Raw genomic sequence first — 230686 nt, 5'->3', positions numbered from 1 at the left:
CAATTAAAAACATGCTCAAGACAAAGGTTTTTTTCCATTTCAATTTCGTATTGCTGGCATTGTTTTTGGGTATATTCTATAAAAAAATGTTTTGCAATATTTGTGCACATATCACTTATTAAGTCATAACCAACACCTTCTATCAGGAGTTGCATTTCAGCTATGTGCGTTATGCCCTTAGTTTGAACATCTTTGTTTGCAATAATCTCATTTAAAATAATTCCTCCCCTAACTTTGCCCATTCCTCTACCCTTATGGCTAGATTTTGAAGTACCAAGCATAGTTTCGTGAACCTCTGGAAAGTCCAACATTTTTCTGGCAACCTCAATATTTCCTTTTTTTACTTGATCTATACATATGCTAAAAAACTCATGGATACATGCATGAACAGCTTGATATTCAGGTATGCTGCTTCGATGAAAAAGTAGGGGGTCAACGTATAAGTTTAGGTCGTGATCTAACTCGGGTATCAAAAAGTCAACTTCTGACTGTTTTAAAGGCAGGTTTAAAGCAGTAGTCCACAACATGAGCTTACCCTTTTTAACTGATATTTTTATAAACTAATTGGGGATATAATACATTTATGGCTACTAGGTGGCTACTAATCGAGAAAATCAGTACAAAGAAAAACGCCCCAATCTCTCGAAAGGGGCGTTGCAAGTGGTGGTGAAAGAGGGACTTGAACCCTCGACCCCAGGATTATGAATCCTGTGCTCTAACCAGCTGAGCTACATCACCAGAAAACTGTTGTGAAAACTATGATTATTAAATTTTCGACAAGGGCGCAATTCTAGTGTTTTAGCGCTTGATTGTCAAAATTACTTTTGTTTTTATACGATAAAACGCTCTGAGCTAAACATTAAACCTAAAGTGCATCACATCGCCGTCTTGCACGATATATTCTTTGCCTTCTAAGCGCATCTTGCCAGCTTCTTTACTACCTTGTTCACCTTTATTTTTAACGTACTCATCGTATTGAATCACTTCTGCGCGAATAAAGCCGCGTTCAAAATCGGTGTGGATGACACCTGCAGCTTGTGGGGCTGTTGCGCCTTTTTTAACGGTCCAAGCGCGCACTTCTTGCACGCCAGCGGTGAAGTAGGTTTGCAAGCCTAGTAAATCATAAGCGGCGCGAATTACGCGGTTTAAGCCTGGTTCGTCTTGTCCTAGTTCGCTTAAAAATAACAGTTTGTCTTCGTCATCCAACTCTGAGATTTCGCCTTCAATTTTGGCGCAAATACACACTACAGGTGCATTTTCTGCTTTGCCAAGGGCGTTAACTTTGTCCAAAAGCGGATTATTTTCAAAGCCAGATTCATCTACGTTAGCTAAATACATCACTGGTTTTACGGTAATGAGGCAGAGTGGTTTTAACAGCTGTAATTCATCCGCATCTAAATTCAAAGTGCGCACGGCTTTGGCTTCGTTCAAGCATGGCAATACTTTGTCTAATACCGCTACTAAAGCAATTGCTTCTTTATCTCCACTTTTGGCTTTTTTACTTTCGCGTTGCATGGTTTTTTCAACGGTTTCCATATCGGCAAGTGCGAGTTCGGTATTAATGACTTCAATATCTGATAATGGATCAATTTTGTTAGATACGTGAATCACGTTTGCATCTTCAAAACAGCGAACCACATGCGCGATGGCATCGGTTTCGCGGATGTTGGCTAGAAATTTATTACCCAAGCCTTCGCCTTTTGATGCACCAGCAACTAAGCCAGCAATATCAACAAATTCAACAATCGCTGGCTGTACTTTTTGTGGCTTCACAATGTCAATCAGCGGCTGCATGCGTGGGTCAGGCACTTCTACGATGCCAACGTTTGGCTCAATCGTGCAAAAAGGGTAGTTCTCTGCAGCGATCCCCGCTTTGGTAATCGCGTTAAATAAGGTGGATTTTCCTACGTTGGGTAGGCCAACAATTCCGCACTTCATGTTTTTTCCAGTCTGTCTTTTCGTTGATTGCTGCGTTGGCTGCGTTTTCGCAGCTTCGCCGTACTTAATGTGCTGTACTCAGCCACTCAATCCTTGCCGCCTTGTACTAAACGAAAATACAGTTGGAAAATTTGAGAAACTAAGTTATTGCAAAGTTAAGTTTGTATACTTAAACCTTAGTATGCAATTTTAACATTGCATCCTCAAAATCCCCGTTTAGTAATTGCGGTACAATTTCTATGCTTTTATCAATGCACTGATTAATGGCATTCTGTTCATCTTTTAATGGCGTTTTGAGTACAAAATTAACGACTTCATTTCTATCGCCCGGGTGGCCGATACCTAAACGTAAACGCCAAAAGTCAGCGGTTCCTAATGCGGCAGTAATATCTTTTAAACCATTATGTCCGCCATGGCCGCCGCCTTTTTTTAGCTTAACCGTTTCTGGCGGCAAATCTAATTCATCATGAATCACCAGTATTTGCGTGGGTAAAATTTTGTAATAGTTGGCAATCGCAGCAACGGATTTTCCACTAGCGTTCATAAAAGTAGTGGGTTTAATCAGCCAAACATCAGTTGCTAATGCAAATTTACTGGTACTTAACCTGCCTGCAACCCCAAAAAATTTGGGCTCTACTGCTAATTTACTATTCGTGCCAGCCGCGAGTTGATCCACCCACCAAAAGCCTGCATTGTGGCGTGTCGCTTCATATTTGTCGCCAGGATTACCTAATCCAACGAATAATTTAATGCTGTCCATTTGTGTCATATCAATAAAAAACGCGCACTTAATAGATTAAGCGCGCGTTTAATAATTTCAGAAATGAATTACTCAGCTGCGGCAGCTGGTGCTTCTGGTGCTGCCTCATCAGTAGCGTCATTTTCGTCAGCAGCGCCACCACGAGTTTTAGCAATCGCAGCAACAGCGGCGTCTGTACCATGCGCTAATTGAACAAACTCAGCACCTTTTGGTAATGTAATTTGTGATAAATGCACTGAATCGCCCATTTCTAAAGCAGCTAAATCTACCTCGATAAACTCTGGCAAATCTTTAGGTAAGCAGCTTACATCTGCCTCAGTTAAGATATGCGCAACAATGCCGCCACCTAGCTTAACGCCTGGCGCAACATCTGCATTTAAGAAGTGGAAAGGCACTTTAACGTGAATTTTTTCAGTCGCTGAAACACGTTGAAAATCAATGTGTTGGATTGTATTGCGCACTGGATGCATTTGATAGTCACGTAATAAAACATTTTCTTTTTTGCCATCTACAATCAAACTTAAAATAGATGCATGAAAAGCTTCATGACGGAATTGTAAGAACAACTCTTTATGATTTAACTCAAGGTTCACGGCATCTTTACCAGCGCCATAAACCACACCTGGTACATTGCCAGCGCGACGTGCACGGCGGCTCGCACCCGTACCTTTAACATCACGCTTGACTGCATTAATTTCGATACTCATTTTATTACTCCTTATTTTGCTGCTTTTATTTGGTTAAGTTTAAATAAATAACAGCGGTACTACACAAAAACTGTTTTCCGCGACCAGAAAACAGGGTTAAAACTAAAAGGTTAATCCATAAATAAAGAAGAAACAGACTCTTCTTGGCTAATACGTTTAATGGTTTCTGCTAATAAACCGGCAACGCTTAACTGGCGAATTTTTGTACAGTTAGCAGAAGCAGGGCTTAATTTAATCGTATTGGTCACAACTAATTCATCTAATTCTGAATTCATAATGCGATCTACCGCAGTGCCTGATAATACTGGGTGTGTCGCATAAGCTAATACGCGTTTTGCACCTTGGTTTTTTAAAGCAGCGGCAGCTTCGCACAGCGTATTTGCAGTATCTACCATGTCATCCATAATCACGCAGGTACGGCCAGAAACCTCACCAATAATGTTCATCACTTTAGCGACGTTCGCTTTTGGGCGACGTTTATCAATAATCGCTAAGTCAGAGTTTAATTGCTTAGCACAAGCACGCGCACGAACTACACCACCAACGTCTGGTGAAACGATGACTAAATCTTCATATTTTTGCTTGAGTAAATCGTCCAGCAAAATAGGTGTTGCGTAGATATTATCAACAGGAATATCAAAAAAACCTTGAATTTGGTCAGAGTGCAAATCCATCGTTAATAAGCGATTAACACCAACGCTAGTTAACATATTTGCGACCACTTTTGCAGTAATCGCAACGCGGGCAGAACGCGGACGGCGATCTTGGCGTGAATAACCTAAATAAGGGATTGCAGCAGTAATGCGGCCAGCAGATGAGCGACGTAGCGCATCGACCATGACCATTACTTCCATCAGCGTATCGTTAGTCGGATGGCTAGTGGATTGCAGCACAAATACATCTTTACCGCGCACGTTTTCCAACAATTCAAGCATTACTTCGCCATCACTAAAGCGGCCAACATCGGCACGGCCAAGTTGAATGCCCAGGTGTGTAGCTACTTGCTGCGCAAGCTCTGGATTGGCATTGCCTGTAAAAACCATCATGTTGCCGTTACTCAAAATGCTGCCCTTTATATATTATTTCTAATATTAAAAATCTAGATACTTAAGCGTTAGTTATTTATTACGTTTTTATTATATTGAATGCTTTTAAAGGCATTAATCATTTTAACGGCTTTAAAAAGTAAAAGCGTGTAAATCCATTAATCTACACGCTTTCTTTTTGTGTATGCAGACTACGTCTGCACACTAAATATTGGCTGAGGAGGAAGGACTCGAACCTTCGGATGCTGGGATCAAAACCCAGTGCCTTAACCAACTTGGCGACTCCCCAATAAAACTTTTAATCTTTTTTAAGCGGCAATTCAAACTAAACCATAGTGCGGATGTTTGATTAAACTTTTTGCAACAAACCCTGTTGTATTAGCAGGTTTGCTGGCTAAAATTTTATCCGCAACTTGTTTTGAATTTACCGCTACAAATACAGATGCACCCGATCCACTCATTTTTGCTTCACCATAAGGTTTCAGCCAATCAAGGGTAGTTGCAACTGCAGGAAAATCTTCACACACAATCGTTTCAAGGGTATTTCTAAAACTGCTAGAATTCTCACCGCTTGAAAAGTCCGCTATTTTCAATGGTTTCGTGTCTCTTGTCAATCTCGGATTAGTAAAAACTTGCGCAGTTGATACCTGTGCATCTGGTGTTAATACAACATAGTAGGATTGTTGTTGCGATTCAGGTAAATTTACAGGAGATAAAATCTCTCCAATGCCTTCAGCCCAAGCGGTTTGGCCAAAGATAAAGACTGGCACATCTGCGCCTAAACTTAAGCCAATTTGCATCAATTGGGTGCGATTTAATTTGAGCTGCCATAAATGGTTAAGTGCTAATAAAATCGTTGCAGCATCCGAACTGCCACCGCCCAAGCCGCCGCCCATCGGGATTCGTTTTTCAATATGGATTTCTGCGCCTTGCTTGCATCCCGTGGCAAGCTGCAATGCCAATGCCGCACATACACATAAATCTTGTGATTCTGGCACGTTAACCAAAGTATTTAAGCGTTTAATTTCACCTGTATTGTTTACTTTAATATGGATACTGTCATAAAAATCCAGCAATTGAAACACGCTTTGTAACGTGTGATAACCATCTGCGCGACGGCCAGTGATATGCAAAAACAAATTGATTTTGGCTGGCGCTAAAAAGGTTTGAAAGTCTTGCATTATCTTTTTGGATTCGTAAGGTTTTTTGCTATTTTATTTCGATAGTATAGAAATGAAAGATTAGTCGCTATTTATTTTAACGCTTGCTCACTGAAATTATTGCTTGGGATCTTATTAATTAGAAATGTCAATCCATTTTTCTACTAATAATTTCAGGTTAACTTTTTCACTTTTTAACACGATTCTATTGGGTAAAAATACACCGTTATTTTCAACATAGTTTTCATAACTAATATCCCAACCCTCTTGTTTTAAAGTAAGCAGGCGGCCATTTTCATCCCAAGTGCTGCTATTAATATTGCTAGCTGTTGGTTTGCCAAGAACCCAATCACTTAAGCCTGATAAAGGTAATTTAAAGCCCAATGTGGTTTCGGTTAAGCTTTCTACATCTTGAGCGTACACTTTTTGACCATCTTGTTTAGTCAGTGAAACGCCAGTTGACTGTTTGCTGATATTTGCCACTTTACCGCCAACCGGTGAATAGACATCAACATTGTCGGTGCTTTGTGCATGCTGCCAATCAATGCCGCCAGAAAAGCCTTGTTTTTGGGTAACTACACCTAAACGCCCCTTTAATTCAAAGCCTTTGATTTGGGCTAATTTAGCTAGATGTTGCTGATGATTTGTAATAGATGTCGTTGATTGCGTTAGCGGCGGTGGGTTAATGGTTGCGCAGGCGTTCAGTAGTAACAAGCCTGCGGCAACCATTAAGTGACGATTAAAAAGCAAATATAACTCTTTAAAAATAGTTTAAATTTAAGCTTATTTAAAGCATTAAGATTTGAATTTTTTAGCAGTTGCAACCAATAAATCATTGGCTGGATGCTCTTTAAGTGCAAGTCCCCAAATTCTCTTCGCTTCTTCTTGCATGCCTTGTTTCCATAAAACTTCGCCCAAATGCGCAGCAATTTCTGGATCATCTTGCATATCATAAGCTTTACGCAAATGTTCAACAGCAAGTGCTAAATTACCCAAACGATAATGTACCCAGCCTAAACTATCCAGCATGTAGTGGTCATTCGGTTGTAACTTAAGCGCGGTTTCTATTAATGATTTGGCTTCATCTAGCTTAATATTTCGGTCTGCATAAGAATAGCCAAGCGCATTATAAGCGGCAGCATAATCTGGTTTCATGAGAATCACTTTGCGTAATTCGGTTTCCATCACATCCAATTTTCCAAGACGCTCCGCTGCCATCGCGTAATCATAAATAAGTTCTGGCGAGTTCGGCAGATTGCTAACGGCCTTAGTCATTAAATCAAACGATTCTTGGTTGCGCTTAGCTTGCCCCAACATATTGGCTTGAGTTTGAATCACAATGGTTTGTTGCTCTGGAGTCAGTTCATTCACGTCATCCAGCATTTTGATAGCGGCATCTAGACTTTTTGTGCGCGCAATCACATTCGCGGCAGAAAGTCGGCTTTCTAAATAACGCTCACTAGTTGCTGATACTTTGTCGTACCAAACTAAAGCTTTGGCGTCTTGTTTTTGTAGTTCGCTGCTACGGCCTAAGTATAAATACAGTTGCTCAGGTTCTTTAAAACCATTCGCGATGGATTGTTCAAAATACTTGTCTGCACTCGCGTAGTCGCTTGACTCTAGCGACAACAAACCAACCACTGCGCTAATCTCTGGGCTACCTTGCGCAGCATCGATTAACTTAACAAACTCTGGTTTTGCTTCCTCAAAACGCTTTTGATTCACCAATAATTTGGCATAAGACATGCGCACGTCGTTGGCTTGTGGGTATTGTTTTAAAAAGCCTTGATAGAAGTTAGCGGCTTTATCTGGTGATTCTCTAAATAACATTTGGCCTTGCATTAGCGCTGCAGCTTCCCAACCTGGACGTAGTTGGTTTGCTGTTGCAAGTGCTGTTTCGGCAATTGCAGGCTTATCTGCGATTAACGCCGCTTGTGCAATCGCAAATTGTGCTTCTGGCAAGGTTGGATAAGGCGCTGCCAGCTCTTGAACAGCTTGTAAAACTTCGTTTTTATCTTTTTGATTCGCCAGTAAAGTATTCAAATATAAAAAGCCATTTGCACGTGTATCTGGTTTGGCTAATAACTTTTCAATATGTGGTTTTGCTTGCTTAAAGTTGCCGCTTGCGACTAACAATTGGCTAGAAGCTTGTTGTGCTTCAATCGAACTAGGGTCTAACTCCACCCATAAAGTAGAGGCTTGTAAAGCAATGGCTGGTTGATTGGCATAAGCGGCAGCGCGCGCTGAACGTTCTGCCAAACGCGGATCGCGTGTTTTTTTGGCTAAATCTAAAAATAATTGGCTAGCCAAAGTCACGTCACCACGTTGGCCCGCAATTTCACCTAATAAATAAGTGTATACAAACTCAGGCGTTGCTGTGGTGATGGTTGGCTGAATAATGCTTGGTTTAGCCGACTCAGCATAAGCAGATGAGACGCCAAATGACGCGGTAGATATCAGAATTGCAACAACTATCTTTTTCATATTGAGTTTTTTAATTTTGGGCATTATTTTAAGTTTCCAGATACTTTCATTAACTTGATTTAACTTTATTTAGTTTAACTTTTCAATTTCTTTGGGCTTGGTTCAAAATAACTTGATTCAAAATCATTAATTAAGAATCATCAATTTGTTATTTATGTTTAGTCCGTGACAGTTAATGCAAGTTCATCCATAATTAAAGGTTAAGCAATATTTCGTTTGTATTTAATTAAGACTATAACTTTTTGCCTGAAACTAATCTAGCGATTTTGTTTCATAAGGCGATTCGTTTTAAGCAATGATAAGACAATCATCATGACCAATTTAACAGTAGAAGCGGTAGAGCTTACGCGATTGTACGGCGGCCGCGAGGCAGTCAGTAATGTGAGCTTTAATCTTACCCAAGGCCAAGTGCTCGGTTTTTTAGGCCCGAACGGCGCAGGTAAGTCCACCACCATGAAAATGCTGACAGGTAACTTGGCGCCCAGCGCTGGTTCTGTGAAAATCTGTGGCATTGATATGATTGAAAATCCCAAAGAAGCCAAAGCATTAATTGGTTATTTGCCTGAAATGCGTCCGCTATATAAAGAATTTACCGTAGACGAATATTTAACAATCGCTGCGCGTTTACATAGGGTATCTAGTCGTAATATCAAAAAAGCAGTACAAAATGCCAAAGAACGCTGTGGCTTAACGCACATGAGCAAGCGTTTAATCGAAAATCTTTCAAATGGCTATCAGCAACGTGTTGGTATTGCGCAGGCCATTATTCATAATCCAATGGTGGTTATTTTAGATGAGCCAACTGTCGGCCTAGATCCGATTCAAATCCGTGATATTCGTACCTTAATCCGCGAAATTGGCTCAGACCATAGTGTGATTTTATCTACGCATATTTTGCCAGAAGTTGAAATTGTCTGTGATCACGTCCAGATTATCGACAAAGGTAAGTTAGTGTTTAACGGCGGAATTGACGTGTTAAAACGTCAACGCGTGGGTAATAAATTGCTGATTGGCTTTAACAATGCGCCAGCGCCTACAGATTTATTGAAAATTGCCGGCGTTACTGAGGCAGAAACCTTGGAAAACAACATGATGCGCGTGCGTTTTGCAGAAAATGCAACTCCGCATGAATCGATTGTGCAGGCAGCTGTTAAAAATGGTTGGGGTTTGTATCAAATTGCGCCAGATCAAACTAGCTTAGAAGATGTGTTTATGCAATTGACTTACCAAGATGCAGCAGTAATAGAAACTCCGGTCGCTTAAGGAAATTACATGATTTTAAATGTGGCAAGAAAAGAACTTAAAAGTGTATTTGCTTCACCGATGGGCTGGATTATTCTGGCCCTGTTGATGTTTGCATTCGGCACTTATTTTTTAAACGGCGTTAATGATTATTTTGAAGTGATGTCTGGCGCCATCCGTCCCGCAGAGCGCTACGGTGTAACCCAGTTTGTCGGTCAAACGGTGTATGGATTAGCTTCGTTTATCATGTTATTCGCGGTGCCGCTACTTTCTATGCGCTTAATCAGTGAAGAACGCCGTAGCCAAACTTTGCCGTTCTTATTTAGCGCGCCGCTGTCGTTAACTGAAATCGTACTGGGAAAGTTCGTCGGTCTTGTGGCTTTTTTAAGCATATTAATTGTGTATATCGCACTGATGTTATTTACGCTGAATATTTGGTCTGAGATAGATTTTGGTTATATTTTAGCCAACTCATTAGGCTTGTTTTTATTAGTGGCTAGTTTTTCTGCGTTGGGTTTGTATTTCTCCAGCTTAACTTCGCAGCCTGTTGTGGCCGCTATTTTGAGCTTTATTGCGCTATTTGCGTTAATGATTTTAGATCGCTTTTTCGCAGGTGATCCAAGCAATACATTGGCGCATTTATCCTTAATGAACCATTTCCAATCATTTGCTGGTGGTTTGATTGATACCGCAGATGTCGCGTACTTTGTTTTATTTACTACGACCTTTTTAATATTAACGATTCGCCGTTTGGATGCAGACCGGTTAAGAGGCTAATTGGACTTTTTGTATGAAAATTAATCGCAATTTACGTTTTCAAATGCTGGCGCAAAGCTGGCTGTTTGTGGTGTTATTTATCTTGTTAATTGTGTTGATTGGCTATTTAACCAGCCAATATCACTACGCAAAAGATGTTACGCAAGCCAATCGCAACATCCTCACAAAAGGTAGTGCGAACATATTGAAGCAGATGAAAGAGCCTGTGAATATTACCGTTTACGCGACACTTGATGATGCGAATCGCGGCGATACCTTTAGAAAAGGCGTTAAAGATTTTGTGGCGCGTTATCAACGTGAGAAAAAGAATATTACACTGACCTTTATTAACCCTTCAGAAGAGCCAAAATTGGCACAAGAAGCGGGCATTAAACAAGATGGCGAAGTGGTTGTGGAGTACAACAAGCGCACCGAACATATTTCGCCACCGATTGCAGAGCAAGAAATGACCAACTTGTTAGTGCGTTTAGCGCGCACAAACACACGGCCGATTATGTTTTTGGATGGGCATGGCGAACGTCATTTGCAAGGTATTAAAAATCACGATATTGGTGAATTCGGTAAACAATTGGAAGCAAAAGGCTTTAAATTTGCCAATCCAGATTTAACCATTGCGCAAGCCGTGCCAGCCAATGGCGCGATGTTGGTAATCGCTAGTCCGCAAGTGGATGTCAGTGAGATTGAAGCGAAAAAAATCAAGGCGTATTTAGAATCGGGCGGTAATTTATTGTGGTTGTTGGATGACAATAATTTGCGTGGCATGAAAGAAGTGGCCGATTATTTAGGCTTTACCGTTTCACCAGGTATTGCTGTAGATATGACGGCAGCACAATATGGCGCGGATGCGAAAGTGGCATTTGCATCTTTATATGGCGATCATGCGATTACACGTAATTTCCAATTAAGAACGCTGTTCCCAGAAGCGCATGAGATTGATGCACATGCGTCAGATGAGTTTGGTTGGAAAGTAGGGCGTTTGGTAGAAGTGGCGCCTAATGGCTGGTTAGAGTCTGAGTTAATCAAATCAGGCGTCAATAATAAAAAAGTCGTGTTTGATGAGAAAGTAGATAAGCGTGGCCCAATTAACATTGGCGTGGCTTTAGAGCGCGAATATGGCAAAAAAGGCCAACGTGTAGTGGTAATGGGGAATGCTAATTTCTTATCTAATACGTTTATTACCAACGGCGGAAATTTAGATTTTGGCGTGAATATCGTGAACTGGTTAGCTGGCGACGACAAGCTCATTACCATTCAACCGATGCCGTTGAAAGATATCAATGTCACGATACCTAATGACGACAAAGGTCGTGCAGTTGCATGGACAGTATTCCATAGCTTCCAATATTTTATTCCATTAGCTTTTTTTGTAGCAGGCTTTTGGTTGTGGTGGAAACGTAGAAAAGCTTAAGCGATACTTAACCCATTAAAAGTATTAAAAACTAAAAATGGGCAAAAATATTTGGTAGTAATGAATAAGTTTCGCAATAAAGCAGGGAATAAGTTAAATGAAAAATAGATGGTTACTTAATTTAGTAATGCTGGCGGTGGTCGGTGGTTTGGTGGCTTTTTTGTATCTTCGTCCACAAGTCAAAATTGATGCGCGTACGCAACATGCGGTTTCAGAACTAAAACTAGCAGATTTCAATGCAATTAAAGTCGAGTTCCCTGCAGTTAAAGCAACGGCTTTTGAAAAAGTAGATGGATTTTGGCGCATGACAGCACCTTACAAAGCGCGTGCGGATCAAATGTCAGTACAACGTATTTTGTCGATTATTGCTGCGACCAGTGTAGAAAAATTCTCTGCCAGTGATTTAGCCAAATACGGCTTGAATAATCCAGAGTTAAAAATACAATTAACCAGTAGTAGCGGCACCGAAGAGTTTATTTTCGGCACGCATAATCCCGTGACAGATCAACAATATTTGGGTTATAAAGACGCCGTTTATCTGATTCAAGCAGGCTATTCAGAAGCGGCAAGCGTGCAAGCAATCGAATTAGTCGATAAATTACCGCTCGGACCAGCAGAATTAAAACAAATAAGTGGTTTTAACTTTTCGCACTTAGAGCAATGGGAAGAGCTTGGTTTAAACGTGGACTTAGTAGATAGTCAATGGAAGACTAACGCACCTAAAGCAAAGCCAACGCAAAACGAATTGAACGAGTGGCTAGATTTTACTTGGAAGCAAAGTCCAGCCAAATCAGTAGAGCTTTATGTTCCAGATCGTAAAACGGTATATCCATCTTTTGAAGTAAAGCTGAAAGATGGCAAAAAAATACGTTTTGATAAAATTCAAGAATCCCCGGAATTGTTACTAGGCAGACCTGACGAAGGTATTTTGTACCACTTTAGTAACGATGTTGGATTTACCATGTTGAATCCACCACTTAATTTAAAATAACGCCTGTATTTAAACCATGCCTGAATTACCAGAGGTAGAAATTACGCGGCGTGGTTTAATTCCACTGATTAATCAAACGGTTAAATCCGTCACCATTCGCAATGGCAGTATGCGCTGGCCCATTCCCGTGCATTTGCCGCAAACTTTATATCAGCAAAAACTACTTAATTTAACGCGTCGCGCGAAGTATATTCTAGCGGAATTTGAATCGGGTACTTTGCTGCTGCATTTAGGCATGTCTGGCCGTATTTGCTTATTAGAACGTGATTATCCACCCGAAAAGCATGACCATTTTGACATCGCTTTTGATGATGGCCGTGTATTACGCTTGCGTGATCCACGTCGATTTGGCGCGGTGTTGTGGGCAGGTGAGCATCCGCACACACATAGTTTAATCACCACTCTTGGCCCAGAACCGCTTGAAGCAGACTTTAGCGCACAATATTTATTTGATCAAATCCGCAGCCGAAATGCCGCTATTAAAGTCACCATTATGGATAGCCATTTAGTAGTAGGCGTCGGCAATATCTATGCGTCAGAATCTTTATTCCGTGCCCGCATCCACCCAGAGACGCCAGCAAAACAACTCACATTTTTGCAATGTGAGAAGCTGGTACAAGAGATTAAGGCTACGCTAAACGACTCGCTGAATGCAGGCGGCAGCAGTTTGCGTGACTTTTTTGGCGCAGACGGTAATCCAGGATATTTTCAGCAAGATTATTTTGTGTATGGCCGTACAAATGAGCCATGTAAGATTTGCGCAAACCCGATTAAAAATATTCGCTTGGGGCAACGCTCTACTTTTTATTGTGAAAGTTGCCAACCTAAAGCAGTTAACTGTCTAAAATAGTTAAATAAGTGATATATCGCTATTTTTAAACTTAAAATTACTCTCAAATTAGATTAGGCATTAACATAGTTAAAGCTAATATTTCTGAAAAATAGTGATGATGAATCAGCCTAAGCTATCCGACCCATATTTACTGGTGCTATTTTCTGTGCCTTATATGCGTAATGCTGAAAATCAGCTTTGCGTATCATTGGCTTGGGCAAAAGACTTAATTGAGCACACACACTACATCGAAAATCTCACTTTGATTTCATATTTTTCTGATGAAAATTCACCTGCAGATGCCGTGGTGATTGAAAATAATCCTAAACTTAAAAATGTACGATTCGCATTGCTACCGAAACCTAGAAATACATTACACGCTTTGCAGTTGTTGCCTAAAACCATATCTATTCTATGGAAAGAGATCGATAGCACAACCATTATTCATAGTGCAGTTGCTGGCTGGCCGATTCCTGAAGCATGGATTATTTGCCCCATATTATTGTTTAAAAAACGTTTTCATTTCATCAATGTAGAGTCGGCTTTTTGGCGACTGCCTATAGGCCAAACGCATGGATTAAAGCGAAAAGTAAAATCAGCAGTTTGGGAATATGTGAATCGATTATGCGTACAAAGTGCAGATTTAAGTACCTTTACACAAGAAGCTTATAAAAAATCTCTGCTTGGTAAATATCAGAATAAGGGTTTCGTCATTCCAGCTACTTGGATTGATGCAGAAAATATCTTGGCTGAAAATGATTTGAATGCTTTGATTGAACGTAAGAAACTTGAGATTACGCAACCGATAAAACTAGTATTTGTAGGACGTTTGGTATTTGAGAAAGGCATTTTGCTGCTTATTAAAGCTGCAAGTGAATTAATCGATGCAGGGCATCAGCTAAGTTTGGATATTTATGGTGAGGGCAGCTTGCTGCAAGAGTGTGCGGATTTGATTGAGCATAATCAAAAATCAGAATCGATACGTTTGCGCGGCACTGTAAAGTATGGTCCAGATTTTTTTAAGCTTTTACACGATTACGATTTGATGGTGATACCCAGTTTATCGGATGAGCAACCAAGAAATGTGTTTGATGCATTTTCTCAGGCTTTACCAGTACTTTGCTCAGATACGGCGGGTTTATTGCAGTGCGTAGAGGATCAAAAAACGGGTTATTTCTTCAAAACAGGTGATAGTGCAGAATTAAAAGCTCAGCTTATTCACAACATTAAAGAACGCAGTACATTATTGAATATGAGCAGACAATGTGTTGATTACGTTAGAAATATGACACACACACAAATGCATATGAAGCGCCTTAAGTTGATTAATCAGGCGTTGAACGATTATTCAAATAAAGCTAAATAGACTTTAATGCTGATGTGGCCTTGCTGCATGCTCATGCAAATAGCCTGCTGGCTTACTAGGTATTTTCCCAATTTTTTGTGGTATTAATGAGCCAATAATCATCGCAATCGCGCTGATTGCAAGTCCTATCAGTTGTGGTGGGATCAGGCTTTTCTCACCAACCAATACCTCAATAATTACCCAACTGCCGATGCCGCCGATAATAGCGCCCAAAGCGCCCTGACTAGTAGCACGCTTCCAAAATGCACCAAAAACAAGTGGGATAAATGCGCCTGCTAGCGTGATTTTGTAAGCGGATTCCACCATGCCAAAAATGGAGTTTTGTGAATTAAGTGCATACAGCAAAACGCAAAGTGCAAAACACACCAAGCAAATCCGCATCACACGCAGAAAGGCTTTATCGTTCATATCTGGCATATAACCGCGCACAACGTTTTCTGCAAAGGTGATAGAAGGTGCAAGCAGGGTGGCGGATGAACAGCTCATAATGGCAGATAAAACGGCACCAAAAAAGATGGCTTGTGCGATAAGCGGCGTGTGTTGTAACACCAAAGTAGGTAATACGCGTTGGGAGTCTTCTACCACTAATTTTCCAAATACTGCTGGGTCGATTAACGTGGCAGAATAGGCGATAAACATAGGCACAAAAGTAAAACAGAAATATACGGAAGCACCTAAAATAGAACCCCACAATGCGATTTTTGCACTTTTGGCAGAAGTGATGCGCTGGAATACATCTTGTTGCGGAATGCTACCAAGCATCATCGTTACCCAGCCGCCTAAGAAAGTAATCCATACCCAAACGTCTGCACCTTTAGGAAAGAAATCCAGTTTACCTGCGGCTCTCGCGTGCTCAATCACAGGTGCTACGCCGCCAGTCATGCCTGAAACAATACTGCCGATATAAAGCAGGCCGCCAATCACGACGATCATTTGCACAAAATCTAATATGGCCACTGAAAGCATGCCGCCCAGCGTGGTGTAAGTTAACACAATGGCGGTGCCCAAAATCATACCAGCTTCTTCACTGACTACACCGTTGGTGATCATATTAAAAATCAAGCCTAATGCTTTGATTTGCGCGGCTACCCAGCCTAAATAGGAAACAACGATTGCAATGGTCGTTAGCACTTCAACCGTACGGTTGTAGCGCATACGGTAAAAATCACCCAGCGTAATGATATTCAGTTTGTATAGTTGAGTGGAGAAGAAAAAACCGGCAATAATCAAACACATGCTAGAGCCAAATGGATCGGCCGCCACGCCATTTAAACCTTCACGTACAAATGTTGCAGAAACACCGAATACCGCTTCTGCACCAAACCAAGTGGCAAAAACCGTTGCCATTACGATGGGAAGCGGTAAGTGTCGGCCAGCGACAGCGTAATCTTTTGTGTTTTTAACGCGGGTTGCGGCTGCTAAGCCAATACCAATAGAAACAAGCAAGTAGGCAATAACAAACCAAATCAGCACGAATATTTCCCTTAAAACTTATTCAACTAAACTTAATTCAGCTAAGTACAAAATTAATGAAGCAAAAAAATCACCAAACTGAGAGATTGTAGCAAAACCAGCACCACGATTGCGATAGTCATCCACTTTTGCCAACGTGCCTGATTTTTTTGCACTTTGATTAACGTATGAATCGTTTGGTGTATCGGTACGTCTTGCTCTGCAAGCGTTTGCTGCGTTAAAAATTGATGCACTAATCGCGGCATTTGTGGTGTGTTTTTCAGGATAAAAGGCAGCTCTTTTTTGAATGTATTGGCAATGCTACGCCAGCCGATTTGTTCACTCATCCAGCGATTTAAAAACGGTTTTGCTGTTTGCCATAAATCAATATTAGGGTCTAAATCGCGCCCTAATCCTTCAATATTCAATAGCGTTTTTTGCAGCATCACCAGTTGCGGTTGAATCACCACACCAAAGCGTCGCGACATTTGGAAAAGACTTAATAGCGTGCGACCAAAGGAAATATCTTTAAGTGGTTTGTCAAAAATCGGCTCACAAATTGCGCGAACTGCGGTTTCCAGCTCTTCAATATTGGTATCTTTTGGCACCCAGCCAGATTCAATATGCGCAACCGCTACATCCCGATAATCCCGATTAAAAAATGCCAGAAAATTACGAGCCAGATAATATTTGTCGATATCACTTAAGCTACCCATGATGCCAAAATCGAGCGCAATATATTTACCTTTATTTGGTCCTTCGTTGGCGACTTGAATATTGCCTGGGTGCATATCCGCATGAAAAAATCCATCGCGAAACACCTGTGTGAAAAATATCTCAACGCCATCGTGTGCAAGTTTTGTGATATCAATATTATTAGCGCGCAAAACTTCAATTTGACTAATCGGCGTGCCATACATGCGCTGCATGGTCATCACGTCTTTGCGGCAATAATCCCAATATACTTCGGGGATGAGTAAACGTGCGCGTACGTCGTCTTTCGGCGCGAAATTGCGTGCTAACTGACTACAGTTGGCGGCTTCTAAAGTCAGATCTAACTCATGTTTTGTGTGGCGCGCAAACTCATCCACCACTTCTAAAGGCTTCAAACGTTTGCCTTCACTTGAAATCGTTTGTAGTAGCCAAGCCAATGATTTCAACAGTAATAAATCTTGGCTGATGACTTTCGCGATACCAGGTCGTAATACTTTAACCGCCACTTCTTGCCCATCATGTAAATGCGCGAAATGCACTTGTGCGACCGATGCGCTGGCAACCGCGATGGTGTCGAATTGGCTATAGATTGAATCCAGTGGTAAACCAAACGCGGCCTCAATACTTTTTTGTACTTCTTCAAAAGCAAAAGGTGGCACTTGGTCTTGTAACTTGGCTAGTTCGTCTGCGACATCTGGTGGCAACAAATCGCGGCGGGTTGAAAGCATTTGTCCAAACTTAACAAAAAGTGGACCTAACTTTTCCAGTGCTAAACGTAATCTTACGCCTCTTGGTAAGGTGGTATTGCGCCAAAAAAAGACCACTTTAATGACTTTGTGTAATGGCTTAAACGTAATGTGTTCACCGATAAATTCATCCAAGCCAAACTTTAACAGAATGAAAATGATGACAAATAGCCGAAAATAATGCATTTAATCGGGTTAACTTTCTGTTAGGTTTGTTATTGGTATTTGTTGAGCTAGCTTTTGCAGTTTTTTTTCAAAACGCGCGATGTCACTTTTAAGGCTATCAACATCATGATTAAACTGTTCAATATGGCGTTTTTTTGCAACCACAGGCTTTTCTTCTTGCCAATACTCGGTCAGCATTTCCGCTAAATTCACAGTTTGCTTTTTGCTTTCATGCAGCACTTTTTGCGTCGTTTCACCCAATTTACTGGCGGTAATATCGCCCACTAAATGGCTTAAATCCTCTTCAATATCCCAGCGCATTTGCTGCAATATTTTGCTGAGCTCCGTGGCAAGGTGCGTATCACCATCGATTTTAATTTGCAATTTTGCTGCTTCGTCTTTAGCCAGTAAACGCAATGCCAAGCTGGGCGGAATGTGAATAAAGGCATCTGGTTGCGCCGTTTCTCCTGCAAGGCTTAAGCTACCATCTTCCAAAATGGCGAGATTAGTTTTGGCTAAAACAAAATCAAACTGCACAACTTTGCCCGCAAAGCTGACCAAATAGGCGCGCGACCAATTATTTTGATTGGTGATATGTTGCAAAAAACGTGTGACTAGAGGCTTTAGCATGGGTTTGATTAATTCAGGTTGAATTTAAACGATTTAAGTGAATATGATTTAAAAAATAGTCTCAAAGAATAGAATTTAAAAGTTAAGCTTTTTAAAAGGTTAAGTTTTATAGCCTTTATGTAAGGCCACAACACCAGCATTCAAATTGTGATAATCCACTTTGCCAAAACCCGCATCATGCATCATTTGCTTCAAGGTTTCTTGGTCTGGATGCATGCGAATACTTTCAGCTAAATACTGATAACTTTCTGCATCTTTGGCGATTAATTTGCCCATAAACGGCAATAATTTAAATGAATATACATCGTACAGTTTTTGCAATGGCTGCCACACTGTCGAAAATTCCAACACCAACAGTCTGCCGCCAATTTTTAACACACGTTGCATTTCTTTTAACGCAATGTCCTTGTGCGTCATATTCCGCAAGCCAAACGCTACAATCACACAATCAAAGCTGTTATCAGCAAATGGCAATTGTTCGGCATTACACTGCATTGCGGGCACATTGAGTCCTGCGTCTATCATACGATCGCGTCCAACAGCTAGCATGGATGCGTTAATATCCGTTAAAGTGACTGAGCCATCTTTACCCACTTTTTTTGCAAATAACTTAGATAAATCACCGCTACCGCCAGCGATATCCAGTACATGATCGCCTGCTTTTACACCGCTGATGTCCACTGCAAAGCGCTTCCAAACGCGATGTAAACCAGCAGACATCACGTCGTTCATCACATCATATTTACTGGCGACAGAGTGAAATACTTCACCAACTTTTTGCTGTTTTTCTGGCTCATTAATCGTTTTAAAGCCAAAGTGAGTGGTTTTATCAGTCATGTTTTTTCCTTGCATTTGCTTACTTTTAATTGTGACTATTCTAGTGTTTAAAAGTCTTTTCTTTTGTGTCCAGCCATCTCAAGTTTAGATACATAGTCTTGCCACATTGCTTGATAATTTTCAGCCAATTCGTACAGATAATCCCATGAATACAAGCCTGTATCGTGGCCGTCACTAAATACCAGCTTGACTGCATAATTGCCGACAGGTTCGATAGCGCTAATATTCACATCTTCTTTACCAATTTGTAGCGTTTCTTGTCCGGCACCGTGGCCACGAACCTCGGCAGATGGTGAATATACCCGCAAAAATTCACAAGACAGCATGCACTCCATATTGTTATCGAATTTAATCTCAAGCAAACGCGATGCCTGATGCAAGCGAATATCGATAGGACGTGGCGAATGTAGGTTTAAACCGCTCATTTATGCACTGTGAAATAATCAAATCAGAATGATAACAGAACATGCATCACGCCCAATAGATTAGCGGTTTTAACCACAAATAATCTGGTTAATTAACCGCTTGTCGTTAAATATTAACCTTTCATCAGAAACCAAATCAATTACACGCGATAATGGTGCTGATTTATTTAAATGTAATCAACGATGTGATACAGTACTTTCGAGCGATAAAGTAGCAAAGTTCGGTAAAAAGTTTAGGTATAACAGAAGAATAAATCCTAAAAACATTTTGTTAGGGGCAATAATGGCAGAAAATAAATTAGCGCATCAATTTGCGGCATATTCAGAATGGCGAAAAGCGCTAGTTGATAGCATTTGTGATTATCGTAGCTGGCTGAATGAGCAAGAGTTGAATGATGCACAAATTGATCAACGCATTACTAATTTATTAGAGCGCTTACGTGAAGATAAGCTGAACGTTGCTTTTGTAGCTGAGTTTTCTCGCGGTAAATCTGAGTTAATTAACGCAATTTTCTTTGCAGATTACGGTCAACGTTTATTACCATCTAGCGCTGGCCGTACCACGATGTGCCCCACTGAATTGTTGTACGATGCCAGCAAACCCACCTCTATCGCTATGTTGCCGATTGAAACACGCTCGTCAGATGCAACTACCACGGAATATAAGCGCTATCCAGATGAGTGGAAAGTGGTTGAGTTTAATGTCGATAATAACGACAGCATGATTGCTGCATTTAAAGAAGTTAGCAGTACTAAGCGCGTGACCGCTGAAGAAGCCGAAAAATTTGGCCTATATGATCCAAACAGCAGTGACGATGCCATGAGTTTAAACAAAGATGGCAGCATTGATATTCCTTGCTGGCGTTATGCCATGATCAATTTCCCGCATCCTTTGCTTGAGCAAGGTTTGGTGATTTTAGATACGCCAGGCTTAAATGCGATTGGTACAGAGCCTGAGTTAACACTTAATATGTTGCCAAATGCACATGCAGTGTTATTTATTTTAGCGGCTGATACAGGTGTGACGAAATCTGAAATTGACGTATGGCGCCAATATATTAGCGGCACACGCTGGAAACAAAAAGGTCGTCTAGCTGTATTGAATAAGATTGATGGCTTGTGGGATGAGCTTAAGAACGAAAAAGAGATTGAAAAAGAGATTAACAAGCAAATTAAAACCAGCGCTGAATTACTCGGCTTAGAAAATAATCAAATTTTCCCGACATCGGCACAAAAAGGTTTGCTGGCTAAAATTAATGGCGATGAGGAATTGTTAATACAAAGTCGTTTGCCAGAGCTTGAAAAAGCGTTGTCTGATGAATTGATCCCATCCAAAAAAGAAATTGTTCGCGATAATACCAAGAACGAGATTGAAGATTTAATCGCTAATTCAAATATGATTTTAGAATCGCGTGTTGCGGGCGTGGTTGAGCAACTGGATGAGTTGCGTGGTTTGCGTGGCAAAAATGAAGACGTTGTCGAACACATGATGAACAAAGTCAAAGTGGACAAAGAAAACTTTGAAAAGGGTTTACAACGCTTTCAAGCATTGCGCAGCGTGTTTTCACAGCAAACCAATAAACTATTCACTTTGTTGGGCATGGAAGCACTGAAAGTGCAGGTTCACACCACGCGTGAAACTATGATTAAAGCCAGTTTTACCAAAACAATTCGTGAGGCGATGGATAACTTTTTCTTAGATCTTAAAGGTCGCCTAGTTTCATCGGATGCGCAGATTGATGAGATTAAGAAAATGATGGATGTGATGTACGATAAGTTTTCAAAAGAGCATGGTTTGCGTAAATCGGAACCGCCAGCATTCTCAACTCTGCGTTATCAAAAAGAGCTGGCAAAATTAGAGCGCGCATACAAAGAGCAGTTTAATACCGCTTTTAATATGATTGCCAATGAGAAAATGACCTTAACCACTAAATTTTTTGAAACGCTGGCAAGTCGCGTAATTCATGTGTATGAAGTAGCGAATCGTGATGTGGAAAATTGGTTAAAAGCGGTGATTGCGCCGATGGAATCACAAGTGCGTGAGCATCAATTGCAATTGCGTCGTCGTTTAGAAAGTATTAAACGGATTTATAAAGCGACGGATACACTGGAGGATCGCATTTTGGAATTAGAAAATATCGAAAAAAGTATTCGTGCGCAAATGACCGATTTAAAAGTGTTGCGTCAACATATGGGCAATGCGCTGGCTTTTGAAAATGAACCAGAGGCAAAAGTAGCTTAGATATCTAAACTTGCTTATTCTAAGACTCATTATTTTTTACTAAATATTTGTTTAGGTAAAAAATATAAAGTTAAAAATTAAGCTAATAAAGTTGTTAAGTAAATAAAAAGCCGACATTTAGTCGGCTTTTTTATTGCAGGCATTAAAAAGTTAACTCAATTAAGCAGCTAACATCGCGCCTTTAATCTTTTGCATTGCTTTCTGTTCAATCTGGCGAATACGCTCTGCAGAAACACCAAACTCAGCAGCTAAATCGTGCAAAGTGAGCGTTGCACTTTCCGTTAACCAACGTGCTTCTAGTACGCGGCGGCTACGCTCATCCAAGCTCATTAACGCTTTACTTAAGCTGGCGGATTGCAACTGTTCAGCTTGTTTGTTCGCCAAGAATTCTGATGGCTCAGGGCCTTCATCTTCTAAATAAGCAATCGGGCTAAAGTTTTCGTCGCCATCATCATCCATGTGTGCGTCTAATGAAATCTCTTGCCCATTCAGGCGATATTCCATTTCCATCACTTCTTCTGGCTTCACATTTAATTCTAGTGCAATACGATTCACTTCATCTGTATGCAGGCTACCAAAACCTTTTTTCATGCTACGCAAATTAAAGAATAATTTACGTTGTGCTTTGGTGGTCGCTGTTTTAACCAAGCGCCAGTTACGTACAATATACTCATTCATTTCTGCTTTAATCCAATGCATCGCAAAAGAAACTAAGCGCACACCACGGTCTGGATCAAAGCGTTTAACCGCTTTCATCAGGCCGATATTGCCTTCTTGAATAAGGTCTGATTGTGGCAAACCATAACCTAAATAACCACGCGCAATACTAGCAACCAAACGCAGATGCGAAACAATCAATGTTTGCGCTGCGTCTAAGTCGTTATTATTTTTGAGCTTAGTGGCCAAATCATATTCTTCCTCTGCGCTCAATAGCGGGAAGGCTTTAATCGCACGCATGTACTGATCAAAGCTATCAAGAGATGAAATTGACGGTATTGTTAAAGCGTTTATGATAAAACTCCTTTAATCATTAAGTAATTACTGAAATAACATTTTAGCACTCTGGTTATGAGAGTGCTAGTAACGAAAAGTTTCAATGTGTTAAAAAATGTTTTGCGACATTAATTCGCAATAAAGAGCTAAAAAACTGGGCCAGCGGAAGACATGTCAGTTTATTTAGTCATCTGTTAACCCGAATATTTGGTGATAGATAGCTGCGCCGATATGTATTGCCAGCAAAGGGTAAATCATGATTGAAATAAAGAAATGAATATTCAACGCAAAATTATTAAGCAATGTGTGTTTTTCAATAAAAGGGTTTAACTCAAATAAATTAAATAGTTGAAGAGGCTTTCCTATCGTGATTAGCATCACGAAGCCAGCAACACACTGTGCGATTAAAACGATATAAATACATCTATGCAGAGAAATGGCGGTTAATTTTTGCCAACTTTTAATACTGTACGATTTAATGGGGTTGTGATTAACGTTACGCCAAGTTAAACGTGCCAATATAACTAAAAAGAAAACTAGCCCAAGCGACGAATGCAAAGTAGTCAGTTTTAATTTTTCTGGACTTGCTAACATCGCTTCAAATTGGCTTGCCACAACAATGAGCGCAAGCAATAACATGACACTTGTCCAATGTAATATTCTTGCAATTAAGCCGTACTGGGTTTTCGTGTTTTTAATATTCATATTATTTATCATAGTCCGCAATAACCCACATGTTTGAGGTCTAATTGGTTAACGTTTTATTTAAGTGAATATCTAAGTACTTTGATTGCTGCCAGACCAAAGCCAATGGTTGTCAATGTTATGGTGGTGAAAATAAAAATGCTGATTAGTGGTGAAGTTGAATTAGGAAATACTGAATTCAGTATGAATGCCGTAGGGTTACCAATTGATCCAATTGCCATAGGCCAGATGGCATATTTAGGCAATGTGATTTTGGAGGCATAAAAGCCCAGCAATAGCATTGTCATCATCAAAAAGTCTAAGTGAGCTGATAAAAGCTTGTCTGTATTTTCAAATATATTCAGGAAGAAAGGAAGTTTCATTCCTTTTGTGAAAACCAGACACCACGCTAGTACCAGTGCTATTAATAGGCTAATACATGCAACCCTAAGTAAAATTACATTACCCGCGTGTTTATCTTCAATCATTTTCACTCCCTTAAGTTTTTTTATTTATGACTGTGAATATCTTTCACTATAGTTTTGGCAATTAATCAGTCATAACATAGCGTAAAGGAGAGTTTCATTAATTTCCTGCCTATGGCGGCACAGAAACTTGACTGAAACGGAAGTTTTGCCAAATTGAGTCGATATTATTTAGATGTGTAGGATATTGGGATAATATATTGCTGTAACGTAAAAGCTCATAAGGTAAATTTCAATGGAAGCCAAGCTGAATAAACTACCAAAAGTAATTTTATCTACAGCTAGCGTAGATAAAATTAACAGGCGCGAATGGTTACAAGACATTATTAGTCGTGAATATACAAAGGTGGAAGTTATTCCACATGCGAATGTCAATGTGTTTAATGAAATGTCTCTCTATAACCTAGATAAGCTGCGTTTGTCAGTGATACGATCAAATGCACTCACGATTCATCGCAAAAAGCACGAGCCTTATCATGACAGTCAAGATAATTACCTTGGTGTCGTTCTTCTTTCTGGAGGGTATCGCTTAGAACAGGACGGGCGCGAAGTTTTTCTGAACTCTGGCGACATGACGATTTATGATGCCACTCGTCCTCACCAAATCAGCAGCTCTCGAAGTTTCTCAAAAATCCTCATTACCATTCCAAGAGCCATGATGCGTGCGAGGCTTCCGGGAGTGGAGCACTGTACTGCACTACGTATTCCTGGCAATTTAGGCATAGGCGCAATTACAGCCAGCTTTATTCAGAGTATTGTGCGAGAAACAGAGAATATGAGTGATTGGGGTATTTCTGCATTATCTGAACAATCCCTTGATTTGTTTACGTTATCACTTGCATCCTTAAATTCCCAAAGCTACTCCTTATCACGTAGTCGCTCAGCTGCTCTCCATAGTATTAAAGATTTTGTTGAAAGACACTTGTCAGACCCAATACTTGATACGGCAATGGTCGTAGCAGGGACTGGATTTTCTGCCCGATATATAAACGATCTTTTGAATGACTATAATACATCACTGATGCGCTATATCTTACAGCGTCGTCTAGAGAGGTGTAGTAAAGATTTGTTACACTTATTACATACAAACCACAATATTTCGGAGATTGCTCTAAACTGGGGCTTCAATGATCTTTCACATTTCAGTCGTACATTTAAGCAAAAATACGGCTGCACCCCAAATCAGTATAGGCATGATTACTCAGCTTTATCGCAACGATAATCTATGCGTATTTAATTGAGATGACTAAGCTAGTAACAATAGGGGGTAAAGATAGATGAATGTCTGCTTTAGGCCGCTTATTGTCTTTTATTGAAACGGTAAAACTCGGCTCAGAGCAGTCAGTCAACATTTGAGTTAAGGCGTTAATGCCGGCCTGCTGGCAGTTATCAACTCGAACGAAGGGTTGGGTATCGTCACGCACAGTCACCCTTCACCGAAAAAATTGCATTCCGAGTTTTAAAATCAATGTACATAACATATGTTTATTAGGAGATCGGTTCTAATTTTGGCTCCCAACCGGAACTCCGTACATCTCAACAATGCGCTCGTCTTGCTCCTTCTGCGAAAACGATTCCCACTCAATGCCATTGACATCGGTCACGCTTGTAAATCCTTGAGTTGCATCGTCTTCAAAGCCAAGGTGTCGAAGCTGACCTGCGCGCTCTGGAATTTGATTGATAGAGAAATTCAACAAGTCTGTTCTCCACATTGCATATTTCCCTTCAACTATTGCGATTGGTGTTTGGTTCAAGCGCTCGGTATAGTCGGCAATCGATTCCTTAAGATCTTGAACGGCAATCGCGATGTGAAAGCGTTTCATAGTGAAATTCCTTAAATTTTTAGGCTCTGAAATTCGAGTGGCGATTGCAAACTGTCATAACAGTAATTATAGAGATGGAGCATTAATTCAAATAATTTTAAATGAAGATGCTTTGAAGTGGGGAATTTAGCATAATTGAATGCCGCTTAGGATTGCTAAAAGTCAGTTGTTAAATGGTCACAGCTCGGTAAGCTAACTGGCTGTAAGCAAATGTGATTAGTTCTGCCCAAAGCTGGCATTAAAACTCAAACATTAACGCTTGAATTTTTTCAGCAGACTTTTTCATTTCTAGGATGCAATTTTGTCTTTGTTCTTCAGTTAGCCATCCAGTTAAAAAGGTTGTACCAATACTTGCTATTGGGTAGCCTGATGAATCTGCTATGGCCACTCCAATACCACTTGTTGTCCTATCAAGCACGATATTGTCATAAGTGCCGAAACCATTATTTAAAGCATCTTCTATGGTCTGCCTAAATCCAGTTTCATCAAATCCTTCAATCCTATGGTATCTGGCTAAGTTAGCTTCAATAATTTTATAAACTTCGTCAGCAGGCATGCGAGCCATCATGCCCATACAACTTTGCGTCATTCCAAATGGACCGCGCAAACCCACGTCGCCTCTACCAATTTGAATTGGTGATTTGCTTTCATATTTCCCTATACACACCATGTCCAGACCAGTTCTGATTGTCAAGTAAACCACCTGATTTAATTTCTCTGCCAGTAGACTTAATTCAGTTTCTGCAACACGCTCTAATGGGTTGCGTGCAATCGCAGAAGATCCTAAAGCAGCAAGGTCAAGACCTAAGTTAAATCGATGAGTGCGTACATCTTTTACGACCCAGCCAAGATCCATAAGTGCATCAAGGGTTCTCACGACCGTGGTACGTGGTAAAGACTCTCTTGATATAAGCTCAGTCAATAGACTTCCCTTTCTAGATCCTCTTGCAATAGAGCTCAGAATCACAGCTGCTCGTGGAAGACTACCGACTTTATGCTCAGATGATTTACTTTTAGGTTGAGATTGATTCATTATTGCTTTCTATTTAAATAAATGACCGTTTATCGGTCATTTATTTAATACCTTAAATTGACTATATTTATTCATTTTAATATTATATTTAAGCATTGTGCAGGTGATTATTAAAAATAAATGACCGAATAGTAGATATAAAATTATAAGAGGAAATGTAATGCCGAATATCTCTCATTATCATATTGTCAGAGCTTGGTTTCTGATTAACTTGTTTGTTTGTCTATATCCACCTTTGTACTGGGCTGTAGGTAAGAGTCAGGATTTTGTACTGGGATTGCCAGCATCATTTATATATTTTATGTCTATAAGCATCTCCGTTACATTAAGTATTCTGTATGCCTATTGGGAAGAGTCCAATAGTGAGGAGTTGCAATAATGCTCATCACATTCGGAATAATGCTGGTATTTTTTGCAGGTTTAATCGTTATCCTGCAACGCATAAAGGTTGACGATAAATCTTTCACAAATTACGCGGTGGGCGATAGGTCTTTCGGGGCTCGCTATCAAGCAATGTCGTTTCTTAACACTTGGTATCCAGGCGCAATGTTTACTGCATTTGGTGGCATGGCAGCGGCAAGTGGCATCATCTCTTTTTATGTGCTGACGTATAGCTTACTGACAGTGATATTGATGTATTTAATGGCAAAACCAGTATGGACGTGGGGTAAAGTATTTGACCTAAAAACGCAGCCAGACCTTTTTGCCTTAAGGTATAACTCCACACACATCAGAACGATTACTGCGATTATTGGCATCATTTCCGGTATCCCTTGGTTAGTTTTGGGTATGCAGGCACTTGGGGAAATGTTTCGCTACATCTCACTGGGAAATATGACCTTTACACAAGCGTTAGTTTTCGGCGTGGTTGTGATAGCCATTAGACAGATATGGACAGTGCGCATTGGGATGAAAGGCGTTGTGATATCTGACTTCTATCAAGGTATCGTGGCTTATATATTGGGCACCGTAATGCTAATAGGGCTAATCATTTGGCTTGTCATGGTCAAAGATATTTCATTTGCCAGCCTTGCACCTGCCAAACTTTCAATCCCTGGTCCAGACTCTAAAGAAGGCTCTTTATATCTTTTTAGTTTGGTTTTAACAGGCGCATTGGGTGGCTGGTGCTGGCCTTATATTTTTGTAAGACTTTTCACTTCCAATGGCGTTAAAAGTCTCAAAAAATCTGCTGCTTTGGCTGTGCCTTTATCTCTTATCTTCTGTGCATCACTGTTGATTTTTGGCATGCTTTCAGGCGCATTACCCTCAGTAAATCAAAGCCCAAACGATGTCTGGTTCATCGTTTCTCAAGAGGCCGGAGGGCTAGTTTTATTGGGTCTTGCTGGTGTGATTCTCTTGGCCGCCACAATGGGGCATATAGATGGCAATATTCAGGCGACTGGTTCGCAAATTGCAAATGACCTGATTGGCAATTATTTCAAATTAAATACAAAGCAACTGATCATTTTCTCTAAAGTTGGCATGTTGCTGCTGACAATACTGGCATCTTGGTTATCGTGTTTAGAGCTTCCATCTTTATTTACATTAGGCGTGCTTGCCTATCAAGGCATCATTCAACTTGCTGTGCCGCAGTTTCTGGGTATCTTTTGGAAGCGGGGTAATAAGTATGGTGCAATTGCCAGTATGTCGATTGGTTTTATCGTTGCCGTTATTTTAGAGCTTATTTATCACGGAAACTTGCCATGGGCTTATGGGTTAACATCAGGCGCGGTCGCGCTGGGAGTGAATGTATTTATATATGTCACGCTAGCCTACCTGATTCCGCAGGATACTAAAGAGAAGCAGCGGGTCGATGAGTTGTTTGCAATGGTTTCAGAAATAAAGCCAAGCCAATATGAGGCTGGACTTCATTATGAAAAATAGCAAACTTTACTTATCTGAGCATCGCGTCATACAGGATAAGTTTGGGACTAGAGCACTTGCGGATAAACAAGAAGAGTTAATCGTCCATGAAGTTTTTACCAAGGAAGATGCTGAATTTATTTTAACAAGGGATATGTTCTTTTTATCTACATTAAACTCAAGGGGAGAACCCACAGTTTCATATAAAGGCGGACCTGTGGGTTTTGTAAAGGTAATAGATAATGAGCTTATTTTTCCTAACTATGACGGGAATGGGATGTTTCTTTCCGTCGGTAATTTATTAAAAAATGAGAACGTTGGATTGTTGTTCATCGACTTTGAAACACCTCGCAGATTACGAGTTCAAGGGATTGCAAAGATTGATGAACAGCCGGATTTACAAATATTCCCAAAAGCGGAATTTTTAATTCGGATAAATCCAACAGAAATTTGGGTTAACTGCCCAAGATATATACATAGATATAAGAAAGTATCGCAATCTCCTTACACACCAAACACAAATAAGACTTCACGACTAGCTCAGTGGAAAAGATTAGACTCGGTCTACGAAAGCCTACTTCCAGATGATAAAGTGGCCGTTGAAGAAAGTGGTCAAATAACCCAAGATCAATACAATTTAATGATCAGTAACAATGAGGCATGAGATTCATTATTACCAAGCCATCAAACCCTTGAGTGATTGTCTGCTTCGGGCCGAATTATGTTGTTCAACTAATCCTATATATCGACATAAAATATTTAATCAGCTCATATGTTTTCTCTCCACAAAATCTGTGGATAACTCTGTGATTGTCAGTGGATAGAGTAGTTAAGATACTGATTTGAAAAAATTTTATTAAAACAGTATAAATAGTAATCAATAAATTTTATTAAATAGACAAAATTATCATGTTTATATTTCACATAGAGGCAGAAGTATATTCTTACAGTAACTGACGATTAGCGGCACAAAGCAGCCGATCAATATTCATGTCATCTCACTTCTCTTTAGCTCATTGAGTCCCTATAGGTATCGCTTCATATCCATTCTTCAGTCCTAAGTGTTGCGTATTATCTGAATACCTTCTTCTCCTATTCTCAGCGCATCATCGATTGTATAAACCGAATAGTGCCCAGTAATTAAAGTATGTGGATGCTTCGCTGCTGAACCAAGCACAAAATTAACTGCTCCATGCGCTTGCAGGGTTAATGGCGCAGGGTTTGAGTCAAAGATAACCATTTTATTTGACAGATTCTCACCCGAAACACTAATACTGTCTTCGTCTATTGTTATCCAGAGCACATCATGAGTATTTGGCAGCAGGTGGTAAGGTTTCTTTTTAGGTGATGGTAATTTAAACTATCAAACAGAGAATGCTATCGAAGCCTTTTATCATCTTAAATTAAGTAAATTGGTTTGGCTGTCAGCAGATTATCAGCGTACAACATCCAGGATATAGCGATGATTGAGGACCTGTTAACTTTGCCAGACTACGTTTGGATACACCATGCTAATGAATATGTCTAAAATAAAATGAGCCATGAGCAAAGGTAAACAGTTTTTCCCTAGGCAGGTATTAGAGGCTGGCGGCAAGCGTTGGGACTGGATTTTGCTGCCAATGGTATTAGCATTTCTTGTTCTACTGGCTTATGGGGCTCAACAAATGAGTCGCCCATTCCAGCTAGGTGAAGCATTGCCTTTATCATTAGACCCAGTGAATCTACCTTATTACCTGCTACGCACCACGCTAAGGATGTTTATTGCATTAGCTGCTTCCATGGTGTTTAGTTGCATCTTTGCAGCATTGACGGTTAAATATAAAATTGCTGAAAAAGTCCTAGTACCTCTTTTGGATATTCTTCAGTCGATACCTGTGCTGGGTTTTTTGTCGATTACTGTCACAATGTTTATTGCCATGTTTCCTGGTAGCTTACTGGGCGTGGAATGTGCTGCTATCTTCGCCATTTTTACATCACAGGCTTGGAATATGGCCTTTAGCGCCTATCAAAGCTTTCGAACAGTTCCAGCGGAATTAGCGGAAGCAGCAAAAGTATTTCAGCTATCCGGATGGCAACGTTTTTGGCGATTAGATTTGCCTTTTTCCATGCCCAGCTTGTTATGGAATATGATGATGTCAATGTCAGGCGGCTGGTTCTTCGTAGTAGCATCTGAGGCAATCTCTGTATCAAATCAGAACATTAAATTACCCGGTATAGGTTCTTATATTGCGCTGGCAATTGAACAACAAAATTTACATGCCATTGGCTGGGCGATTGGAGCTATGCTAATTGGTATATTACTCTACGATCAGCTTTTCTTTAGACCATTAATTGCTTGGGCAGACAAGTTTCGTTTTGAAGAATCTAGCAGCGCCACGGCTCAAGACTCTTGGCTGTTAACTTGGTTACATAGAACGAGCTGGGTAGAAATCATTTTAAAAAAATTAGGTGGATTGCTTCAAATAACCTTCCTCCTATTCAAAAAAACATACGATGGCACCTCGATTCGCGCTAGATCTAGCAAACAATCGTCAGTGAGTGAACGGATATGGGACGCAATAATAGCTGCAGGCACTTTTTATGCACTTTGGCTGCTCATTCACTTTATCCATACTGAGGTTGGCTGGAGCGAAGCCGGGCACGTATTCATTCTAGGTCTTTATACATTGACTCGTGTTGTTATCCTGATTGTGCTTGCTGCTGCAATCTGGATTCCAATTGGTATTTGGGTCGGAATGCGACCGAACATATCTTCAAAAGTGCAGGCTATTGCCCAATTCATGGCTGCTTTCCCAGCTAACTTGATGTTCCCTGGTGCCGTAGTGCTGGTTGTACATTTCAAGCTTAATCCTGATATTTGGCTCTCACCCCTAATGATACTCGGCACTCAATGGTATCTTTTATTCAATGTCATTGCTGGCGCTACGACCATACCCACTGAGCTTCGCTATGCTGCACAAAACCTAGGCTTAAGTGGTTGGCTAAAATGGCGAAGATATTTATTACCAGCCATTTTCCCAAGTTTTGTTACAGGCGCCATTACTGCAACTGGTGGATCTTGGAACGCCAGTATTGTGGCTGAGTACGTTACTTGGGGTCATACCACTTTAAAAGCACATGGCATTGGTAGTTATATTGCCGAAATGACTGCTATCGGAGATTTTCCACGCATTGCTTTGGGAATTGGCATCATGTGTATTTTTGTCATGGGATTTAACCATTTCATCTGGCGCAGACTTTATCGTATGGCCGAAAATCGATTGCACTTCTAAGGACTTAGTATTATGAGTACAACCATTATTGAACTTAACTCAGTAGATAAATCTTTTCATTCTGCTGACGGCTCGACACGCTTGGTCTTGCAAGGGGTGGACTTTACGCTGAATGAAGGAGAGATTGTCGCGCTACTCGGCCAATCTGGGTCAGGAAAATCTACTATGTTGCGCATTATGGCGGGCTTAATCCCAGCGGATATAGGTCAAGTGCTATATAAAGGACTGCCTATCTATGGCGCTGCTCGCGGCATTAGCATGGTATTTCAATCATTTGCTCTATTCCCATGGCTTACTGTACAAAAAAATGTTGAGCTTGGTTTAGAAGCACAAGGCGTACCGATGAAAGAAAGGGTACGACGTGCCCAGGCTGCGATTGAAATGATAGGCTTATCTGGTTTTGAAGGTGCACTTCCACGTGAGTTATCTGGAGGTATGCGTCAAAGAGTCGGTATAGCTCGCGCATTAGTATTAGAACCTGAAGTATTGCTAATGGATGAAGCATTCTCAGCATTGGATGTATTAACAGGTGAGCGTTTACGTGAGGATATTTTAGCTCTTTGGAATAATAAAAAGATACCTACAAAATCAATCCTAATAGTCTCTCATAATATTGAGGAGGCTGTGATGATGGCTGACCGAGTACTTATTTTTGCTAGCGATCCCGGACGCGTTCGAGCTGAGTTGCCAATTACACTGGCACATCCTAGAGCGGTTGAAAGCCAAGAAGTACGTTCTCTAATCGATAACGTCTATGCGCTAATGACTGCTGGTTCTTCTCGTGCCGGCCGTGTGACTGAAGTAGAAATAAAATTGCAATTAGGTGATCGATTGCCAGAAGCAGATATTCATCGTATGGAAGGAGTGCTTGAGCTACTTACTGAGGAGCCTTTTAATGGTCGTGCCGACTTACCACAGCTCGCAGAAGATACAGAACTCACAGATAAGGAGCTGCTAGAGGTTTCACGAGCCTTAACGCTCTTAGGCTTTGTACATCTGGTTCAAGGCGACATTGTAATTACTCAGCTTGGTATTGATTATGTTCATTCAATTAAGTCAGAACGTCAAAAGACTTTCTACAAACAGGTTTTGGAAAACGTTCCACTTATCGCCTATATCAGACATGGCTTAGAACAAGATTCATCTGGTGATCTTCCTGAAGATCTATTTCTTAAATTATTGCGTTTCACACTTAACCAAGCTGAAGCGGAGCGCGCATTGAGTATTGCAATTGAATGGGGACGTTATGGTGATGTGTTTGAATACAATTTTAATACTGGTGTGATCCATTTACCAAAAGATGAAAACCAGAACTATAAAATACTCAATTAACACTCTGAAAGTATCAATAATCAATTAAATCTTAAATTACATTTATGGCCGCTATGAGCCGAAAGCTGGAAATCAGCTAACTTAAAATATGGAGTTTTAAACTATTTAATTTTAGTTAGGAAACTACAAGCTTTGTAGATAAGCGCTTGTGTCAACAACTACGAATTAAAGTGCTTTATTTAATAAATCACTATCACAACTACCATAAGAATAGTTACAAGGAGTTTCCCAGCCTCCTTCATTTACAAGCCCCTAAGGGCGCTTGGATTTAATAATGCTGCTTCAGATATTTTAAATATAAATATGTCTGCGAGTTAAAGGTAAGCAGGATTGACCAGACTCGCGCTTATTGGCCAATATTTGATAGATACCGATTTCGCCTGATTCAAACTCCAACGCACATGCAGCCATATATAGCCGCCAAACTCTGTAGGTAGATTCAGTCACATATTGAAGTGCTTCTTGGTGATGATTTTCTAAACGAGAAACCCATTGTCTTAGCGTTAAAGCATAATGTGGACGTAATGATTCCACATCATCGATTTCAAATTTCGCTCTTTCCATCGTGCGTTGGATGTTGCTCACAGTGTCTAATTGACCATCAGGAAAAATATAACGATTAATAAACTCTGTCGATAAGGTCTTTTCCCAACCTTCTACATCATGCGTAATGCCGTGGTTCAAGAATAGTCCAGAAGGTTTTAATAGTTGATAAACAGTTGAAAAATATAAGGGTAAATTTTTTAAGCCAACATGTTCGAACATTCCCACACTAACAATCTTGTCATAAGCACCGGTGCCTTTAATATCACGGTAATCGCATAAACTCACCGTAACTTGGTTTTCTAATCCAGCTTGTTTGACGCGTGTGGTTGCCAATTCGAATTGCTTTTGACTCAGTGTGATGCCGTGCGCTTTAACACCATAATGTTGCGCTGCATAAATAATTAATGCACCCCATCCGCAACCAATATCAAGCAACAGCTCACCTGGTTTTAATAGTAACTTACGACAGATATGTTCAAGTTTTGCTTGTTGGGCTTGCTCTAAAGTAGCATCGTAATGCTCAAAGTAGGCACAAGAATACACCATTGCATCATCCAGCCATAGTGCATAAAAGTCATTCGAAACATCATAATGAAACTGTATTGCCTGACGATTTTCTATTTTATTATGTATTTTGATTTTATGGTCATAGGTGAGCGTGTTGCTCGAATCCAGTGCGTCGATATGCGCGGGCAAACGTAGCGCACTTATCATTGTTTTTAATTGCTTCCATAGTGGCATTTTGATCGCATGTAACTGGTCTTTTAAAAGTACAGCGGCGAAAAAATCCCCTTCAATATCAATGTCTCCGTGAAAATATGCATCTGCTAATCGGAGTGGATCTCTACCAAGCACCATATTTCGTACAATATTTGGGTTAAGACAAACCAGTGTAAATGAAGCTTTTGGACTTTCTTCGGCAATTCTGCCTAACTTTACTTCGATACCATTCCATAATCGCATTGTAAGATTGCCATCATATTGACTGAATAACTCCCTTAATAAGTTGATGACTGCTTGAATTTTTGTATTCTGAGTAAATAGGACGTTTTCAATAGGCGAATCATGATTCGCTACTTCGGTTTTAGTCGAGTTGCTGATCATGCGTTTATTGTTAGATTTGTTTTCCATTACGAACTCCAAGAACCGTGCGCAAATGTACATCTCTGATTAATAATACCTGTGTTCTGAAACTATTGCAGATTCCAGCAAAGTTTCGCACAGAGCAATCTGCCAATTAAATCCATATTTTCGTTTCATTCTAATTTAATCATCTAGGAATAAAAAGCGCAGCCTATTTCTGACTATCAATTAGTTATACGATTGCTCAATTAATCTACCAACAAACTTTTCCTCCATGCCGCGATTTTTTGTTCTAAAGCTTGTGTATGAGCAGGGCTGGATGATGGAAGGCGACTATAGTTAAACTCTCTTAAGCCCATTTTAGGTAAAATAAATTGATTAAAACTCTTTTCAGCTTCTGATCCGTTAAAAGCGATTAACTTGATGTGCGGGTGTTGTTCGAAAAACAACTCGAAGTCATTGCAAATGCGCGACCCGCTGATGATGGCACTATCCAAGCTGCCTGATCGTTCGCAGCTTTGCAAGACATCCCAAACTGCTATCCCAGATACCTTTAAATTCTGCACTCTAATGTTGTATTCAGACTCTGCGTTAAAACCGTAAATGTCAGCCACAATGCGCCAAAAACTATTACGCGGATGCGCATAATATTGATTGGCTTTAAGTGAAGCTAACCCAGGCATGCTGCCTAAAATCAGTACTTGGGCTGATTTATTTGATATCGGTGAAAAGCTAGTGACAATGCTCATTTTTCTTTTTACTTGGTTTAATCAGATTGTATTAGATAGTAGAGAAAGCTTCGTTATATTGAAAGTTAAAGTCGTCAATCAGAAAATTTTAAGAAATGTTAAGGAGGGAGTTAATCATTAACAAATATCCAATCTAAATAGCTAATTAGAATATAAATATAATTTAATAGTATTTATTGGTATATGCATAATTTTGGTAAATTACATTTAACTTTTTAAATGTGAGTATCAATATGACCAGCTCTGCCAAGCTTCTTCCTTTATTGCTCATTATATTTTCAGCAGAATCATTTGCTACCGATGGTTATTTTTCGCATGGTTATGGTGTTAAGTCACAGGGGATAGGCGGCGTGGGGATTGCTTTTCCTCAAGATGCTTTAGCTGCAGCGACCAATCCTGCCGGACTTGGACTTGTCGGAGACAGGGTGGATTTTGGTTTAACTTGGTTCAAACCAGAGAGAGAAGCCGAAATTTCAGGTAACGCTTTTCCGGGCGTGGATGGCACGTATAGCGCGAATGATACCAAGCACTTTTTTATTCCTGAATTTGGTTATAACCGCCAAGTTAACCCTAACTTAACGCTAGGGGTTAGTGTGTACGGTAACGGCGGCATGAATTCAGATTACAAAGATGGCATCCCGTTATTTGGCAGCCAAGGAAGCGCTGGAGTTGATCTCATTCAAGTATTTGCAGCACCAACAGCAACTTGGAAAGTGACGCCATCACAGACAATCGGTGTTTCGGTTAATTTAGCCTACCAACGCTTTGAAGTCAAAGGGCTACAGGGTTTTAGTGGGTTTAGTACTTCTCCGAATGACTTAACCAATCGTGGACACGATAATTCTTATGGCGCAGGTTTGCATGTTGGCTGGATTGGCGAAATAACCGATACCGTTACGTTAGGCGCAACTTATCAAAGTCGCACTTATATGACCAAATTCGATAAATACAAAGGGCTATTTGCTGAACAAGGGGATTTTGATATTCCTTCCACTTATGGTGTAGGTATTGCCGTTAAAGCGACGCCTAAATTAACGATTGCAGCGGATTATCAACGCATTAATTACAATGAAGTGGATGCGGTGGGCAATGCATCATTGCAGAATTTGCCGAATGGCTTGGGTTCAGATAATGGCGCAGGTTTTGGCTGGAAAGATGCTAACATTTATAAGTTAGGATTCAGCTATGCTTATAGCGACGACTTAACGCTTAGAGCAGGCTTAAATCATGTTGATCAGCCAATTGGAAAAGGTGATACTTTACTCAATACCTTAGCCCCAGCGGTGGTGAAAGATCATCTTTCACTAGGTGCAACTTGGGTCTTAGCGAACAAAAGTGAGTTGTCATTTGTGTACACACACGCATTTGAGAATACAGTGAATGGCTCAAACTCTATCCCGCCAGGTTTTCCACCTAGCGGTTTGGGTGGCGGAGAAGCTGATTTAAAAATGTATCAAAACTCGCTAGGGATTGCTTATGGATGGAAACTCTAAGTTTAAATTATTTGGAATCGCTTGATGACCATTGATTACGCCAACTTCACGCCGTATTTATCTTATTTCGGCGGAGTAATATTAGGCTTATCCGTTACGTTTTTATATGTTTTTAATGGCCGAATTGCCGGCATTTCATCCGTATTAAGTGGTGCGCTTCGGCCGTGGCTAGACCGCGGTTTCTGGCAATTATCATTTGTTTTTGGCATGCTATTCACTTCAGTTTTGTGGCGACTATTTTTTGCCAAACAAGAAATCAGTATCGATACCTCAATAGTCGTGTTGATTTTTTCAGGCATATTAGTCGGTTTTGGCAGTCGTTATGGCTCAGGCTGTACTAGTGGCCACGGCATATGTGGCATTGCTAGATTATCAAAAAGATCCATTATCGCTACTTTCACTTTTATGGCTTTCGGCATGTTAACGGTATATTTAGTAAAGAAATTCTTTTTGTAGCGCTATCAAATTAGTCTATGGAAAAATTTAATTCAGCATTTGCCAAACACTTTGTCGCATTTATATCTGGCGTTATATTTGCGCTTGGTTTATTAATTTCAGGCATGGCAGATCCTAATAAAGTATTAGCATTTCTAGATATTACTGGCAGTTGGGATCCATCATTAATGTTTGTGATGATAGGCGCCATTCCAATTGCTTATTTGGCTTTTCGTTATACAGAAGATAAGCCATCAGCCATTTTAGGTGACGAATTTCACACAGTGAAAAAGACCGAGATTGATCAAAAATTAATCGTAGGTAGTAGTTTGTTTGGAATTGGATGGGGCTTGTCTGGCATATGTCCTGGCCCAGCAATCGTCATTTTAGGACTCAATATTCACAAGGGCATTATATTTTTCGCTGCGTTAATTGTTGGGATTCTTATTCATGAAATTTTATTTAATATGCGTCAAAATTAATTAACAACCATTTGAAAAATTTTATGAATAAGAAAGTTAACAAGAAAATATTAACCAAATTTAAGATGTTTGGACTTCACCCATTTTGATAGAGGTAATGGGTGGCTTATATAAACTGGTTTAAATTTGTCCTTAATGCGATAGCCCAGAAACTATCTTGAGACCATAGTGTGCTGAATTATTCTTCACGTTAGATGAAGGGCTGATTTCGAATGCTTCAACAGAAGTTACCAGCTTAGCCGCTTGATCTAATAAGGTTTCAGCAGCAGCAGCAGCTTCTTCCACTAAAGCTGCATTCTGCTGAGTGGCATTATCCATTTGCATAACTGCAGCATTCACCTGATTAATGCCAGAGCTTTGTTCCGCAGATGATGAAGCAATATCTGCCATGATGACGGTTACCTTTTGGACAGAATTTAAAATCTCAGCCATGGTTTCACCGGCAGCAAGTGCAAGCCGACTACCATCGTTAACTTTATCCACTGAATCAGAAATCAAATTTTTGATTTCTTTGGCAGCTGCAGAAGAACGTTGCGCCAAGCTGCGAACTTCTGAAGCCACAACCGCGAAACCTTTGCCTTGTTCACCTGCACGAGCAGCTTCAACCGCTGCGTTCAGTGCGAGGATATTAGTCTGGAAGGCAATGCTGTCGATGACCGAAGTAATGTCTTCAATCATTTTTGAACTGGTCTGGATATCCACCATGCGATTCACTACTTGATCCACCGCGCTGCTACCGCGAGCCACGATTGTTGAAGCTTCAGTAGCGAGTATATTGGCTTCATTGGCGTTCAATGATGTATGCTTAACTGCACCGGCAAGCTGCTCCATGCTTGATGCTGTTTCTTCCAACGCCGATGCTTGCGCCTCAGTACGTTGTGACAGGTCGTTGTTGCCTATGGAAATTTCACGGGCTGCGGTGTTGATAGCGTCAGCGGCCTCCTTAGCAGCTCTAATTGGCGTAGTAATGAGCTCCAGCGTGGTATTAACACCGCGAATGATGCGCTGGTAGTCGCCTTGGTGCTTGCCTTCATCTGCACGCATATAAACTTTCCCTTCTTTCGCTGCATTGGCAAGCATTTGTGCATCTTGGATCAAGGCATTAACTGCAGAAATACAGGTATTCAGATTCTGTTTGAGCGTATCAAACTCACCCGCATACGTTTTAGAGATAGGATCAGGAATATCGCCTTTAGCAATCCGGGATATGCAATCAGCAGCGGCATTCAACGGAGAAATCACGGCGTCCAAAGTTTCGTTTACGCCAGTAATAATCTTTTTAAAATCACCAGTATGCGCCGTTGCATCGGCACGAGTGTTTAGTTTGCCATGAGTTGCAGCTTCAGAAAGCATGGTGGCATCCGCGACTAACCTATTGATAGCATGAATGCAGGTATTGAGGCTTTCTTTTAATACATTGAAGTCGCCGCTGTAATTTTCATTAATTGTCTCCGGAATGTCTCCACTCGCGATACGAGCGATATATTGAGAAGCGGTATTGATCGGCGTAATTACGGCATCCAAAGTTTGATTTACACCGGCAATAATTTTTCTAAAATCACCTTTATGACGATTTGCATCGGCACGGGTCGATAATTCTCCTGCAATAGCTGCTTGAACTAAAGAGTCTGCATCTTCAATAAGTAACTGCAGATTTTCCCGTACTTCTTCAATGGTCTCGTTGATCACGCGTTGCTTACCTGGGAACAAAGCCAGTTTTGCAGAAAAATCGCCTTCACCGAATGCTTTGACGACGGCCATAGCTTTACGATTTGATTCAATATGTCCGGTTGTCATACGATTGATACCGACTGCCATTTCTGCATAATGACCTTTAAATCGATCGGTTTGCAGTTTAGTATCAATCTCACCTTGATCGTGTTGAGAACTCACGTGGTTGAGTGAATCAATCAGATCGGTCAGCATTTTTTTCAAAACACTCATCGCATAAGCAATGCTACTGCGATCATTTGGGTGGATCTGTATTGAAGTATTAAGATCACCTTCGGCAAAGGCATTAGCAATCTGTGCAAGTCGCGCAGGCTCTTCGCCTAGTTGCTTCAGGAGACTGTGTGTCAGGAATAGTCCCATACCCACAGTTAACGCTAATATGGTGGCGGCAATTCCAATGAGTAGTAGCGAAGCTTGTGTTTTAATGGAAGCAGCCTGGGAAGCACTATCCGCACCTAGCTTAATATTATATTTACGATGATTATCAAGAGCTGTTTGCATTTTCTTGATTATCGGGCGGCCTTGCAGGAGAAGGTCTCTCGCCGCCTCCTTGTTATTTGCAAGAGATGTAGTCAATACATTACCACCCATGGCATCGTACTCAGACATAACCGCTTTATCCAACTGTAGTAACTTTTTATCTTGGACATCGGCGATAAATTGCTTTTCATAATTTGCGAGACTGCTGCTGAGTTCTTGATGCACCTCGGCGACTTCCTGCTCGATCTGGCCCATATCTGCATTATCAGTAGTAGCCATATGTTGCCATATCAAACCGTTCAGCGTTTCAAATTCTGCCAGAATATTATCAAGCGCTTCAATACTTGGAATTGAACGCACATTCGAATAGTTGGTAATGTCGTAAACACGGTCCAATTGGAACCTTGCCAGACCCGCCAGTGAAACCAATCCTATCGTGGCGGTTAATAGCAATAGGTACATTTTTTGTTTAACAGTCATTTTGTCTCCAGTGAGCAGTTAATTTCTTTAAAGATAGTTAACAGCACTCTATTCGCTCATGCTAGATTTTGGTCTATTGAAAAGAAAGGTATAAATACTCTATATAAAGTTTCCCATTTTGAGTTCCTCAGATTTAGATGTGGAATTGGGAAGCGCTAATAAAAAAGGCTTGCATATGCGCAAGCCTGATTCACAGCTTATGGATACTATTTAGTATTTACTGCTACTTTTTTAGCAGTGTCTATTTCTGCGCTAGCTTCTAATTTTTTCTTCTTAGAAACTTCACCGACAGCGTCACCTTTCATGTGCGCGGCAGTAGCTTCTGCGCTACCTTCTTCAAAGCATACGCGACCCATCATAGACACTTTACAAACTTCTGCACTGAATGCGAGTGAGCTTGCTGCGAACAATGATGATGCGATGAGGATGCGACTGATATAAGACATATTTTCTCCATGAACATTGAAATAAGATTGGGTATTCAAAGAGACTTAACGGAAGCAATATTTATTACTTGAATTTTTTTACATATTACTTACAACTGTTACTTTTGTTAACATTTGACCAATTTTTCATGGAGGTAAAAGAAATAAATCGCTGTTTTATTTAAAGTTTAATTTATACGAGAGGCGATTATTTGGGTTTGTTCTTACATGTTTTTAAACGGTTTTACCGTACGACTTCATCTCTAATTTCAGGTTAATACTTACACAGCAAAAGTATTTTTTGGTAAATCTTCTTGATCAGAGTTATTCATTCCATTTTGTTGTTTAATAAAGTCATTGAGTAACGAAGTAGGTAACGGCTTACTAAAAAAATAACCTTGATGAGCATTACAATCATGGGATAGTAAAAAATCTCTTTGCTCTGAAGTTTCCACACCTTCGGCAATGACCTCTAAACCTAAACTTTTACCTAATGCAATGATCGTTTTAACTATTACATTATCATTCGTATCTGTTAACACATCATTTACAAATGATCGGTCAATTTTGAGTTGATCCAAAGGAAGTCGTTTAAGATAATACAGTGACGAATAACCAGTTCCGAAGTCATCTAAAGAAAAACATACGCCATATTTTTTCAACTCTGTCATTTTACTGATTGTTTCTTCAACATTTTCTAACAGTAAGCTTTCAGTAAGCTCTAATTTCAATAAATATGGATTTGCCCCAGTTGAGGTTAGGGCATTTAAAACCTGACTTACAAATTCTGGATGCCTAAATTGACGTGCACTTACATTTACTGCGATTGATATATTTTGAAAAACTGAGTCTGAAGACCAATCTGACAATTGTTCGCAAGCCGTGTGCATGACCCAGCAGCCTAAAGGGAAAATTAGCCCCGTTTCCTCTGCAATTGGAATGAAATCAAGAGGAGATACTGCCCCCCGCTCTTTATGAAACCATCGAAGTAATGCTTCAACCCCAGTTACTTTACCTGCATCATCGACTTGTGGCTGATAGTACAAAGTAAACTCTTGTTGCTTAAAACTAGACCGTAAATCTGCTTCTAATTCAAGTTTAGCGGTCACCGCAGTTCGCATGTCGGGGTTGAAAAACCTAAGAGAGTTTTTCCCACCAAATTTAGCTTGATACATAGCGATATCTGCATGCTTAAGTAAATCATCGGCATTCTGACAGTTCTCGTCAAATAGCGTAATTCCAACACTAGGAGAGCTGTAATAAGGATATCCACCTAATGAAAATGGTTCGTGGAAGCAAGACAAAACTTTCTCACCTACAATTGTTGCTTGGGTAATCACATCTGCATTGCCAACACTTTCAAATAGTATGACAAATTCGTCACCCCCCAATCGTGCTACCGTATCACTTTTACGAACACAATTAGTAAGTCTTCTAGCAACTTCTTGCAAGAGCATATCTCCTTTGTCGTGCCCCATGGTGTCATTAAGTGTTTTAAAATTATCTAAATCAATAAATAATAATACCCAAGCATTTCTTAGCCTGTCACGAGATTCAAACAGATGCTGTAATCTATTTCTGAGGAGTTGTCGGTTCGGAAGCTGAGTTAGCACATCATAAAAAGCGAGTTGCTGTATTTCATCGGCTGCAACCTTTTTTTGTGTCACATCAGTATTGATACCCAAAATGGCGTGAGGCTGCGCTCCTTCATTAAAGACTAACGTCCATCTGCCATCTACAATAATTTTGCTACCGTCTTTTTTATGTTGATGCAATTCTCCATTCCATTCTTTTTGAGCCTTAACCCTTTTAAGGGCATGTTGCAAATCAATGGTTTCATTAATGAAAATTGTTTCTATATTCAAACCGACTACTTCATTGGCCTTCCAACCATATAGTCGCTCTGCACCTTTACTCCAGAACTGAATTTTATGGTCGATATCTAAAACCAAAATAGCGTCATGGGTTTTATCTAAAAGTGAGGCTTGTTCTTGAATTATTGAGTCACTGTCTTGACGCTCCAGTTCAGCTGCCGCTCTGGCAGCAAAAATCTGTGAGGTAGATTCTATAAATTTTGTATTTTTAGGCTCTTCTTTAAAGAAAACAAAAATAGAACCAATCAAATGGCCGTTGCTATTCTTTAAATCGCTTCCAAAACAAGTGCTTGTTGGCCATTTATGGATGTTAAAGAAATGGTTTTCTTCGTTATGTAATTTGCATGTAAAGATATTACTTTCATTATCGTTGGCAGTAGCATGCTCTACCTCAGATAAAAAATAGACAAAATTATCAAGAAACTCCCCATCATTAAAATTGATAATGGTCGTAGCTTCTGTTTTGTTTGCGTTCAACCTTGAAACAATTGCGCCATCCGCATCAAGTGCTTCAACCATATTTGAAACAAGATGTTTAAAGAACGCAGGGGTGTTATTTGTAGAAACACTAGTTGCTACTTTCATCATGGCATTTTGTAAACGATTCCTATCGTTTTGTATGTGGATATTTCGTACACCGAATGCTAAGTTATTCCCCATTTCTTTCAATAATTTTATTTCTGCATCTGGTATTTGACGAATATCATCTGAATAAAGTACCAGAACGCCAAATGTTTCATGCAAATGAACCAGTGGTAGGCAAATCATTCCTTTGAAGCCTGAAAGATTAGCTGCAATTAAACTAGGTGTTAACCTTTCATTTTGAGAAGTATCCTGTATAAAAATAAATTCATTATTTTGAACAGACAGAAGAATGGGGTCTAACGGGTCTTGAAAAGATATTTCATGTGCAATCCCGTGGTATTCATTAACCTGATTAATATCTTGTCTTGCGTAATGTATTGAAGACGAGAAAGTGTTGCCAATTGGATTGCCAGTAATACCAACCCAGGCACAAGCATAATTTCCAATATTTACGGCAATTTGGCAGACTTTTAAAAAAAGCTCGGATTCATCAGTCACATGTAAAAGCGCATCATTACTTGCACTTGACATTTGCAGTACACGATTCAACATCGCTAATTCAAAATATTTTTTATTTCGTTCAGTGATATCTTGCACAGTACCTATAAAATGAAGTTTATTATCATGCTCACTAAAGATTAGACGACCTTTTTCATGAACAAATCGAACCTCGCCGTTCGGCCTAATAATTCTATGTTCAAAATCAAGGGGTTTGAGTTGTTTGAGCGCAAGCTCTTGAGCTTGCAAGAGGCCAACGCAATCTTCAGGGTGTACGGCAGATAAAAAACCTTCAAATGATTGCTCAGGCTCTGAATCATCTTGTCCGAAAATTCGGAACACTTCTTTTGACCAAGAAAGTTTCTTTTGATCAATAATCAAATCCCAGCTTCCCACTTCGGCAATGCGCTGTGCTTCATGAAGCAGTGTGGTCTGATGAACTAATGCATTGTTGATAGACTGGCGCTCTTCAGAGAGTTTTCCGACTATCTCCTGAAATCGATCCAACTCGTATTGTGCCGTAATTTGGGCACTTAGAAGCTTAAGCATATCTAATTGCAAATGACTTAATTGTTTGGGCAATTTGTCAGCGACAAAAAACACACCGATAATATCTCCACTAGATAATGCTAGGGGAAAGCCAACAAAAAACCTGATCGATTCTTCTGTAGCTATCGATTGTGAAAATCTCGCATCATACAAAGCATCATTTACAATGATTAGTTGATTGCTAAGCAGTACTTCAGAACAAAAAATATTGGCTTGAAATTCATCTTCAACAGAAAGTTTAGAAGATGTGACATAGAGTTGCTGATGTTTTTTTACTGGCGCATGCATTCCCTGTAATGCAATTGCGGCGATTGAAGTCTGGCAAAAGTTAGTTGCAAGTTTTATAAGTTCTTGCAAATCATTTTCCAGATTCAATCCATCAGAAAACCCGTCTAATCCGACCGAATCCAAATAAATATTTGGATTTTCAATTTGAATAATATTATTTAGCATCATTTGTACTGAGAGAATATAAAATATTTGGTATGTTTATACGCTATACATTTTTTTTCCATATTTGAATAAACAGTTGAAAAATAGTCTATATCTGGAATATAAATTATTAAACGTTTAATAAGGGTCACAAATGGATCAATTGGATTCAAATATGTGAGGTGTCTGATAATGTGGGAATACTTAATTGGGGTTGCAGATGGATTTTTTTATACTTAAATAAATCCATAAAAACATATGAATAAATATCACACTTACCCAAAACCAAGAGTGCTTATCGCAGAAGATCATGCGGTTAACCAAGAAGTCATCAAAGCGATTCTAAGTCATGATGGTTACGAATTCATGGTTGTCGATAATGGTTTGGAAGCCATTGAGTTATTAGAACAAGAGATTTTTGATGTCATATTAATGGATATGCAAATGCCAGTGATGGATGGCTGCCAAGCGGCGATGGAAATTAGAAAGCGTGAAGAAGTTTCAGGTGGACGGGTGCGTATCATCGCCATAACCGCAAATGCAACGAAAGGTGACCGGGAGATTTGTATGTCGGCCGGAATGGATGATTACATTACAAAACCAATAGATGCCCAAATACTCATCGCAAAGCTAAGCTCTAATAGCCAGCATGATGAAACCGAAATTATCCATAAGGAAACCCCGAAGTTATCCGTGACAAACGCGAGCATATTTAATGCGGAAAGCTTGAAAGGCCGCGTTCTAGGTCAATCAGTTCCGAGTATGAAAATGGTACCTATGTTTTTGAAGGAGTTGCCAAATTCTTTAGCAGATTTAGACTTGGCCTTAAAAGCAAACAATATTGATGAAATAGCTAAATTAGCACACCGAATGGGTGGTGTGGCAGCAATGCTGGGCGCCGAACAAATGGCATTAGTTGCAGAAGAACTGGAAGCAGACGCTCGCGTTGGTGCCACAAAAACCTTACCAGATCTGATTGCGAAAATGCATCTTGCCTCGATCCCGCTAAAAGAAAAACTGCTTCAATTTGTAAGACAAAATTAGATGTGGCACTAGCATTGCGATGAAAGTGAATAATTTGTTATAAAGCGTTTCGCCTCGATGTAACCTTGGGTTAGAATGACTTTTAAGTAATCAATGCGAAGTTGTAATTCAATATGGCGACGAAAAAAATTCGAGTAATCGTAATTGATGACCACGATATTTTAAGAGAAGGTTTAAAACAGATTCTAGGTGAGACCGAAGCGATTGAAGTGGTGGCTGAAGGAGAAAGTGGAGCTCAGGCAATACAACTCGCCACTAAGCATAAAGCCGATGTGATGTTGCTAGATATTTCTTTGCCAGACAAAAATGGTATTGAAGTTCTCAAGCAAATAAAAAAAATAAATCCGCAACTCGCTGTATTAATGCTATCCATGTATCGCGAAGATCAATATGCAGTGCGCGCATTAAAGGCTGGCGCTGCTGGATATCTCAGTAAGCAAAAAGCCTCCGCGGAGCTCGTTACGGCCATTGAAACAGTTGCCAAGGGTAAAAAATACATCACCCCGGAAGTCGCCTTAACGCTGGCTGATCAAGTGGGGATCGATCAAGAAAAGCCCATTCATGAATTATTGTCTGACCGTGAATTCCAGACGATGACGATGATCGCTTCAGGATTTACTGTAGGTGATATTGCGGTTAAATTAAATCTTTCTGTTAAAACCGTCAGCATGTATCGTTCGCGCATTTTAGAAAAAATGAATTTGCGTCATAACGCAGAAATCACGCACTACGCGATTAAAAACAAAATCGTCGAATAACCCAATCCTGCTTAATAGCAGACTTTCCCTTCTTAGTTCTTCAAATTAGACCCAATAAACTTCTTTTAAAATAATCGAAGTGATATTGGGTTTTATCCATTAAAAAAGCTATTTTAACAAAGCATGTAAGTCTATATTTTTATGATTTATTTCAGGTTATGAAAAATTGATTTTTATTAATTTTGCAAATTTCCTAAAGAACTCCTTAATGTTGCCGTGAATAAACTTATGCAAGATTACCTTGTATGTAGTGAAAAAAAGTAATTAAAGTTTTTCAAATCACTACCGATATAAGTTTAACAGCCGAGCACTAAGCAGCAAGCAAAGCTGAAGGCAAGGGTCAACCTAATTAACTGAATTTTAAGGAGTATTATCATGGCAGCAGTTATTAATACCAACATTTCATCTTTAAATGCCCAACGTAATCTGGGTACGTCACAAATGAGTTTGAATAGATCCATCGAGCGTTTGTCATCAGGTTTGCGCATTAACAGTGCTAAAGACGACGCTGCAGGTTTATCTATTGCGACACGTATGGATTCACAAGTTCGCGGCTCAACTGTTGCAATCCGTAATGCGAATGATGCGATCTCATATGCACAAACAGCAGATGGTGCATTAGGCGGTGTAACCGATGCATTACAACGTATGCGTGAATTAGCGGTGCAATCAGCCAACGCCACCAACAACGCTGGCGACCGTACCAATCTGAATGCTGAGTTCAAACAATTACAAGAAGAAATTACCCGTATCACCGGCAACACAACATTCAACGGCAATAAAGTTTTGAACGGTACTGCGAATACTTTCCAAGTAGGTGCTGATACTACTGATGTGATTACAGTGACAGGTACAGACTTGACAGATGCGGCTGCTAAATCAGCAATCGCTGCAGACTCAGCTACTAACGATGTAACGACGGTTGCTAAAGCCACTGCTTCAATCACTGCAATTGATGCTGCGCTTGATGAAGTGAATACAGAACGCGCAACTTTCGGTGCAGTACAAAACCGCTTTAACTCAGTAGTAAGCAATTTGCAAAACAAAGTAGAGAACACTTCAGCTGCTAAATCCCGCATCATGGATGCAGACTTCGCGGCAGAAACAGCGAACTTGACGCGTGGTCAGATCTTGCAACAAGCCGGTACCGCAATGTTAGCGCAAGCGAACTCATTGCCTAACGGTGTATTGGCATTATTAAGAGGCTAATTGAAGTAACACCGAGTAATCGCTCCTAAGTTTCAAAAGAACTTAGGAGCATTTTGCTGAAGGAGTACAAATCATGGCTATCGATAACATTAATAAAATCACCAGTGCTACTGGTGTACCAAACAAGAGCAAAGTTGCGACTCAGGGAACAGTTGCCGAAATTTCAGAAGTAAAGCAACCGAGCAAAAGTGAACTTGAAGCAGCAGTAAAAAAACTGAATGCCTTGATGGCGCAAAGCAATACGTCGGTGGAGTTCAGCTTAGATAAGACGACTGGATCACCTGTTATAAAAGTAGTGGATACTGAAACGAAAAGTGTATTAAGGCAGCTTCCTAATCTGGAGGCGATTGCATTTTCAAGAAGTTTAGAAACATTTAAAGGTTTGCTGTTAAATCAAAAGGTTTGAATAAAATTTTAAGTAACCAGCGTAAGCCATTTTTTTGAGGAGTAAATATGGCAATCTCGTCTCCAGGGTTAGGTTCTAACCTTGATGTAAATACGATTGTTTCTGGTCTGATGAGATCAGAGCAGGGACCTCTTACGCTTGTTACCCAGCAAAAAAACAATTTCCAGACCAAAATTTCCGCTTATGGAAGTTTAAAAGGAGTGCTGTCCACTTTTCAAACTGCGCTCGCCAACCTTGCAACAGTTTCTAAATTCAACGCGCAGAAAGCAGAGTCATCCGATGCCACGGTTTTTACTGCGACATCCAATGGGAATGCAGTGGAAAGTAGTTATGCCATAAAAGTAAAGCAGCTCGCACAATCTCAAAAAATTGCTATGGCAGGCGAGGTCTCTACAACCAGTCCCATCGGTGTAGGTAAAATCACAATCTCATTTGGCTCCTATGACAGTGATGCAAATGCTTTTACGCTGAATCCAAATCAAGCGGTTGCTACGATAGATATCACACCGGAAAACAACACTTTAGCTGGTATCAGAGATTCGATCAATTCCGCAAATATTGGCGTTTCAGCCACGATAGTCAACGATGGTCAATCTAATCGGTTGGTATTGAGCGCCAAAAGTAGTGGCACGTCGAATAGTATCAAAATAACGGTCGCGGATGACGATGGCGATCATCTAGATGCGAGCGGACTATCTAAATTAGCGTTCGATCCAACTGCAGGTGCTGGCACAGGTAAAAACCTGACAGTATTGCAAACGGCTAAAGATGCCATCGTTGATATTGATGGCGTGTTGGTTACAAAGCCCAGCAATGTGATTTCAGATGCTGTGGATGGCATCACTTTCAATTTATTGAAAGAGCAGCCTAATACAGCGGTGGCGCTAGGAATTTCACGCGACCAATCCAGTATTGAAGCTTCTGTCACTGCATTTGTAAAAGCCTATAATGATGCAAATCAAGTCATTCGTGATTTGACCAAATATGATGCGACGACAAAAGCTGGCGGCATCTTATTAGGTGATGCGGCGACTCGCTCTGTCGCCACCCAAATCAAGCAAGTGCTTACCGGCACAATCGGTGGGGCTGGAATGCTGAAGTCCCTAAGTGATATTGGCGTGAGTTTCCAGCGTGATGGTACTTTGGCGATTAATGACAGCAAACTCAAACTGGCGATTCAAAATAATACCAAGGACATTCCAGCCTTATTTGCAGCCACAGGCAAAGCAACAGATAGTTTGATCACACATACCGGGCAAATCGACAAAACTGCTTCCGGAAATTATGCGATCAATGTTACTCGGTTAGCGACGCAAGGAAATGTGCAAGGCGGAAGTGCGCCAGGCCTGACCATTACTCAAGGGGTTAACGATCATATCGATTTTAATATCGATAGCGTGGCATACAGCATTGACCTGACTGCCGGTACTTATGACTCTACTTCCGATATCATCACTGAACTCCAAACCCGCTTATCCGCTGCAGGTTCGACTGCTAAGGTCGTCATAAATGGCGGCAATATCCAAGTCACTTCTGCGAATTACGGTGCCACAGCATCAGTTATGCTGTCATCAGGTAACGGGATTTCAAATTTATTCGGCACTCCGATCACGACAGAGGGTTTAGACGCGGCAGGCACGATCAATGGCGTAGCGGCAAAAGGGGTAGGCCAGCAATTGATAGGCGCGATTGGCGATGCTAGTGAAGGACTAGTCGTGCAGGTGAATGGGGGTAGTTTGGGAGATCGGGGTTCGGTCACGTATAGTCAAGGTTATGCCTATCAATTGAATAAATTGGTTAAGAATTTACTGGGTTCAGACGGTATTTTGACCTCACGCACCGATGGAATTAACAGCTCGATCTCACGCCTGACAAAACAACAGGAAGCGTTGCAGGATCGATTGGTACAAATTGAGAAACGCTATCGCCAGCAGTATACGGCGCTGGATACTTTAATCAGCAGCATGCAACAAACCAGTAGTTATTTATCGCAGCAAATCGCCAGTTTTCAAAATAATAATAATTAGTTTGATGGATAGTTAATCCTGATTGAGGAAATCTATGTTTGGATACAATATACAAGGTGTGAATGAGTACAGCAGAGTAGGCCTAGAAACTGGGGTGGTATCGGCTAATCCACATCAATTGATCGTCATGCTTTTTGACGGCGCAATCTTAGCCTGTAAAAACGCACTGCCCCATATTGAAGCCAAGGCTTTTGCAGAAAAAGGCACGATGATATCTAAAGCAATCATGATTATAGAAAGCGGTCTTAAAGCCAGTTTGGATAAACAAGCGGGTGGTGAGATCGCAGAAAGCTTGGACGCTTTGTATGACTACATGAGTAATCGACTTTATATTGCAAATTTAAAAAATCAACCAGAACCAGTGAGTGAGGTCATCCAGTTGCTCATTGAACTCAGATCCGCTTGGGAAGCCATGCAGCACTAAGCTGATGAAATGATAATCGATACTGTGAAGGATTCATCTATTACTTACGAACGTATTGCTGACATCACAAGTATGATGTTGAAAGCTGCGCGTGCTAAAGATTGGCCGAAGATCACTGAGCTTGAGGCCTTATGCGCAATTGAGATTGAAAAAATTACCAGTGCAAAACCCGAGCCTATTACAGGCGCAGCTTTGCAAAGCAAAATTGCAAGTATTCATAAAATACTCGCACATGATCGTGAGATCAGAGATTTACTTAATCCATGGATGTTAAGAATGGATGCTTTGTTTAGCGGTAAAACAAAACAGATGCCATCTCAATTCAATAAACCTCCAAGCTAACCTTTATGTACAAGCCTTTGTCCAGCGATGTTAAAGCCATTGATAGGGTATCGGCCATCAAGCCGCTCGGCCTACTTGATGATCACCGGCGCAACAGCAGACTGGAACTGCCGCAGTTAGTCAAAGGCCATATTTACAGCGCTAAAATCATCGACGTTGCTGTCAATGGTGGTCTTAAAGTTTCTGTTGAAGGTCGTCAGCTGGTCTTAAATATGCAGCAGCACTGGAAAATTGGCGAAACGCTGACGCTTAGATATATGGGCGATGAGACGGGTATCAGTTTTCAGTTGTTACCTCACGTGGCTGAAAATACCGCACAGGTTATTTTAAGTCCTACTGCCAAACAAGTTGCTGAGCAGATCAATCTGGCTAATCGAGAAGGCGCCGCCAACATCTATCAAGCGATGATCCCCGCAACCAACAAGCCCGAGCAAGTCAAGCAGTTTGCGGCAGATTTACAACATACTATGGAAGTGACGGGCTTATTTTATGAATCGCACTTAGCGGATTTCACGCAAGGGATTAGAACATTAAGTAGCCTCATGCAAGAACCACAAAATCAAGGTGGTCTCATATTGCATCATTTAATGGCTCAGCAGTTGAATGTATTAGAAACTCAACGCTTGGTTTGGCACGGGGAGATTTGGCCTGGACAGTTAGCAGATTGGCAGGTGGAAGTGGAGAATCAGTCACAAGCCGGGTCAGATATCTCTCAAGAGACAACTGTAAGCAGTCATTTAAATCTGCAATTACCACACTTGGGAAATATCACAGCAAAAATCCGTCTAGCAGGTGACAAGTTAACGGTTGCACTGGTTGCAGATGAACAAGCTACCACAGACACTTTGAAGATTAATAGCCGGGCTTTGATTCAATCTTTAGAACAGCATACTGGAAGATTAGAAGCAATCTCAATTGCACAAGGTAATCGCGGTGAGTGATAAGCAAACGCCCCTGCAGCAAGCGATTGCACTGACCTATGAAGTAGGAGAATCAGCGCCGCGTGTGGTCGCAAAAGGGCGTGGTGTGATTGCCCAGCGCATCATTGAAGAAGCAAAGGCGCACAATGTATTTGTGCATGAATCCAAAGAGTTAGTAGCCTTGCTGATGCAAGTGAATTTAGACGATCATATTCCGCCGGCTTTATATACTGCAATCGCTGAGGTTCTGGCTTGGTTGTATCAATTAGAGAATGGTATTGATACTAATGAGGCTCAGCCGCCATCTACGAACCTCATTACTTTGTAGAGTATTGGCCAATAGCACAAGGTTACAGTTTATATTTGCATATTCATGATGTCGTTGTACGCCGCGATGAATTTATTGCGCACTTGGACAGTGGCTTGAAATGAAATGCTGGCTTTTTGCATGGAAATCATCACATCGGATAAATTTACCCTGTCGTCACCCATGGCAAAACGCTTGCCTAAGGTGTCCGCTTCAGTTTGTACTTTGTTTACCTGATTCAATGAGGACTTGAGGGCATCTGCAAAATTTACTTTATTAGTGCCGGGAGTGCTATTGATGGCTGTAGATGACCCTACGCTGCCCATATTCCCATCAATACTCTCGGTTGAGTTTTTTTGTGCGGCGGCTTTAAGCTGCGCCATCATTGCTTCAATCCTGCCTGAATCTATTGCTGTTACTTTCATGGTCTCTCCATATCGCTAGTTAAACCAGATTCTTACCCTCATACAATAGCAGTTCGTTTATCAAGCAAGCCGATAAATAACCTCGATAAAATCGTTCTATTCTGGCTTTTGATTTTTTTTCTGACTCGCATAATGCTATCCAATAGCGGTGCACCTAACTTTCAGGTTTAAGCATCGTAACAATGCCTCAGGATATGGAGATACAAGTGGCAGCAGAAAAAGATAGCGTTGAGAGTAATAAAGCAACAAATTTTAAATCGCAGTTCAGTAATAAAATATTGCTGATAGCGGGTATTGCTGCTGTGATCGCTGTCATGGTGGTGGTTATGATGTGGAGTCAGCAACCTGATTACCGCGTGCTATTTTCCAATTTTTCGGATAAAGATGGTGGCGAAATCGTTGCAAGCTTGGAGCAAATGAATGTGCCTTATAAATTCTCCGAGGGCGGCACAGCAATTTTGGTACCTGCGGCGCATGTGCATCAAGCACGTCTAAAAATTGCTGCGCAAGGCTTACCTAAGGGCGGCAATATTGGTTTTGAGTTATTAGAAAACCAGAAGTTCGGTGTTTCCCAATTTGTTGAACAAGTAAATTTTCAACGAGGGTTAGAAGGTGAGTTAGAACGTAGTGTGCAATCCATCTCCGCCGTACAAACCGCACGTATCCATTTAGCAATTCCTAAACCATCCGTATTCGTAAGCGAACAGCAGAAACCCTCAGCCTCGGTTTTACTTAATTTGCATCAGGGTCGTGCTCTGGATCAACAGCAAGTGAGTGCGATTGTGCATTTAGTTGCGAGCAGCATTCCAGAGTTATCCCCTTCAAGTGTCACCATCGTGGACCAAAATGGTAGCTTATTGACAGATGCCACTAAAAAGGAAAACACGAATAATCTGGATCCAAGTCAGATTAAGTATGTAGAAGAGTTGCAAAAAAATATTATTAAACGTGTGGAGTCGATCATTAGCCCTATTGTGGGTGCGCAGAATGTCCATGCAGAAGCCAGTGCCGATGTGGATTTTTCTACATTAGAACAAGCGGCAGAAACGTATAAACCTAACCAGACACCAGATGCAACTGTGATTCGCAGCCAACAAACGGCTGAAACGCAAAGCGCTATGCCAAATACCACAGGTGGGGTACCTGGCGCTGTATCCAATCAACCGCAAGCGAATCAAGCACAGCCTCCTGCAAATCCAACAGTAGGTGCAGCCTCGCCAGCACCTGCTGATGCTGGCAATAATGCAACGCCGTTAAACTCTCAAAAAAATACCACTACAAATTACGAAATTGATAAAACCATTCGTTACACGCAACAATCCATGGGTGGCATTAAGCGTTTAACCGTTGCGGTCGTGGTGAATTATAAACAAGAGGTCAATAAAAATGGCAAAACCGTCACACGCCCTTTGACGGATGCTGAAAAAAACCAAATTAGTGACCTGGCTAAGCAGGCGATGGGATTCCGTGAAGATCGTGGCGATTCACTCAGTGTGGTAAACAGTTCTTTCATGGTGGCTAGACAAGAGCAAGTGGCAGAAATACCGCTCTGGAAAAAACCGGAAATGATGGATATGGCTATGCAATTTCTGAAATATCTAGCCGGCGCGATGGTGCTCTTCATCTTGTATAAAAAACTGCTTAAACCCATGGCTAATAAATTGGTACAAGTGCCTAGTCCTGCATTGCTAACAAGTAACGGAATCGATGCTGTAGTGAACTTAAGTCAAACGAACGGACAGGAAGGTCCAGTTAAAGGCTACCAGAACAATCTGATCACCGCCCGACAAACGGCAAAAGACAACCCGCGCATGGTGGCAAGCGTGGTAACCAATTGGGTGAATGGCAATGATTGAAAACGGGACTATGCGCGCAGCAGTACTCATGCTGACATTGGGCGAGGATGAAGCCTCTGAGGTGATGAAATATCTCGGACCAAAAGAGGTTCAAAAGCTAGGTGCCGCGATGGCGTCTCTCAAAGCTGTAGCCAATGAAGATGTAGAAGATGTATTGGGCAGTTTTGTGACCGCCGCAGACGCGAGTACTACTTTTGGTTTGGATTCAGATGAATACATCCGGTCTGTGCTGACCAAGGCTTTAGGCGACGATAAAGCCTCTAGTTTACTCAATCGTATTCTGCAAGGCCGCGATGCCAGCGGTATTGAAAGCCTTAAGTGGATGGATGCAGAGTCCGTGGCCGAGTTTATTAAAAATGAACATCCACAGATCATCGCCACGATTTTAGTGCACTTAGAGGCTGACCAGTCTGCCGAGGTATTAGGCGCGTTCACGGAGCGTTTGCGCCAAGACGTCATGTTACGTATTGCTACCTTAGATGGTGTAAAACCAGCCGCATTAAAAGAGCTGAATGAAGTTCTTACCAAGCTTTTATCTGGCAATGAAAATCTGAAGAAAAAATCAATTGGCGGCATCAAGTCAGCTGCCAATATTATGAACTTCATGAATGGCGAAAACGAATCGAACCTCATCGAAGCGCTCAAGAAATATGATGAGGAAATGGCGCAAAAAATCATGGATGAAATGTTCGTATTCGACAACATTATGGAAATCGATGACAAGGGCATCCAAACCATTCTTAAGGAAGTGCAATCGGATAGCTTGATCGTCGCTCTCAAAGGGGCTTCAGCAGAATTGCGTGAAAAAATATTCAGCAATATGTCTACTCGTGCAAGTGAAATGCTCAAGGAAGACTTAGAAAGCAAAGGTCCAGTCAGACTCTCAGAAGTGGAAGCCCAGCAAAAAATCATTCTGCAAACTATTCGCAGATTAGCTGAAGAAGGGCAAATCGTACTAGGCACGAACTCTGAGGATGCGTATGTCTAGCATGATTATTCCTAAAGAGCAGCAAACGGCTTATGAGCGCTGGGAACTTTCGTCCTTGGGAGGCCATAGCAATAGAACTCAGTCGATTCGTGAAAAAAAATCCTCTGAGTTAAGTGAGACCTTGACCCAAATGTCGGATGCAGCTAGACAAGAAGGCTATCAGCAAGGGTTAAAGCAGGGCTATGAAGAGGGAAGCCAGCAAGTTCGCTTAGAACTAGGCGTGAATCAGCAAGCGTTAGAAAGTATTGCCGAAGCGATGCATAAAATAGTGGATGTGCATCAACAGCAAATCACACAAGACTTGCTTAACCTTGCGTTGGATATTGCGAAAAGTATGATTAAAAGTAGGATTGAGGTGAATCACGACGTCATCATCCCGGTGGTGGAAGAGGCGATTAAGTCACTGCCTTATATACAAAAACCTGCAAAAATCATTGTTAACCCTAAGGACGCTGCAATTATCAAACAAGAGCTTGCGGAGAAAATCAATGGAACATGGTTGGTAACTGAAAATAACGATGTTGAGCGAGGCGGGTGTTTAATCGAAACGGGTGCTAATCAGGTAGATGCTACAAATGCGACACGTTGGAAACGCATCAACGAAGCGCTGGGCTGTAAAACAGATTGGATGATGCATGAGTAGCACCGCGCAAATTTGGCAACAGAAGGTCGCTGGCTACAGTTCAATGCTCAACAAAGTTGAATCATTCGAGGTGTGCGGACGCATTACCAAACTCACCGGGTTGGTCATGGAAGCGGTCGGCATCCATTTGCCAGTGGGGAGTGCTTGTATCGTTCCAATCGGCGAAAATAGCAACGTTGAAGCTGAAGTGGTAGGCTTCGACGGTGATCGATTACTATTAATGCCTCACAGTAATGTAGATGGGATCGTACCCGGCGCTAAGGTCTATGCGCTGAATACCACTCAGGTGCAACTCAGTCCTACTGGCCAGAGCGTACCAAAACGCCGCGCCTCCGACCATTCACGTCATTTGCCTGTCGGTGATGCATTGTTGGGTCGTGTACTCGATGGTGCAGGCAGGCCGCTGGATAGTCTGGGACCCATTAATTCTCATCATAGTGCACCGTTAACTGTGCGCCCGCTTAATCCATTAACAAGGGCGCCTATTGAGGAAATTCTTGATGTGGGTGTTCGAGCAATCAATAGCATGTTAACGGTTGGCAGAGGGCAGCGTATGGGCTTGTTTGCGGGATCGGGCGTGGGTAAAAGTGTGTTGTTAGGCATGATGGCACGATACACCACCGCAGATGTGATTGTTGTGGGTTTGATTGGTGAGCGCGGTCGAGAAGTAAAAGAATTTATTGAGCAGATTCTTGGGCCGGAGGGCTTGGCCCGCTCCGTGGTTATTGCAGCGCCAGCAGATGCACCAGCATTGTTGCGCTTACAAGGGGCAAACTATGCCACCACCATTGCCGAGTATTTCCGCGATCAAGGAAAAAACGTTCTGCTTATTATGGATTCACTCACGCGTTTTGCGATGGCACAACGCGAGATCGCGCTAGCTGTGGGTGAGCCTCCTGCAACAAAAGGTTATCCACCCTCCGTGTTTGCGAAATTACCGGCATTGGTAGAGCGCGCCGGCAACGGTAGGCCAGGCGAGGGGTCCATTACGGCATTTTATACCGTGCTAACTGAGGGCGACGACCAACAAGATCCTATTGCAGACGCAGCCCGTGCTATTTTAGATGGACATATCGTTTTAAATCGGACTCTGGCTGAGAGTGGCCATTACCCAGCGATCGATATTGAACAATCGATCAGCCGTGCCATGCACAACATTACATCTAGTACACATCAAAAACTATCTCGCAGGCTTAAACAGTTGAACTCGCGGTATATGCGTAGTCAAGATTTGATCAATGTAGGGGCTTATCAAGCGGGTAGCGATCCTGTTCTTGATGAAGCGATAGCTAGAAATACGCAGGTACAGGCATTTTTACAACAGGATATTGCAGAGCGCGCCGATGTTGCAGATAGCTTGCAGCAGCTGGGCCAAGTATTAGTTTGATCACAGGTATTAACTTGATAAGTTGTATTGATAAACGCTCAGGAGAATGATGATGTCCGCAAAAACAGTATTAGTCACATTGCAGCAACTTGCTACAAAAGCGGTGGATACCGCGGCTGAGCAACTGACAACCAGTAATCAATCGCTTGCTGATGAAAAGAATACATTGGTCATGCTCGAAAAATATCGTGATGAATACATTGCTAAGTTATCGGTAAAGCTGGAAACAGGTGTGGATATTCAAATTCATCAGAACTTCCAACGATTTTTGCAAATGTTGGATGATGCAATTAAAGGTCAAGAACAGGTTGTGGAAAATGCCAAGGCAAAAGTAATGATGGATCAACACGCTTGGCAATATAGTAATAAAAAGAAGTTTTCATATGACGTGCTGGGTGACCGCTATCAAAAGAAAGAAAACCAATTGGAAGGTCGCCGAGAGCAAAAGCTTATGGATGAATTTGCCATGCGTGTTAGCAAAGTAAGAATAGCCTAATGGTTTAAAGCTCGCTTTTACAAAACTTATTATTAAGAGATTATTAATGGCATTCATTACCGCTAACCCACTGCAAACAGTTAAGCAGAATCAAAGTCAGGTTGTCATCACGACTAGTGAATCAAATGCAGAAGCTTTTCAGAAAGTATTAGAAAAGCAGTTAAACCATGCTGAGTTACAAAAAAAACGTGATGAAGTTGTGAAGCCTGCTGGCGATAAAACGCACAAAAATTTATCGACTAATCCATCAACGCCCGAAATACAGGATGATAAAGCCAAGCTACCCTTAGCTCACACTGCAAAAAGTGCTCATCAGAAAATAACGCGTACACAGCACAATGGGGATAAAAAAACAGTACTGAATGAAAAGCCTTACACAGATAACAAGCTTAGAAATAATGAAAATCTAAAAGATAAAGTAGATTTATTAGGTGGTTTTCTGACCGGTGAAAATTCAGGACAATCGGTATCTCTAATAAACAGTGCAGCCCAAGACCAAGCCATCGCCAGCGACGTTAATCACGAGCTACAGCATCCTAAAGAGTCGGCCATTGTTACGAATCCATTGTTGCCCATGCTGAATATGATCCATATCAATTCGACTATTCAATCTAAACTCGATAAATCTGCGCCCGTGCTTGATAACGGTTCAGATGAAATCAAAAATAGCGGATTAATTGATGCCAAGTTCTCCGAGCTTCCTATCGATGAGAAGTGGGCTAAAAAGAACCCATTAGATGTTGTTGCTGATGTTGAAACACCTGATGATCATGAAAATCGCCAGATGGGGATTAGCCAAAGTTTTACAGAATCGTTGAATCAGCAATCAAATTTTCATGATGAATCTGAAGTTAAATTAACGAATCAATTCAGTAGTCTACAAGTATCAGCTAACTTACCTACAACTGCACCGGTAGTGGTTACTGCGACAAATAGCGCCCAGCCTGTCATTAGTTATGATATTGCCCCTAAATTAGGCGGTTCTGATTGGAATGAAGCTATTAGCAAAAGAATCATCTGGATGGTAGGGACGGAACAGCAATCTGCTACTTTAACGCTTAACCCGCCGGATCTAGGACCATTACAAGTGGTGATTCAGGTGCATAACCAACAAGCAGATACCACTTTTATTTCACAAAACCCAGAGGTTAGACAGGCGCTACAAGATGGCTTGGATAACCTACGCGATATGATGACAAACTCTGGTATACAACTTGGCCAGGCAAATGTCCATTCTGACAACCAAGCGCAGCAACATTCCCAGCGATCAACTCAATCTGCCTTGGGCCCCATCGCTACATCAGATGATGCTCAATCGACTGTTACTAATACTACATCTAGGATTTTCGTTTCTAATGGCTTAGTTGATACATTTGCTTGACCATATGAATAAGCGCTATCAGCAATAGTCTGTCAAATAAAGCCCAAGTTTTAGCTGAGATATTGTTCGCGATATTTAAAAGACTCAAAATCTGTATGGTGATGCGTTAATTTACTATGGTTTCCCCCCTCTGTTCCACGCATCCTGCTAGTGGTTTTTTTTTGATAATGTAGTCATGGGTTATCACTAAAAGGTTAGCAATGGCACAGCAAAACGAAGTGGACGTCATTCCACCTAAAAAATCAAAAAAAATTATTATCCTAAGCGCACTCCTTTTATTGGGCAGTGCGGGTGGGGCAGGTGCCTGGTATTACAATCAAGCGCCTCATTCACCGAAAGCGGTTAAAGAGAAACCTTCTAAACCACCAGTGTTTGTGAGTCTTGATACATTCACAATAAATTTACTGCCAGATCCAGCCGAACAGTTCCTGCAAGTGGATATTACGTTACAGCTCGCCGATGAAACCGATGCCGCTTTGGTAAAGACCCATATGCCCGAAGTGAGAAATCGATTGTTGATGCTGCTAACCACAAAAAAAGGTGATGATATCAGCACCTTAGAAGGCAAGAAAAAACTAAGCACTGAAATTTCCGCACAAATGAATCAAACATTCACTGCCGGCAACAAGCTGAATAAAGTCGCTGGCGTATTCTTTACTTCTTTCGTTATTCAATAACCCATCATGTCTGATGAATTCTTATCCCAGGAAGAAGCCGATGCCCTCTTAATGGGGGTTAACAACGAGCAGGAAGAGCCTGAAACGGAGATAGATCCGTCACAAGTCCGTGATTACAATCTTGCGACCCAGGAACGAATTGTACGTGGGCGTATGCCTACGCTTGAAATCATTAACGAACGTTTTGCGCGTTTGTTGCGGGTAGGGTTGTTTAACTTTTTAAGACGTACGGCTGAAGTATCCGTCGGGCCAGTTCGCATTTCCAAATACACGGATTTCATCCGGAATTTAGTCGTACCTACCAATCTTAATTTAGTACAAATGAAACCGTTAAGAGGGACGTCACTGATCGTATTTGACCCTACGCTCGTGTTCTTAGTGATTGACAACATGTTTGGCGGGGACGGTCGTTTCCATACCCGCGTAGAAGGTCGAGACTTCACACAAACTGAACAGCGAATCATCCAACGGCTACTAGAGATTGTATTCGAAAACTATGCTAAATCATGGGAGCCAGTCTATCCAGTGGAATTTGAATATATCCGTTCTGAAATGAATACACAGTTTGCCAACATCGCGACACCCAATGAAGTCGTGGTTTCAACAACATTCATCGTCGAACTAGGCTCGGCCACAGGTGAGATCCACTTTTGTATGCCTTATTCGATGATTGAGCCTATCCGAGACATGTTAACTTCTAGCTTGCAAGGTGAAATGCTCGGGGTTGATAAGCGCTGGGTTAGATTGATGACACAACAGATTCAAAGCGCTGAAGTTGAAATTGTTGCTGAACTTGGAAATAGCAAGTTGCAGTTGGCAGATATCTTGAAGATGAAAGTGGGCGATGTCATACCCCTAAAAATAGATGAAGAGATTGAGGCGCGCATTGATAGCGTACCCATCATGCAGTGTCGTTATGGCATTTCAAACAGCCAGTATGCCTTGCGAGTCGAAAAGTTATTAAGAGCCAATTCTACAGAATATGTTAAAGGAGATACGTATGGAGAATAATCCTGAGGTGGTAGCTGAAGATGATTGGGGTGCCGCAATGGCGGAACAGCAAAGCGCTACCGTTCAAACAAAATCTGATCAAGCGGCTGTTTTTGCCGAGCTTTCAGGCAATAAATTAAGTGACACACAAAACGATATCGATTTCATTTTAGATATTCCAGTGCAATTAACAGTCGAGTTAGGGCGCACAAAAATTGCAATTAAGAATTTATTGCAACTAGCACAAGGCTCTGTCGTAGAGTTGGATGGCCTGGCCGGTGAGCCCATGGATGTATTGGTGAATGGCTGTCTGATTGCGCAAGGTGAAGTTGTGGTGGTGAACGATAAATTCGGGATTCGCTTGACTGACATCATTACGCCTGCAGAACGAATTCGTAAGTTGAATCGCTAGTAGTCAATCGCAAACGTACTAAATCGCAAGCGACTAGATAAACAGCAAATTAGATAAAGAGTGCAAAGAGTGCGATGAAATTCATCCTTAAATTTTTAGCGTTAAACATCGTTAACTTGTGCCTGCTGCAGCAAGCCTTTGCTACAACCGCGCCGGCTACGATGGCTACTCCGACAGTTAGCCTATTCAAAACGATATTCGGGCTAGCAGTGGTGTTAGGTGTGATGGCAGCGCTGGCTTGGTTTGCTAAACGCATGGCTGGACGGCAAGGTAATTCTCATTCAGTGGCACGTATTGTCGGGGGTGTCAGTGTCGGATCCCGTGAGCGTGTTGTGGTGGTTGAAGTGGGCAACCGCTGGTTAGTTGTAGGGGTGGCAGCTGGTCAGGTAAATGCCATTGCTAACTTAGGTAAAGAGGATGGCGCGACGCTTTCAGTGCGGACTAACTACGCTGAGCCAAAGGATGGTATTGAAGCTGCGCATTTACAGCATATGCCTAGCCTATTACAGAACGGGCAAAGCTTTTCCGTCTGGTTAAAACAATCTTTAAACAAAGCTTACAAGAAACATGATTGATAAGAAACATGATTATAAAAGCTATGTTTTTGAAACCCCTAAGCACTAAGCATGAGCGTGAATATGAAGTTTTCTAAATTGTTAAGTTTGCTATTTTTACTTGGTTTTGCACTGCCCATCTATGCTGCAGAATCTGGAAGCATTGCCGTACTGAATGCCACACCAGCGTTGGGTGGTGGCCAGGATTACAGTCTTAGCTTACAGACGCTTATCCTATTAACTTCGCTTTCATTTTTACCGGCTTTATTGCTGATGATGACAGGGTTTACGCGCATCATCATCGTGCTCTCACTTTTGCGTCAGGCATTGGGTACACAGTCTTCGCCACCTACCCAAGTATTGATAGGCCTTGCCTTGTTTTTGACATTTTTCGTGATGAGCCCAGTATTAGATAAAATTTATGCTGATGCCTACCTTCCTTATTCTGAGAACAGAATAAATATGCAAGAAGCGTTAGATAAAGGTGCTGCGCCGCTTAAATCATTCATGCTCAAGCAAACGCGTGAAACGGACTTGGCGTTGTTCGTGAAAATGTCTAATAAACCACCACTCAAGAGTGCTGCTGATGTGCCGTTAAGTGTATTGGTACCCGCTTTTGTCACCAGCGAACTCAAAACCGCATTCCAGATAGGCTTTGCCGTATTTATCCCGTTTTTGATTATCGATATGGTGGTAGCAAGTGTGCTGATGTCGATGGGGATGATGATGGTGTCTCCAGCGATTGTTTCTTTGCCCTTTAAGCTCATGCTGTTCGTGTTGGTGGATGGCTGGGGTTTGATTCTGGGTTCTTTAGTACAAAGTTTTTATTAGGAGGCCTTATGAATCCCGAAAGCGTTATGACCATGGCGCGCCACGCGATGGAAGTTCTATTGCTAGTATCTGCGCCTATATTATTAGTAGTGCTGATGATCGGACTGGTCGTCAGTATTTTTCAGGCGGCTACGCAAATCAACGAACAGACATTGTCATTTATTCCTAAACTTGTGGGCGTGTTCGCAGCTTTAGTGATCGCAGGCCCGTGGATGCTATCTGTGATGGTGGATTACATGCGAGTAGTTTTTACCAGTATTCCGAGTATGGCTGGCTAGCTATGATTTCGCTTAGCAGCGATATTTTACAAAGCTGGATCAGTGGCTTGCTGTGGCCACTTACAAGGGTGTTAGCGGTCTTGGCAGCTGCGCCTTTGTTGAGCAATCGCGTCATCCCGCTTCGTGTTAAGTTGGGCTTCGGGTTATTACTCACAATGATTATTGTGCCGACCTTGCCCAGTCTGCCCCAAGTCGATGTTATTTCATTGACCGGTCTTTTAATACTCGTCCAACAAATCATTATAGGTACTGCCATCGGTTTCAGTTTACGTATCTTTTTGGCAGCAGTAGAGCTTGCCGGACAATTATGCAGTCTGACCATGGGCCTGGGTTTTGCCAGTTTTTTTGACCCGGCATCCGGCGGTCAATCCACCTCAATCAGTCAATTTTTCGGCCTGCTGGCAATGCTGGTTTTTTTGAGTATGAACGGTCATTTGATGTTAATCAGTGCAATGTTAGAAAGTTTTCACACCTTGCCCATCAGCGCTGATGGGTTAACACATATCAATGGCATGACCATGGCCATGTGGGCCAGCAATATTTTTAGCGCTGGGCTCATGATGGCCATGCCGGTGGTTGCAGCTTTGCTGATTACCAATATGGCGTTGGGCATTCTTACTCGAACAGCCCCGCAACTGAATCTTTTCGGCATTGGCTTTCCTATCACGATTGGTATGGGCTTTCTAATCATTGCCTTGTCATTACCGGGCATGCTCAAACCGATGCAGCATCTGATTAACGAGAGCTTTAGTTTCTTGAGCAGCATCAGTAGCCCAAGCCCAGGCAAGCCATGACTACTGCACCAGATTTTTTTAGTAACAATGACTATTGCATATAAATAACAGGTAAAAATATGGAAGCCACCTCACAAAGTCTCGCATTCATCGCACGCCAACCAATACTGAATACGCATCAGGAGATTGTTGCTTATCAATTATTATTTCGTGATAGCGCAGAAGCCAAAAGTGCTGTCATTGTCGATACTGATGAGGCGTCTGCTCGGATACTGGTGAACACATTAAGTGATATCGGGACCCAAGGTCTATTAGAAGACAAATCAGCATTTATTCTAGTAGATACTGAACTGCTGAATAACGAATTATTAGAACTATTACCTCCCAGCAAAACAGTATTGGAATTGCTGGAGTCCGTGGTGTTGGATGAAGCGACCTTGCAACGTTGTCAAGCTTTACGCCAAGCCGGCTACAAAATAGCAGTTCGAGATGACCCCACATTGCATAACGAGGTGAATCCTGCAGTGAGTCGATTAGTCGATTACGTGAAGATTGATGTCCATAAAGTTGGGGTAGAGCAGGCAGCCATCAGATTCAAGAATTACCAATTTCTGTCGAAGAAAATGATTGCAGAAAAAGTTGAAACGAGAGAAATATTTGAAGCCTGCAAAAAAATCGGCTTTCAGTTTGTACAAGGCTATTACTTCGCACAACCACAGATTTTCACGGCAAAAGTCATTAATCCTGCTTTCGTTACTGTCGTGGAATTATTGAATTTGGTCAGCAATGATGTCGATATGAAGTTAATAGAAGATGCTTTCAAAAGAGATCCTGCACTGTCATTCAAATTATTGCGCTATATCAACTCTGTAGGTTTTGGACTTTCATGTGAAATTCAATCTATCAGGCACGCGCTCACTGTGATCGGTACCAAGCAACTATTTCGTTGGTTAACGTTGTTAATGGTCACAGCAGGTCAAAACTCCATTTCATCTGCACTCATGAAAACTTCGATTATTCGAGGGAGGCTCACGGAATTATTAGGTGAAAGCTATTTCGGTAAAGCAGGTCAGGATAACCTTTTTACTATCGGGGTATTTTCACTGCTTGACGTAATGCTTGGGATGCCTATGGATGAAGTTCTCAGTAAAATTGATCTACCAGAGGTATTATCAGATGCTTTGCTTAATAGGCAGGGGATGTATGGCCCATTCTTGTCGTTAACAGAAGCTTGCGAAGCAGGTAATGAAGAGAAATTGAGAGCAGTTGCAAGCGCTTTATACATTAACCCTGCAGACGTGAATCGTTGCCATATGTCTGCAATCTCCTGGGCGGAATCCTTCGCATTGAGTTAATCGATAAGTTAAAGCAACGCGTGCCGTTTAAATGGCACGTAACTTATTAAGCATATTGTTTATGCTTAACTTAAATAGTAAAAGTTAAGATTGCTTTGACAGCAAATATTGGTGAAAATCTTTTACATTCATTGGCTTAGAGAGATAATAGCCCTGTGCATAGTCGCACCCAGCTTTTAGCAACAAATCATGTTGAAGCTTCGTTTCTACACCTTCTGCGATGACTTTGATGTTGAGCTTATGGGCCATTACAATCATCGCTTCGCATAAAGCATAATCATCCGCATCAGCGTTTAAGTTTTTTACGAATGATTGATCGATTTTGATGTAATCAATTGAGAATTTTTTTAGGTATGCTAAGGATGAGTAACCTGTACCGAAATCATCTAGTGCGACTTGCATGCCGGCATTCATAAATGCGACCAGTTTGTCTGTGACCTCATTCGTTGCATCGAGCAATAAACCTTCGGTAATTTCGATACAAATATTTTCTCCGGTCAACCCGTTTTGTGAAAGATGTTCAAACCAATGCTGATGAGTACCTTTGAACTCAGTAAATTGTACAGGTGATTTATTGATGCTGATCTGGAAGTCTTCAATGCCAAATGATTCCAATGTTTTGACTTGTTTTACTGCTTCTTCAAACACCCATTGTCCCAAACGAACGATGAGCCCGGTTTTTTCTGCGACCGGAATAAATTGGGCTGGACTTACCATTCCTTTGACTGGATGTTGCCAGCGAATCAACGCTTCTGCTTTTTTAACATGGCCAGTCGCCAGTTCGATGATGGGCTGGTAGACCAAAAAGAACTCTTTGTTGTCTACCGCATTGTGTAAATCCGTTATCAGGTGCAATCTGGTCTGTGACTCTATTTGCATTTCTGCTTGGAAATAATGGTAACGATTGCGACCGGCTTTTTTTGCGGCATACATCGCTTGGTCAGCATTTTTAAGTAATTCGTCTGTCGTCAGTGCATTATCAGGATATATGGTGATGCCAATACTAGATGATAAATAGATGGTTTCTTTTTTAATCTTAAAAGGTTGAGTCAGGACATTTAAAATATTTTGTGCGACGATTTCTTCGGATCCTTTCTGAGCAATATCACTCAAAATAACGGTAAATTCATCTCCGCCCAGTCGGGCAACCGTATCAGAGTTACGCACACAGCTGACTAATCGCTGCGCCGCTTCTATGAGCAATAAATCTCCAACATCATGGCCCAAAGAATCGTTGATCTCTTTAAAATGATCAAGGTCAATGAACATCAAGGCGACTCGTACATGGTCGCGATGCGCCTTTTTAATTTCCTGACCTAAACGGTCAATAAATAACGTACGGTTAGGTAAATCCGTCAATGGATCAAAGTAAGCCAACCTTTGAATTTTGGCTTCATTTAATTTTCTATCGGTAATATCCCTGAATACTACGGTGACGCCGCATAACTTACCATCCAGATCAATGAGCGGATTGGTGCTGTAGTCAACGGGAAAGAATGTACCGTCTTTTCGCCAAAAAACTTCAGTACTTACTTGCCGGGGTAGACCATCCACCAGGGTTTGTAAAATAGGGCATTCACTCTTCGGATAAAACAATTCATCTGCATGATGATGATGCATGGTGATATGGGCATTTTTTCCGAGCAAGCCGCCTTCTGGCCAGCCCAGTAACCTAGATGCCGCAGCATTTTCGACTACGATTGTACCTTCCAGATTAATGACATGAATGCCTTCGGCAGCGGAGTCCAGGATAAGCTGATTTTGCAATTCCGTGAGCCTGAATCGTGTTTCGATTTCCAGGATTTCTTGATGGTCTTTTTGCTTGATTAGCAGCTCAATATGTTCCATTGCCAGCACGGCCAAATCTTGCAGCATTTTGATTTGGTCATTGCTTATGGAGCGCGGTTGGTAATCGATAACACATAAACTGCCGATATTATGATGATCATGCGTTTTTAGCTGCACACCTGCATAAAATTCTATACCGGTCGCGCTATTAACTAGGGGATGCTCTTTAGTACGTGGGTCCGTTTTAGCATCATAGATAATGTAAGGGGTGTCTTGTAATACAACGGAAGCGCATAACTCTGAGTGAAGTTGATATTCTTTAACATGCGTCCCATAGTGCGATTTGCTCCATATACGTTCGTCATCCACCATGTTGATCAAGGCGATAGGAAAGTTCAGTAAATGGGCAGCAATCTCGGTAATTTTGTCTAACACGCCATCGCTAGGCGTGTCTAAAATATGGTAGCGTCTAAGGGCTTTTAATCGGGCGATTTCAATCCCAAGTGTTTCTCTATTTAATTTATTATCCGAATAAACATTTTGCGTCGCGACCTGATTCATTTTGATTCACTCTTTTTATTGCCCTTGATGCGCTGCGCTTAATAACTAATCTGAGCTAAGTTGATTTGCTATTAGATATAGTTGAAAAGCGACAAGCTGGTAGTTTTTACAAAGGATTGCTGTGCAGCCGTCAGAATGGTTTGCTGTTTGGTCAAGTCTGAAAGCGCTTGTGCATAATCTAAATCCTCCAAACCGGATAAGGTTTTACTCATTTGCAATACGGCGTCTTGTCCTGCCACTTCAATCCCATCTAGCTCTTTCAATTTTGTGCCGGCGATCGCACGTGAATTCAAAATATTGTCGAGTGTTTGATACATATTAGTATCCGCAGTCGCCAAGCCGGCAGTCAGCGCAGCGCGATCAGCTGCGGTATCAATGGGCGTGTCCAGTAAATTAGCCAGATCGTTAAGCGTTTTAAAGGCATCTAAGCCATTGCCTTGAAAGATGTTTTTCCCAGTATCGCTAATGGCCATTTTTCTACCATTGGAAACTTGCAGATACTGTTGATTATCATCACCCTGATATGTGGCGCCAGTTGCAGACTTCACATAGGTGGGCGTAGTGTTCTCGAAGCCGGAAAATAAATAATGGCCGGCACCATCTTTGGTGTTGGCAAGGCCGATCAACTGATCTAAAGAGGCACGAATCTCAGATGCCATATAGGAACGTTCACTGTTGCTGTAGCTACTGTTACCAGCACTTACCAGCGTAGATTGCACGGATAACACAAGGTCAGACACGCTGCCCAATACGTTGTCTACCATGCTTAATTGGTTTTGGGCAACAACCCGGTTGCTCGCTAGCTGTGCGTTGGTAGACAAGGCTTGCTTGATTTCGAGTGCACGTGATGAAGCAATAGGATCATCTGAGGGCGATAGGATTCGCTTGCCTGTGGAAATCTGCTGTTGCCGCCGGGATTGATCACTCTGCAACTCGCTGATTCTGTTAATGCCACTTTGGTAAATGGTATTGGTGCTGATTCTCACGTTAACTCCTTCATGCTATTCGTTAGCACTAAAATTATTGTCTACCTATGGTAAGGAGTACATCGAATAACTGACTGGCAATCTGCATCATCTTGCCGGCGGCCTGATAAGCCTGTTGGTAGCGCAAAAGGTTGGTCGCTTCTTCATCTAAATTGACGCCTGATTCGGACTCCTGAGCGGCAATTGCTTGAGTCAGCATTTGATTCTCTGCTTTACTGGTTACTTGTAATTCACGAGTCTTGTTGCCCACTAATGAAACCAGCTGGTTGAAAGCACCTTCGTAAGTACTCGTACCATTTGCCATAAAGCTACTGGTTTGCAAGCCTGCAAGTTGCAAGGCATTGCGATTATCGCCGTTGGCACTGTTGGTGTTAGGCGTCAATGTAAATTGATCACCATTGGCGATTGCGCCAGTCACCTGGAGTTTAACGCCTGCGAATTCGATCGTATCGCCGCTGGTATATGGCACTGGCGTGCCAGCCGGGTAGGTTGTGCTGACACCCGCCGTGGTAACCGTAACTGCTTCCCCCGCAGGGAATCCCGATAATGTATTGGTGCCACTGTTATAACTGAGTGTGACAGGCGCGCCTAATGGGGCTGCTGCATAAGCAGTACTGACGGTTATTCCGCTGATGCTGCCAGTGCCTGTATTGGTCGTCGCGTTTGCGGCACTCATGACTGGGGCGCCTGCGGCGATTTTGGCTGTATTGGAGATGACGAGTTTTAGATCTGCAGCCCCATTCACCGTGGGTTGAATAAGGAAGTTATCACCTGCCTGCATAGCGCCGGCACTTATTTGTATTATGATGCCATCGATGGTTTGCGGTAAACTTGCAAACGTCTGAGTCTGATTATCACTCAAGCGGGCGATTGTGTAATTGCTGCCATCAAATTTTAGCTTGTAATCACTACTGGTCAGTGCACGCGTATCGGCAATCTGACTCGTAATAGTTGCGTTACCCGCATTGGCTACATTTTGTGTTACCAATGGCACTGGCGGCGCAAAGAAATTCCCACCCGGTTTGCCCAGTGCATCTAGCCCTTGTGCGTGCTGCTCGTTAAAGGTTTGTGCGACTGTCACCGCAATCAAACCCAGCTGGTTTTTAATCGGATCTAGCGACTGCTCACGGAATTCCAATAAACCGCCTAATATACCGCCGGACATACTATTGGGGCTTAACAAAGTAGTCTTGCCATTGGCCACATATGCGACATCAAGACGTCCGCCATCCGTGGGTGAGTTGGCTGTTGTCAATTCGAATGTCTGTGTGCCAACTACCAGTGGCAGACCGCTGCCGATGAACAGGTTGTACTTACCGCCATCCTGATTCACTACAGTGGTTTTAACGAGTTTACTTAACTCTAAAACAAGGTGGTCACGCTGATCGAGTAAGTCGTTTGGCGGGGAGTTATGCGTGCCGTAAGATTTTTCAATGACATCATTCAGTTTTGCAATCGATTTTGCGTAAGCATTGATTTCATTGACGCCAGCAGTAAGCTGCGAATTCACGCTTTCACCTAACGCACTTAACCGATCGCCGATACTATGAAAACGGTCTACCAACGATTCGGCAGAGGATAAAGCTGCTTGCCTGGTAGCGGAATCGCCAGGGTTGCTGGTCAGTGTTTGAATGCTGTTGAAAAAATCTTGCAGGGCAGGTGAAAGACCCGCTGCAGAATCCGACAGCATATTATCAATCTGCACCATTTGCGTGTGGTATGTGGCTAAAGAACTACTCGTTGATTGTGCACTGACTACCTGACGCGCTAACACTTCGCTATAGATGCGCTGTATTGCGCTTACTTGAGTCCCTTGACCTACATAGCCATAGCCGAAATTTTGGGCATTTGCAGCGCTTTGAATGACCACTTGCCGAGAGTAGCCCGGGGTAGAAGCATTTGCAATATTGTGGCCGGTCGTGCTAATACCCACTTGTGCTGCAGAAAGTGCGCTTTGCCCGATGCTTAGAATATTAGATGCCATTGATTAGACTCTTTCTACGTGTATAAGACTATGTCGGCAAAAAAATGAGAAACTTTAGGTGGTAATGCAATAAATTTACTATGCACATTACACTGCAACCTTATTAACGACGCTGATTAACTTACTGGCATAATTGGGATCTGTCGCGTAGCCAGATTTTTGGATTGCCGCGGCATAATTATTCACATTATCCAAGTTCGCCATCACTCGCTCATAGCGCGGGTTATTTTTCATTAACTTAGCAAAGTCCTGAAAAGTTTCCGCGTAAGAATCATATGCTCTAAATTTTTCGATACGTTTCTGTTTGATACCATTTACGTACTCCGTAGTCATGGCTTCCACGACTTTACCTTTCCACGATGCATTGGCTTTGATTCCAAATAAATTATGGCTTGATGTGCCATCCGAGCCTTTAATCTCGCGTTTTCCCCAACCGCTTTCCAGTGCGGCTTGACCAATCATGAAATGGGCGGGTATTCCCGTCTCACGGCTCACTTGTTCTGCATGGCTAGCTACCCGATTTTTGAATGAAAGCGCATTGCCAGGCGATAGCTGTGTTGGCGAAACGTTACTACTTGTACGCTCAACTGGATTTATAGTATTAGCAGGTAATTTTTTTAATGAATGTAAATTCGACCCGCCAATTTCGACATCAGTATTGCTTTGCGGCACTATCCCTTTAGTTTCTGCGAAAGGCAGGTCACCCGGTTTAGAGTGAGACGCACGGGTTAATTGACGCGTTAATATGTCTGCAAGGCCAACACCATGCGATGCGATATTTTGGCTCAACTGCTGATCGAGCATCGCTGTAAACGTCTTAGTCTGCTCGTTATCAAACATGCCTTCTTGCGGTGTGGCATCACGCATACTTTTCAACATCATGTTGACAAACATGGCTTCAAACTGCGAAGCCACAGCTTTTACAGAGGCGGGCGAATTGTCTTTAGACGCGATTTTTAAGTCGCTTAAGCTGTTCGCATCAATCGCCAGTTTGCCGGTAAGGTTCGAATCAATCATGTGATATATTTAAGTTAAATAATCTCAAGCTCGGCTTTTAATGAACCGGATGCTTTCATTGCCTGCAGAATGGCCAGCAAGTCTTGCGGTGTTGCACCTATCGCGTTCAATGCTTTCACCACATCGGACAAAGAAACTGCGCTAGGAAGCATCAATACTTTGCCGGGTGCATTGTTGATTTCAATTTGGGAGACTTGTGTAGAAACCGTTCTACCCTCTGAAAACGGACCGGGTTGGCTGATTACTGGTGCGGTATTGATGACCACGGATAAATTGCCATGAGATACCGCACAACTTTCTAACATAACTGCCTGATTCATTACCACTGAACCTGTACGCGCATTTAGGATTATTTTCGCGCCACCCTTGGCTGGCATGACATTAATGGATTCCAATTTTCCCAAGAAAGCAACGCGGTCTTGAATGTTGGCCGGTGTTTGTACACGGATGACGCGACCATTCTCTGGAGTCGCAGTGTCATTGCCAAATCGTGCATTAATCGCATCAGCAACTATGCTTGCGGTAGAAAAATCTGATTCATTGAGCTCAAGATTGATGGTGCCATGCTGAGCGATGGGGTTGGGAAGTGAGCGTTCTACAGTCGCACCTGAAGAAATTCGACCAACGCCTAAATGATTGATTTGAGTTTTGCTGCCATTCGCAGAGGCGCCTACACCTCCTACAACGAGATTACCTTGCGCCATGGCATAAATCTGGTTATCGGCGCCTTTTAATGGTGTCATGAGCAAGGTGCCGCCGCGCAAACTTTTTGCGTTACCCATGGATGAAACCGTGACATCCAATGTTTGCCCGGCTTGAGCAAACGCGGGTAGGGCGCTCGTGACCATGACAGCCGCAACATTCTTCAATTGCAGATTAGTGCCTAGGGGCAGATTAACGCCCATTTGCTGCATCATGCTAATGATGCTTTGTACGGTAAAAGGTGTTTGGGTCGTTTGGTCACCGGTGCCATCCAAACCCACTACTAAGCCGTAGCCGATCAGTTGATTACTCCGTACTCCCTGAATCGAGGCCATATCTTTAAGTCGCTCGGCAAATACCGGACTTGCAAATAATAGGCTAAATAGCAAAAAGACATGCATTACTTTACTGTTTATCGTTCCGATGCGCATACTCATCTCGTTATAGCGGAATAAAGCTTAAAAAGAATCGCGTTAGAATGGAAGCGACCTGCGCAGCGTCAATGCGGCTATTAGTGCGGTATTCGATATGTGCGTCCGCAACTTGGGAAGAGGGCACTACGTTGCCTAACTTGATGTAGTCGGGGTTGACAACCCCTGAGAAACGTACAAACTCATTGCCTTTATCCAGGGCAATTTGTTTTTCGCCACTGACCACTAAATTGCCATTCGCAAGCACATCAATCACCGTGACAGAGAGCGTCCCGCTGAAAGTATTTCCAGAGTTTAGTGCGGATTTATCTTCATGCTTATTGCTGTTCGCTGCAGTGAAAGATGAATTGGGTACAACATTACCCATGAATACCCCGGCAGATGCATCAATGCTGCCAGTTTTGCTGGCCGAACTAGAACCTTGTTTTGATGCTGCTGTATTTTCGGTAATCATGATGGTGATAATGTCACCGATTGCGCGTGCGCGACGATCTTCAAAGAGCGGTTTGTACGCGGCATTATTGAAAATGCCACCATTTTTAGCTTCTAGTGGTATATAACCAGCTTTTGCCGTCATCGGTTGTTTGACTGAAGTATCGGGTGTCACCGCGCAACTGCACATGGCGACTACACTTGCACCTAGGATAAAACGAGCAATAAGACGATAGCCAGCTAACACATCACATGGAGATTTTGAGGCGTAATGGGTAACATTAGCTGACATCTTTCCGATATTGCTGAGAAAGTGCTTCAACATGTTCAATTCGATTTTTAAAAAATTCATCATATCGTGATTACATTTGAGAAAGCTTTTGTAACATCTGGTCAGAGGTCGTGATAGCTTTGCTGTTAATCTCATAAGCACGCTGCGTTTGAATCATATTCACCAGTTCTTCCACCACATTGACGTTTGATGTCTCAACATAACCTTGGGATAACAAACCTGCGCCATTACTACCGGGCGCATTCGTGCTAGGTGCACCTGAAGCTGCCGTTTCTGTATAAAGATTCTCACCTCTGGCTAATAATCCAGCCGGATTAATGAATGTAGAAAGTTGCAAAGTCCCCACTTGGGTTGTCTGTGCCGATCCCGCTTGGGTAATAGAAACTGTGCCGTCCCTTCCGATTGACATACTTTCCGCGTTGGCGGGAATGGTAATGGCGGGCTGTACGGCAAATCCGCTAGAGGTTACTAGCTGGCCTTGACTATCTATCTGGAATGAACCATCCCGTGTATAGGCAGTGCTGCCATCTGGTAACAGGATTTGGAAGAATCCTGTGCCTTGTATAGCGACATCTTTATCATTGCCTGTTTGCTGTAAGTTACCTTGGGTAAAAACGCGTTCAGTCGCAACGGGGCGCACACCGGTACCGAGCTGTAAGCCTGAGGGTGACTGGGTTTGCTGAGAAGTTTGCGCGCCAGGCTGACGGATGTTTTGATATAGCAAGTCTTCAAACACAGCGCGTGCGCGCTTGAAGCCATTCGTGCTGACGTTTGCCAAGTTATTGGCAATCACATCCATCTGCGTTTGTTGTGCGTCCAGACCGGTTTTTGAAATCCATAGTGAGCGAATCATGGTGCTTCCTTTTTTCAACACCTCGCCTGAGGCGAAGGTTAATCTTGAATAAATTGCTGCATTGAGACCATATTAATGCATGGCTTACGCAGTCAAATTGAAGAGCTGACTGGCTTTATTCGCGTTATTCTCAGCGGTTTGCATCAGTTTCATTTGTGAATCAAATTGGCGGGCAAGGCTGATCATATTCACCATAGCGTCAATCACGTTAACGTTGCTGCCTTCTAGTGAGCCTTGCACTACAGTAACGGTGGCATCGGCATCCGCTTCGCCATCTGCAGTATTGAAAAGTCCATCATCGGCGCGGACCATACTGGCCTCTTCCGGATTCACGAGCTTAAGGCGACCCACCACATTTGGTGCGGCAGAAGGCGTGACTTCTGAAATAGCTGAAATCGTGCCATCTTTGCCAATAGAGATCATAGAGTCAGGTGGAATGCTGACTGGACCGCCATCGCCTTGCACATTTAATCCAGCAGCGGTTTGTAATTGCCCGTTTTCATTGACTTTGAATGAACCATTGCGGGTATAAGCTTCAGTGCCATCATCCCGCAGGACCGCAAACCAGCCCTTGCCTTGAATGGCAACATCCAAATCGCGCCCGGTAGATTGAATGGCGCCCGGTGTCATATCCGCCCCAATTGTAGAATCTACCACCAGTGTGCGCGTGGCCAACGACTCACCCATGACAGGCATCGACCTAAAGCTGTCGATTTGCGCCCGAAAACCAGTCGATGTGGCATTGGCAAGGTTATGTGAATTAGTGGCCTGCTGATCCAGAATATGCTTCGCGCCGGTCATGGCGGTGTAAATCATACGATCCATATCATTCCCCTTATGCGAGCCTAATCATCAAGCTACTTAAGGTTCACAAGTGTTTGTAACACTTGGTCTTGCGTTTTGATGGTTTGAGCATTGGCTTGGTAAATACGCTGTGCCGTAATCATGTTGACGAGCTCTGCGGTCAGGTCCACGTTAGAGTCTTCAACTGCACTTGATTGCAAAACGCCCAAGTTTCCGGTGTTAGGCATACCGACTAAAGACGGGCCAGAATCAGCAGTTTCCGCCCAAGCATTGTTGCCTAGCGATTGCAATCCATTCGGGTTTGTGAAATTGGCTAATACTACTTGGCCTAATGTTGCAGATTGACCGTTTGTGTAGCGACCAACGATTGTGCCGTCACTGCTAAAGTTGAAACCTGATAACCGGCCTGAGGTATAACCATCCTGCGAGAGGCTATTTACACTGAAATTTGAACCATGTTGCGTGCTTTGTGAAAAATCGAGCGTGATATTAAAAGGTGTTGTAGCCCCGGTATCGACGGGAATGCTCACCGTGGGAACCGCTGGCGTAACGGTTGGGCCTAAGCCAGAACCGTTAAACACCATACTCGCCGTAGCAACTGGCGCACTTGGTGGAGTGTAGGTGATCGGGTTGCCATCCGCAGTGGTATAAACGTCCCATGCACCGGCATCGGTTTTCACAAAGAAGTTTTGCAGGATATGACTATTACCTAAGCTGTCGTATATGTTAATCGAAGTCGAGTGATGGTAAGTGGTTGGGTCAGTCGGGTCGAAATTTGCGGAGACTAGGGCAGTGCCTCTGGAGTCCAAGTTAAACAAACCGCCCACAGCGGTGGTTGATTGTGGCGCCAGATTTGCCGTGCTGATCTGCAGGTTTGCTGTACTACCGGTGGAGAGCACTCCATTTACCATGGTATAGCCGGTGAGGTTTTTACCTTGCGCATTTACAATAAAACCTTGTTTATCCAATTGGAACTGACCATTGCGTGTATAGGTGGTTGTGCCGTTATCGCTCAAGCGAAAGAAGCCGCCGCCATTAATTGCTATATCTAAAGGATTATTGGAATTGGTGACATTGCCCTGCGTAAATTGCTGTTGTACTTTAGCGACTTGAGTACCGATACCAATTTGTGACGAACCGCTACCGGTTAAGGAGCTGGCGAACACATCCGCAAATTGGGCTTGCGATTGCTTGAAGCCGACGGTGTTGGCATTGGCTACGTTATTGCCAATCACTTCCAGACTTTTGCTGGCAGCATTTAAACCACTTAAACCTTGTTGAAAACTCATGTTGCTCTCCTAATGATAAGTTAATTCTGGATTTGCTTGATTTGGCTCATGTTGACCGTGCCAAGTGATTGAAGATTGAGTTCGATGCCTAAGCTGCCGTTGTTGATGCCCACAACTTGATCATAACTGAGTGAGGTTGCGCTGGCTGACTGGCCTGCCACTTTGGCATTGACTTCGAATGTGTATTTGCCGTCATTCAAGCTATTGCCGGCATCGTTAAAACCATTCCATGACAAAGGCAAAATGCCGGCTTTTTGCGGACCCAGATTGACTTCCTTAACCAGGCTACCTGCAGCATCTTTAATTGACACGGTAAGTTGGTCGACATCGGCCGGCAGGTCGACCCCAAAGTAACTGGCGTTTTCGCTCAACCATAGGCTGTTTCCTGGCACCATCACATTGCGACCAATCATACCCGTGGCTTGAAAGGTCTGGCTGGATTGCACATTGCTGATGAGTGATTGCATCGTATTATTAAGCTTATCAATGCCCGTTACTGTAGAAAGCTGTGCAAGCTGACTGGTCATTTGCGCGTTATCCATCGGATTAAGCGGATCCTGGTTTTTCATCTGGGTGACTAATAAAGTCATAAATCGGTCTTGGGCCGCGTCTGCTGCAGAGGCGGCAGTTTTTGCCGGATTCATGGTGTTAAGCAACGTTTGCGAAACCGTGTTGTTTTGTATGGTCGTCATATAAATTTCCCGAGTTTTACCGGTTAACTTGCCCGGTTAGTTTTGGCCAATAGTGAGTGTTTTTAGAAGCATGCTTTTTGCGGCATTCATGGTGTCTACATTGTTTTGGTAAGCGCGTGATGCAGAAATCATATTGACCATTTCCTCAGTGACATTCACATTGGGCATGGCCACATAACCATTTTCATCCGCTTCAGGGTGCTTGGGGTCATACACCATTTTCGGTGGCGCGGTATCTTCGATTACTTGAGAGACTTTCACGCCCTGTGCATCCGCTGAGTTCATCTGCACGGCACTGAACATGACTTGCTTTGCCTTATATGGCTGGCCATTGACGCCCGTAGTGCTGTCAGCGTTCGCTAAATTACTGGCTACTACATTGAGACGCTGCGACTGCGCGCTCATGGCAGATCCGGCGATATTAAATACATTCAATAAAGACATAAAAAATCCTCGTAATTTTCGAACTGGGGTTTAGTCTTTTAGGCTTTAACCCTGTATCGCGCTCATTAAACCTTTGATTTTTGCGTTCAGCATGGTGAGGCTCGCTTCATACCGCAGTGCGTTATCCGTAAACTGGTTTCGCTCTACATCCATGTCCACCGTGTTGCCGTCGATACTGCTTTGTACTTCTTTGCGATACAGCGCATGGGACAAGCTGCTTTCCAGTGCGTTTCCGGGCAGGTGCTGGGTAGCGGTATTGGTAAGCGTTGCACTATTAGCATCATTGCCATTTAAGGCATCTGCCATTGCCTGGCTGAAATCAATATCACGGGCTTTGTAATTAGGCGTATCTGCATTGGCGATATTCGCTGCCAGCAGCTCCTGACGCTGTGCACGTACGCGTAAAGAAGATTGATGAAAATTCAGTGTCGCATCTAATGCATTCATTCTGATACCTCCGTAAACCAGGCTAAAGTTTCTTAACTTAATGCCGTTAATGAGAATGAGGCAAAGTGTAGGATGTTTTCATGCACATCAATTGCGTGATTAGAAGGGTATTGTTGAGCTTTTTCTGGAAATAGCTTGCTTGCCTCGCGCGTAGAATGCAGCTTATGATTTTCTACTAAGGCATGAACGACATGCATTGCAAATCGAGTAAACATTTGATTAAGGTAGCCATTGTAAGCTTGCTCACAGGTACATTTCCCTATGTGCAGGCGCAAGAAGTAGGGCGCGAAAATACTGTTTTTCAAAAACAGGATATTTCAGTATTAAAGCTGCGAGCAGAGGATTTTTTAAAGCGAGAGTCCAATGGACATCCCGGCGAAGTGAATGTGAATGTGACCGTCATTGATCGCAATCTTAAGTTAGCGCAATGCCCAAATCCCGAAGTGTCACTGCCGACTGGCAGTCGGGCGTGGGGTAAAACCAGCATGGTGATTAGCTGCGTGGCGCCTAAATGGACCATATACGTGCCAGCGACAGTAAGCGTAATCGCGGAGTACTATGTTGCGGCTATGCCGCTCTCGCAAGGGCATGTCATGATGCATAGCGATCTGCTGAAAATGAAGGGCGACCTTACAACATTACCCGCAGGCATCTTTACAGATGCGAATCAGGTGATTGGACGAACGGTCAGTGTTTCGTTGTTATCTGGCACCGTATTGAAGCAAGAAATGTTGAAAGTGCCGACGGTGATACAGCAAGGCCAAACCGTCACCTTGAAAACGGTTCGCGCTGGTTTCGAAGTCTCTACCGAAGCAAAAGCCTTGAACAACGCAGCAGATGGGCAAGCGGTACAAGTTAAAGTGGTCAACGGTGAAGTGATTGCCGGAATAGCAAGAAACGGTGGCCAAGTTGAGGTTGCTTTCTAGCGCTATTTGAATAAATCATCGTTAATTGTATTAAATGAGTCATATTGAGATCAAGATAGCTAAAGTTTGATCAAACATAGCCGATAAAAGATTATGATTAAATCATTTGGCACATTTAAAATGATTAACAACCTAAATTTGAGGGCAAAAAAATGAAGATTAATGACTCCGTACAAAAGAGCTTAGTACTCGGTACTGATAAATCTGATAATAAAGCTGCAAAAAAGCCTGACACAGCTACACCGGCGAAGGCCTCTGGCACCGTGACTTTATCACCGATGTCGACTAAGCTGCAGTCGTTGGAAGCTAAAGTCGCTGCAGATAATGTCTATGATGCTGAAAAAGTGGAATCAATCAAATTGGCGATCAAGAATGGTCAATTTAATGTGAGCGCTGAAAAAGTCGCAGACGGATTGATCAATAGCGTCAAAGATTTTTTACAGGCAAATCGCTAGTACTCCTTGTTGCGAGTTTCATTAGTAGCAAGTAAGTTTTGACTGTGTAATATTACTGAAAAGGTTAAGCATGAAAACTTTAGTTTCGTTTGTTTTAGAAGCAGAGCTTGCTAATAAATTACTGAGTTTGCTAGAAAGTGAGCAGTCGGCACTTATGACTTTTGAAGTAGATGCAATGGAAGCACTGCTGGAAGAAAAGTCTCTACTGTTGAACAACCTCAGTCACTGTTCCAAACAACGCTATCAAGTGCTGGCAGACAATGGTTATGAAGCCAGTGAATCTGGCATGAAAAACTGGCTGAGTAAAAATCCTAATACGCAACTGCACACATCTTGGCAGTCATTCCAAAACACACTATCCCTCAGCAAAGAAGCTAATCGCGTTAACGGTGTTTTGGTGACGAAACAATTCAACCGCAACCAGCAAATGCTTAATGCCTTGCAAGGTCCCAACGCAGCCACGAAGTTTTATGGCCCTAATGGTCAAACAGCTAATAGCAGCGCAATGCGAAATGGAATTGTTGCTTAAATACCAAGAGCAATACTCGAAAGAAATATGCATTGATAACCTCTGCTTAAGAGGTTTTTTATTTTTTTCTCATTGATAATTGGCCTTTGACAGAATCCCCTGCAACTTTAAAGATCAACTCTATGTGGTATCAATTCAATGTGTAGGAAGGATTTCAGAACCTTCGGATGGATTAGGGTTTGCATAAAGCAATGTCATGGAAACCCGCCGATTTTTGGCTCGGCCTTCTACGGTGTTGTTGTCGGCCAATGGCCTAGAAGCGCCGTAGCCCACTGCACTTAAACGCGGCTCTTCGATATCATTCATAACGAACATCCGCACTAAAGTGCTGGCCCGTACTGCTGAAAGCTCCCAGTTGGAAAAGAATTCCACATTGTGGATGGGTAGATTGTCGGTGTGACCTTCAATTTGCAGCCGATGATGGTCAGCTGCGAGTCCGTGAGCAATCTCTTGTAAAAGCTTAGTTGAAGAGGGTGCCAATGCTGCCGATCCAGGCGCAAAAAGGATGCTATCGCTAATTTCGATGCGTATCCCTTCATTGTTCTGTATCACACGTAGTTGACCCGCTTTAATTAAAGGTGAAAGGGTATTTGCAAGATTGATTGCAATACCCGTCATATTTTCACGCTCTTTGCGTAAACGCTCATGCTTAAGTTTATTTAACGGTAAACCGGGTAAATCAAGCGAGCTGTTTGCCGGACCACTTCGCACAGTTTCGGAGAGTGGCGTTTTATTAAGGGCTGAGTTCTGCTGTCCAAATGCGTTGTTTAATGAGCTGGTTAAATCGCGATATTTATTCTGATTTACTGTAGAAAGCGCATACATCACTACAAAAAAGGCAAACAATAGCGTAATGAAATCCGCGTAGGAAACAAGCCAGCGATCGTGGTTCTCGGCTTCTTCTTCATGAAATCTACGTCTTAAGCCCATAGAACCCCCTAACGAATATAGCTCTGCATGCGTTCTTCAATCACTTGCGGATGCTCACCATTCGCAATCGACATCATGCCCGCCAATATCATTTCGCGACGGGTAGTTTCAATATTCAACAACATGCGTAATTTGTTAGCGATGGGTAAAAACACCAAGTTGGCCAAGCCGACGCCATAAATGGTTGCTACAAAGGCAACAGCGATGCCGCTACCCAATAAATTAGGATCGGAAAGGTTCTCCATCACATGGATCAACCCAAGGACCGCGCCCAAAATCCCGACAGTGGGTGCGTAACCGCCCGCCGCATCCCAGATGCGAATAGCGCTACGTTCACTCATTTCATAGTTTTCGATATCAATGGAGAAAATTTCCCGTAATTTGTTGGGTGGCGTACCGTCAATCACATGTCGCAACCCTTTTCTTAAAAAAATATCCTGTTCAACTTTTAGATGATTTTCCAAAGTTAAAACACCCTCTTTACGCGCGATGTGTCCCCAAGCGCTCAATTTTCGCTGGAGAGTTTTCCTGTTATCAGCAGGCGTGACGATAATACATTTTAATAATGTAATACCATGAAAAAAGGTAGGAAGTTTAGTTTGCAGCATGACCGAGCCAACGGTGCCGCAGCAGACGATCACGAATGCAGCTGGTTGCAGCAAGGAAGCAATATTGCCACCTTCAATGCTTTGTCCTAATGCGATACCGCCAAGGGCGATAACAATGCCGACTAAACTACCCCAGTCCACGATTGCTCCTTAAGGCTGGCGCGCAATCTTGCAACAGATTGGCTGTGTAATTGAGAAACGCGCGATTCCGATACATTCATGATCGCGCCAATTTCTTTTAAGTTAAGTTCTTGCTCGTAGTAAAGCCCCATCAGCATTTTTTCACGGTCTGGCAGGCTTTCAATGGCATTGATCACAGCGTCCCTGAAATCAGTGGAAAGCAAGGCCTGGATAGGGTCTTGTGAAGAGCCATCCATATAACGATCCAGGAAACTTTCGCCACCGTCTTCATTACCAAAATCCTCATAGTAAATAAGTTGATGGCCGCCGCAATCCCCAAGCATCAAGTGATAGTCCTCAATACTTAACTCAAGATATTGAGCGACTTCACCCTCGGTCGGGGAGCGGCTTAACTTTTGCTCAAGCTTCTGAATGGCTGTTTCCACATCGCGCATGTTTTTACGCATGCTGCGAGGCAACCAGTCACTGCTCCGGAGTTCATCCAGCATGGCGCCCCGAACTCTCTGGGAGGCATAAGTGACAAACTGGGCACCATGATTATCCTCGTAGCGATTCACGGCATCTAACAGCCCCATCATGCCCACTTGTATCAAATCATCAAGCTCTACGCTGGCCGGCAGTTTGGCTTTGAGTTGATAGGCAATTTTCTTAACCAAGGCTGAGTTTTGCATCAGCAATGTGTTTTTGGAGTCTGGTTTATCAGCGTACGTTAACATGGCGCATCCTAAATCATTGTGTTTGTATCAAAGGTAGTAAACGGAGGATCCTGCCTTAGAAGGCGTTTGGAAAGCTCTCGATAGGTTTTTGCAATTACGGTAGTGGGGAATGCGTCTACGACACTGCGACCCATTTTGTAAGCTTGGTTCATATGTTCATCGGTAGGAACGTAGCCCATGTATTCAAGTTCTATGCCTAGAAAGCGCATGGCTACCGCGGCAATGTTATTGAACACAATGTCTGAGTTTTTGGCGGTATTACCATGGACTAAAATTCCGAAATCACGCTTCCCTAGTGTGCTATGCAGTTGCTTGATCAAGCTATAAGCCTGTTTAATGGACGCCGATTTTTGATTCATCTGGATGATAATGACGCCATCGTTTAATAGCTGCAAAGGCAAGCTTTGATTGGCATTGACCTTGGTTTCCACCATGACGATGTCATGCGATTTTGCGAGCAAAGTGATGTATTCGCTAAGCTGTGGCCCTAACTCAGGGTTCATTTTCCCAGTGTGACCTAGCCAACTGGAAGTAAAGTCGCTTCTTAATGTGCTAATGGCTTCTTTAAGCGGTTTTTGCGCTCGCATCACGTCAATGAGGCATGGTTTATTCAATAACCCATAATATTTCAAGGTGTCGATGTCATCATCTGCCCCATAAATAATGTGGGCTTTACCACCGTCTAGCTTAAACGAAGCAGCTAGGTTACCCAGTATCCGGTGTAATTCATTGGCACTGCCAGCGGTATTCCCAAGGGCCGATAGTATTGAAATGATTCTGGGCTGCGCGCGCACCATGATACGACGTAAACCTGCGGCCTGATCTAAATGCAAACTAGCCATGTGATAGCTCCCTTGCCATATTATGGGTTGATAAGTTTGCTAGATTTGCCATCAAGCTAGGCAACTCGATTTGCTGAATTCCGTAGATATCTTGCTTTGCTGTGCCCAATTTAAAAGCATGCTGTAACAGTTTTTGCTTATCGGCTAAATTCAGATCTTCCGGAACCCGCTGACCATTAGCGACGTAATATAAACTGAGTTTTTCACGAATAATGATGTCCAGTGCACCGCCGATAGTCGCGGCTTCATCTAGCTTAGTCATGATGGCGCCATCTAAACCTTGTCCTTTGTAGGCACGTGCCACATCGCTTAAGGTTTCCCCTGTGCAAGTTGCATTCAGGCACAGCAGTTTTTTGATGTTATTGTCCGCGCCGTGCAACATAGCAATCTGCTGGGCCACCATTTTGTCTCGCTGACTCACGCCTACGGTATCGATGAGGATCGTATGCTTGCCTTTCAATTCCTGTAGCGCAAGTTTTAGATCGGCTTGATCTTTGACCGCATGTACCATTACACCTAAGATTTTTCCGTAGATACGCAACTGTTCATGTCCGCCGATACGATAAGCATCTGTGGTAATTAAGGCGAGATTTTTTGCGCCATGTTTCATGACATAGCGGGCGGCGAGCTTGGCAGTGGTGGTCGTTTTACCCACGCCAGTGGGGCCAATCAGCGCGAATACACCACCATCATCTAATAGCTGACTCTCATTGGTTATAGCATTGAAATTGCGAGCGAGCACGTTATGCAGCCACTTCACAGCATCTGGAGTATTTTTAAAACTAGGCGCTTTCTCTGCGATGTATCTAGAAAGGGAAGCGCTAAATCCTGCTGAAATCATGTGGGTTAACAATTTTGATTTTATTGGGTCACGCTGTTGAATATTATTCCAGGACATTTCGGTCAGTTGTGACTGCAACATTTCACGCATGCTTTGCAATTCATTCTTGATGTAGTCAATCTCACTAGCATGCGTAGATTGTTGTTTCATCGTCTGACGGGGCTCAGGAATATATTTATCAAACTCTACAGGACCCTGATCTGCCATCTCTAGCGGGTGTTGCGCAAGATTCTCATCGCCATGATTTTTTCGGGTCAAAATGTCAATTTGCTTTTGGCTGTTTGAACTCAGCGCGACACTCGGTAAAGGTTTTGTTAGGGTATTCTGAGCTACGATCATCTGATCCATATCCTGCTCTTTCACCGCTAAGATCTCGGTACCACCATCCACCGCCCGATTGGACAATATGACAGCTTCCTCACCTAAAGCGAGTCGAACCTGGCTTAAAGCTTCGCGCGAGTTTCTGGCAAAAAATCTTTTAATGTTCATAACTTAACCTCCAATTAGGCTGTTAACACGTATTGTTTTTGAATCAGGTAATTCTTCATGCGCAAGTACGCACAAGTTTGGAATCAAACGACGTAAGAATTTGGATAAAGACTGTCTCAATGCACCCGGTACCAACAGGATAGGGGGCATTCCAAGTTGTTCCTGCTCTCTGGCGGCTTGTTCGGTTTCGCGAGACAATGTTTCAGCAAGTCCTGGCTCGATAATCGGGCCGCCCGCGGGGTTGGATTGCATCGCCTGCATCAATATTTTTTCTAGATTGTTATCCAGCGACATAACGGTCACTTCATTGCTGTTCGGGAAAAGTTGCTGAACAATCGCGCGGCCTAACTGGATACGGACTAGGCTCGTCAGATCATTTATATCTTGTGTGCGTGACGCATGTTCAGACAAGGTTTCTATAATTGTGCGCATATCGCGGATATGGACACGCTCAGCTAGCAGGTTTTGCAATACCTTTTGTACTACTGCCAAAGGTAATAACTTAGGCACCAAGTCCTCAATCAGCTTAGGTGAGTCTTGGCCGATATAGTCCAATAACTGTTGAACTTCTTGGCGACCTAACAATTCCGATGCATATATCGTAATAATATGATTCAGGTGCGTTGCAATGACTGTTCCAGCATCTACAACGGTATAGCCTAGTGTTTGGGCTTGGTCGCGCAAATCAGCTTCCACCCAAACTGCCGGCAGGCCAAAAGCAGGGTCTGTTGTAATGGCGCCCGGCAATGCACCAGCGACCATGCCAGGGTTGATGGCAAGGAATTGATTGGCATGCGATTCTCCTTTTGCGACTTCCACGCCTTTTAAGGTAATGCGGTATTCCGAGGGTTTAAGTTCCAAATTGTCGCGAATATGGATAGGCGGGGAGAGGAAGCCAACCTCCTGTGCGAATTTCTTACGGATGCCTTTGATACGTTTGAGCAACTCGCCACCTTGACCTTTATCCACCAATGGAATTAAGCGGTAGCCGACTTCCAGGCCAATCACATCGACTGGTAATACGTCGTTCCAGCTCGCTTCTTCCATCTCGCTAGGCACTTCGACGGTAGCTTCTTCAGGCGCAGCGGATTTTTCCATGCGTGATTTTTCTATAAAGTATGCGATGCCAGCCAGTACACCAGCCAAGAGTAAAAAGGCAAAATGTGGCATACCGGGAATGATACCCATGCTACCGACAATCCCCGCGGTGAGATAAAGCACTTTGGGGTTTGAGAATAATTGGTTGACTAATTGATTGCCGATATCTTGTTCATCTGCAACACGTGATACGACTAAACCTGCTGCAACCGAAATAATCAGCGAAGGAATTTGTGCCACCAAGCCATCACCAATCGCCAAAAGCGTGTAGTTTTTCACGGCTTCGGCAAAAGCCAGATCATGTTGCACCATACCTACAATCAAGCCGCCGACGATATTGATGATAATGACCAAAATGCCCGCAATCGCATCCCCACGCACATACTTACTGGCACCATCCATTGCGCCATAGAATTCCGATTCCTGCCCTACTTCGGTACGACGACGGCGCGCTTCGTCTTCGCCGATCAAGCCTGCATTTAAATCTGCATCAATCGCCATCTGTTTACCAGGCATGGCATCCAGGGTGAATCTTGCGCCAACCTCGGCAATACGGCCAGCCCCCTTAGTCACCACCGTAAAGTTGATGATTGTTAGGATAACGAATACTACGATACCCACGGTATAGTTGCCGCCAATCAAGAAATGGCCAAAAGCTTCAATGACTTTACCTGCGGCATCCGGGCCGCTATGACCATCCGTCAATACAATACGTGTAGAAGCTACGTTTAATGATAAGCGCAGCATGGTCGTCATGAGCAATACACTAGGGAACGCTATGAAATCCAGGGGTTTTGATGTATGCAAGCCAATCATCAATACCAGAATTGAAAGCGCGATATTGAAAGTAAAGAGGATGTCTAAAACGATAGGGGGCAAAGGCAATATCATCATTGCCAATAGCATCACAATCAATAATGGCGCTGCAGTGCTTTTTGTTGCAAGACCAGCCAGCCACGGAGGTAATGTCAGTTGGCTCATACACTCACTCCTTGTAATTGTTCTGCACTCATCTCTTCATGCGGATCTAATCCGCTCGGAATATCCAAAGCTTTGGAAAGAGTAGGCATCAAGCCACCGTCTTTCTTGAAAATGCGCATTTGGAATACATAAGCCAATACTTCAGCCACAGCCGAATATAACGTCTCAGGAATTTCATCGCCCAGTTCAGTATGCGCATACAGTGCACGCGCCAATTTAGGTGACTCTAAGGTCATGATGTGATGTTCACTGGCAATTTCACGTATTTTCAAGGCAACAGCATCTGCACCTTTAGCAATCACTTTGGGTGCGCGCATGCTGTCATCAGCATATTTAATGGCCACTGCGTAATGCGTAGGGTTGGTAATGACCACATCCGCTTTAGGAATTTCTGACATCATGCGACGTCTCGCCATTTCTCTTTGCTGCTGGCGAATACGTGCCTTGATTTGAGGATTGCCTTCTGATTCTTTCGCTTCCTGTTTGACTTCCTCTTTTGTCATTTTGAGTTTATCGGCATAGTGTTTGAGCTGATAGGGCACATCAATAACAGCAATCAATATCAAGGAAGCGACGATCATTAAAAAAGCCTTGAGCAGCAGACTTGCGGTTGCACCGATGGCTTCATCCACGGGTAATTGTGAAAGTGAAAGCATATGATCCAGATTGGCTTTGATCACAAGATATGCCACGCCGCCGACTAAAAGTGATTTAGCGACCGACTTAACGATCTCAACAGCTGAATTTTTTGATATCAGATTAGACAGGCCACGAATCGGATTGAGTTTGCTGAATTTAGGCATTAAAGCTTTGCCACTCATTAACCAGCCTCCAATTAACGCGGGTGAGGCAATCGCTACGATGATGATTAAAAGTGCGAGCGGAGCAAAGGCAATCATTAGGCTCAAAATCGAATCGGCGATTCTACTCAATAGAAATGTCGGATCAAACGCCGCTTGTCTTTCTAAATGCAGTAATCCACTCATGTTAGATTTAAGCGCGGTATTAATTGGCTGACCCAGCACAGAAAAACCTACGCCGGTAGCGAATAGCACAGTACAGGTCGCCAGTTCGCGTGAGCGGGGGACGTCGCCTTCTTCGCGTGCTTTCTCAAGCCGCTTGGCGGAGGCTTCTTCTGTTTTTTCTAAATCGCTATCTTCAGCCACTTTATTTCCTATGATCCAATCTTTTGTGTTTTAAGACGCATGAAGTGTATTGGAATGACATGGCTGCCATTATTGGTCAGCAATCTTTAGTTAGATTTCGGGAATAAGGGGGTGAAAATACGGTTAATCCTAAAGTTTTTTGAAATTCTGCCGATAAGGCACCAAGGAAACGCTGTATGAAAAACAAGAAAAGGGAGTGCAAAAGAAATTATTTAAAAATATTTTGTTTTTTTAGCTAATAAAATCATTAAGTTAAAAAATTATTCAAAATATTTTTTGTTTAACCCTAAAGTTTTTTAAATGCTTGCCGATAAGATATTTATAGAAAATTTATGATGGAAAATTATTTTTAAGCAGAAATAAAATTAAATTTCAATGAAACATTCGTTTCGTTATCAAAATTACCACTTTCAATAACATGATAAGTTGTTGATTGAGTTGTAAATAAATTAAGGGAATACAGCGCTTGTAAGACAAACGCTGTATTCCCTCATTGCGCTTGTCTGTCAAAAAATACCGATAGACTCCAATATAATTTCCACATCATAAACGTCAAAGTTCATCTCACGCACTCCTGCAAATTTAACGGAATGATTGGGAATAAAATGACTGACAGCGAAATGATCTCTGAAATACGCGATGCCAATTTGAACTATTTAATGTTGGCTCAAAAAATGATTCGCGAAGATAAATCTGCTGCAATTTTTAGGTTAGGTTTGAGTAAACCGATTGCCGATATCCTAGAAACTTTAAGCAGTGCACAAATTATTAAGATGTCCAGCTCAGACATGATGCTGGCTCGATTTAGGTTCGATGACAGCGTCATCCTAGGCATGTTAACTAACTACGATAAAGACACTGTGCTGGCAAAAGCGCATGCCATGATTTTGATGGCGAATCATGGTGCTGAGATGATTGCATAAGAGCGCTTTGTACCCAGTAAAAATGTGCTAGCTGCAAATTAAAAAAATTAAGAATTTAGGTGAATATGATGGCGAATAAAAGTGTAGTGAGTGATGCTGAACAAATCCAATTAAGTATCAAGTTAATCAACCTAGGGGCCCGATTGCAGCTATTAGAATCTCAAACTACTTTATCGCGTGAGCGTTTAATTAAGTTGTATAAAGAGTTAAAAGGGGTATCGCCACCTAAAGGCATGTTGCCTTTCTCATCCGATTGGTTTCTGACCTGGCAGCCTAATATTCACTCATCCATCTTCATGAGTATTTATAATTTTTTGCTGGAATATGCAGATGTAAAAGGGATTGAAGCCATCATGACGGCTTACAAAATTTATCTGCACCAAGCGAAAACTGATGCGGATTCAGAGCCGGTACTTTCCATGACTCGTGCGTGGACATTAGTGCGATTCGTGGAAGTTAAGTTGTTAAAAATGCATTCCTGCGCCTGTTGCCAAGGCAGGTTCTTAGTGAGTTCTTACGATCTTAATCAAGATTACCGTTGTAATTTATGTCACATTCCATCACGTGCAGGTAAAACTAAAAAAGCTAAAGAAATGGCTGAACTTAAATTAGCAACTCAATTACAAAATGAGCAATTATTAGCAAAACAAGCTTAATGACTGTTTAGTCATGTTTAAAACCGAATACCAATCAAGTAATTTTAAACAATGGCTTGGTGTCAAGAGTCGAGCAACACAGTGTTTGAATCCAGCAGGCCAAGCTTTGCTTATTCAGATACTGTCTTTAAGTTTAGTTCTTGTCAGTCATTATTTAGCTGCTTTAAGTGGCTTAAAGTTATCCCTACTCATGATGTTTGCATTGCAAGCGTTATTCGCCATCGGATTTTCTTATATTTTTTCTATGGCGGCATGGTGGCATGTTATCCACGGTTTATTCCCGCTGCTGGTGGGAGCCATGCTTAAGTATCCCATATCCCAGGCCTATTATTTCTACGGTTTGGTGTTTACTTCCGCGCTTTATTGGTCGACATTCCGTAGCCAAGTTCCTTATTTTCCTTCGAATAGTCATGTTCAAGCGTTAGTGAAAAATATAATCTCTAACAAAGGCCCAGTGCGGGTAATCGATATAGGTAGCGGATTAGGCGGCTTAATGATGCAGCTATCGAAAAACATGCCGCACTCGTCTTTTTATGGCATAGAAATAGCTCCGTTGCCATGGGTAATCAGTTTTTTACGCAGTAAAATTTTAAAATCATCAGCTAAGTTTTGCTATGGTGACTATCGAAACCTCAGTTTTGCTGATTACGATGTGATTTATGCCTATCTTTCTCCCGCAGTCATGAGCGCAGTTTGGCAAAAAGCAGCGAAGGAAATGACTTCAGGTAGTTTCTTGATCAGCAACGAATTTGAAATTATCGACAAACCTGCCGATTTGACGCTGCAAGCCGGCCCACAATCTCCCAAGCTTTATGTTTGGTGTATGTAACATTCTTTTTTACTTTCCTTAAAGTTTCGCCGGCATCTTCCGTAAGTATATTAGAAGCGGTTTAAGCCTTTTATTCCCGCATTTGTATTAATGGCCCAGTTGTTATTCTGCAAGCTATCAATAAAGCTATTTCTTGGGAGTCGATATAGTGTTAGTCATCGTTGGATATATTGTTGTACTTGCCTCAGTGTTTGGCGGATTCGCGCTTGCTGGTGGTCATCTTGCAGCACTTCTCCAGCCGCTGGAGTTACTGATGATTGGAGGCGGAGCTTTGGGAGCGTTTCTCGTCGGAAACGACATTAGGGCAGTGAAAGCAACACTTAAAAGTCTCCCCGGGTTATTCAAAGGCTCCAAACATTCTAAAGCTCGATATTTAGATTTATTAGCACTTTTATTCGAGATTCTTACCAAGATCCGTCGTGATGGCATGATGGCCATCGAGAAGGATATTGAAGATCCAGAACAAAGTTTGCTGTTCCAGAAGTATCCCGATTTACTAAAAGACCATCACTTTATTGATTTCATTTCCGACTATCTGCGCTTGATGGTCTCGGGCAATATGGACGCGTTCCAAATCGAAAATCTGATGGATAACGAAATTGAAACGCATCATCACGAAAGTATGGTGCCTTCACACTGTCTCGCAAAGCTGAGCGATGGTATGCCAGCCTTTGGTATCGTTGCCGCGGTGATGGGTGTAGTCCATACGATGGAGTCTATAGGCATTCCACCAGCAGAGTTAGGCATTTTGATTGCGCATGCTTTAGTCGGTACCTTTCTGGGTATCTTGCTGGCGTATGGTTTTATTGGCCCACTAGCAAGTTTACTCGAGCAAAAAGCGGACGAATCATCAAAAATGTTCCAGTGCGTGAAAGTTACTTTCCTAGCCAGTTTAAACGGATATCCCCCTGCAATCGCAGTTGAATTTGGCCGTAAAGTTTTGTACTCCACAGAACGTCCTAAATTCTTAGAGCTTGAAGAACACGTCAAACAAGCCAAAGCCAAATAACTATGCGTTCAATTATCCAATATCAAATACATCGAGTTTCATATGGCTGATGGCAATGTAATTGTCGTAAAACGCATCAAGAAAATCGTCCATGGCCACCACGGTGGCGCCTGGAAAATTGCCTATGCAGATTTTGTCACCGCCATGATGGCTTTTTTTCTGCTTATGTGGCTGTTAGGAACGTTGTCTGCAGGGGATTTAAAAGGGGTTGAAGAGTACTTCAAAACTCCGTTGAAAGTGGCCTTGATGGGTGGTCCGGCTGTGGGTGGCAGCCAGTCTGTGCTTAAAGGCGGAGGCAAAGATTTAACGCAGCAGGCGGGCCAGGTTAGAAAAGCAGAAGGTAAGGAAAGCATCAAAAAAATTGACATTAAGTCTGCCAAGGCCGAGCTTGAAAGGCTGGAAAAACAAAAGCTGGAAGATCTTAAACAAAAGCTGCAACAGGCTATTGACGCCAGTCCTACGATGAACCAGTTCAAAAACCAATTGCTGCTGGATATCACCACTGAAGGCTTACGTATTCAGATTGTGGATGACCAGAATCGTCCGATGTTTGCCTCTTCAAAAGCGGAGCTTCAGCCGTATGCAAGGCAGATATTGCATGAGATCGGCCAAGTGCTGAATGGCCTGCCGAACAAAATTAGCCTATCCGGACACACCGATGCGTCGCCATATCCTAATGGCGAAAAACTTTATAGTAACTGGGAGTTGTCCTCTGATCGTGCAAATGCTGCACGGCGTGAATTAGTTGCTGGTGGTATTGATGAAACAAAATTATTAAGGGTGGTGGGTCTTTCTTCTGCAGTGTTATTTGATCGGGCGAATCCTTTGAATCCGGTCAATCGCCGAATCAGCATTATCGTCATGAATAAGAAAGCCGAAGAGGACGTTTTGAATGATGACGCTGCAGTCAAAGTGAATAGCAATACCGTGCCTGGAGTAGAAAGCTTAAGCCCAAATTAACAGGTATTCGGACCTGTATTCATGTAATTGATTAGCACTACGTAAAGCTATTGTGTAGGTATGGATAGGAATAATTTACCAATGATTGAACTGCAGCGCTTACTCAGTCGCGTTTCTGAACATGGCAACCAGCATTTGCAAGCTGCAGAAGCGGACTTGGAACAGACCTCATTCTTGCTAGAGCAAGCGATTAAGACTTTAAGCGGCGGGTTTATGCAGATCAATCAACTGGTTAGTCAGCAACAGCAGTTATTGGGCGATGCGTTACAAACACATGATATTGAGGCAACGCAAAGGTTTGGTGTTTTGGCGCTACGCGAAAAAATTCATCTAGAAATCAACACTGTGGTGACTGGGTTGCAATTTCAAGACCTGACGAATCAACTGATCATGCGCACCGTAAAACGGATTTCTGGATTACGCGATTTATTAACTGTGTTAGCGAATCATCGCATGGATACGCATACCTCACAAAATGAATCTATTGAGGAGTTGCTGGAAAAAATACATGACAGCTTAAGTTTAAAGAGCGGGGCGCTTAAAGACGGCCTAAGTCAAGAAGTAAAGCAAAAACATATGGTCAGTGGCGAAATTGAGCTTTTCTAGTGGATTTACTTTTACAAATGTCATTGCCATACAGGGCAAACAAAAGCGTTATTAATTAATAACGATATATCGATACAAGATTATTGCGAGAAATATGATGACAAAAACGATTCTGGCTGTCGACGATTCTGGTTCACTCAGGCAAATGGTGGTCTTTAGTTTGAATGCTGCCGGGTACAAAGTAATTGAGGCCATCGATGGACAAGATGCATTAAATAAAGCCAAACAGCAAACGGTTGATCTTGTATTGACGGATCAGAACATGCCGGTTATGGATGGCCTTACGTTGATCCGCTCGCTACGTAACTTAGTGAGTTATCAAAAAGTCCCTATTTTGATGCTGACAACGGAATCCAGTGATGAAATGAAATCGCAAGGCCGTGCCGCAGGTGCGAATGGCTGGTTAGTAAAACCGTTTGACCCTAAAAAGCTCATTGAGATTGTACAAAAAGTCATCGGCTGATTCAGGTTAAATCGTGCTCATCATCCAACGGAAATTACAGTATCAGCAAGAAATATCGAAACGGAGCAGTACATGGCTATAGATATGACCCAGTTTTACCAAGTGTTCTTCGAAGAATCGGAAGAGCTTTTGGCAGAAGCGGAAAAATTATTACTCGATCTGGATGTGGCTAATCCAGATCCAGAGCACTTGAACGCTATCTTTAGGGCAGCGCATTCGATTAAAGGCGGCGCAGCCACTTTTAGTATGGTTGATATGACCGAGATTACGCATCTGCTTGAGTCACTGCTAGACAAAATTCGCAAAAACGAAATGCTGCTCACACTCGATCATGTCGATGCATTCTTGGTGGCCAAAGACGTATTGGTTATGCAACTGGATGGTCACCGTAACGGTACGACAGCTGATGAAGGCGTGGTAGAGGACATTAAGCTTAAACTGAGGAACTTCGCTGAAGGCGCAGCAATTGCACCTATAGCTGCTGTAGTCAAAGACGTAGAGCCTAATACGTTAGTTGAGGCGGCGTCTGCTGCTGTAAATGATAGTTCTGAAACCAGCCCTGAATATGTGATTACTTTAAAAGATCTATCGGAAAAAGATGCCGACAATCTTAAATCAGAACTTGAGTTACTCGGTATTGTGCAGGAAGAAAAGGTTGGTAAAGGGTATGTATTCAGATTAACTGGCGCGACATCCGTTGAAGATATCATTGCTATTTGTTCATTCATTGTCGACATTGATCCATCTGCAATTACACAGCCTCATCAATCTGCAGAGTCCGCTTCATCTTCACAGTCGTTATTGATCGTATCGCCAAAACTCACAGATAAAGAGGCTGCTGATCTACAGTCAGAACTAGAACTACTGGGCGCGGTGACCAAAGCAGTAAATTCTGATGGCCAATTAGTGTTTAATTTGGTGACCGATGCTGCACAGGCGGAAGTGTTATCTATTTGTTCATTTGTAGTAGATCCGGATACATTAAGTATTAGTGTTAACCAGCAGGTAGCTCAGCAAGAAACTACGAGGTCTTTTGTAGAGAATGTCGACTATGGTTTTTTCACGGAAGCGAATGATTCATCTTCGCCGAAAGTCGAATTAAGCGCTACACCAGCGCTGGCTTTACATCTTGTACAAAACACAGTTTCCGCACTAGATACTGAAAAATCACAAACGATGCGCCGCGAAGGCGATAAACAAGCAGTTAACCAAGAGAATAGCTCAATTCGCGTTGGCGTTGAGAAAGTTGACCAATTAATCAACCTGGTAGGCGAGTTGGTAATCACACAAGCCATGATTGAGCAGCGTATCAGCGCGTTAGATCCGGTTGAGCACGAACGTTTAATCAACAGCGTCAGCCAACTCACACGCAACACACGTGACTTGCAAGAAGCCGCTATGTCGATTCGCATGATGCCGATGGATTATGTGTTTTCCAGATTTCCAAGAATGGTGCGTGACCTGGCCAGCAAACTTGGCAAAAAGATTGAGTTTATTACGCAAGGTGCGGCTACCGAACTAGATAAAGGTTTAATCGAACGCATTATTGATCCATTAACCCATTTGGTCCGCAATAGTGTGGATCATGGGATTGAAATGCCAGAAACCCGCATTAAAGCAGGTAAGCATGAAATAGGCAGCCTGACCTTATTGGCAACCCACCGCGGGGGCAATATCGTTATCGAAGTAAGCGACGATGGCGGTGGCCTCAACCGCGAACGCATTTTAGCAAAAGCCAAACAAAACGGCCTAGATGTTAGCGACAACATGTCCGATAGCGATGTATGGCAGCTCATTTTTGCCCCAGGTTTTTCCACTGCAGAAACAGTCACCGATGTTTCAGGCCGTGGCGTGGGCATGGATGTGGTGAAACGTAACATCACTTCTATGAACGGTACGGTGGAGATTAAATCTGCTTTGGGCTTTGGCACCACCATTTCGATTTCATTGCCATTAACTTTAGCCATTCTAGATGGTATGTCAGTTTCTTTGGGTGACAGCGTTTATGTTATCCCACTCAATTTGATTGTAGAAACACTGCAACCCAACCCTGCCGATGTTCGCACCGTAACAGGACAAGGATACATGGTGCATGTCCGTGGTGAATATTTACCAATCATCGCTTTACATCAAATGTTCAATCAACAAAGTAAATACAAGGACCCAACGCAGGGAGTGCTCGTGTTGATTGAGTCTGAGGGTAAAAAGGCCGCTTTATTTATTGATAGTTTGGTTGGGCAGCAACAGGTAGTGATCAAAAGCTTAGAAACTGATTTTAGAAAAGTGAAGGGCGTTTCAGGTGCAACCATCATGGGTGATGGATCTGTAGCGCTTATTCTGGATATACCCGCCATTATCAATATTGGACAAACACAGCAGCTACAAAAGGAGTATGCAGCATGAGCATGAATATAGAATCCCTTACCAATTCCGCTAAAAAACAAGTCGAAAGTGTTGCAGGTGAATACCTGACCTTTGTTTTAGGTGGTGAAGAATACGGCATTGAAATATTGAAAGTGCAGGAAATCCGGGGTTACGACACCGTGACCAAAATCGCCAATACACCAACCTTTATCAAAGGGGTAGTTAACCTGCGCGGACGCATCGTTCCCATTGTTGATTTGCGCATCAAATTCAACCTTGAAAATAAACAATACGATGAATTCACTGTGGTGATCATTCTGAACTTACGAGGCCGCGTGGTCGGAATTGTCGTGGATGGCGTTTCAGATGTGCTGGATTTATCGACAGAACATATCCGCGAAGTGCCCGACTTGGTTTCGAACATTGATACGCAATATATCCTGGGGTTAGGCTCGATAGAAGAACGCATGCTCATTTTGATTGATATCGAAAAGCTGATGAATAGTCAAGAGATGGACTTACTCGACACAGTTGCAACCCATTAATGTATCAAAGAATATTTTAAATCGTGTTTTAACTGCAATTAGCTTAAACAATAGTTAATTACTGACGATATAGAAGTTAAGGAGAAATAAATGAAAAACTTAGGGTTAAGACGTTTAGGCCAATTATTGCAGGGTAAATATTTTCAGCAGCTTGAAAATGAAGTGGCTGAGTCCACTGCGATTAAAAAGGCGATTGATAAAGCGCGCTGTGTTGCTGAATATGATTTAGAAGGCAGAATTCTAAGTGTTAACAATAACTTTCTTAACGCTTTAGGTTTTGAAGAGCGCGAAGTTGTCGGCCAGCTCCATGCCCGTTTCCTCGAACCCAATCAAAATGATCGTGATTTATGGGATAAGTTTGCACTAGGTCAGAACGACACAGGCGAATATAAGTTTGTTGCAAAAAATGGAGAAGTGCATTGGTTTCAGGGATATTACAGTCCGATTCCCAATAACAATGGATCATATGTAAAAGTTACCAGCTATATGACTGATGTAACCAAATCTAAACTCCAATCCGCAGAGAATCAAGGGCTTATATCGGCGATTAGTAAGGCACAAGGTGTGATTGAATTCACTCTTGACGGTCGCATTGTGACAGCCAACCAAAATTTCCTGAATGTAGTGGGTTATACCCTCAATGAGATTAAAGGCCAACATCACAGCCTTTTTGTCGATTCGGCTTATAAGAACAGCCCTGAATATCGTAGTTTCTGGGAGAAACTAGCGCGCGGTGAATATGACGCAGGTCAGTATCAACGGGTAGGGAAAAACGGCAATCAAATCTGGTTGCAAGCCTCATACAACCCAATTCTAGATTTCAACGGTAAACCCTTCAAAGTGGTGAAATATGCCACAGACATTAGTACACAAAAAAATCTTGAGACACTGATTCGAGGGCAATTGAGTGCGATTGGCCAATCTTTAGGCGTGATTTCATTTACTCCCGATGGTCATGTAACTGAGGTCAATCAGAATTTCTTGGATTGCTTAGGTTATTCCGAGGTAGAAGCTATCGGCCAACACCATAGTTTATTTGTTGATCCTGCATACAGGACTAGCAGCGAATACAGCGACTTCTGGGCAAAACTCAACCGGGGTGAGTACGACAAAGGCGTTTACAAGCGATTTGGCAAAGGCGGTAAAGAGATTTGGATCCAAGCTTCTTACAATCCCATCAAAGATGTGAACGGAAAAGTCACCCAAGTGGTTAAATTTGCGTCTGATATCACCGCAGAAAAAAACAAAGCAGTAGATGCGAGCGGGCAATTGGATGCAATCAATAACCACCAGGCGGTCATTGAATTCACGCCTGATGGCAAAGTTATTCGCGTAAATGCCATCTTTCTTGATGTCATGGGGTATACCGAATCTGAAGCAATCGGTCAGCACCACAGCACATTTGTCGATCCTACCTACAAAGCCAGCACGGAATATCATGCCTTCTGGGAAAAGCTCGGCCGTGGGGAGTTTGATTCAGGACAATACCAATGCTTTGCTAAAGGAGGTCGCGAAGTTTGGTTACAAGCCTCTTATAACCCTATTTTAGATGTTAATGGCAAAGTTTCTAAAGTGGTGAAATTCGCCACCGAAATTACTTCAACAGTTCAAGCGCAACAAGCATTGATTAAAGCAGTTGGCGAAACGCAGGCGGTTGTGGGCGCTGCCAAAGCAGGTGACTTGACGCAGCGCATCACTACTTCAGACAAAACCGGCAATATTGCTGAGCTTTGCACAGGCATTAATTCACTTATCGATAACATGGGTGAAATTATTTCTCAGATTAAGCAAGCGGGCGACACCATTAATACGGCAGCGAAAGAGATTGCGCAAGGCAATGCCGACCTTTCCCAACGTACGGAAGAACAAGCCTCTTCACTTGAAGAGACTGCATCCAGCATGGAACAACTAGCATCTACTGTTAAACAGAATGCCGAGAACGCCAAACAGGCCAATCAACTAGCTACCACGGCCTCTACCGTCGCCATTAAAGGCGGCAGTGTGGTCGGCGAAGTGGTCAACACCATGACCGACATCAGCGCCAGCTCAGGCAAGATCGTAGAAATCATCAGCGTCATTGACAGTATCGCTTTCCAGACCAATATCCTAGCACTGAACGCAGCTGTGGAAGCGGCACGTGCAGGGGAACAGGGCAGGGGCTTTGCAGTAGTCGCCGGAGAAGTGCGCAACTTAGCACAACGCTCTGCCGCAGCGGCTAAAGAGATCAAGCAACTGATTTCAGACTCAGTCGAGAAAGTTAAAGGCGGAACCAAACTGGTTGAAGCTGCTGGCCACACCATGGAAGAGATTGTTTCATCTGTTAAACGCGTGACTGACATCATGGGTGAGATCGCGGCTGCTTCAATTGAGCAAAGTTCTGGTATTGACCAAGTTAATATTGCCATCACACAGATGGATGAAGTGACGCAACAGAATGCTGCGCTAGTGGAAGAAGCCACAGCAGCAGCTGAGTCGCTCGTCGACCAGGCAAATAGCTTGATGGAAGCTGTGAGCATATTCAAGGTGGATGAGCGCGCGGTAACCAGCAAGTCAGTTTCTAGTTCTAGCGCCCGAACAGTTGTAACGCCAATCAGTCGTGCGCCGGTAAAACAATTAGCGAGACCGAAACCACAATCTGTGAAGATGAATGGTACGCAGCATCTTGCAAAAGTGATTCCAGCCAATGGTGTAGATGGTGATTGGACTGAGTTTTAAGATTAGATTAGATAAGTATTAAATAGCCTAATGACAGCATTTAAAAAGATTGAGGAGTTTCAAATGTCAGTTACAAAACGTATTTATTTATTAGTATTGGCTGCGGTAATTGGATTTGTGGTGTTATCAGCTTTCAGTGCTTACAAAATGAAAGAAGTATTCCAAGAGGCTAATTACGCCAACGTGAGCAGCCTGCCTAATATGGCAAAGCTGAATAAAATCAGTTTGAGTTTCAGCACAATCCGTATCTGGATTGGCCGGCATATTATCGATCCAGATGTGGATCAGAAATTAGCCATGGAGGGAGATATAGCAAAATATCGTGCAGACCTGGACAAGACTTTCAATGAATATTCTAAATTGGTGAAGGATCCTAAGGAACAGAAAAAGTATGAACATATGCGCCTGATGGTGGGTAATTATTATTTGAAAATGTACCCGATCATTATCGCTTCACGCGAAAACAATTTACCAGAAGCAAGCAAGTTGTATATAGGGATATCTGCAGAAGCACGGAGTGCCAACGATGCTATCAATGACATGATCGCTTATAGCATTCAGCTTTCCAATGCAAAAGCTGACCACGCTCAGGCATCTCTCGAGCAGACCAGTTTGGTTTCAATCGGCATTACCTTGGTCATGCTTATCATGATGGGCGGCATGGGATACTACATTTTACGTAATCTGATGCGTCAATTAGGTGGTGAGCCCATTTTAGCTCTCGAAGTGGCTAATAAGATTTCCAGAGGCGATGTCACTACCAGAATCACATTAAAGCCCAACGATACAACAAGCTTGATGGCCACCATGTCCAGCATGCAAGATACGATTAAATCTGTAATCGCAGAGCAAACCTTTATAACCAGTGAAAATAAAGCAGGCCTAATCGATAGCAGAATTCATAGTGATAAATTCTATGGTAGCTACCGGGACATGGCGGATAACGTCAATCAAATGGCAAGCAACCAAGCAGACATCATGCGTAAGGTAACGGCTTGCCTGCAGGATTTCGCACAAGGCAATTTTGATAAGCCTTTACAACAATTTCCAGGCCAACAAAAATTCATCAATGATGGTATTGAAGGCTTGCGCAACAATATAAAAAACTTCATCGCTGATATGACCCGCATGTCACAAGATCACAGCCAAGGAAAGATTGCTGCGCGTATCGATACTAGTCAATACAAAGGGGCTTATCAAGTAATGGCAGTAGGCGTTAATGATATGGTTCAAGGCCATATTGCCGTAAACCAAAAAGTTTTGGCATGTGTGCAAGGCTTCGGCGATGGTAATTTTGATACGCCACTTGAGGATTTTCCAGGCCAACTTTCTTCAATCAATCAAAGCGTTGAACAAGTGCGCAGCAATCTAAAAGGCGTGATTGACTCTATCAAACAAATTACCGTAGAACATCAACAAGGCAATATTGATCAGCAGTTGCAGCATGAACGCTTCAATGGTGACTATGCAGTCATCATGCAAAGTATTAACGAGATGGTGGCGAATCATATTGAAGTTAACCGCAAAGCTTTGGCCTGTATGCAACAGTTTGGTGAGGGTAATTTTGACGCGGAACTAGAGCAGTTTCCCGGTAAACAAGCATATATCAATACTACCGTTGAGCAAATTCGTCATAATTTAAATGCTTTAAGGGCCGACGTACAAATGCTGGCTAATGCCGCGGAGCAAGGCCGTATTAGTGTGCGGGCCGATATTACTCGCCATCAAGGTGATTTCCGCAGGATTGTTGAAGTCATCAACGGTACTCTAGAAATGATTGTAGGGCCGATCGCAGCAGTCAAAGCTTCGGTTGACACCATTAATACGGCAGCGAAAGAGATTGCGCAAGGCAATGCCGACCTTTCCCAACGTACGGAAGAACAAGCCTCTTCACTTGAAGAGACTGCATCCAGCATGGAACAACTAGCATCTACTGTTAAACAGAATGCCGAGAACGCCAAACAGGCCAATCAACTAGCTACCACGGCCTCTACCGTCGCCATTAAAGGCGGCAGTGTGGTCGGCGAAGTGGTCAACACCATGACCGACATCAGCGCCAGCTCAGGCAAGATCGTAGAAATCATCAGCGTCATTGACAGTATCGCTTTCCAGACCAATATCCTAGCACTGAACGCAGCTGTGGAAGCGGCACGTGCAGGGGAACAGGGCAGGGGCTTTGCAGTAGTCGCCGGAGAAGTGCGCAACTTAGCACAACGCTCTGCCGCAGCGGCTAAAGAGATCAAGCAACTGATTTCAGACTCAGTCGAGAAAGTTAAAGGCGGAACCAAACTGGTTGAAGCTGCTGGCCACACCATGGAAGAGATTGTTTCATCTGTTAAACGCGTGACTGACATCATGGGTGAGATCGCGGCTGCTTCAATTGAGCAAAGTTCTGGTATTGACCAAGTTAATATTGCCATCACACAGATGGATGAAGTGACGCAACAGAATGCTGCGCTAGTGGAAGAAGCCGCTGCAGCAGCGGAAGCACTCATGAAGCAATCTGAGGAACTCTCTGATACGGTTAATGTGTTTATTTTGGATGAATCCTCTCCTGTTGAACCCATGGCTAAACCAGTGTTAATGGTTAGCAACGGATAATTAGTCAATCCTTGAAAGATATTATGAGAGCTGAAGGAAGAGCGACTGAGCGTGAGTTTCACTTTTCTGAAAACGATTTTCAGCGGGTGCGTAAGCTCATTTACAAACACGCAGGAATATCGCTTTCAAATGCTAAAAGCGATATGGTCTACAGTCGTCTAGCGCGTCGTTTGAGAGTGGTCGATATGTCATCGTTTAATGAATATCTCAATCAGTTAGAAGCGACGAGTGATGAGCGCGAGTGGGAAGCGTTCACAAATTGCCTGACGACTAATTTGACCTCGTTTTTCCGGGAGTCACATCACTTCCCAATTTTGCAGGAGCATCTCAAAAGCATTAAACAGCCTATTACGATTTGGTGTTCTGCGAGTTCGACTGGTGAAGAACCCTATTCAATTGCGATGGCGGCTTGCGAAGTGTTTAACACGTTAAAACCACCCGTTCAAATCATTGCTTCAGATATCGACACCAATGTGCTTAAAACTGCGGCGCAAGGGGTATACGCAATGGAGCGTATCGAAAAAATGGATCCTGCACTTTGCAAAAAATACCTATTAAGAGGTGTCGGCGCTAATGCGGGGTTTGTGCGCGTCCGTGATGAGTTACGGCAGATGATCCAATACATGCCGCTGAATCTGTTGGATGAAAAATGGCCGTTAACAGGTCCATTCGACATTATTTTCTGCCGCAATGTGATGATTTATTTTGATAAAGCGACACAGGCTACAATTTTGAACAGATTTGCGCCGTTAATGAAGCCGGATGCACTGCTGTTTGGCGGCCATTCAGAAAATTTTTTATACGTGACCAATGCATTCAAATTGCGCGGCAAAACGGTTTATGAGTTAAATGCACAGCAAAGAACGGTTGTATAAATGCAATCGCTCGTCACAACGAAAAGAGTGGGGAAGTGAGTAAAACCATTGCCGAACATATGGCCACCAACCTTTACTACGATAAGACATTTGATGCACAAGCAGCGAAAATATTACCGGGTGAATTTTATTTTACCGATAAAAATATGCTGATCGTCACAGTGCTTGGCTCTTGTGTTGCTGCTTGCATCCGTGATGTGAAATCCGGTATAGGCGGCATGAACCATTTTATGTTGCCGGAGGGAGGTATGAGCGATATCAATAGTCCGGTTTCTGCGTCTATGCGCTATGGCAACTATGCCATGGAAATCTTGATTAACCAGCTCATCAAACATGGTGCTAAACGTGAAAATCTTGAAGCCAAGATTTTTGGCGGTGGATCTGTATTGAAAGCCTTTACGGCGATTAACGTAGGTGAGCGTAATGCCGTCTTTGTAAAGAACTATCTAAAAACGGAAAACATCCGAATAGCGGGGGAAGATCTTAATGATATATACCCAAGAAAAGTCTATTTCTTTCCCCATACCGGCAGGGTTTTAGTAAAAAAGCTCAAGAAAGTCCATACCGATACCTTGGCTCAACGCGAAGAATTTTATGCATCCAGTTTACAAGCTACGGCTGTGTCTGGCGACGCAGAGTTATTTTAGATTCTGTGTTTGGTGAAAAGATAGAAAGGCCAATTTAATAATGAAAATAAAAAAAATTAAAGTATTGATCGTCGATGACTCTGCATTGATTAGAAGTTTACTGACGGAAATTATCAACAGTGAGCCTGATCTGGAAGTGGTAGGCGCAGCCCCTAATCCTTTAATAGCACGTGAGCTTATCAAGAAAACCAATCCAGATGTGCTCACACTGGATGTTGAAATGCCTAAAATGGATGGTCTGGACTTCCTAGAGCGTTTAATGCGCTTAAGACCTATGCCAGTGGTCATGATTTCGTCGCTTACTGAACGCGGTTCTGAGATCACATTGCGTGCATTGGAGCTGGGCGCAGTAGATTTCGTTACTAAGCCTAGACTATCGATAGCAGATGGCATTAAAGAATATGCTGACTTGATAGGCGATAAGATCCGCGCTGCTGCTTTAGCAAAAATCAAACAGCCGATTCAGGGTTCTAGAGAGCAGATTTCAGAAATACCTAAACTGAACAACCCACTTATAAGCAGTGAAAAACTTATTATTATTGGCGCGTCTACCGGCGGCACCGAAGCGTTGAAAGCGTTCTTAACCCAATTGCCTGCAGATGCGCCTGGTGTACTCGTGGCTCAGCATATGCCTGCTGGATTCACAAAGTCGTTTTCAGACCGCCTAAATTCCTTATGCAAAATTCAAGTCAGCGAAGCGCAGGGCGGGGAGAGAATTTTGCCAGGTCATGCCTTTATTGCACCCGGACATTCACATTTACTGTTGACTCGTAGCGGTGCCAATTATGTGACGGAGTTGAGTAACAGTGAGCCGGTCAATCGGCATAAACCCTCAGTGGACGTGTTATTCGATTCTGCAGCAGCCGTAGCCGGTAAAAACTGCGTAGGGGTCATATTGACCGGCATGGGCAAGGACGGCGCACAAGGGATGCTCAGAATGCGCGAGGCTGGTAGTTACAATTTTGCACAAGATGAAGTGAGTTGTGTGGTGTACGGAATGCCAAAAGAAGCGGTGCATCTGGGTGGCGTCAATGAAGTACTGCCACTCAATGAGATGCCTTCTCGTGTGTTAGCTTATTTAGCGGCTAATAGTAGCCGTGCACTACGTGTTTAAAAGGTCAAATCGATAATTAACGGTAGATTTATGCCTGAATTCAACGATCCGTATTTATATGGGTAGTCGATAATGATATGAAGAGGTCAGTGCTATTTGTTTAGTACGTGACTGTTGTAATTATTTTTAAGTTTATGGAGTAAACATGGCTAATCTCAATACTAAATTTCTGATCGTAGATGACTTTTCTACGATGCGACGCATTATTAGAAATTTACTCAAAGATTTAGGCTACACCAACGTGGATGAGGCTGAAGACGGTGTAATGGGTTTAGCAAAACTTAAATCAGGTGGATTTGAGTTTGTGATTTCCGATTGGAATATGCCTAATATGGATGGCTTAACCATGCTGCAAAATATTCGTGCAGATGTAGACTTGTCAACATTGCCGGTTTTAATGGTAACGGCGGAAGCGAAAAAGGAAAATATAATTGCTGCCGCTCAAGCCGGTGCTAATGGGTATATTGTGAAGCCATTTACGGCAGCGACTCTAGATGAAAAGTTGGCGAAGATTTTCGAAAAAATGGAAAAGGCGACCGCTTGATGATGAATAATAAGCTTGCTTCCGAGGCCATAGAAGAGTTGTCTACAAGCCATGATACTCAAGAGAAGATGCTCAATCGTATTGGTCAGATGACGCGTACTTTGCATGATAGTTTACGCGGATTAGGTTTTGATAAATTGTTGGAAAAAGCGGCTAGTGACATTCCAGACGCTCGCGATCGGCTGGAATATGTAGCGCGCATGACAGAACAGGCTGCTGAGAAAGTCCTTAATGCAATTGACTTGGCAATACCTTTGCAGGATAAATTATCTAATGATGCAACCCTATTGAAAAGCCAATGGCAAGTAGTCCTTGGGACGCCTTCATTTAAAAGAGATTACGACAAAGTGGCGCAAGACACTTTGAATTATTTGGATCAAACTCATTTGCAAGTGGATCAAAGCAAAGAGTTACTCATGCAAATTATGATGGCACAAGATTTTCAGGATTTAACTGGACAAGTCATCAAGAAAATTACTGAGTTGGCGCAAAGTATTGAGCAACAACTGGTTCAGGTGCTGATCGATTTTACGCCAGAGCTTCCTAAAAAAGATAAGGAAAGCGGTTTACTTAATGGTCCCCAAATTAACCCTGAACAAAATATCGAGGCTGTTACTAACCAAGAGCAAGTAGACGATTTACTTGAGAGTCTAGGTTTTTAATCACTCACAATATCATTTTAATAACCTATCCATAGATAGATTGGTTATTTCTTCTTCTGCTTTACTCATAATCACGCATTAGCGTGATTTTTTGTTTAAACGTTCTCAACCTCACCATTAAGTACATCAAATGTAAAAGTGATGTAATCCTAACAGCCTCGACGAACTCACGACGTGCTCGACATGTATTTGTCTATGATTATTTATATAAGTAATAAAAAACATATGCTTATATGATGTAAATTAAATATTTACTTAGGTATAGTTTTTGCAATAAACATTATTAAGCAATACGACGATATTTGATTTTTTAAGCTCCAACATCAATTGGACTAAGTCTTATTATCGAACGGCACTTTCATTTAGGAAGCTTAATGTTTTTATTTGCATCACCAGTTGTTTTTCTTCTAATTGCGGTTCTATTTACCTTCATTTCTTTATTAGTTATTGGTATAAAAATCCTCAAGGTTGTTAAGGACAAGAAAAAGGCTAATACGGGCTTAACTGAAAATCGGCAGCTTGTATTAAGCATCACCAATTCCATGAGTGAGGGCATGTATGCGCTAGACAAAAATGGTTTGTTGGTATTTATGAATGCTGAAGCAGAACGTATTTTGGGATGGGAACAACACGAGTTGATGGGTAAAAACATCCACGATTTCATCCTGCCTGAACTTTTACCCCATACTTTTTCTGGCGATTTTCGAGACATCCCTGCCGAAGCTGTTCAAAAGAGTAATTTGGCTGTACATACTGAAGAGACTTTTACTACTCGAGCAGGAACAAAACTACCAGTCTCCGTTTTATCATCACCTAGAAAAGAGGGAGATGAAATCATTGGCGCCGTAATTACTTTTCGTAACATTGAAAAAGAAATTAGTACCAAAAAAAATCTTTTGAATCATGCTTCTAAAATGAGGGCATTATTAGAAAGTAGCCCAATTAGCGTGAGAATCGTTTCTAGAAAAACTGACAAAATACTTTTTGCCAACCATAGTTATGCAGAGTTATTCTCTTTAAATTTTAATGAAGTTTTAGGTAAAAATCCTCTTTCGTATTATCAAAACCCAGAAGTTTATGTGGAGGTTAAAAATCGATTGGATGAAGGTGAAGTCATTAAAAATTTACTGGTTGAATTTAAAAGAGATAGCCAGCCCAATGCATGGTTATCAGCGACTTACATGAACATGGACTATGAAGGTGAAAGTGCTTCAATTGGCTGGTTTTACGATGTAACGGAATTAAGAGGCGCAAAGCAACTTGCTGAAAATGCGGTCAAAATAAAGTCCGAGTTTTTATCGACGATGAGTCACGAAATTAGGACGCCAATGAATGGTGTGATCGGCATGATTGATTTGCTTGCTGAAACGCCTTTAAATGATGAACAAATTGATTATGTGAACACTATTAAGGATTCTTCAAACGCACTTTTAGATATTATTAATGACATTCTAGATTTTTCTAAAATTGAAGCCGGCATGCTTCAGATTGTAAAAAAAGAATTCTCAATCATTGCTTTGGTTGAAAGTTGTATAGATTTACTAGCACATCGGGCTCAGGAAAAAAATCTGATCTTTACTTATTTCATAGACCCTAGTCTTCCGACAACCCTTATCGGGGATGCGGGAAGGGTGCGTCAAATTCTTATTAACCTGCTGGGAAATGCAATTAAATTTACCGAAGTAGGGACCGTCACTTTAAATGTCATTCATCAAAATAATGTTAACGATTTATATAATGTAGGTTTTGTGATTGAAGATACAGGGATTGGGTTTGATCAAAATACCCGTGCAAATTTATTTAAACCTTTTTCTCAAGCTGATGGATCAATCACACGAAAATACGGCGGTACAGGGTTGGGGTTGTCTATTACCAAGCGCTTGGTGGAAGCTTTGCATGGCATTATTGAAGTTGAAAGCGAACTTAATCAAGGATCAAAATTTAGTTTCAGCATTGGCTTTCCAGTAGGGGAGGCAAAAACACAACTTCAATGTTGTTCCTTTATTGCTGGACATGAAATTTTGATTTTGGCAGCTGATTGCCATGAAAAGAATACATTAGCGCGTTATTTATATAGTTGGAATCTCAAGCCTACTATATGTGATATCCAAGAGTTATTAAATGGAAATGCTCAGATAGATTCTAAATATAAGTTAGCAATTTTAATCGGTCAAAAAATAGAGCCTTTGGTCATCAATAAGTTAAAAGCTGATAACCAAGATTTAAAAATATTGGTTATGAGGGATTTCGATCTTGTAGATGCGCTGGAAAGTGACAATATATATACATTGAAGTTATCGCTTTTGAAACAATCGACTTTTTTCAATACGATAATATCGATATTTGATCGACGGAAAAAACAAGTTAAAGTAGGTGCAGAACGCAGAAAAGTCACTACGATGAACAATAGCAACCAGACGTCGATGTCTGGTCATATATTGTTGGTAGACGATAATGAGTTCAATAGGAAAGTCGCGTTAAAACAACTTGATAAATTAGGTTGTTCCGTCACGGTGGCTATCGATGGTCACCAAGCATTTGACTATTATAGGAATACGAATTTTGATTTGATATTAATGGATTGCCATATGCCAATAATGGACGGCTATCAGGCAACCGCTTATATCCGCAATGTCGAATTATCAACGGGCATACATATACCGATTATTGCCATGACGGCGAATGCAATGCTGGGCGATAAAGAAATTTGTCTTAATGCTGGAATGGATGATTACTTATCGAAGCCCATTTTAATCAGTGAGTTAAGTAGTATTTTATTGAAATGGCTACCTCCGGTGTCCAGCAGGAAATATATATGCTCGGGGAGCGATAACGTAGACTCTACTAAAGTTGTGGATATACAACGATTGGCGGCCTTGTTCGGAAATGATAAACACAAAATCAATACAATAGCGCATCAATTTATAATTAGTATGCAGCCTATAAATAGCGCCTTAGATAGCGCAATTAAAAGAAACAATTTTCTTGAAGTACAGGCGCTTGGTCATCAAGTTAAGGGAGTCGCATTGAATTTAGGGATGGGCCGACTTGGAATAATTGCAGAGCAAATAGAGGGTGATGCGCAAACTAGACATTCAGAAAATTTAAAGTTGCTTTATGCGGAATTTAACAAATCACTCAATGAGGTGTGTGAATATTTTCCTCATAACTAGTAAATAGTTTTTAAGTTATTGATTTATATTCCCGTAGTTCAAATTTTAATGGGCGCTCGAATTGTTGCTGAACGGGTTAGTTAATCGTTTGGGAAGATTAAGGTTTTGAAATTTATAGTTGATAAATCTAAGTTTTTTTAGCTGAACTGGTTAGTGAAAAATAGGCGGATAACCAGCCAAGCGCGATTGAAATTATTAAAATAACCAAAAATTCATCAAATGATAAAAAGTGTAGATTGAAATCTGACTGGTAACTATTGGCGATGGTTTGGATGGTTTGATTCAAAAATAGTATCATCAACCATGTAATCAGCAATGCTAATACGCCGCCGCCAAAGCCATATAAACCACCAACATACAAAAATGGCCTGCGGATAAAACTCTTGGTTGCACCAATAAGCTGGCTTAGTTCTATTTCTGCGCTTTGCGTTAAGATTTGCATGCGGATGGTGTTACCAATTACCGCAACTAACGCAAAACCTAATAAACTCGCCAAAATAATTAAGATTTTTTTGCCCAAAAGCAGCATGGAATTTAGACGTTTTATCCAAGTGCCATCGACTAATACAGTTTCTACGCCCTCTAATTTGCTCAAGTCATTTTTCAGCGCGTCGATTGAATTAGCTTCCAGTAGTTTCGGCTCTATAAAAAATGCATCTGGCAGCGGATTGCCTTGTAAAGAATCCAGTATTGATTTATTCGCATCAATTGCAGCTAACTGTTCAAGCGCATCTTCTTTTGAAACATAGGTCACTTGTTGAATCGCTGGATTTTGTTTGAGCGTTTTTTCAATGCTTGTAACAAGTGCTTTATCATGCTTTTCCGTCAAAAAAACGCTGATTTTCGATTCACTCTTAACGCTACTGACCAAGCCATTTAAGTTGTCTAAAACAATATAAGCGACGCTTGGCAACGCAAGTGTTACGCCAATACTTAAGCAAATCAACAGGGTGCTGAGCTTGTTTTTTTTAAAACGTGATAAGACTAAGCGTAAAGCCTGCGCATGATGTGTCAGCCAAATTTTCATACGATGACCTCTGAAATATTTGTGCTAGTCAATTTGCCATGATTCAGATGCAACACTTTACTTTCCGGTTGTGTATTTTCATGCGAGATAGTTTGAGATTCCATTTTTTCGTTGGGCGATTGATTTTCGACATCTGCGCGCCCAAGCGCATCGTGCGTAGCGATGATAACAGTGACACCAACTTGTTGAAATGCTTTGAAAAGTGTCAAAATGTCCGCCGCATAATTTTTATCCAAATTACCAGTTGGTTCATCTGCAATCAAAATAGCGGGTTTGCTCACGACGGCGCGTGCAATCGCCAAACGTTGCTGCTCACCGCCAGATAATGTAATCGGCATAGATTTTTCACGACCTAGAAGTCCCACTTTATCCAACGCCGCACGAATGCGTTTAGCGGCTTCTTGCCCTGTAATGCCGTTAATAGCCAATGGCAATGCGACATTTTGAAAGCAATTGCGGTCATAAAGTAATTTATGATCCTGAAAAATTAAGCCAAATTTGCGGCGTATAAACGGCAAAGTGGCTTCTTTTAATTTGCTCACGTTTTGATTGTTAATCAATACCGTGCCGTTGGTTGGGCGCTCAATCGCGGCCATTAATTTAAGCAATGTGCTTTTGCCCGCGCCAGAATGGCCAGTGACGTAAACAAGCTCACCTTGCTCGATACTAAAGCTTACGTTGCTAATTGCATCGATGCTGCCAGGATAGCGTTTGGTGACGTTGTCGAAAGTAATCATAGATAGATTTTATTTGAAACCGAATTGAACTGCATGATGAAAATAGTATATCGCCTGAATAATAATTTTTAAGTGATTAAATAGTGTTAACTAAACGATTAATCAAATGGTCAACTTAATCAAACAGTGCCTCTACAAAAGCTTGCGCGTTAAACGGACGTAAATCGTCAATCGCTTCGCCGATGCCAATAAAGCGCACTGGAATTGGCCTCGCTTCTGCAATCGCCGCAATCACGCCGCCTTTGGCGGTTCCGTCTAACTTGCTTAATACCAGACCAGTCACACCTAGCGCATCATCAAACGCTTTCACTTGGCTAACGGCATTTTGGCCGGTGTTGGAATCGATGACTAACAAAATCTCATGCGGCGCGCCAGGGTAAGCTTTATCAATCACGCGCTGTACTTTTTTAATTTCATCCATTAAATGCATTTGTGTCGGCAAACGTCCTGCCGTATCAGCAATCACAATATCTATTTTTCTTGCAATGGCTGAGTTCACCGCATCAAATATAACCGCTGCCGCATCGCCACCTTCACTGGCAATCACATGCACATTATTACGCTCGCCCCATATCTGCAATTGCTCACGCGCGGCGGCTCTGAAAGTATCACCTGCGGCAATTAGAACACTTTTGCCTTGTGCTTGAAATAGTTTGGCCAGTTTGCCAATGGTAGTTGTTTTGCCCGCACCATTTACGCCTGCCAACATAATTACAAATGGCTTCTGCAGATTGGTTTGCAAAGGTATTTCTAACGGCGTTAATACTGCCAATAATTCAATCTTTAATGCTTGTTTAAGCGCTGTGGTATCTTGTAGATTTTCACGTTTGACGCGTTTTTTTAAATTATCCAGTAACCGCTGGGTAGCGGCTACGCCAATGTCGGATGTCAGCAGAATTGTTTCTAACTCTTCATAAGTTTCTGCATCGATTTTTCCGCCACCGAATAAGCTATTTAGCTGACCACCAAGCTGCTGGCGCGTTTTAGATAGACTTTGTTTTAAGCGCTCAGTAAAACTTAACTCTATTTTTTCTGTTACTTTTTTTTGCTCTGCCTCTTTCGGCACTACATCAGTTGGCTGTGCGATAACAGGCGTTGCACTTGGGGGTATTATCTCTGCCGGAAAACTTGCTTCATTATTGGGTTGATTAACAGCCTGTTCTTTTAAATCGTTGCTATCAGGCTGAGGTTTTTTCTTAAAAATATTAAACATGGCACACTTTAAATAACTATTAATGATCATTTTAGTCGTAAAATCGGCAACGTGCCATTAGTGGCAAGCAGGAACTAAATTTATTTAAGCTATGTCATTATTGGGCGTGTCATTCTCTATTTACATTAACTAGTTACATTCAATTAGTTATTTGCAAGCGCCTACTCATTTATTGATTTTTAAGAAAGATTTTTTGTGCGAACACCTATAAAAAAAGCGATAAAAAAAACAAATTCGAGATTAGTCTTACTATTATTGGCATTAAGCCCCTTGCTTATATCATCGTATGCGCAAGCTGAGATTCAAGAATTCAAATTGAGTAACGGCATGAAAGTAATCGTGCAAGAAGACCATCGCGCGCCAGTAGTGGTGTCACAAGTGTGGTATCGCGCAGGCAGTTTAGATGAAGTAAATGGTAAAACTGGTGTGGCGCATGTGCTGGAACACATGATGTTCAAAGGCACAAAACGGGTGCCAGCAGGGCAATTCTCACGCATAGTAGCAGCTGCAGGCGGTAAGGAAAACGCATTCACTGGTACAGATTACACTTGTTATTATCAGCAACTAGAAAAATCGCATTTGCCACTTTCTTTTAAGTTGGAGTCAGATCGCATGACCAATTTGGTCATCACAGATGAAGAATTTGCTAAAGAAATCAAAGTGGTAATGGAAGAACGTCGCTGGCGCACAGAAGATAAGCCACAATCAAAAGTGAACGAGCAGTTTCAATCCACCAGTTTTAATGCACACCCTTATGCAAGGCCAGTTGTTGGCTGGATGAACGATTTAGAGAATATGACTGCCGCCGATGCGCGTGAATGGTACAACACTTGGTATGCACCCAATAATGCGACTTTGGTTGTGGTGGGCGATGTGAAAACACAAGACGTCTTAAAATTAGCAAAACAATATTTTGGTGCGATAAAGCCTAAAGTATTGCCAGCTAGAAAACCACAGACGGAGCCAGCCCAAATCGGCGAGCGTCGCGTGGTGGTGAAAGCGCCAGGTAAATTACCATATTTGATGATGGGCTTTCATGCGCCAACTTTACATTCATCAACAGAATCAAAACCGACGACAGCAGAACAAGCTTGGGAACCGTATGCTTTAGATGTCTTATCTGGCGTATTAAGTGGTAATGATTCTGCTCGATTAAATCAGAAACTAGTGCGTGAAACTTCTATTGCTGTTGATGTTGGGACTGGTTATGACACAACCTCTCGCGGCCGCGAAGCCTTGTTTGAATTGGTTGGCACGCCAGCAGAAGGCAAAACCGTAGCGGAACTAGAGGCAGCTTTAGTGGCACAAATCGAATTGATTAAAAGCAATGGCGTCACACAGCAAGAGTTGGATCGTGTTAAAGCAGCAGTGATTGCGGCAGATATTTATCAGCGTGATTCGATGTTTTACCAGGGCATGCAAATCGGTCAACTTGAAACCATGGGTTACAGTTGGCGCTTACTGAAAGAGTATCCCGAGCGTCTGAAAGCGATTACATCAGAGCAAATTCAAGCTGTGGCAAAAAAATATCTGGTTAAAGACAATATGACGATTGCAACGCTAGACCCGCAGCCTATTGATCCGAATGCTAAGCCAGTCGGCAAACCCCACATCCACTAGTAAAAAATGCAAACCTTGTCGTCATACGTCGTTGTGCAATCTCTCGTGTACCTAATGTACACGTCGATATCGCACGCCTAGTCTGACTTAAAGCTTTGCATTTTTAATAATAAATAATTTTGAAAACAAAAATCCATTTAAGGTTTTAGAATGAAAACAATGCAATATTTAATCGTTTTTTTTGTGACTTTTTTAGCGTTAAGTGCTAACGCTGCCGTTAAGATTAATCATTGGCAAACAACTTCTGGTAGCGATGTATATTTTGTCGAAAATCATGATTTGCCGATTATTGATATAAGTGTGAATTTTCCTGCGGGTAGTTCGCACGATAGCAAAGCCACTTCTGGCGTTGCTGGTGTGACCAAATATATGATGACGCTGGGCGCTGACGGTTTGACTGAAGAAGCGATTACCAATCAGTTTGCAGACATCGGTGCTATTTTGGGTGGTGAGTTAGATTTGGATAGAGCAGCATTTAAATTGCGTACATTAACCAGTGAGCAAGCTAAAGCGCTGACTGTTTTTAATAAGATTTTGCACAAGCCTGATTTCCCTCAAGCGATTTTAGAACGCGAAAAAACACGTATCGTTGCTGGTTTACAAGAAGCCGCAACGCAACCTGAAAGCATTTCAAACAAAGCGTTTATGCAGGCTTTATATGGCGCGCACCCTTACAGTTTGGATGAAAGCGGTGAAATCGATACGATTCAAGCGATGAAACGCGATGACTTAACCAGTTTTTATCAGCAATATTACACTGCAAAAAGCGCCACAATCGCGCTGATAGGCGATATGACAGAAGCACAGGCGCGTGAGATAGCTGAAAATGTATCTAAAGGTTTGCCACAAGGCGCAGCGGTAGAAAAAATCGCACAAGTGACTTTACCAACTGCAGCCAACAATCAAACAATTAACCATCCAGCCAGCCAATCTCACATTTTGTTAGGTTATCCAGGTGTTAAGCGCGGCGATGCAGATTACTTTCCATTATATGTGGGCAACTACATTCTGGGCGGTGGTGGATTTGTCTCACGCTTGACCGAAGAAGTGCGTGAAAAACGTGGTTTGGTTTACAGCGTTTACAGCTATTTTATGCCAATGGGCGAGTTAGGTCCTTTTCAAATCGGTTTACAAACTAAGAGAGAACAAGCCAACGACGCGCTTAAAGTAGTGAACGAAACGGTGACCAAATTCATCCAAAATGGTGTGACTGAGAAAGAACTGAAAGCGGCTAAATCGAATATCATTGGCGGCTTTCCGATGCGCCTTGATAGCAATAGTAAGATATTAGATTACTTAAGTGTGATTGGATTTTACAAATTGCCGTTGACGTACCTAGAAGACTTTAATAAAGAAATTGAAAAAGTGACCACTGCGCAAATTAAAGATGCGTTCAAACGCCGTATCAAGCCAGACCACTTTGTATCGGTGATTGTTGGCGGACAATAGTGACGCAGTCAAATAGTATCAACTTGAGTCAGATCTGAAATTTAAGGCTTACTCAAGTTGATAAAAATTCTGTCATAACGCGTTAAAATACGGTTTTGCTGCTACTCAGTATTGATACAAAACCTTGTCAAAATCTAAACTTAACACTAAATCCAGCATCAAAACTGTCAGTAACCAAATCCGCATCAATGCTGGCGTTTGGCGTAGCCGCTTGCTCAAATTCCCCGATGTAGAAGGTTTGCGGCCCACGCCTGAACGCGTTCGGCAAACGGTTTTTAATTGGCTAGGGCAAGACTTAACAGGTAAAACTTGCTTAGATTTGTTCGCGGGAACAGGCGCGTTTGGGTTCGAAGCGTTATCGCGCAATGCTAAAAGTGTGGTGATGGTAGAAAGCTCAACGGCAGCTTATAAATCGCTTTTGCAAAATCAAACCTTGTTAAATGCGCAAAATTGCCAGATACATCAAGTTGATGCTTTAAATTTTCTAAGTCAGCCGACGCAAAAGATGGATATTATTTTTTGCGACCCGCCTTATAACAAAGATTGGCTTAACAAATTACTTCCACTATTAAATCAACACCTTGCCGCAGATGGTATTGTGTACATAGAAGCAGAATTTGAAGTGCTATCCAGCGATACTTGGCAAGTCATTAAGCAAAATAAAGCGGGCAACGTGTACTATCATTTGCTAAAATCGGTTTCAACTTCTTAATATGTTGCATTGATTTAAGGTTATCCATGAGCAAAAAACGCATTGCTGTCTATCCGGGAACATTTGATCCAATCACTTTAGGTCATGAAGATATCGTGCATCGTGCCGCTAATTTATTTGATGAATTGATTGTTGCCGTTGCGGGTAGCACCAATAAAAGCACCTTATTCACCTTAGAGGAGCGTGTCGCGCTTGCACAAAGTGGCTTTAAAAAATCCAGTAATATTAAAGTGGTTGGATTCAGTGGTTTGTTAATGCAGTTTGTGCAAGATCAAGGCGCGCAAATGGTGATTCGCGGCTTACGCGCTGCCAGCGATTTTGAATATGAGTTTCAATTAGCCGGCATGAATCGCAAGCTTTACCCAAAGTTAGAAACCTTGTTTTTGACGCCTGCAGAACAATATATGTTTGTATCCAGCAGTCTTGTGCGCGAAGTCGCCAAATTGGGAGGCGATGTGCATCAGTTTGTTTCATCAACGGTTGAAGAGGCCATTTTGCAAAAACTGAAAACTGACCAAAATTTAACAAATGCAGAAGTTTAAATGAGCATAATCTATGGCACTTTTTATAACAGATGAATGCATTAATTGCGATGTTTGTGAGCCTGAATGTCCGAATGAGGCAATTTATCAAGGTCAGGAAATCTACGAAATCAATCCTAATTTGTGCACAGAATGTGTAGGGCATTTTGATCAGCCGCAATGCGTAGCGGTGTGTCCAGTGAATTGCATTCCGCTAAATCCAGACATGGTTGAAACACAAGAGCAGTTGTTGAATAAGTATTATCAATTGACGCAATTAAAAACAGCCTAAGAATAACTGTTCTTAAAAATAAATTGTTTAAAAATAATGAATCTATAAAGCTCAAGGAGAGTTTGAAATGAGAATTTTGCATACGATGTTACGTGTTGGCAACTTAGAACAGTCGGTTAATTTCTATACAAAAGTGTTAGGAATGAAACTGATACGCCAACAAGATTATCCCGATGGCGAATTTACGCTGGCATTTGTCGGCTATGGTAATGAGTACGACAACAGCGTGCTTGAGCTTACTTATAACTATGGCAAAACCAGCTACGAAATGGGCGGCGCTTATGGTCACTTGGCACTTGAAGTGGATGATGCTTATAAAGCCTGTGAACAGGTGAAAGCCGCTGGCGGAAGCGTGATTCGTGAAGCAGGGCCAATGAAACACGGCACGATTGTGATTGCTTTTATTGAAGACCCTGACGGATACAAGATTGAGTTTATTCAAAAAGGCAGTATTGAATATCCCAGATAGCGAATGAATTAGGTCAATATTGATAAAAATATGACTGACAATAAGCAACAATTAAGAGTCGCAGTGCAAGCCGCTTTAGATGGCGATTGGGAAGCTGCGCATCATATTACGCAAGATTATTCTGATGCGACCGCCAATTGGCTACATGCAGTATTGCACAAGATAGAAGGTGATGTGGGCAATAGCTATTATTGGTATGCGCGCACTTCAATGAATTGCACTAATGCAAGAACATATGCCGACTTTAATGATGTGCGTGAAGAGTTAACGGCCATATTAAACAATCTAAAGTAAGATGTTTAAATTGATAATTTTTATACGTTAATCGCGCTAGTTCGATTCAATGGAAACACATTGTGTTTTTGCGCATCAATCTTGCTCACAAAAAACACCTGTGCCAAGCGCGAATCTTTTAAGGTTTTGCCAAAAAACTGGTTCGCCGCATGGTAATGGCGGCCTTCATATAAAATCAGCGTGTTATACATATTGTTCACGCGCACGATCTCATCAAACATATTGTGATAACTGGTATCCATCGCGATCTGACCGGCGTCAAACCGCTTGTCATTATCTTTCAATGCTTGCTCATATTTCACTGCATCAAAATTTTTGTTGGGTTTGAATAATGAGGTGCCAGAATCCAGTGGCGCATCCGGCGACAAATACAACACAGCCGCAAAAACCGTATTACTGTCTGTGTGAATCACGCCACGGTCAAACTCTGCTGAAACGCTTTGAAAGCTAGTGGTAATCGTCCAGCGCATATAATCGTGTTCAGAATTGTGAAATACAGAGACGATTTTACTGCAGACTTTTTCAAATAAAGGTTTGTTGATAATCGATAAGTCTTTAGTGCGACAACCAGGAAACACGTACTTGGCATCTTTTAAATCACGCCGAAATTGATACTTTTGACTCAACGCGAATTGCCGCACTGCATCAGGGTTTTCGTAAAAATTTTCAATAATGGTGACAGGATATAAATTCATAGAAGGCTTAAAAACAAATTGAGATGCGTGCTTTTCCACAGAAAAGCATTTGCAGTATATCTTGCGCTTTGTTTTTTATCTAGTTGTGCAATTGATGAGAAGCCAGAATTGGTTTTGCACAAAAAATTGATACATTTTATTGGTTAACTATTGATGCAGAGCATGATTGATGCGGTCAAATTGAAGTAATACTTCAATCAAATAAAAATGCCCGCATGTGCGGGCAAATTCTACGTTAACAGCTAAGCTGTTAACAACAAGTAAATTAATTAAATGGGGATTAAATAGTGTTAAACCGCATCAGTTAACGTCACGTATTTCATGTGACCATCAACCAATACAAACCTTGCATCCATCATGCCATGCGTCTTTAAAACTGCATCGTGGTAAACCCAAATAACACCAGCAATATCACCCGCTGAATTTTTCATCATCACAATTTCATCTGGCTTACCAAAATTACTCGCCAATTGATTAGGTGATGTGTGTTGCAATATATCTTGAAATTTAATCTCAGACATTACTTTGCCATCGTTTGCGGCATTTTGATTAAAGCCTGAAGCATTTGCTTTAAAAGATCCTAATGCCAAACTTGTTAATACCAAGCCGCCCAATAAAACACTTTTTACTAATTCTCTTTTCATTGCATTATCTCCATTTAATTAAGTTAAATGAATAATATCAAAGAGATATGTCGGTTTAATGACGCGCGTGTAACGAAAATGTAATCGATGAATAATTAACGTAAATGAAATGTTACAAATTGAAAATTAAAAACCTGCAATCGCAGGCTTTTAAAATATACTAAATAATGACTAGTTTCGCTGAAGATTTTAAACTATTCAAAAAAATCTTTTACTTTATCCATCCAGCTTTTATTTCGTGGGCTATGTTTACCAGAATCTGCTTGCGTGCTGATTTCAAACTCGCGTAATAAATCTTTTTGTTTTTCCGTTAATTTAACGGGTGTTTCAACTACAACATGCACCATTAAATCGCCATAATCAGATTGGCGTAACGGTTTAATGCCTTTGCCTTTAAGCCTGAAAACGCCGCCAGTTTGCGTTTCTGCTGGGATTTTCATTTTGGCAGAACCGCCTAAAGTAGGCACTTCAATCTCGCCACCAATGGCTGCGGTGCTGAAACTAATCGGCATTTCGCAATGTAAATTGCCGCCATCGCGTTGGAATATCTCATGTTGTTTTAAATGCACAACGACGTACAAATCACCCGTTGGGCCGCCGTTTACACCAGCTTCGCCTTCGCCTGTTAAACGAATACGATCGCCTTCATCCACGCCAGCGGGGATTTTAACTGATAAGGTTTTATTGATTTTTTGACGACCAGCACCATGACAAGTGCCGCATTTGTCTTCTTCTTTAATGATTTTGCCGCTTCCATGACATTTTGGACAAGTTTGCTGAACAGAAAAAAAGCCTTGCTGCATGCGCACTTGGCCATGACCAGCACAAGTGGAGCACGTAACTGGTGATTTGCCCGCTTTAGCGCCTGTGCCTTTGCAGGTTTCACACGCCGCTTGCACAGGAATGCGAATCTTGGTTTCAGTCCCTTTTGCCGCATCTTCTAACGAAATTTCCATGTTGTAACGCAAGTCTGCACCGCGGTACACATTGTTACGCTGACCGCCGCCTTGGCGCGCACCGCCAAAAATATCACCAAAAATATCGCCAAATGCATCACCAAAACCTGCACCACCAAATCCAGATGCGCCACCACCATGCTCAAAAGCCGCATGACCATATTGATCATAAGCCGCACGTTTTTGGTCGTCACTCAGCGTTTCATAGGCTTCTTTCGCCTCTTTAAATTGCTCTTCTGCTTTTGGATTATCAGGGTTGCGATCTGGATGATATTTCATCGCTAGTTTGCGATAAGACTTTTTAATTTCTTCATCGCTGGCATCTTTGTTAACGCCTAATACTTCGTAGTAATCTTTTTTGGTTGCCATGGTTTGATATTTATCTAATCTATTGTGAATCGTCAGTTATTTTTTAATGAATAGTTAATAACGAAAAATCGTTAGCATCATTTTAGGACGCTAACGATTATCGATTACTTAACTAAAAAACTTAGTCTTTTTTCACTTCTTCAAACTCAGCGTCCATCACTTCGGCATCAACCGTTTTTTCGCCTTCTGGGCTTGGTTGTGCATTGGCGGTATTCGCTTTTGCTTGCTCTTCTGCATACACTTTTTCACCCAGTTTTTGCGCTGCTTCGGTCAATGCATTGGTTTTCGCTTCAATCACGTCTTTGTCGTCAGATTGCAACACATCTTCAACATCTTTCAATGCCGTTTCAATCGCTGTTTTTTCCGCTTCATCCAACTTATCGCCATGCTCGCTCAATGATTTTTTCACTGAGTGAACCATGCCATCGGCTGCATTACGTGCATCAACCAATTCGCGATATTTCTTATCTTCATCCGCGTATTTAATTGCATCTTCTTCCATTTGCTGAATTTCAGCTTCAGACAAACCAGAGTTTGCTTTAATGGTGATTTTATTTTCTTTACCAGTGGCTTTGTCTTTAGCAGAAACGTGCAAAATACCGTTCGCATCAATATCAAAAGTTACTTCAATTTGCGGCATGCCACGTGGTGCTGGTGGAATGTCTGACAAATTAAATTGGCCAAGCGATTTATTGGCAGAAGCCATTTCACGCTCACCTTGCAACACTTGAATCGTCACTGCATTTTGGTTGTCATCAGCGGTTGAAAACGTTTGCGATGCCTTAGTTGGAATCGTCGTATTTTTCTTGATAACCTTAGTCATCACGCCGCCGAGTGTTTCAATACCTAATGACAATGGTGTAACGTCTAATAACAACACATCTTTAACGTCACCTTTCAACACGCCACCTTGAATCGCTGCACCTACTGCAACTGCTTCATCAGGGTTCACGTCTTTACGTGGTTCTTTGCCGAAAATCTCTTTTACTTTCTCTTGCACTTTAGGCATACGGCTTTGACCGCCAACTAAAATCACGTCAGTGATATCGTCAATTGAAACGCCAGCATCTTTAATCGCAGTGCGGCATGGTGCCATTGTGCGTTCGATCAAGTCTTCAACTAATGACTCTAACTTAGCACGTGTGATTTTCACCACTAAGTGTTTCGGGCCAGTCGCATCGGCTGTGATATACGGCAAGTTCACTTCAGTTTGTGTTGCGCCAGAAAGCTCGATTTTTGCTTTTTCAGCCGCTTCTTTCAAACGTTGTTTTGCCAATAGGTCATTGCGTAAATCTAAACCGCCGTTTTCTTTTTTGAACTCATCAGCCAAAAAGTCGATTAAACGGTTATCAAAGTCTTCACCACCTAGGAAAGTATCGCCGTTGGTACTCAAGACTTCAAATTGATGTTCGCCATCAATGCTTGAAATTTCAATGATTGAAACGTCGAATGTACCGCCACCCAAGTCATACACCGCAATCTTGCGATCACCTTCTTGTTTGTCTAAACCAAAGGCTAACGCAGCTGCAGTTGGCTCATTGATGATACGTTTCACATCTAAACCAGCAATACGGCCAGCATCTTTAGTCGCTTGGCGTTGGCTATCGTTAAAGTAAGCTGGCACAGTAATCACTGCCTCAGTCACTTCTTCGCCCAGATAGTCTTCCGCTGTTTTTTTCATTTTACGTAATACTTCAGCAGAAATTTGCGGTGGTGCCATTTTCACGCCGCGCACTTCAACCCATGCATCGCCGTTATCCGCTTTTGCAATCGTGTAAGGCATCAATTTGATGTCTTTTTGCACTTCTTTTTCTTCAAAGCGACGACCAATTAAACGCTTAACTGCATACAGCGTATTTTTCGGGTTAGTCACCGCTTGGCGTTTAGCTGGCGCGCCGGCTAAGATTTCGCCATCTTCTTGGTAGGCGATGATTGAAGGCGTTGTGCGCGTACCTTCTGAGTTTTCAATCACGCGTGGCTTGCCGCCTTCCATCACAGCGACGCAAGAGTTTGTTGTACCTAAATCAATACCAATAATTTTGCCCATGTTGCTTATTCCTTATCTTTCTAAATAACTATAAATTGAGTTATGCGTTCAAACTTTTGTTGAACAACTTAACAGTAATATTGGGTGAATTTTTTGCTTTTCAATAGCCTTAAAAGACTTGTGGCTATTCTATTTAAATGGCTTACTTTGCAACCATGACCAACGCAGGTCTTAATACGCGTTCGTTCAAGGTGTAGCCTTTTTGCAATACGCTAGTTACCGTATTTGGTTCGCCACTGTTTTCCAGCATCGAAATCGCTTGGTGTTTATTCGGATCGAATTTCTCACCGACTGGATTGACTTCTGCGATATGGAATTTTTCAAATACCGCCGCCAATTGTTTAATGGTGATTTGAATACCATCTTTATAAGACTGCACATCAGCCGCTTCAATCAGCACTGCTGCATCTAAACTATCTTTTACGGCTAATAATTCGCCACTGAATTTTTCCAGCGCAAATTTGCGCGCCTTATCAATATCATCATTGGCACGACGGCGAATATTTTCACCTTCAGCTTTAGTGTATAAAACACTGGCTTTCGCTTCTTCTAACGCCGCTTCTAATTCGGCAATGCGCTCTTCAGCTGTTTGCACGCTAGTTTCTTCAATTGGCGTTTCTGATTGTGAATTATCTAAATCTGCTTGTTTATCTTCTTGCATGTGTTTCCCCATTCATTAATAACACTGTTTTGAACGTGGGGATAAGCGGTTTTATTTCAAGTGTGCCAGCGCAAAATTTGCGCAATTTTTTGAGTTAAATTGAGTGTTAAGTTATTTGAGAGGGCGTTTGAATTTGACTGAGATGCGTCAAAACACTATCAACACTAGGTATTTCGCCAATATTGCCCAGATTAACGACTGGCGCACGACTACCTACAACGCCAGTTAGCGCTGGGTTAGTGTCAGTGTAAATAGCGATAGTTGGAATATTCAGTGCCGCCGACAAATGCGATAAACCTGTATCTACGCCAATGGCGGCTTTTGCTTGGCTGATTGTTGATGCTAATTCTGCTATGTTTGATTTTGGTAATACGACCGCATTCTCCAAACTCTGTGCAATCTCTTCGGCACGCGCCAATTCAGCAGCGTTCGACCAAGGTAGCATCATATTGAGTTGCTGGTTTTTTAAGGCTTTTCCAAGGTTAATCCAATGCTCAGTTGGCCACAGTTTGCTATCGCGGCTAGTGCCATGCAGCGCGATCAAAAAAGGTTTGCTGGGAATTGCATTTAAATCAACCTTAGCTTGTATGCCGTAATCAGGCGCATTCGTCGGCGCGGTATAACCTAAACTTAACGCCGCCAATGTACGATTTCTGCTGACGGCATGTTGCTGATAAGAAATAGCATAAGTTTTATCGTAAAAATGACTAGCAATAGCTTCGCGAATCGATTGTTTATCGTAGCCATGTTTGACGCCATTTGTCAGCCACGTAATGAACGCGCTTTTGAATAAACCTTGCGTATCAATCACCGCATCATATTGATTACTAGCGATTAACTGCTTGAATTGTTTGATTTCTGACCAGGTTTGAGTGTTAAGTAAGTGCTTACGCCAACGCCTGAATGCAACGGTGTACACTTGGTTAATGGCTGGATGCAGGCGTGGAATGTCAGCAAAACTTTCTTCCACTATCCAGTCAATCTGCGCGTTTGGAAAAGCGGCATGAATATCGTTGATGACAGGCAGGCAATGAATCACATCGCCCAGCGAAGAGGTTTTAACAATGAGAATTTTCATGAGTCTAAATATAATTTTTAGGCATTATTTTGAGCATTTTCGCATACAATCAACTTTTTCATGCATTGAAAAACCGCTCATTACCTCATGAAGTTTGCTTTTATTATTTTTAAATACTTTCCGTTTGGCGGCATGCAGCGCGATATGCTGCGCACCGCCAATGAACTGGTTAAACGCGGACATGCGGTAGAGATTTTTACCATGAGTTGGCAGGGCGACGCACCTGCCAATATCAAGGTGCATGAATTGCCACAAAAAGCTTGGTTTAATTATCAGCGTTATCAGCAATTTATACAGGTGACTTTTACGCAAATAAAAGACAATCATTTTGATTATGTGTTTGGCTACAACCGCATGGCGGGTTTGGATGCGCATTTTGCTGCAGACCCTTGTTTTATAGAGCGTGCGCACAAGCAGCGTCATTTCTTATATCGCCTATTGCCACGTTTTAAATGGTTTGCTGCATGTGAAAAAGCCGTGTTTTCAGCAGAACTTAACACGCAAATATTAGCAGTTTCTCTGACAGAAAAGCCGCATTTTCAGCATTGGTATGGCACACAAAGTGAGCGCTTTCACTATATTCCACCGTTTTTATCGCCACAGCGATTTGTGTTGCAAGATAAAGCTAAAATGCGCGCGCATTTACGCGATGCTTTCGGTTTTGCACCGCATGACTTTGTGTTCTTATTAACAGGTTCTGGCTTTGCGATGAAAGGCTTGGATCGGGCGATTCTGGCGCTTGCTGCATTGCCTGATGCGATGCGTGCGAATACAAAATTGGTCGCAGTAGGGCAAGATAATCCCAAGCAATTTCTAAAAATGGCAAAAAATCTGGACGTTCAAAATCATGTGGTGATATCAAAAGGCCGGCCCGATACGCCACAATTAATGCAGGGCGCCGATGTGTGCATTCACCCCGCTTATCGCGAAAATACTGGTTTGGTGATATTGGAAGGCATGGCGAGTGGCGCGCCAATGCTGGTGACGGCCAGTTGTGGTTATGCGCATCATGTAGCGGATGCTGATGCAGGAATCGTATCGACTTCACCTTTTAACCAAGATGAATTTAATCAACAGTTTTTGCAGATGATACAAACAGAGCAAAAAGCAAAGTGGTCGCAAAACGGTTTAGCTTATGTGCAGCAAATTATGCAAGCCAATGATGGCAGTGCAGAAGCTGGGATTTTAATTGCGCTTGCAGGCAAAAAAATAGCTGAGCAAAAACAGGCTTTGTACGAAAAAGAGAAGTCGCATGAATAATCATTTAGTGGTGCCTGAAGAAATTAAAAAACATCTTAGTGCTGATGTGTTTAACGCGTTGATACAAATGCCTGGCAAAGCTTTTCGTGATGTACGCGGCCGTAAAACCATACAAGTTACATTAGGTGGAAAAAGTTATTTTATTAAGCAGCATTTTGGCGTGGGCTGGGCTGAGATTTTTAAGAATCTAATTGCCTTTAAAAAGCCTATTCTGGGTGCGATGACAGAAGTAAACGCCATTCAAAAACTTAACGCAATTGGCATACCAACCACGCCGCTGGTGGCTTATGGTCAGCAGGGTTGTAATCCCGCGACAATGCAGTCTTTTGTGATGACAGAAGATCTTGGTGATATTGTCAGTTTGGAAGAACTTAGCGCGGATTGGTCTGCATATTCAGATAGTTTTAAGCAAGCATTGATGCAAGCAGTTGCTGAGTTAGCGAGCAAATTACATGGCGCAGAGCTTTGCCATCGTGATTTTTATTTATGCCACTTTGTTTTGAAGAAACATGACTTAAACTTTAAAGATTCAAGCATCAAAAATCTACACTTAATCGATTTGCATCGCATGTTAAAAGACCAGCCAAGCAATGGCAACGCGGTGATGAAAGATATCGCAGGGCTTTATTTTTCTGCCATGCAATACGGGTTAAGTACCAATGATTTAGCAATATTCAAGCAACATTACTTACCGCAAAGCCCAGATTTTTGGGCGCAAGTGGAGTCGCGTTCGCAGGCTTTGTTAACCAAATTTAATAGCCAGAAATTTCAGCAACGTTTGCAAAAAGAAAAGTCAGCTATTCGCTAGGATTTTTTGTGGATTTTGATTTCAATTCTGCAGTAGTTGCGGGCGCTTCCCGTTTTTCCATCGCATGCCGCCTTTGTTTATAGCGGTCATAACGCCATAAATATTGTGCTGGGTTTAGCGCGATTTGTTGCTCAATCGCATTATTTAGTAATGTTGTCGTGGCAATCGATTCCAAGCGGGTAATGTGAATATCAAAGCCAGTGCCATTTGCTAGTCGCTCACCAAATGCCATAATCACCGTCGCGCCAGTTTTTTCTGCTAGTTTGCTGGCTAGAGTCATCGTATAAGCCTGTTTCCCGAAAAAATCTGCCCATTCACCTTCGCCCGCAGCAGGTATTTGGTCGGGCAAAATGCCAATTGCTTCATTGCGTTTCAATGCTTGCATCAGCTTTCGTACGCCGCTTGCGCTTGCTTCTGCCAATGTGACGCCTTTGCGGGTGCGGCCTTGCAATATAAAGTTGTGCAATAGTTGCAATTTCGGTGGGCGATACAATACGGTGATGGGATGTTTTGAGCCATAATAAATGGACGTTATTTCAAAACAACCTAAATGCGGCGTTAAAAAGATAATCCCTTTACCCAGTTGCAAGGCATCTTTAACAGTTTGCCAGCCATGCACTTGTCTGACTAAACCCAGAATGTCCGTTTCTTTTTTCTGCCAAATACCAATCGTTTCAAATACAGCTTTGCCAGATTCCCCAATATTTGCATTTAAAATTTGCTTAAATTGCTGTGCACCTTTAGCTAACCCACTGGTTTTAATATTGTTTTTAATGGTGATTGACGATTTTGGCATGCACCAATAGATTAACCAACCAAGCACGACGCCCAAGCGGTGTAAACTCGGTAGTGATAAAATACCGAAAAATTTAAAAACAGCATTCAAAATAGTGTTAAAAATAAAATTGAGCATTTTTAAGTGTTAAGTATCAGCTTTACCATTTATAGCGCAGCAGTTTGATGGCGGCGCATGTTAGTTTAAAGATGACAGTTTAAAGGATATTTTTTGCAAAGCACTATTTCTCCCCAATATCAGCCATTGTTGCAGCAGCATCAATTAGCTAGCTTTGAGCAGTTGTGGCGCTATGAAGGTGATTGGTTTGAGCCGCCAAACCGTGAGCGTGGCGGCTGGAGTGGTGTCAATTATATTGAACTGACTGATGCGAGTGGCAAGTTGCAAGGGTTTTATCTTAAGCGGCAACAAGCACACATGCGCCGTACGTGGCGACATCCGTTTGTGGGTGAACCTACTTTTGTACGCGAATTTGAGATTTTAGAATATTTAGGCAAACGCAATGTGTCCACGCCAAAGTTGGTTTTTTTCGGTAATCAGCAAGACAAAGCGATATTGCTGACCGAAGCGTTAACAGGATTTATGGCGGCAGATGATTGGCTAAAAAATCACGCCAATATCAGCATTAATCAACAAAGAATGCTGATGCGCGCATTGGCAAATGCGGTGCGAAAACTGCACCAAGCGGGTGTTCAGCATCGCTCTCTTTACCTTAAGCATTTGTTTATTAAGGAAAATGGTGCTGGTTTTGAAGAAAATAATTTTGAAGTGGCTGCCATTGATTTTGAAAAATCACGTATCACGGCTTTTATCGCGTGGTTTCGATTTGCTGATTTAATCACGTTACATTATCGAGCGATTAATTTAAGGGCAAGCAACAAACTGGCTTTTTTTAAGCAGTATTTTGGTGTTAACTCTTTAACAGACAACACTTTAAACACACGGCATAAATTTTTATGTCGCTATTTAAATAAAAAATCATTACAAAAAAGCACATAAAACCATGCATTTAAACAATACAGACAAGATTTTAATATTGGCTTCGGCAAGTACAGGTAACAATGTTTTCTGTACGCCAGCCATCAAGTTCTTACGCAAACATCTGCCGCAAGCGACAATTGATGTAATCGCACTGAACAAATTAAGCGCAGAAGTTTTTGAAAATAGCCCAGACATTAATCGCTTAATCGTTTTAAATCGCTTCTTTGGCAATGCGCGTGCATTTGACCGATTGGCGAAAAACTATAATCAGCATATTTGCTTAAATATCAATGCGTTAAAAAAAATAAAAGGCAGAAAAACGGCGCTAAAGGTGATTCCAGAATATATAAATGGCGTTGCACGCGGCGAGCAGCAGTTGCAATTCGTGGCTTCTTTAATTAATCAACCGATTACAGATGCTGACAGACAATATGTGATTGGTAACGGAATTGCGGGCAAGTTTGCAGGCTTGGGTAAAGTCAGTACATCTGATGTGTTAGTAAATATTCACTTGGGCTGTGGCACCACCTCATTACATGGCTGGAAGTTTTTCTATAAGAATCGTGCTAATAACGATCGGCTTTGGTCGGTTGATCAATATATTGCGCTAGGACAAGCCTTAATTAAGGCGAATCCTGCGATTAGAATTGTGGTAACAGGCACTAGAAATGAGGCGTTTTTAGCTAAACAATTTCAACAAAGTGTGCCGAATACCATTAACTTAGTTGGTAAAACCAGCGCTAAAGATGTGTTCGATTTAATGCAGGACATGTCTTTATTCATAGCGCATGATTGTGGCGTTTTTCATCTTGCATCGGCTTCAACCGTGCCTATTGTTGGGCTATATGGCCCGACTGATCCTATCTTGGCGGGGCCGTATCCTGTGCGTCCGCAGCATCATATTATCAAAGCGGAATCGATGGCGGCAATTGAAACGGCAGAAGTGCTGGAAGCTGCTTTAAATTTATTAGCGAAGTTTCCACGCCTTGCAACTGCCTGATTTAAAATCGATAACCGCGCCTTGTGTGATGGCGTTTGATTTGCACCTGGCTGACGGCTCAACGCTGGCGATTAGTGGGATTGTACGCGTAGTGCCGAATAAACGTCTGGTTTGCAAAGCTGTTTGGAATCATACCAATGTTTATGCCAAGTTATTTATTGGTGCAAATGCTCAGCGTTATGCCCAGCGCGATAAGCAGGGCGTGCAAGCGTTGATTCAGGCGAATATTGCAACGCCAGACTTGCTGTTTACGGGTAATGCTGCTGTAAATGAGGTGTTAATATTTAAAGCAGTAGAACCCGTGCAAAATGCAGAGGTGCTTTATCTGCAATTAAACTCATCACAAGAAAAAGCGGCTCGTTTCAATTTAATGTTAAAACTCACTGCAATTGTCGCGCAATTGCATCGTGCAGACTTACAGCAAACAGATTTATATTTTAAAAACTTTCTAATCGATGCTGAAACTGTTTATGCCATTGATGGCGATGGTATTCAGTCATTCTCACCACTTTTTAAACAGCGCCAAAAGTATCGAAATTTAGCGATTTTATTCTCTAAAATGGATGCGCTAGATAGTGGCTGGATTGATGATTTTTATACACATTATTGCAAGTTAACTGGCGTGAAATACTCTGTATTACATTATGCAAATATCTACAACTTAACCCAAAAATTACGCCAAAAAGCCGCGAGTGATTATGCCGATAAGAAAGTGTTTAGAACTTGCAGTGATGTAAAAGTGAAGCAAACTTTTAAGCAATATGCGGCATTTTCTAGTGATTTCGATGCGACGGATTTGACCTTGCAGCAACTGGATTCTTCCCTAAATGAACCTGCAAATAGGCTGAAAAGCGGCAACACTTGCACGGTGGGAAAATCCATTGTCGCCCAGCAAAATGTGGTGATTAAACGCTATAACATTAAAAATATCTGGCATGGGTTGAAATTGAGTATTTCTCAAAGTCGTGCGGCGAAATCCTGGGCGAATGCGCACCGATTAAGCATTCTAAATATTACGACCGCAAAACCTTTGGCTTTAATTGAAACGCGTTTTGGCTGGATTAAGCGGCGCGCTTATTTTTTAAGTGCGTATATCGATGCGCCAGATATTGCGGAATTTTTTGCGTTAAGTAACGATATTGCGACCAAAGAAAAAGTCGCACATGAAACGGCCTTGCTGTTTTATAAGCTGAATCTATTGCAGATTTCACATGGTGATTGCAAGGCAAGCAATATTAAAGTCGTGGATTCTAAGCCTGTTTTAATCGATTTAGATAGTATGCAAGCGCATCGATGCACTTGGTGGTTTGAGAAAAAACATATCAAAGATTTAAAAAGATTCATGCAAAATTGGTCGAATAACGCTGAAACAAGCGCAATTTTTAAGCAGGCGTTTGTACAAGTCTATGATGAAATTGAAGATTACCAGTTCGCCACTATTTTAGAACGGGCAAAAATTGCCTAAACCCAGTAAAATGAGCAAGAAGTTAATATTGACTAGTTGAAATTGACTAATTGAAATCGAGAAGAAGCACAGTATGATTGTATTGGGATTATCGGGCGCGTTGGGACATGACGCTTCAGCCGCCATTTTAGTGGGTGGTAAAATCATCGCGGCGGCGGAAGAAGAGCGTTTTATTCGTGATAAACACGCGAAAAATAAATTTCCGTATGAAGCAGTAAAATTCTGCTTGAAACAATCAGGCATTAAAGCCGAAGATGTGGAGGTTGTGGCTTTTCCGTATGCAGAAATTCCATTAACCAGCAAGGCGCGCTGGCATTATGCCAAACGTCATTGGTATGCGCCAGATCGCGCTTTGGATGCGCTCTTCAACGGCAATCGCCGCTTTCGTCGCAACCGTGATAAATCGCTAAAATTGATGGCAGATTTAGGGTTAACTAACGCTAAATTCGTACCGGTAGAACATCATTTGGCGCATGCTTCTAGTGCTTATCATTTAAGTGGCTTTAAAGAAAAAACTGCCATTGTTGGCATCGATGGCAAAGGCGAATACGCCACGACTTTCTTTGGATATGGCGAAAACGGCAAAATCCATAAGATTAAAGAGTTTTACGATCCTGATTCTCTCGGTGGCATGTATGGCGCGATTACCGAGTATTTGGGTTTTGAGATGCTGGATGGCGAATTTAAAGTCATGGGTATGGCGCCATATGGCGATGCCAGTAAATATGATTTGTCACGCTTGGCGACTTTTGAGAATGGTGAGCTGATCATTGATACCAAGCTGGTGAATGTGGTCGGTTTGCGCCGTTACAAAGAAAACGGGCCGGATGGAAAATCTAAGGGCTATTATTTCACGCCAGAACTCATCGATTGGTTAGGCCCAAAACGTAGCGGCGACGAGATTGATAATCCATATATTCATTATGCGGCATCGATTCAGGCTTTGTTGGAAGATGTTGCGCTGAAAATGATTAATTATTATCTTGGTGACATCATTAAAGAAACCGGCAAAATCGTGATGGCAGGTGGCGTTGCGCTTAATGTTAAATTGAATCAACGCATTATTAATATGCCGCATGTGAAAGAGTTATTCGTACAGCCTGCATCTGGTGATGCAGGTACATCACTTGGCGCAGCAACTTATGCCGCAAATGACGCGGGCGATACGATTGAGCCAATGCAACACGCGTATTTAGGCCCAGCGTTTAGCAGTGCAGAATGTGTTGCCGCTTGCGAAGCGCATCCGAATAAACCGATATTCACTAAAGTGGATAATTTCCCTCAGAAAGCGGCTGAGTTATTAGCGGCTGGTAATCCATTGGCATGGCTGCAAGGCCGCATGGAGTTTGGCCCACGCTCATTAGGCTGTCGCAGTATTTTGGGCGACCCAAGCTTTCCTGGCGTGGCTGACCGCATCAACGCGCAGATTAAATACCGTGAACGCTGGCGTCCTTTTTGCCCAAGTATGTTAGATAGAGTTGCGCCAGAAATATTGCAAACCAATCATCCTGCGCCTTATATGACATTTACATTCGATGTGGCCGATTCTTGGAAATCGCGTATTCCAGAAGTGGTGCATGAAGATGGTACAGCGCGTGCGCAAGTGGTGACTCATGCAACTAATCCGCGTTATTACGAATTGATTGAGCATCTTGAAAAATTGCGCGGCACAGCAGTTGTGCTGAATACGTCATTGAATCGTCGCGGCGAACCGATGATTTGCTCACCAACTGACGCATTGAATATGTTTTACGGTTGCGATTTAGAATATTTGATGATGGAAGATATTCTTGTGACTAAAAAATAGAAAATTGTCTGTATTGTTTTGAATAAATTTTAAATATTCCTAAATCTAAATTGATGCGATTTTTAGCATTATTTTATTGTTAATCGCACATTTTGTTACACGCTTAATTTGACGGATAACGCTCAATTAGCGATAATCGGAGAGTTAGGTTTTTTATTCAAAACAGCAGTAACTCATTGTAAAAGCATCTATTATAAAAAAGCATCTATGAAACAATCCCTAGTAGAAGTGACCGAACGTATTATTGAACGCAGTCGCCCAACGCGGTCTGCCTATTTACATCGTGTTGATCAGATTATTAACCGTGAAAAAGGTGCTGACAGATTGGGCTGTGCGAACGTAGCCCACGCGGTTGCTGCTTTACCTGCGAATGATAAATTCAAAATCGTGGTGGAAAAAGCGCCGCATATTGGGATTGTCACTGCTTACAACGAGATGCTCTCTGCGCATCAACCATACGTCAATTACCCTGATATTCTGCGCGATGAAGCGCATAAATGTGGCGCAACCGTACAAGTGGCGGGTGGCGTGCCAGCGATGTGTGATGGCATTACGCAAGGTGAGCCTGGTATGGAACTGTCATTATTCAGCCGCGATAATATTGCGATGGGTACTGCGATTGCGTTATCCCACGATGTGTTTGATGCCGCTTTAATGTTGGGCGTATGCGATAAAATCGTACCAGGTTTATTGATTGGCGCTTTGCATTTTGGTCATTTGCCAACCGTATTTGTGCCTGCAGGCCCTATGAGCACTGGTTTGGATAACACCGCAAAATCTAAAGTGCGTGAAAAATACGCGCAAGGTTTAGTTGGTCGCGAAGAGTTATTCGCTTCAGAATCTGCGGCCTATCATGGTGCTGGCACCTGTACTTTTTATGGCACAGCAAATAGTAATCAAATGTTGCTAGAAGCGATGGGTTTGCATGTGCCAGGTGCAGCGTTCATTCATCCGCATGATGGCATGCGTGAAGACTTAACACGTGAAGCCGTGCGCTTAGTGTTAAATAATACCCGCAAAAATAACTTTATCCCAATTGGTAAACTGGTAGATGAACATGTGATTGTGAATGCGATGGTGGCTTTGTTGGCCACAGGCGGCTCAACTAATCACCTGATTCATTGGGTGGCTGTGGCGCGTGCTGCTGGTATTATTATTGATTGGACAGACTTCCATTACCTTGCAAAAGGCACGCCGTTATTAGCGAGTGTGTACCCAAATGGTAAAGCCGACGTAAACGAATTCCAAAATGCTGGTGGTCCAGGCTTTGTGATTCGCGAGCTGATTGAAGGCGGCTATATGTACCCAGATGTGTATACAGTAGCCAAAGGTGGTTTACGTGAGTTTGGTAAAAAACCAGTTAAAGAAGATGGGAAATTGGTATGGAAAGATTATCCAGCCGAAAGTGGTGATGAAACAGTTGTGCGTACAGCCGCGCATCCATTTAACGAATCTGGCGGTTTGCGTTTGCTAAAAGGCAATTTAGGCCGCAGTGTGATTAAGATCTCTGCCGTGCCAGAAGATCGCCACATTATTGAAGCGCCAGCCATTGTGTTTGATGCGCAAGAAGAATTGTTAGCCGCATTTGACCGCGGTGAACTAGAGCGTGATTTTGTTGCTGTGGTGCGTTTTCAAGGCCCTAAAGCCAATGGCATGCCCGAATTACATAAATTAACGCCGCCGCTTGCTGTGTTGCAAAACAAAGGTTTTATGGTGGCAATCGTGACGGATGGCCGCATGAGTGGCGCATCGGGTAAGATTCCGGCTGCGATTCACTTAAGCCCAGAAGCCAGCGCAGGCGGTGCAATCGCAAAAATTCGCACAGGCGATATTGTGCGTTTAAATGCGACTGTCGGCACACTGAATGTATTGGTGGATGAAGATACATGGGCTGACCGTGAACCAGAAGAGTTATCTGATGCCAAACGTAACATTAATTCGCATGGTATTGGGCGTGAGTTATTTGGTGGCATGCGCAAAAACGTACTGTCCGCCGAAGAGGGCGCAATCACTTGGCTCTAGCCGCTTGAAAATATAATTTGGGTGGCGTTACTTTCGCTTGCCGTACTAATCGTACTGTCTGCACTCAAGTGCCTTGCCTAAATTAATTTTGAAACAGCTAGCTGAATACCAAAATCTGTCTAATTTCGTTATTCCCAAGCTGATGGGAATCCATTTAAAAGTTTAAATATTCAATTTTTTAACTAGGTAAAAGTATGATTAACACATTAGATTTAGCAAAAGAAGGTCCAGTAATCCCGGTTATTGTGATTAACAAAGTAGAGGATGCGGTGCCAATGGCTGAGGCTCTGCTGGCTGGCGGTATTAGGGTTCTAGAAGTGACGTTACGTTCATCTTGCGCATTGCAAGCGATGGAACAAATTGCGAAACATGTGCCAGATGCAATTCTGGGTTCAGGCACTGTGCGCAATTTAAAAGATGCACAAGCGTCATTAGATGCAGGTTGTAAATTTGCTGTTAGTCCAGGCTATACGACAGAGTTAGGTCAATTTTCGCGCAAAATTGGTTTGCCATTATTGCCTGGTGTTTCAACTGGTTCGGAAATCATGACGGCCAATGCGGATGATTATTTCTTTTTAAAGCTATTCCCAGCAGTTGCAGTTGGTGGTATTAATTTATTAAAAGGTTTTGCAGGACCATTTGGCGATGTGAAATTTTGTCCAACTGGCGGCGTTACGGTTGATTCTGCACCACAGTTTTTAAGCTTACCTAATGTGGTGGTATGTGGTGGTACATGGTTAACGCCAGCCGATGCAGTTGCGCGTAAAGATTGGGCACACATTACCAAATTAGCCAAAGAAGCTAGCGCAATCAAACCAGCATAAGCGATTTGTTGCGTTAGAATTAGGGTTTGTGTTTTGCACAAACCCTTTTTTATTGAGCGCATATTTTTTTCAAATAAAATTTATTTAGTTAAATATAGAAATTAAAGTAAGGAAATTATTTGCAAGTTGATTTGAAAAAGTATAAAACAATCGTATTTGATTGCGATGGTGTGATTCTCGATTCAAATGTCGTGAAAACTGAAGCTTATTTCCGCACTGCAAAAAACTTAGGTGCAACAGATCAGCAAGCGCAGGCATTGGTTGATTATCACGTTAAGTTAGGCGGTATCTCGCGTTATCACAAGTTCGATTGGTATGTGCGCGAAGTGTTAAAACAGCCTGCGACAGAAGCAGCGATTCAAACTTTATTAGACGAGTTTAGCCGTGAGCTTGAAGAGGGCTTGATGCATTGCACCATTGCGGAAGGCTTACAAGAATTGCGCGATGCCACAGCTGATGCCAATTGGATGATACTTTCTGGTGGCGATCAGCAAGAGATTCGTGATTTATTTGTAAAACGCAATCTTGCTGATTTATTTGATGGTGGCTTATTTGGCAGCCCAGATAATAAAGACACCGTTTTGGCGCGCGAAAAAGACAATGGCAACTGCCAGATGCCAGCGTTATTTGTTGGCGATAGCAAATACGATCATGAAGCATCAACTGCTGCTGGTTTAGATTTTATCTTTGTCAGCGATTGGACAGAAGTGCCTGATTGGCAAACGTTCTGCAAAGAGAATAAAATTCACGTATTACCATCAATCAGTCAGCTACTTTAACTAAAATGACCTGCGAACTAAGATGAGATTTTGGGACATTAAAAGCAGTCCGATAACGACTGCGATGCTTGAAGCGCAAATACAATCAGCCGGAATCTTGGAACAAGATGGTCATGGTATAAAAATTGTAAGATTATCCAATGGCAATATACTCAAAATATTCAGAATCAAAAGTCTGATCAGTATCGCGCGTATTTATTCCTACGCGCGTCAGTTCTGCAACCGCACCAGTACACTTAAGTCGTTGAATGTTCCAACCGTCACAATCCTTTCACCTGATTGGAACCACAAGTCCGCAGTAGAATATCAGCCGTTAGAAATTTAACGCTCAGGCAATTGGCACAAAATCAGCAATTTGATGATGCAATACTGGAAAAATTAGGAAGGGTCATTGCAACATTACATGCTAAAGGCGTGTATTTTCGTTCATTGCATATGGGCAATATCGTATTGACGCCAGTTGCAGAATTCGGATTAATCGATATTGCAGATCTGCATGTTGAAAGAAAATCACTCAGTTATTACAAAATATTAAGGAATTTTCAACATTTTTTCGCGTTAAAATGATATCCAAACAATTGATAAAAATGATTGGAAAGTCTTTGTTAACGCATATATTCAGTAATGCGTGCTGTCTGATTGGGCAAAGGCAAATATGCAGAGGTATTTAAATAGCGAAAAAGCCACACAGTACTAATTCTTTTTTGATACAGTACGACTGATTTTTTAGCTTTAACCGCATTAAAACGCTGAATTTCTTGATATTCAGGTAATTTCTCCGCCACTAGTTTTTCTCTATCTTTATTTTTTTCCGAAAAACTAAGCAATAAATACTGGTATTGATTGATGCTTTTATCATCAATTGCCTTAGTAACGGCAAGCCAGTCATCTCCTATATCTTGAACAAATGGCAAGTCGGCGTAATATCGCATTCTTTTATCATCGAAAAATATATTCTGCTTAGATAAGTTATGTTCGTCTATCCAAGTTATCGCATTTTGGATGTAGTTATAGCCAGTTTGTTTAGGAAGTATATTTTTAATCAGACCAATTAGCATAAATGCCATTAAGCCAATAGCTAGCCATCTATGCTTTGTGTATGGTTTGTTTTTGTTCTCTATATATTGAAGTAGAACAGCTAAATAGAATGCAGCGAAAATCATCAATACAAATGATAATGCCAACACATAGCGGCTAGATAATACAAATACTTTGACGATGATTAGGCTCATATTCAGTACTGCGATTAAAGCCACAAAACTTAAGATATAAAATACTTGGTTGTTTAGTAAGTGTTTCTTTGATTTCGCAGCACAAATAGCTAATCCAATGTTAACCATTCCAGTTGCAGAAATTGCTTTGACGATAATCACATAAACGAAAGTAAGGAATAAACCAGGCACAGCAAACTCATCTAAATACCGACCCAAAACTTCACTAGACATAATTGCGGATTTTGTGAAAAACAGGTTAGTGAGTTGGTGAAATAAATTGACTGTGAATACTTCGTTAAGTCTTCCAAAGCTTTTCATAGAAAGCTGATCGTCAACTAAAATTGCGACGGAAATGCCAATGATTGCAATAATGCTCAAAAAATTGCTCTTTAAATATTGTGTAATTTTTTGTGTGAAAGTAACTTGTTGAAAGAAAAAAATACTTAAAGGCAAAACGATTAAATACGTGATTGCTTCTATTCTGAATAGCGTGGCCAGAATTGCGAATATTTGCCAGAAAAATGCATCTGCATAGCTGTTGCTTTTATAGAATCGTATAAAAAAAACTAAACTGGTTAGGAAGCACGCCCAAAACCCTTCATCTCTTAATAACATTGGCAAGACATCGCCAGTTAAATACGGTGAGCTAAATAGTATTAACGCCCCTGCAATGATCGTTCTATTATTACCAGCGGCTAAGTCAATGATTTTAATAAAACTGGCGGTAGTGATGCCAAAAAAAATGACATTAAGTAGTTGAGCGGAATGGTGGATAGTTAGATTGGTTAGTTGATGAGTAAGCGCAATCAATCCAGAATAAAGTGGCCAATTAAATATTTTGATTGCATCTTGCCAGTGACCAGCAGCAATTAATTTTGCTGATTCAAGATAAAGAACAGAGTCTGGGTTTATCCAGCCATGTTGTATATATTGAATTTGCGCAGCAATAAGCATCGACAAAAAAATCAAACCGATGTTTAATTTTTTTGTGTTCAATTCGTCAATTTTTTTAAGCATGCTAGCCATCATTCATTTTGTGGTTGGTTTTATTTTTGTAATTATAAAATGGATGCTTGAATCTTCAATGGCTTAATATCTTTTAAACAGCGCAAGTTTGCATCTCCCGATAACGGGCACTCTCTTTGAAAACAAGGGCTGCAATTCAGGTTTAAATATTCAACAACTGCTTTTTTCGACATGGGCGGTGTGTGATACGGATCGGATGAGCCGAAAATGGCGACTAGATTTTTATCTAACGCCGCAGCCACGTGCATCAGACCAGAATCGTTACTTACCACGGTATCGCACAAGCTTATTAAATCGATCACTTCGCCCAGTTTTGTTTTGCCGCCAAAGTCATGACAGCAGTTTTGTGTGAGTTGATTGATTTGATTGGTGACCGGGATATCTTTTTCTGAGCCAAATAGCCACACTTGCCAGCCTTTGTTTAACGCATCATTGGCAACGCTTGCATAATATTCTGCAGGCCAGCGTTTGGCTGTGCCATATTCTGCGCCTGGGCATAAGCCGAGTATTTTTTGTTCAGATGTTTGAATGCCTAATGTTGAAAGCGTTTTCAACGCATCTTCGGCACGGGTGATTAATTGTGGGTTTGGAATAATCGTTGGCAACGTTTCATTAATAGCTAGACCCAAAGTCACAAAACGATCGACTGTTCTTTTTAAAACGGTTTTATCCAAAGGGCGAATGTCGTTGATTAAACCATAACGCATTTCGCCCAAAAAACTGGTACGTTTTTTAATGCCAGCAGCCCAAGGTAACAATGCAGATTTAAGCGAATTAGTGAGAATAATACTTTGCGTGTAGCCTGCATTTTTTAAGCTTTTGCCAAAAGCGATGCGTTGCCAAAAAGCCAATTCGCCATGTTTAAAAGTTAACGCTATTTTATGGTTAACTTCCGGCATGCGTTCTAATAAAGGTAAAGTCCAAGCGGGTGCGGCTACATCGATAATACAATTTGGCCTATTTGCTTTAAGGGTTTTAAACAAGCTTTGCGCTAACACCATATCGCCAACCCACGCTGGGCCTAGCACTAATATTTTTTCAGGGGATTTTTCAGCAGACATTCTGAGTGGATACTTGAATTAGCTATTCAATTTTTTGATGATGTTGCTAGTGCTTCTACCTTTTACCAAATCTATTAACGCGATTTCACCGCCCCAAGAAAGTACCTCTTTGCCACCCACAACTTGGTCTGCAGTGTAGTCGCTGCCTTTGGCAATAATGTTGGGTTGAATAGCATTGATTAGATTAAGCGGCGTGTCTTCGTCAAATAGAATGACCGCATCCACACTTTCCAGCGCGGCTAATACACGGGCGCGATCATTTTCTGGCACAACAGGTCGTGTTGGGCCTTTAATCGCACTCACGGAGCGGTCTGTATTTAAGCCCAAAATCAATTTATCACCGCGTTTTTTTGCGGCTTCTAAGTAAGTAACGTGACCGGCATGCAGTAAATCAAAGCAACCATTGGTAAAAACGATACTTTGATTATCTTTTTTCCAAGTACTTACTTTGGCTTTTAATCGCGTTAAGTCACACACTTTGTGCGCTTGTTCGCTCTTTTGCTGGCTGGTAAGCGCTTCTATTAAATCAGCTTGTGAGATTGGTACCGTGCCGACTTTCCCCACCACCACAGCCGCTGCGATATTCGCTAACTGTAAACTTTGTAGCACTGAAAGATTGTGTATTAAGCCTGCTGCTAATGTGGCGATAACAGTATCACCCGCGCCAGAAACATCGAAAACTTGTTTGGCAATGGCGGATAAGTGATGCGTTGCATCATCAATTAACGTAATGCCTTCCTCACCGCGCGTAACGGCTAAAAAATCTAAATCTAATTGTTGTTTGAGTGCAGTCGCCTTGCTGATTAAACCGGTATCGTCAATCGTACTATTGCACGCTTCAGCCGTTTCTTTTTTATTAGGTGTTAACGCAGTAGCGCCTTTATATTTGCTGTAATCACGTCCTTTTGGATCAACTAGTACAGGAATGTTAACGGCTTTGCATTGTGTAATAATGGCTTGGCAAGTTTGCTCGCTTAACAAACCTTTAGCATAGTCCGACAGAATAACTACGCTAGGTTTCAATGCCAGCTGCGCTTGAATCGCCGCCATTAAGCCAATATTTTCAGCAGAATTAAAAGCCGCGTTGCTTTCTTGGTCTAGCCGTAACATTTGTTGATGACCGCTTAATACGCGGGTTTTGGCAATTGTTGGGCGGTTATCTGAGGTATAAATACCATTAGCATTCACATGCATTTGTTTGAGCAAATCTGTTAAAACCGCGCCTTCATTATCGTTGCCTACGCAGCCGACAATATGCGTTGTAATGCCCAATAAAGCTAAGTTAGCAGCAACATTCGCTGCACCTCCAGCACGTTCATTTTGCTGATTTAATAGTACAATTGGCACAGGTGCTTCTGGTGAAATACGGCCGACTGAACCAATTAAATAGCGATCTAACATTACATCGCCGATGACTAGAGCATGCTGTTTACTGCCATTATTGTGACCGAATTGCTTAACTGCCGAGAGTAAATGATCGGTTAGATGTTGTGACATATCAAGGCTCAATCTTTAAGACTCAAGAATTTCACATAAAGAATGACCAACAAAAATATGCGCTTCTTGAATGCGTGCAGTAACGGAAGATGGCATGACCAAATTAAAGTCACAAATGGCATTGAGTTTTCCACCGCTGCCGCCCGTTAATCCGACAGTGACTGCGCCAGCTTCTTTTGCTGCTTCCATACCGCGTACTACGTTGGCGCTATTGCCACTGGTGGTAATGCCAATGACTAAATCCTCTGGGCGGCAAAGTGCTTCTACTTGGCGCGCAAAAATGTAATCGTAGCCATAATCATTACCCACAGATGTGAGAATTGAGGTGTCAGTCGTCAATGCGATTGCTGGCATGCCTTTGCGTTCTTTTTTAAAACGGCCGACGATTTCTGCCGCAATATGTTGGCTATCTGCCGCGCTACCGCCGTTGCCCATAATCAAGATTTTCCCACCAAATTTAATACAGTCTTGCATCTTAATGCCGACCGCACTGATCATGGGAAAAAGTGGTTCAAGTGCATTAAACATCGCCATGTGTGCGGCGTGTTCACCTTTTAGGTAATTAATGTAATCCATCAGCAGTATTTGTCCTCACTTAATAGATAGTTTTGTACATAATCTTGCACGCCATCTTCAAGGCTAGTAAATGGTGCAGTGTAACCAGCAGCGCGTAATTTATCCATGCTGGCTTCCGTGAAATATTGGTATTTACCTTGCAAATCATCTGGCATGGCAATGTAATCAATTTGCGGCGTTTTGCCCATGCTTTGCATTACCGCGTTGGCTAAATCGTTAAAACTGCGGGCTTTGCCTGTACCAATGTTATAAATGCCGTTTGGCGCTGGGTTGTTAGCAACAGCTTGTTCAAAAAAGTACGCGATAATACTGGCGCAGTCTTTTACGTAGACAAAATCGCGACTTTGCATGCCGTCAGCAAAGTCTGCTTTATTGCTTTTAAATAACTTCATGCGGCCAGTGGCTTCTACTTGATTGAACGTATGAAAAGCCACGCTAGCCATGCGCTCTTTATGGTATTCATTAGGTCCGTAAACGTTAAAAAATTTAAAACCTGCCCAGGCGGGTGGTTGCGGCGCGTTTTCGGTGACTTGACGTAATGCCCATTGATCAAAAAAATGTTTTGAATAACCGTAACCATTCAAAGGTCGCAGATTTTCAATATTTGCATCGTTATAACCAGAGGTGCCATCGCCATAAGTGGCAGCCGAACTGGCGTAAAAGAAAGGTACATTTTTAGCTGCACACCAAGACCATAAATTTTGACTATAGTGAATATTGTCGGCAACCAGCTTGTCGAAATCGCGCTCAATGGTCGCGCTAATCGCGCCCATATGAATCACCGCATCAATATCGTTTCTATCTTGCAGCCATTCTAGCAACTGGTCTTTTTGCAGATATTGAACGTACTGACGTTTAACTAAGTTCTGCCACTGTTCTTCATGTGCAAGATGGTCAACAATAACCAAATCATCGCGGATTTGACCTTTTTCATTGCGACTATTGTTGAAGTGCCAGGCGATGATGGAACCAATCATGCCTGCGCCGCCAGTAATAACTATCATAAATCCATTCTATGAGCGAATCGCGTTGTCGCATGCTCACTCATTCCTTGCCTATCTAATTGATATATCTTCGTCATTCGCTCCGCGGCTCCTAGCACTTCATCTCATATAATGAATTTATCGAATCTGTGAAAGTATAACGCTTATTGATTTGCACCCAAAGCTTGCGCTCGTAATTTAGTCATCTCATTGTCTTTTTTCGCCAACGCGCTATCCCAATCACCAAGGGAATCAGTCGTCACCCAGCCTTGCAGGTTTTCCAGCGCAATTTCAGTCATCGCGTGAATCCAAGCATCATTTTCGTTGAGGGCAGGAATGTAATGATATTGGCCGCCGCCAACATGCGTGAAAATTTCTTTTCCTTCCATAGCGATTTCTTCTAAAGTCTCTAAACAATCGCTGCTGAATCCTGGACAAATCACATCAACACGCTTGGTTTTTGCTTTGCCTAGGGCTTCTAATGTTGATGCTAAATAGGGTTTCAGCCATTCTTGTTTACCAAAGCGCGATTGAAACGCGATGACATATTCGTCTTTACCTAAACCTAATGCCTCAGCCAATAAACGGCCCGTTTTATGACAAGCACAGTGATACGGGTCGCCTTTGGTTAAATGTACTTTCGGTACGCCGTGAAAGCTCATGACTAATTTAGTCGGCTTTCCGTTAATTTGCCAATGTGCCTGTACACTTTTTGCCAGCGCTGCAATATAAGCAGGATGGTTATGATAGCTGCGAATCGTGCGCACTGCAGGCACGTTACGCATTTTAAGTAGTACTTTCCACACGGCATCTAATGTCGCAGATGTACTGCTGGCGGCGTATTGCGGAAACAATGGAAAGACTAAAATCCTATCGCAATGCTGGGCTTTTAATTTTTCGATGGCCGATTGCATGCTGGGATTGCCATAGCTCATGCCTAACTCAACCGCGAATGGTGATTTGATTTTTTGCGCTAAAAAACCACGCAATAATTGGGTTTGTTTTTGCGCATGCACCAACAAAGGCGAACCTTCACTAGTCCATACTTGCGCGTATTTAGCGGCTGATTTTTTTGGGCGGATAAGCAAAATAATGCCGTTCAGAATAAACCACCAAATTGCACGTGGAATTTCGACCACACGCGTATCACTTAAAAACTGACGCAGATATGGCCGTAAAGCTTTGGCGGTGGGCGCATCTGGTGTGCCAAGATTCGCGATTAAGATACCGACTTTAAGTTGATCGCCATGGGAAAAAGATGGTTCGGAGTTGTAATAAGCCATATTAAATAATTTTAGAGTAAACGCTTGCCAATAGCTATTAACAACACGATAGCCGACAGGTTTAAGAGTTTGATAGCGCGTTTGACAGCAATTTCGCCGTCACATCCACAATCGGAATCACGCGTTCATAAGCCATTCTAGTTGGGCCAATAACGCCGAGCGTGCCGACCACCTGACCATCCGCCTCATAAGGCGCGGTAATCATGCTGCATTCGTCTAAAGGCAAATAGCCGCTTTCCCCACCGATAAAAATTTGAATACCTTCCGCACGCTGGCTGTTATCTAGCAATTGCATTAATGAAGTACGCCGTTCGAATATCTCAAACAATTTGCGCAAACTATTCACATTGGTGGAAAGTTCATCCACTTGTAATAAATTACGCTCACCAGCGATTACCACGCCATCGTTATCTACGGCTTTACTGCTAGCCTCTAATGCTGCCGCCATCAATTGATTAATATCAGTTTGCATTTGTTTCAGCTCAAGATGCAGTTTTTGCTGTACTTCTGTAAATGTTTGCCCAGAAAAATTAGCGTTAAAGTAATTGCTGGCTTGGGTTAACTCGCTAGCTGAATAAGGTTTTTCAGCCAAAATAATGCGGTTCTGCACATTGCCATCGCTGGTCACAATAATCACCAAAATGCGTTTGTCACTTAAAGGCAAAAATTCCAGGTGTTTAAATGCAACACGTTGCCGTTTGGGAATCATCACCACGCCTGCAAACTGCGTCAATTGCGACAACATATCTGCCGCGCTGCTGATTAACTCGTTTTGATTCGGCGAATTCAAACCCATTTTCATTAACTGAATGGCTTGGCTTTCAAGTGGCTGAACTGTTAGTAAAGAATCAACAAATAAGCGATAACCTTTTTGGGTGGGAATGCGGCCTGCAGATGTGTGCGGGCTGGCGATAAAACCGAGCTGTTCTAAATCAGACATCACGTTACGAATCGTCGCTGCGCTAACATCAAGCCCGCTATGTTGTAAAAGCGTGCGCGAGCCGATTGGCTGACCATCACTAATGTAATGTTCTACCAAGGTTTTTAGCAAGATTTGCGCGCGTTTGTCCAAATTGAATCAGCTGAATAAATCGTTAATTAACGGCCATTATATCGCTTAAGTCGTGTTTAATTTTTGAGTTTTAAGTGATTTTTAAAGCTGGGTCTATTTATGCCAGCTAAGTTCATGTTGGTACAGTTTTTTTGCCTATTTTTATACGCTCACTTTTTCAAATATCCTAATCTATGATTTAATAGTGAGATGACTCAACCGTTCAAATCTATCGCCATTATTGGCAAATACATGAATCAATTTGCGTTGCAGCAAATGCAAACGGACTTAGCGGATTTAGCACGCCACTTAAGAGCTAAAAATGTAGAAGTTTGGATAGAAGAAAATACGGCGAAATACGCGGAATTATCTGGTTTTAAAACTGCAGCATTGGCAAAGATAGGCAGCAAAGTAGATTTAGCTATTGTGATGGGCGGCGATGGCACTATGTTAAGTGTGGCAAGAAATCTGATTGATTATAATATTCCGTTGGTGGGCATTAACCGCGGCCGCTTTGGTTTTTTAACTGATTTGCGTGCAGAAGATATGCTGCGCTCATTGGATAGGATTCTATCCAATCGCTACCAAATCGAATCGCGCATGTTACTGAATGCCAAAATATTGCGTGGCGGAAAAACCATTTATCAAGGCTTGGCGTTTAACGATATCGTGATTAAAGGCGGCTTACGTTTGATTGAGATTGCGGTTGAAATCAATGGCAGTTTTGTGCACAAACAGCGCGCAGATGGTTTGATTTTAAGCACGCCAACTGGCACTACGGCTTATGCGCTAAGTGCGGGCGGGCCGATTTTGCATCCTAGTTTAGAAGCTATCGCGATTGTGCCAGTTAGCCCGCATACGCTCAGCAATCGGCCTATTGCGGTTAATAGTTCTAGCTTGATTCAAATTACCTTGATACAAAGCGATGACGGCCAAGTGAGTTATGACGGGCAATTTCAAATGTTGCTAGAAAGCGGCGACAGGATTTTAATCCAACGCGCAGAAAAAGAAGTGAAGTTGCTGCATCCAAGCGAATACTGTTATTTTGATATGTTGCGCAACAAGTTGAACTGGGGTTAGAAATTCAATTTATGCTAAAAATTAAACTATTTGCTGCGGCTTTTGCAATGTGTTGCATCAGCATAAACGCTTTTGCCGTTGAAGCTTATATCGGACAATTCCTATATCAATATAACTCAGGTAACACATATCGCGTGATTGCTAAAGACAATGAACACATGGCATGGGAATGCATAAAAGGGCCAGAAGTTGGCACAAAAGGTTTAGAAAAACCTCAGAGATATGAATTAAATAAGCATATCTATTACGTAACTTGGGTAGAAAAAACCGGTGTTCAAGTCAGTCAAGCGGTTAACTTTAGGCAAATGAAAGTCTATTCCACCATTATTGAAGGCAAAAACCGTTATGTGCTGGAAGGCACGATTGTTCGTGAAAAATAGACGGAAAGTCATACATGAAACTAAGATTTAATTTACTAGAATTTAACCTATTAAAACCAAGACTTAACCCATTTTTAGCATCAAAAAATAGTTAACTATGCTACAAGCACTTTCCATTCGCGATTTCATTATTGTAGACACGCTCGATTTAGAGTTTGAAAACGGCTTTACCACGCTAACCGGCGAAACTGGCGCGGGTAAATCCATTTTAATTGATGCGTTATCATTGGCTTTGGGTGCGCGAAATGATGGCTTGATTGCGCGCGCAGGCACAGATAAAGCCGATATTAGCGCGACTTTTTCCATTAATCAAAATATTGCCGCCAAAAATTGGTTAAGTGAAAACGAGATTGAGGCGGATGATTCGCTGATGTTACGGCGCGTGATTTATGCGGATGGACGCAGTCGCGGTTTTATTAATGGGGCATCTGCAACCGTTAATCAGATGAAAGAGTTAGGCGAGTTTTTGGTGGATATTTATAGCCAAAATGCGCATCACTCTTTACTTAAGCCGACTACCCAAAGACAAATTTTGGATGATTTTGCTAGTAGTTCAGCATTAACAAGCCAAGTAGCGAAACAATATAAAACTTGGGCGCAATTAAATAGCCAACGAATAGATGCTGAAAAAAATGCAGCGGCTTATGCCGATGAATTAGCAGAGTTGCGCGACCAAACGCGTGAGTTGAGTCAGCTAAATTTTTCGCTAGAAGATTGGCAGGAAACACAATCAGAACATCATCGTTTAGCTAACGGCGCTAGTTTGCTGGCAGGTTTAGAAGCGTGTATTTCGCTGTTAGATGAAAGCGATGTAAATGCTGCTGGCATGCTTGCCCAAGTGCAACAAAAGTTAGTCGCATTAGTAGAATTTGATAGGCAATTAAAAGAGGCGGCAGATGGTGTTGATTCTGCGCTAATACAACTGGAAGAAGCTAGTCGCGCGTTAAACCGCTATTTACAACGTGCGGAGTTAGATCCTGCAAGGTTGGCTGAAGTGGATAATCGCATTCAAGCCATACATAATATTGCGCGCAAATATCGCAGCAAGCCAGAAGAACTGCCCGATTTGCTAGTGATATGCCAAATGCGCATGACGGAATTAGAAAGCTTTGCCAATGATGGCGCGCTGGCGAAACAAGAGGCGGAAGCGTTAAAAATCTACCAAGATTTAGCTAAGCAATTAAGCCAAAGTCGCCAACAGGCAGCCAAAATATTAAGCCAAAAAATCAGCGCAGAAATGCAACGTTTATCATTAAGTGGCGGCAAATTTGATGTTGCATTAATTGCATGTGAGCCGTCAGTTAACGGTTTAGAAACAGTAGAATTTTTAGTGGCAGGTCATGCAGGCGTTGAGCCGCGACCATTAAATAAAGTGGCTTCTGGCGGCGAATTGTCACGCATCAGTTTAGCGCTACATGTTACAACGGCAAGCCAAGGCAGTGTGCCATGCATGATTTTTGATGAAGTCGATGTAGGTATCGGCGGTGGCGTAGCAGAAGTCGTTGGGCAATTGCTAAAACAATTAGGTGTAGAACGCCAAGTGTTAGTCATTACGCATTTGCCGCAAGTCGCATCGCAAGCCATGCAACATTTGCAAGTGAGCAAAACCCAAGAAAATGGTGCAACTTTAAGCCATATTCAAGCGTTAAATGTAGATGAGCGAGTAGAGGAGATCGCGCGTATGTTGGGAGGTTTGAATATAACCGAAACCACGCGTAGTCATGCAAAAGAGATGCTGGGTGTCTAATAATTTTTGAATTAAGGATCTAGCTAAACCAGTCCAGCTTGAATGATGGGTTAGGATGACAAGTTTCTTGAGACATAAGAAAATCATTTTTTTGTCACAATATTCCTAATTTCTTTGACTGAGTCATCAAGTGTTTTATTAATAAGAGATTTGATGTCAGACTCAGAAGCTCCAGCCCAAAAGTTTCTAGAATTTTGATTAGAGTAATCATTGTTCCCAACTTTTCCAGTTATTCGAATATAAACATTTTTTTTACCGCTCTCTATGCTATAAATGAGCGCTTCTGCTAAAGGCGTAACAGCTACTCCATTAGGCACCTGGGCAGAGGTGGCTTGTAGTCTTGCTTTGTCTATTGATACTGTGGGATCAGTTACAATCACTAGAAAGTCAGTAAGCACAATTTTTTTCCCAGTTAATTCAATGCTTAGATTTTGCTGAAGCATTCCTTTAAGCAATTGCGGCCCTGTTGGGTTTAGTGTGTTATCACCAAAATAAACATTTCTACCGCTAGAATCTGTTTGCTGATAAGAGCTTTTCTGCTTTTCAGAACGCTCATCTGCAAATAAGAAAGAGGCTTCGCTTGCAATGCTGTTTGATGAAAGATTAACAGAAGTTGCGGTTGCGCAACCACTGAGAGTAAAAACTAGAATCATCCAAAAGCGGAATCGCATTTTCATCCTAACGTAAAGTAGACCCCAAATCCGAACTTAATCTTTTATTTGGGTAGGTTGTTAAATTAATAGTGGTTTGCTTAATCATTTTTTAAATCAATTGGTTAAATATTTTTATCGCACCTGTTTTGACTAACGTGAAATGAATGCCCATTATTTCATTTAACCAGTTCGGCAGCCTCAACTACGACCTTATAAAGCTGCACTTCTTGCGCTGTTTTAATCCGCTCACCTACCGCAATTTGATTACGTTTACCTGCTGCAACGCCATTAATAACCATCGGTCTGCTTTGCCCAATCGCGCGACCAGTTTGTGCGTCATACTTCACTACGCGCACTTGCACACGACCGATTGGCACAGAAGTACCATTTTGCACAATCGCGTATAAATTACCTGCATTATCTGCTTGCACGCCGGATTGTATGTATTTAGCTGGATTGCGCGGTAAATCAATGCGCATGGCGCGCTCAGAGGCTTCTTTGCCAATTTCTGAATTTGAGCTGGCGGCCATTTGATAATTTTGTAAGGCTAAATCGGTTTGGCCGCGGCTTTCGGCAATTTGCCCCATTAATGCATATCCTGGCGCGGTGGGTAGTAATTCGTTTGCACGTTTTAAGTAAGGTTCGGCTTCGGTTTTTTTGCCTAAGTTAAATAAAGCAATGCCAGTTTGAATGTGTGGTTTAAAGTAATCGGGCTGCATTTTGATGGCTTTTTCGTAGTAGCCAATTGCTTCTTGCGATTTTTTATCGGTTAAAGCGATATCGCCTAACAGTTCTTGAAAACGTGCTTCGCGCGGTTCTCCTGCAATGGCTTGTTTTGCCAACTTGGTTGCAGTAACGGTATCTTTTTTGGCTAACGCTTTTACACCTTCATCGTAGGCTTTGTAGGCTGCCTCAGTAGCTTTTACCTTAGCGACTTTTTGCGCATAAACTTCTTTGCCTAGATTGCCGCCAGCACCAATTTTGGCTAGCGTTGCTTTGTTGGCATTCACGCGCTCTTGAGATGGTGGGTGGCTGGCAAATAGCCCAGTAATAAAATCACTTTTTTTGTCTGCGCTCAAGCGCACAAACGTTTCTTGTAAAGTGACTGCGGCGGAAGGGTCGTAACCTGCTTTTTTCATATACAACATGCCGTAATAATCAGATTCTGATTCTGCATCGCGACCATATTTACTAGTGGTTAATTGCGCACCAAGCTGTGATGCACCCACAATTAAATTGCCGTAATTACTGTTTTGCGCGCCAATGCCTACTGCAATCATTGCGCCTTGTAATAACATGCCGCGCTCCATGCCTTTTGCGCCGTGGCGTGCGGCCGCATGCACAATCTCATGACCCATAACAGCGGCTAATTCTGCTTCGCTATTTAATTCATATAATAAGCCACGATTAAACGCGATTTTGCCGCCCGGCATTGCCCAGGCATTTGGTACCGAGTCGTTCAACACGACAAACTCATAAGGCAATTCTGGGCGATCAGAAACCGCACCAAGGCGCTTGCCAATATCCTGCACATAGGCGGTTAACTCTGGGTCGATAATGTAATCGCCGCCTTGTGATTGGCGAGCAGGGGAGTAGTTTTCTTTACCAATCGCAATTTCTTTGTCTTCTGAAACAAACTGAAATTCTGTTTTTTTGGTAACCGGGTTCGTGCCGCAAGCGGAAAAATTTAAGCTGATTGCGACTGCAATGATTAGCGAAGAATAATGTTTAAACATGATTGACTCCGATTACGAAGTGATTCAAAAGCTAGCAAGTTAACCATTAACTATGGCAAAGTTTTGGATTTAAATAGGGCAGGCCAAATAACGATTTAAACTAAGCCACCGATTTATTGAGGACTGCCTATTTTTAGGTGTTAATTTTTTAATGTATTTATTTTTTCTTGCCGCAAGGCTGTACAGCGCAAATGCCATAAATCATCAGTGAATGTTCTTGCATTTTAAAACCGCGCGATTCAGCTGCTTCTTGCTGGCGTTTTTCGATTTCGGCATCATAGAATTCTTCTACACGACCACATTTAACACAGACGATATGATCATGATGCGTGCCTTCATTAATCTCAAATACGGCTTTGCCGCTTTCAAAATGATGGCGTGATAACAAACCTGCTTCTTCAAACTGGGTCAATACGCGATAAACCGTTGCTAGCCCAACATCTTCACCTGTAGTGATTAATATTTTATAGACATCTTCTGCCGATAAATGGCGCTCTTTGCTGTTTTCAAACAACTCTAAAATTTTCAAACGTGGCAAGGTTGCTTTTAATCCAGCGTTTTTTAAATCTTTTTGATCATGCATAGTAGGTACTCAATAATAATAGGATGATAATTTGTAGTTTTAGGCTGTTAGCCATCGTGGTATATTAACGCCAATTTAGTAATAAGTCTTTACCCATGCATAAAACCATGCGCAGTTTATTGTTTCCTTTATTCATTGCTTGCAGCACATTGATTGTTGGCTGCGGCTCTAGCGTGCCTGTCATCAGGCCGTTTAAAATGGATATTCAACAAGGTAATGTCGTTACATCCAAAATGCTATTGCAGTTGCGACCTGGTATGACCAAATCGCAAGTGAAATTTATTATGGGCACGCCGCTTGTGATTGATAGTTTTCATACCAATCGCTGGGATTATTTTTACCAGTTGCGTCAAGCTGGTAAAGTGGTTGAACAGCGGCGGGTTATCTTAGACTTTGAAAAAGATGTGCTAGCGCGTGTGCGTGGCGATGTTGTGCCACAGGGAACACCGGGCGCTGACACGGGCGCGGTTGTTTTATCTAAAGAACCAGTACCAGCAGCGGCTAAATCAACAGAAAAAGAAGGCGTTTTTGAGAATCTGAAGTTCTGGAGAAATCGTGAAGCGCCAAAAAATGACGAAACTCTAAAAAATAGTGATACGCAAGCAGTTGAGCCAATTGCTGTACCTGTAACGCCGGAATCAAAACCAGCAGAATCTGTGCCTGCCACAACAGCTCCTGATGCTTCGCCTACTGTTGAGACACCATCTTTATTGGTTGTGCCGATTACAATTGCGCCAAATGAAAACAGTCCAGCTGAAAATGCGCCTGCAGATAATAAACCAGTAGAAAGCGCGCCTGCTGTAGAGCCGCCAGCGGTTAAGTCTAAACCAGTAGAAGCTCAGCCAGCAGAAATTAAGCAGCCAATCATTGCACCTGAGAAAACAGCACCGTCTACTCCAGCGCCTGATTCGTCGACTAAATCCGATGATGAGGTTATTTTTAGGCTGGATAGAAATTTAGATACGAAAGAAGTTGAATCGAATAAAAGCTCGAATAAACCAGTGCAAAATAGCAGTAAAGAGTCAGTTAATAAAGAAACAACAAAACCAGTTAAAAGCCCTAATGCTGCAGAAGAGAAGCCACTTCCCGTTGAGGAAGAGCCTGGTTATTTTGAGAGAATGTTAGAAAAAATTGGTTTTTAAAAGCATATCAAGACTATAAAATATTAAGTATAAAAATGAGTAAAATAAAAATTGTCATTGCTGGCGTAACAGGTCGCATGGGTCATGCACTGTTGGAAGGTGTTTTCGCGGATAACGAACTGCAATTGCACGGCGCAGTAGATCGTGCCGATAGTACACAAATTGGCCGCGATGCAGGTGAGCAATTTGGCAAAAATACTGGCGTAAAAATCACTGGTGATATGGATGCAGCATTAAAAAATGCAGACGTTCTGATCGACTTTACAAGGCCAGAGGCTACTTTGCTGTATCTTGAAGCCTGCAAAAAAGCGCAGGTAAAACACGTGATTGGTACCACAGGATTGACAGTAGAGCAAAAAGCTTTAATTGAAGCTGCTGCAAAAGAAGTCGCCATTGTTTTTGCGCCCAACATGAGTGTTGGTGTGACTTTGTTAATTAACTTGGTTGAGCAAGCCGCAAAAGTGCTGAATGAAGGCTACGATATAGAAGTGGTTGAAATGCATCACCGTTATAAAGTGGATGCGCCCTCAGGCACTGCGTTAAGGTTGGGCGAAGCTGCTGCGCAAGGTTTAGGCAAGGAACTTAAAGATTGCGCTATTTATGCGCGCGAAGGTGTGACTGGTGAGCGCGAAGCGGGCACGATTGGTTTTGCAACTTTACGTGGCGGTGATGTCGTCGGTGATCATACCGTTGTGCTTGCTGGAATAGGCGAGCGCGTGGAGCTGACACACAAAGCCAGCAGTCGCGCTACGTTCGCGCAAGGCGCTTTGCGTGCTGCCAAATATTTAGGGGCTAAATCGACTGGTTTGTACGATATGAGAGATGTGCTGAATTTACGCTAGTTTTAAAGTATATGAATTTAAATAAATAAAGCCGCATAAAATGCGGCTTTATTATTGGTTAATAACTAATGTGTTATTAAACTGATTTACGTCTAAAGCCAGCGAAACCCATTAATGCAGAGCCAAATAACCAAGCTGCTGCTGGAACTGGAACTGCAGAAGGATTTGTGAACTCAGCTACGCCATTGTGTGAACTAATTGTGATTTTAACATCACCGTCATTAATGAAGTTAACGCTGCCGTTATAACCGGAAATTGCTTCAGATAAACTAAAGTCGTAAGTAGAAACAGCAAGAACATAGCTGCCAATATTCAAATTGCGGGAAATAAGTGAGTTGTTATTGAGAAAGCTCACATCGTCGCTAGATTCAATAAAGGTACCTACGCTTGCTGGACTAGCAAATAGATAAATATATGGATCTGTTAAGCTAAGAAATGATTCTACTGCGCTAATATTAAAAAGACCTGCGTCTGTTACTTTAAAATTAACATAAGCTACTGTTTGATTAATTGGCGCGTTATCAATTCTAACTGTTGTGCTAATTGTGTTTGCTTGAGCTGTACCTGCGATTAAAGCGATTGACGCTAATAAATATTTTAATAATTTCATTTTTATTTCCCCTTATTGATATTAGTTGAGCTAATAAATCCGTAAAATTTGACCACGGACTCATCATATTGAACTAACTAATCTAACAAAATAGCCCGAATGGGTATTCTCGGTGTTTTGGAATAGCCCATTCGGGTCATGCGAGGGAATTGGAATAAAATTCTATGTCATTAACACTTTAAGTGCGCCAAGGATGTTTAGGTACATCGCACACGCCAGCTACATCTACACCTGCTTGCGCCACAATATGATCGTTCTCAACCGTATCGCCACTTACGCCAATCGCGCCAACTAACATGCCTTCGTTATCGACGATTGGTAGTCCACCAGGGAATGTAATTAATCCATCATTAGAATGTTCTATGCCGTATAAAGGTGAGCCTGGCACTGAAAGTTTGCCAATTTCGCCAGATGGCATGGCGAAGTAACAGGCTGTTTTTGCTTTTTTAATCGCAATATCGATACTACCTACCCATGCATCATCCATTCGGCTGAAGCTTTTTAAATTGCCGCCTGAATCTAACACGGCGATACACATTTTTACGCCAATTTCTTTAGATTTTTCTACTGCTTTATCAATAATTTGTTGCGCTTGCTCAAAGCTTACATGCATGTGATTTTCCTTAATAAATTTATAACACTGATTTTGAAAGTTCTAAATAGTTAATGACGTAGTAACGTCATTAACACTCATCTTCAAAAGTAGACTTTTATATCTTTTTGCCACCTGGACCAGCAAAGAACCAAACGATTAAGCCTACTACAGGGAAGAATAACACGCCGAGAATCCACAATATTTTTTCTGTACCAGAAGCCGAGCTTTGAATGATTTTGATGATAGCGAATATATCTAATACTAGTATGAGTAAGCCAATGATTGAGGACATGTTGTTTCCCTTTTAATAAATTATTATAAATTTTAATTTAGACATTAACGCTTGAATAAATTGTACTTTGTTGCAAAGCAAAATGCTTAAATTTTTCCAGCATATTACTATTTTACAAACAGCATTTATCACTATTCTTAATGCTTTAAATATAAAAAAGCAGTACAAATATTACATTTGTACTGCTTTGAAATCGCATTCAATTACTTATTTTTGCGTTCCCAGTCAGAAATTTGTTTTTCTGCTTCTTCTTTATTAACGCCATAAGCTTCCTGAATTTTGCCCGCTAGTTGATCGCGCTTGCCTGCGATAATATCTAAATTATCATCAGTCAGTTTGCCCCATTGCTCTTTAACATTACCTTTTAATTGTTTCCAATTACCTTCAACTTGATCCCAATTCATGATTATTCCTTTAGTTTAATTGTTCATTGATAAATAGTCTTTAATTGCGCATGAATAAATGCATTAAATGACATGTGGCTATTTAAAACTCAAATTGCTGCTCCACACATCAGTATTGGGCTTAACTTTATGTCAGAATCGTCTGATAACCACCTATTTTTTGCTGGATTGCTGATGTTGTGAGATAGGAAATTGTGCAGTCTGAACTTGAGGTAAAAGTGAATTGCGACTATAATGTCTTAATTCTGAAAACGGGAAGAGTTTATAAAGCTTTTCCCGTTTTGCACATCTAACAATTGATGTGTACGCATCAAAATAAAGGAGCTTTACGGTGTCAAAAACAATTCCAGCGGTTTTAGTGTTAGCAGATGGGACTGTTTTTAAAGGCATTTCAATTGGCACTTCTGGGCATACAGTCGGCGAAGTGGTATTCAATACCGCGATGACTGGTTATCAAGAAATTCTGACCGACCCTTCTTATAGCAAACAAATCGTTACACTGACTTACCCGCACATTGGCAATACAGGCACAAATGCTGAAGATGTGGAATCTGATCAAGTTTATGCCGCTGGTTTAATCATTCGCGATTTACCGCTTTTAGAATCTAACTTTCGTAGTGCTCAAACATTATCTGAATATTTGGTCGCCAATAATGTACTTGCAATTGCCGATATTGATACGCGTAAGTTAACACGCATTTTGCGTGAAAAAGGCGCGCAAGCTGGCTGTATTTTGGCCGGCGAAAATGCCACTCAAGATATTGAGGTAAAAAAAGCGTTAAGTCTGGCGCAAAGCTTTCCGGGTTTAGCTGGTATGGATTTAGCGAAAGTGGTCAGCTGTAAAAAAGCCTATGAGTTTAGCGATGGCGAGTGGGCTTTGGGTAAAGGTTTTGAAAACCCCGAGAAAACCAAGTTTCATGTCGTCGCTTTTGATTATGGCGTTAAGCAAAATATCTTGCGCATGCTAGTTTCACGCGGTTGCAAAGTCACCGTGCTACCAGCACAAGCTACGGCAGAGGAAGCTTTAAGTTACCAACCAGACGGTATATTCTTATCAAATGGTCCTGGTGATCCTGAGCCTTGCGATTACGCAATCAAAGCGATTAAAACATTGGTGGATACTGGTATTCCAACATTTGGCATTTGTTTGGGCCATCAATTATTGGCTTTAGCCAGCGGCGCTAAAACCATAAAGATGAAATTTGGTCATCATGGTGCGAATCATCCAGTACAAGACGTTGTAACTAAGCGTGTTTACATCACCAGCCAAAACCACGGTTTTGCGGCAGATCCAGCAACATTGCCTTCTAATATTAAAATCACACATATCTCATTATTTGACGGCAGCCTACAAGGTATTGCACGGACAGATAAACCCGCATTTAGCTTTCAAGGTCACCCTGAAGCGAGCCCTGGCCCAACAGAAATGAGTGAGTTATTTGATCAATTTATATCGCTTATGCAGAAAAAGGAAGCAGCGTAATGGCTAAGCGTACCGACATTAAATCCATTCTAATTATTGGCGCGGGCCCAATTGTGATTGGTCAAGCTTGCGAGTTTGACTATTCTGGTGCGCAAGCTTGTAAAGCGTTGCGTGAAGAAGGTTACCGCGTTATTTTGGTTAACTCTAATCCTGCCACGATTATGACTGACCCTGAAATGGCAGATGCTACTTACATTGAGCCGATTACCTGGCGTGTGGTTGAAAAGATTATTGCCAAAGAAAGGCCGGACGTTTTATTGCCAACTATGGGTGGACAAACTGCGCTTAACTGTGCCCTCGATTTAGATAAGCACGGCGTATTGGCTAAGTACAATGTAGAGCTAATTGGTGCTTCAAAAGAGGCGATTGATAAAGCTGAAGATCGTCAAAAATTTAAAGAAGCCATGACCAAGATTGGCTTGGGTTCTGCACGCTCTAGCATCGCTCATTCAATGGAAGAAGCATTGCAAGTGCAGGCCAGTATTGGCTATCCAGCGATTATTCGTCCATCGTTCACCATGGGCGGTAGCGGCGGTGGTATTGCTTATAATCGTGAAGAATTTATCACCATTTGTGAGCGTGGCTTGGATGCATCGCCAACCAAAGAGCTATTGATTGAAGAATCAATGTTGGGTTGGAAAGAGTATGAGATGGAAGTGGTGCGCGACAAAGCGGACAACTGCATCATCATCTGTTCCATTGAAAATTTAGACCCAATGGGTGTGCATACAGGCGACAGTATTACCGTTGCACCAGCGCAAACCTTAACGGATAAAGAGTATCAAATTATGCGTAATGCCAGTTTGGCTGTGCTGCGTGAAATTGGTGTGGATACTGGCGGTTCGAATGTGCAATTTGCCATTAACCCAGTTGATGGGCGCATGATTGTGATTGAGATGAATCCACGCGTATCGCGGTCATCTGCATTAGCGTCAAAAGCCACTGGCTTCCCTATTGCGAAAGTGGCTGCTAAGTTAGCGGTTGGGTTTACGCTGGACGAGCTTAAGAATGATATTACTGGCGGCCAAACGCCAGCTTCGTTTGAGCCGAGTATTGACTATGTTGTGACTAAAATACCGCGGTTTGCTTTTGAAAAATTCCCGCAGGCGGATTCGCGTTTAACCACGCAAATGAAATCCGTAGGCGAAGTGATGGCGATCGGACGTACGTTCCAAGAGTCATTTCAAAAAGCACTGCGCGGGCTTGAAGTCGGCGTAGATGGCTTAGACTCCATCACGACTGACATTGACCGTATTACCAAAGAATTGGGCGAGCCTGGTCCCGAACGCATTTGGTATTTAGGTGATGCATTACGTCAAGGCATGACGATTGCGCAAATTTATGATATATCAAAAATTGACCACTGGTTTTTAGCGCAAATTAAAGACATTATTGACCGCGAAACAGCGTTAAGCGGTCAAAAAATTGCAGATCTAGATCGCGATGCATTGTTCCAATTGAAGCGTCGTGGTTTTTCTGATCGGCGTTTGGCAAAATTGTTAACGACGGATCAACACACCGTTCGCGAATATCGTCAAAATCTGAATATTCGCCCAGTTTATAAACGTGTCGATACTTGCGCGGCGGAATTTGCGACCGATACAGCGTATATGTATTCCAGCTATGAAGAGGAATGCGAAGCGCAGCCAACCAACAAGAAAAAAATCATGGTGTTAGGCGGCGGACCAAACCGTATCGGTCAAGGTATTGAGTTTGATTACTGCTGTGTACATGCGGCATTTGCCATGCGCGAAGATGGGTATGAAACCATCATGGTCAACTGTAATCCAGAAACGGTTTCAACCGATTACGATACGTCAGACCGCTTGTACTTCGAGCCAGTGACATTGGAAGACGTGCTTGAAATCGTACATATTGAAAAACCTGTTGGCGTGATTGTGCAATACGGCGGCCAGACACCGCTTAAGTTAGCACGTGATTTAGAAAAAGCTGGCGTGCCAATTATTGGTACTACGCCAGACGCGATTGACAGAGCCGAAGACCGTGAGCGTTTTCAGCAAATGTTGCATGAGCTAGGTTTAAAACAACCACCAAATCGCACTGCGCGTACGCCAGAAGCAGCATTAATCGCTGCGGTTGAGATTGGTTATCCGTTAGTTGTGCGCCCAAGTTATGTTTTGGGTGGCCGTGCCATGGAAATCGTGCATGAACAAAGTCAGCTAGAACGTTATATGCGTGAAGCGGTGAAAGTTTCTAACGAGTCTCCAGTATTGCTAGATCGCTTTTTAAACGACGCGCTGGAAATCGATGTAGACGCTATTTGTGACGGCGAAGATGTGTTAATAGGTGGCATCATGCAGCACGTTGAGCAAGCTGGTGTGCATTCTGGCGACTCTGCCTGCTCATTGCCGCCTTATAATTTAAGTGAAGAGTTGCAAGATGAATTGCGTGTGCAAACCGTGCAAATGGCCAAAGCATTAGGCGTAAAAGGCTTGATGAATGTGCAATTCGCTATTCAGACAGTGAATCAAGTGAGCACGGTTTATGTGTTAGAAGTGAATCCTAGAGCAAGTAGAACTGTGCCGTTTGTGTCTAAAGCCTGTGGATTGCAACTGGCTAAAATCGCCGCACGTTGTATGGCTGGCCAAAGTTTGAAATCGCAAGGTGTCACAAAAGAAGTGATTCCGCCTTATTTCTCTGTCAAAGAAGCCGTGTTCCCATTTATTAAGTTCCCTGGCGTCGATACTATTTTAGGTCCTGAAATGAAATCGACAGGCGAAGTAATGGGTGTCGGTGCGACTTTTGCGGAAGCCTTTGTTAAAGCGCAATTAGGCGCATCTGAAAAACTACCCAAAGGCGGTCGTGCATTCATTAGCGTGCGTAACGAAGATCACCAAAAAGTGGTCGATATTGCAAAAGATCTAGCGAAATTAGGCTTTACACTTGTAGCGACTAAAGGCACAGCAAAAGCATTAATCGCTCACGGCTTAACCGTTACGCCAGTGAATAAAGTAGCAGAAGGTCGTCCGCATATCGTTGATATGATTAAAAATAGCGAAATCAGCTTTATTGTAAATGTGACGGAAGACAAAAAAGCAGTGGCTGATTCTTACGAGATTCGTCGCAGTGCGTTGCAAAATAAAGTGACTTATTACACAACGCTTGCAGGTGCAAAAGCGGCGTGTATTGGCATGGCGCACATGGAAGAGCTGAATGTCGAATCACTACAAGATTTACATAAAAAACTGGTATAGAAATCTTATACAAGAAAGCTTTAAGCTTGCATAAAAAGCTTATCTAAAATACACTTTAATTTATCGACTACTTAAAACCACGCTCATCTTGGGTGTGGTTTATTTTTTTACCACTATTTAGAATGGTCTTACAGCATGGCATTAAATCAAATTCCCGTCACCGTTAAAGGCGCAGAACAACTCAAAGAAGAACTGTTGCGTTTACGTAGCGTTGATCGTCCTTCAGTGATTCAGGCAATTGCAGAAGCGCGCGCGCAAGGCGATTTATCTGAGAATGCAGAGTACGAAGCTGCCAAAGAAAAACAAAGTTTTATTGAAGGTCGCATTGCTGAGTTGGAGTCAAAACTATCTAATTTATTGGTGATCGACCCTGCGACTTTGCACGCTGAAGGCCGCGTGGTGTTTGGTGCAACTGTCAATATTGAGGATTTAGATTCTGGCGACAATAAAACCTATCAAATCGTCGGCGAAGATGAAGCAGATATTAAAGGCGGCAAAATTTCAGTTGGCTCACCGATAGCGCGTGCATTAATCGGCAAATCGGCAGGTGATGTGGCAGAAGTTTTAGCGCCAGGTGGCATTAAAGAATATGAAGTGCTAGATGTTCTTTATATTTAAGTATTTGTTATCGCTTAATATTAAGAGTTAACACAAATTTTGATACAAAAAATCTAGGATATTTAAACTAATGTTATTTCGGCTAAATCTGATTGTTGTCACATTGTGGGTTGGTGCATTGTGGATGACAGGTCTAAGCGCTTATGCATTATTCGATCATTTGCAAGACAAGCGCTTGGCAGGCAATATAGCTGGTCAATTGTTTACTATTGTCAGTTATATTGGCATGGCTAGCGCAACTTACTTATTGATTCAACGCCTGCTAGATTATGGCACTGCCACATTAAAACAAAGTTTTTTCTGGGCAGTGTTCGCCATGTTGCTTTTAGTATTAGCTGGACATTTCGGCATTCAACCTTTGCTGGCGCAACTCAAACATGCTGCCTTGCCGAATGATGTGATGCAAAGCGTTTTTGCTAGCCGCTTTAAAAACTGGCATGGTGTAGCCAGTGTGGCCTATTTGTTAGAATGCTTATTAGGTTTTGTTGTAGTGTTAAAAGTCAGGTAATAAGTAAGCAAGTTTTACAGACTTTTAGCATTATAGTTTTGGAATGATAACTTTAGCTTTTTCTTTTACGGTATTGCTTGCTCTATAAAATACCAACTGTTTACCAATATGATGTACTGGCGTTGCGTTAGTTTTTGTGAAAATTTCTGTGTACAAAGCCTTTCGCGCATCACGGTCATCGCCCGCCACTTGCACTTTAATCAATTCGTGCGCATTTAAGTTAAGCTCAATTTCTTTTAAAACGCTTTCAGTCAGGCCGTTATTGCCTATCATGACAACAGGGTTTAAGCTGTGTGCTAAGCCGCGTAAATGCGCAATTTGTTTGGTGCTAAGTTTCATTTGTTAACCTTTTAAATAATGCGTTATTTTATCATGAACAGCCGTTATTGATTTGAAAGCCATTTTACTTTGAAATTTTCCCATCCCAATAAAAAACGCTTATTTTGTAAGCGGTTATATAACGTGAAATACATTAAATTTTGAAACCTACCAGAACCAGTAAAGCTTGGATGCAAGAGCATCTGAATGACGAATTTGTTAAGCGTGCCCAAAAAGAAGGCTATCGCGCGCGCGCTGCTTATAAGTTAATTGAAATTGATGATAAAGATAAATTAATCAAACCAGGCATGACAGTGGTCGATTTAGGATCAACACCTGGAAGTTGGTCGCAAGTGGTGGTACAGCGCTTAAAAGGCCAAGGCAATGTAATTGCATTAGATATTTTAGAGATGCAAGCGATTCCTGGTGTGACTTTCATACAGGGCGATTTTCGGGAAGATGCGGTATTAAAAGAACTTGAAAATACCCTAAATGGTAAAAAAGTAGACCTTGTAATTGCAGATATGGCACCCAATATAAGTGGTATTAAAGATGTTGACTTGGCGGGCTCGGCGTATTTAACCGAGTTGGCCTTAGCGTTTAGCTCGGTATGGCTGAAACCAGACGGACATTTTTTAGTCAAAGTTTTTATAGGCGCAGGTTTTGAAGAGATTGTAAAAATGATGCGATCACAATTTGGCAAAGTAGTTACCCGCAAGCCAAAAGCGTCGCGCGATCGTAGCAGTGAAGTGTATTTGCTCGGTCTGAATAAAAAAGCCCTTGAATAAAAAGGGTTAAGTCTTCATATATGCAGCGTAGTGTTAATAAATTAACAGTGCACACAGTTGAAATAGTTTAAAATAAGTAAGTCACTTATGACTTAAATTCCCCAATTTTTAAGGAATGGGCACGTGAATAATATCGCAAAAAGTATCGCAATTTGGCTAGCCGTAGCGCTTGTACTAATGATGGTGTTCAATCAATTTGGCGCATCTAGCAAGGCAGATAGCCAAATGGTTTACTCACAATTCATGCAAGAGGTGAAAAATGGTCGTATTGCCAAAGTGCAAATTGACGGTCGTGTTGTGCATGGAAAAACGCAGGATGGTAAAGACTTTAGCACTTATGCCCCAAATGACTTATGGATGGTGAACGACTTATTAAAATATAACGTTGTGGTTGAAGCCAAACCAGAGCAACAACGCTCAGTCTTGCTAGAACTTTTCATGTCATGGTTCCCAATGATTTTACTCATTGGCGTATGGATTTTCTTTATGCGTCAAATGCAAGGTGGCGGCAAGGGTGGCGGACCATTTTCGTTCGGTAAGAGTAAAGCACGTCAATTAGACGAAAGCTCAAATCAAACGACTTTTGCCGATGTGGCTGGTTGCGATGAAGCCAAAGAAGAAGTCACTGAATTGGTCGACTTCTTAAAAGAACCAACTAAATTTCAAAAATTAGGTGGTCGTATTCCACGTGGCGTCTTACTTGTTGGCCCTCCTGGTACAGGTAAAACCTTGCTTGCGCGCGCTATTGCGGGCGAAGCAAAAGTGCCATTCTTCTCAATCTCTGGTTCAGACTTTGTGGAAATGTTTGTCGGTGTGGGTGCAGCGCGTGTACGTGATATGTTTGAAACCGCTAAGAAAAACTCACCTTGCATTATCTTTATTGATGAGATTGATGCGGTAGGTCGTAGCCGTGGCGCGGGTACTGGCGGTGGTAACGATGAGCGTGAACAGACATTGAACCAATTATTAGTTGAGATGGATGGTTTTGAGGCGAGTTCTGGCGTGATTATTATTGCTGCAACTAACCGTGCAGATGTTTTAGATAAAGCTTTGTTACGTCCAGGTCGTTTTGACCGTCAAGTAATGGTTGGCTTGCCAGATATTAAAGGTCGCGAACAGATTTTACTTGTTCACATGAGAAAAGTGCCAATTGATCCTGATGTAAAAGCGGACATTTTGGCACGCGGCACGCCAGGTTTTAGTGGTGCAGACTTAGCCAACTTGGTAAATGAAGCTGCTTTATTTGCGGCACGTCGTAGCAAACGCACAGTGGATATGGAAGATTTTGAAGATGCTAAAGACAAAATCTACATGGGTCCTGAACGTAAATCGATGGTGATGCGTGAAGAGGAGCGTCGTAATACTGCGTATCATGAAAGTGGTCATGCAGTAGTAGCGAAGTTGTTACCTAAAGCTGACCCTGTGCATAAAGTAACGATTATGCCGCGTGGTTGGGCGCTTGGATTAACATGGCAGTTGCCTGAGTTTGATCGCATCAGTAACTATAAAGACAAGATGCTGGAAGAAATTTCGATTCTGTTTGGTGGTCGTATTGCTGAAGAAATCTTTATGCATCAAATGAGTACTGGCGCATCGAATGACTTTGAACGTGCGACTAAATTAGCGCGTGATATGGTAACTAAATACGGTATGAGTGATGCACTTGGCACGATGGTTTATGCTGGTAGTGAGCAGGATTCATTTTTTGGCAATATGAGTTCTAAAACGGTGAGTGAAGCGACACAGCAAAAAGTGGACGCTGAAATCCGCCGTATTTTGGATGAGCAATATGGTATCGCGCGCAAGTTATTAGAAGATAATCGCGATAAAGTAGAAGCGATGACTGCTGCGTTGATGGAGTTCGAAACCATTGATGCGGATCAAATCAATGACATTATGGCGAGTCTGCCAGTGCGTGCGCCTAAACCGCGTCAGCCAAAAGTAAAGCCAACTGATAGCGGTGGATCTTCTGGCACCACAGTAACGCCAGCGCCGCAACCTGCAGCAAAAAGTGAGTAAAATTAACGAGTTAAGTCTGCGTTAATACTCAAACATAAGTGGTGTTAAAATAAGGGTTGGATTCGTTCCAGCCCTTTTTTATTGTGTCTAACTTTGCAACACTTAAGTAAATAATGATTTTTAATTGTGGAAAATTTCAACTCAATCTCAATCGCCCACATGTGATGGGTATTGTGAATGTGACGCCTGATTCATTTTCGGATGGTGGAAAATTTACGCAGACGCATTTGGCCATTGAGCATGCATTAATGTTGATAGAGGAAGGCGCAGATGTTCTGGATATTGGCGGTGAATCCACCCGCCCAAATGCAACGCCAGTGAGTTTGCAAGAAGAGTTAGGCCGCGTGATTCCAGTGATTGAGGGGCTTGTAAGCCAAGTTAACGTTCCAATTTCTATCGATACTTATAAGCCACAAGTGATGCAAGCAGCGATTGCTGCTGGTGCAAGTATTGTGAACGATATACGTGCATTACAAGAAAATGATGCTTTGAATATTGTTGCAGCTTCTGATGTTGGCGTGTGTCTAATGCATATGCAAGGCACGCCACAGACCATGCAAATTAATCCGCAATATAACGATGTTGTGAGTGAAGTAAAAGCCTTTTTGCAACAACGGCTACTTGTGTGTGAAATGGCAGGCATTGCAAAAGACCGCATTTTGCTGGACCCTGGCTTTGGCTTTGGTAAAACGCGCGCGCATAATATTACGTTAATCCAGCATCTGGCTAGTTTTTCATCATTAGGGCAGCCCTTATTGGTAGGGCTGTCACGTAAATCTGTATTAGGACAAGTGACAGGGTACGATGTCGATGCGCGACTGTATGCCAGCGTGGCGGCATCGGTTATATCAGCAATGGTTGGTGCTAAAATAATGCGCGTACACGATGTTAAAGCGACTGTAGAAGCATTGAAAATAGTCAGCGCGATTCAGCAATAATCACAGAATTTCAATCAATTTAAAACTGCAACAACGATAAGAGTAAATAATATGAGTAAACAATATTTCGGCACTGATGGGATTCGTGGAAAAGTGGGCGAACACCCGATTACGCCTGATTTTGTGATGCGTTTAGGTTATGCAGCTGGTCGCGTATTGGCTGTTCGGGCAGGTGATTTGGCAAAAGGTGCGCGCCCTGCCGTGTTAATCGGCAAGGACACGCGCATTTCTGGCTATATGTTAGAAGCCGCTTTAGAAGCGGGTTTATCGGCGGCTGGCGTTGATGTATTGTTAACAGGTCCAATGCCCACGCCAGCTGTGGCTTATCTAACTCGCGCTTTACGTGCGCAGGCTGGCATTGTCATTTCCGCCTCGCATAATCCTTATTACGACAACGGCATTAAATTTTTCTCTAGTCTTGGTGCCAAATTGCCAGATGAGATTGAGCATGCTATCGAGGCCGAACTTGAAAATCCTATGCAAATAATGGAGTCGGCAAAGCTAGGAAAAGCACGTCGCATTGATGATGCGACGGGGCGTTATATTGAGTTTTGCAAAAGCACTTTTCCTAATCAATTAGATTTACGTGGCTTAAAAATCGTGCTGGATTGCGCGCATGGCGCAACTTACCACGTGGCACCACCTGTTTTTCATGAGCTGGGTGCAGAAGTGATTGCAATCGGCAATAAACCAGATGGTTTGAATATCAATGAGCAAGTTGGCTCAACCCATCCGCAAGCTTTGCAAAAAGCCGTGTTAGAGAATAAAGCCGATTTAGGCATCGCTTTTGATGGCGATGGCGACCGCGTGATGATGGTAGATAACCTTGGCAATTTGCTGGATGGCGACCAACTTTTGTATATTATTGCGCTGGGTTTGTATGCCAAAGGTAAGCTAAAAGGTGGCGTTGCCGGCACGTTAATGACTAATTTAGCGCTGGAACATGCGCTAAAAAAACACCAAATACCCTTTGCACGTGCCAACGTGGGAGACCGTTATGTGTTGGAATTGCTGAACCAGAAAAACTGGAAATTAGGCGGTGAAAATTCTGGTCATATTTTAACGTTGGATAAACATAGCAGTGGTGATGCAATTATTGCTGCCTTACAAGTGCTGCAAGCACTGGCTGAAAGTGGCAAAACACTGGCAGAAATGGGCGCGAGTTTAACTTTATATCCGCAAGTGTTGATCAATGTGACGACTAAAGAAAAGCTGGATTTACAGCATGTTGATATTCAACATGCCGTTAAAACAGCTGAAACAAAACTGAATGGCACAGGTCGCGTATTGTTGCGCGCTTCTGGCACTGAACCAAAAATTCGCGTGATGGTAGAAGGACAAGACGCTGCTTTGGTGCAAAAACTGGCTGAAGACATTGCAGTAGTTGTTAAAAAAGCTGCAGAATAAAATAAGAGCATAAAAATGAATTTAAACGCCGTTGAGATTAAAGCTTTTGTGCCTGCAAAAGACTACGCATTGTCCAAACAGTTTTATCAAGATATTGGTTTTGTCATGGCGTCCGAGGGCGGAGGCGTCGCCTATTTTCATCATCAAAATGTGAGTTTTTTATTGCAAGATTTTTATGTAAAAGAATTTGCTGATAACTTGATGATGCATTTGCTGGTGGAAGATGTTGAGGCATGGTGGAACAAAATACAAAACGCCAATATTGCCAAAAAATATAGCGTTAATATTGGTGCAATTGAGCAACAGCCATGGCGTATGCGCGATTTTGTAATAATCGACCCTAGCGGTGTGCTTTGGCGAATTGGGCAAAATACCGATTGAACTTAACACATAATTTAACCTAATATTAAAAACAATATTATTATTTAATAATTTAAATCAATAGGTTACGTCAAAAAAACTTCATTTAACTGACATTAATCATTCACATTATCCTGACACACTGCCAGCATCAATAAGTGTAAGGAGAGTGAAATGTCAAATAAAATGCGCTTACAGTTATACCTTAGCCGTATGCATGCGCTAGATAGCGAATTGTGCGTGACAGTGAGTCATACTAATCAATATCGTTTGATTCGCGATTGGTTTAGGTTAATCAGCCGTTTGGGCGATGGTGTATTTTGGTATGGCCTAATGCTGGCGATTATCGTCACGCAGCAAGCCGACGGCATTAAACCTGTTTTGCATATGCTGGCCGCTGGCTTAACTGGCACGCTGATTTATAAATGGTTAAAGCAAAAAACCCACAGACCACGTCCTTTTCAGGTGCGACAAGATGTTTGGGTGGTCGGCAAGCCGCTAGATCATTTTAGTTTCCCCTCTGGCCACACCTTGCATGCCGTCGCATTCAGTATGGTGGCGATGCATTACTATCCACCGTTGGCCATTATATTAGTGCCGTTTATGTTAATGGTTGCGATGTCACGCGTGATTTTAGGGCTGCATTATCCGAGTGATGTGCTGGCGGGCGCAAGTATCGGTTACCTTATCGCTCAGCTATATTTAATGCTATAGATTTAAAGTTTAGTCTAATTTTTGAAGTAAATTTTTAGTTAAGTTGAATTTGATTTAACTGTATTTTGGATTTAACAGTAATTTAAGCACAACTTAATCAGCCACAACGTTATAAAAATGAATCGGCGTTGCTAAACGTTTGGTTAAATCTGTTAAACATTTCTCCCGCCAAACAATCATCTCGGCGGCATTCAAATGCTTTAGTTCTGGCTCCCACATTGGCCGATTGCCTTGAACGGATTGGTCAAAATGCGTTAATGCATTTTTAGTCTTAACCAAATAATATTCCAAATTTTTCACAAATCGTTTATCTTTAAAATTGATTAAGGCCAATACCGCAGATGATAATCGACTTTTTCTTAAGACATAATCTGCCCAAGCTAATCGCTTTAAGTGCACAGATGCTTGTGCAGAAAAATATGCTGGTGAATATTTAAAATCAATGTCGTCATTAAAAAAACACGGTGCTACAAACGCGCTTAACTCATCTATATGCAAACGTATTAACTGATTCGGCGTGTATTCAATATGTTTGGCAATGTGTGCATCCATCGCCCATTCTGAAGCGATATGCGTAATCAGCGTGTTATTCAACCAAGGTATGCGTTTCCATTTTGCCTCAAATGCAGGCACAAAGTGATTATGCGCGACCACATCAACAAATAGGTGGCTGGTGTAACCCACCGCAATTGCTATCTCTTGTTCTGAATGCGCATTTTCTATCATCCATTCGGCTTTTTGCCATTGATGCGTGGTGTGAAAATGTTTTGAAATAATCGCAAGGTCCGGCAAACAAGCGCCAGCCAAAACCAGTGTGGGGAATTTTTTAATCGCTTGTTGAATCTTTGGATCTAGCAAAGGGCTTGCCATCAACAGCCATTGTGCAAAATAAATATGCGTATATAAGCCCCAAGCGTTGGCATCTATTGAAAAGAGACTAAGCGGTAAACACCATAAAAAATTACGGGGGAAATGACGGGAAAAATGACGAAGTAAACGCTTTTTCATGCCCGCCACTTTGTCATCACTGCATGAATTTCACATGACAGCGCCATGATAATTGCGTGACACATTCATATTAAAAGTGTGGCTAAGACTTTGATATATTCATTAATCTGTCACAAACAAAAGTTAGTATAAATAAAACTTTTATGGTTAAGTGAATGAATATATTACTGATTTCAGATGTTTATTTCCCACGCGTCAACGGCGTTTCCACTTCAATTCGAACGTTTACTCAGCAATTACAAGCTCTAGGTCACCACGTACATCTTATTGCGCCAGATTATGGCGTAACCACTGAGGATGAAGCGTGGATCACGCGCGTGCCCGCACGTTCTATCTATTTTGATCCTGAAGATAAGTTGATGAAATATAACGAAGTGCTGCGTATCGCACCTTCGCTAAAAGCAAAGCGTTTTGATGTGATTCATATTCATACGCCATTTGTTGCGCATTATGCGGGTTTTAAATTATCCAAGCTGCTGCAAATTCCAGTATTGGAAACCTACCATACTTTTTTTGAAGATTATTTACATCATTATTTGCCATGGATTCCACAATTCGCAGCACGTGGTTTGGCGCGATTAATCTCTAAAAAGCAGTGTAATCAAGTAGATGCGATTGTTGCACCATCACAACCGATGTTAGATGTGTTGCGTACTTACGGCATCGATACATTGGCAGAAGTGATTGCGACAGGCTTGCAACCGAGCAGCTTTAGCGCTGCAGATGGAAATGCGTTTAAACAGAAGCATGGCATAGCGCCAGAGCGCCCGATGATTTTATATGTCGGTCGTGTAGCGCATGAAAAAAACATTGGATTTTTATTAGTAGTCGCTAAATTATTAAGCGATGTAATGCCTGATGTGTTGTTGGTGATTGCTGGCGAAGGTCCCGCTTTGCCTAGTTTGCGCGCATTGGTTAAAGCACATCATATTGAAAAAAATGTGCAATTTATTGGCTATCTAGATCGTGCGACAGAATTGAATAGCTGCTATAAATCGGCTGATGTATTCGTGTTTGCTTCAAAAAGTGAAACGCAAGGGTTGGTGATTTTAGAAGCGATGGCACAAGGCACGCCTGTTGTAGCGATTGCAGAACTGGGCACAGCTTCTATTTTGATAGAAGGACAGGGCGCGCTGATTTCAACTGAAAATGAATCTGAATTCGTGCAAAAAGTGCATAGCCTGTTAATTAACCCACAACGTCGCCAGCAATTAAGCGAATCTGCACGTCATTATGCGCAACAAAAATGGTCTGCTGCTACGCAAGCAGAACGCATGATTAAATATTATATGGTGATTGCCGGCATGCAAAATAGCGTTTTAAATAAGCCAGCAGTATTGAATACACAACAGAGTTAACACTCAAAATTGCTCAATATTTATTGGTTAATAAGTTGAATTTGAGTGAATAAAAAGTTAGCAACAAAAAAGCCAGCAATGCTGGCTTTTTTGTTTAGCTTAAAATATTGAGCTAAATAAAGTGTTAACCAAATTTACCCGTAATGTAATCTTCGGTTTCTTTGCGCGTCGGACGGGTGAAAATCATATCGGTATCGCCATATTCAATCAATTCGCCTAAGTACATATACGCGGTGTAATCTGACACGCGCGCCGCTTGTTGCATATTGTGTGTAACAACTAATATCGTTAATTTATTGCGCAATTCGCTCATCAACTCTTCAATATTGGCGGTAGCGATTGGGTCAAGTGCAGAAGTCGGTTCATCAAACAACATGATTTCTGGATCTGTCGCCAATGCGCGCGCGATACACAGACGTTGTTGCTGACCGCCAGATAAGTTGAAAGCTAAATCGTGCAAACGGTCTTTTACTTCGTTCCACAATGCACCGCCTTTTAACGCTTCCTCTACTTTGTCATCGACCATACGCTTATTTTTTTCGCCACGTACGCGCAAGCCGTAAGCCACATTCTCGTAAATAGATTTAGGAAAAGGATTCGGCTTTTGAAACACCATGCTAATGCGCATGCGCACTTCGATTGGATCTACACCCGGCTCCAAAATGTTGGTGTTATCCGGCTGCATGACGATTTGACCTTGGTATTTATTGCCAGGATACAGATCGTGCATGCGGTTAAAACAGCGTAAGAATGTAGATTTACCACAGCCTGATGGACCAATTAATGCGGTGATTTTATTTTCGTACAAAGGCATATTCACACTTTTTAAAGCTTGCATGCCGTTGCTGTAAAAAAAGTTTAAATCACGCGACTCTGCTTTAATTGCGGTTGTTACATTGGCCATAAATTTTTCCCGAAAATACCTTTAATTTTTTAAATCTTTTTATTTCTAAAATTGGTTCTATTGATTACCACTTAATGTTTTTACGAATCTTGTAGCGTAAATAAATAGCTGTGCCGTTCATCAGTAAGGTGACGATAATAATAATGGCGCCAGTTGCTGCGGCATTGATATGGAATGCGTGATCTGGGCGCGATAGCCAATTGAACATTTGAATCGGCAAGACGGTAAAGCCAGAAGTTAACCAATCGAAATTGATAAAAGGCGGCGTTTCAGTTATGGGTGAGGGCGGCAAAAACGCAATAAATGTGAGTGCGCCAATCGTAATTACAGGTGCTGTTTCGCCCAATGCGCGCGCCATACCGATAATCACGCCAGTTAAAATACCACCTTGTGAGTATTTTAAAACATGGTCTTTGACCACTTGCCATTTGGTGGCGCCAACCGCATAAGCGGCTTCGCGTATCGCCACAGGAATCGCTCGGATGGATTCACGTGTAGAAACGATGACGATAGGTAAAATCAGTAAACCCAGCGTTAGACCTGCGGTTAAAATACTTTGGCCTAAACCTAAACCATAAACGAATAATCCCAGCGCTAATAAGCCGTAAACAATAGAAGGCACGCCAGCTAAGTTTGAAACGTTGATTTCGATTAAATCTGAAAGCCAACCTTTTTTTGCATATTCTTCTAAATACAAACCAGCTGCAACGCCCATTGGCACTGCGGTTAAAAAGGTGACTGTCATCACTAATAGTGAGCCGACCCAAGCAGATAACAAACCCGCGCGCGCGGCACGGCGAGAAGGAAAGTTGGTCAAAAAATCGATATTAAAACGGCCGTATCCATCGACGATTAAATCGATAAACAGCGTACATAAAGTCAGCAAGCCAATCATCAATGCGATTAAGCCGATGATGGAAAACAAAATATCATTACGTTTGTGGCGCCGAATCATCGCACGCACGCTATCCAAGTTATCCAGCACACTGATCTGCGTTTTTTTAGCTAATTCATTCATAGTAATTAATGGCTGCTTTAATGATTGTTCTTATCGATATATTAATAGTTTTGGCGGAATTTTTTGCGTGCGACGTGGCCAAGAATATTGAATGTTAAAGTCATTAACATCAGCACTAAACCAGCCGCAAAAATACTTTGGTAACCAATGCTGCCGTGCGGCAAGTCACCCAGAGCAACTTGCACGATATAAGCCGTGATTGTCGCTGCGCTTTCCATCGGATTAAAGGTTAAGTTAGGCTGTTGGCCTGCGGCGATAGCGACCACCATCGTCTCACCCACTGCACGCGAAATCGCTAAAATATAAGCGGCGATAATGCCTGACAGCGCTGCTGGTGTAACCACTTTAACCGCTGTTTGAAAGCGCGTTGCGCCCATGGCGTAACTACCTTCACGCATACTCATCGGCACGGCGCGCATCGCATCTTCAGCCACTGAGCTGATATAAGGAATAATCATAATGCCGATGACGATACCTGGACCTAACATGTTAAAACCAGGCAAATCGGGGAATATTTTTTGTAATAACGGTGTGACGAATAACAGCGCAAAGTAACCAAAAACCACTGTTGGTACGCCCACTAATAACTCTAAAATGGGCTTAACGATTTCGCGCACTTTATGGCTGGCGAATTCAGATAAGTAAATAGCACCAATCGTACCCAGTGGAATCGCTACACACAGCGCGATAAATGAGGTAGTTAATGTACCCGCAACCAGCGGCATAATGCCAAAATGGGCATCCTCAAATAACGGTGTCCATTGTGTATCCGTTAGAAAATCAAACAATGAAACCGCTTTAAAAAACGTTAAAGACTCAACGATTAACACCGCAACAATCGCAAAAGTGGTTAATACCGCAGATAACGCCGCTAACATTAAAATAAATTCAATAATGCGTTCGCGCACGTTACGTTTAATATTTTTGGCTAAACGTGGACTAATTGAAGTATTGTGATTTGCAGTGGCCATTGTTTAGGAACTTTATGTTTGTGACTTTAGTGTTATAAGCTTTATGCTTTGTGACCGTATTGTAATGAATTAATGTGACAAATATAAGACAATTTACATTTGCGTTGCTTGGCGGGGTGTTTAATTTGCGATGATAACGCGCTTAAGTCGGCTATCAAATCTAATGCGCCTGCTTGAATACTTAACAAAGGTAGGCACATATTTAGATAATAAAAAAGACGACATGAAGTCGTCTTTTTTGCCATGCAAAAGTTACTTAATACGTGCTAATAACTCTTCGATTTTAACACCGACCTCTGGTGTACCGTCAAAGCCTGTACCAGGTTTTAACGCTTTCCAGTGCTTGTTTACAGCAGCATACTCATTAGCTGGCAACGGAATATATTTCACTTCTTTTACTAAAGTTGGTGCGTTTTCTAAATAGAAATTAACGAATGCTTTAATCTCTGGTTTAAATGCAGCAGAAGCAGCATTCACGTAAATAAACAATGGGCGTGCAAGCGGTTGATATGTACCGTTTTTAACTGTTTCAAATGAAGGCATCACCGCAGCAGCACCTTTTTTAGCCACGATTGGCACCGCTTTTAATTTGTCTTGGTTTTCTTCAAAGTAAGCAAAACCAAAATAACCTAAACCGCCTTTATCTGATTGCACGCCTTGCACTAATACGTTGTCATCTTCTGAAGCCGTGTAATCGCCGCGGCTAGATTTTGCTTTGCCTACGATTGCTTCTGTAAAATAATCGAACGTTCCAGAGTCTGAGCCTGCGCCAAACAATTTAAGTGGTGTATCAGGGAAAGCTGGATTCACTTGTTTCCAAGATTTAATTTTGCCTTGCGCTGCTGGTTCCCACATTGTTTTCAGCTCTTCAACCGTTAAGCTTTTTACGAAATCATTATTTTTGTTCACCACAACGGTTAAACCATCATAAGCGACTGGCAATTCAATGTATTGAATACCTGCTTCTTTACAAGCATCCATCTCTTTTTTTAAGATTGGGCGTGATGCATTTTGCACATCTGTTTCGCCGCGGCAGAATTTTTTAAAACCGCCACCCGTGCCAGAAATACCAACCGTTACTTTTACTTTAGTGGCGATTTGATACTCTTCAGCCACCGCTTCAGTAATCGGATAAACGGTACTTGAACCATCAATCTTAACGATTTTTTCAGCTGCAAAACCATGTGATGTTGATAAAGTTGCAGCAACCAGCGCTGCAACTTGTAATGACTTGCCAAACAGGGTGTTCATAAAATCTCCATTTAATTAACTGCTAATTGCGACTATCTACATATATACAATTTGAATAAACAGAACTTTAGTTGGATAGTGTGACAAATTTATGACAAAAATATGAACAAGAAGCAGATGGCATCAATAGTCCGTACTTCTTGCGCATTTTAGTGATTTGAAAGGATTGCCTTACATTTTTAATATTAAGCCCAGGTGATAGCAAAGCGCAGAAATCAATGCGGCGCAGGGAATAGTTAACACCCAAGCCCAAACGATGCGTGATGCTAAGCCCCAGCGCACGGCAGAAGCGCGGCGCGATAAACCAACTCCAATAATCGCACCGGTGATTGTGTGCGTGGTGGACACGGGAATACCAAGTGAAGTGGCTAAAAATAATGCAATCGCGCCAGAAGTCTGTGCACAAAATCCGCCAGATGGACGGATGCGCGTAATGCCCATGCCCATGGTACGTACAATGCGCCAGCCGCCAAATAGCGTACCAGCCGCCATGGCGATTTGACAGGCAATCACCACCCAAAATGGCACATAGAAATCTCCTTGAATATAGCCATTTGCGTACAGTAAAACGGCGATGATACCCATGGTTTTTTGTGCGTCATTGCCGCCGTGGCCTAAGCTGTATAAAGAAGACGAGAGAAATTGCAATTTATTGAAACGGCGTTCAGTTGGGTAGGGCGATGATTTCTCAAACAGCCATAACACCGCAATCATCAAAATCAATGCCAGCAACATGCCAAATAAAGGCGAAAGAATAATCGCCACTGAAGTTTTAATTAAGCCTTGTGCAACAACCGCGCTTGTACCTGCTTTTGCTAAACCAGCGCCCACTAAACCACCAACCAATGCGTGTGAAGATGAAGATGGAATACCAAACCACCATGTGATTAAATTCCACGAGATCGCGCCACCAAGCGCGCCAAATATTACTGCATTATCAATCACTTCTTTATTGATGATGCCAGAACCTACGGTATTGGCGACATGCAAACCAAAAAATAGAAACGCGATTAAATTGAAAAAAGCTGCCCAAACTACGGCAGCTTGTGGTGTTAATAATCGCGTTGAAACCATCAGTGCGATGGAATTTGCCGCGTCGTGAAAGCCATTCATAAAATCAAATATTAGGGCCACAAACACCAGCAAGCCCATGATAATCATTGCGTGCTCGATCATATGCGTTCTAACACCACACCATGAATCACGTCTGAAACGTCTTGGCAGCTATCAACCGCCTCTTCAAACATATCGTAAAGCTCTCTTGAGCGAATCAGCGTGCGCGCGTCAGTTTCTTCAGCAAACAAGCGGCGCATCCCTGCGCGCATCACATGGTCAGCTTCACCTTCAATATTATTGATTTCCTCACATGTGCGTAAAATCTTCTCGGCATTTTTCATGTCAGAAAGCATGTTGACTGCCTCGCGCACTTTTTCTGATGCGCGCAATAGAATCTGCCCAAGCGCGACCATTTCTGGTGTGAAATTGCTGCGACCATAAATGCTGGCACTTTGCGGAATGTTTTCCATGTAATCGATAATGTCGTCTAACGCCATTGCCAACTCACGGATCTCACGACGGTCAAACGGGGTGATAAATGTTTTGTGAAGAGAAAGAAGAATATCTTTGGTGTATTCGTCGGCTTCACTCTCAATGCGACAAATCTCTTTAAATTGCGCGTCAAATTGGCTTGCATCATTTACAGCAGTCATCATTGCCAGCACCTTAGAACCTTCTACCGCACAGTCTGCCAAGCTATTGAATTGTCTAAAATAGTTGTCACTGCGTGGTGAAATGGATGCCATCAGTCTGCTGAATATTCCATTAGCCATAAATCAATCTCCCAAAAGTTGCGTTTTTAATTATGACAATAATGTTACAGCAGGCTGGCCTAAACTGCATCAATTAAAGACAATATTGCATGTTAAAATCTGCGCGAAATAATGCATATGATGCAAATATTGAGTCAAAAAAAGCATTAACTATGATGAGAGAACTATGGAAAAAGTCACGATTTATCACAATCCGTCATGCGGCACGTCACGCAACACTTTGGCTATGATACGCGCCAGCGGTGTTGAGCCAGTGGTGATTGAGTATTTAAAAACGCCGCCAAATCGTGAAAAGTTAACCGAATTAATCGCGCAGATGGGCATCACGCCACGTGAACTATTGCGCGAAAAAGGCACGCCTTATGATGCGCTTGGTTTGAGTGATTTAAGTCTATCAGATGAAGCATTAATCGACGCGATGCTGCAAAATCCTATTTTAATCAATCGTCCCATTGTGGTGACAGCAAAAGGCGCTAAGTTATGTCGTCCGTCAGAATTGGTGTTAGACATTCTGGAAAATCCAAACTTGACTGAATTTACTAAAGAAGACGGTGAAGTTGTAAAGGTTGAAGTAGTGAGGATTCTACCTAAATAGAGAGGCTAATAAGGCTGCTCAATATGGCTTCAGCCTTTGCTGTATAATGCTGCTTTTTAGTCATTAGCAAGCCAAAATGGAAGCCGAACAACTCAATATTATTGCCAATCGTTTAACGGATTTAAGCGCGCGCAACCAAGCCCTTCGGGGGTATCTTTGACTTTGAGAATAAGTCACAAAAACTAGAAGAAGTAAACGGCTTACTAGAAGATCCGAAGATTTGGGATAACGCCAAAAAAGCCCAAGAATTAGGTAAAGAAAAGCGCATGCTCGAAATGGTGGTGCATAACTTGCAAAACCTTGAGAATGGCTTAAAAGACGGCCAAGAATTATTCGACATGGCGCGTGAAGAAAATGACGATGAAACATTGTTAAGTGTCGACTCAGACACGCAAAAGATTGAAACGCAAATCGCTGCCATGGAATTCAGGCGCATGTTTTCTGGTGAATTAGATGCAAATAACTGCTTTATTGAATTCCAATCCGGCAGTGGCGGCACTGAAGCGCAAGACTGGTGCAATATGTTGTTGCGCATGTATTTGCGTTATGCCGAGCGCAAAGGTTTTAAAGTAGAAGTACTAGAATTATCTGATGGTGATGTGGCGGGCATTAAAGGCGCATCTATTAAAATCACTGGTGATTATGCCTACGGAACCTTAAGAACTGAAAATGGCGTACATAGGCTGGTGCGTAAATCACCATTCGATTCAAACGCCAAGCGCCACACCAGTTTCGCCAGCGTGCAAATTTTCCCAGAAGTAGATGACAGTATTGAAATCGATATCAATCCTGCCGATTTGCGTATCGATACATATCGCGCGAGTGGCGCAGGTGGTCAGCATATTAATAAAACCGATTCCGCCGTACGTATCACGCATTTACCTACAAACGTAGTCGTGCAATGCCAAAATGATAGAAGCCAGCATCGCAACCGCGAAGAAGCGATGAATATGCTGAAAGGTGCGCTTTATAATTTAGAGCTCAATAAGCGCAATGCCGACAAACAAGCGCTGGAAGATGCTAAAACCGATATCGGCTGGGGACATCAAATTCGGTCTTATGTGTTAGATCAGGGCCGCATCAAAGATTTACGGACCAATGTTGAGATTGGCAATACACAAGGTGTGCTGGATGGCGACCTTGACCCATTTATACAAGTTAGTTTGAAGCAGGGAGTTTAAGCGTGAGTGATAATAACCAACAAAACAATGAGATAGCACCAATTGACGAAAACCACGTCATCGCAGAGCGTCGTGAAAAATTAAAAGCCATTCGTGAAGCAACACAAGGTGTGGCTTTCCCTAATGATTTTAAGCCCTTGCACAAGGCAGATGCTCTACAGCAACAATATGGCGAATTTGATAAAGAAACGTTAGATCCACAGGCAGTTTCAGCGACAGTTGCTGGTCGCATGATGTTAAAGCGTGTCATGGGTAAAGCCAGTTTTGCTACGATTCAAGATGCCAGCGGACCAAGTGCAGGCGGTCGCATTCAGTTATATATTGCGCGCGATGAAGTCGGTGAAGACGTCTACGAAAGTTTTAAACATTGGGACATGGGCGATTTTTTAGGAGCCACTGGCCGTTTATTTAAAACACGTACGGGTGAATTGTCGATTCATGTGACTGAATTAAGGTTGCTGACAAAATCACTGCGCCCATTACCGGAAAAATTTCATGGTCTGCAAGATCAAGAAGTGAAATATCGCCAGCGTTATGTCGATTTGATTACCAGTGAAGAAACGCGCGCGACATTTATTGCGCGCAGCAAGGTGGTTTCTGCGATTCGCAATTTTATGATTCAAAATGAATTTTTAGAAGTCGAAACGCCGATGTTGCACCCGATTCCTGGTGGCGCTTCAGCCAAGCCATTTATCACGCATCACAATGCGCTAGATATGCAAATGTTTATGCGTATCGCGCCAGAGTTATATTTGAAACGTTTGGTAGTCGGCGGATTTGAGCGTGTTTTTGAGATTAACCGCAATTTCCGTAATGAAGGCTTAAGCGTTCGCCATAATCCAGAATTTACCATGATGGAATTTTATGCAGCTTATACCGATTATCAGTGGTTAATGGATTTTACCGAACAATGTATTCGCGCTGCTGCGATTGCTGCGCGTGGCACAGCGACGCTGACTTATGACGGCAAAGAAGTCGATTTAAGCAAACCATTCGAACGTTTAACGATTGTAGGTGCAATACAAAAATATGCGCCGCAATATACGCTTGAGCAATTAAATGACACTGCATTTTTGCGCGCAGAAATATTAAAACATGGCACAAAACCATTTGACCACGCTGGTTTAGGCGCATTGCAATTAGCGTTGTTTGAAGAAACTGCTGAAAGCCAATTGTGGCAACCGACTTATATTATCGATTACCCTGTTGAAGTTTCACCTTTAGCACGCGCGTCTGACAAAAATCCTGAGATCACCGAACGCTTTGAGCTATTTATCACAGGGCGTGAGGTAGCAAATGGCTTTAGTGAGCTAAACGATGCAGAAGACCAAGCAGCAAGATTCCATGCACAAATGAAAGCCAAAGAAGCGGGCGATGCAGAAGCGATGTACTACGATGCCGATTTTATCCGTGCATTAGAATACGGTATGCCACCTGCAGGCGGTTGTGGTATTGGTATTGACCGATTAGTCATGTTAATTACCGATAGCCCTAGCATCCGCGATGTGATCCTGTTCCCACATATGCGGACTGAGTCTTAAATTTCTGAGATATGTGTTTGTAAATCACGTCATTAAAAGTTGTTAAATTAAAAAGTTAACCCAAAAAAGTGGTTAACTTTTTTATCAGCAACGTATCAGTCAAATACTTAAACTATCTGAAAACCATCCCTTAGAAATATCGGATGGTTTTTTATTTTGTTGTAAAAATGCAACGTTAGGTGACGTTTTTGTGAAATAGCGGACTATTACCAAGTATGTAGCTAACTGTCATAAATTTGTCATGTTGTCACACCAAAATCCATCCTGTTGAATAAACGAAGTGAAGCAGTTTAATTTTAGGGGATTTTGGGATGAGTTTCAAACTACGTAAAATGATGGCAACAGCATTAACCAGCAGCGCTTTAATGGGCGGTGATGCGATGGCTGATGCTAATTTGGATTTAGTACAAGCATTGGTGAGTAAAGGCGTTCTGACAGAAGAAGAAGGCGCATTATTGACAAAAGGCCGCGCTGAAGAGATGGGCGTTCAAAAGAAAAAAGAGAGCAAATTCTCAACTAACAGCGTTAAATTACGCGGCTACGTACAAGTGCGCAATACCACCATGTTAGGTGGAGATGACGGTATTAATTTATGGTCTGACCGCTCTGTGGGTGATGATAAATCACTTGGCGATGCAGATAAAAACTTCTTGATTCGCCGTGCACGTTTGGTGATTTATGGTGATTATGGTGATCATTTGAGTTATTACATTCAGCCAGATTTTGCGAGTTCAGTCGGTGGTACAACCAACTCAAACGCCAGTGGCGCGGGTAACTTTGCACAATTGCGCGATGCTTATGGTGATATCTATTTTGATAAAACACGCGTGCATCGTATTCGTGTGGGTCAATCAAAAATTCCGTTTGGTTTTGAAAACTTACAATCCAGCCAAAACCGTTTAGCGTTAGATCGTAACGATGCATTAAACAGTGCGGTACGTGATGAGCGTGACTTAGGTGCGTTCTACTATTACACACCAGAAACCACTCAAGCTTTGTTTGAAGAAATCGGAAAATTAGGTTTAAAACATACGGGTAATTATGGTCAATTTGGTATCGGTGCGTATAACGGCCAAGGTGCCAATGCACGTGATCAAAACGATAATTACCACGTCGTTGCGCGTTACACATATCCTTGGAAAACTGAAAGTGGCCAAATTTATGAGGCGGGTATTCAAGGTTACAAAGGTGAATATGTGTCGACTACTGGTGCATACAGCAGACGTAATGCGGTTGGCACGCTTGCATCAGTTACGCCAACTTTAGGTACGGGTACGCCGCTTTCAGGTCGTAACGGTATTGACGATGAGCGTGTGGGTTTAAGTTTTATGATGTATCCACAGCCGTTTGGTTTACAAGCAGAGTGGAACTGGGGTAAAACGCCAGGGTTAGATTTAGCCTCTAATTCTATTGAGAAAAAGAATCTAAACGGTGGTTATGTGCAAGCGATGTACAAAATCGATAATGTGCATTTCTTCGATACTAACGGTACGGTAATTCCATTTATTAAATATCAATATTTTGATGGTTACAATAAAGCGGAAACCAACTCACCTAAAAATCAGGTACATGATTGGGAACTGGGCGTAGAGTGGCAAATCGCACCAGAGGTAGAAGTGACTGCAGTTTACCATCGCATGAATCGTACTAATTTGGTAACAGGTAATCGAGCGACCGCAAGTGCAAGCAACAATTTACCGGCCAGAGAAGATTACGAAAATTTCAATGCAGATGCATTGCGTGTTCAAGTGCAATATAACTACTAAGTTTAAAGTGATTATTTAGGGTATTAATATAAATAGTTAACCCGATTTTTAGCTTAATATTTAAAAAATCAGCATCAAATCAAACCCGCTTCGGCGGGTTTTTTATATGCAAATACTGCATTGTTATACACAATGCCAATTAACATATTTAGTTTGCGCAAGCGTATGATGAATATACTGTTTCTAATGAAAGATTAAAATGGCTGGTCGCCGTAACCCCAAAAGTAATGTTTTTTTATCCAGATTAAGCCCCGCGATTTATGAGCAGCTTTCGCCAGACTTGCAATTAATCTCTTTGCCAAGAGACTGTGATATTTACCGAACTGCAGGAAAAATCGATTATATTTACTTTCCAATCAGCAGTATTGTTGCGGTTGTAAAAGTGTTAATGGATGGCGAAGCACCAGAAATAGCGGCAATCGGCAATGATGGATTAGTGGGCACAGATGCTTTTATGGGCGTTTACTCGCCAACTAGCCGTGCAATCGTACAAAGTGCAGGTATGGCATATCGTTTAAAAACTAGTGTTGCTAAAAAAATGTTTGACTCAGAACCTGAATTTAGGGCGTTGGTGATGCGATATATCCATGTGATATTTTCGCATTCTGCGCAGATTGCTGCATGCAATCGTTACCATCACTTACAACAGCAAGTATGCCGATTTTTATTAACCAGCTTAGATCGTTGGGCAAGCAATCGCATCAGTTTAACGCATCAACGCATATCGGACTTGCTCGGCGTAAGGCGTTCAGGCGTTTCTGAAGTTTCATCCAATTTAGCCAAGCTAGGTTTGATTAAATATCACCGTGGCTGCGTGACGATTTTGGACCGAGAAGGGTTAGAAAAAATGGTCTGTGAATGTTACACAGTGATTAAACAAGAGAGTGATTTGTTTTTGGAATAACGTTTTAAAAAGTGATTAAATCCAGTTTTTATTTCAGGCAAAATAGCATAAAATCCGTCCGCCATTTTTTTAATATTCGTACTGCCCTATATTAAGACCCCAGTGTGAAATGCTATCGTTTGTACGCTAGCAGACAGATTTTTTTGTGGCATAAATCTAATATGCTAAACATTCAATTGGTGTATTTGTAAATTGGATATGAATAGTTAACCTTTGAAAGTGGGAAGAAAATGAGTGGCAATCAACAAAATTTAAAAGAACAAAATCGCTTATCGGCATTGTTAAAGCTGAAAGTATTAGACTCTCCTTTTGAAACGATTTTTGATACCATCACGCGCCTTGCAAGTGATGTTTGCGGTACGCCTATCGCGCTTATTACGCTGGTGGATGATAAGCGTCAGTGGTTTAAATCTAGCGTAGGTATGGGATCCGTCACAGAAACGCCACGCGAGATTTCTTTTTGTACACACACCATTCAAAATGATCATTTGTTAGAAGTGCAAGATGCAACGCAAGATGAACGGTTTTGGGATAACCCACTAGTGACAGGCAACCCGGATATTCGATTTTATTGCGGCGCACCGATTAAATTGCCGATGGGTGAGAATATCGGCTCACTTTGCGTGATCGATACCAAGCCAAATTATTTGAACGAGCATCAACGCAAAACCATAGAAGGTCTGGCAACGCTGGTTTCGCAATTATTAATATTGCGCGAAATCAACCTTAAGAATTGCAATTTAGACACTACAAAATAATGCCTGAAAAATATGATGATTAAACAATGTTGTAAATTATTGCCAGCCATATTGGCTGGCTTTTTTTTTGGAAATGCACAAGCGGAAACCGAAGAGGATGGCCGCTATTGGTTAAATTTTAGTTTAGCAGGCAAGTTGCCAGCCGAAAGTTGGCTATGGACTTTCGATTTTCGACCGCGTTGGCGCGAAGAGGGCAGTGAATTTGATCAGTATATTGCGTCTGGCTATGTGATCAAGCAATTGAATAAGCAAGCCAGTTTGGGGCTGGGGATCGATCATATCGTTACGCATCCTGCAGGCGGAAAATCATTTGAAGAAAATCGGTTAACGCCACAATTACTGTATAAATTTGACGAGTTTTTAGGTGTTAAGTTAATCAGTAGAACGCGTTTTGAACTCCGTCACCGTGAAAATGCGGATGACACGGCTTACCGACTACGTGAGCAGTTACGGGCAATGTGGGCTTTTCCGAATTTAAATCGATTGTCTTTGGTTGTTTCGAATGAGTTAATGCTGAATCTAAATGATACCGATTGGAATGTCCGGCGCGGCATCGATCAAAATCGCGCTTTCGTTGGATTGAATTGGAAAACCAGCCAGCAAACATCGGTAGATTTTGGCTATCAGAATCAATATATCAACACGCGCAATGTTGATCGCGAAAATCATATTTTAATGGGTACGTTATTTGTTAATTTCTAAATAAATAATGAATGTTTAGATTAAGTTAATTTTAAAGTGTTTTAACCCAATCCTTTAATCACTTTTTATCAATAAACTTAATCCTCCAAGCCGCTATTCACAGCGGCTTTTTAAATCGTATTTCCCGTTATTTTTACCAATGCTTTTCCTATGCACTCATGCACCAATTAAGTCATTGGCATGCACTGAAAGCGTGCGTAATCACTTCATTATATTGATAATATTATTTAAATTAAATTGGATTAATCGCCTATATCGGCTTTCTAAGCCACATCCAAGCCACTTCAGAAAATATTGATATTAGCTGGAATGCTAATTGCTAAACCTTAACTGTAGCAACGTTGTTTGTACTAAATCTAACTTGAATTAAGAACCAGTAAAGATTAGTTGCGGATAAGGAAGCAAGATGATTAAACATGACCTAATTAAGCTTTATAAATTTGCATGTACATTAATGCTAGTTTTGTGCGCGGCAAATAGTGCGTGGGCAGTGCCAACGGCAGAAATGGTGAGCGACCTCAATAACAGTGTGTTGCGCGTAAAAGTGAAGCTGCCAAATGGTAATCTTGGGTTAGGTTCAGCTGTAGTTATCGCTAAGAATGAAGTGATAACCAATTGCCATGTTGTGACCGATGCAACCAATATTGCAGTGATTGTGAATGGCGAGCCGCACGCAGCAACGGCGATTAAAGCGGATTGGCATCACGATTTGTGCATGCTGACTGTTGAAAACTTGGATGCGCCTGTTGTTAAATTGGGTGCTAGCAAAGATCTTCAATACGAAGAATCTGTTTTTACCATCGGTTATCCAGACGAAACCAAACAACCTGTTAGCACATTTGGTGCGGTCAAAGGCCTTTTTCCGATGGATGATAGCGTGATTATTCGTGCAAGCAGTCCATTTAGATTGGGTGCTAGTGGCGGCGGCGCATTTGACGATACAGGCAACTTAGTAGGAATTATCACGTTGAAGAGTCGTGGTGATACTGCTTACTTTTACTATATGCCGGTGGAATGGGTGCAAGCTTTGATGAGTAAACCTGCACAATCTCTTGGTGTAAAAAGTGAAAAACCTTTTTGGGCGATGGATGTTAAGCAACGGCCGTATTTTATGCAAGTTGTGCAGCCATACTTAACGCAAGAGTGGAAAACGCTATTAAAAGTGGCAACACAATGGGTGCAAACTGAGCCAAACACAGCGGAATCTTGGTTCTATTTAGCTGCTGCAGAATACGCGACAAAAGACTATAGCCATGCCGAAGAGCACTTTAAAAAGGTGTTGGCGCTGAATCATTCGCATAGCCAAGCAATGGATTATTTAGCAAAGCTTGCTGAAAAGACGGCAAAGTTGGATGTGGTTTCAAACAAAGTTGCGCTGCTAAACTAAAGCGCATTTAAAAACGGATCAACGTTAATAGTTAAGTCTAATTTCAATCATTCACATCATTTCTCAATTATTCAGAGACTTGATGTGAATGATTAACTGGTTTTATTTCAGTGTTAAGTGATTTTAGATGGCGATACAAAATACGTGTTTCTAGTAAATTCCAAACGCGTAACATGGCTTCAATCGTATCAAATGGTTTAGTTAAAAAGTCTTTCGCACCAAGTGCTAAGGCTTTTCTTTTGGCTACTATCGTAGCATCTGCAGTCAGCACTAACACTGGCAAGTATTCATCTTTCGGAATATGGCGTGACAACATCTCTAACACCGCATAGCCATCCAGTTCTGGCATCATTAAATCCAATAGAATCAAATCAGGTTGAAAGGCTTTGAATAAATCTAAAGCACGTGTCGAGTCTGCTGTACTGATGACTTGATGAAAACCTTCTCTTGCCAACAAATCTTCTAGCAGTTTCAAGTTCGCCTCTGCATCATCAATGATTAAAATCTTGGCATTTAAAATAGCGGCTTCATTCATGTTAATGGTGTTTTCTACTTAATTTGTTTTTTATGTTTAATTTGTTTCAAGTTCTGGCTTACTTCTATTTAACTTACAACTCATAACTGACTTTAATTAAAAGGCTTTAAATTTCAATTAATTCTCTTACTTTTTTGTTAAACATGGCAACATCCAAAGGCTTGGTCATGTAATGCTCTACGCCAGCAGCATTTAAGCGGGCGATGGTTTCAGGCAATGCATCCGCACTCAATATCATAATCGGTATATCGCGATATTTGACGTCTGATTTAATATAACTGACCAAGCTTTCGCCTGAGCCATCTGGTAGATTTAAATCAATGAGTAATAGCGAAGGTGAGATTTCCGCTAGATATTGTTTAGCATCTTTCATCGTTGTGACGCAATGGATACGCAAATCACGCTGACGGTAGATGATTGCTTCGACCAATGCGCGATTACTAATATTGTCTTCTACGTAAAGTATAGAATGTTTGTTAGTAAGCGCCAGCGGCTTTTTGCTTTGGGTTGATTGAATCAATTCGTTGGATTCTTCACTTGGCTCACTTGCGCCAATTTCTATCCAGAATAAGCTTTTATCCTCTGCAACGTGAATGCTGCCGTTCATGGCCAGCATAATTTGTTTAGAAAGTGCAAGGCCAAGACCAGTGCCTTCGACTTTTGTTTGCTCAGCGCCTAATCTATCAAAAGGCGTGAATAATCGTTCTTTCAATTTGGCTGGAATGCCTGTGCCGCTATCTTGCACCTCAATGATGATTTTGCCTTGACGACTGAAGGCATTTAATTGCACGACAGCATTTGCTGGGCCGTATTTAAGCGCATTCGACAGCAGGTTAAGCACGACTTGTAGCAATTTTTGTCGATTAGCCAGTGCCCAAAGGTCAGGAGTAATATCACTTCTAATTTCGATATCTCGAATTTTGCCAATCGGCGCAATGTAGTGCGTGGCTTCTTCTAGCAGTGTATTCACATCTATTGAGGTTAACTCTAAAGAGATTTCTCCCGATTCGATTCTGGCAGTTTCTAGTACTTCGTTGATTAATTTGAGTAAATGCTTTCCTGCGCCTAAGATGAGTGACACGCTATCGCGCTGCTTTCCAGGGGATAAATCCTGTTCTAATAACTGCGCAAATCCTAAAATAGCATTGAGCGGCGTTCTCAGTTCGTGGCTAGTTCTGGATAAAAACATACTTTTCGACGCACTGGCATCTTCTGCTTCTTGTTTTGCTTGAATCGAATCGCTGATATTTTTAGCCAATAATTGCGATGCATGATCAAGCTCATCAGATAATTGACCCAACTCATCTCGGCTACTTGAAGGCAAATCCAATTTCTCTGCTTTGGCAAGATGTGCGGCTGAATCTCGTAACAACCGCACGCGTTTAACGATGGTGCGAGAGAAAATCCACACTGCCGCTAATGAGCCAATGATGCCAGATACTGCGGCAATCAACGTGATGATGATGTGGCGTTGACGTTGATTAAAAACATCTTGCTGATCTTTTGCCACTAAAATCGCTTCTTCCGCATTCAGGCGTTCGATTTCATTTCTGAGCTTATCTAAGGTGTTAACTTGGGATTTGAACTTAGCGATTAAGCTATCTGAGGCGACATTGGATTCATATTCTGAAAGAATCCTTAAGTCATGCAGATTTTTTTCAACCAGTGGATTAATCGCAGCAAGGCGTTTTTTCTGCTCTTCATTATCCAGTTGGATTTCTAACTCATTCAATATGGCAGGCAGTTGTTTTTCTACTTGGAAAAAAATATTCAGGAAATGCTTGTCACCAGTTAGCAAATAATCTCTGACACCGGTAGATGCTTCAATTAGCAAAGTATGCACTTTTTGAATATCGCGCTGGTTTTGTAAAGCGAGCCTCAATTTGTTTTCAAGTTGAGTAGATTCTTGCTCTCTGATATATAAAGAGCCTAACGAAGCCAATAAAACTAACAGTGGTAGCGCGATGACGCAAACACCTTTTATTCCCAAAGATAGATTTTGCCATGTCTGGGCAATCCAACTAAGTAGCTGAAAGTGATTGTTTTTAACAGATTGTGTTTGCGTATTTTTCATCACGAGAACTATTTAATAATTAAAATTTTTAATGATTAAAACTGGGTTTAAGTTAAGGCTTTTTTAAGTGAATAATTGCTTAAATTAATAGGGTTAATAGTTAACACATATTATTGGTTAATATTTTATTTATGATCTGTAACCAAGTTCAACCGCTTTAACAGCGGCTTGCGTTCTATCTTTTACGCCAAGCTTATTTAAAATACGTTCAACGTGAATTTTAGCGGTACCAGATGCGATTCCCAGCTTAGTACCAAGCTCATTATTGCTTAATCCAGAGGGTAAAAGGGCCAGAATCTCGCGCTCTCTTGGGGTTAATGCTTCTAAAATCGTCTGATCGCCTTCGCTACGAACTGGCCCTTGATGTTGTGATATGGCTAATCCAACTAGTCCTGCAAATGCTTGTAAGGTTTCAAATTCTGCTGATTCTAGCGTGAGTTTTTTGCCAGAGAGGCCAATAACACCTTTGCCATGTTTACCTAACGCGAGTGGAATTAAGCATTCATGATGGCTCGCATCATTGTGTGTCCACAATTGCGTGCCTTTATTTTCATACAAAGTAAACTGTACTGGATTTTTAAGCATCATCGCTAAAATACCCATCATCGGAATCCTTGAGCCGACTGGCAATGTTTGACCGACCTGATTAAACACCACCAATTTGCCGGAATTTTCTATTGCTAATAAAGCATGTTGTGCGGAAACCAAAGTACAAAGTGAATGTAATAGACTGGATGATGCACCCACGCCCCAGCCATGCTCAAAAAGTTGTTGGCCAAGATTAAGATAAAGCCGTAAGTGCGTATCGTTAGCCTGAGTTTTTTTAAGGCTCTCCCTAAGCGCGCGTGCACTTGTTGGCTGCTGCGTATTATTCAGCTCAGTAGGATTGAGTAGGTCATTTGACATATGCCGAACAGTATATACCGTTCTACCTATTATGGTAGATTTTTACTTTATTTACACCGCGCATAATGCATCACATCGGGAAAGCAATAAATAACCCGAATAACTAAAGTAAATTGGAGAAGAGAAATGAAAAGTTTAAATTTAGCAGTGATTGTTTCTTCAGCAGTTTTAATGCTTTCAGGCGTTGCATACGCTGAAGATACTTACAAAAATAGTCATCATCAAAATCTGTCAAAACGCCCATATAGCCAGCCGCTTCCAGATAGCGCTTATCAAAAAACAGGTGAATTTGAAGGTGCAACACTGGTGCGTGGTGAGTTGAGTGAGCAAGAGTTAACTGCAAACAAACATCAACAAGTAATGCGTTTGAATCAGTTATCTAAACGCCCATATTAACTGTATCTAAGTTAACGATATAAGTTTGTGAGAATTGAGGAGATGATCATGAAAAGCAAAAGTCTTATTGGCAATGTTCTTGGATTGGCAGCAGCGCTGCTGTTGACCACTGGCATTGCTCAAGCAGGGGATGATAAAGCGAATAATGTCATCGACCAAAATATATCAAAACGGCCTTATCAAGCGCCTAATGAGCCTGCTGCGAATAAAGCAGATAACTGGGATGGCGCAACGTTGGTGAAAGAAGAAGCCAAAACTGGCCCAACTAACTATCAACAATTGCGCATCCGTATGTTGGGGCAACGTCCTTATATGCATAAGAGTGGCGAGTAAGTAAAAATGTAGTTTGTTTGACCTAAATAGTCTGGTTGAGTAAAACCAGTTATTTAATAAAGAAAAGTGCTTATTGTCATGAAAGTGGCACTTTTTTTTTGTTACACTGTAATGGATATCACTAATTTTTAGAGGCAGCACATTGAATACACAGGCATGGTTTAAAGAAATTAAAAGTGATTTACCGGCGAGTATCGTCGTGTTTTTTGTTGCGCTGCCACTTTGTTTGGGTATTGCGCTAGCTTCAGGCGCACCGCTGTTTTCAGGGGTGATTGCTGGCATTATTGGCGGCATTGTCGTTGGTATGTTTAGTGGTTCGCAATTGGGCGTCAGCGGCCCAGCTGCCGGATTAGCTGTTGTTGTTTTAACCGCAATTGCTACTTTAGGCTCGTTTGAGGCGTTTTTATTAGCCGTTGTTTTAGCGGGCATTATCCAGTTTTTGCTAGGTTATTTTAAAGCTGGCTTTATTGCTTATTTTGTACCTTCATCTGTCATTAAAGGCATGTTAACGGGTATTGGATTGCTGATTATCCTAAAGCAAATTCCACATGCCTTAGGTTATAGCGCGGATTTTGAAGGTGATGAATCATTTTCGCAGATAGATGGTGGAAATACATTTACATCGATTATGCATGCATGGGATTTGTTAACGCCAGGCGCCATCGTCATTGCATTGGTGTCGATGGCTATTCTGATTTTTTGGGATGCTGTTCTGCTTAAAAAACATCGGTTTTTTCAAATCTTACAAGGCCCAATCGTTGTTGTGTTGATGGGTATTGTATTTAACTATTTGTACTTAAAAGGTTTTTTTGGTTTAAGTCTGCAGCCAGATCAACTAGTTACACTGCCTGTGGCTGATGGCCTTGGTGGTTTCGTTAAATTATTTACTTATCCAGATTTTTCACAATGGGCTAACCCGGAAATTATCAAAATCGCAATCGTGATGGCGATTATCGCTAGTTTAGAAACCTTACTTTGCGTAGAAGCGGCAGATAAATTAGACCCACTTAAGCGCGTGACGCCAACTAATCAAGAGCTTAAAGCGCAAGGTATTGGCAATATTATTTCTGGTCTTATCGGTGGTTTACCGATTACACAAGTGATTGTACGTAGTTCTGCAAATATTTCATTTGGTGCAAAAACTAAATTATCGACCATTTTTCACGGCTTCTTTATGTTGATCAGTGCCGTCACTATCGCGGAATTTTTAAATATGATTCCGCTGGCGAGTTTGGCGGCGATTCTATTGATGGTCGGTTATAAATTAGCGAAACCGAGTTTGTTCAAACAAATGTTCGATTTGGGCTATGAACAATTTATCCCGTTTATCGTGACTATTGTAGCGATTGTGTTAACTGATCTATTGACAGGTATTGGGATTGGTTTAGCCATATCCATTTTGTTTACGCTGCATCACAGTTTCCGCAATTCACATTACATTAAAGATGTGACGACGACAGAGGATGACAAAGTTGTACATCATTTAGTATTAGCCGAGGAAGTATCGTTTTTTAACAAAGCCAGTATTGTAGAAGTGTTAGAGGCAATACCAAAAAATTCAAAAGTGATTATTGATTGCAGCAATAGCAAGGCGATTGATTATGATGTAGCGGAATTTATTCGCGATTATCAATTGCATGCAAGCATCAAAAATATCACCGTAGAAACAATTGGATTTATTGCGCCTAAATCTTAATTAACTTACCGAGTTAACCAAGTATTTATATTAAAAAATATTTAATTAATAGCGTAACTAAATTAAAAAAGTGACGAGTATTAATAGCAAAGGTAGTCGTAAGTCAGAGCAAAGTTTTTTGATTGAAAAGTTTTAATTAACCAAGAGAGTTGTGTATTTATGTATAAGCACCCAATATTAAACCGTGAAAATATGACGCCGCAAGAAGCGTTGGATATTTTAATTGAAGGCAACAATCGTTTTATGAATAACTATGTTGCCAATAAAGACATGCAAACGCTTGTGCAGATTGTGAAAGAGAAACAGCATCCTTTTGCTTCTTTTTTAAGTTGCAGCGATTCTCGTGCGCCTGTTGAGTTGCTATTTGATCAGGCACTAGGTGATATTTTTAGCGTGCGTTTGGCTGGCGGTATCGCTTCAGATAAAGCGATTGGATCTTTGGAATTCAGTAGCAAATATCTGGATAGCAAATTGATTGTTGTGATGGGACATAGCAGTTGCGGTGCGGTAAAAGCGGCTTGTGATGATTTTAAAGATGGTCACATTGGTGAGATTATCAATATGATTAAGCCAGCGATTCGTCACGAAAAAACCATCACTAATCCAGAAGATCGTACTTCTAAAAATCCTGAGTTCGTTGAAAAGATTAACGAGCTGAATGTGCGCTATCAAATTGATACGATTATTCGCTTAAGCGATATTGTGGATGAAATGTTAGAGAAACATCAACTGGGTATTATTGGTGGTATGTATGATTTGAATACTGGCAAAGTGAATTTCTTAGAAGATACATTCGTTTCTTAATATGTCACTTGATATTTTGATTAAAAAAAACCGCCAATTGGCGGTTTTTTTTGTATTGAGTACTTAAGAAAAATTCAAAAGTTAAATTATCGATGACCTTCTTTTGCCATATTGATACTGTATTTAGGTATTTCTACAACTAAGTCTTGTGACCCAATCAATGCTTGGCAACTCAAACGTGAATTGGGTTCTAAGCCCCAAGCTTTATCCAATAAATCATCTTCCATATCGTCAGAAGGTTCGATTGTTTTAAAGCCTTCGCGAATGATTACGTGGCAAGTTGTACAGGCGCAAGCCATGTCACAAGCGTGATCAATATCAATATCATTTTTTAACAATGTTTCACAGATTGAGTCGCCTGTTTTAGCTTCAAGCGAAGCGCCTTTTGGGCAAAGTTCAGCGTGGGGTAATACGATAATTTGAGGCATCTGTTTGTCGTTCCAATTATAAATCTAAGGTATTCAATTCTTTACCGCTTAATGCGCGTTTAACTGATGCGTCCATACGAGCTGCTGCAAAACTTTCAGTTGCATGGTTCAACTTCTCAACCGCTTGATTAATCGCATCAGCATCTTCAGTTTTTGCAATAGCTTGCAAATCTTGCATTTCAGCTTCAATCGCCTGTTTTTCTTTTGAGCTGATTAACTCGCCATCTACTGCTAATGCGGCAGTCACAGCTTCAATAATCGCACCGGCATCTACACGCGCTTCTGCCAATATACGTGCTTTTTTATCGGTTTCTGCACTGTTGAACGAAGCTTTAAGCATGTTGGTTATTTCATCTTCACTTAAACCATAAGAAGGTTTAACCGTGATATTTGCCTCAATATTGCTAGAAGTTTCGCGTGCTGAAACCGATAATAATCCATCCGCATCCACAGTAAAAGTCACGCGAATTCTTGCTGAGCCAGCCACCATCGGCGGAATGCCACGCAGCTCAAAACGTGCCAATGAACGACAATCACTCACTAATTCACGCTCACCTTGCACCACATGAATGCTCATCGCGGTTTGCCCATCTTTATAAGTGGTGAATTCTTGCGCGCGTGCCACTGGTAATGTGCTATTGCGATGAATAACTTTTTCGGCCAAGCCACCAAAGGTTTCTAAGCCTAGTGAAAGCGGGATTACATCTAGTAATAATAAGTCTGCATCACTTTTATTGCCGGCTAATATATTGGCTTGAATCGCTGCGCCAAGTGCGACGACTTTATCAGGATCCAAATTAGTGAGCGGCGCCTGCTTAAAATACTCTGCCACTGTTTTGCGGATTTGCGGCATTCTGGTTGCACCGCCAACCATCACAACACCTTTGATATCTTCAATTGCCAAACCTGCATCACGCATCGCTTTACGCGTAGGGCCCAAAGTTTTTTGTACTAAGTTACAAGTTAACGCAATAAATTCATTAGTTTTGAGGGTTAAGTCAACGAATTCACCATCGCTCAACATGCAGCTGATATTGGCTTCTGCATGTTCAGTTAGCCATTCTTTGGCTTCACGCGCTTTGGTTAATAAAAGTCGGGTATCTTTTGCATTGCGTGGCGAAAGTTTGGCTGTTTCTAAAATCCAACAGAAGATGCGTTGGTCAAAATCATCGCCACCCAATGCAGAGTCACCATTAGTAGCCAATACTTCAAATACGCCTTTAGTCAGCTTGAGTATGGAAATATCAAATGTGCCGCCGCCTAAGTCGTAGATAACATACGTACCTTCGCTGGCATTATCTAAACCATACGCCACTGCAGCGGCAGTTGGCTCATTCAGCAAACGTAATACATTCAAGCCTGCTAGCCGTGCGGCATCTTTGGTCGCTTGGCGTTGCGCATCATCAAAATAGGCGGGCACCGTAATTACCGCGCCGACTAACTCACCGCCCAAAGCAGTTTCTGCGCGCATTTTTAATATTTTTAAAATCTCAGCAGAAATTTCCACTGGGCTTTTAATGCCTGCACGTGTTTCAATTTGCAGCATAGCTGTTTGAGGCACATCCGTTGATTCTATAAACTTGTAAGGCAATTGGGATGCATCAATGTCTTTTAAACCGCGTCCCATAAAGCGTTTAGCAGAAACGATGGTATTGTGCGGGTCTTGATTTTGTTTTTTCTGCGCATCAAAACCCACCTCTACAATATTCTCAGTAGAGTAGTGCACAACTGAAGGTAAGAGGGTATGACCATGTTCGTCTGGTAACACGCTACTTAAGCCGCTGCGCACGGTGGCAACCAGTGAGTTGGTTGTGCCTAAATCAATACCGACAGCCAATCGATGCTGATGCGGTGCGGCACTCATGCCAGGTTCGGAGATTTGCAACAATGCCATCTAACTAGTTCTCTATTTGTTCAATTACTTTATTAATATCGGCACAAACTTTGTCGATAAATATCAGTTTGCGTGTTGCGCCGGTTGCAGTTGCGTAATCCTGTTTCAGATCAATCAAAGAAACCAATTCTGTATTTAACGATTTTGTCTCTTGCTGGATCTCATTGAGTAAATTATCTATTGCAGCAATATCTTTAGCGGCTTTTGCATCTTCTAAAGTCTCACGCCATTCCATTTGCTGCATCAAAAAATCAGCAGGCATTGCAGTGTTAGTTTCGCTAATGGCTTCAATACCTTGCAACTCTAATAAATATTTAGCCCGTGATGCAGGTTTCTTGAGTGTTTGATAAGCCTCGTTTGCCAGTGTGGCTAATTGCATGGACTTCAGTTTTTCAGTGGGCGCTGCATTCACAAAGCGATCGGGATGCGATTCTGACTGTATCTTGCGGTAATGATTTTCTAATGTAGCTAAATCAATATTGAACGCTGATTGCAGCCCGAACAATTCAAAATAACTTTGCACTGCATTATTTTGTATCACGTTGCTTTGAATCAAACGGTAAAGCTTTCGCCGCAACCGCACTCATCTTTCACGTTTGGGTTGTTGAACTTAAATCCTTCGTTCAAACCTTCTTTGGTGAAATCTAATTCTGTGCCATCAATATAGACAAGGCTTTTTGGGTCAACAATAATCTTAACGCCGTGGCTTTCAAACGTGGTGTCTTCACCATTTAAGTCATCCACAAACTCTAAAGTGTAAGCCATGCCAGAACAGCCTGTGGTCTTAACTCCCAAGCGAAGACCAACGCCTTTGCCACGATTGGCAAGGAATTTTTCTACACGGTTTGCCGCGGTTTCCGTTAAAGTAATTGCCATAAGTTAAACGGTTTCTTTAGCCAATTGTTTGGCTTTGATATCTGCCACAGCGGCCTTAATCGCATCTTCAGCTAATACAGAGCAATGGATTTTTACTGGTGGCAAAGCCAATTCTTCAGCAATAGCAGAATTTTTAATCGCATACGCTTCATCAATGGTTTTACCTTTTAACCATTCTGTTACCAATGAGCTAGAGGCAATCGCTGAGCCGCAGCCATAGGTTTTGAATTTAGCATCTTCAATAATGCCACTATCATTTACCTTAATCATTAGTTTCATTACATCGCCGCAAGCAGGCGCGCCGACCATGCCGGTACCGACATTTGGGTCATTTTTATCTAAGCTGCCCACGTTACGCGGGTTTTCATAATGGTCTAAAACTTTGTCTGAATATGCCATGGTGTATCTCCTTTATACATTTGAAAATATTTCAAATGTCAAAACTTCATTTATGTTTAATTTTTAATTAAATTCTAATAAATTATTTAATGCGCAGCCCACTGAACCTTAGATATATCAATACCATCTTTGAACATATCCCAAAGCGGTGATAACTCACGCAATTTACTAACTTTATTTTTTAGCAGCTCAATTGTGTAATCGACATCTGCTTCTGTGGTAAAACGCCCAATCGAAAAGCGGATCGAGCTATGTGCCAATTCATCATTACGGCCTAACGCACGCAATACATAACTTGGCTCAAGACTGGCTGAAGTACAGGCAGAACCACTTGATACCGCAATATCTTTAATCGCCATAATCAGTGATTCGCCTTCTACATAATTAAAACTAATGTTTAGATTATGTGGGATGCGATGATCTAAATCGCCATTTACATACGTTTCTTCAATGGTTTGCAAACCATGCAATAACTTATCGCGCAATTTGCGAATACGTGCATTTTCAAATTCCATTTCTTCGCGCGCGATACGAAACGCTTCACCCATGCCCACAATTTGGTGCGTAGCCAAGGTGCCAGAACGCATGCCGCGTTCATGACCGCCACCATGCATTTGCGCTTCGATGCGAATACGCGGTTTGCGACGTACATATAAAGCGCCGACGCCTTTAGGGCCGTAGGTTTTATGCGCACTAAAACTCATTAAGTCTACTGGCAATTTTTCCAGATTAATCGCTACTTTGCCTGTCGCTTGCGCAGCGTCCACATGAAAAATCACACCGTTTTCGCGGCAAATATTGCCAAGTGCTTCGATATCTTGAATCACGCCAATTTCGTTATTAACCAACATCACGCTGGCTAAAACCGTGTCAGGCTGAATCGCGGCTTTAAATTTAGCTAAATCCACCAAGCCATCTGGCTCAGGCTGCAAATAAGTTGCCGTAAAGCCAACGCGTTCAAGCTCACGTACTGTGTCAATGACTGCTTTATGTTCGGTAGCAATCGTTAAAATATGCTTGCCTTTAGTGGACGCGTAAAAATTAGCTGCGCCTTTAATCGCTAGATTGTTGGATTCTGTTGCGCCAGATGTCCATACGATTTCACGCGGATCAGCACCAACTAAACGAGCGACTTCTTCACGCGCGTTCTCAACTGCTTTTTCAGCAGTCCAGCCAAATGGATGGCTACGTGACGCAGGATTACCAAAATGCTCGGTAATAAACGGAATCATTTTGTCTGCCACACGCTGATCAACTGGTGTGGTGGCAGAATAATCTAGGTAAATCGGTTGTCTTTCTGACATTTAGTTACTCTCTCAAAATTATCTAAATACTTTTAAACGCTTAATTCTTTAAATACTTAAGTTATTAATTAATAAGATTTAAGCAGTCATTGCGATTAAGTTTCTCAATCGCGCCAATTCGTTTTCAAGCACAGCTAAAAATTGTTGTACTTGCTCTATGGTATTGCTTAATCCAAAACTCACTCGCACAGCGCCGCGTGCTAAATCGGCATCAATACCCATCGCCAGCAATACATGGCTAGGTTCTCCGCTATCGCTAGAGCAGGCAGATCCGCTGGCGACCGCAAAACCTTTACGATCTAACGCCATCACCAATGTTTCGCCATCAATATTTGGGAAAGCGAAAAAACTGGTATTGGCGATGCGATTTGCATGATTGGCAAACAAATGAGCGCCTAACTTAATCAAACCAATTTCACAAAAATCACGCAATTTTTGCGTATGTGCTGTAAAAGCATTTATATTTTTAACCGCTAATTCGCATGCAGTACCGAAACCCACAATCGCCGCTAAATTTTCTGTGCCGCTGCGTAAACCTTTTTCCTGTCCACCGCCATGCAATAGTGGAAGAACATCTAAGCGTTTATCCATAATAAATGCGCCTGCGCCAAGTGGGCCGCCAACTTTATGGCTGGAAATCGTCATTGCATGTACATTTAAATCTGCAAAATCAACGGGGATTTTGCCTAGCGCTTGCACTGCATCCGTATGCACAAATGCTTTATGCTGAGCGGCTAAATCTGCAATCACGACCAAATCTTGTATCGCGCCAGTTTCGTTATTCGCTAACATCACTGATACTAAATTAGTGGGGGTCAATAGCAAATTATGCAAGTGATGCATGTCTAATTTGCAATCAGCATCTACTGCAATATCTACTGCTTGCCAGCCGCGCGATTGCATCGCTAGGGCAGGGCGCGATACACACGGGTGTTCAATCGCGCTAATTAATATTTGACCATGACTCAAATTACTATTAATACCATTTATTGCAAAGTTATTGGCTTCCGTTCCACTTGCGGTGAATATCACTTGGCTTGGGTGCGCATTCACTGCATCGGCCACTTGCTCGCGAGCCTGCTCAACTGCAGCGCGAGCTTTACGGCCAAAAGCATGGCGGCTAGTGGCGTTGCCTTGTTGTTCTACCATAAACGGCAACATCACTTCAAGCACTTCTGGTTTGAGTGCCGTTGTGCTGTTATGATCAAAAAAAACATGTGCCATTTTTTAAGTGTTTTGTGTGGTTAAGTCTTTATTAAAAGTTGTTAATAAATATTACTGGACAGTCGCTTCTTCACGTTTCGCTTCACTATCTGCATTGTTAACGCATGATTTAGATTGCAAATTACGTGGTGAAAAATGCACTGTGCTACTAGATAAACCCACATCTGAGTCAGCAGCTAAACCTTCGTCATTTTGACGTTGAGTTTTCACCATATCCGCCAAAGTGATGCCTGACAAATAATCTAAAATCTTATCGTTAAGCGATGCCCATAAATCGTGCGTCATGCAACGTCCCGTATCGCGGCAGTTTTCTTGTCCGCCACATTGTGTCGCGTCAATTAATTCATCCACAGCCGTAATAATGTTAGAAACCGAAATCTCATTATGTGCTTTAGCAACACGATAACCGCCACCTGGGCCACGTACACTTGTGACCAAGCCTTGGCGACGTAAACGACTAAACAACTGTTCTAAGTAAGAAAGCGAAATCGCTTGTCGCTCGCTGATGCCAGCCAGTGTTACAGGCTTTGCGTTACCATGAATGGTTTCGTTCAAAGCGAGGTCTAACATAGCGGTTACTGCAAAACGACCTTTAGTGGTGAGTCTCATAAATAGTGTATTAAAGTAATGTGCTTAACATGATGATTGACCTAAATTGTATAATAACCTACTAAATTAGTCAATTATTAATCGCTGAAGTTCGCGGCTTAAATTGGTCTGATTTTTGATGAGCGTTTAATGTTTTTTAGACGCAAAAGCTTCACCTAGTTCAGCATCCGCATTCGCATCTGATAATTGAGCTAATTGTTGTTTTAGTTCCGCAATTACAATGTCCTGCTTATCTGCGTGGTCTAGCAGTTTATGAATCGCTTTTGTGACTGGGTCGTTGTTGTCATCACCCACAGCGTAAGCACTAAAGCCAATTTTTTGTGCAGTTTCATCACGCTTCTTGGCTTTTTCTTCTTCCAGAATGCGCGCAGGGATACCCACAGCAGTTGCATTTTCTGGCACATCTTTCACTACAACGGCATTTGAGCCGATTTTTGCATTTTTACCAATCGTAATCGGGCCAAGCACTTTAGCACCCGCGCCAATTACCACGCCTTGTTCAAGTGTCGGATGGCGTTTGCCTTTGTTCCAAGATGTGCCGCCAAGCGTTACGCCATGATACAGCGTACAGTCGTCACCAATAATAGCCGTTTCGCCAATCACCACGCCCATGCCGTGGTCAATAAATACGCGCTTACCAATGGTGGCGCCTGGATGAATTTCAATGCCAGTCAAAAAGCGGCCAATATGCGAAAAAAGCCGGCCAAGCCAATAAAAACGTGCATTCCATAACCAATGACTAAAACGGTGCATAATAAGTGCATGTACGCCAGGGTAAGTGGTCAGAATCTCAAAGTGCGTACGCGCCGCTGGATCACGGTCAAAAACGATTGAAATGTCTTCTTTAATATGGTTAAACATCGATTTTTTGACTAAATTTTAAAAGCGATATTATGCCATAAAAGTGAATTGTTGACTAATTTAGTAGGTTTATATTTGGTGGTGACTTATTTAGATTTATAAATCAGTTAATAGTTACATTTTTAGCAGTATTTCATTTGCCATTTTTTCCATGCGGTCAAGACTTACATCCGCTTTTTGTAAAAAATCATCATCATATTGATTAGGATTTGCCCAGTGCTTGCCTTTTATTTGGCAGCGCTTTGCCAATTTAGTGATGCCAATATCCTGCAATTCAAAGCCTAAATCTGTCCAGCTAATGGCTAAGCGCGCTTCAGTTTCATGATTTTGTTTTCCAGTTTCTTGCAATTGGCGAATATAAACCGCTGTTTCTCTTGAGGCTTTAATAACGCCTCTTAATGCTTTAACTGACTGTTCTTTTCTTAATTTACTTGCACGGCCTAAATTCGAAAGCCAAGATTTTGTATGTTTTAAAATCTCCCAAATTAGCTCTGAACCTAAAATATCCATGATTATCTTTCAGTTACTTAATATTTATTATGTTTTCTAGGCTCTTGCGTCAGCGTTAAAACGCCTCTTAATAAATTGACTTCTTCTTTTTCCAATCTTGCGCGGGCGTAGATCCTACGTAAACGTTCGCTTAGTTTTTTAGGTGCAGCGGGGTTTAAATAACCAATGTGCAGCAGCGTTTGTTCTAAATGCGCATAAAAGCCTTCTAATGCGTCATTAGTGGCAAGTTCATTCACTTCTGTCACATCAATCTTACCTTCTAAGATTGCCATTCTCAGCTCATAACACATTACCTGCACTGCAGCGGCTAGGTTTAAAGAGGAGTATTCTGGATTAGCCGGAATCATCGCCAGCATTTGGCAGCAATCCAATTCTGCATTGCTTAAGCCGCTCATCTCTGTGCCAAATACTAAGGCAACTGGCTGAGTACTTGCGATTTTGCTCACTTCAACAGCTGCCACACGCGCATTGACGGTTTCATGAGAAAGATAACGTTTTCTGGCGCTCATCCCAATCGCAAACGCACAGCCAGTTAAAGCTTCACTTAATGTTTCTGTGACGATTGCACGTTCTAACAAATCAGCCGCACCTGTTGAAAGCGCCGTAGCATGCGCATCGGGGAATTTATCGGGCTTAACTAAATATAAATGCTGTAAACCCATGGTTTTCATGGCGCGTGCTGCAGAGCCAATGTTGCCTGGATGGCTGGTTTGGCAAAGTACAATGCGAATGTTATCGAAAATATTTTGTGGCGTCATGAAATGGCTTTGGCTACGAAGTTAACGGGTTTAGTTTGGTAATAAATGAGATAAAAGCTAAAATAGTATTTTAACAGCTCTTTTAACACTCACCTCAAAGTAAAGTAACCACACAATGCATCCAATGCTCTCCATCGCCGTCAAAGCCGCTCGCGAAGCTGGCCGTATTATCAACAAAGGCTCCAATGATGTTGGTGCGCTTACTGTTCAAAGTAAAGACTTTAACGATTTTGTCAGTGAAATCGATCGTGGCGCGGAGCAGGCGATTATTGATACATTGAAATATGCGTATCCAGACCACGGATTTTTGGGCGAGGAAAGTGGTAATACCAATCAAGAATCTGAAAATATCTGGATAATCGATCCGCTAGATGGCACAACTAATTTCTTACACAATTTCCCACAATATTGCGTATCGATTGCCTTGCAACAAAAAGGTGTTCTAACACAAGCTGTGATTTACGACCCAGTGCGTAACGATTTATTTACCGCAACTAAAGGACGCGGTGCTTTTTTAAACGATAAACGTATTCGCGTGGCTAATCGTGGAAAATTACAAAGCGCATTGATTGGTACGGGCTTCCCATTTAAAGACTTTACGCATTTAAAAACTTATATGGGCATGTTAGAAGACATGATCAAAAGTACCAGTGGTATTCGCCGCCCAGGTTCAGCCGCACTTGATTTGGCTTACGTTGCGGCAGGTTTTACCGATGGTTTCTTTGAGATGAATCTATCTGCTTGGGATATTGCCGCAGGCGCTTTGCTGGTGCAAGAAGCGGGCGGCATTGTGGGCGATTTTGAAGGCAATGAAAGTTGGCTGACTACTGGAAATATTGTGGCAGCAAACCCGAAAGTATTTTCTCAAATGCTGCAAGTGTTAAGCCCGCACTTAACACCAGCGCAAAAAACCCAGTTTGCTTAAGAATTAGTTTCTCAAATTTAGTCTTCATCGATTCAGTTTCTTTCATGTGTTTATCAAAAATCATTTAATGCACTGAATCGGTTTCAATCAAGGTGCGGTTGATAATAAAAGCCATATTAAACAACTCGTCATCTGCGGTTAATGCAACACGTTGAAAAAAATCGGCTTTATATTCTTCATCTGAAGCCAGTTTTTCAACATCAAAAGGTCCCATTATTTCACGGCAACGGATTAAAAATTGAGCGTACATATCATATTGGTTTTTCATCATTGTCGTGTCCTTTAAATTTAAAAATTCAGTTATTACTTAATTGATATTTAATTTCTGATTGTTAAATAGTCTTTTCTGTTAAATACCTAATTGCACAACTTGTGCCAGCTTTTATAAAAAAGTTAACAAAGTTAATAGCCTGTTTTATTTGAAGTTTTTTTAACGCATGACTGTTGAGCGATGAAATATTTACAATTAGTGTCGATAAATTGAACATATCGTCGAAAATGTTTATAAAATAGCTCTCAACCAATTTCTAGAACGTATCCTTGTGACGACATCAGTCAAACCCGCAATGCCTAATACTCAAGCCCAAGCAGCCAATCATACGCCGATGATGCGTCAATACTTGGGCTTAAAAGCGCAGCATCCCGATATGTTGTTGTTTTATCGTATGGGTGATTTCTATGAACTGTTTTTTGAAGATGCTCAGAAAGCCTCACGCTTATTAGGTATTACACTCACCAGCCGTGGCAGCAGTAATGGCGAGCCGATTAAAATGGCTGGTGTGCCATATCATGCGGCTGAACAATATTTGGCCAAGCTTGCCAAAATGGGCGAAGCAGTCGCGATTTGTGAACAAGTTGGCGATCCAGCCACATCTAAAGGCCCCGTTGAGCGAAAAGTGACGCGTTTGCTGACGCCAGGCACGTTGACTGATAGTGCGTTATTAGATGAAACGCGCAACAATGTGTTGTTAAGTATTTGTTTTGGTGAAGGTTTAATTGGCTTGGCGCAATTAAATCTAGCTTCAGGTGCTTTTATATTAAGCGAAATCGCGCTGGGGCAATTGGCACAAGAGTTGGCGCGGATTAACCCTGCGGAAATTGTATGTGAAGAGCATTTAAAATCTGCGGCCCAAGATGAAATTATTAAGCAGCATAAAGCGCCTAAAAAACGCTTAAGTGCCTGGCAGTTTGAACATGCCGCGGCTATTGCAGGTTTAACTAAACAGCTCAACACTTTGGATTTGAACGGTTTTGGTTGTGCTGATTTAAAGCCGGCGATTTGTGCGGCCGGTGCGTTGCTAGAGTATGTCAAACATACGCAACGTGCTGCGCTACCGCATATTAATTCCATTAGTGTCGAATCCATCAGTGACACGATTCAACTAGATGCAGCCACGCGTCGCAATTTAGAAATCGATCAAACTTTGCGTGGTGAAACCTCACCAACGCTATATTCATTGCTGAATACAACAAAAACTGCGATGGGCGCGCGGTTGTTACGGCATTGGTTGCATCATCCTTTGCGCAATCAAAACTTAGTGCTTAAGCGGCATGATGCTGTAGCGGAGTTGATTCAGACTTCCCATTATCAGCAACTTCAAAATCATTTAAAAGTGATTGGCGATATTGAGCGAATCACCGCGCGCATCGCACTCAAAACCGCTAGACCGCGCGACCTGTCTGGCTTAAGTGTTAGTTTGCTGCAATTGCCTTTACTGCAGCAACTATTGATCTCTAGCAAAGCCATGCTTTTGGAAACACTGGGCGCCAATTTACAGGCGCCAATCGCATTAGTTAACTTGTTAAATAAAGCCATTAAAGCAGAGCCTTCATCTTTGTTGCGCGAAGGTGGTGTGATTGCCGATGGTTTTGATGCAGATTTAGATGAGTTGCGTAGCATACAAACCAATCATGGCGATTTTCTGCTGCAATTTGAAGCGGCCGAAAAAGCGCGTACAGGTTTAACCAATTTAAAAGTAGAGTACAACAGCGTTCACGGCTTTTATATTGAGATTAGCCGAGCGCAGGCTGAAAACGCACCACCAGAATATCGCCGCCGACAAACTCTTAAAAACGTAGAACGTTTTATCACGCCTGAATTGAAATTATTCGAAGATAAAGTGTTAAGTGCCAATGACAGGGCGTTGGCGCGGGAAAAAATGTTGTATGAACAAGTCATCGAAAAACTGGGTGAATTCATACCTGCCTTGCAAACAAATAGCGGCGCGGTTGCCAGCTTGGATGTTCTATGTTGTTTCGCCGAGCGCGCGTTGGCTTTAAATTATGTGCAGCCGCAATTTACCCAAGAACTAGGTATTGATATCAAGGCTGGGCGACACCCAGTTGTGGAAAGTATTTCTGTTGCCAATAACAGCCAGCCATTTATTAGTAATGATGTACAACTCAATCCGTATCGGCAATTATTATTAATTACTGGTCCAAATATGGGTGGTAAATCGACATTTATGCGCCAAACTGCACTGATTGTTTTGCTGGCGCACTGTGGTAGCTTTGTTCCGGCTAATGTAGCTAAAATAGGCGAAATTGATCGTATCTTCACAAGAATTGGCGCATCGGATGATTTGGCCGGTGGCCGGTCTACGTTTATGGTTGAGATGACCGAAACCGCTAATATTCTGCACCACGCCACCCATAAAAGTTTGGTGTTGCTGGATGAAATAGGTCGCGGTACTAGCACGTTTGACGGCTTAAGTCTGGCGTGGGCAGTTGCTAAACAGATACTAGAAAAAAATAAAAGTTATACATTATTTGCCACGCATTACTTTGAATTGACGCGTATTGTGGATGAAGCAAAGCAAGCGGCAAACGTCCATTTAGACGCAGTGGAGCACGGCAGCAATATTGTGTTTATGCATAAGGTGGAAGAGGGCGCAGCCCACATGAGTTACGGCATACAAGTGGCTCAGCTGGCGGGAATTCCTAAAAATGTCGTTGCGATTGCCAAACGTAAATTAATACAATTAGAAAATAATCAAGTCGCACAAAATAGCCATCAGCCAGATATGTTTACAGCGAATATTGAACCAGAGTCTCTGCCATCGCATCCATTGATTGATGCGATGGATGCTATTCAGCCAGATGATTTAACGCCTAAAATGGCATTGGAATTACTGTATAAACTGAAAGAGTTAACTTAATTTTTAACAAGATTTAGGATGTTAAGCTGTGAATGAAAATTGGGTTAGAGCGAAGGTAAGTACGGTTTTTAACTAAAAAATTGAAGCAGATAATCAGTATTGATGATGTGTCATTTACACATCATCAATACTGATGGTGTTACTTGAAAGGCTTAGCTTTAGTGATGATGTCCGCCAGCACCATGTACGTGCTGATGTGTTACTTCTTCTTTATTTGCGGTGCGTACATCGGCAATTGTGGCTGTAAATAATAAACGCTCGCCAGCCCAAGGATGATTGCCATCAACCACCACTTTGCCATCGGCAATTTCGGTTACTGTATACAAGATCACTTCGCCAGTGTCGTCTTCACCTTCAAACTGCATACCTACTTTAAGTTCTGCGGCTGGGAAAGCTTCGGCAGGTTCAATTTGCACTAGCTCTTCATCATACTCACCAAAACCATCTTCAGGCTCTAGGCTGACTTCTACCACATCACCCACGTTTTTGCCGTGCATGGCTTCTTCCACTTTTGGGAATATATTGTCATATCCGCCATGTAAGTAAGCAACAGGTTCAGCGCTCGATTCAAGCACTTCGCCGTTGGCGTTTTTAAGTTGATAAGTCATAGTAACAACGGTGTTCATGGCGACTTGCATGTTCATTTCCTGAAAGTTGTGAAATTAAAGTTTTAATATTTTAATCTAAAATTAGGCAATCGTTTGATTAAATTGCTTTGCAAATTAGTATTTGCGCTGATACTTTTGTCGCCATTGCCAAGGCGGTACTGGGTTTTTTCGTTTCCATAAGCCTAATTTATTTCTGCGTGATTCTTGCTCAATAATATCAAGCGTGTAGTCCATTGAGTAACGTCTGTTAAACCACGCATGGCCATTTTTAAGCATGTAAATACTGGCATCTTGGGTGTTGCACACGAGTTTTCCCAATTTGCGCTGATATTTATCTGTACCTGTTATATAAACTTTTATATCGGCGTTTTGACATAATTTAATCAGCGCGCGGCGTGCTGTTTTACCGTAAGTTTGATTGCGTTCGGGCGCGTCGATATCGGTTAGTCGTAATTTATATTCACTTAAAGCGTCTTTGATTTTAACGGTGTCGCCATCGTAAAAGTAAGTGATTTTAGGTGTTAAGTCAGCAGCATAAGCATGCAAGTTAACACTTAAAATCAGGCAAAAAATACCAAACAGTTTAAAACGCAAACGACTAATCTTAACTTCCCTGCTTACTATCCAACAAGCTGTAATATTTCGATGGTTCCAACACGGTAGGGATCGCTTCGCCGAGTAAATCCGGGTAATCTTTACTATAATGCAAACCACGACTTTCATGGCGTTCAATTGCACTTTTTACAATTAATTCAGCCACTTGTAATAAATTACGTAACTCGATTAAATCATTACTGACTTTAAAATTGCTGTAAAACTCGTTCACTTCATCACGCAACATATGAATGCGGTGAAGCGCGCGGCTTAAGCGTTTATTGGTGCGCACAATGCCCACATAATTCCACATAAATCGACGTAATTCATTCCATGTGTGCGTGATTAATACCTCTTCATCGGCGTCAGTCACGCGGCTTTCATCCCAATGTGGCAAATCGCCAAATTTTTGGCTTGGCGCATTTAAAATGGCTTTTGCCGCCGCTTGGCCAAATACCAGGCATTCTAATAATGAATTACTCGCCAACCGATTTGCGCCATGTAAACCCGTACAAGCGGTTTCGCCGATGGCATATAAGCAAGCAATATCGGTCGCGCCAGTAGAGTCTGTCATTACGCCGCCGCAACTATAATGCGCGGCTGGCACTACGGGAATTGCTTGTTTGGTGATATCAATGCCTAATTCTAAGCAGCGCGCATAAATATTCGGAAAGTGTTCTTGAATGAATTCGGCGGGTTTATGCGTGATATCTAAATACACACAATCTAAACCACGTTTTTTCATCTCAAAGTCAATCGCACGCGCTACCACATCACGCGGCGCAAGTTCTTCGCGGGAATCGTGTTCTGGCATAAAGCGTGTACCATCTGGCAATTTGAGTAAACCGCCTTCGCCTCGAACAACTTCACTGATTAAAAAAGATTTAGCATGCGGATGATAGAGGCAAGTGGGGTGGAACTGAATGAATTCCATATTGGCAATACGACAACCAGCGCGCCAAGCCATCGCGATGCCGTCGCCAGTGCTGACATCTGGATTGGTGGTGTACAAATAAACTTTGCCAGCGCCGCCAGTGGCTAAAACAGTTTGCTGGGCGGCAATGGTAATCACTTTCCCCGTGCTGTTATCCAGTACATAAGCGCCTTTGCAAGAATCGCTTTGCGTTGAATCAATTTTTGACTTTTTATTGAGTTTTTTGCTGGTTAATAGATCAATCGCAATATGATTTTCTAGCAAGGTTATATTGGCGTGCTCACGTACTTTTTGCGCTAAAGTTTTTTGTACCGCTTGGCCAGTCGCATCGGCTACATGTACCACGCGTCGATGGCTGTGACCACCTTCGCGTGTTAAATGGAAGTGTCGATTATCGGCTTCGCGCGTAAACTCAACGCCTTGGTTAATCAGCCATTCAATGGCAGCAAAACCTTGTGTGGCAACCATGCGTGTTACTTCTACATCGCACAACCCAGCGCCTGCAATTAAAGTGTCTTGGATATGCTCTTCAATGGTGTCGTCGCTATTGAGTACTGCTGCAATCCCGCCTTGCGCCCAACTGCTGGCACTATCTGACAACTCTCTTTTGCTGACTAAACAGACGCTTTTATGGTCTGCTACCTGCAACGCCATGGTCAACCCAGCAAGGCCGCTACCAATAATCAGCACATCAAATTGTTGTGACATAAAACTCGTGAGAACGAATGAACTTATAGCAGTTTATCTTTGTCTTTAACCATAAGCCAGCAATATAAAAAATGTGCTTAATAGTAGTATTTAAAACGGTATAACAAGTAACATTTAGACGATATAAAGATGCATATAGAGATATAAATAAAGTGACTAGATATTCTGGAGGATAGAAATGTTACAAACAGCAAAGATTGAAGCATTGTCCCGTTCAAGTTTCGTAGAACCCGCTCCGCATGCGTATAATAGCGGCTACAAAACGAATCAAAACGGAAGTGGACAATTAATGGCTGATAAGCCAAACGGCAATGGCCCAACAACAAGTTCTGGCGCGGGGAATCGCGAGCTTGATCAAGCGTTGGTTGTGCGCGCGCAGCAAGGCGACAAAAAAGCGTTTGGCATGCTGGTAGAAAAGTATCACCGCAAGCTTGGGCGCCTACTTTCGCGGATGATTCGCGATCAAGCTGAAGTAGAAGATGTGGTGCAGGAATCGTTTATCAAAGCGTATCGCGCTTTGCATAATTTTAGAGGCGATAGCGCCTTTTATACTTGGTTGTATCGTATCGGCATTAACACGGCTAAAAATTATTTGGTATCAATGGGTCGTAGGCCGCAAGTGTTGCAGGATGTTGAAATTGAAGATGTAGAAAACTTTGAAGACGGCAGCGAAATGCGCACGATGGAAACGCCAGAAACGGCCATGATGACTAAAGAAATCGCGCAAACGGTCAATGACACAGTGGCGAGTTTGCCAGAAGAATTGCGTACCGCCATCACTTTGCGTGAGTTAGAAGGTTTAAGTTATGAGGAAATTGCGACTTTAATGCAATGTCCGATTGGTACGGTGCGCTCACGTATATTCAGAGCGCGTGAAACCATTGCCTTAAAACTCAAGCCATTGTTGGATACGCCAGATGGAAAACGTTGGTAATTATTGACTGATTTATTGGGTTAAGTAATTTAACTTGGGTTAAGCAATTTGATTAGTTAAGTTAATTTTAAGTGTGGGTAATTAACGGTTAAGTAATGTTAAAAAACATTACTTTTTAACAGTATTTAGATATTAAGTATTAGAGGTTATAAAAATGAAAGATCAATTATCTGCGCTTATTGATGGCGAGTTTGATGTGGCGAGTGCCGAACATCTGATCACATCTGTTCAATCGGGCGGCGAGCTGGAAGGCTGTTGGCAAAACTATCATTTAATTGGTGATGCGATGCGTGGCGATCGTTATTTGAGTGCAGATTTTAGTGCGCGCGTGATGAATGCTTTAGCAGATGAGCCAACAGTATTGGCGCCGAAAGCGGCGACAGATAATCAAATTCAGCATAAAAAAAACCTACTTCAGTCCAACCAATTTTGGTCAATCGCGGCTTCAGTTGCTGCTGTGATGTTTGTCGGGTTAATGGTGTTGCAACAGCAATTCACTGGTTCCGAAGAAATGATGCCAGTAGAAATCGCGCAAACTTTGCCGCTTGAATATTTAGAAGCGCACCAAGCTGCAGCGCCAAGTGGAGCAGCTTATTACATCCAAAATGTTAATGCTAATATGAACAGCGCAGGACAATAATTAACATGCTTCGACCTGCAACTGCACTATTTCTTTACGGCTTTACGCTGACCAGTTTTAGTTTAAATGCATTCGCAGGAGAAGACGCATGGCTTATCCTACAAAAAGCTGCTTTCGCAGCACGTGAACTCAATTATCAGGGTGTGTTTATCTACCAAAATGGTGATCAAGCGCGCTCTGTGCAAATTACCCACATGAATGACGGTGGGCGTGAATTTACCCGCAATATGGTGTTAGACAACAAACTGCAAGTTGGTCAGCCACGCGAGGTGTTTAGCCAAGGTAGCGATATTGTTATTTTTCATCCTAAAAATAACAAAGTCATTATTGAAAAACGCCGTGGACAGAATTTGTTTCCTGCAATGCTGCCCGCAAATCTGCAATCGCTTAAATTAAGTTACGCAGCACGCGTTGGTATGTTAGATAGTGTCGCGGGCCGTCAGGCGCAAATCATTGAGCTAATTCCCAAAGATGCTTATCGTTACAGTTACAAAATCTGGACTGATACCGAGTATGGTTTATTGGTTAAGATGACGTTGCTTAACGATAAGACGGAAACATTAGAGCAAATTGCCTTTCAAGAATTGAGCATGCTTAACTCACACGATTTAAATTGGTTTCAGCCAAAAATTGATACCAGCAAAAATTATGTGATGGAAGATGCAACATTACCTAACCGTGTGAATACCAACTGGATTATCGCCGAGTTACCTCCAGGTTACGTAAAAGTAGATCATATTGAATTGATGGTTAACGGTAAAACTTCGCCAATAAATCAATTGATTTTCTCAGATGGTATCGCCTCTGTTTCACTATTTATTGAGCCGATCTCTAAAGGTATGCGTCCTAAAATGGGACACAAGTTAGTCGGCTCTACTAATATTTGCGCCAATGTTCTTGATGGCTATCAAGTTGTCGTCGTAGGTGAAGTGCCATTGGCAACAGTGCAACAAATTGCTAAAGCAGTCAGCTTTAAAAAACAAACCGCTTCAAATAGATAACCCAAACAATCTTTCTCCATTAATTGATTAATGCAAAATCAGGGTGAAAAAACGCGTAATAATTCTGGCAATAGAACGCAATCGCCATCACTTAAAAGATTGTATAGGTAGACACTTGTAACCATAATAATTGACGCAATATTCGGTGAGTAAGTAGTTAAATCAGCAGTAACTAAATCAGTGGTAATACGAACAGCAGTAAACTTTCATAACAATTGATGTAAGGTAAGGAAAAAACAGATGTTGAAAAAATGGATTTCTACAACGACTTTAACCATTGCCACTTTAACCAGTGCATTCGTCTTTAATGGTGCAAGCCAAGCAGTGATGGCTAAAGATTTGCCCGACTTTACTGAACTAGCTGAAAAGCATGGTGCAGAAGTGGTGAATATTAGCGTGACGCAAGTGCTGCAAAACAACGGCAATGTTGGTATGCCTTTTCCAGGTATGCCTGATGACGAAAATATACAGGAGTTTTTTAAACGATTCGGTATTCCAGGAATGCCAGGAGCGCCTGGTCAGGGCGCACCAGATGGGCAAGACTACAAATCCTCTTCTTTAGGCTCAGGCTTTATTATCAGTAGCGATGGCTATATTTTAACTAATGCGCATGTGGTCAACGCGGCGGATGAAGTATTAGTAAAGTTATCTGATAAGCGTGAATTTAAAGCCAAGATTATTGGTGCTGATAAACGTACCGATGTGGCTTTAATTAAAATTGAGGCAACAAATTTACCAAAAGTAACGATTGGCAACCCGGCTGCACTTAAAGTTGGACAATGGGTGGCAGCGATTGGCTCACCTTTTGGCTTAGAGAATACCATGACTGCAGGTATTGTTAGTGCCAAAGGTCGCGCATTGCCGCAAGAGAATTTCGTACCATTCATACAAACTGATGTGGCGATTAATCCGGGTAATTCAGGTGGTCCGCTATTCAATTTGGCAGGTGAGGTAGTTGGTATTAACTCTCAAATTTACAGTCGTTCTGGCGGCTCAGTTGGTTTGTCTTTCAGCATTCCGATAGACGTAGCGATTGATATTTCTAATCAACTTAAATCTACTGGAAAAATAACGCGCGGTTGGTTAGGCATTGCCATACAAGAGTTAACTAAAGAATTATCAGAGTCATTTGGTATGAAAAATACCAATGGCGCATTGATTGCCGGCGTAGAAAAAGGCGGTCCAGCAGAAAAAGGTGGTTTAGAGCCTGGCGATGTCATCACTAAATTTGATGGCAAACCAATTGTAACTTCAAGTGATTTGCCGCGTGTTGTCGGTGCCACCAAACCCGGTAAAGCAACAGCAGTTGAAATTTTACGTAAAGGCGCGGTGAAGAACTTGACGATTGCTGTGGGTGAGATGCCAACAGATCCAAATGAAGTTGTTGCTGCTAGTAAACCAACCGCTAAAGCCGAATCCAATAAAGTTGGCTTAACATTAAAAGAGTTAACAGCGGTACAAAAGAAAAGATTGAATGGCAAGAATGGTCTGTTGGTAGTGGATAGTGTTGGTGCAGCTGCGCAGGCCGGCATTCGCCGTGGCGACGTTATTTTGGGTTTGAATAACTCTGAAAGTCAGAGTGTGGAGCTGTTTAATAAACAAGTTAACGCCGTAGCAGCAGGCAAAACCGTCGCAATGTTGGTGTTGCGTGGTGAAAATACTTTGTATGTGCCGATTAAGGTAACCAAGTAACAAAGTCTATCGCAACAAAGATAATGGCAATCTATTAGATTGATTTAAAAACCCGCATTAATGCGGGTTTTTTTATGGTTCTATTTTTAGGCATAATAATGCGCATTAAAATGTATCGAATTAATTAATTACAACGTTTTCAAGCATTTGCTGTAAAATCACGCTTATTGAAATAAGGCGCTCATGGCGTCTTATTTGTTTCTAAAGCGAGTCTTTTTATCAAGACCATTTGTTTGTAAAACCCATAAGTAAACATGAAAAACATCCGTAATTTCTCTATTATTGCCCACATTGATCATGGCAAATCCACCTTGGCAGACCGTATTATTCATCTTTGTGGTGGTTTGGCGGATCGTGAAATGGAAGCGCAAGTGCTGGATAGTATGGATATTGAGCGCGAACGTGGCATTACCATCAAGGCGCAAACAGCGGCTTTGCATTACAAAGCAGATGACGGTGAGACTTATCAATTAAATTTGATTGACACGCCTGGTCATGTGGATTTTAGCTACGAAGTATCACGTTCACTTTCTGCATGCGAAGGTGCGTTGCTAGTGGTTGATGCGTCGCAAGGTGTTGAAGCGCAAAGTGTTGCTAACTGTTATACCGCGTTAGATTTAGGTGTGGAAGTCACAGCAGTTCTAAATAAAATCGATTTACCTTCCGCTGACCCAGAGCGCGTGAAGCAAGAAATCGAAGATGTCATCGGTGTTGATGCCAGCGACGCTGTGCTATGTTCAGCTAAAACAGGTTTAGGCGTGCGCGATGTATTAGAAGCCGTGATTGCAAAAGTGCCGCCGCCTGTGGGCGATGTAACTAAGCCACTTAAAGCGCTGGTGATTGATGCATGGTTTGATAACTATGTTGGCGTGGTGATGTTGGTGCGTGTAATTGATGGCGTGCTTAAGCCTAAAGATAAGATTCGCTTAATGGCAACCCATACTGAATTTTTGTGTGAGCAAGTGGGTGTTTTCACACCAAAATCGTTGCAAAAGACCTCGCTTTCAGCGGGTGAAGTAGGCTTTGTTATCGCCGGCATTAAAGAGCTTGCCAGCGCTAAAGTAGGTGATACCGTTACCTTAGCAACTAGACCTGCCGCAGAACCATTAGCGGGTTTTAAAGAGGTGAAACCGCAAGTGTTTGCTGGTTTGTATCCAGTAGAATCTAATCAATTTGAAGCGTTAAGAACAGCGCTTGAAAAACTGAGTTTAAACGATGCCAGCTTGTTATTTGAGCCAGAAAATTCTACTGCCCTTGGATTTGGTTTTAGATGCGGCTTTTTAGGTTTGTTGCATATGGAAATCGTACAAGAACGCTTAGAGCGCGAATACGATATGGATTTGATTACAACGGCGCCTACCGTTGTGTATGAGCTCATGCTAAAAGATGGAACAGTTGAACAAATTGAGAATCCTTCACGTTTACCAGATATGTCGCGTATTGAAGAAATTCGTGAGCCTGTGATTAATGTCAATTTGCTGATGCCACAAGATTATGTAGGGCCAGTGATGACGCTTTGCAATAATAAGCGCGGGATACAAAAGAATATGCAGTATATGGGCAGGCAAGTAATGCTCAGCTATGAAATGCCGTTGAACGAAGTGGTGCTGGATTTTTTTGATAAATTAAAATCGGTATCGCGCGGTTATGCATCCATGGATTACGAGTTTTTAGAATTTCGTGCTGCAGATTTGGTTAAGTTAGATATTATGGTGAACGGTGAACGTGTTGACGCGCTGAGCTTGATTGTACATCGCGCCAATAGCCGATACCGAGGTGGTCAAGTGGCAGAGAAAATGCGCGAACTGATTCCACGCCAGATGTTCGATGTGGCGATTCAAGCATCAATTGGTGCTAATATTATTGCACGCGAAACGGTAAAAGCCATGCGTAAAAACGTGATTGCAAAATGTTATGGCGGCGATGTATCGCGTAAACGTAAATTGCTAGACAAGCAAAAAGAAGGCAAAAAACGCATGAAACAAGTGGGTAATGTAGAAATTCCACAAGAAGCGTTTTTAGCGATATTAAGAGTCGAAGATAAATAAGAAATTAAGATAAAAAAGGTATTAACACATGTATTTTGCTTTGTTTATGATTGCAATTTTGGTGGTAACAGGTTTAATCTGGCTACTGGATATTTGGGTGTTGCGTAAAAACCGTGGTGATCAAGCTGAGCCTTGGTATGTGGAATACAGCAAAAGCTTTTTCCCGGTTATTTTGTTGGTATTTACGCTACGCTCATTTTTGGTGGAACCGTTTAAAATTCCATCCGGTTCAATGATGCCGACTTTACTTGCAGGTGATTATATTTTAGTGAATAAATTCACCTACGGTCTACGTGTGCCAGTGCTGAATAATACCTTCATTGAAATGAACCATCCTAAACGTGGCGATGTATTTGTTTTTCATTATCCGCCTGAACCGACGATTGATTATATCAAGCGTGTGGTTGGTTTGCCGGGCGATGTGATTCAATATCAAGATAAACATTTAACGATAAATGGGCAAAAATTAGACGTTAAGTTCACCGATAATTACACTTACACCATGTCTTTTAAAGATCGTGATGGCAGTGACCAAGAAAATAGCATGACTGCGCAACAATCGACCGAGCAACTTGGTGATGTGAAACATGACATTTTGATTCATGATATTCCGAATCAATATCCATCTGGATCGCCAGGCGAAAAATTTCTGAATGGCGAAGCGGTAACGGTGCCAGCAGGGCATTACTTTGCGATGGGCGATAATCGCGATAACAGCGCGGATAGTCGTGTGTGGGGTTTTGTACCAGAACATAATCTAGTGGGAAAAGCTTTTTTTATCTGGTTTAATTTTGATCAGTTTCATCGAATTGGTACTGCAATCAAATAGCTTGCAGTTAATCGATTTTAAAATTCAAGCGGGAGTAAATATGTACAACAATCAAAAAGGCGCATCATTTATTGGCATGGTCATCGTGATTGCAGCAATCGTGTTTTGGGGGTTGCTGGGCATGAAAGTTGGACCTGCTTATTTAGAGTTTATGAACGTTAAAAGTGCGATTAAAAGAGCGGTTACTTCAACCGATGTGACCGATAAAAAAACGATTGCAGCTGCGTTTGATAAGTCAGCACGTGTGGATAATATTACGGTTGTTAAAGGTTCAGATTTAGTCGTTAACAATGGCGTGGTTTCTGTTGAATATCAAGTGGTTATCCCTGTTATGGCAAATGCTAGTGCGTTGTTGGATTTTAATGCGACATCTGCAAAGTAGTATCACAATCAGCCATTGGAACATTCGCCATTTGAGTATCCGTTATATCAACAGCAGAGTATGTGATGATGTCTACGGATAATCTTGCCAGCCGTCTTGGATATCAGTTTAAAAATGCAGCGCTATTGACGCAGGCGCTTACCCATCGTAGTTTCGCGTCTAATAATAATGAGCGACTAGAGTTTTTGGGTGATGGCGCACTTAATTTTATTATCGCTAATCAACTGTATAATCGTTTTAGTAAATTGCCTGAAGGTGATTTAAGTCGTCTACGGGCGCAGTTGGTTAAAGAATCGACGCTTTGTGAGATTGCTATTAGCTTAAGTATTGGTGAATCGCTTAAATTGGGCGAAGGTGAAATGAAAAGCGCTGGTTGGAAGCGACCTTCAATATTGGCTGATGCACTGGAAGCGATTGTTGGCGCGGTTTATATCGATGGAGGACATCTTGCGGCAGAAGCTTTGGTGCTGCAATTGTTTAACGCAAGGATTAGTCAGATTGATCCAAAAATCATTGATAAAGACGCTAAATCACAGTTGCAGGAATATCTACAGGCAAAAAAAATCGCCTTACCAGATTACAACGTGGTGTTAATTGAAGGTGAAGCGCATGCACAAACCTTTAAAATCGCCTGCATCATCGAAAAATTGAATATTAATGTTGCTGGCGAAGGGTCTAGCCGCCGCAATGCTGAACAACAAGCAGCTCAACTTGCCTTAGAAAAAATACTGGCCTTATAAAATATTGGACAGTCCCAAATGAAACAATTGAAAAACATACAGTCAGGCGCGCAATGACGCAAGAAAACACAACACCGGAAAACTTATCGCTAGAAGCTGATAAGCCGAAAACCAACAACAGTTTTAGATGCGGTACAGTCGCGATTGTTGGCCGTCCGAATGTAGGTAAATCGACTTTACTTAACCATATTTTGGGCATGAAATTGGCGATTACGTCGCGTAAAGCGCAGACGACAAGACATCGTTTGTTGGGTATTCATACCACCGAAGATACACAATTCTTGTTTGTGGACACACCAGGTTTTCAACAAAAACATTTGAATGCATTGAATAAAGGTTTGAATAAAACCGTGACGCAAGTGCTGACAGAAGTAGACGTCGTGCTATTTGTCATAGAGCCAATGAAACTGGGCGAAGCGGATAAAAAAGTATTAAGTTTGCTGCCGCAAGATAAACCAGTTTTATTAGTGGTGAATAAATCCGATTTGATGGGTGATAAAAACAATTTATTGCCGTTGATTCAAGATTTTGATTTATTGCATCCGTTTGTTGGCATTATTCCTGTTAGCGCAAAAAAATCACTACATTTAGATGAGTTGTTAGAAACGACGCGTCAGTATTTACCAGAGCAGCCAGCGATTTATGGTGAAGATGAGTTAACCGATAAAAACGAACGATTTTTGGCGGCGGAACTGATTCGCGAAAAAATATTCAGATTATTAGGCGATGAAATACCGTATTCAGTGACGGTGGAAATTGAAAAGTTTGAAGCTGTTAAAAATCTGCGCCGCATTTTTGCCGCGATTATTGTGGATAAAGATAGCCAAAAACCGATGTTAATCGGTAAAAATGGGGAAAAAATGAAGCAAATTTCCACCGAAGCACGTCAGGATATGGAAAAATTATTTGGCAGCAAAGTGTATCTAGAAACTTGGGTGAAAGTTAAAGGCGGCTGGGCAGATGACGAAAGGGCGCTAAAAAGCTTGGGTTATTAAGTGTCGTATTTTTGAAAATATTTTGATTAAAATACTGAATGTTAACGATAAGATTTAGGCTATAAAAAGATGTCTGAACACAATGTTTTTAATCTGCCGATTTATGGCAAGCCGATTGAGTTAGATGACGCCGGTATTTATTACGCGATTAATCGCAATACTGGCAGTATTAATAATGTCTTTCATCTGTTATATGAAGAGGATGATTGGTATTTATATCAGCTGAAAAATACCGGTAAAAATGGCGAAATGGGCTGGGTGATTTTGGCGGATAATGGTGATTACCCGCTCAAAAGTTTGACCAGTGAAGACATCAAACACCATTTTGATAAGCCTGAGTATGCAGAGCCCAAAGGTGGCTGGCAATTAATGCGTAACTCGCGATATGGATTTGGAAAATTTACGCCGATTCAAGCCGATGACGCGATCCAATATGCCATGATTTTATTCTCAGGCGCTGAAATGTTAATGCCTTTGCTAATAAAAAAAGCCGAAGATGAAGTCTTGCAAAGTTTGAGTCAATTAGAGCGTTAACTTTGGGACGGTTCTAATTTGGCCTTGGCATCAAACAATCAAAAAATAAGTGATCATCGGGTAGCCAATCAGCCTGTTTACGTTTTACATACTTATCCTTTTAAAGAAACCAGCTTAGTGGTGGAATTATTTAGCCAACAGTTTGGGCGTACTGCAGCAGTCGCCAAAGGTGCGCGCAGGCCGCATTCAGCCATGCGCGGTATGTTGCAGTCTTTTCAAATGCTTTCAGGCGCATGGTCTGGCAAAAACGAACTTAAAACCTTACACAGCTTAGATTGGCACGCTGGCTTGACGCTGATTAAAGGCGAGGCATTGATGTGTGGCTTTTATATGAATGAGCTTTTATTGCGATTGCTGCCACGCGAAGATGCACATGAGAACTTGTTTGAATACTATGACGCAACGCTTAAAACGCTGGCCAGTGAACAAGACTTAACGGCAAACCAAAGTTTAAATAATAGTAAAAACTTAGCCATTACTTTACGACGTTTTGAGCTAAAGCTGTTACAAGAAATGGGCTATGCCGTGCCTTTGTTAACAGATGAAAACGACATAGAGATTTCTGCCGATAAAAGCTATCGCTATGAAGCCGAGTACGGCGCATGTGAGCTTAGCGTCACCAAAAATGGCGTACAATTGAGCGGGTTAACTTTGCTCAATATGGCAAATGACGATTACACCGATAGCCAAACGCAAAACCAAAGTAAACAATTAATGCGCTATTTGTTGGCGCATTATTTAGGCGATAAGCCTTTGCATACAAGGCAATTACTCATTGATTTACAAGGTTTATAAGTTATTTTTTTGTGATTTGATAATAGAAATTAAAAATGATTAAATTAGGTGTCAACATCGACCACGTCGCAACCATTCGCCAAGCGCGTGGCACTAAATATCCCAGCGTGGTGCAAGCTGCGTTGCGTGCCGAGCAAGCGGGTGCAGATAGCATTACGTTACATTTGCGTGAAGATCGCCGTCATATGCAAGACGCTGATATTTTCGCCTTGCGCCCCTTGTTGCAAACTAAAATGAATTTAGAAGTGGCTGTGACCGATGAAATGATTGGTATTGCTTGCCAAGTGAAACCGCAAGACGTTTGCCTGGTACCTGAGCGTCGTGAAGAACGCACGACAGAAGGCGGACTTGATGTGGTGATGCATTTTGATAAAGTAAAAGCTGCTTGTGAAAAATTAGCCGCACATGGCATTCGTGTTTCGCTTTTTATTGGTCCAGATATCGCACAGATTGACGCCGCTAAAAAAATGGGCGCGCCAGTGATTGAATTACATACAGGTACTTTTGCAGATGCAGAAACCGAATCAGTAAAAGCAATAGAATTAACACGCATTAAACAGGCCGTTGCGCATGCTAAAAAACTGGGTTTAGTGGTGAATGCAGGTCATGGCCTGCATTATCACAATGTGCATGAAGTCGCCGAAATACAAGGGTTAGAAGAGCTGAATATTGGCCATGCCATCGTCGCGCATGCGATTTTTGTGGGTTGGGATAATGCGGTGGCGGAGATGAAGTCGTTAATGAAAGAGTCTGCGCCAGCGTAGTTGATCATGATTTTTGGAATCGGTACAGATATTGTAGAAGTCAGTCGAATCGAAGCTTCTATTGCACAATTTGGCGATGATTTTGCTAAACGTATTTTAGCGGATAGCGAGTTCGCGAGCTATCAACAATCGCAAATAAAGCCGCGATTTTTAGCTAAGCGTTTTGCAGCAAAAGAAGCTTTCTCAAAAGCGCTTGGCACGGGTTTGCGTGCGCCAGCCACTTTCCAAAATATCGCGGTTTCGCATGATGCTTTAGGTAAGCCAATATTGGTTTTAGCGGCAGAGTTACAGGCGATGTTGTTAACTAAAAATATCACGCAAACACATATTAGTATTAGTGATGAAAAGAACTTAGCGGCAGCTTTTGTCATATTAGAAACATGACTGGCGAATTGGATTTTGAGCGCCGTTTTGGTGGCGTAAAACGCTTGTATGGCGAAGCAGGATTGAAAAAACTCAATACTGCGCATGCCGTTGTGATTGGTATTGGCGGCGTAGGGAGTTGGGCAGCAGAAGCGCTGGCACGCAATGCGGTGGGTACGATTACACTGATTGACTTGGATAATATCGCAGAGAGTAACGTGAATCGCCAATTGCATGCAGTAGATGGCGCATTTGGACAAGCAAAAGTCAGCGCGATGCGTGAACGTATTTTGAGCATTAATCCGCTTTGCAACGTGCGCGAAATTGAAGATTTTATTACGACGCAAAATATTACAACAATTCTGAGCTTTGAATGTGACGTGATATTAGATTGTATTGACGACGCGCAAGCCAAAATTGCTTTGGCAGATTTTTGTAAGCGCAAGCAAATACCACTTATCATGGCTGGCAGTGCAGGTGGGCGGCTTGATCCTACGCGCATTCAAGTGGCCGATCTAGCGCATGTGACTGGTGATAGATTATTGTCTAAAGTACGCAATCAATTGCGCCGCGATTATGCTTTCCCCAAAGTACTTAACACTAAAAAACCAGCAAAATTTGGCATTGATTGTGTTTTTTCGGATGAACAGGCCATTAAGCCAGACTCAACCAAAGCAAGTACATCTGAAACAGAAGATGCATGTGAAGTCGAACCTACCTCAATCACTGGCTTAAATTGTGCTGGATATGGCTCTAGCGTTTGCGTTACCGCACCATTTGGATTTACTGCTGCGCAATTAGCAATCAACTACATTCTGCTTTAATCTACATCAGTTTGAACCTCACGAAGTAAAAGACAGTCACTTAATAGTGACTAATATTTCTTTATTCAAAGCCAATAATCGACATTACCCCGCAAGCCTCGAGTGAAATACAGACGTGAAATAATATATCGGCTGAAAATTGGGTTAAAAAATTACATGGGCGTGAAATATTCTGCCGACAATTGCTGCAAAAATAAAAGCATGTGCTCAATCGAGCATACAGGTTTCACAAAACTGTCATAATAAAACAGGAAATTTGTCATAAAATATTTACCTATGATAATGCCAATAACAAAGCTGCTTGATCGTGATTTAAGTATTCTCAGTTTTAACCAGCGCGTGCTACGTCTGGCACAACGCCAAGATTATCCACTATTAGAACGGTTAAAGTTTTTGTGCATTGTTGCCTCAAACTTGGATGAGTTTTTTGAGGTGCGCATGGAAGCGCAAATCGATGCCATGCAACGACACACCAAAAAAGGCGTTGTCACCGTTAATAGTTTCAACGCAGTTTCTGAGCAAGCGCATGCATTAATCGCGCAGCAATATGCGATTTTCAATGACGAGTTGATGCCCGCTTTAAAACAAGCGGGTGTGGATATTGTAGCTGGACACGAGCGCACACCAGCGCAAAAAAAATGGGTCGCTAAATATTTTGAGGATAATGTTAAACCGCTGTTATTACCGATTGCATTAGACCGCGCGCATCCGTTTCCTTTGGTGGCTGGCAAGGCATTGCATTTTATTGTAGAACTAGCGCCAGACAAGTCTAATAGTCCGCCCAATATTAATATTATTCGCGTGCCACGCATTTTGCCAAGAGTGATGCAGTTGCCAAACATTGATGGTACGCAGCAACATTTTGTTACCTTAACCAGTATTATCGCCGCGCATTTACCCGATTTATTTGGGAAAAAAAAGTTGTTAAGTTACTCTCAGTTTAGGGTTACACGTCATTCAGATTTGGCATTGGATGAAGATGATATCCATGATTTACCCAAGGCGTTGCGTCAAGAGTTAGCACAGCGGCCATTTGGCGAAGCGGTGCGTTTAGAAGTTTCGCAAAGTTGTGTGACGCATTTGTCTGATTTTCTGTTAGCAGAATTTAACTTAACGCCTGCATCACTTTACCTCGTCCAGGGCCCTGTCAATTTGGGCCGATTGATTCAGTTAACTGGTTTAGCGCAAGGTGTTGATTCAAATGGTAGAGATTTAGCCTTTGTGCCTTTTCAGCCGCTTTGGCCTAAAGATTTAAACCAAGAAGAATCATTTTTTACCCAGCTTAAACAAAAAGATGTGCTGATTCATCGTCCTTACGAAAGTTTTGAAGCGGTCATCAAGTTTTTACACGAAGCAGTGCATGATCCAAAAGTATTGGCGATTCATCAAACGATTTACCGCACAGGTAGCGATCCGCGCATGCTTAATCTGCTGCAAGAGGCGGTGCGCCGCGGTAAAGAAGTGCTGGTTATTGTAGAAATTAAAGCGCGTTTTGATGAAGAAACCAATATTAACTGGGCGGAGTCACTTGAGGCGATTGGCGCGCAAATCGTCTATGGCATGGTTGGACTAAAAACGCATGCAAAAATGTTACTGGTGATGCGCCAAGAAGGTAAACGCATCAAGCGCTATGCACACGTTTCAACCGGAAATTACAATGCAAACACTGCGAAGTTGTATACCGATATTTGCATGCTCACCAGTAATTTAACGCTCACGCGTGAGGTGGAATATGTGTTCAGGCATTTGACTAGCCAAATTGCACTGCCGCGCATGCGCCAATTATTGGTCGCTCCTTTTAATCTGCAAGCGACCATGTTACGGAGAATTACAGCGGCAAAACGCGCTTGCGTATTAGGCGGACAAGCAAAAATTATCGCAAAAATGAATTCGTTAACGGATACTCTGTTGGTTAAAGCGTTAATTGGCGCGGCGCAACAGGGCGTTACGATTGATTTGATTATTCGCGGCGCGTGTATTTTGCCGATTGATGCGCCGGGCGTAAATGGTCGCATTCATATTCGCTCGATTGTCGGGCGATTTTTAGAGCATTCGCGCATTTTTTACTTTGAGATTAATCCAATCAAGGGCAATCAAATCAAGCGAATGTGGCTTTCTAGCGCCGATTGGATGAGTCGCAACATGGTTCGCCGTGTAGAAATTGCCTGGCCAATTTTAGACAGTGAAATGCAAACGCGCGTGATGCAAGAATGTTTATTGCCTTATTTAGAAGATACCGAAGATGCTTGGGTGCTCATAGAGAACGGCGCATATCAGCAATTGGATATGCAAAATATTAGCCATAGCAAACGGTTAAGTACGCAGAAAACATTAATAAAAGCCTACACGCCAAGCGAAAAATGACCGAAAAATTAGCATTAACTAAAGTTAGTCATACTAAGTTTGAGCAAATTAAGTTTGACAATATCATCGTCTGGCGCCACGCAGAGGCAGAACCAGCAGATTTTGAGCTGGGCGAAAATGATGATGCGCGCCAATTAACGCATAAAGGACAGTCGCAAGCCAAACGTATGGCGCGTTGGCTAAAACAACATTTGCCGGATGAAACGCGAATGATTTGCAGCCCAGCCGTGCGTGCGCTGCAAACTGCAGAAGCATTGGATGATAAGATTCAATTACATGATGCATTAAAACCCAGCGCTAGTTTGGCGGATGTATTAGCTGTTTTAATACAACTTCAACATCAAAAAAATCCGCCTAAAAATGTGTTAATCGTTGGGCATCAACCATGGATGGGGCAGTTGGTTTCTTATTTATTTGAGCAAGCTGAAGCAAGCGCTGGACGAGCTAATCGCGAAAATAATACCAGCATAAAAAAAGGCGCAGTATGGTGGCTGCGCCTTCATTCTAATGACAATCACTTAACGACTAATCGGCGGTATAAATTATTTACTTTGCAAACGCCGAGCTTGCTGTGATTATTTAGATTAAATATCTTTTTAACCTACTACTTTTAACTAGTTAAATAAAATTTATTAGTCTTTTTTATTCGGTCTACCAGTTTTAATCACCGGAATTTTAGCCAAAGTCGTTTTAAGTGTATTGTCAGACATCGCTGCTAATAGTTTGATACCAGCGCGCAATAATTCACTTTTCTTAGCAGGTTGACCTAATACAGTTAAGCGCGATTTCAGCACAGCAATTTGCGCGTACTCATCTTTCGGCATGGTAAAGCTATCGCGTTCCATTTTTACTTTTTCTGATTTTGGTTTTTTATCATCTGATTTTTTGTTGTCTTTTGATTTAGCTACTGTCGTTTTAACTGCTGCTGTTTTAAGCGTAACGGTTGGCTTTGCAGCAGATTTTACAGCGGGTTTTGCTGCCGCAGTTTTTGCTTTAGCAGCAACTGCAGGTTTTGCTGTTGGTTTAGCAGTAACTTTTGGCGCCGTGGTTACTGGTTTAGTCGCTTGATTAGCCGTTGGACTTGTCGCGGCGGCTTTTGCAGCTGTAGGTTTTAAACCAAGTGCTTTGGCTTGAATCGGTGAGATTTTAGACATGTATAAACTCCTTTAAATAAGCATTTGTATATTGTAAGTAGCGCTTTTTAAAATTATTTTCAAAATCCAAAGGTTCAATATATTTTAAAAAACAGTGTAAACAGTTTATACCGTTTATTTTGCATGTCAAATAATTTTAATAACGTTAAATCATCATCGAATCATGCAGTTAAGCAACTGTTTAAAATGCGTCTTTTTAATTAGTTAACCAGTTTTATTGGTTAACTAATTAAGTCTTGGTCTAATCTGGCGTAGAGACCACCAAGCTCCAGTTGGTTTTTTGCCAGGCCAAAATTTCTTCTTCCAATAAATAACACGTTTGCGGAAAGGCTTGTTGCCATGCGCTTGGCAGGCTCAACATAAAGATATTGCCAGCGCGTTCTAGCTTGATATTTTTAAGCACAGGCATATTGCGTGAGTGGCAGAAAATGACGGCCAATCTTAACGCCAATAATTTGCTAATAAAATGCTCGTCATCAAAATCCGCTTCTAATTTCTTCAGCTTGCCGCAATGACCTAAAACCAGCAAGCTTAGACGATGCAGTTCACTTTGTGAGAATCCCATCAACTCCGTATTATCTAAAATATACGCGCCATGTTTTTGTGATTCACTATGCGAAATAGCTGCGCCAATTTCGTGGCTTAAAGCCGCCCAACCTAATATCTGCCTTGGTTTGGTGAGTTGTATTCTGCCGGATTCATTTTCAGTTTTTTGCAAGGTGGGCGATATGGCATCAAAAAACCCGAGTGCGACTTTAGCCACATTTTTTGCATGTTGCATATTCACGCCGAAACGTTTCGTCAGGCGCATGATTGACGCATCGCATAAATCTTCAGGCGCATCGATTTCTTCATTCATCATGTCGTATAACAAACCATGACGCAGCGCGCCTTTTGCGACAATTAATTCATCTAATTTCAATAAATCGAATATGCCGATTAAGATGCTTAAACCGCCGCCAATCACTGCTTTTCGGTCTTCTTTTAAGCCAATCAAATCCAGTCTATCTGCGGTTTTTGCTTTAATCAGTTGGCTGCGCAACCACGCCAAGCCTTCCCGCGTGATTTTACTATCATCGAATCCAGCGTAACCTAACACTTCTGCCACTGCGCCCACCGTGCCAGATGCGCCATAAGCGACATCCCATTTATTGCGTTGATAAATCGGTGCGACTGCATCTAAAAATGATTCAGCAGCGATTTCTGCACGTTGTAGATTTCTCTCGGTTAATTGGCCATCGGCAAAATATTTGAGTGACCATGCGACAGACCCAACGCGTAGTGAATCGGTAGTTTCTGCATCTAAATGCTGACCCAAAATAAACTCGGTCGAGCGGCCACCAATATCAATCACCAAGCGTTTTTCATTGGATTGCGGCAATAAACGGCTCACGCCCTGATAAATCAAACGCGCTTCTTCTACACCAGAAATCACTTCTACATCAAAGCCTAAGGCTTTTTTTGCTTGCTTTAAAAACTCATCGCGATTTTTAGCTTCGCGCAAAGTTTGTGTGGCAACAGCGCGCACATGATGTTTAGGAAAACCTTTTAAGGTTTCGCCAAAACGCGCCAGACATTTCAGTCCGCGCTCGATTGCTTCAGGCTTTAAATTGCGTTCCTCATCTAAATCGCCACCTTGGCGCACGGTTTCTTTTAAATAATCGACACGTTGAATCTGACCATTCTCATAACGGCCAACTTCCAGTCTAAAACTGTTAGAACCCAAATCTACAGCCGCTAGTAGCGTTTCATTAGAAACAATATTATCGTTTTTCACATCATTTTTCATAATGCTTTTATAGCATATTTGCTGGTTAATAAGATGACAAAATAGCTAATTAAAGCCGAATTAACCCAAAATAATCATTAAAAATAACAATCATCAATAACGTTTGAATTTAAATGTTTGTGCTTGAAATAACTGGCTGTAGCCCAATATGTAATTATCGATTAATCAAAGTAACTGTAATTAAAATAAAGCTTAAATTTAAGCAACCCATTTAAAACTAAAAATTTAAGGAGATAAGATGGCTTCAAAGAACTCAGTTCCAGAGAATGACGTTTCGGAAAAACCAGCATCAGAAAAATTAGCCTTTCAGGCCGAAGTAAAACAATTATTGCAATTGATGATTCATTCGCTGTACAGCAACAAAGAGATTGTGCTGCGCGAGTTGATCTCTAATGCATCAGATGCGGCAGATAAGTTGCGATTTGAAGCGCTGGCGAATGGTGCGCTGTATGAAAATGATAGCGAGTTGAAAATTCAGATTGGCTTTGATAAAGCCAAACGCACGCTAACAATTTCAGATAACGGTATCGGGATGAGTCGCGATGAAGTCATCGCCAATATTGGTACGATTGCGAAATCTGGCACAAAAGAATTCTTTAATGCGTTAACTGGCGACCAAGCTAAAGATGCCAATCTAATCGGTCAATTCGGCGTTGGTTTTTATTCTGCGTTTATTATTGCAGATAAAGTGACGTTAACTACTCGCCGCGCTGGCAGTACTGAAGCGGTTAAATGGACAAGTTCTGGTGAAGGCGATTACACGCTGGATGCAGTAGAAAAAGCATCGCGCGGTACAGAAATCACTTTGCATTTGCGTAAAGATGAAGACGAATTTTTAAACGATTGGCAATTAAAATCGATTATCCGCAAATATTCTGACCATATTACTTTGCCGATCGTGATGCTTAAATCGGAATGGAAAGAGGGCGCAGACGGCGCGGATGGTACGAAACTGCCAGGCGAAATGGTGACGACTGATGAGTTGGAAACCATCAATAAAGCTTCTGCACTTTGGGCGCGCAGCAAAAATGATATTACAACAGACGAATATAACGAGTTTTATAAACATGTTTCGCATGATTATGAAGCGCCGCTTGGCTATACGCACAGCCGTGTAGAAGGCAAACAGGAATATATTTCATTGTTATATATTCCGAGCAAAGCGCCATTTGACTTGTATGACCGTGAACGTCGTCAAGGCATTAAATTGTATGTGAAACGCGTATTTATTATGGAAGACGCGGAAAAGCTAATGCCACAGTACTTAAGATTCGTGCGCGGCGTGATTGATTCTGCTGATTTGCCTTTGAACGTATCGCGCGAAATTCTGCAAGATAGCCGCGATGTCGATGCGATTAAAAATGGTTCGGTTAAAAAGGTACTGGGTTTACTAGAAGAGCTAGCAAAAGATAAACCAGAGGATTACGCTAAATTTTGGACAGAATTTGGTCGCGTATTAAAAGAAGGTCCAGGCGAAGATTTTGCCAACAAAGATAGAATCGCTGGTTTATTGAGATTTGCTAGTACGCAAGCAGATACCGATGTGCAAAACGTCTCATTTGCTGACTATATTGGGCGCATGAAGCCTGAGCAAGAAGCGATTTACTATATTACGGCGGATACTTTTGCTGCAGCGCAACACAGCCCACATTTGGAAATCTTCCGCAAAAAAGGTATTGAAGTGTTACTGATGAGTGACAAAGTGGATGAGTGGTTATTGGGCAGCTTAACCGAGTTTGAAGGCAAGAAACTGCAGTCAATCGCTAAAGGTGATTTGGATTTGGGTAAATTGGAAGATGAGTCTGAAAAAGAAGCCAAAGCAAAAATTGAGGAAGATGCGAAAAGTTTGATTGAGCGCATTAAAACTTCATTGGGCGATGCAGTGAAAGAAGTGCGTGTGACGCATCGCTTAACTGATTCACCAGCTTGTTTGGTGGCGGGCGAGCATGATGTTTCAGCTAATCTTGCGCGTATTTTAAAAGCCGCAGGACAAAATGCGCCAGATAGTAAGCCCGTTTTAGAGGTTAACCCTGCGCATAAATTGGTGAAACGTTTAGAGGCTGAAGCCGATGAAGCTAAGTTTAAAGATTTAGCGCATTTGGTTTTTGATCAGGCTTTGCTGGCAGAAGGTGGTCAATTGAACGACCCTGCAAGTTTTGTGCGACGCATGAATAGTTTATTAGTGTGACCTAATATTTATTCTGCATTAATTTAGTTGTAGTTTGAAAATATTTAAGCCTGCTATTAAAAGCAGGCTTTTTTATTATTTGGACATAAAATTAAATATTCAAACTTGTCCCAAAACAGATTGTCATAAAACATTGGCTTGGTATTTGCTAAAATACATTCATCGGTAACCGTTCAGTATTCTTCAGAAAGCCATATTTAAATGAAAAACACGACTAAACCTGCAAAAAAAGAAACCACCGTTTTGCCCAAATTAACGCCTATTAAACAGGCGTTACAAAACCACTTAATCTTCTCATGCTTTAAGACAGACAAGGTTGCGACGGCCAGAGATTGGTATCACACCGCTGCTTACACCGTGCGCGATCATGTGGTTGAGCGTTGGGTTAGAACGTCTGCATCCTATTATGATCATGACCCTAAACGTGTTTATTACCTCTCATTAGAGTTTTTAATTGGTCGCATGCTGACAAACGCTGCACTTAATTTGGGCATTAAAGATGAGTTAAGCGACAGTTTAGGTGCATTAGGTCGCAGCATGGAGGCCGCCGCAGAAATGGAAAATGATGCGGCTTTGGGAAATGGTGGTTTAGGTCGTTTAGCTGCTTGCTTTTTAGATTCAATGGCCACCATGGATATACCTGCGACTGGCTACGGTATTCGCTATGAATACGGTATGTTCAAACAATCTATTGAGCACGGCCAACAAATGGAAAACCCAGATAATTGGCTACGTTACGGCAATGTGTGGGAATTTCAACGTCCAGAGGCTACATACGATATTAAGTTTTATGGGCACGTAGTGCCAGTGAACGATGAGCATGGCGTGAGGCATCATTGGTGCAAGGCACAACATGTTGTTGCGATGGCCTATGATATTCCCGTGCCAGGCTACGGAACTGATACCGTCAATAATCTAAGGCTTTGGAGCGCGAAAGCGACGAAAGACTTCGATTTGCACCAATTTAACGATGGCAATTATGAGCAATCGGTAGAAGAGCGCACTGATTCGGAGACGATTTCAAAAGTCTTATATCCTAACGATTCATCTGCATCCGGGCGTGAGTTGCGATTAAAGCAACAATATTTCTTCGTATCAGCTTCTATTCAAGATATTCTGCGTCGATTTACCACCACGCGTGAGGTGAAAACGGAGAAAGACTGGGCTGATCTGCCAAACAAAGTCGCCATCCAGCTTAACGACACCCATCCAGCGATTGGTGTGGCGGAAATGATGCATCAACTGGTTGATATTCATGGCTTGGCATGGAATTTTGCTTGGGATTTAGTTGTTAAGATATTTGCTTACACTAATCATACTTTAATGCCAGAAGCGCTTGAAACTTGGTCTGTGGACTTGTTCGGTAGTTTGCTGCCGCGTCATCTGGAAATTATCTACGAAATCAATAAGCAGTTTATCACCATGGTGAATCATCATTTTCCTGGCGATACAGACCTCATCAGACGTGTTTCGATTATTGATGAAACGCATGGCCGCCGCGTACGCATGGCACATTTGGCGGTAGTTGGCAGTCATACAGTGAACGGCGTGGCAGCTTTGCATAGCGAATTATTAAAAACCACACTGTTTGCTGATTTCAATAAAATCTACCCGAACAAACTTACCAATGTGACGAATGGGATTACGCCGCGTCGCTGGTTGAATCAAGCTAATCCGCAACTGACTAGCTTAATTACTAAAGCCATTGGCGATGGCTTTCAAAAAGATTTGACGCAACTGGTTAAGTTAACGCCTTTAGCCGATGATAAAGACTTCCGTAAAGCATTTCGTGCAGTAAAACAGGATAGGAAGTTACGCCTGGCGCATAAAATTGAGGCGGTGACAGGTGTTAAGTTGAATCCTGATTCATTGTTTGATGTGCAAATTAAGCGCATTCACGAATATAAGCGCCAGCTACTGAATGTGTTGCATGTGATTACGCTTTATAACCGTATTCGACATGGTGAAAAAGATATCACGCCACGCACCGTCATATTCGGCGGTAAAGCGGCTCCAGGTTATTGGATGGCGAAACTGATTATTCGATTGATTAATGATGTCGCGGCTATCGTGAATGACGACCCAGTTGTCGGTGACAAGCTCAAAGTCGTGTTCTATCCCAACTATGAAGTCTCTGCCGCTGAAATTCTATTTCCGGGCAGCGATTTATCTGAGCAAATTTCCACAGCAGGTACCGAGGCAAGTGGTACTGGTAATATGAAAATGGCGTTAAATGGCGCGTTAACTATTGGTACGTTGGACGGCGCCAATGTGGAAATTAAAGAAGAAGTCGGTGACGAGAATATTTTCATCTTTGGTTTAACCACGCCGCAAGTGGCAGAAACTAAGGCGAAAGGCTATAACCCACGCGATTATTACTATCAAAACCCAGCGTTAAGAGAAGTGTTAGATATGATTGGTAGCGGCTTCTTTTCGCTGGAAGAGCCAAGTCGCTATCAAGCAATTGTGGATAGTTTGTTAAATAATGACAATTATCTATTGCTCGCCGATTACGCGAGTTATATCGCTTGCCAAGATGAAGTGTCCAGCGTTTATCAAGATCAAGAAGAGTGGTCGCGTCGTGCTATCTTAAACGTGGCGCGCATGGCCAAATTTTCTAGCGATAGAACGATTTGTGAATATGCGGACAAAATATGGCAAGTTAAATCACTCAAGCAAAAATAAGTTAAGATTAAGTTTGGTTATTAATTCATAGTGATTTTTGTTGTTAACTATTAAGAGAATGATGCAACGGTAAAGTGAATATAAAGTAAACCCTAATTCAACTATTCCGTTGTATGATTTAGTCACCAATCTTAACGCTAAGGAAAGTCATGAAAAAAATTCTCTTAACAACCTTATTAACCTTGTTTGTTTCACAGGCAAACGCTTTGGCTGTAAGTGATTTAAGTAATGATGAAGCCAGTAGCGGTTTGAAAGCAGCGCTTATGCAAGGCGCAGACAAAGCAGTCAGTAAACTTGGTGCCGCAGATGGTTTTTTTGGTAACAAGCAAGTCAAGATACCGTTACCAGAATCTATGAGAAAAGCCGAAAAAGCTATGCGTATGTTTGGCATGGGTAAACAAGCCGATGAATTGGTACTTAAAATGAATCGTGCTGCTGAAGCCGCTGTGCCAGAAGCTAAAGCACTGCTTGTTGATTCTGTAAAGAAAATGTCTCTGGCTGATGCAAAGTCGATTTTAACTGGCCCAGAAGATTCAGCCACGCAGTACTTTAAAAGAACGACCTCGTTGCCGATGGGAGAAAAGTTTTTACCTATCGTCAAAAAAGCCACTGAAAATGTCCAATTAGCGCAGCAATATAATAAGTTTGCTGAAATGGGCGGTAAATATGGACTGGTTAAAAAAGAGGATGCAAACTTAGAGCAATATGTCACCCAAAAAACACTGGATGGTGTGTATTTAATGATGGCGCAAGAAGAGGCCGCCATCCGTAAAGACCCTGTTGGACAAGCAAGTGGTTTGATTAAGAAAGTATTTGGTGCGATTGGTAATTAAATTAACCCGATTTAATCAGCAAGTAAGCCTTTATTCTATATAGATTTTCACGCGATTTAAGCTGTTCTAGCGTTTATCTAAACGAGCAAATCTTAAATAAAATGCTCAATACTGTTTGACACAAATACCTCCTCTTGCTATAGTCTCATTTCTCGGCGGCATGTACGTCGAATCGGACGCGGGATGGAGCAGTCTGGCAGCTCGTCGGGCTCATAACCCGAAGGTCACAGGTTCAAATCCTGTTCCCGCAACCAATATTTCTCTTGTAGGAATTAGCTCTTTAACAATTTGAACGACTGATAAGTGTGGGTGTTTGTGGTTAAGACACATTTACTTGGACGCAATGAATGCTTGGTTTCGGCCTTGAATGTTTTGTTGTTTGGTTTAAGTAAATACTCAAGATAACAAATGCTTACACTTAAATTTATGACAAGTATGTAATAAGGCTTATTTAGTAATAGATAAGCAGTACACAAACCTTGACAATGAATTTGAGAAAAACAGCTCAACACATACTTAGAATTTCTCTAGGAGATGATTGAGTTGCAAAGCAAAAAGCGAATACCACCTCGAAAGAGGAAAAAGTAATAGTTGTGAATTAAACTGAAGAGTTTGATCATGGCTCAGATTGAACGCTGGCGGAATGCTTTACACATGCAAGTCGAACGGCAGCACGGACTTCGGTCTGGTGGCGAGTGGCGAACGGGTGAGTAATATATCGGAACGTATCCAATAATGGGGGATAACTAATCGAAAGGTTGGCTAATACCGCATACGCCCTAAGGGGGAAAGCAGGGGATCTTCGGACCTTGCGTTAATGGAGCGGCCGATATCTGATTAGCTAGTTGGTGGGGTAAAGGCCCACCAAGGCGACGATCAGTAGCTGGTCTGAGAGGACGACCAGCCACACTGGAACTGAGACACGGTCCAGACTCCTACGGGAGGCAGCAGTGGGG

The 230686-nt window shown here is 42.0% G+C and carries 222 protein-coding genes, 3 tRNA genes and 1 rRNA gene (1 of these 226 cut by a window edge); 127 read left to right on the top strand and 99 right to left on the bottom strand.

The features are described 5' to 3' along the window. The 10 genes from METVE_RS0101145 to METVE_RS0101100 form a co-directional block, all read right to left on the bottom strand. A protein-coding gene (locus METVE_RS0101145) for a hypothetical protein (protein WP_020166609.1) crosses the window boundary here: on the bottom strand, positions 1-527 show its start. It extends 895 nt beyond the left edge of the window; 527 of the gene's 1422 nt are visible here — the first part of the coding sequence; its start codon is at positions 525-527; the stop codon falls past the left edge of the window. 134 nt (positions 528-661) lie between these two features. Then, positions 662-738: transfer RNA gene (locus METVE_RS0101140), tRNA-Met, on the bottom strand. A 114-nt stretch (positions 739-852) separates the two neighbouring features. Then, positions 853-1938, bottom strand: a complete 1086-nt coding sequence (ychF, locus tag METVE_RS0101135; protein WP_020166608.1) for a redox-regulated ATPase YchF — start codon at positions 1936-1938, stop codon at positions 853-855. Between the two features lie 169 nt (positions 1939-2107). After that, on the bottom strand, positions 2108-2698 hold the full coding sequence (pth, locus tag METVE_RS0101130; RefSeq protein WP_026361956.1) for an aminoacyl-tRNA hydrolase: 591 nt from the start codon (positions 2696-2698) through the stop codon (positions 2108-2110). Between the two features lie 68 nt (positions 2699-2766). Next, on the bottom strand, positions 2767-3405 hold the full coding sequence (locus METVE_RS0101125; protein ID WP_020166606.1) for a 50S ribosomal protein L25/general stress protein Ctc: 639 nt from the start codon (positions 3403-3405) through the stop codon (positions 2767-2769). Positions 3406-3515: 110 nt separating this feature from the next. Then, positions 3516-4451 (bottom strand): ribose-phosphate pyrophosphokinase, encoded by a 936-nt coding sequence (locus METVE_RS0101120; protein WP_020184149.1) that lies wholly within the window; start codon positions 4449-4451, stop codon positions 3516-3518. Between the two features lie 212 nt (positions 4452-4663). Continuing rightward, positions 4664-4740, bottom strand: a tRNA-Gln gene (locus METVE_RS0101115). Between the two features lie 31 nt (positions 4741-4771). Further along, positions 4772-5632: a 4-(cytidine 5'-diphospho)-2-C-methyl-D-erythritol kinase gene (ispE, locus tag METVE_RS0101110; RefSeq protein WP_020166604.1), complete on the bottom strand. Its 861-nt coding sequence runs from the start codon at positions 5630-5632 to the stop codon at positions 4772-4774. Between the two features lie 114 nt (positions 5633-5746). Then, complete coding sequence (gene lolB, locus METVE_RS0101105) at positions 5747-6361, bottom strand: lipoprotein insertase outer membrane protein LolB (RefSeq protein ID WP_232415350.1); 615 nt, start codon at positions 6359-6361, stop codon at positions 5747-5749. 45 nt (positions 6362-6406) lie between these two features. Then, positions 6407-8095 (bottom strand): tetratricopeptide repeat protein, encoded by a 1689-nt coding sequence (locus tag METVE_RS0101100; RefSeq protein WP_020184148.1) that lies wholly within the window; start codon positions 8093-8095, stop codon positions 6407-6409. 312 nt (positions 8096-8407) lie between these two features. Between METVE_RS0101100 and METVE_RS0101095 the strand changes: the two genes are divergently transcribed. The 6 genes from METVE_RS0101095 to METVE_RS0101070 all read left to right on the top strand — a co-directional run bounded on the left by METVE_RS0101095 (position 8408) and on the right by METVE_RS0101070 (position 14711). Further along, positions 8408-9358, top strand: coding sequence for an ABC transporter ATP-binding protein (locus METVE_RS0101095; RefSeq protein WP_020166601.1), 951 nt, complete (start codon positions 8408-8410; stop codon positions 9356-9358). Between the two features lie 9 nt (positions 9359-9367). Next, positions 9368-10114, top strand: a complete 747-nt coding sequence (locus METVE_RS0101090) for an ABC transporter permease (RefSeq protein WP_020166600.1) — start codon at positions 9368-9370, stop codon at positions 10112-10114. Positions 10115-10127: 13 nt separating this feature from the next. Further along, positions 10128-11522, top strand: coding sequence for a GldG family protein (locus METVE_RS0101085; protein ID WP_020166599.1), 1395 nt, complete (start codon positions 10128-10130; stop codon positions 11520-11522). 97 nt (positions 11523-11619) lie between these two features. Next, on the top strand, positions 11620-12513 hold the full coding sequence (locus METVE_RS0101080) for a DUF4340 domain-containing protein (RefSeq protein WP_020166598.1): 894 nt from the start codon (positions 11620-11622) through the stop codon (positions 12511-12513). 16 nt (positions 12514-12529) lie between these two features. Next, positions 12530-13363 (top strand): bifunctional DNA-formamidopyrimidine glycosylase/DNA-(apurinic or apyrimidinic site) lyase, encoded by an 834-nt coding sequence (gene mutM, locus METVE_RS0101075; protein ID WP_020166597.1) that lies wholly within the window; start codon positions 12530-12532, stop codon positions 13361-13363. Positions 13364-13460: 97 nt separating this feature from the next. Further along, positions 13461-14711: a glycosyltransferase gene (locus tag METVE_RS0101070; protein ID WP_020166596.1), complete on the top strand. Its 1251-nt coding sequence runs from the start codon at positions 13461-13463 to the stop codon at positions 14709-14711. A 3-nt stretch (positions 14712-14714) separates the two neighbouring features. Here METVE_RS0101070 and METVE_RS0101065 read toward each other — a convergent pair whose 3' ends face one another. The 5 genes from METVE_RS0101065 to METVE_RS0101045 all read right to left on the bottom strand — a co-directional run bounded on the left by METVE_RS0101065 (position 14715) and on the right by METVE_RS0101045 (position 19680). Next, positions 14715-16184 (bottom strand): sodium:solute symporter family protein, encoded by a 1470-nt coding sequence (locus METVE_RS0101065; RefSeq protein WP_020166595.1) that lies wholly within the window; start codon positions 16182-16184, stop codon positions 14715-14717. Positions 16185-16237: 53 nt separating this feature from the next. Next, entirely contained in the window at positions 16238-17809 is a 1572-nt protein-coding gene (ubiB, locus tag METVE_RS0101060; RefSeq protein ID WP_020166594.1) for a ubiquinone biosynthesis regulatory protein kinase UbiB, read from the bottom strand. Between the two features lie 9 nt (positions 17810-17818). Then, complete coding sequence (locus METVE_RS0101055; protein ID WP_020166593.1) at positions 17819-18418, bottom strand: ubiquinone biosynthesis accessory factor UbiJ; 600 nt, start codon at positions 18416-18418, stop codon at positions 17819-17821. Positions 18419-18517: 99 nt separating this feature from the next. Further along, positions 18518-19255, bottom strand: coding sequence for a bifunctional demethylmenaquinone methyltransferase/2-methoxy-6-polyprenyl-1,4-benzoquinol methylase UbiE (gene ubiE / locus METVE_RS0101050; protein WP_198290299.1), 738 nt, complete (start codon positions 19253-19255; stop codon positions 18518-18520). Positions 19256-19302: 47 nt separating this feature from the next. Beyond that, the gene (locus METVE_RS0101045; protein ID WP_020166591.1) at positions 19303-19680 is read right to left on the bottom strand and encodes a gamma-butyrobetaine hydroxylase-like domain-containing protein; all 378 of its coding nucleotides are present in this window, start codon (positions 19678-19680) and stop codon (positions 19303-19305) included. Positions 19681-19963: 283 nt separating this feature from the next. Here METVE_RS0101045 and METVE_RS0101040 point away from each other — a divergent pair, with 283 nt between their 5' ends. Continuing rightward, entirely contained in the window at positions 19964-21922 is a 1959-nt protein-coding gene (locus tag METVE_RS0101040) for a dynamin family protein (RefSeq protein ID WP_020166590.1), read from the top strand. A gap of 159 nt (positions 21923-22081) precedes the next feature. Here METVE_RS0101040 and rpoH read toward each other — a convergent pair whose 3' ends face one another. The 3 genes from rpoH to METVE_RS12775 form a co-directional block, all read right to left on the bottom strand. Beyond that, entirely contained in the window at positions 22082-22936 is an 855-nt protein-coding gene (gene rpoH, locus METVE_RS0101035; protein ID WP_026361955.1) for an RNA polymerase sigma factor RpoH, read from the bottom strand. A 162-nt stretch (positions 22937-23098) separates the two neighbouring features. Next, the gene (locus METVE_RS0101030) at positions 23099-23620 is read right to left on the bottom strand and encodes a cytochrome b (RefSeq protein ID WP_232415349.1); all 522 of its coding nucleotides are present in this window, start codon (positions 23618-23620) and stop codon (positions 23099-23101) included. 56 nt (positions 23621-23676) lie between these two features. Beyond that, positions 23677-24087: a hypothetical protein gene (locus tag METVE_RS12775; protein WP_198290298.1), complete on the bottom strand. Its 411-nt coding sequence runs from the start codon at positions 24085-24087 to the stop codon at positions 23677-23679. A 232-nt stretch (positions 24088-24319) separates the two neighbouring features. Here METVE_RS12775 and METVE_RS0101020 point away from each other — a divergent pair, with 232 nt between their 5' ends. Continuing rightward, positions 24320-25306, top strand: coding sequence for a helix-turn-helix domain-containing protein (locus tag METVE_RS0101020; RefSeq protein ID WP_020166586.1), 987 nt, complete (start codon positions 24320-24322; stop codon positions 25304-25306). 280 nt (positions 25307-25586) lie between these two features. Here the strand turns inward: METVE_RS0101020 and METVE_RS0101015 are convergent, their stop codons facing one another. Together METVE_RS0101015 and METVE_RS0101010 are read right to left on the bottom strand one after the other, a co-directional pair. Then, positions 25587-25907: a hypothetical protein gene (locus tag METVE_RS0101015; RefSeq protein WP_020166585.1), complete on the bottom strand. Its 321-nt coding sequence runs from the start codon at positions 25905-25907 to the stop codon at positions 25587-25589. 238 nt (positions 25908-26145) lie between these two features. Then, positions 26146-26940, bottom strand: coding sequence for an IclR family transcriptional regulator (locus METVE_RS0101010; RefSeq protein WP_020166584.1), 795 nt, complete (start codon positions 26938-26940; stop codon positions 26146-26148). Between the two features lie 378 nt (positions 26941-27318). Between METVE_RS0101010 and METVE_RS0101005 the strand changes: the two genes are divergently transcribed. After that, positions 27319-28824, top strand: a complete 1506-nt coding sequence (locus tag METVE_RS0101005; protein ID WP_232415348.1) for a sodium:solute symporter family protein — start codon at positions 27319-27321, stop codon at positions 28822-28824. After that, on the top strand, positions 28814-29467 hold the full coding sequence (locus tag METVE_RS0101000) for a pyridoxamine 5'-phosphate oxidase family protein (protein WP_232415347.1): 654 nt from the start codon (positions 28814-28816) through the stop codon (positions 29465-29467). The genes METVE_RS0101005 and METVE_RS0101000 overlap by 11 nt, the downstream gene beginning before the upstream one ends. A 393-nt stretch (positions 29468-29860) precedes the next feature. Here METVE_RS0101000 and METVE_RS0100995 read toward each other — a convergent pair whose 3' ends face one another. Then, complete coding sequence (locus METVE_RS0100995) at positions 29861-30043, bottom strand: hypothetical protein (RefSeq protein ID WP_020166581.1); 183 nt, start codon at positions 30041-30043, stop codon at positions 29861-29863. A gap of 301 nt (positions 30044-30344) precedes the next feature. Between METVE_RS0100995 and METVE_RS0100990 the strand changes: the two genes are divergently transcribed. Both METVE_RS0100990 and METVE_RS0100985 read left to right on the top strand, forming a co-directional pair. Next, positions 30345-32075, top strand: a complete 1731-nt coding sequence (locus METVE_RS0100990; protein WP_020166580.1) for an ABC transporter permease — start codon at positions 30345-30347, stop codon at positions 32073-32075. A gap of 12 nt (positions 32076-32087) precedes the next feature. Continuing rightward, the gene (locus METVE_RS0100985) at positions 32088-33407 is read left to right on the top strand and encodes an ABC transporter ATP-binding protein (RefSeq protein WP_020166579.1); all 1320 of its coding nucleotides are present in this window, start codon (positions 32088-32090) and stop codon (positions 33405-33407) included. A 291-nt stretch (positions 33408-33698) separates the two neighbouring features. Here METVE_RS0100985 and METVE_RS0100980 read toward each other — a convergent pair whose 3' ends face one another. Then, on the bottom strand, positions 33699-35084 hold the full coding sequence (locus METVE_RS0100980) for an SAM-dependent methyltransferase (RefSeq protein WP_020166578.1): 1386 nt from the start codon (positions 35082-35084) through the stop codon (positions 33699-33701). Between the two features lie 200 nt (positions 35085-35284). Beyond that, entirely contained in the window at positions 35285-35785 is a 501-nt protein-coding gene (locus tag METVE_RS0100975; protein ID WP_332309912.1) for a DNA-deoxyinosine glycosylase, read from the bottom strand. 233 nt (positions 35786-36018) lie between these two features. On the opposite strand from METVE_RS0100975, the gene METVE_RS0100965 reads away from it, so the two are divergent. The 3 genes from METVE_RS0100965 to METVE_RS0100955 are packed head-to-tail and all read left to right on the top strand — an operon-like array spanning position 36019 to position 38195. Next, entirely contained in the window at positions 36019-37278 is a 1260-nt protein-coding gene (locus METVE_RS0100965) for an OmpP1/FadL family transporter (protein WP_020166575.1), read from the top strand. A gap of 24 nt (positions 37279-37302) precedes the next feature. Continuing rightward, positions 37303-37734 (top strand): YeeE/YedE family protein, encoded by a 432-nt coding sequence (locus tag METVE_RS0100960; protein WP_020166574.1) that lies wholly within the window; start codon positions 37303-37305, stop codon positions 37732-37734. 17 nt (positions 37735-37751) lie between these two features. Continuing rightward, positions 37752-38195 (top strand): DUF6691 family protein, encoded by a 444-nt coding sequence (locus METVE_RS0100955; protein ID WP_020166573.1) that lies wholly within the window; start codon positions 37752-37754, stop codon positions 38193-38195. A 132-nt stretch (positions 38196-38327) separates the two neighbouring features. Here METVE_RS0100955 and METVE_RS0100950 read toward each other — a convergent pair whose 3' ends face one another. The 3 genes from METVE_RS0100950 to METVE_RS12875 all read right to left on the bottom strand — a co-directional run bounded on the left by METVE_RS0100950 (position 38328) and on the right by METVE_RS12875 (position 45273). Continuing rightward, entirely contained in the window at positions 38328-40886 is a 2559-nt protein-coding gene (locus METVE_RS0100950) for a methyl-accepting chemotaxis protein (RefSeq protein WP_020166572.1), read from the bottom strand. A 206-nt stretch (positions 40887-41092) separates the two neighbouring features. Then, positions 41093-41332 carry a hypothetical protein gene (locus METVE_RS0100945; protein ID WP_020166571.1) on the bottom strand — a complete coding sequence of 80 codons (240 nt, stop codon included), beginning with the start codon at positions 41330-41332 and terminating at the stop codon, positions 41093-41095. Between the two features lie 260 nt (positions 41333-41592). Further along, positions 41593-45273 carry an EAL domain-containing protein gene (locus METVE_RS12875; protein ID WP_020166570.1) on the bottom strand — a complete coding sequence of 1227 codons (3681 nt, stop codon included), beginning with the start codon at positions 45271-45273 and terminating at the stop codon, positions 41593-41595. Between the two features lie 234 nt (positions 45274-45507). On the opposite strand from METVE_RS12875, the gene METVE_RS0100935 reads away from it, so the two are divergent. The 9 genes from METVE_RS0100935 to METVE_RS0100895 all read left to right on the top strand — a co-directional run bounded on the left by METVE_RS0100935 (position 45508) and on the right by METVE_RS0100895 (position 52707). After that, entirely contained in the window at positions 45508-46293 is a 786-nt protein-coding gene (locus METVE_RS0100935) for a response regulator (protein ID WP_020166569.1), read from the top strand. Positions 46294-46406: 113 nt separating this feature from the next. Continuing rightward, a complete protein-coding gene (locus METVE_RS0100930) occupies positions 46407-47051 on the top strand; it encodes a response regulator (RefSeq protein WP_020166568.1) in 645 nt (214 codons plus the stop codon). A 375-nt stretch (positions 47052-47426) separates the two neighbouring features. Next, positions 47427-48260: a flagellin N-terminal helical domain-containing protein gene (locus METVE_RS0100925; protein ID WP_020166567.1), complete on the top strand. Its 834-nt coding sequence runs from the start codon at positions 47427-47429 to the stop codon at positions 48258-48260. A gap of 73 nt (positions 48261-48333) precedes the next feature. Further along, complete coding sequence (locus tag METVE_RS0100920) at positions 48334-48666, top strand: flagellar protein FlaG (protein ID WP_020166566.1); 333 nt, start codon at positions 48334-48336, stop codon at positions 48664-48666. A gap of 47 nt (positions 48667-48713) precedes the next feature. After that, a complete protein-coding gene (gene fliD / locus METVE_RS0100915) occupies positions 48714-50693 on the top strand; it encodes a flagellar filament capping protein FliD (RefSeq protein ID WP_020166565.1) in 1980 nt (659 codons plus the stop codon). Positions 50694-50727: 34 nt separating this feature from the next. After that, positions 50728-51117: a flagellar export chaperone FliS gene (gene fliS, locus METVE_RS0100910; protein WP_020166564.1), complete on the top strand. Its 390-nt coding sequence runs from the start codon at positions 50728-50730 to the stop codon at positions 51115-51117. A gap of 9 nt (positions 51118-51126) precedes the next feature. Continuing rightward, positions 51127-51459, top strand: a complete 333-nt coding sequence (locus METVE_RS0100905; protein WP_020166563.1) for a flagellar protein FliT — start codon at positions 51127-51129, stop codon at positions 51457-51459. 5 nt (positions 51460-51464) lie between these two features. Further along, a complete protein-coding gene (gene fliK / locus METVE_RS0100900) occupies positions 51465-52400 on the top strand; it encodes a flagellar hook-length control protein FliK (protein WP_020166562.1) in 936 nt (311 codons plus the stop codon). Then, a complete protein-coding gene (locus METVE_RS0100895; protein ID WP_020166561.1) occupies positions 52393-52707 on the top strand; it encodes an EscU/YscU/HrcU family type III secretion system export apparatus switch protein in 315 nt (104 codons plus the stop codon). Before fliK ends, METVE_RS0100895 begins: the two co-directional genes overlap by 8 nt. Before the next feature lie 29 nt (positions 52708-52736). Here METVE_RS0100895 and fliE read toward each other — a convergent pair whose 3' ends face one another. Next, positions 52737-53111 (bottom strand): flagellar hook-basal body complex protein FliE, encoded by a 375-nt coding sequence (fliE, locus tag METVE_RS0100890; protein ID WP_020166560.1) that lies wholly within the window; start codon positions 53109-53111, stop codon positions 52737-52739. 194 nt (positions 53112-53305) lie between these two features. On the opposite strand from fliE, the gene fliF reads away from it, so the two are divergent. The 14 genes from fliF (at position 53306) to METVE_RS0100820 (ending at position 65693) form a co-directional block, all read left to right on the top strand. Then, complete coding sequence (gene fliF / locus METVE_RS0100885; RefSeq protein ID WP_020166559.1) at positions 53306-54967, top strand: flagellar basal-body MS-ring/collar protein FliF; 1662 nt, start codon at positions 53306-53308, stop codon at positions 54965-54967. After that, on the top strand, positions 54960-55955 hold the full coding sequence (gene fliG / locus METVE_RS0100880) for a flagellar motor switch protein FliG (protein ID WP_020184146.1): 996 nt from the start codon (positions 54960-54962) through the stop codon (positions 55953-55955). Before fliF ends, fliG begins: the two co-directional genes overlap by 8 nt. Then, complete coding sequence (locus METVE_RS0100875; RefSeq protein WP_020166557.1) at positions 55948-56598, top strand: FliH/SctL family protein; 651 nt, start codon at positions 55948-55950, stop codon at positions 56596-56598. Before fliG ends, METVE_RS0100875 begins: the two co-directional genes overlap by 8 nt. Beyond that, positions 56591-57985 carry a flagellar protein export ATPase FliI gene (gene fliI / locus METVE_RS0100870; RefSeq protein WP_020166556.1) on the top strand — a complete coding sequence of 465 codons (1395 nt, stop codon included), beginning with the start codon at positions 56591-56593 and terminating at the stop codon, positions 57983-57985. Before METVE_RS0100875 ends, fliI begins: the two co-directional genes overlap by 8 nt. A 52-nt stretch (positions 57986-58037) precedes the next feature. After that, the gene (gene fliJ, locus METVE_RS0100865; RefSeq protein ID WP_232415346.1) at positions 58038-58481 is read left to right on the top strand and encodes a flagellar export protein FliJ; all 444 of its coding nucleotides are present in this window, start codon (positions 58038-58040) and stop codon (positions 58479-58481) included. A 46-nt stretch (positions 58482-58527) separates the two neighbouring features. Then, positions 58528-59862: a flagellar hook-length control protein FliK gene (locus METVE_RS0100860; protein ID WP_020166554.1), complete on the top strand. Its 1335-nt coding sequence runs from the start codon at positions 58528-58530 to the stop codon at positions 59860-59862. 200 nt (positions 59863-60062) lie between these two features. After that, complete coding sequence (fliL, locus tag METVE_RS0100855) at positions 60063-60539, top strand: flagellar basal body-associated protein FliL (RefSeq protein ID WP_020166553.1); 477 nt, start codon at positions 60063-60065, stop codon at positions 60537-60539. A 6-nt stretch (positions 60540-60545) separates the two neighbouring features. Next, positions 60546-61550 carry a flagellar motor switch protein FliM gene (gene fliM, locus METVE_RS0100850; RefSeq protein ID WP_020166552.1) on the top strand — a complete coding sequence of 335 codons (1005 nt, stop codon included), beginning with the start codon at positions 60546-60548 and terminating at the stop codon, positions 61548-61550. Beyond that, entirely contained in the window at positions 61540-61941 is a 402-nt protein-coding gene (gene fliN / locus METVE_RS0100845; RefSeq protein ID WP_020166551.1) for a flagellar motor switch protein FliN, read from the top strand. Before fliM ends, fliN begins: the two co-directional genes overlap by 11 nt. Before the next feature lie 74 nt (positions 61942-62015). Continuing rightward, a complete protein-coding gene (gene fliO, locus METVE_RS0100840) occupies positions 62016-62516 on the top strand; it encodes a flagellar biosynthetic protein FliO (RefSeq protein ID WP_020166550.1) in 501 nt (166 codons plus the stop codon). A 51-nt stretch (positions 62517-62567) separates the two neighbouring features. After that, entirely contained in the window at positions 62568-63326 is a 759-nt protein-coding gene (fliP, locus tag METVE_RS0100835; RefSeq protein ID WP_020166549.1) for a flagellar type III secretion system pore protein FliP, read from the top strand. Positions 63327-63334: 8 nt separating this feature from the next. After that, positions 63335-63604 (top strand): flagellar biosynthesis protein FliQ, encoded by a 270-nt coding sequence (gene fliQ / locus METVE_RS0100830; RefSeq protein ID WP_020166548.1) that lies wholly within the window; start codon positions 63335-63337, stop codon positions 63602-63604. Positions 63605-63606: 2 nt separating this feature from the next. Next, complete coding sequence (fliR, locus tag METVE_RS0100825; protein WP_020166547.1) at positions 63607-64398, top strand: flagellar biosynthetic protein FliR; 792 nt, start codon at positions 63607-63609, stop codon at positions 64396-64398. 59 nt (positions 64399-64457) lie between these two features. Next, positions 64458-65693: an EAL and HDOD domain-containing protein gene (locus METVE_RS0100820; protein ID WP_020166546.1), complete on the top strand. Its 1236-nt coding sequence runs from the start codon at positions 64458-64460 to the stop codon at positions 65691-65693. An 84-nt stretch (positions 65694-65777) separates the two neighbouring features. Here METVE_RS0100820 and METVE_RS0100815 read toward each other — a convergent pair whose 3' ends face one another. The 13 genes from METVE_RS0100815 to METVE_RS12770 form a co-directional block, all read right to left on the bottom strand. After that, entirely contained in the window at positions 65778-68042 is a 2265-nt protein-coding gene (locus METVE_RS0100815; RefSeq protein WP_020166545.1) for a sensor domain-containing phosphodiesterase, read from the bottom strand. Between the two features lie 71 nt (positions 68043-68113). Continuing rightward, positions 68114-69028, bottom strand: a complete 915-nt coding sequence (flgL, locus tag METVE_RS0100810) for a flagellar hook-associated protein FlgL (protein ID WP_020166544.1) — start codon at positions 69026-69028, stop codon at positions 68114-68116. Between the two features lie 34 nt (positions 69029-69062). Then, complete coding sequence (flgK, locus tag METVE_RS0100805; RefSeq protein ID WP_020166543.1) at positions 69063-71012, bottom strand: flagellar hook-associated protein FlgK; 1950 nt, start codon at positions 71010-71012, stop codon at positions 69063-69065. 87 nt (positions 71013-71099) lie between these two features. Next, positions 71100-72029: a flagellar assembly peptidoglycan hydrolase FlgJ gene (gene flgJ / locus METVE_RS0100800; protein ID WP_020166542.1), complete on the bottom strand. Its 930-nt coding sequence runs from the start codon at positions 72027-72029 to the stop codon at positions 71100-71102. A 14-nt stretch (positions 72030-72043) separates the two neighbouring features. After that, positions 72044-73168, bottom strand: a complete 1125-nt coding sequence (locus METVE_RS0100795) for a flagellar basal body P-ring protein FlgI (protein WP_020166541.1) — start codon at positions 73166-73168, stop codon at positions 72044-72046. 4 nt (positions 73169-73172) lie between these two features. After that, entirely contained in the window at positions 73173-73946 is a 774-nt protein-coding gene (locus METVE_RS0100790) for a flagellar basal body L-ring protein FlgH (RefSeq protein ID WP_020166540.1), read from the bottom strand. 10 nt (positions 73947-73956) lie between these two features. Then, positions 73957-74739 (bottom strand): flagellar basal-body rod protein FlgG, encoded by a 783-nt coding sequence (gene flgG / locus METVE_RS0100785; protein ID WP_026361952.1) that lies wholly within the window; start codon positions 74737-74739, stop codon positions 73957-73959. A gap of 84 nt (positions 74740-74823) precedes the next feature. Continuing rightward, positions 74824-75564: a flagellar basal-body rod protein FlgF gene (gene flgF, locus METVE_RS0100780; RefSeq protein WP_020166538.1), complete on the bottom strand. Its 741-nt coding sequence runs from the start codon at positions 75562-75564 to the stop codon at positions 74824-74826. A 32-nt stretch (positions 75565-75596) separates the two neighbouring features. Continuing rightward, complete coding sequence (gene flgE / locus METVE_RS0100775) at positions 75597-76832, bottom strand: flagellar hook protein FlgE (protein WP_020166537.1); 1236 nt, start codon at positions 76830-76832, stop codon at positions 75597-75599. 20 nt (positions 76833-76852) lie between these two features. Continuing rightward, positions 76853-77524 (bottom strand): flagellar hook assembly protein FlgD, encoded by a 672-nt coding sequence (locus tag METVE_RS0100770; protein WP_020166536.1) that lies wholly within the window; start codon positions 77522-77524, stop codon positions 76853-76855. A 36-nt stretch (positions 77525-77560) separates the two neighbouring features. Further along, complete coding sequence (gene flgC, locus METVE_RS0100765) at positions 77561-77968, bottom strand: flagellar basal body rod protein FlgC (protein WP_020166535.1); 408 nt, start codon at positions 77966-77968, stop codon at positions 77561-77563. A 45-nt stretch (positions 77969-78013) separates the two neighbouring features. Beyond that, positions 78014-78415, bottom strand: coding sequence for a flagellar basal body rod protein FlgB (gene flgB, locus METVE_RS0100760; RefSeq protein WP_020166534.1), 402 nt, complete (start codon positions 78413-78415; stop codon positions 78014-78016). Positions 78416-78447: 32 nt separating this feature from the next. After that, positions 78448-78630 (bottom strand): hypothetical protein, encoded by a 183-nt coding sequence (locus tag METVE_RS12770; protein WP_198290334.1) that lies wholly within the window; start codon positions 78628-78630, stop codon positions 78448-78450. Here METVE_RS12770 and flgA point away from each other — a divergent pair, their 5' ends adjacent. The 3 genes from flgA (at position 78631) to METVE_RS0100740 (ending at position 80325) form a co-directional block, all read left to right on the top strand. Beyond that, positions 78631-79341 carry a flagellar basal body P-ring formation chaperone FlgA gene (gene flgA / locus METVE_RS0100750; RefSeq protein ID WP_232415541.1) on the top strand — a complete coding sequence of 237 codons (711 nt, stop codon included), beginning with the start codon at positions 78631-78633 and terminating at the stop codon, positions 79339-79341. A 152-nt stretch (positions 79342-79493) separates the two neighbouring features. Beyond that, the gene (gene flgM / locus METVE_RS0100745) at positions 79494-79796 is read left to right on the top strand and encodes a flagellar biosynthesis anti-sigma factor FlgM (protein WP_020166531.1); all 303 of its coding nucleotides are present in this window, start codon (positions 79494-79496) and stop codon (positions 79794-79796) included. A 70-nt stretch (positions 79797-79866) separates the two neighbouring features. Then, the gene (locus METVE_RS0100740; protein WP_020166530.1) at positions 79867-80325 is read left to right on the top strand and encodes a flagella synthesis protein FlgN; all 459 of its coding nucleotides are present in this window, start codon (positions 79867-79869) and stop codon (positions 80323-80325) included. Positions 80326-80460: 135 nt separating this feature from the next. Here METVE_RS0100740 and motD read toward each other — a convergent pair whose 3' ends face one another. Genes motD through flhB form a run of 7 tightly spaced genes read right to left on the bottom strand, consistent with a single transcriptional unit; the run spans position 80461 to position 88137 of the window. Beyond that, complete coding sequence (motD, locus tag METVE_RS0100735; RefSeq protein WP_020166529.1) at positions 80461-81255, bottom strand: flagellar motor protein MotD; 795 nt, start codon at positions 81253-81255, stop codon at positions 80461-80463. Between the two features lie 8 nt (positions 81256-81263). Continuing rightward, positions 81264-82004: a flagellar motor protein gene (locus tag METVE_RS0100730; protein ID WP_020166528.1), complete on the bottom strand. Its 741-nt coding sequence runs from the start codon at positions 82002-82004 to the stop codon at positions 81264-81266. Further along, positions 81986-82720, bottom strand: a complete 735-nt coding sequence (locus tag METVE_RS0100725) for an RNA polymerase sigma factor FliA (RefSeq protein ID WP_020168839.1) — start codon at positions 82718-82720, stop codon at positions 81986-81988. Before METVE_RS0100725 ends, METVE_RS0100730 begins: the two co-directional genes overlap by 19 nt. An 8-nt stretch (positions 82721-82728) precedes the next feature. Further along, positions 82729-83562, bottom strand: coding sequence for a MinD/ParA family ATP-binding protein (locus tag METVE_RS0100720; RefSeq protein WP_020166527.1), 834 nt, complete (start codon positions 83560-83562; stop codon positions 82729-82731). Continuing rightward, the gene (flhF, locus tag METVE_RS0100715) at positions 83555-84892 is read right to left on the bottom strand and encodes a flagellar biosynthesis protein FlhF (RefSeq protein WP_020166526.1); all 1338 of its coding nucleotides are present in this window, start codon (positions 84890-84892) and stop codon (positions 83555-83557) included. Before flhF ends, METVE_RS0100720 begins: the two co-directional genes overlap by 8 nt. A gap of 3 nt (positions 84893-84895) precedes the next feature. Continuing rightward, the gene (flhA, locus tag METVE_RS0100710; RefSeq protein WP_020166525.1) at positions 84896-86971 is read right to left on the bottom strand and encodes a flagellar biosynthesis protein FlhA; all 2076 of its coding nucleotides are present in this window, start codon (positions 86969-86971) and stop codon (positions 84896-84898) included. Beyond that, positions 86968-88137, bottom strand: coding sequence for a flagellar biosynthesis protein FlhB (flhB, locus tag METVE_RS0100705; protein ID WP_020166524.1), 1170 nt, complete (start codon positions 88135-88137; stop codon positions 86968-86970). Before flhB ends, flhA begins: the two co-directional genes overlap by 4 nt. Positions 88138-88742: 605 nt before the next feature. Here flhB and flhD point away from each other — a divergent pair. The 17 genes from flhD to METVE_RS0100620 all read left to right on the top strand — a co-directional run bounded on the left by flhD (position 88743) and on the right by METVE_RS0100620 (position 108823). Next, positions 88743-89060 carry a flagellar transcriptional regulator FlhD gene (gene flhD, locus METVE_RS0100700; RefSeq protein ID WP_020166523.1) on the top strand — a complete coding sequence of 106 codons (318 nt, stop codon included), beginning with the start codon at positions 88743-88745 and terminating at the stop codon, positions 89058-89060. A gap of 68 nt (positions 89061-89128) precedes the next feature. Continuing rightward, complete coding sequence (gene flhC, locus METVE_RS0100695) at positions 89129-89716, top strand: flagellar transcriptional regulator FlhC (protein WP_051085501.1); 588 nt, start codon at positions 89129-89131, stop codon at positions 89714-89716. Positions 89717-89729: 13 nt separating this feature from the next. Then, entirely contained in the window at positions 89730-90545 is an 816-nt protein-coding gene (locus tag METVE_RS0100690; RefSeq protein ID WP_020166521.1) for a class I SAM-dependent methyltransferase, read from the top strand. A gap of 148 nt (positions 90546-90693) precedes the next feature. After that, entirely contained in the window at positions 90694-91554 is an 861-nt protein-coding gene (motA, locus tag METVE_RS0100685) for a flagellar motor stator protein MotA (protein ID WP_026361951.1), read from the top strand. Between the two features lie 42 nt (positions 91555-91596). Then, positions 91597-92514, top strand: a complete 918-nt coding sequence (motB, locus tag METVE_RS0100680; RefSeq protein ID WP_020166519.1) for a flagellar motor protein MotB — start codon at positions 91597-91599, stop codon at positions 92512-92514. A gap of 81 nt (positions 92515-92595) precedes the next feature. Further along, complete coding sequence (locus METVE_RS0100675) at positions 92596-93120, top strand: chemotaxis protein (protein WP_232415345.1); 525 nt, start codon at positions 92596-92598, stop codon at positions 93118-93120. 97 nt (positions 93121-93217) lie between these two features. Continuing rightward, entirely contained in the window at positions 93218-93583 is a 366-nt protein-coding gene (locus tag METVE_RS0100670; protein ID WP_026361950.1) for a response regulator, read from the top strand. A 72-nt stretch (positions 93584-93655) separates the two neighbouring features. After that, positions 93656-95986 (top strand): chemotaxis protein CheW, encoded by a 2331-nt coding sequence (locus tag METVE_RS0100665; protein WP_020166516.1) that lies wholly within the window; start codon positions 93656-93658, stop codon positions 95984-95986. Further along, positions 95983-96492, top strand: a complete 510-nt coding sequence (locus METVE_RS0100660; RefSeq protein ID WP_020166515.1) for a chemotaxis protein CheW — start codon at positions 95983-95985, stop codon at positions 96490-96492. Before METVE_RS0100665 ends, METVE_RS0100660 begins: the two co-directional genes overlap by 4 nt. A gap of 90 nt (positions 96493-96582) precedes the next feature. Then, the gene (locus METVE_RS0100655) at positions 96583-99207 is read left to right on the top strand and encodes a methyl-accepting chemotaxis protein (RefSeq protein ID WP_020166514.1); all 2625 of its coding nucleotides are present in this window, start codon (positions 96583-96585) and stop codon (positions 99205-99207) included. A gap of 30 nt (positions 99208-99237) precedes the next feature. Continuing rightward, positions 99238-101808 carry a methyl-accepting chemotaxis protein gene (locus METVE_RS12870; protein ID WP_020166513.1) on the top strand — a complete coding sequence of 857 codons (2571 nt, stop codon included), beginning with the start codon at positions 99238-99240 and terminating at the stop codon, positions 101806-101808. 23 nt (positions 101809-101831) lie between these two features. Beyond that, positions 101832-102683, top strand: a complete 852-nt coding sequence (locus METVE_RS0100645; protein ID WP_020166512.1) for a CheR family methyltransferase — start codon at positions 101832-101834, stop codon at positions 102681-102683. A gap of 35 nt (positions 102684-102718) precedes the next feature. Next, a complete protein-coding gene (cheD, locus tag METVE_RS0100640; RefSeq protein WP_026361949.1) occupies positions 102719-103330 on the top strand; it encodes a chemoreceptor glutamine deamidase CheD in 612 nt (203 codons plus the stop codon). A 40-nt stretch (positions 103331-103370) separates the two neighbouring features. Next, positions 103371-104444 (top strand): protein-glutamate methylesterase/protein-glutamine glutaminase, encoded by a 1074-nt coding sequence (locus tag METVE_RS0100635; protein ID WP_020166510.1) that lies wholly within the window; start codon positions 103371-103373, stop codon positions 104442-104444. Between the two features lie 145 nt (positions 104445-104589). Continuing rightward, complete coding sequence (gene cheY / locus METVE_RS0100630) at positions 104590-104988, top strand: chemotaxis response regulator CheY (RefSeq protein WP_020166509.1); 399 nt, start codon at positions 104590-104592, stop codon at positions 104986-104988. After that, the gene (gene cheZ / locus METVE_RS0100625; RefSeq protein WP_020166508.1) at positions 104988-105650 is read left to right on the top strand and encodes a protein phosphatase CheZ; all 663 of its coding nucleotides are present in this window, start codon (positions 104988-104990) and stop codon (positions 105648-105650) included. Before cheY ends, cheZ begins: the two co-directional genes overlap by 1 nt. A gap of 374 nt (positions 105651-106024) precedes the next feature. Further along, a complete protein-coding gene (locus tag METVE_RS0100620) occupies positions 106025-108823 on the top strand; it encodes a response regulator (RefSeq protein WP_020166507.1) in 2799 nt (932 codons plus the stop codon). A 127-nt stretch (positions 108824-108950) separates the two neighbouring features. Here METVE_RS0100620 and ftsX read toward each other — a convergent pair whose 3' ends face one another. From ftsX to ftsY, 3 genes are all read right to left on the bottom strand, one after another. After that, positions 108951-109850 carry a permease-like cell division protein FtsX gene (gene ftsX / locus METVE_RS0100615; protein ID WP_020166506.1) on the bottom strand — a complete coding sequence of 300 codons (900 nt, stop codon included), beginning with the start codon at positions 109848-109850 and terminating at the stop codon, positions 108951-108953. Further along, positions 109847-110587, bottom strand: coding sequence for a cell division ATP-binding protein FtsE (gene ftsE / locus METVE_RS0100610; RefSeq protein ID WP_020166505.1), 741 nt, complete (start codon positions 110585-110587; stop codon positions 109847-109849). The genes ftsX and ftsE overlap by 4 nt, the downstream gene beginning before the upstream one ends. Before the next feature lie 115 nt (positions 110588-110702). Further along, positions 110703-111800 (bottom strand): signal recognition particle-docking protein FtsY, encoded by a 1098-nt coding sequence (gene ftsY / locus METVE_RS0100605; RefSeq protein ID WP_020184141.1) that lies wholly within the window; start codon positions 111798-111800, stop codon positions 110703-110705. Between the two features lie 195 nt (positions 111801-111995). Here ftsY and METVE_RS0100600 point away from each other — a divergent pair, with 195 nt between their 5' ends. The 7 genes from METVE_RS0100600 (at position 111996) to METVE_RS0100570 (ending at position 117157) form a co-directional block, all read left to right on the top strand. Then, the gene (locus METVE_RS0100600; RefSeq protein WP_020166503.1) at positions 111996-113420 is read left to right on the top strand and encodes a M16 family metallopeptidase; all 1425 of its coding nucleotides are present in this window, start codon (positions 111996-111998) and stop codon (positions 113418-113420) included. Between the two features lie 150 nt (positions 113421-113570). Continuing rightward, entirely contained in the window at positions 113571-114869 is a 1299-nt protein-coding gene (locus METVE_RS0100595; RefSeq protein ID WP_020166502.1) for a M16 family metallopeptidase, read from the top strand. Between the two features lie 124 nt (positions 114870-114993). Then, positions 114994-115581: a 16S rRNA (guanine(966)-N(2))-methyltransferase RsmD gene (rsmD, locus tag METVE_RS0100590; RefSeq protein WP_020166501.1), complete on the top strand. Its 588-nt coding sequence runs from the start codon at positions 114994-114996 to the stop codon at positions 115579-115581. A gap of 26 nt (positions 115582-115607) precedes the next feature. Then, positions 115608-116123 (top strand): pantetheine-phosphate adenylyltransferase, encoded by a 516-nt coding sequence (coaD, locus tag METVE_RS0100585; protein ID WP_020166500.1) that lies wholly within the window; start codon positions 115608-115610, stop codon positions 116121-116123. A 13-nt stretch (positions 116124-116136) separates the two neighbouring features. Further along, complete coding sequence (locus METVE_RS0100580) at positions 116137-116394, top strand: YfhL family 4Fe-4S dicluster ferredoxin (protein ID WP_020166499.1); 258 nt, start codon at positions 116137-116139, stop codon at positions 116392-116394. Positions 116395-116461: 67 nt separating this feature from the next. Further along, positions 116462-116863 (top strand): lactoylglutathione lyase, encoded by a 402-nt coding sequence (gene gloA / locus METVE_RS0100575; protein ID WP_020166498.1) that lies wholly within the window; start codon positions 116462-116464, stop codon positions 116861-116863. 30 nt (positions 116864-116893) lie between these two features. Further along, positions 116894-117157, top strand: coding sequence for a hypothetical protein (locus METVE_RS0100570; protein WP_020166497.1), 264 nt, complete (start codon positions 116894-116896; stop codon positions 117155-117157). A gap of 20 nt (positions 117158-117177) precedes the next feature. Here the strand turns inward: METVE_RS0100570 and METVE_RS0100565 are convergent, their stop codons facing one another. The 6 genes from METVE_RS0100565 to waaC all read right to left on the bottom strand — a co-directional run bounded on the left by METVE_RS0100565 (position 117178) and on the right by waaC (position 123607). After that, the gene (locus METVE_RS0100565; RefSeq protein ID WP_020166496.1) at positions 117178-117852 is read right to left on the bottom strand and encodes a DUF6445 family protein; all 675 of its coding nucleotides are present in this window, start codon (positions 117850-117852) and stop codon (positions 117178-117180) included. 290 nt (positions 117853-118142) lie between these two features. Beyond that, positions 118143-118496 carry a hypothetical protein gene (locus METVE_RS0100560; RefSeq protein ID WP_020166495.1) on the bottom strand — a complete coding sequence of 118 codons (354 nt, stop codon included), beginning with the start codon at positions 118494-118496 and terminating at the stop codon, positions 118143-118145. A gap of 194 nt (positions 118497-118690) precedes the next feature. Continuing rightward, a complete protein-coding gene (gene dnaJ, locus METVE_RS0100555; protein ID WP_020166494.1) occupies positions 118691-119821 on the bottom strand; it encodes a molecular chaperone DnaJ in 1131 nt (376 codons plus the stop codon). Positions 119822-119942: 121 nt separating this feature from the next. Beyond that, positions 119943-121868 (bottom strand): molecular chaperone DnaK, encoded by a 1926-nt coding sequence (gene dnaK, locus METVE_RS0100550; protein ID WP_020166493.1) that lies wholly within the window; start codon positions 121866-121868, stop codon positions 119943-119945. Between the two features lie 142 nt (positions 121869-122010). Further along, complete coding sequence (grpE, locus tag METVE_RS0100545; protein ID WP_020166492.1) at positions 122011-122529, bottom strand: nucleotide exchange factor GrpE; 519 nt, start codon at positions 122527-122529, stop codon at positions 122011-122013. 106 nt (positions 122530-122635) lie between these two features. Next, positions 122636-123607, bottom strand: a complete 972-nt coding sequence (gene waaC / locus METVE_RS0100540) for a lipopolysaccharide heptosyltransferase I (protein WP_020166491.1) — start codon at positions 123605-123607, stop codon at positions 122636-122638. An 87-nt stretch (positions 123608-123694) separates the two neighbouring features. On the opposite strand from waaC, the gene METVE_RS0100535 reads away from it, so the two are divergent. Together METVE_RS0100535 and rfaP are read left to right on the top strand one after the other, a co-directional pair. Next, positions 123695-124867 carry a glycosyltransferase family 4 protein gene (locus METVE_RS0100535; RefSeq protein WP_020166490.1) on the top strand — a complete coding sequence of 391 codons (1173 nt, stop codon included), beginning with the start codon at positions 123695-123697 and terminating at the stop codon, positions 124865-124867. Continuing rightward, positions 124860-125675, top strand: coding sequence for a lipopolysaccharide core heptose(I) kinase RfaP (rfaP, locus tag METVE_RS0100530; protein WP_020166489.1), 816 nt, complete (start codon positions 124860-124862; stop codon positions 125673-125675). Before METVE_RS0100535 ends, rfaP begins: the two co-directional genes overlap by 8 nt. On the opposite strand, the gene METVE_RS0100525 is transcribed toward rfaP, so the two are convergent. Next, positions 125665-126588 carry a lysophospholipid acyltransferase family protein gene (locus METVE_RS0100525; protein WP_020166488.1) on the bottom strand — a complete coding sequence of 308 codons (924 nt, stop codon included), beginning with the start codon at positions 126586-126588 and terminating at the stop codon, positions 125665-125667. The two genes, rfaP and METVE_RS0100525, sit on opposite strands and share 11 nt — an antisense overlap. A 93-nt stretch (positions 126589-126681) precedes the next feature. Between METVE_RS0100525 and METVE_RS0100520 the strand changes: the two genes are divergently transcribed. The 9 genes from METVE_RS0100520 (at position 126682) to METVE_RS0100480 (ending at position 135913) form a co-directional block, all read left to right on the top strand. Then, positions 126682-127467 (top strand): lipopolysaccharide kinase InaA family protein, encoded by a 786-nt coding sequence (locus tag METVE_RS0100520; protein WP_020166487.1) that lies wholly within the window; start codon positions 126682-126684, stop codon positions 127465-127467. Positions 127468-127471: 4 nt separating this feature from the next. After that, on the top strand, positions 127472-128449 hold the full coding sequence (locus tag METVE_RS0100515) for a glycosyltransferase family 9 protein (protein WP_020166486.1): 978 nt from the start codon (positions 127472-127474) through the stop codon (positions 128447-128449). Beyond that, positions 128436-129914, top strand: coding sequence for a lipopolysaccharide kinase InaA family protein (locus METVE_RS0100510; protein ID WP_020166485.1), 1479 nt, complete (start codon positions 128436-128438; stop codon positions 129912-129914). Before METVE_RS0100515 ends, METVE_RS0100510 begins: the two co-directional genes overlap by 14 nt. Positions 129915-129987: 73 nt before the next feature. Continuing rightward, complete coding sequence (locus METVE_RS0100505; protein ID WP_020166484.1) at positions 129988-131721, top strand: carbamoyltransferase family protein; 1734 nt, start codon at positions 129988-129990, stop codon at positions 131719-131721. A 207-nt stretch (positions 131722-131928) separates the two neighbouring features. Continuing rightward, on the top strand, positions 131929-133743 hold the full coding sequence (edd, locus tag METVE_RS0100500) for a phosphogluconate dehydratase (protein WP_026361944.1): 1815 nt from the start codon (positions 131929-131931) through the stop codon (positions 133741-133743). A gap of 197 nt (positions 133744-133940) precedes the next feature. Continuing rightward, on the top strand, positions 133941-134567 hold the full coding sequence (eda, locus tag METVE_RS0100495) for a bifunctional 4-hydroxy-2-oxoglutarate aldolase/2-dehydro-3-deoxy-phosphogluconate aldolase (protein WP_026361943.1): 627 nt from the start codon (positions 133941-133943) through the stop codon (positions 134565-134567). A gap of 119 nt (positions 134568-134686) precedes the next feature. Then, positions 134687-135346 carry an HAD family hydrolase gene (locus tag METVE_RS0100490; RefSeq protein WP_020166481.1) on the top strand — a complete coding sequence of 220 codons (660 nt, stop codon included), beginning with the start codon at positions 134687-134689 and terminating at the stop codon, positions 135344-135346. Between the two features lie 22 nt (positions 135347-135368). Then, the gene (locus METVE_RS0100485; protein WP_020166480.1) at positions 135369-135671 is read left to right on the top strand and encodes a hypothetical protein; all 303 of its coding nucleotides are present in this window, start codon (positions 135369-135371) and stop codon (positions 135669-135671) included. 11 nt (positions 135672-135682) lie between these two features. Then, a complete protein-coding gene (locus tag METVE_RS0100480) occupies positions 135683-135913 on the top strand; it encodes a hypothetical protein (protein WP_020166479.1) in 231 nt (76 codons plus the stop codon). A 38-nt stretch (positions 135914-135951) separates the two neighbouring features. On the opposite strand, the gene METVE_RS0100475 is transcribed toward METVE_RS0100480, so the two are convergent. The 7 genes from METVE_RS0100475 to hrcA all read right to left on the bottom strand — a co-directional run bounded on the left by METVE_RS0100475 (position 135952) and on the right by hrcA (position 144058). Further along, entirely contained in the window at positions 135952-137577 is a 1626-nt protein-coding gene (locus METVE_RS0100475; RefSeq protein WP_232415344.1) for a hypothetical protein, read from the bottom strand. Between the two features lie 41 nt (positions 137578-137618). Continuing rightward, entirely contained in the window at positions 137619-138647 is a 1029-nt protein-coding gene (waaF, locus tag METVE_RS0100470; RefSeq protein ID WP_020166477.1) for a lipopolysaccharide heptosyltransferase II, read from the bottom strand. An 18-nt stretch (positions 138648-138665) separates the two neighbouring features. Beyond that, positions 138666-140144 carry a bifunctional D-glycero-beta-D-manno-heptose-7-phosphate kinase/D-glycero-beta-D-manno-heptose 1-phosphate adenylyltransferase HldE gene (gene hldE / locus METVE_RS0100465; RefSeq protein ID WP_020166476.1) on the bottom strand — a complete coding sequence of 493 codons (1479 nt, stop codon included), beginning with the start codon at positions 140142-140144 and terminating at the stop codon, positions 138666-138668. Between the two features lie 15 nt (positions 140145-140159). Next, positions 140160-140720, bottom strand: coding sequence for a D-sedoheptulose 7-phosphate isomerase (locus METVE_RS0100460; RefSeq protein WP_020166475.1), 561 nt, complete (start codon positions 140718-140720; stop codon positions 140160-140162). Then, a complete protein-coding gene (rfaD, locus tag METVE_RS0100455; RefSeq protein ID WP_020166474.1) occupies positions 140720-141724 on the bottom strand; it encodes an ADP-glyceromanno-heptose 6-epimerase in 1005 nt (334 codons plus the stop codon). The genes METVE_RS0100460 and rfaD overlap by 1 nt, the downstream gene beginning before the upstream one ends. 143 nt (positions 141725-141867) lie before the next feature. Next, on the bottom strand, positions 141868-142986 hold the full coding sequence (hemH, locus tag METVE_RS0100450; RefSeq protein ID WP_020166473.1) for a ferrochelatase: 1119 nt from the start codon (positions 142984-142986) through the stop codon (positions 141868-141870). 61 nt (positions 142987-143047) lie between these two features. Beyond that, positions 143048-144058, bottom strand: a complete 1011-nt coding sequence (gene hrcA / locus METVE_RS0100445; RefSeq protein WP_020166472.1) for a heat-inducible transcriptional repressor HrcA — start codon at positions 144056-144058, stop codon at positions 143048-143050. 189 nt (positions 144059-144247) lie between these two features. Between hrcA and METVE_RS0100440 the strand changes: the two genes are divergently transcribed. From METVE_RS0100440 to recN, 3 genes are all read left to right on the top strand, one after another. Beyond that, complete coding sequence (locus METVE_RS0100440) at positions 144248-145117, top strand: NAD(+) kinase (protein WP_020166471.1); 870 nt, start codon at positions 144248-144250, stop codon at positions 145115-145117. Between the two features lie 11 nt (positions 145118-145128). After that, positions 145129-145497 (top strand): phenolic acid decarboxylase, encoded by a 369-nt coding sequence (locus METVE_RS0100435; protein ID WP_020166470.1) that lies wholly within the window; start codon positions 145129-145131, stop codon positions 145495-145497. Between the two features lie 97 nt (positions 145498-145594). Then, positions 145595-147244 (top strand): DNA repair protein RecN, encoded by a 1650-nt coding sequence (gene recN / locus METVE_RS0100430; protein WP_020166469.1) that lies wholly within the window; start codon positions 145595-145597, stop codon positions 147242-147244. 83 nt (positions 147245-147327) lie between these two features. Here the strand turns inward: recN and METVE_RS0100425 are convergent, their stop codons facing one another. The 3 genes from METVE_RS0100425 to fur form a co-directional block, all read right to left on the bottom strand. After that, positions 147328-147915: a hypothetical protein gene (locus METVE_RS0100425; protein WP_232415343.1), complete on the bottom strand. Its 588-nt coding sequence runs from the start codon at positions 147913-147915 to the stop codon at positions 147328-147330. A 158-nt stretch (positions 147916-148073) separates the two neighbouring features. Next, positions 148074-149633: a M48 family metalloprotease gene (locus METVE_RS0100420; RefSeq protein WP_020166467.1), complete on the bottom strand. Its 1560-nt coding sequence runs from the start codon at positions 149631-149633 to the stop codon at positions 148074-148076. Between the two features lie 157 nt (positions 149634-149790). Further along, positions 149791-150216 carry a ferric iron uptake transcriptional regulator gene (gene fur, locus METVE_RS0100415; protein WP_020166466.1) on the bottom strand — a complete coding sequence of 142 codons (426 nt, stop codon included), beginning with the start codon at positions 150214-150216 and terminating at the stop codon, positions 149791-149793. Between the two features lie 95 nt (positions 150217-150311). Between fur and bamE the strand changes: the two genes are divergently transcribed. Together bamE and dapB are read left to right on the top strand one after the other, a co-directional pair. After that, on the top strand, positions 150312-151358 hold the full coding sequence (gene bamE / locus METVE_RS0100410) for an outer membrane protein assembly factor BamE (RefSeq protein ID WP_020166465.1): 1047 nt from the start codon (positions 150312-150314) through the stop codon (positions 151356-151358). Between the two features lie 35 nt (positions 151359-151393). Further along, the gene (gene dapB / locus METVE_RS0100405) at positions 151394-152200 is read left to right on the top strand and encodes a 4-hydroxy-tetrahydrodipicolinate reductase (protein ID WP_020166464.1); all 807 of its coding nucleotides are present in this window, start codon (positions 151394-151396) and stop codon (positions 152198-152200) included. A 76-nt stretch (positions 152201-152276) separates the two neighbouring features. Here dapB and METVE_RS0100400 read toward each other — a convergent pair whose 3' ends face one another. The 4 genes from METVE_RS0100400 to METVE_RS0100385 all read right to left on the bottom strand — a co-directional run bounded on the left by METVE_RS0100400 (position 152277) and on the right by METVE_RS0100385 (position 154101). After that, on the bottom strand, positions 152277-152810 hold the full coding sequence (locus METVE_RS0100400) for a DVUA0089 family protein (RefSeq protein WP_020166463.1): 534 nt from the start codon (positions 152808-152810) through the stop codon (positions 152277-152279). Positions 152811-152988: 178 nt separating this feature from the next. Next, positions 152989-153423, bottom strand: a complete 435-nt coding sequence (locus METVE_RS0100395; protein WP_020166462.1) for a GlcG/HbpS family heme-binding protein — start codon at positions 153421-153423, stop codon at positions 152989-152991. Between the two features lie 97 nt (positions 153424-153520). Continuing rightward, positions 153521-153697 (bottom strand): PLDc N-terminal domain-containing protein, encoded by a 177-nt coding sequence (locus METVE_RS12655; RefSeq protein WP_020166461.1) that lies wholly within the window; start codon positions 153695-153697, stop codon positions 153521-153523. Between the two features lie 203 nt (positions 153698-153900). Next, positions 153901-154101: a CsbD family protein gene (locus METVE_RS0100385; protein ID WP_020166460.1), complete on the bottom strand. Its 201-nt coding sequence runs from the start codon at positions 154099-154101 to the stop codon at positions 153901-153903. Positions 154102-154432: 331 nt separating this feature from the next. Between METVE_RS0100385 and carA the strand changes: the two genes are divergently transcribed. The 4 genes from carA (at position 154433) to METVE_RS0100365 (ending at position 159925) form a co-directional block, all read left to right on the top strand. Continuing rightward, positions 154433-155584 carry a glutamine-hydrolyzing carbamoyl-phosphate synthase small subunit gene (gene carA, locus METVE_RS0100380; RefSeq protein WP_020166459.1) on the top strand — a complete coding sequence of 384 codons (1152 nt, stop codon included), beginning with the start codon at positions 154433-154435 and terminating at the stop codon, positions 155582-155584. Continuing rightward, a complete protein-coding gene (carB, locus tag METVE_RS0100375) occupies positions 155584-158799 on the top strand; it encodes a carbamoyl-phosphate synthase large subunit (protein WP_020166458.1) in 3216 nt (1071 codons plus the stop codon). The genes carA and carB overlap by 1 nt, the downstream gene beginning before the upstream one ends. A 135-nt stretch (positions 158800-158934) precedes the next feature. Next, complete coding sequence (gene greA / locus METVE_RS0100370) at positions 158935-159417, top strand: transcription elongation factor GreA (protein ID WP_020166457.1); 483 nt, start codon at positions 158935-158937, stop codon at positions 159415-159417. 70 nt (positions 159418-159487) lie between these two features. Further along, complete coding sequence (locus METVE_RS0100365; RefSeq protein WP_020166456.1) at positions 159488-159925, top strand: DUF4149 domain-containing protein; 438 nt, start codon at positions 159488-159490, stop codon at positions 159923-159925. Positions 159926-159955: 30 nt separating this feature from the next. Here the strand turns inward: METVE_RS0100365 and yhbY are convergent, their stop codons facing one another. Further along, positions 159956-160264, bottom strand: coding sequence for a ribosome assembly RNA-binding protein YhbY (yhbY, locus tag METVE_RS0100360; RefSeq protein ID WP_020166455.1), 309 nt, complete (start codon positions 160262-160264; stop codon positions 159956-159958). A 140-nt stretch (positions 160265-160404) separates the two neighbouring features. Between yhbY and METVE_RS0100355 the strand changes: the two genes are divergently transcribed. The 6 genes from METVE_RS0100355 to METVE_RS0100330 all read left to right on the top strand — a co-directional run bounded on the left by METVE_RS0100355 (position 160405) and on the right by METVE_RS0100330 (position 166469). After that, positions 160405-161031: an RlmE family RNA methyltransferase gene (locus METVE_RS0100355; RefSeq protein WP_020166454.1), complete on the top strand. Its 627-nt coding sequence runs from the start codon at positions 160405-160407 to the stop codon at positions 161029-161031. 123 nt (positions 161032-161154) lie between these two features. Further along, the gene (gene ftsH / locus METVE_RS0100350) at positions 161155-163050 is read left to right on the top strand and encodes an ATP-dependent zinc metalloprotease FtsH (protein WP_020166453.1); all 1896 of its coding nucleotides are present in this window, start codon (positions 161155-161157) and stop codon (positions 163048-163050) included. Positions 163051-163163: 113 nt separating this feature from the next. After that, positions 163164-163988 (top strand): dihydropteroate synthase, encoded by an 825-nt coding sequence (folP, locus tag METVE_RS0100345; protein ID WP_020166452.1) that lies wholly within the window; start codon positions 163164-163166, stop codon positions 163986-163988. A gap of 51 nt (positions 163989-164039) precedes the next feature. Then, positions 164040-165395, top strand: coding sequence for a phosphoglucosamine mutase (glmM, locus tag METVE_RS0100340; protein ID WP_020166451.1), 1356 nt, complete (start codon positions 164040-164042; stop codon positions 165393-165395). A 15-nt stretch (positions 165396-165410) separates the two neighbouring features. Beyond that, positions 165411-165776 carry a VOC family protein gene (locus METVE_RS0100335; protein ID WP_020166450.1) on the top strand — a complete coding sequence of 122 codons (366 nt, stop codon included), beginning with the start codon at positions 165411-165413 and terminating at the stop codon, positions 165774-165776. Between the two features lie 153 nt (positions 165777-165929). Beyond that, positions 165930-166469 (top strand): phosphatase PAP2 family protein, encoded by a 540-nt coding sequence (locus METVE_RS0100330; protein WP_020166449.1) that lies wholly within the window; start codon positions 165930-165932, stop codon positions 166467-166469. 93 nt (positions 166470-166562) lie between these two features. Here METVE_RS0100330 and METVE_RS0100325 read toward each other — a convergent pair whose 3' ends face one another. Continuing rightward, positions 166563-167477 (bottom strand): zinc dependent phospholipase C family protein, encoded by a 915-nt coding sequence (locus METVE_RS0100325; RefSeq protein ID WP_020166448.1) that lies wholly within the window; start codon positions 167475-167477, stop codon positions 166563-166565. 155 nt (positions 167478-167632) lie between these two features. Here METVE_RS0100325 and METVE_RS0100320 point away from each other — a divergent pair, with 155 nt between their 5' ends. Beyond that, positions 167633-168835 (top strand): glycosyltransferase, encoded by a 1203-nt coding sequence (locus METVE_RS0100320; protein WP_020166447.1) that lies wholly within the window; start codon positions 167633-167635, stop codon positions 168833-168835. A gap of 124 nt (positions 168836-168959) precedes the next feature. Here METVE_RS0100320 and pstB read toward each other — a convergent pair whose 3' ends face one another. The 6 genes from pstB to METVE_RS0100285 all read right to left on the bottom strand — a co-directional run bounded on the left by pstB (position 168960) and on the right by METVE_RS0100285 (position 174808). Continuing rightward, on the bottom strand, positions 168960-169739 hold the full coding sequence (gene pstB / locus METVE_RS0100315) for a phosphate ABC transporter ATP-binding protein PstB (protein WP_020166446.1): 780 nt from the start codon (positions 169737-169739) through the stop codon (positions 168960-168962). Between the two features lie 64 nt (positions 169740-169803). Beyond that, positions 169804-170757, bottom strand: coding sequence for a phosphate ABC transporter permease PstA (gene pstA / locus METVE_RS0100310; protein ID WP_020166445.1), 954 nt, complete (start codon positions 170755-170757; stop codon positions 169804-169806). Positions 170758-170798: 41 nt separating this feature from the next. Then, entirely contained in the window at positions 170799-171728 is a 930-nt protein-coding gene (gene pstC, locus METVE_RS0100305; RefSeq protein ID WP_020166444.1) for a phosphate ABC transporter permease subunit PstC, read from the bottom strand. Between the two features lie 252 nt (positions 171729-171980). Further along, the gene (locus tag METVE_RS0100295; protein ID WP_020166442.1) at positions 171981-172979 is read right to left on the bottom strand and encodes a PstS family phosphate ABC transporter substrate-binding protein; all 999 of its coding nucleotides are present in this window, start codon (positions 172977-172979) and stop codon (positions 171981-171983) included. Between the two features lie 171 nt (positions 172980-173150). Continuing rightward, on the bottom strand, positions 173151-174152 hold the full coding sequence (locus METVE_RS0100290) for an inorganic phosphate transporter (protein ID WP_026361941.1): 1002 nt from the start codon (positions 174150-174152) through the stop codon (positions 173151-173153). Beyond that, positions 174152-174808 carry a DUF47 domain-containing protein gene (locus METVE_RS0100285; protein WP_020166440.1) on the bottom strand — a complete coding sequence of 219 codons (657 nt, stop codon included), beginning with the start codon at positions 174806-174808 and terminating at the stop codon, positions 174152-174154. Before METVE_RS0100285 ends, METVE_RS0100290 begins: the two co-directional genes overlap by 1 nt. A gap of 166 nt (positions 174809-174974) precedes the next feature. On the opposite strand from METVE_RS0100285, the gene arsC reads away from it, so the two are divergent. From arsC to METVE_RS0100240, 8 genes are all read left to right on the top strand, one after another. Then, positions 174975-175403: an arsenate reductase (glutaredoxin) gene (gene arsC, locus METVE_RS0100280; RefSeq protein ID WP_020166439.1), complete on the top strand. Its 429-nt coding sequence runs from the start codon at positions 174975-174977 to the stop codon at positions 175401-175403. 76 nt (positions 175404-175479) lie between these two features. Continuing rightward, positions 175480-176584 (top strand): peptide chain release factor 2 gene (gene prfB / locus METVE_RS0100275; protein ID WP_157258776.1). Its coding sequence is split into 2 segments (ribosomal slippage): positions 175480-175560 and positions 175562-176584, totalling 1104 coding nucleotides; the frame shifts between segments, so codons are not numbered across the junction. Positions 176585-176586: 2 nt separating this feature from the next. Further along, on the top strand, positions 176587-178125 hold the full coding sequence (gene lysS / locus METVE_RS0100270; protein WP_020166437.1) for a lysine--tRNA ligase: 1539 nt from the start codon (positions 176587-176589) through the stop codon (positions 178123-178125). A gap of 311 nt (positions 178126-178436) precedes the next feature. Beyond that, positions 178437-179891: a porin gene (locus tag METVE_RS0100265; protein ID WP_020166436.1), complete on the top strand. Its 1455-nt coding sequence runs from the start codon at positions 178437-178439 to the stop codon at positions 179889-179891. A 199-nt stretch (positions 179892-180090) separates the two neighbouring features. After that, positions 180091-180795 (top strand): Crp/Fnr family transcriptional regulator, encoded by a 705-nt coding sequence (locus tag METVE_RS0100255; protein WP_020166435.1) that lies wholly within the window; start codon positions 180091-180093, stop codon positions 180793-180795. A 230-nt stretch (positions 180796-181025) separates the two neighbouring features. After that, positions 181026-181553, top strand: coding sequence for a GAF domain-containing protein (locus METVE_RS0100250; RefSeq protein WP_020166434.1), 528 nt, complete (start codon positions 181026-181028; stop codon positions 181551-181553). A 15-nt stretch (positions 181554-181568) separates the two neighbouring features. Beyond that, the gene (locus METVE_RS0100245; RefSeq protein WP_026361939.1) at positions 181569-182255 is read left to right on the top strand and encodes a DUF2490 domain-containing protein; all 687 of its coding nucleotides are present in this window, start codon (positions 181569-181571) and stop codon (positions 182253-182255) included. A gap of 406 nt (positions 182256-182661) precedes the next feature. Then, the gene (locus METVE_RS0100240) at positions 182662-183642 is read left to right on the top strand and encodes a S1 family peptidase (RefSeq protein ID WP_232415342.1); all 981 of its coding nucleotides are present in this window, start codon (positions 182662-182664) and stop codon (positions 183640-183642) included. Positions 183643-183709: 67 nt separating this feature from the next. Here the strand turns inward: METVE_RS0100240 and METVE_RS0100235 are convergent, their stop codons facing one another. From METVE_RS0100235 to METVE_RS0100225, 3 genes are all read right to left on the bottom strand, one after another. Further along, entirely contained in the window at positions 183710-184177 is a 468-nt protein-coding gene (locus METVE_RS0100235; protein WP_020166431.1) for a response regulator, read from the bottom strand. A gap of 106 nt (positions 184178-184283) precedes the next feature. Then, on the bottom strand, positions 184284-186251 hold the full coding sequence (locus METVE_RS0100230) for an ATP-binding protein (RefSeq protein WP_020166430.1): 1968 nt from the start codon (positions 186249-186251) through the stop codon (positions 184284-184286). Between the two features lie 129 nt (positions 186252-186380). Then, entirely contained in the window at positions 186381-187157 is a 777-nt protein-coding gene (locus METVE_RS0100225) for a response regulator transcription factor (protein WP_020166429.1), read from the bottom strand. A gap of 126 nt (positions 187158-187283) precedes the next feature. Here METVE_RS0100225 and METVE_RS0100220 point away from each other — a divergent pair, with 126 nt between their 5' ends. From METVE_RS0100220 to METVE_RS0100205, 4 genes are all read left to right on the top strand, one after another. Next, the gene (locus METVE_RS0100220) at positions 187284-187553 is read left to right on the top strand and encodes a hypothetical protein (RefSeq protein WP_020166428.1); all 270 of its coding nucleotides are present in this window, start codon (positions 187284-187286) and stop codon (positions 187551-187553) included. A 48-nt stretch (positions 187554-187601) separates the two neighbouring features. Further along, positions 187602-187886, top strand: a complete 285-nt coding sequence (locus METVE_RS0100215) for a hypothetical protein (protein ID WP_020184138.1) — start codon at positions 187602-187604, stop codon at positions 187884-187886. Between the two features lie 142 nt (positions 187887-188028). Then, positions 188029-189582 (top strand): SulP family inorganic anion transporter, encoded by a 1554-nt coding sequence (locus METVE_RS0100210; protein ID WP_020166426.1) that lies wholly within the window; start codon positions 188029-188031, stop codon positions 189580-189582. 159 nt (positions 189583-189741) lie between these two features. Beyond that, entirely contained in the window at positions 189742-190386 is a 645-nt protein-coding gene (locus METVE_RS0100205) for a carbonic anhydrase (protein ID WP_020166425.1), read from the top strand. Positions 190387-190472: 86 nt separating this feature from the next. On the opposite strand, the gene fdx is transcribed toward METVE_RS0100205, so the two are convergent. The 11 genes from fdx to METVE_RS0100150 form a co-directional block, all read right to left on the bottom strand. Continuing rightward, positions 190473-190814, bottom strand: coding sequence for an ISC system 2Fe-2S type ferredoxin (gene fdx / locus METVE_RS0100200; RefSeq protein ID WP_020166424.1), 342 nt, complete (start codon positions 190812-190814; stop codon positions 190473-190475). A 16-nt stretch (positions 190815-190830) separates the two neighbouring features. Further along, the gene (gene hscA / locus METVE_RS0100195; RefSeq protein WP_020166423.1) at positions 190831-192708 is read right to left on the bottom strand and encodes a Fe-S protein assembly chaperone HscA; all 1878 of its coding nucleotides are present in this window, start codon (positions 192706-192708) and stop codon (positions 190831-190833) included. 4 nt (positions 192709-192712) lie between these two features. Beyond that, a complete protein-coding gene (hscB, locus tag METVE_RS0100190; protein ID WP_020166422.1) occupies positions 192713-193264 on the bottom strand; it encodes a Fe-S protein assembly co-chaperone HscB in 552 nt (183 codons plus the stop codon). Next, positions 193261-193584 carry an iron-sulfur cluster assembly protein IscA gene (iscA, locus tag METVE_RS0100185; protein WP_020166421.1) on the bottom strand — a complete coding sequence of 108 codons (324 nt, stop codon included), beginning with the start codon at positions 193582-193584 and terminating at the stop codon, positions 193261-193263. The genes hscB and iscA overlap by 4 nt, the downstream gene beginning before the upstream one ends. Positions 193585-193587: 3 nt before the next feature. After that, positions 193588-193983 (bottom strand): Fe-S cluster assembly scaffold IscU, encoded by a 396-nt coding sequence (iscU, locus tag METVE_RS0100180; RefSeq protein ID WP_020166420.1) that lies wholly within the window; start codon positions 193981-193983, stop codon positions 193588-193590. Positions 193984-194069: 86 nt separating this feature from the next. Continuing rightward, the gene (locus METVE_RS0100175; RefSeq protein ID WP_020166419.1) at positions 194070-195287 is read right to left on the bottom strand and encodes an IscS subfamily cysteine desulfurase; all 1218 of its coding nucleotides are present in this window, start codon (positions 195285-195287) and stop codon (positions 194070-194072) included. 78 nt (positions 195288-195365) lie between these two features. After that, complete coding sequence (locus METVE_RS0100170; RefSeq protein WP_020166418.1) at positions 195366-196511, bottom strand: cysteine desulfurase family protein; 1146 nt, start codon at positions 196509-196511, stop codon at positions 195366-195368. A 51-nt stretch (positions 196512-196562) separates the two neighbouring features. Then, the gene (locus METVE_RS0100165) at positions 196563-197120 is read right to left on the bottom strand and encodes an Rrf2 family transcriptional regulator (RefSeq protein WP_020166417.1); all 558 of its coding nucleotides are present in this window, start codon (positions 197118-197120) and stop codon (positions 196563-196565) included. Between the two features lie 126 nt (positions 197121-197246). Further along, positions 197247-197981, bottom strand: a complete 735-nt coding sequence (gene cysE / locus METVE_RS0100160) for a serine O-acetyltransferase (RefSeq protein WP_020166416.1) — start codon at positions 197979-197981, stop codon at positions 197247-197249. A 114-nt stretch (positions 197982-198095) separates the two neighbouring features. Further along, positions 198096-198491 (bottom strand): hypothetical protein, encoded by a 396-nt coding sequence (locus METVE_RS0100155; protein ID WP_020166415.1) that lies wholly within the window; start codon positions 198489-198491, stop codon positions 198096-198098. A gap of 17 nt (positions 198492-198508) precedes the next feature. Next, entirely contained in the window at positions 198509-199249 is a 741-nt protein-coding gene (locus METVE_RS0100150) for an RNA methyltransferase (protein ID WP_020166414.1), read from the bottom strand. A gap of 115 nt (positions 199250-199364) precedes the next feature. On the opposite strand from METVE_RS0100150, the gene METVE_RS0100145 reads away from it, so the two are divergent. Further along, a complete protein-coding gene (locus METVE_RS0100145) occupies positions 199365-200174 on the top strand; it encodes an inositol monophosphatase family protein (RefSeq protein ID WP_020166413.1) in 810 nt (269 codons plus the stop codon). Positions 200175-200238: 64 nt separating this feature from the next. Here the strand turns inward: METVE_RS0100145 and METVE_RS0100140 are convergent, their stop codons facing one another. After that, positions 200239-200445, bottom strand: a complete 207-nt coding sequence (locus METVE_RS0100140) for a hypothetical protein (protein WP_020166412.1) — start codon at positions 200443-200445, stop codon at positions 200239-200241. Positions 200446-200740: 295 nt separating this feature from the next. Here METVE_RS0100140 and mutS point away from each other — a divergent pair, with 295 nt between their 5' ends. After that, the gene (mutS, locus tag METVE_RS0100135) at positions 200741-203332 is read left to right on the top strand and encodes a DNA mismatch repair protein MutS (RefSeq protein ID WP_020166411.1); all 2592 of its coding nucleotides are present in this window, start codon (positions 200741-200743) and stop codon (positions 203330-203332) included. Positions 203333-203490: 158 nt separating this feature from the next. Here the strand turns inward: mutS and METVE_RS0100130 are convergent, their stop codons facing one another. From METVE_RS0100130 to nadB, 3 genes are all read right to left on the bottom strand, one after another. Then, complete coding sequence (locus tag METVE_RS0100130; RefSeq protein WP_020184137.1) at positions 203491-203970, bottom strand: FKBP-type peptidyl-prolyl cis-trans isomerase; 480 nt, start codon at positions 203968-203970, stop codon at positions 203491-203493. Positions 203971-204054: 84 nt separating this feature from the next. Beyond that, the gene (locus METVE_RS0100125) at positions 204055-204534 is read right to left on the bottom strand and encodes a thermonuclease family protein (RefSeq protein ID WP_020166409.1); all 480 of its coding nucleotides are present in this window, start codon (positions 204532-204534) and stop codon (positions 204055-204057) included. Between the two features lie 10 nt (positions 204535-204544). Further along, the gene (gene nadB, locus METVE_RS0100120; RefSeq protein ID WP_020166408.1) at positions 204545-206176 is read right to left on the bottom strand and encodes an L-aspartate oxidase; all 1632 of its coding nucleotides are present in this window, start codon (positions 206174-206176) and stop codon (positions 204545-204547) included. Positions 206177-206354: 178 nt separating this feature from the next. Here nadB and rpoE point away from each other — a divergent pair, with 178 nt between their 5' ends. From rpoE to sixA, 16 genes are all read left to right on the top strand, one after another. After that, positions 206355-207110 (top strand): RNA polymerase sigma factor RpoE, encoded by a 756-nt coding sequence (rpoE, locus tag METVE_RS0100115; protein WP_020166407.1) that lies wholly within the window; start codon positions 206355-206357, stop codon positions 207108-207110. Between the two features lie 154 nt (positions 207111-207264). Next, positions 207265-207750, top strand: a complete 486-nt coding sequence (locus tag METVE_RS0100110; RefSeq protein WP_020166406.1) for a sigma-E factor negative regulatory protein — start codon at positions 207265-207267, stop codon at positions 207748-207750. A 5-nt stretch (positions 207751-207755) separates the two neighbouring features. After that, positions 207756-208751 (top strand): MucB/RseB C-terminal domain-containing protein, encoded by a 996-nt coding sequence (locus METVE_RS0100105; RefSeq protein WP_020166405.1) that lies wholly within the window; start codon positions 207756-207758, stop codon positions 208749-208751. Between the two features lie 240 nt (positions 208752-208991). Further along, complete coding sequence (locus METVE_RS0100100; RefSeq protein WP_020166404.1) at positions 208992-210443, top strand: DegQ family serine endoprotease; 1452 nt, start codon at positions 208992-208994, stop codon at positions 210441-210443. A 254-nt stretch (positions 210444-210697) separates the two neighbouring features. After that, a complete protein-coding gene (gene lepA / locus METVE_RS0100095) occupies positions 210698-212491 on the top strand; it encodes a translation elongation factor 4 (protein WP_020166403.1) in 1794 nt (597 codons plus the stop codon). A 28-nt stretch (positions 212492-212519) separates the two neighbouring features. Continuing rightward, positions 212520-213320 (top strand): signal peptidase I, encoded by an 801-nt coding sequence (gene lepB / locus METVE_RS0100090; protein ID WP_020166402.1) that lies wholly within the window; start codon positions 212520-212522, stop codon positions 213318-213320. Positions 213321-213360: 40 nt separating this feature from the next. Next, entirely contained in the window at positions 213361-213702 is a 342-nt protein-coding gene (locus METVE_RS0100085; RefSeq protein ID WP_232415341.1) for a DUF4845 domain-containing protein, read from the top strand. A 68-nt stretch (positions 213703-213770) separates the two neighbouring features. Beyond that, positions 213771-214442, top strand: a complete 672-nt coding sequence (gene rnc, locus METVE_RS0100080) for a ribonuclease III (RefSeq protein WP_020166400.1) — start codon at positions 213771-213773, stop codon at positions 214440-214442. Positions 214443-214495: 53 nt separating this feature from the next. Further along, the gene (gene era / locus METVE_RS0100075; protein WP_020166399.1) at positions 214496-215437 is read left to right on the top strand and encodes a GTPase Era; all 942 of its coding nucleotides are present in this window, start codon (positions 214496-214498) and stop codon (positions 215435-215437) included. A 69-nt stretch (positions 215438-215506) separates the two neighbouring features. Further along, positions 215507-215971, top strand: coding sequence for a hypothetical protein (locus METVE_RS0100070; RefSeq protein ID WP_020166398.1), 465 nt, complete (start codon positions 215507-215509; stop codon positions 215969-215971). A gap of 18 nt (positions 215972-215989) precedes the next feature. Beyond that, positions 215990-216766 (top strand): DNA repair protein RecO, encoded by a 777-nt coding sequence (gene recO, locus METVE_RS0100065; protein ID WP_020166397.1) that lies wholly within the window; start codon positions 215990-215992, stop codon positions 216764-216766. Between the two features lie 35 nt (positions 216767-216801). Then, the gene (gene pdxJ / locus METVE_RS0100060; protein WP_020166396.1) at positions 216802-217530 is read left to right on the top strand and encodes a pyridoxine 5'-phosphate synthase; all 729 of its coding nucleotides are present in this window, start codon (positions 216802-216804) and stop codon (positions 217528-217530) included. A gap of 6 nt (positions 217531-217536) precedes the next feature. After that, the gene (acpS, locus tag METVE_RS0100055; protein ID WP_020166395.1) at positions 217537-217914 is read left to right on the top strand and encodes a holo-ACP synthase; all 378 of its coding nucleotides are present in this window, start codon (positions 217537-217539) and stop codon (positions 217912-217914) included. Beyond that, complete coding sequence (locus tag METVE_RS0100050; protein ID WP_020166394.1) at positions 217911-218717, top strand: tRNA threonylcarbamoyladenosine dehydratase; 807 nt, start codon at positions 217911-217913, stop codon at positions 218715-218717. The genes acpS and METVE_RS0100050 overlap by 4 nt, the downstream gene beginning before the upstream one ends. 282 nt (positions 218718-218999) lie before the next feature. Then, positions 219000-221081 (top strand): polyphosphate kinase 1, encoded by a 2082-nt coding sequence (ppk1, locus tag METVE_RS0100045; protein ID WP_020166393.1) that lies wholly within the window; start codon positions 219000-219002, stop codon positions 221079-221081. Next, complete coding sequence (gene sixA / locus METVE_RS0100040) at positions 221078-221656, top strand: phosphohistidine phosphatase SixA (protein WP_020166392.1); 579 nt, start codon at positions 221078-221080, stop codon at positions 221654-221656. Before ppk1 ends, sixA begins: the two co-directional genes overlap by 4 nt. Positions 221657-221713: 57 nt before the next feature. On the opposite strand, the gene METVE_RS0100035 is transcribed toward sixA, so the two are convergent. Both METVE_RS0100035 and ppx read right to left on the bottom strand, forming a co-directional pair. Continuing rightward, positions 221714-222235 carry a hypothetical protein gene (locus tag METVE_RS0100035; protein WP_020166391.1) on the bottom strand — a complete coding sequence of 174 codons (522 nt, stop codon included), beginning with the start codon at positions 222233-222235 and terminating at the stop codon, positions 221714-221716. Between the two features lie 241 nt (positions 222236-222476). Then, positions 222477-224024: an exopolyphosphatase gene (ppx, locus tag METVE_RS0100030; protein WP_020166390.1), complete on the bottom strand. Its 1548-nt coding sequence runs from the start codon at positions 224022-224024 to the stop codon at positions 222477-222479. Positions 224025-224262: 238 nt separating this feature from the next. Here ppx and htpG point away from each other — a divergent pair, with 238 nt between their 5' ends. From htpG to METVE_RS0100005, 5 genes are all read left to right on the top strand, one after another. Further along, a complete protein-coding gene (gene htpG / locus METVE_RS0100025; protein ID WP_020166389.1) occupies positions 224263-226212 on the top strand; it encodes a molecular chaperone HtpG in 1950 nt (649 codons plus the stop codon). 201 nt (positions 226213-226413) lie between these two features. Further along, the gene (locus METVE_RS0100020; protein WP_020166388.1) at positions 226414-228897 is read left to right on the top strand and encodes a glycogen/starch/alpha-glucan phosphorylase; all 2484 of its coding nucleotides are present in this window, start codon (positions 226414-226416) and stop codon (positions 228895-228897) included. A gap of 149 nt (positions 228898-229046) precedes the next feature. Next, a complete protein-coding gene (locus METVE_RS0100015; RefSeq protein WP_020166387.1) occupies positions 229047-229730 on the top strand; it encodes a DUF4197 domain-containing protein in 684 nt (227 codons plus the stop codon). Positions 229731-229907: 177 nt separating this feature from the next. After that, positions 229908-229984 (top strand) — tRNA-Met (locus METVE_RS0100010). A gap of 346 nt (positions 229985-230330) precedes the next feature. Continuing rightward, positions 230331-230686 (top strand): 16S ribosomal RNA (locus METVE_RS0100005); the annotation flags it as partial.

This window comes from Methylotenera versatilis 79, from assembly GCF_000384375.1.
Classification (GTDB): Bacteria; Pseudomonadota; Gammaproteobacteria; order Burkholderiales; family Methylophilaceae; genus Methylotenera_A; species Methylotenera_A versatilis_B.
Note: the sequence above shows the minus strand (reverse complement) of the source record. Positions and strands in the feature narration are given on the sequence as shown.

Coding starts and splice junctions, on each gene's coding strand:
- ubiE (WP_198290299.1), bottom strand. CDS start 19,255: ATGACTGATAAAACCACTCACTTTGGCTTTAAAACGATTAATGAGCCA.
- METVE_RS0101120 (WP_020184149.1), bottom strand. CDS start 4,451: ATGATGGTTTTTACAGGCAATGCCAATCCAGAGCTTGCGCAGCAAGTA.
- pdxJ (WP_020166396.1), top strand. CDS start 216,802: ATGATTAAATTAGGTGTCAACATCGACCACGTCGCAACCATTCGCCAA.
- dnaK (WP_020166493.1), bottom strand. CDS start 121,868: ATGGGCAAAATTATTGGTATTGATTTAGGTACAACAAACTCTTGCGTC.
- METVE_RS0100385 (WP_020166460.1), bottom strand. CDS start 154,101: ATGAATTGGGATCAAGTTGAAGGTAATTGGAAACAATTAAAAGGTAAT.
- flgK (WP_020166543.1), bottom strand. CDS start 71,012: ATGGCATCTAATATTCTAAGCATCGGGCAAAGCGCACTTTCTGCAGCA.
- METVE_RS0101030 (WP_232415349.1), bottom strand. CDS start 23,620: ATGAATATTAAAAACACGAAAACCCAGTACGGCTTAATTGCAAGAATA.
- METVE_RS0100100 (WP_020166404.1), top strand. CDS start 208,992: ATGTTGAAAAAATGGATTTCTACAACGACTTTAACCATTGCCACTTTA.
- METVE_RS0100860 (WP_020166554.1), top strand. CDS start 58,528: ATGGCATTCATTACCGCTAACCCACTGCAAACAGTTAAGCAGAATCAA.
- METVE_RS0100295 (WP_020166442.1), bottom strand. CDS start 172,979: ATGAACACCCTGTTTGGCAAGTCATTACAAGTTGCAGCGCTGGTTGCT.
- METVE_RS0101085 (WP_020166599.1), top strand. CDS start 10,128: ATGAAAATTAATCGCAATTTACGTTTTCAAATGCTGGCGCAAAGCTGG.
- METVE_RS0100235 (WP_020166431.1), bottom strand. CDS start 184,177: ATGAATGAAGCCGCTATTTTAAATGCCAAGATTTTAATCATTGATGAT.
- METVE_RS0100085 (WP_232415341.1), top strand. CDS start 213,361: ATGTACAACAATCAAAAAGGCGCATCATTTATTGGCATGGTCATCGTG.
- fliN (WP_020166551.1), top strand. CDS start 61,540: ATGGAGAATAATCCTGAGGTGGTAGCTGAAGATGATTGGGGTGCCGCA.
- METVE_RS0100320 (WP_020166447.1), top strand. CDS start 167,633: ATGAATATATTACTGATTTCAGATGTTTATTTCCCACGCGTCAACGGC.
- METVE_RS0100225 (WP_020166429.1), bottom strand. CDS start 187,157: ATGTCAAATGACCTACTCAATCCTACTGAGCTGAATAATACGCAGCAG.
- dnaJ (WP_020166494.1), bottom strand. CDS start 119,821: ATGGCAACCAAAAAAGATTACTACGAAGTATTAGGCGTTAACAAAGAT.
- METVE_RS0100990 (WP_020166580.1), top strand. CDS start 30,345: ATGAGCAAAGGTAAACAGTTTTTCCCTAGGCAGGTATTAGAGGCTGGC.
- pstC (WP_020166444.1), bottom strand. CDS start 171,728: ATGGCCACTGCAAATCACAATACTTCAATTAGTCCACGTTTAGCCAAA.
- glmM (WP_020166451.1), top strand. CDS start 164,040: ATGAGTAAACAATATTTCGGCACTGATGGGATTCGTGGAAAAGTGGGC.
- METVE_RS0100740 (WP_020166530.1), top strand. CDS start 79,867: ATGAAAACTTTAGTTTCGTTTGTTTTAGAAGCAGAGCTTGCTAATAAA.
- hscA (WP_020166423.1), bottom strand. CDS start 192,708: ATGGCATTGTTGCAAATCTCCGAACCTGGCATGAGTGCCGCACCGCAT.
- flgM (WP_020166531.1), top strand. CDS start 79,494: ATGAAGATTAATGACTCCGTACAAAAGAGCTTAGTACTCGGTACTGAT.
- METVE_RS0100425 (WP_232415343.1), bottom strand. CDS start 147,915: ATGCGATTCCGCTTTTGGATGATTCTAGTTTTTACTCTCAGTGGTTGC.
- METVE_RS0100015 (WP_020166387.1), top strand. CDS start 229,047: ATGAAAAAAATTCTCTTAACAACCTTATTAACCTTGTTTGTTTCACAG.
- flgB (WP_020166534.1), bottom strand. CDS start 78,415: ATGAATGCATTAGATGCGACACTGAATTTTCATCAATCTTCTTTACGC.
- METVE_RS0100905 (WP_020166563.1), top strand. CDS start 51,127: ATGATAATCGATACTGTGAAGGATTCATCTATTACTTACGAACGTATT.
- METVE_RS0100240 (WP_232415342.1), top strand. CDS start 182,662: ATGATTAAACATGACCTAATTAAGCTTTATAAATTTGCATGTACATTA.
- METVE_RS0100665 (WP_020166516.1), top strand. CDS start 93,656: ATGGCTATAGATATGACCCAGTTTTACCAAGTGTTCTTCGAAGAATCG.
- METVE_RS0100950 (WP_020166572.1), bottom strand. CDS start 40,886: ATGACTGTTAAACAAAAAATGTACCTATTGCTATTAACCGCCACGATA.
- ppx (WP_020166390.1), bottom strand. CDS start 224,024: ATGAAAAATGATGTGAAAAACGATAATATTGTTTCTAATGAAACGCTA.
- fliR (WP_020166547.1), top strand. CDS start 63,607: ATGATTTCGCTTAGCAGCGATATTTTACAAAGCTGGATCAGTGGCTTG.
- METVE_RS0100400 (WP_020166463.1), bottom strand. CDS start 152,810: ATGAAATTATTAAAATATTTATTAGCGTCAATCGCTTTAATCGCAGGT.
- METVE_RS0100815 (WP_020166545.1), bottom strand. CDS start 68,042: ATGAATCAGGTCGCGACGCAAAATGTTTATTCGGATAATAAATTAAAT.
- fliL (WP_020166553.1), top strand. CDS start 60,063: ATGGCACAGCAAAACGAAGTGGACGTCATTCCACCTAAAAAATCAAAA.
- iscA (WP_020166421.1), bottom strand. CDS start 193,584: ATGGCAATTACTTTAACGGAAACCGCGGCAAACCGTGTAGAAAAATTC.
- METVE_RS0100980 (WP_020166578.1), bottom strand. CDS start 35,084: ATGGAAAACAAATCTAACAATAAACGCATGATCAGCAACTCGACTAAA.
- METVE_RS0100985 (WP_020166579.1), top strand. CDS start 32,088: ATGAGTACAACCATTATTGAACTTAACTCAGTAGATAAATCTTTTCAT.
- METVE_RS0100460 (WP_020166475.1), bottom strand. CDS start 140,720: ATGGATTACATTAATTACCTAAAAGGTGAACACGCCGCACACATGGCG.
- METVE_RS0101095 (WP_020166601.1), top strand. CDS start 8,408: ATGACCAATTTAACAGTAGAAGCGGTAGAGCTTACGCGATTGTACGGC.
- METVE_RS0100365 (WP_020166456.1), top strand. CDS start 159,488: ATGTTATTTCGGCTAAATCTGATTGTTGTCACATTGTGGGTTGGTGCA.
- pstB (WP_020166446.1), bottom strand. CDS start 169,739: ATGGCCAATGTAACAACCGCAATTAAAGCAGAGTCGCGTGATTTAAAC.
- METVE_RS0101125 (WP_020166606.1), bottom strand. CDS start 3,405: ATGAGTATCGAAATTAATGCAGTCAAGCGTGATGTTAAAGGTACGGGT.
- METVE_RS0101005 (WP_232415348.1), top strand. CDS start 27,319: ATGCTCATCACATTCGGAATAATGCTGGTATTTTTTGCAGGTTTAATC.
- fliM (WP_020166552.1), top strand. CDS start 60,546: ATGTCTGATGAATTCTTATCCCAGGAAGAAGCCGATGCCCTCTTAATG.
- METVE_RS0100285 (WP_020166440.1), bottom strand. CDS start 174,808: ATGGCTAATGGAATATTCAGCAGACTGATGGCATCCATTTCACCACGC.
- METVE_RS0100595 (WP_020166502.1), top strand. CDS start 113,571: ATGAAAACAATGCAATATTTAATCGTTTTTTTTGTGACTTTTTTAGCG.
- METVE_RS12770 (WP_198290334.1), bottom strand. CDS start 78,630: ATGTTTACTCGATTTGCAATGCATGTCGTTCATGCCTTAGTAGAAAAT.
- METVE_RS0100325 (WP_020166448.1), bottom strand. CDS start 167,477: ATGAAAAAGCGTTTACTTCGTCATTTTTCCCGTCATTTCCCCCGTAAT.
- METVE_RS0100395 (WP_020166462.1), bottom strand. CDS start 153,423: ATGCATGTAAGCTTTGAGCAAGCGCAACAAATTATTGATAAAGCAGTA.
- METVE_RS0100660 (WP_020166515.1), top strand. CDS start 95,983: ATGAGCATGAATATAGAATCCCTTACCAATTCCGCTAAAAAACAAGTC.
- fliQ (WP_020166548.1), top strand. CDS start 63,335: ATGAATCCCGAAAGCGTTATGACCATGGCGCGCCACGCGATGGAAGTT.
- waaF (WP_020166477.1), bottom strand. CDS start 138,647: ATGTCTGCTGAAAAATCCCCTGAAAAAATATTAGTGCTAGGCCCAGCG.
- METVE_RS0101045 (WP_020166591.1), bottom strand. CDS start 19,680: ATGAGCGGTTTAAACCTACATTCGCCACGTCCTATCGATATTCGCTTG.
- fliE (WP_020166560.1), bottom strand. CDS start 53,111: ATGAAAGTAACAGCAATAGATTCAGGCAGGATTGAAGCAATGATGGCG.
- METVE_RS12875 (WP_020166570.1), bottom strand. CDS start 45,273: ATGATGCTAAATAATATTATTCAAATTGAAAATCCAAATATTTATTTG.
- htpG (WP_020166389.1), top strand. CDS start 224,263: ATGGCTTCAAAGAACTCAGTTCCAGAGAATGACGTTTCGGAAAAACCA.
- fliJ (WP_232415346.1), top strand. CDS start 58,038: ATGTCCGCAAAAACAGTATTAGTCACATTGCAGCAACTTGCTACAAAA.
- ftsE (WP_020166505.1), bottom strand. CDS start 110,587: ATGATTACTTTCGACAACGTCACCAAACGCTATCCTGGCAGCATCGAT.
- pstA (WP_020166445.1), bottom strand. CDS start 170,757: ATGAATGAATTAGCTAAAAAAACGCAGATCAGTGTGCTGGATAACTTG.
- ispE (WP_020166604.1), bottom strand. CDS start 5,632: ATGCAAGACTTTCAAACCTTTTTAGCGCCAGCCAAAATCAATTTGTTT.
- fliI (WP_020166556.1), top strand. CDS start 56,591: ATGAGTAGCACCGCGCAAATTTGGCAACAGAAGGTCGCTGGCTACAGT.
- coaD (WP_020166500.1), top strand. CDS start 115,608: ATGAGCAAAAAACGCATTGCTGTCTATCCGGGAACATTTGATCCAATC.
- METVE_RS0100565 (WP_020166496.1), bottom strand. CDS start 117,852: ATGAATTTATATCCTGTCACCATTATTGAAAATTTTTACGAAAACCCT.
- METVE_RS0100965 (WP_020166575.1), top strand. CDS start 36,019: ATGACCAGCTCTGCCAAGCTTCTTCCTTTATTGCTCATTATATTTTCA.
- METVE_RS0100070 (WP_020166398.1), top strand. CDS start 215,507: ATGTCTGAACACAATGTTTTTAATCTGCCGATTTATGGCAAGCCGATT.
- flhF (WP_020166526.1), bottom strand. CDS start 84,892: ATGAACATTAAAAGATTTTTTGCCAGAAACTCGCGCGAAGCTTTAAGC.
- METVE_RS0100655 (WP_020166514.1), top strand. CDS start 96,583: ATGAAAAACTTAGGGTTAAGACGTTTAGGCCAATTATTGCAGGGTAAA.
- METVE_RS0100535 (WP_020166490.1), top strand. CDS start 123,695: ATGAAGTTTGCTTTTATTATTTTTAAATACTTTCCGTTTGGCGGCATG.
- METVE_RS0101010 (WP_020166584.1), bottom strand. CDS start 26,940: ATGAATCAATCTCAACCTAAAAGTAAATCATCTGAGCATAAAGTCGGT.
- hemH (WP_020166473.1), bottom strand. CDS start 142,986: ATGGCTTATTACAACTCCGAACCATCTTTTTCCCATGGCGATCAACTT.
- METVE_RS0100420 (WP_020166467.1), bottom strand. CDS start 149,633: ATGTTTAAACATTATTCTTCGCTAATCATTGCAGTCGCAATCAGCTTA.
- METVE_RS0100035 (WP_020166391.1), bottom strand. CDS start 222,235: ATGTCTAAAATCTCACCGATTCAAGCCAAAGCACTTGGTTTAAAACCT.
- lepB (WP_020166402.1), top strand. CDS start 212,520: ATGTATTTTGCTTTGTTTATGATTGCAATTTTGGTGGTAACAGGTTTA.
- gloA (WP_020166498.1), top strand. CDS start 116,462: ATGAGAATTTTGCATACGATGTTACGTGTTGGCAACTTAGAACAGTCG.
- flgJ (WP_020166542.1), bottom strand. CDS start 72,029: ATGATTGATTCGAACCTTACCGGCAAACTGGCGATTGATGCGAACAGC.
- METVE_RS0100105 (WP_020166405.1), top strand. CDS start 207,756: ATGCTTCGACCTGCAACTGCACTATTTCTTTACGGCTTTACGCTGACC.
- METVE_RS0101055 (WP_020166593.1), bottom strand. CDS start 18,418: ATGCTAAAGCCTCTAGTCACACGTTTTTTGCAACATATCACCAATCAA.
- METVE_RS0100945 (WP_020166571.1), bottom strand. CDS start 41,332: ATGTCTTATATCAGTCGCATCCTCATCGCATCATCATTGTTCGCAGCA.
- METVE_RS0100925 (WP_020166567.1), top strand. CDS start 47,427: ATGGCAGCAGTTATTAATACCAACATTTCATCTTTAAATGCCCAACGT.
- METVE_RS0100435 (WP_020166470.1), top strand. CDS start 145,129: ATGCTAAAAATTAAACTATTTGCTGCGGCTTTTGCAATGTGTTGCATC.
- METVE_RS0101090 (WP_020166600.1), top strand. CDS start 9,368: ATGATTTTAAATGTGGCAAGAAAAGAACTTAAAAGTGTATTTGCTTCA.
- flhA (WP_020166525.1), bottom strand. CDS start 86,971: ATGAGCCAACTGACATTACCTCCGTGGCTGGCTGGTCTTGCAACAAAA.
- flgF (WP_020166538.1), bottom strand. CDS start 75,564: ATGGATCGTATGATTTACACCGCCATGACCGGCGCGAAGCATATTCTG.
- ychF (WP_020166608.1), bottom strand. CDS start 1,938: ATGAAGTGCGGAATTGTTGGCCTACCCAACGTAGGAAAATCCACCTTA.
- METVE_RS0100670 (WP_026361950.1), top strand. CDS start 93,218: ATGACAAAAACGATTCTGGCTGTCGACGATTCTGGTTCACTCAGGCAA.
- METVE_RS0100215 (WP_020184138.1), top strand. CDS start 187,602: ATGAAAAGCAAAAGTCTTATTGGCAATGTTCTTGGATTGGCAGCAGCG.
- METVE_RS0100955 (WP_020166573.1), top strand. CDS start 37,752: ATGGAAAAATTTAATTCAGCATTTGCCAAACACTTTGTCGCATTTATA.
- fdx (WP_020166424.1), bottom strand. CDS start 190,814: ATGCCTCAAATTATCGTATTACCCCACGCTGAACTTTGCCCAAAAGGC.
- METVE_RS0100475 (WP_232415344.1), bottom strand. CDS start 137,577: ATGCTTAAAAAAATTGACGAATTGAACACAAAAAAATTAAACATCGGT.
- METVE_RS0100155 (WP_020166415.1), bottom strand. CDS start 198,491: ATGGATATTTTAGGTTCAGAGCTAATTTGGGAGATTTTAAAACATACA.
- flgE (WP_020166537.1), bottom strand. CDS start 76,832: ATGAGTTTTCAACAAGGTTTAAGTGGTTTAAATGCTGCCAGCAAAAGT.
- fliG (WP_020184146.1), top strand. CDS start 54,960: ATGATTGAAAACGGGACTATGCGCGCAGCAGTACTCATGCTGACATTG.
- METVE_RS12870 (WP_020166513.1), top strand. CDS start 99,238: ATGACAGCATTTAAAAAGATTGAGGAGTTTCAAATGTCAGTTACAAAA.
- METVE_RS0100130 (WP_020184137.1), bottom strand. CDS start 203,970: ATGCAAGTCGCCATGAACACCGTTGTTACTATGACTTATCAACTTAAA.
- METVE_RS0100570 (WP_020166497.1), top strand. CDS start 116,894: ATGACTGACAATAAGCAACAATTAAGAGTCGCAGTGCAAGCCGCTTTA.
- METVE_RS0101015 (WP_020166585.1), bottom strand. CDS start 25,907: ATGAAACGCTTTCACATCGCGATTGCCGTTCAAGATCTTAAGGAATCG.
- ftsY (WP_020184141.1), bottom strand. CDS start 111,800: ATGTTTAATATTTTTAAGAAAAAACCTCAGCCTGATAGCAACGATTTA.
- dapB (WP_020166464.1), top strand. CDS start 151,394: ATGAGTAAAATAAAAATTGTCATTGCTGGCGTAACAGGTCGCATGGGT.
- METVE_RS0100515 (WP_020166486.1), top strand. CDS start 127,472: ATGCATTTAAACAATACAGACAAGATTTTAATATTGGCTTCGGCAAGT.
- METVE_RS0101040 (WP_020166590.1), top strand. CDS start 19,964: ATGGCAGAAAATAAATTAGCGCATCAATTTGCGGCATATTCAGAATGG.
- folP (WP_020166452.1), top strand. CDS start 163,164: ATGATTTTTAATTGTGGAAAATTTCAACTCAATCTCAATCGCCCACAT.
- bamE (WP_020166465.1), top strand. CDS start 150,312: ATGCATAAAACCATGCGCAGTTTATTGTTTCCTTTATTCATTGCTTGC.
- ubiB (WP_020166594.1), bottom strand. CDS start 17,809: ATGCATTATTTTCGGCTATTTGTCATCATTTTCATTCTGTTAAAGTTT.
- METVE_RS0100935 (WP_020166569.1), top strand. CDS start 45,508: ATGAATAAATATCACACTTACCCAAAACCAAGAGTGCTTATCGCAGAA.
- lepA (WP_020166403.1), top strand. CDS start 210,698: ATGAAAAACATCCGTAATTTCTCTATTATTGCCCACATTGATCATGGC.
- grpE (WP_020166492.1), bottom strand. CDS start 122,529: ATGCAAGAAGATAAACAAGCAGATTTAGATAATTCACAATCAGAAACG.
- arsC (WP_020166439.1), top strand. CDS start 174,975: ATGGAAAAAGTCACGATTTATCACAATCCGTCATGCGGCACGTCACGC.
- waaC (WP_020166491.1), bottom strand. CDS start 123,607: ATGAAAATTCTCATTGTTAAAACCTCTTCGCTGGGCGATGTGATTCAT.
- sixA (WP_020166392.1), top strand. CDS start 221,078: ATGACCGAAAAATTAGCATTAACTAAAGTTAGTCATACTAAGTTTGAG.
- METVE_RS0100505 (WP_020166484.1), top strand. CDS start 129,988: ATGATTGTATTGGGATTATCGGGCGCGTTGGGACATGACGCTTCAGCC.
- METVE_RS0100960 (WP_020166574.1), top strand. CDS start 37,303: ATGACCATTGATTACGCCAACTTCACGCCGTATTTATCTTATTTCGGC.
- METVE_RS0100250 (WP_020166434.1), top strand. CDS start 181,026: ATGAGTGGCAATCAACAAAATTTAAAAGAACAAAATCGCTTATCGGCA.
- METVE_RS0100245 (WP_026361939.1), top strand. CDS start 181,569: ATGATTAAACAATGTTGTAAATTATTGCCAGCCATATTGGCTGGCTTT.
- motD (WP_020166529.1), bottom strand. CDS start 81,255: ATGGGCTTAAGACGTAGATTTCATGAAGAAGAAGCCGAGAACCACGAT.
- METVE_RS0100580 (WP_020166499.1), top strand. CDS start 116,137: ATGGCACTTTTTATAACAGATGAATGCATTAATTGCGATGTTTGTGAG.
- cysE (WP_020166416.1), bottom strand. CDS start 197,981: ATGTTTAACCATATTAAAGAAGACATTTCAATCGTTTTTGACCGTGAT.
- pth (WP_026361956.1), bottom strand. CDS start 2,698: ATGGACAGCATTAAATTATTCGTTGGATTAGGTAATCCTGGCGACAAA.
- METVE_RS0100140 (WP_020166412.1), bottom strand. CDS start 200,445: ATGATGAAAAACCAATATGATATGTACGCTCAATTTTTAATCCGTTGC.
- METVE_RS0101100 (WP_020184148.1), bottom strand. CDS start 8,095: ATGAAAAAGATAGTTGTTGCAATTCTGATATCTACCGCGTCATTTGGC.
- recN (WP_020166469.1), top strand. CDS start 145,595: ATGCTACAAGCACTTTCCATTCGCGATTTCATTATTGTAGACACGCTC.
- METVE_RS0100335 (WP_020166450.1), top strand. CDS start 165,411: ATGAATTTAAACGCCGTTGAGATTAAAGCTTTTGTGCCTGCAAAAGAC.
- flgC (WP_020166535.1), bottom strand. CDS start 77,968: ATGTCTTTATTGAATGTATTTAATATCGCCGGATCTGCCATGAGCGCG.
- acpS (WP_020166395.1), top strand. CDS start 217,537: ATGATTTTTGGAATCGGTACAGATATTGTAGAAGTCAGTCGAATCGAA.
- METVE_RS0100930 (WP_020166568.1), top strand. CDS start 46,407: ATGGCGACGAAAAAAATTCGAGTAATCGTAATTGATGACCACGATATT.
- cheZ (WP_020166508.1), top strand. CDS start 104,988: ATGATGAATAATAAGCTTGCTTCCGAGGCCATAGAAGAGTTGTCTACA.
- ftsX (WP_020166506.1), bottom strand. CDS start 109,850: ATGAAAATTTGGCTGACACATCATGCGCAGGCTTTACGCTTAGTCTTA.
- rnc (WP_020166400.1), top strand. CDS start 213,771: ATGTCTACGGATAATCTTGCCAGCCGTCTTGGATATCAGTTTAAAAAT.
- fliP (WP_020166549.1), top strand. CDS start 62,568: ATGAGCGTGAATATGAAGTTTTCTAAATTGTTAAGTTTGCTATTTTTA.
- METVE_RS0100110 (WP_020166406.1), top strand. CDS start 207,265: ATGAAAGATCAATTATCTGCGCTTATTGATGGCGAGTTTGATGTGGCG.
- fliO (WP_020166550.1), top strand. CDS start 62,016: ATGAAATTCATCCTTAAATTTTTAGCGTTAAACATCGTTAACTTGTGC.
- METVE_RS0100220 (WP_020166428.1), top strand. CDS start 187,284: ATGAAAAGTTTAAATTTAGCAGTGATTGTTTCTTCAGCAGTTTTAATG.
- METVE_RS0100795 (WP_020166541.1), bottom strand. CDS start 73,168: ATGAGTATGCGCATCGGAACGATAAACAGTAAAGTAATGCATGTCTTT.
- METVE_RS0100770 (WP_020166536.1), bottom strand. CDS start 77,524: ATGACGACCATACAAAACAACACGGTTTCGCAAACGTTGCTTAACACC.
- METVE_RS0100560 (WP_020166495.1), bottom strand. CDS start 118,496: ATGAAAAGAGAATTAGTAAAAAGTGTTTTATTGGGCGGCTTGGTATTA.
- METVE_RS0100265 (WP_020166436.1), top strand. CDS start 178,437: ATGAGTTTCAAACTACGTAAAATGATGGCAACAGCATTAACCAGCAGC.
- METVE_RS0100230 (WP_020166430.1), bottom strand. CDS start 186,251: ATGAAAAATACGCAAACACAATCTGTTAAAAACAATCACTTTCAGCTA.
- METVE_RS0100920 (WP_020166566.1), top strand. CDS start 48,334: ATGGCTATCGATAACATTAATAAAATCACCAGTGCTACTGGTGTACCA.
- fliK (WP_020166562.1), top strand. CDS start 51,465: ATGTACAAGCCTTTGTCCAGCGATGTTAAAGCCATTGATAGGGTATCG.
- iscU (WP_020166420.1), bottom strand. CDS start 193,983: ATGGCATATTCAGACAAAGTTTTAGACCATTATGAAAACCCGCGTAAC.
- mutM (WP_020166597.1), top strand. CDS start 12,530: ATGCCTGAATTACCAGAGGTAGAAATTACGCGGCGTGGTTTAATTCCA.
- cheY (WP_020166509.1), top strand. CDS start 104,590: ATGGCTAATCTCAATACTAAATTTCTGATCGTAGATGACTTTTCTACG.
- METVE_RS0100690 (WP_020166521.1), top strand. CDS start 89,730: ATGTTTAAAACCGAATACCAATCAAGTAATTTTAAACAATGGCTTGGT.
- nadB (WP_020166408.1), bottom strand. CDS start 206,176: ATGTCACAACAATTTGATGTGCTGATTATTGGTAGCGGCCTTGCTGGG.
- carB (WP_020166458.1), top strand. CDS start 155,584: ATGGCTAAGCGTACCGACATTAAATCCATTCTAATTATTGGCGCGGGC.
- flhC (WP_051085501.1), top strand. CDS start 89,129: ATGGCGAATAAAAGTGTAGTGAGTGATGCTGAACAAATCCAATTAAGT.
- METVE_RS0100620 (WP_020166507.1), top strand. CDS start 106,025: ATGTTTTTATTTGCATCACCAGTTGTTTTTCTTCTAATTGCGGTTCTA.
- ppk1 (WP_020166393.1), top strand. CDS start 219,000: ATGCCAATAACAAAGCTGCTTGATCGTGATTTAAGTATTCTCAGTTTT.
- METVE_RS0100165 (WP_020166417.1), bottom strand. CDS start 197,120: ATGAGACTCACCACTAAAGGTCGTTTTGCAGTAACCGCTATGTTAGAC.
- METVE_RS12775 (WP_198290298.1), bottom strand. CDS start 24,087: ATGATTGAAGATAAACACGCGGGTAATGTAATTTTACTTAGGGTTGCA.
- METVE_RS0100790 (WP_020166540.1), bottom strand. CDS start 73,946: ATGAATTTTTTAAAAATCGAATTGAACATGTTGAAGCACTTTCTCAGC.
- METVE_RS0101000 (WP_232415347.1), top strand. CDS start 28,814: ATGAAAAATAGCAAACTTTACTTATCTGAGCATCGCGTCATACAGGAT.
- fliF (WP_020166559.1), top strand. CDS start 53,306: ATGGAGATACAAGTGGCAGCAGAAAAAGATAGCGTTGAGAGTAATAAA.
- METVE_RS0100635 (WP_020166510.1), top strand. CDS start 103,371: ATGAAAATAAAAAAAATTAAAGTATTGATCGTCGATGACTCTGCATTG.
- METVE_RS0101070 (WP_020166596.1), top strand. CDS start 13,461: ATGATGAATCAGCCTAAGCTATCCGACCCATATTTACTGGTGCTATTT.
- METVE_RS0101080 (WP_020166598.1), top strand. CDS start 11,620: ATGAAAAATAGATGGTTACTTAATTTAGTAATGCTGGCGGTGGTCGGT.
- motB (WP_020166519.1), top strand. CDS start 91,597: ATGGCTGATGGCAATGTAATTGTCGTAAAACGCATCAAGAAAATCGTC.
- METVE_RS0100725 (WP_020168839.1), bottom strand. CDS start 82,720: ATGTTAACGTACGCTGATAAACCAGACTCCAAAAACACATTGCTGATG.
- METVE_RS0100820 (WP_020166546.1), top strand. CDS start 64,458: ATGGAAGCCACCTCACAAAGTCTCGCATTCATCGCACGCCAACCAATA.
- METVE_RS0100050 (WP_020166394.1), top strand. CDS start 217,911: ATGACTGGCGAATTGGATTTTGAGCGCCGTTTTGGTGGCGTAAAACGC.
- fliD (WP_020166565.1), top strand. CDS start 48,714: ATGGCAATCTCGTCTCCAGGGTTAGGTTCTAACCTTGATGTAAATACG.
- flhD (WP_020166523.1), top strand. CDS start 88,743: ATGACTGACAGCGAAATGATCTCTGAAATACGCGATGCCAATTTGAAC.
- METVE_RS0100255 (WP_020166435.1), top strand. CDS start 180,091: ATGGCTGGTCGCCGTAACCCCAAAAGTAATGTTTTTTTATCCAGATTA.
- METVE_RS0100150 (WP_020166414.1), bottom strand. CDS start 199,249: ATGACGCCACAAAATATTTTCGATAACATTCGCATTGTACTTTGCCAA.
- yhbY (WP_020166455.1), bottom strand. CDS start 160,264: ATGAAACTTAGCACCAAACAAATTGCGCATTTACGCGGCTTAGCACAC.
- METVE_RS0100440 (WP_020166471.1), top strand. CDS start 144,248: ATGACTCAACCGTTCAAATCTATCGCCATTATTGGCAAATACATGAAT.
- rpoE (WP_020166407.1), top strand. CDS start 206,355: ATGTTACAAACAGCAAAGATTGAAGCATTGTCCCGTTCAAGTTTCGTA.
- METVE_RS0100205 (WP_020166425.1), top strand. CDS start 189,742: ATGTATAAGCACCCAATATTAAACCGTGAAAATATGACGCCGCAAGAA.
- greA (WP_020166457.1), top strand. CDS start 158,935: ATGGCATTAAATCAAATTCCCGTCACCGTTAAAGGCGCAGAACAACTC.
- METVE_RS0100995 (WP_020166581.1), bottom strand. CDS start 30,043: ATGGTTATCTTTGACTCAAACCCTGCGCCATTAACCCTGCAAGCGCAT.
- fur (WP_020166466.1), bottom strand. CDS start 150,216: ATGCATGATCAAAAAGATTTAAAAAACGCTGGATTAAAAGCAACCTTG.
- METVE_RS0100175 (WP_020166419.1), bottom strand. CDS start 195,287: ATGTCAGAAAGACAACCGATTTACCTAGATTATTCTGCCACCACACCA.
- fliS (WP_020166564.1), top strand. CDS start 50,728: ATGTTTGGATACAATATACAAGGTGTGAATGAGTACAGCAGAGTAGGC.
- METVE_RS0100485 (WP_020166480.1), top strand. CDS start 135,369: ATGAGATTTTGGGACATTAAAAGCAGTCCGATAACGACTGCGATGCTT.
- METVE_RS0100525 (WP_020166488.1), bottom strand. CDS start 126,588: ATGCTCAATTTTATTTTTAACACTATTTTGAATGCTGTTTTTAAATTT.
- hldE (WP_020166476.1), bottom strand. CDS start 140,144: ATGTCACAACATCTAACCGATCATTTACTCTCGGCAGTTAAGCAATTC.
- METVE_RS0100145 (WP_020166413.1), top strand. CDS start 199,365: ATGCATCCAATGCTCTCCATCGCCGTCAAAGCCGCTCGCGAAGCTGGC.
- METVE_RS0100875 (WP_020166557.1), top strand. CDS start 55,948: ATGTCTAGCATGATTATTCCTAAAGAGCAGCAAACGGCTTATGAGCGC.
- METVE_RS0100645 (WP_020166512.1), top strand. CDS start 101,832: ATGAGAGCTGAAGGAAGAGCGACTGAGCGTGAGTTTCACTTTTCTGAA.
- rfaP (WP_020166489.1), top strand. CDS start 124,860: ATGAATAATCATTTAGTGGTGCCTGAAGAAATTAAAAAACATCTTAGT.
- METVE_RS0101020 (WP_020166586.1), top strand. CDS start 24,320: ATGGAAGCCAAGCTGAATAAACTACCAAAAGTAATTTTATCTACAGCT.
- METVE_RS0100170 (WP_020166418.1), bottom strand. CDS start 196,511: ATGGCACATGTTTTTTTTGATCATAACAGCACAACGGCACTCAAACCA.
- era (WP_020166399.1), top strand. CDS start 214,496: ATGACGCAAGAAAACACAACACCGGAAAACTTATCGCTAGAAGCTGAT.
- METVE_RS0100675 (WP_232415345.1), top strand. CDS start 92,596: ATGATTGAACTGCAGCGCTTACTCAGTCGCGTTTCTGAACATGGCAAC.
- edd (WP_026361944.1), top strand. CDS start 131,929: ATGAAACAATCCCTAGTAGAAGTGACCGAACGTATTATTGAACGCAGT.
- rfaD (WP_020166474.1), bottom strand. CDS start 141,724: ATGATAGTTATTACTGGCGGCGCAGGCATGATTGGTTCCATCATCGCC.
- METVE_RS0100720 (WP_020166527.1), bottom strand. CDS start 83,562: ATGGCTAGTTTGCATTTAGATCAGGCCGCAGGTTTACGTCGTATCATG.
- METVE_RS12655 (WP_020166461.1), bottom strand. CDS start 153,697: ATGTCCTCAATCATTGGCTTACTCATACTAGTATTAGATATATTCGCT.
- mutS (WP_020166411.1), top strand. CDS start 200,741: ATGCCTAATACTCAAGCCCAAGCAGCCAATCATACGCCGATGATGCGT.
- METVE_RS0100020 (WP_020166388.1), top strand. CDS start 226,414: ATGAAAAACACGACTAAACCTGCAAAAAAAGAAACCACCGTTTTGCCC.
- flgG (WP_026361952.1), bottom strand. CDS start 74,739: ATGATTCGCTCACTATGGATTTCAAAAACCGGTCTGGACGCACAACAA.
- METVE_RS0100330 (WP_020166449.1), top strand. CDS start 165,930: ATGTCAAATAAAATGCGCTTACAGTTATACCTTAGCCGTATGCATGCG.
- METVE_RS0100975 (WP_332309912.1), bottom strand. CDS start 35,785: ATGAGCATTGTCACTAGCTTTTCACCGATATCAAATAAATCAGCCCAA.